This window comes from Polluticoccus soli (assembly GCF_029269745.1).
GTDB lineage: Bacteria > Bacteroidota > Bacteroidia > Chitinophagales > Chitinophagaceae > Polluticoccus > Polluticoccus soli.
Map to the genome: position 1 here is coordinate 111,342 of NZ_JARJHT010000001.1, position 230,686 is coordinate 342,027.

At 45.5% G+C, this 230,686-nt stretch carries 226 protein-coding genes, 1 tRNA gene and 1 riboswitch (2 of these 228 only partly in view); of the genes, 101 read left to right on the plus strand and 126 right to left on the minus strand.

Annotated elements, in window-relative coordinates:
* The 7 genes from P2W83_RS00620 to P2W83_RS00650 all read right to left on the minus strand — a co-directional run.
* On the minus strand, positions 1-622 hold the 5' portion of the coding sequence (locus P2W83_RS00620) for a DUF5074 domain-containing protein (RefSeq protein ID WP_276131736.1). The gene continues 428 nt to the left of window position 1, outside the view; 622 of the gene's 1,050 nt are visible here — the first part of the coding sequence; it begins with the start codon at positions 620-622; its stop codon lies beyond the left edge, outside the window.
* Between the two features lie 11 nt (positions 623-633).
* Positions 634-1,629, minus strand: coding sequence for a T9SS type A sorting domain-containing protein (locus P2W83_RS00625; protein ID WP_276131737.1), 996 nt, complete (start codon positions 1,627-1,629; stop codon positions 634-636).
* Between the two features lie 2 nt (positions 1,630-1,631).
* Positions 1,632-2,624 (minus strand): DUF4465 domain-containing protein, encoded by a 993-nt coding sequence (locus P2W83_RS00630; RefSeq protein WP_276131738.1) that lies wholly within the window; start codon positions 2,622-2,624, stop codon positions 1,632-1,634.
* 119 nt (positions 2,625-2,743) lie between these two features.
* A riboswitch (cobalamin riboswitch) is annotated at positions 2,744-2,932 on the minus strand.
* Positions 2,933-2,986: 54 nt separating this feature from the next.
* Positions 2,987-3,736, minus strand: coding sequence for a 23S rRNA (guanosine(2251)-2'-O)-methyltransferase RlmB (gene rlmB / locus P2W83_RS00635; protein WP_276131739.1), 750 nt, complete (start codon positions 3,734-3,736; stop codon positions 2,987-2,989).
* A 26-nt stretch (positions 3,737-3,762) separates the two neighbouring features.
* A complete protein-coding gene (locus P2W83_RS00640; protein ID WP_276131740.1) occupies positions 3,763-3,957 on the minus strand; it encodes a cysteine-rich CWC family protein in 195 nt (64 codons plus the stop codon).
* Positions 3,954-4,667 (minus strand): hypothetical protein, encoded by a 714-nt coding sequence (locus P2W83_RS00645; protein ID WP_276131741.1) that lies wholly within the window; start codon positions 4,665-4,667, stop codon positions 3,954-3,956. Before P2W83_RS00645 ends, P2W83_RS00640 begins: the two co-directional genes overlap by 4 nt.
* An 87-nt stretch (positions 4,668-4,754) precedes the next feature.
* A complete protein-coding gene (locus P2W83_RS00650) occupies positions 4,755-5,465 on the minus strand; it encodes a YebC/PmpR family DNA-binding transcriptional regulator (RefSeq protein ID WP_276131742.1) in 711 nt (236 codons plus the stop codon).
* Between the two features lie 132 nt (positions 5,466-5,597).
* On the opposite strand from P2W83_RS00650, the gene P2W83_RS00655 reads away from it, so the two are divergent.
* A complete protein-coding gene (locus P2W83_RS00655; protein ID WP_276131743.1) occupies positions 5,598-5,891 on the plus strand; it encodes a DUF3817 domain-containing protein in 294 nt (97 codons plus the stop codon).
* 8 nt (positions 5,892-5,899) lie between these two features.
* Here P2W83_RS00655 and P2W83_RS00660 read toward each other — a convergent pair whose 3' ends face one another.
* From P2W83_RS00660 to P2W83_RS00675, 4 genes are all read right to left on the minus strand, one after another.
* Entirely contained in the window at positions 5,900-6,301 is a 402-nt protein-coding gene (locus tag P2W83_RS00660; RefSeq protein WP_276131744.1) for a response regulator, read from the minus strand.
* Between the two features lie 344 nt (positions 6,302-6,645).
* Positions 6,646-7,221 carry a hypothetical protein gene (locus tag P2W83_RS00665; RefSeq protein ID WP_276131745.1) on the minus strand — a complete coding sequence of 192 codons (576 nt, stop codon included), beginning with the start codon at positions 7,219-7,221 and terminating at the stop codon, positions 6,646-6,648.
* A 7-nt stretch (positions 7,222-7,228) separates the two neighbouring features.
* Entirely contained in the window at positions 7,229-7,861 is a 633-nt protein-coding gene (rsmG, locus tag P2W83_RS00670) for a 16S rRNA (guanine(527)-N(7))-methyltransferase RsmG (RefSeq protein WP_276131746.1), read from the minus strand.
* Entirely contained in the window at positions 7,852-8,928 is a 1,077-nt protein-coding gene (locus P2W83_RS00675; protein WP_276131747.1) for a glycosyltransferase, read from the minus strand. The genes rsmG and P2W83_RS00675 overlap by 10 nt, the downstream gene beginning before the upstream one ends.
* 122 nt (positions 8,929-9,050) lie before the next feature.
* Between P2W83_RS00675 and tgt the strand changes: the two genes are divergently transcribed.
* The 5 genes from tgt to ligD all read left to right on the plus strand — a co-directional run bounded on the left by tgt (position 9,051) and on the right by ligD (position 14,779).
* Complete coding sequence (gene tgt, locus P2W83_RS00680) at positions 9,051-10,181, plus strand: tRNA guanosine(34) transglycosylase Tgt (protein ID WP_276131748.1); 1,131 nt, start codon at positions 9,051-9,053, stop codon at positions 10,179-10,181.
* 21 nt (positions 10,182-10,202) lie between these two features.
* A complete protein-coding gene (locus P2W83_RS00685; protein ID WP_276131749.1) occupies positions 10,203-11,279 on the plus strand; it encodes an LptF/LptG family permease in 1,077 nt (358 codons plus the stop codon).
* A 136-nt stretch (positions 11,280-11,415) separates the two neighbouring features.
* Positions 11,416-12,189 carry a non-homologous end joining protein Ku gene (ku, locus tag P2W83_RS00690; RefSeq protein ID WP_276131750.1) on the plus strand — a complete coding sequence of 258 codons (774 nt, stop codon included), beginning with the start codon at positions 11,416-11,418 and terminating at the stop codon, positions 12,187-12,189.
* A 2-nt stretch (positions 12,190-12,191) separates the two neighbouring features.
* Positions 12,192-12,869 carry a DNA polymerase ligase N-terminal domain-containing protein gene (locus P2W83_RS00695; protein ID WP_276131751.1) on the plus strand — a complete coding sequence of 226 codons (678 nt, stop codon included), beginning with the start codon at positions 12,192-12,194 and terminating at the stop codon, positions 12,867-12,869.
* A gap of 62 nt (positions 12,870-12,931) precedes the next feature.
* The gene (gene ligD / locus P2W83_RS00700) at positions 12,932-14,779 is read left to right on the plus strand and encodes a DNA ligase D (protein WP_276131752.1); all 1,848 of its coding nucleotides are present in this window, start codon (positions 12,932-12,934) and stop codon (positions 14,777-14,779) included.
* Positions 14,780-15,014: 235 nt separating this feature from the next.
* Here ligD and sucD read toward each other — a convergent pair whose 3' ends face one another.
* A complete protein-coding gene (sucD, locus tag P2W83_RS00705) occupies positions 15,015-15,905 on the minus strand; it encodes a succinate--CoA ligase subunit alpha (RefSeq protein ID WP_276131753.1) in 891 nt (296 codons plus the stop codon).
* Here sucD and P2W83_RS00710 point away from each other — a divergent pair.
* The 3 genes from P2W83_RS00710 (at position 15,904) to P2W83_RS00720 (ending at position 20,579) form a co-directional block, all read left to right on the plus strand.
* Entirely contained in the window at positions 15,904-16,149 is a 246-nt protein-coding gene (locus P2W83_RS00710; RefSeq protein WP_276131754.1) for a hypothetical protein, read from the plus strand. The genes sucD and P2W83_RS00710 overlap by 2 nt on opposite strands.
* A gap of 361 nt (positions 16,150-16,510) precedes the next feature.
* The gene (locus P2W83_RS00715) at positions 16,511-19,558 is read left to right on the plus strand and encodes a DUF7619 domain-containing protein (RefSeq protein ID WP_276131755.1); all 3,048 of its coding nucleotides are present in this window, start codon (positions 16,511-16,513) and stop codon (positions 19,556-19,558) included.
* A gap of 52 nt (positions 19,559-19,610) precedes the next feature.
* Positions 19,611-20,579: a T9SS type A sorting domain-containing protein gene (locus P2W83_RS00720; RefSeq protein ID WP_276131756.1), complete on the plus strand. Its 969-nt coding sequence runs from the start codon at positions 19,611-19,613 to the stop codon at positions 20,577-20,579.
* A gap of 45 nt (positions 20,580-20,624) precedes the next feature.
* Here the strand turns inward: P2W83_RS00720 and P2W83_RS00725 are convergent, their stop codons facing one another.
* The 6 genes from P2W83_RS00725 to P2W83_RS00750 form a co-directional block, all read right to left on the minus strand.
* Complete coding sequence (locus P2W83_RS00725) at positions 20,625-21,404, minus strand: ABC transporter ATP-binding protein (protein WP_276131757.1); 780 nt, start codon at positions 21,402-21,404, stop codon at positions 20,625-20,627.
* Between the two features lie 52 nt (positions 21,405-21,456).
* Positions 21,457-22,410, minus strand: coding sequence for a toxin-antitoxin system YwqK family antitoxin (locus P2W83_RS00730; RefSeq protein WP_276131758.1), 954 nt, complete (start codon positions 22,408-22,410; stop codon positions 21,457-21,459).
* 2 nt (positions 22,411-22,412) lie between these two features.
* Entirely contained in the window at positions 22,413-22,832 is a 420-nt protein-coding gene (locus P2W83_RS00735; protein ID WP_276131759.1) for an SMI1/KNR4 family protein, read from the minus strand.
* Between the two features lie 10 nt (positions 22,833-22,842).
* On the minus strand, positions 22,843-24,471 hold the full coding sequence (locus tag P2W83_RS00740; protein WP_276131760.1) for an acyl-CoA carboxylase subunit beta: 1,629 nt from the start codon (positions 24,469-24,471) through the stop codon (positions 22,843-22,845).
* A gap of 56 nt (positions 24,472-24,527) precedes the next feature.
* Complete coding sequence (locus P2W83_RS00745; protein WP_276131761.1) at positions 24,528-25,556, minus strand: isoaspartyl peptidase/L-asparaginase family protein; 1,029 nt, start codon at positions 25,554-25,556, stop codon at positions 24,528-24,530.
* A 243-nt stretch (positions 25,557-25,799) separates the two neighbouring features.
* Entirely contained in the window at positions 25,800-26,114 is a 315-nt protein-coding gene (locus P2W83_RS00750; RefSeq protein ID WP_276131762.1) for a hypothetical protein, read from the minus strand.
* A gap of 509 nt (positions 26,115-26,623) precedes the next feature.
* Between P2W83_RS00750 and P2W83_RS00755 the strand changes: the two genes are divergently transcribed.
* Entirely contained in the window at positions 26,624-29,587 is a 2,964-nt protein-coding gene (locus P2W83_RS00755; protein ID WP_276131763.1) for a M4 family metallopeptidase, read from the plus strand.
* Positions 29,588-29,741: 154 nt separating this feature from the next.
* Positions 29,742-30,839, plus strand: coding sequence for a DNA topoisomerase IB (locus tag P2W83_RS00760; protein WP_276131764.1), 1,098 nt, complete (start codon positions 29,742-29,744; stop codon positions 30,837-30,839).
* On the opposite strand, the gene P2W83_RS00765 is transcribed toward P2W83_RS00760, so the two are convergent.
* The 24 genes from P2W83_RS00765 to rpsJ all read right to left on the minus strand — a co-directional run bounded on the left by P2W83_RS00765 (position 30,832) and on the right by rpsJ (position 44,957).
* On the minus strand, positions 30,832-32,613 hold the full coding sequence (locus tag P2W83_RS00765) for a MutS-related protein (RefSeq protein WP_276131765.1): 1,782 nt from the start codon (positions 32,611-32,613) through the stop codon (positions 30,832-30,834). The genes P2W83_RS00760 and P2W83_RS00765 overlap by 8 nt on opposite strands.
* 46 nt (positions 32,614-32,659) lie before the next feature.
* A complete protein-coding gene (gene map / locus P2W83_RS00770) occupies positions 32,660-33,496 on the minus strand; it encodes a type I methionyl aminopeptidase (RefSeq protein WP_276131766.1) in 837 nt (278 codons plus the stop codon).
* An 18-nt stretch (positions 33,497-33,514) separates the two neighbouring features.
* Positions 33,515-34,858, minus strand: coding sequence for a preprotein translocase subunit SecY (gene secY / locus P2W83_RS00775; RefSeq protein WP_276131767.1), 1,344 nt, complete (start codon positions 34,856-34,858; stop codon positions 33,515-33,517).
* A 92-nt stretch (positions 34,859-34,950) separates the two neighbouring features.
* On the minus strand, positions 34,951-35,397 hold the full coding sequence (gene rplO, locus P2W83_RS00780; RefSeq protein WP_276131768.1) for a 50S ribosomal protein L15: 447 nt from the start codon (positions 35,395-35,397) through the stop codon (positions 34,951-34,953).
* Between the two features lie 61 nt (positions 35,398-35,458).
* Complete coding sequence (gene rpmD / locus P2W83_RS00785) at positions 35,459-35,641, minus strand: 50S ribosomal protein L30 (RefSeq protein WP_276131769.1); 183 nt, start codon at positions 35,639-35,641, stop codon at positions 35,459-35,461.
* A gap of 43 nt (positions 35,642-35,684) precedes the next feature.
* The gene (gene rpsE, locus P2W83_RS00790; RefSeq protein WP_276131770.1) at positions 35,685-36,203 is read right to left on the minus strand and encodes a 30S ribosomal protein S5; all 519 of its coding nucleotides are present in this window, start codon (positions 36,201-36,203) and stop codon (positions 35,685-35,687) included.
* A gap of 34 nt (positions 36,204-36,237) precedes the next feature.
* Complete coding sequence (rplR, locus tag P2W83_RS00795; protein ID WP_276131771.1) at positions 36,238-36,597, minus strand: 50S ribosomal protein L18; 360 nt, start codon at positions 36,595-36,597, stop codon at positions 36,238-36,240.
* A gap of 106 nt (positions 36,598-36,703) precedes the next feature.
* Entirely contained in the window at positions 36,704-37,258 is a 555-nt protein-coding gene (gene rplF, locus P2W83_RS00800; RefSeq protein ID WP_276131772.1) for a 50S ribosomal protein L6, read from the minus strand.
* 94 nt (positions 37,259-37,352) lie between these two features.
* Positions 37,353-37,751: a 30S ribosomal protein S8 gene (gene rpsH / locus P2W83_RS00805; protein ID WP_276131773.1), complete on the minus strand. Its 399-nt coding sequence runs from the start codon at positions 37,749-37,751 to the stop codon at positions 37,353-37,355.
* A 107-nt stretch (positions 37,752-37,858) separates the two neighbouring features.
* Entirely contained in the window at positions 37,859-38,128 is a 270-nt protein-coding gene (gene rpsN / locus P2W83_RS00810) for a 30S ribosomal protein S14 (RefSeq protein ID WP_276131774.1), read from the minus strand.
* A gap of 19 nt (positions 38,129-38,147) precedes the next feature.
* Positions 38,148-38,723 carry a 50S ribosomal protein L5 gene (rplE, locus tag P2W83_RS00815; RefSeq protein WP_276131775.1) on the minus strand — a complete coding sequence of 192 codons (576 nt, stop codon included), beginning with the start codon at positions 38,721-38,723 and terminating at the stop codon, positions 38,148-38,150.
* A complete protein-coding gene (gene rplX, locus P2W83_RS00820; protein ID WP_276131776.1) occupies positions 38,723-39,061 on the minus strand; it encodes a 50S ribosomal protein L24 in 339 nt (112 codons plus the stop codon). Before rplX ends, rplE begins: the two co-directional genes overlap by 1 nt.
* Positions 39,062-39,124: 63 nt before the next feature.
* The gene (gene rplN, locus P2W83_RS00825) at positions 39,125-39,493 is read right to left on the minus strand and encodes a 50S ribosomal protein L14 (protein WP_276131777.1); all 369 of its coding nucleotides are present in this window, start codon (positions 39,491-39,493) and stop codon (positions 39,125-39,127) included.
* 12 nt (positions 39,494-39,505) lie between these two features.
* Positions 39,506-39,775 (minus strand): 30S ribosomal protein S17, encoded by a 270-nt coding sequence (gene rpsQ / locus P2W83_RS00830; RefSeq protein WP_276131778.1) that lies wholly within the window; start codon positions 39,773-39,775, stop codon positions 39,506-39,508.
* A 14-nt stretch (positions 39,776-39,789) separates the two neighbouring features.
* A complete protein-coding gene (gene rpmC / locus P2W83_RS00835; RefSeq protein WP_276131779.1) occupies positions 39,790-40,002 on the minus strand; it encodes a 50S ribosomal protein L29 in 213 nt (70 codons plus the stop codon).
* 39 nt (positions 40,003-40,041) lie between these two features.
* Positions 40,042-40,464: a 50S ribosomal protein L16 gene (rplP, locus tag P2W83_RS00840; RefSeq protein WP_276131780.1), complete on the minus strand. Its 423-nt coding sequence runs from the start codon at positions 40,462-40,464 to the stop codon at positions 40,042-40,044.
* 44 nt (positions 40,465-40,508) lie between these two features.
* Positions 40,509-41,315 carry a 30S ribosomal protein S3 gene (rpsC, locus tag P2W83_RS00845; RefSeq protein WP_276131781.1) on the minus strand — a complete coding sequence of 269 codons (807 nt, stop codon included), beginning with the start codon at positions 41,313-41,315 and terminating at the stop codon, positions 40,509-40,511.
* A 32-nt stretch (positions 41,316-41,347) separates the two neighbouring features.
* Complete coding sequence (gene rplV / locus P2W83_RS00850; protein WP_276131782.1) at positions 41,348-41,710, minus strand: 50S ribosomal protein L22; 363 nt, start codon at positions 41,708-41,710, stop codon at positions 41,348-41,350.
* Positions 41,711-41,769: 59 nt separating this feature from the next.
* Complete coding sequence (gene rpsS / locus P2W83_RS00855; protein WP_276131783.1) at positions 41,770-42,036, minus strand: 30S ribosomal protein S19; 267 nt, start codon at positions 42,034-42,036, stop codon at positions 41,770-41,772.
* 57 nt (positions 42,037-42,093) lie between these two features.
* Positions 42,094-42,927 carry a 50S ribosomal protein L2 gene (gene rplB, locus P2W83_RS00860; RefSeq protein WP_276131784.1) on the minus strand — a complete coding sequence of 278 codons (834 nt, stop codon included), beginning with the start codon at positions 42,925-42,927 and terminating at the stop codon, positions 42,094-42,096.
* A gap of 21 nt (positions 42,928-42,948) precedes the next feature.
* Positions 42,949-43,245 carry a 50S ribosomal protein L23 gene (gene rplW / locus P2W83_RS00865; protein WP_276131785.1) on the minus strand — a complete coding sequence of 99 codons (297 nt, stop codon included), beginning with the start codon at positions 43,243-43,245 and terminating at the stop codon, positions 42,949-42,951.
* A 42-nt stretch (positions 43,246-43,287) separates the two neighbouring features.
* Positions 43,288-43,923, minus strand: a complete 636-nt coding sequence (rplD, locus tag P2W83_RS00870) for a 50S ribosomal protein L4 (protein ID WP_276131786.1) — start codon at positions 43,921-43,923, stop codon at positions 43,288-43,290.
* Positions 43,924-43,930: 7 nt separating this feature from the next.
* On the minus strand, positions 43,931-44,548 hold the full coding sequence (gene rplC / locus P2W83_RS00875; protein ID WP_276131787.1) for a 50S ribosomal protein L3: 618 nt from the start codon (positions 44,546-44,548) through the stop codon (positions 43,931-43,933).
* 103 nt (positions 44,549-44,651) lie between these two features.
* On the minus strand, positions 44,652-44,957 hold the full coding sequence (gene rpsJ / locus P2W83_RS00880) for a 30S ribosomal protein S10 (RefSeq protein WP_012789286.1): 306 nt from the start codon (positions 44,955-44,957) through the stop codon (positions 44,652-44,654).
* Positions 44,958-45,156: 199 nt separating this feature from the next.
* Between rpsJ and P2W83_RS00885 the strand changes: the two genes are divergently transcribed.
* The 3 genes from P2W83_RS00885 (at position 45,157) to P2W83_RS00895 (ending at position 47,507) form a co-directional block, all read left to right on the plus strand.
* Positions 45,157-45,537, plus strand: a complete 381-nt coding sequence (locus tag P2W83_RS00885; protein ID WP_276131788.1) for an energy transducer TonB — start codon at positions 45,157-45,159, stop codon at positions 45,535-45,537.
* A gap of 1,511 nt (positions 45,538-47,048) precedes the next feature.
* A complete protein-coding gene (locus P2W83_RS00890) occupies positions 47,049-47,180 on the plus strand; it encodes a hypothetical protein (RefSeq protein WP_276131789.1) in 132 nt (43 codons plus the stop codon).
* Between the two features lie 60 nt (positions 47,181-47,240).
* A complete protein-coding gene (locus tag P2W83_RS00895; RefSeq protein ID WP_276131790.1) occupies positions 47,241-47,507 on the plus strand; it encodes a con-10 family general stress protein in 267 nt (88 codons plus the stop codon).
* A 332-nt stretch (positions 47,508-47,839) separates the two neighbouring features.
* Here P2W83_RS00895 and P2W83_RS00900 read toward each other — a convergent pair whose 3' ends face one another.
* The gene (locus P2W83_RS00900) at positions 47,840-49,795 is read right to left on the minus strand and encodes a PAS domain-containing sensor histidine kinase (RefSeq protein ID WP_276131791.1); all 1,956 of its coding nucleotides are present in this window, start codon (positions 49,793-49,795) and stop codon (positions 47,840-47,842) included.
* A 286-nt stretch (positions 49,796-50,081) separates the two neighbouring features.
* Entirely contained in the window at positions 50,082-51,656 is a 1,575-nt protein-coding gene (gene rny, locus P2W83_RS00905; RefSeq protein WP_276131792.1) for a ribonuclease Y, read from the minus strand.
* 219 nt (positions 51,657-51,875) lie between these two features.
* On the opposite strand from rny, the gene P2W83_RS00910 reads away from it, so the two are divergent.
* On the plus strand, positions 51,876-52,667 hold the full coding sequence (locus tag P2W83_RS00910) for a C40 family peptidase (RefSeq protein WP_276131793.1): 792 nt from the start codon (positions 51,876-51,878) through the stop codon (positions 52,665-52,667).
* Here the strand turns inward: P2W83_RS00910 and P2W83_RS00915 are convergent.
* The 4 genes from P2W83_RS00915 to P2W83_RS00930 form a co-directional block, all read right to left on the minus strand.
* Complete coding sequence (locus P2W83_RS00915; protein WP_276131794.1) at positions 52,664-53,752, minus strand: hypothetical protein; 1,089 nt, start codon at positions 53,750-53,752, stop codon at positions 52,664-52,666. The genes P2W83_RS00910 and P2W83_RS00915 overlap by 4 nt on opposite strands.
* A 353-nt stretch (positions 53,753-54,105) precedes the next feature.
* The gene (infC, locus tag P2W83_RS00920) at positions 54,106-54,663 is read right to left on the minus strand and encodes a translation initiation factor IF-3 (protein WP_276131795.1); all 558 of its coding nucleotides are present in this window, start codon (positions 54,661-54,663) and stop codon (positions 54,106-54,108) included.
* Positions 54,664-54,735: 72 nt separating this feature from the next.
* Positions 54,736-56,694, minus strand: coding sequence for a threonine--tRNA ligase (thrS, locus tag P2W83_RS00925; RefSeq protein ID WP_276131796.1), 1,959 nt, complete (start codon positions 56,692-56,694; stop codon positions 54,736-54,738).
* Positions 56,695-56,810: 116 nt separating this feature from the next.
* Entirely contained in the window at positions 56,811-57,377 is a 567-nt protein-coding gene (locus tag P2W83_RS00930; RefSeq protein WP_276131797.1) for a hypothetical protein, read from the minus strand.
* A gap of 214 nt (positions 57,378-57,591) precedes the next feature.
* Here P2W83_RS00930 and P2W83_RS00935 point away from each other — a divergent pair, with 214 nt between their 5' ends.
* On the plus strand, positions 57,592-58,863 hold the full coding sequence (locus P2W83_RS00935) for a sensor histidine kinase (RefSeq protein ID WP_276131798.1): 1,272 nt from the start codon (positions 57,592-57,594) through the stop codon (positions 58,861-58,863).
* 49 nt (positions 58,864-58,912) lie between these two features.
* Here P2W83_RS00935 and P2W83_RS00940 read toward each other — a convergent pair whose 3' ends face one another.
* From P2W83_RS00940 to P2W83_RS00955, 4 genes are all read right to left on the minus strand, one after another.
* Positions 58,913-59,491 carry a carboxymuconolactone decarboxylase family protein gene (locus tag P2W83_RS00940; RefSeq protein WP_276131799.1) on the minus strand — a complete coding sequence of 193 codons (579 nt, stop codon included), beginning with the start codon at positions 59,489-59,491 and terminating at the stop codon, positions 58,913-58,915.
* 68 nt (positions 59,492-59,559) lie between these two features.
* The gene (locus P2W83_RS00945) at positions 59,560-60,141 is read right to left on the minus strand and encodes a peroxiredoxin (protein WP_276131800.1); all 582 of its coding nucleotides are present in this window, start codon (positions 60,139-60,141) and stop codon (positions 59,560-59,562) included.
* A gap of 124 nt (positions 60,142-60,265) precedes the next feature.
* Positions 60,266-60,562, minus strand: a complete 297-nt coding sequence (locus tag P2W83_RS00950) for a muconolactone Delta-isomerase family protein (RefSeq protein ID WP_276131801.1) — start codon at positions 60,560-60,562, stop codon at positions 60,266-60,268.
* Positions 60,563-60,599: 37 nt separating this feature from the next.
* Positions 60,600-62,642, minus strand: a complete 2,043-nt coding sequence (locus P2W83_RS00955) for a T9SS type B sorting domain-containing protein (protein WP_276131802.1) — start codon at positions 62,640-62,642, stop codon at positions 60,600-60,602.
* 194 nt (positions 62,643-62,836) lie between these two features.
* Between P2W83_RS00955 and P2W83_RS00960 the strand changes: the two genes are divergently transcribed.
* From P2W83_RS00960 to P2W83_RS00970, 3 genes are all read left to right on the plus strand, one after another.
* On the plus strand, positions 62,837-64,915 hold the full coding sequence (locus P2W83_RS00960; RefSeq protein ID WP_276133699.1) for a S46 family peptidase: 2,079 nt from the start codon (positions 62,837-62,839) through the stop codon (positions 64,913-64,915).
* Between the two features lie 88 nt (positions 64,916-65,003).
* Positions 65,004-65,519: a hypothetical protein gene (locus tag P2W83_RS00965; protein WP_276131803.1), complete on the plus strand. Its 516-nt coding sequence runs from the start codon at positions 65,004-65,006 to the stop codon at positions 65,517-65,519.
* Positions 65,520-65,526: 7 nt separating this feature from the next.
* On the plus strand, positions 65,527-68,100 hold the full coding sequence (locus tag P2W83_RS00970; protein WP_276131804.1) for a T9SS type A sorting domain-containing protein: 2,574 nt from the start codon (positions 65,527-65,529) through the stop codon (positions 68,098-68,100).
* Between the two features lie 60 nt (positions 68,101-68,160).
* Here the strand turns inward: P2W83_RS00970 and recN are convergent, their stop codons facing one another.
* Positions 68,161-69,822 (minus strand): DNA repair protein RecN, encoded by a 1,662-nt coding sequence (recN, locus tag P2W83_RS00975; RefSeq protein WP_276131805.1) that lies wholly within the window; start codon positions 69,820-69,822, stop codon positions 68,161-68,163.
* A 49-nt stretch (positions 69,823-69,871) separates the two neighbouring features.
* On the opposite strand from recN, the gene P2W83_RS00980 reads away from it, so the two are divergent.
* Positions 69,872-71,044 (plus strand): class I SAM-dependent rRNA methyltransferase, encoded by a 1,173-nt coding sequence (locus tag P2W83_RS00980; RefSeq protein ID WP_276131806.1) that lies wholly within the window; start codon positions 69,872-69,874, stop codon positions 71,042-71,044.
* Positions 71,045-71,098: 54 nt separating this feature from the next.
* Here P2W83_RS00980 and P2W83_RS00985 read toward each other — a convergent pair whose 3' ends face one another.
* Entirely contained in the window at positions 71,099-71,638 is a 540-nt protein-coding gene (locus P2W83_RS00985) for a hypothetical protein (RefSeq protein ID WP_276131807.1), read from the minus strand.
* A 276-nt stretch (positions 71,639-71,914) separates the two neighbouring features.
* Between P2W83_RS00985 and secA the strand changes: the two genes are divergently transcribed.
* Together secA and P2W83_RS00995 are read left to right on the plus strand one after the other, a co-directional pair.
* Positions 71,915-75,235 (plus strand): preprotein translocase subunit SecA, encoded by a 3,321-nt coding sequence (secA, locus tag P2W83_RS00990; protein WP_276131808.1) that lies wholly within the window; start codon positions 71,915-71,917, stop codon positions 75,233-75,235.
* A 78-nt stretch (positions 75,236-75,313) separates the two neighbouring features.
* Entirely contained in the window at positions 75,314-75,898 is a 585-nt protein-coding gene (locus P2W83_RS00995; protein WP_276131809.1) for a DUF6580 family putative transport protein, read from the plus strand.
* A 59-nt stretch (positions 75,899-75,957) separates the two neighbouring features.
* On the opposite strand, the gene P2W83_RS01000 is transcribed toward P2W83_RS00995, so the two are convergent.
* Together P2W83_RS01000 and P2W83_RS01005 are read right to left on the minus strand one after the other, a co-directional pair.
* A complete protein-coding gene (locus P2W83_RS01000; RefSeq protein WP_276131810.1) occupies positions 75,958-78,591 on the minus strand; it encodes a WD40/YVTN/BNR-like repeat-containing protein in 2,634 nt (877 codons plus the stop codon).
* Positions 78,592-78,734: 143 nt separating this feature from the next.
* On the minus strand, positions 78,735-81,380 hold the full coding sequence (locus P2W83_RS01005; protein WP_276131811.1) for a T9SS type A sorting domain-containing protein: 2,646 nt from the start codon (positions 81,378-81,380) through the stop codon (positions 78,735-78,737).
* Positions 81,381-81,522: 142 nt separating this feature from the next.
* On the opposite strand from P2W83_RS01005, the gene P2W83_RS01010 reads away from it, so the two are divergent.
* The 5 genes from P2W83_RS01010 to P2W83_RS01030 all read left to right on the plus strand — a co-directional run bounded on the left by P2W83_RS01010 (position 81,523) and on the right by P2W83_RS01030 (position 86,723).
* Positions 81,523-81,864: a DUF4157 domain-containing protein gene (locus P2W83_RS01010; protein WP_276131812.1), complete on the plus strand. Its 342-nt coding sequence runs from the start codon at positions 81,523-81,525 to the stop codon at positions 81,862-81,864.
* 50 nt (positions 81,865-81,914) lie between these two features.
* Entirely contained in the window at positions 81,915-82,163 is a 249-nt protein-coding gene (locus P2W83_RS01015) for a 2TM domain-containing protein (protein WP_276131813.1), read from the plus strand.
* A 73-nt stretch (positions 82,164-82,236) separates the two neighbouring features.
* Positions 82,237-84,879: a tetratricopeptide repeat-containing hybrid sensor histidine kinase/response regulator gene (locus P2W83_RS01020; RefSeq protein WP_276131814.1), complete on the plus strand. Its 2,643-nt coding sequence runs from the start codon at positions 82,237-82,239 to the stop codon at positions 84,877-84,879.
* Positions 84,880-84,954: 75 nt separating this feature from the next.
* Positions 84,955-85,464, plus strand: coding sequence for a response regulator (locus P2W83_RS01025; RefSeq protein ID WP_276131815.1), 510 nt, complete (start codon positions 84,955-84,957; stop codon positions 85,462-85,464).
* 119 nt (positions 85,465-85,583) lie between these two features.
* On the plus strand, positions 85,584-86,723 hold the full coding sequence (locus P2W83_RS01030; RefSeq protein ID WP_276131816.1) for a pyridoxal phosphate-dependent aminotransferase: 1,140 nt from the start codon (positions 85,584-85,586) through the stop codon (positions 86,721-86,723).
* Here P2W83_RS01030 and P2W83_RS01035 read toward each other — a convergent pair whose 3' ends face one another.
* The 6 genes from P2W83_RS01035 to P2W83_RS01060 form a co-directional block, all read right to left on the minus strand.
* Positions 86,724-87,071, minus strand: a complete 348-nt coding sequence (locus tag P2W83_RS01035) for a DUF4296 domain-containing protein (protein ID WP_276131817.1) — start codon at positions 87,069-87,071, stop codon at positions 86,724-86,726.
* Positions 87,072-87,074: 3 nt separating this feature from the next.
* Entirely contained in the window at positions 87,075-87,989 is a 915-nt protein-coding gene (gene porD / locus P2W83_RS01040; RefSeq protein ID WP_276131818.1) for a type IX secretion system protein PorD, read from the minus strand.
* Positions 87,970-89,184 carry a bifunctional phosphopantothenoylcysteine decarboxylase/phosphopantothenate--cysteine ligase CoaBC gene (coaBC, locus tag P2W83_RS01045; RefSeq protein WP_276131819.1) on the minus strand — a complete coding sequence of 405 codons (1,215 nt, stop codon included), beginning with the start codon at positions 89,182-89,184 and terminating at the stop codon, positions 87,970-87,972. Before coaBC ends, porD begins: the two co-directional genes overlap by 20 nt.
* Before the next feature lie 107 nt (positions 89,185-89,291).
* On the minus strand, positions 89,292-89,642 hold the full coding sequence (locus P2W83_RS01050; RefSeq protein ID WP_276131820.1) for an anti-sigma factor: 351 nt from the start codon (positions 89,640-89,642) through the stop codon (positions 89,292-89,294).
* Positions 89,643-90,164, minus strand: coding sequence for an RNA polymerase sigma factor (locus P2W83_RS01055; RefSeq protein WP_276131821.1), 522 nt, complete (start codon positions 90,162-90,164; stop codon positions 89,643-89,645). It lies immediately after the preceding gene.
* Positions 90,165-90,322: 158 nt separating this feature from the next.
* On the minus strand, positions 90,323-90,952 hold the full coding sequence (locus tag P2W83_RS01060; protein ID WP_276131822.1) for a YceI family protein: 630 nt from the start codon (positions 90,950-90,952) through the stop codon (positions 90,323-90,325).
* Positions 90,953-91,160: 208 nt separating this feature from the next.
* On the opposite strand from P2W83_RS01060, the gene P2W83_RS01065 reads away from it, so the two are divergent.
* The 6 genes from P2W83_RS01065 to P2W83_RS01090 all read left to right on the plus strand — a co-directional run bounded on the left by P2W83_RS01065 (position 91,161) and on the right by P2W83_RS01090 (position 95,619).
* On the plus strand, positions 91,161-91,766 hold the full coding sequence (locus P2W83_RS01065; protein ID WP_276131823.1) for a hypothetical protein: 606 nt from the start codon (positions 91,161-91,163) through the stop codon (positions 91,764-91,766).
* Between the two features lie 178 nt (positions 91,767-91,944).
* A complete protein-coding gene (locus tag P2W83_RS01070; RefSeq protein ID WP_276131824.1) occupies positions 91,945-92,553 on the plus strand; it encodes a hypothetical protein in 609 nt (202 codons plus the stop codon).
* 205 nt (positions 92,554-92,758) lie between these two features.
* A complete protein-coding gene (locus P2W83_RS01075) occupies positions 92,759-93,340 on the plus strand; it encodes a GNAT family N-acetyltransferase (protein WP_276131825.1) in 582 nt (193 codons plus the stop codon).
* 71 nt (positions 93,341-93,411) lie between these two features.
* Positions 93,412-94,551, plus strand: a complete 1,140-nt coding sequence (locus P2W83_RS01080; protein ID WP_276131826.1) for an acyl-CoA dehydrogenase — start codon at positions 93,412-93,414, stop codon at positions 94,549-94,551.
* An 89-nt stretch (positions 94,552-94,640) separates the two neighbouring features.
* Positions 94,641-95,108: a GNAT family N-acetyltransferase gene (locus P2W83_RS01085; RefSeq protein ID WP_276131827.1), complete on the plus strand. Its 468-nt coding sequence runs from the start codon at positions 94,641-94,643 to the stop codon at positions 95,106-95,108.
* A 25-nt stretch (positions 95,109-95,133) separates the two neighbouring features.
* Positions 95,134-95,619 carry a thermonuclease family protein gene (locus P2W83_RS01090; protein ID WP_276131828.1) on the plus strand — a complete coding sequence of 162 codons (486 nt, stop codon included), beginning with the start codon at positions 95,134-95,136 and terminating at the stop codon, positions 95,617-95,619.
* A 33-nt stretch (positions 95,620-95,652) separates the two neighbouring features.
* Here P2W83_RS01090 and P2W83_RS01095 read toward each other — a convergent pair whose 3' ends face one another.
* Positions 95,653-96,099, minus strand: a complete 447-nt coding sequence (locus P2W83_RS01095; RefSeq protein ID WP_276131829.1) for an Hsp20/alpha crystallin family protein — start codon at positions 96,097-96,099, stop codon at positions 95,653-95,655.
* 44 nt (positions 96,100-96,143) lie between these two features.
* Positions 96,144-96,332, minus strand: coding sequence for a CsbD family protein (locus P2W83_RS01100; protein WP_276131830.1), 189 nt, complete (start codon positions 96,330-96,332; stop codon positions 96,144-96,146).
* Positions 96,333-96,512: 180 nt separating this feature from the next.
* On the opposite strand from P2W83_RS01100, the gene P2W83_RS01105 reads away from it, so the two are divergent.
* The 6 genes from P2W83_RS01105 (at position 96,513) to P2W83_RS01130 (ending at position 104,223) form a co-directional block, all read left to right on the plus strand.
* Entirely contained in the window at positions 96,513-97,052 is a 540-nt protein-coding gene (locus tag P2W83_RS01105; RefSeq protein WP_276131831.1) for a TIGR02594 family protein, read from the plus strand.
* A 422-nt stretch (positions 97,053-97,474) separates the two neighbouring features.
* Positions 97,475-98,752 carry a serine hydroxymethyltransferase gene (locus tag P2W83_RS01110; RefSeq protein WP_276131832.1) on the plus strand — a complete coding sequence of 426 codons (1,278 nt, stop codon included), beginning with the start codon at positions 97,475-97,477 and terminating at the stop codon, positions 98,750-98,752.
* 146 nt (positions 98,753-98,898) lie between these two features.
* Positions 98,899-101,157, plus strand: a complete 2,259-nt coding sequence (locus P2W83_RS01115) for a hypothetical protein (RefSeq protein WP_276131833.1) — start codon at positions 98,899-98,901, stop codon at positions 101,155-101,157.
* Positions 101,158-102,115: 958 nt separating this feature from the next.
* A complete protein-coding gene (locus tag P2W83_RS01120) occupies positions 102,116-102,538 on the plus strand; it encodes a hypothetical protein (protein ID WP_276131834.1) in 423 nt (140 codons plus the stop codon).
* Positions 102,539-103,383: 845 nt separating this feature from the next.
* A complete protein-coding gene (locus tag P2W83_RS01125; protein WP_276131835.1) occupies positions 103,384-103,872 on the plus strand; it encodes a YdeI/OmpD-associated family protein in 489 nt (162 codons plus the stop codon).
* 90 nt (positions 103,873-103,962) lie between these two features.
* Positions 103,963-104,223 (plus strand): hypothetical protein, encoded by a 261-nt coding sequence (locus P2W83_RS01130; RefSeq protein WP_276131836.1) that lies wholly within the window; start codon positions 103,963-103,965, stop codon positions 104,221-104,223.
* A 171-nt stretch (positions 104,224-104,394) separates the two neighbouring features.
* Here P2W83_RS01130 and P2W83_RS01135 read toward each other — a convergent pair whose 3' ends face one another.
* Both P2W83_RS01135 and P2W83_RS01140 read right to left on the minus strand, forming a co-directional pair.
* Positions 104,395-104,868 carry a hypothetical protein gene (locus P2W83_RS01135; RefSeq protein ID WP_276131837.1) on the minus strand — a complete coding sequence of 158 codons (474 nt, stop codon included), beginning with the start codon at positions 104,866-104,868 and terminating at the stop codon, positions 104,395-104,397.
* A 241-nt stretch (positions 104,869-105,109) separates the two neighbouring features.
* On the minus strand, positions 105,110-106,729 hold the full coding sequence (locus P2W83_RS01140) for a Na+/H+ antiporter (protein ID WP_276131838.1): 1,620 nt from the start codon (positions 106,727-106,729) through the stop codon (positions 105,110-105,112).
* A gap of 126 nt (positions 106,730-106,855) precedes the next feature.
* Between P2W83_RS01140 and P2W83_RS01145 the strand changes: the two genes are divergently transcribed.
* From P2W83_RS01145 to P2W83_RS01160, 4 genes are all read left to right on the plus strand, one after another.
* Complete coding sequence (locus tag P2W83_RS01145) at positions 106,856-107,749, plus strand: AraC family transcriptional regulator (protein ID WP_276131839.1); 894 nt, start codon at positions 106,856-106,858, stop codon at positions 107,747-107,749.
* A gap of 13 nt (positions 107,750-107,762) precedes the next feature.
* Positions 107,763-108,203: a DUF983 domain-containing protein gene (locus tag P2W83_RS01150; RefSeq protein WP_276131840.1), complete on the plus strand. Its 441-nt coding sequence runs from the start codon at positions 107,763-107,765 to the stop codon at positions 108,201-108,203.
* Positions 108,204-108,336: 133 nt separating this feature from the next.
* The gene (locus P2W83_RS01155; RefSeq protein WP_276131841.1) at positions 108,337-109,752 is read left to right on the plus strand and encodes a DUF1254 domain-containing protein; all 1,416 of its coding nucleotides are present in this window, start codon (positions 108,337-108,339) and stop codon (positions 109,750-109,752) included.
* 36 nt (positions 109,753-109,788) lie between these two features.
* Positions 109,789-111,198 (plus strand): DUF1254 domain-containing protein, encoded by a 1,410-nt coding sequence (locus P2W83_RS01160; RefSeq protein WP_276131842.1) that lies wholly within the window; start codon positions 109,789-109,791, stop codon positions 111,196-111,198.
* Positions 111,199-111,210: 12 nt separating this feature from the next.
* Here P2W83_RS01160 and P2W83_RS01165 read toward each other — a convergent pair whose 3' ends face one another.
* Positions 111,211-111,936 carry a hypothetical protein gene (locus tag P2W83_RS01165; RefSeq protein ID WP_276131843.1) on the minus strand — a complete coding sequence of 242 codons (726 nt, stop codon included), beginning with the start codon at positions 111,934-111,936 and terminating at the stop codon, positions 111,211-111,213.
* Between the two features lie 174 nt (positions 111,937-112,110).
* Between P2W83_RS01165 and P2W83_RS01170 the strand changes: the two genes are divergently transcribed.
* From P2W83_RS01170 to P2W83_RS01185, 4 genes are all read left to right on the plus strand, one after another.
* Positions 112,111-114,273: a TonB-dependent siderophore receptor gene (locus P2W83_RS01170; protein WP_276131844.1), complete on the plus strand. Its 2,163-nt coding sequence runs from the start codon at positions 112,111-112,113 to the stop codon at positions 114,271-114,273.
* Positions 114,273-115,250, plus strand: a complete 978-nt coding sequence (locus P2W83_RS01175) for a PepSY-associated TM helix domain-containing protein (RefSeq protein WP_276131845.1) — start codon at positions 114,273-114,275, stop codon at positions 115,248-115,250. The genes P2W83_RS01170 and P2W83_RS01175 overlap by 1 nt, the downstream gene beginning before the upstream one ends.
* Positions 115,251-115,255: 5 nt before the next feature.
* Positions 115,256-115,450 carry a PepSY domain-containing protein gene (locus P2W83_RS01180; RefSeq protein WP_276131846.1) on the plus strand — a complete coding sequence of 65 codons (195 nt, stop codon included), beginning with the start codon at positions 115,256-115,258 and terminating at the stop codon, positions 115,448-115,450.
* 131 nt (positions 115,451-115,581) lie between these two features.
* Entirely contained in the window at positions 115,582-116,436 is an 855-nt protein-coding gene (locus P2W83_RS01185) for a VOC family protein (RefSeq protein ID WP_276131847.1), read from the plus strand.
* A gap of 55 nt (positions 116,437-116,491) precedes the next feature.
* Here the strand turns inward: P2W83_RS01185 and P2W83_RS01190 are convergent, their stop codons facing one another.
* From P2W83_RS01190 to P2W83_RS01225, 8 genes are all read right to left on the minus strand, one after another.
* Complete coding sequence (locus P2W83_RS01190) at positions 116,492-117,049, minus strand: DUF4136 domain-containing protein (protein ID WP_276131848.1); 558 nt, start codon at positions 117,047-117,049, stop codon at positions 116,492-116,494.
* Positions 117,050-117,073: 24 nt separating this feature from the next.
* Positions 117,074-118,072, minus strand: a complete 999-nt coding sequence (locus P2W83_RS01195; RefSeq protein WP_276131849.1) for a SphA family protein — start codon at positions 118,070-118,072, stop codon at positions 117,074-117,076.
* 15 nt (positions 118,073-118,087) lie between these two features.
* Positions 118,088-119,539, minus strand: coding sequence for an arylsulfatase (locus P2W83_RS01200; protein WP_276131850.1), 1,452 nt, complete (start codon positions 119,537-119,539; stop codon positions 118,088-118,090).
* 163 nt (positions 119,540-119,702) lie between these two features.
* Positions 119,703-120,710 (minus strand): HAD family hydrolase, encoded by a 1,008-nt coding sequence (locus P2W83_RS01205; RefSeq protein WP_276131851.1) that lies wholly within the window; start codon positions 120,708-120,710, stop codon positions 119,703-119,705.
* Positions 120,711-120,752: 42 nt separating this feature from the next.
* Positions 120,753-121,511, minus strand: a complete 759-nt coding sequence (locus P2W83_RS01210) for a DUF2490 domain-containing protein (protein ID WP_276131852.1) — start codon at positions 121,509-121,511, stop codon at positions 120,753-120,755.
* A 9-nt stretch (positions 121,512-121,520) separates the two neighbouring features.
* Positions 121,521-123,194, minus strand: a complete 1,674-nt coding sequence (locus tag P2W83_RS01215; protein WP_276131853.1) for an arylsulfatase — start codon at positions 123,192-123,194, stop codon at positions 121,521-121,523.
* A 24-nt stretch (positions 123,195-123,218) separates the two neighbouring features.
* Entirely contained in the window at positions 123,219-124,397 is a 1,179-nt protein-coding gene (locus P2W83_RS01220; protein WP_276131854.1) for a formylglycine-generating enzyme family protein, read from the minus strand.
* A 311-nt stretch (positions 124,398-124,708) separates the two neighbouring features.
* The gene (locus P2W83_RS01225; RefSeq protein WP_276131855.1) at positions 124,709-125,251 is read right to left on the minus strand and encodes a GNAT family N-acetyltransferase; all 543 of its coding nucleotides are present in this window, start codon (positions 125,249-125,251) and stop codon (positions 124,709-124,711) included.
* A 114-nt stretch (positions 125,252-125,365) separates the two neighbouring features.
* On the opposite strand from P2W83_RS01225, the gene P2W83_RS01230 reads away from it, so the two are divergent.
* The 8 genes from P2W83_RS01230 to P2W83_RS01265 all read left to right on the plus strand — a co-directional run bounded on the left by P2W83_RS01230 (position 125,366) and on the right by P2W83_RS01265 (position 129,895).
* A complete protein-coding gene (locus tag P2W83_RS01230) occupies positions 125,366-126,235 on the plus strand; it encodes a pirin family protein (protein ID WP_276131856.1) in 870 nt (289 codons plus the stop codon).
* Between the two features lie 3 nt (positions 126,236-126,238).
* On the plus strand, positions 126,239-126,904 hold the full coding sequence (locus P2W83_RS01235) for an NADPH-dependent FMN reductase (RefSeq protein ID WP_276131857.1): 666 nt from the start codon (positions 126,239-126,241) through the stop codon (positions 126,902-126,904).
* Between the two features lie 124 nt (positions 126,905-127,028).
* Positions 127,029-127,481, plus strand: coding sequence for a lipocalin family protein (locus tag P2W83_RS01240; protein ID WP_276131858.1), 453 nt, complete (start codon positions 127,029-127,031; stop codon positions 127,479-127,481).
* Positions 127,482-127,591: 110 nt separating this feature from the next.
* Positions 127,592-127,762 carry a hypothetical protein gene (locus tag P2W83_RS01245; protein ID WP_276131859.1) on the plus strand — a complete coding sequence of 57 codons (171 nt, stop codon included), beginning with the start codon at positions 127,592-127,594 and terminating at the stop codon, positions 127,760-127,762.
* Positions 127,763-127,849: 87 nt separating this feature from the next.
* Positions 127,850-128,305, plus strand: a complete 456-nt coding sequence (locus tag P2W83_RS01250; RefSeq protein WP_276131860.1) for a DUF4268 domain-containing protein — start codon at positions 127,850-127,852, stop codon at positions 128,303-128,305.
* Between the two features lie 53 nt (positions 128,306-128,358).
* Entirely contained in the window at positions 128,359-129,000 is a 642-nt protein-coding gene (locus tag P2W83_RS01255; protein WP_276131861.1) for a hypothetical protein, read from the plus strand.
* A gap of 409 nt (positions 129,001-129,409) precedes the next feature.
* Positions 129,410-129,568, plus strand: a complete 159-nt coding sequence (locus P2W83_RS01260; RefSeq protein ID WP_276131862.1) for a phosphatidate cytidylyltransferase — start codon at positions 129,410-129,412, stop codon at positions 129,566-129,568.
* A gap of 24 nt (positions 129,569-129,592) precedes the next feature.
* On the plus strand, positions 129,593-129,895 hold the full coding sequence (locus tag P2W83_RS01265; RefSeq protein ID WP_276131863.1) for a YtxH domain-containing protein: 303 nt from the start codon (positions 129,593-129,595) through the stop codon (positions 129,893-129,895).
* 55 nt (positions 129,896-129,950) lie between these two features.
* Here P2W83_RS01265 and P2W83_RS01270 read toward each other — a convergent pair whose 3' ends face one another.
* From P2W83_RS01270 to pdeM, 6 genes are all read right to left on the minus strand, one after another.
* Positions 129,951-130,403 (minus strand): DUF6252 domain-containing protein, encoded by a 453-nt coding sequence (locus P2W83_RS01270; RefSeq protein WP_276131864.1) that lies wholly within the window; start codon positions 130,401-130,403, stop codon positions 129,951-129,953.
* A 30-nt stretch (positions 130,404-130,433) separates the two neighbouring features.
* Positions 130,434-130,913, minus strand: a complete 480-nt coding sequence (ispF, locus tag P2W83_RS01275) for a 2-C-methyl-D-erythritol 2,4-cyclodiphosphate synthase (RefSeq protein WP_276131865.1) — start codon at positions 130,911-130,913, stop codon at positions 130,434-130,436.
* Positions 130,914-131,008: 95 nt separating this feature from the next.
* Positions 131,009-132,667: a urocanate hydratase gene (gene hutU / locus P2W83_RS01280; protein WP_276131866.1), complete on the minus strand. Its 1,659-nt coding sequence runs from the start codon at positions 132,665-132,667 to the stop codon at positions 131,009-131,011.
* A 47-nt stretch (positions 132,668-132,714) separates the two neighbouring features.
* A complete protein-coding gene (locus P2W83_RS01285) occupies positions 132,715-133,668 on the minus strand; it encodes a phosphoribosylaminoimidazolesuccinocarboxamide synthase (RefSeq protein ID WP_276131867.1) in 954 nt (317 codons plus the stop codon).
* 113 nt (positions 133,669-133,781) lie between these two features.
* Positions 133,782-134,852, minus strand: a complete 1,071-nt coding sequence (locus tag P2W83_RS01290) for a Glu/Leu/Phe/Val dehydrogenase dimerization domain-containing protein (protein ID WP_276131868.1) — start codon at positions 134,850-134,852, stop codon at positions 133,782-133,784.
* Positions 134,853-134,940: 88 nt separating this feature from the next.
* Positions 134,941-135,579 carry a ligase-associated DNA damage response endonuclease PdeM gene (pdeM, locus tag P2W83_RS01295; RefSeq protein ID WP_276131869.1) on the minus strand — a complete coding sequence of 213 codons (639 nt, stop codon included), beginning with the start codon at positions 135,577-135,579 and terminating at the stop codon, positions 134,941-134,943.
* A gap of 161 nt (positions 135,580-135,740) precedes the next feature.
* On the opposite strand from pdeM, the gene P2W83_RS01300 reads away from it, so the two are divergent.
* Both P2W83_RS01300 and P2W83_RS01305 read left to right on the plus strand, forming a co-directional pair.
* Positions 135,741-136,805: a response regulator gene (locus tag P2W83_RS01300; protein WP_276131870.1), complete on the plus strand. Its 1,065-nt coding sequence runs from the start codon at positions 135,741-135,743 to the stop codon at positions 136,803-136,805.
* Positions 136,805-137,266, plus strand: coding sequence for a DUF3997 domain-containing protein (locus P2W83_RS01305; RefSeq protein WP_276131871.1), 462 nt, complete (start codon positions 136,805-136,807; stop codon positions 137,264-137,266). The genes P2W83_RS01300 and P2W83_RS01305 overlap by 1 nt, the downstream gene beginning before the upstream one ends.
* Here P2W83_RS01305 and P2W83_RS01310 read toward each other — a convergent pair whose 3' ends face one another.
* Both P2W83_RS01310 and trhO read right to left on the minus strand, forming a co-directional pair.
* Complete coding sequence (locus P2W83_RS01310; protein ID WP_276131872.1) at positions 137,267-138,049, minus strand: energy transducer TonB; 783 nt, start codon at positions 138,047-138,049, stop codon at positions 137,267-137,269.
* Between the two features lie 99 nt (positions 138,050-138,148).
* On the minus strand, positions 138,149-139,231 hold the full coding sequence (gene trhO, locus P2W83_RS01315) for an oxygen-dependent tRNA uridine(34) hydroxylase TrhO (RefSeq protein WP_276131873.1): 1,083 nt from the start codon (positions 139,229-139,231) through the stop codon (positions 138,149-138,151).
* A 110-nt stretch (positions 139,232-139,341) separates the two neighbouring features.
* Between trhO and P2W83_RS01320 the strand changes: the two genes are divergently transcribed.
* A complete protein-coding gene (locus P2W83_RS01320; protein ID WP_276131874.1) occupies positions 139,342-139,815 on the plus strand; it encodes a hypothetical protein in 474 nt (157 codons plus the stop codon).
* Here P2W83_RS01320 and P2W83_RS01325 read toward each other — a convergent pair.
* Together P2W83_RS01325 and P2W83_RS01330 are read right to left on the minus strand one after the other, a co-directional pair.
* Positions 139,812-140,045: a PspC domain-containing protein gene (locus tag P2W83_RS01325; protein WP_276131875.1), complete on the minus strand. Its 234-nt coding sequence runs from the start codon at positions 140,043-140,045 to the stop codon at positions 139,812-139,814. The genes P2W83_RS01320 and P2W83_RS01325 overlap by 4 nt on opposite strands.
* A 126-nt stretch (positions 140,046-140,171) precedes the next feature.
* Positions 140,172-142,436, minus strand: a complete 2,265-nt coding sequence (locus tag P2W83_RS01330) for an aconitate hydratase (protein WP_276131876.1) — start codon at positions 142,434-142,436, stop codon at positions 140,172-140,174.
* A gap of 159 nt (positions 142,437-142,595) precedes the next feature.
* On the opposite strand from P2W83_RS01330, the gene P2W83_RS01335 reads away from it, so the two are divergent.
* Complete coding sequence (locus P2W83_RS01335; protein WP_276131877.1) at positions 142,596-143,198, plus strand: calcium-binding EGF-like domain-containing protein; 603 nt, start codon at positions 142,596-142,598, stop codon at positions 143,196-143,198.
* A 102-nt stretch (positions 143,199-143,300) separates the two neighbouring features.
* Complete coding sequence (locus tag P2W83_RS01340) at positions 143,301-143,666, plus strand: hypothetical protein (protein WP_276131878.1); 366 nt, start codon at positions 143,301-143,303, stop codon at positions 143,664-143,666.
* A gap of 81 nt (positions 143,667-143,747) precedes the next feature.
* On the opposite strand, the gene P2W83_RS01345 is transcribed toward P2W83_RS01340, so the two are convergent.
* Positions 143,748-144,155 (minus strand): hypothetical protein, encoded by a 408-nt coding sequence (locus tag P2W83_RS01345; protein ID WP_276131879.1) that lies wholly within the window; start codon positions 144,153-144,155, stop codon positions 143,748-143,750.
* A 149-nt stretch (positions 144,156-144,304) separates the two neighbouring features.
* Between P2W83_RS01345 and lepA the strand changes: the two genes are divergently transcribed.
* Positions 144,305-146,101 (plus strand): translation elongation factor 4, encoded by a 1,797-nt coding sequence (gene lepA, locus P2W83_RS01350; RefSeq protein WP_276131880.1) that lies wholly within the window; start codon positions 144,305-144,307, stop codon positions 146,099-146,101.
* 186 nt (positions 146,102-146,287) lie between these two features.
* Positions 146,288-147,319 carry a DUF922 domain-containing protein gene (locus P2W83_RS01355; protein WP_276131881.1) on the plus strand — a complete coding sequence of 344 codons (1,032 nt, stop codon included), beginning with the start codon at positions 146,288-146,290 and terminating at the stop codon, positions 147,317-147,319.
* Positions 147,320-147,384: 65 nt separating this feature from the next.
* Here P2W83_RS01355 and P2W83_RS01360 read toward each other — a convergent pair whose 3' ends face one another.
* Both P2W83_RS01360 and P2W83_RS01365 read right to left on the minus strand, forming a co-directional pair.
* The gene (locus P2W83_RS01360; protein WP_276131882.1) at positions 147,385-148,134 is read right to left on the minus strand and encodes a Bax inhibitor-1/YccA family protein; all 750 of its coding nucleotides are present in this window, start codon (positions 148,132-148,134) and stop codon (positions 147,385-147,387) included.
* Positions 148,135-148,267: 133 nt separating this feature from the next.
* Positions 148,268-148,492, minus strand: coding sequence for a hypothetical protein (locus P2W83_RS01365; RefSeq protein WP_276131883.1), 225 nt, complete (start codon positions 148,490-148,492; stop codon positions 148,268-148,270).
* Positions 148,493-148,608: 116 nt separating this feature from the next.
* Here P2W83_RS01365 and P2W83_RS01370 point away from each other — a divergent pair, with 116 nt between their 5' ends.
* Complete coding sequence (locus P2W83_RS01370) at positions 148,609-149,400, plus strand: TIGR00266 family protein (protein WP_276131884.1); 792 nt, start codon at positions 148,609-148,611, stop codon at positions 149,398-149,400.
* A gap of 51 nt (positions 149,401-149,451) precedes the next feature.
* Here the strand turns inward: P2W83_RS01370 and P2W83_RS01375 are convergent, their stop codons facing one another.
* The 3 genes from P2W83_RS01375 to P2W83_RS01385 all read right to left on the minus strand — a co-directional run bounded on the left by P2W83_RS01375 (position 149,452) and on the right by P2W83_RS01385 (position 153,287).
* The gene (locus P2W83_RS01375; RefSeq protein ID WP_276131885.1) at positions 149,452-149,853 is read right to left on the minus strand and encodes an acyl-CoA thioesterase; all 402 of its coding nucleotides are present in this window, start codon (positions 149,851-149,853) and stop codon (positions 149,452-149,454) included.
* 203 nt (positions 149,854-150,056) lie between these two features.
* Positions 150,057-152,243, minus strand: coding sequence for a M12 family metallo-peptidase (locus P2W83_RS01380; protein WP_276131886.1), 2,187 nt, complete (start codon positions 152,241-152,243; stop codon positions 150,057-150,059).
* A 24-nt stretch (positions 152,244-152,267) separates the two neighbouring features.
* The gene (locus P2W83_RS01385) at positions 152,268-153,287 is read right to left on the minus strand and encodes an acyltransferase family protein (RefSeq protein WP_276131887.1); all 1,020 of its coding nucleotides are present in this window, start codon (positions 153,285-153,287) and stop codon (positions 152,268-152,270) included.
* Between the two features lie 75 nt (positions 153,288-153,362).
* Here P2W83_RS01385 and P2W83_RS01390 point away from each other — a divergent pair, with 75 nt between their 5' ends.
* From P2W83_RS01390 to P2W83_RS01415, 6 genes are all read left to right on the plus strand, one after another.
* Complete coding sequence (locus P2W83_RS01390) at positions 153,363-153,518, plus strand: hypothetical protein (RefSeq protein ID WP_276131888.1); 156 nt, start codon at positions 153,363-153,365, stop codon at positions 153,516-153,518.
* A gap of 99 nt (positions 153,519-153,617) precedes the next feature.
* Complete coding sequence (locus P2W83_RS01395; RefSeq protein ID WP_276131889.1) at positions 153,618-155,387, plus strand: ATP-binding protein; 1,770 nt, start codon at positions 153,618-153,620, stop codon at positions 155,385-155,387.
* A 68-nt stretch (positions 155,388-155,455) separates the two neighbouring features.
* Entirely contained in the window at positions 155,456-155,857 is a 402-nt protein-coding gene (locus tag P2W83_RS01400) for a hypothetical protein (RefSeq protein WP_276131890.1), read from the plus strand.
* Between the two features lie 83 nt (positions 155,858-155,940).
* Positions 155,941-156,468: a hypothetical protein gene (locus P2W83_RS01405; protein ID WP_276131891.1), complete on the plus strand. Its 528-nt coding sequence runs from the start codon at positions 155,941-155,943 to the stop codon at positions 156,466-156,468.
* 197 nt (positions 156,469-156,665) lie between these two features.
* Complete coding sequence (locus tag P2W83_RS01410; RefSeq protein ID WP_276131892.1) at positions 156,666-157,166, plus strand: NADPH-dependent FMN reductase; 501 nt, start codon at positions 156,666-156,668, stop codon at positions 157,164-157,166.
* A gap of 3 nt (positions 157,167-157,169) precedes the next feature.
* Positions 157,170-158,411, plus strand: a complete 1,242-nt coding sequence (locus P2W83_RS01415) for a metallophosphoesterase (RefSeq protein ID WP_276131893.1) — start codon at positions 157,170-157,172, stop codon at positions 158,409-158,411.
* Here P2W83_RS01415 and P2W83_RS01420 read toward each other — a convergent pair.
* Positions 158,403-158,540 (minus strand): hypothetical protein, encoded by a 138-nt coding sequence (locus P2W83_RS01420; protein ID WP_276131894.1) that lies wholly within the window; start codon positions 158,538-158,540, stop codon positions 158,403-158,405. The genes P2W83_RS01415 and P2W83_RS01420 overlap by 9 nt on opposite strands.
* A gap of 138 nt (positions 158,541-158,678) precedes the next feature.
* On the opposite strand from P2W83_RS01420, the gene P2W83_RS01425 reads away from it, so the two are divergent.
* Entirely contained in the window at positions 158,679-159,602 is a 924-nt protein-coding gene (locus tag P2W83_RS01425; protein ID WP_276131895.1) for a TIGR01777 family oxidoreductase, read from the plus strand.
* Here P2W83_RS01425 and P2W83_RS01430 read toward each other — a convergent pair.
* Entirely contained in the window at positions 159,599-160,798 is a 1,200-nt protein-coding gene (locus P2W83_RS01430; RefSeq protein WP_276131896.1) for an NAD(P)-dependent oxidoreductase, read from the minus strand. The two genes, P2W83_RS01425 and P2W83_RS01430, sit on opposite strands and share 4 nt — an antisense overlap.
* Before the next feature lie 47 nt (positions 160,799-160,845).
* Between P2W83_RS01430 and P2W83_RS01435 the strand changes: the two genes are divergently transcribed.
* Entirely contained in the window at positions 160,846-161,376 is a 531-nt protein-coding gene (locus tag P2W83_RS01435; RefSeq protein ID WP_276131897.1) for an iron-sulfur cluster co-chaperone HscB C-terminal domain-containing protein, read from the plus strand.
* Between the two features lie 19 nt (positions 161,377-161,395).
* Positions 161,396-161,479, plus strand: a tRNA-Leu gene (locus P2W83_RS01440).
* A 215-nt stretch (positions 161,480-161,694) separates the two neighbouring features.
* Here the strand turns inward: P2W83_RS01440 and P2W83_RS01445 are convergent.
* Positions 161,695-161,928 (minus strand): hypothetical protein, encoded by a 234-nt coding sequence (locus P2W83_RS01445; protein WP_276131898.1) that lies wholly within the window; start codon positions 161,926-161,928, stop codon positions 161,695-161,697.
* A 263-nt stretch (positions 161,929-162,191) separates the two neighbouring features.
* Between P2W83_RS01445 and P2W83_RS01450 the strand changes: the two genes are divergently transcribed.
* The 4 genes from P2W83_RS01450 to P2W83_RS01465 all read left to right on the plus strand — a co-directional run bounded on the left by P2W83_RS01450 (position 162,192) and on the right by P2W83_RS01465 (position 166,545).
* The gene (locus P2W83_RS01450; RefSeq protein WP_276131899.1) at positions 162,192-162,662 is read left to right on the plus strand and encodes a hypothetical protein; all 471 of its coding nucleotides are present in this window, start codon (positions 162,192-162,194) and stop codon (positions 162,660-162,662) included.
* Positions 162,663-162,668: 6 nt separating this feature from the next.
* On the plus strand, positions 162,669-162,860 hold the full coding sequence (locus P2W83_RS01455) for a hypothetical protein (protein ID WP_276131900.1): 192 nt from the start codon (positions 162,669-162,671) through the stop codon (positions 162,858-162,860).
* On the plus strand, positions 162,844-165,273 hold the full coding sequence (locus tag P2W83_RS01460; protein ID WP_276131901.1) for an AAA family ATPase: 2,430 nt from the start codon (positions 162,844-162,846) through the stop codon (positions 165,271-165,273). The genes P2W83_RS01455 and P2W83_RS01460 overlap by 17 nt, the downstream gene beginning before the upstream one ends.
* A 141-nt stretch (positions 165,274-165,414) precedes the next feature.
* The gene (locus P2W83_RS01465; RefSeq protein ID WP_276131902.1) at positions 165,415-166,545 is read left to right on the plus strand and encodes an HNH endonuclease signature motif containing protein; all 1,131 of its coding nucleotides are present in this window, start codon (positions 165,415-165,417) and stop codon (positions 166,543-166,545) included.
* A gap of 7 nt (positions 166,546-166,552) precedes the next feature.
* Here P2W83_RS01465 and P2W83_RS01470 read toward each other — a convergent pair whose 3' ends face one another.
* The 3 genes from P2W83_RS01470 to P2W83_RS01480 form a co-directional block, all read right to left on the minus strand.
* Positions 166,553-167,299 carry a hypothetical protein gene (locus tag P2W83_RS01470; protein WP_276131903.1) on the minus strand — a complete coding sequence of 249 codons (747 nt, stop codon included), beginning with the start codon at positions 167,297-167,299 and terminating at the stop codon, positions 166,553-166,555.
* Positions 167,300-167,459: 160 nt separating this feature from the next.
* Positions 167,460-167,693, minus strand: a complete 234-nt coding sequence (locus P2W83_RS01475) for a hypothetical protein (RefSeq protein WP_276131904.1) — start codon at positions 167,691-167,693, stop codon at positions 167,460-167,462.
* A 103-nt stretch (positions 167,694-167,796) separates the two neighbouring features.
* Positions 167,797-168,135, minus strand: a complete 339-nt coding sequence (locus P2W83_RS01480) for a DUF6876 family protein (RefSeq protein ID WP_276131905.1) — start codon at positions 168,133-168,135, stop codon at positions 167,797-167,799.
* Positions 168,136-168,436: 301 nt separating this feature from the next.
* Between P2W83_RS01480 and P2W83_RS01485 the strand changes: the two genes are divergently transcribed.
* On the plus strand, positions 168,437-169,483 hold the full coding sequence (locus tag P2W83_RS01485; protein ID WP_276131906.1) for a hypothetical protein: 1,047 nt from the start codon (positions 168,437-168,439) through the stop codon (positions 169,481-169,483).
* A 174-nt stretch (positions 169,484-169,657) separates the two neighbouring features.
* Here the strand turns inward: P2W83_RS01485 and P2W83_RS01490 are convergent, their stop codons facing one another.
* Together P2W83_RS01490 and P2W83_RS01495 are read right to left on the minus strand one after the other, a co-directional pair.
* Complete coding sequence (locus P2W83_RS01490; RefSeq protein WP_276131907.1) at positions 169,658-170,872, minus strand: hypothetical protein; 1,215 nt, start codon at positions 170,870-170,872, stop codon at positions 169,658-169,660.
* Between the two features lie 416 nt (positions 170,873-171,288).
* Entirely contained in the window at positions 171,289-171,522 is a 234-nt protein-coding gene (locus P2W83_RS01495) for a hypothetical protein (protein ID WP_276131908.1), read from the minus strand.
* Positions 171,523-171,683: 161 nt separating this feature from the next.
* Between P2W83_RS01495 and P2W83_RS01500 the strand changes: the two genes are divergently transcribed.
* A complete protein-coding gene (locus P2W83_RS01500; protein WP_276131909.1) occupies positions 171,684-172,313 on the plus strand; it encodes a hypothetical protein in 630 nt (209 codons plus the stop codon).
* A gap of 1,286 nt (positions 172,314-173,599) precedes the next feature.
* Here the strand turns inward: P2W83_RS01500 and P2W83_RS01505 are convergent.
* The 4 genes from P2W83_RS01505 to P2W83_RS01520 form a co-directional block, all read right to left on the minus strand.
* Positions 173,600-175,492 carry a T9SS type A sorting domain-containing protein gene (locus P2W83_RS01505; protein WP_276131910.1) on the minus strand — a complete coding sequence of 631 codons (1,893 nt, stop codon included), beginning with the start codon at positions 175,490-175,492 and terminating at the stop codon, positions 173,600-173,602.
* Between the two features lie 25 nt (positions 175,493-175,517).
* Positions 175,518-176,906, minus strand: coding sequence for a chloride channel protein (locus P2W83_RS01510; protein ID WP_276131911.1), 1,389 nt, complete (start codon positions 176,904-176,906; stop codon positions 175,518-175,520).
* A gap of 200 nt (positions 176,907-177,106) precedes the next feature.
* Positions 177,107-177,469, minus strand: coding sequence for a hypothetical protein (locus P2W83_RS01515; RefSeq protein ID WP_276131912.1), 363 nt, complete (start codon positions 177,467-177,469; stop codon positions 177,107-177,109).
* 11 nt (positions 177,470-177,480) lie between these two features.
* Positions 177,481-179,706, minus strand: a complete 2,226-nt coding sequence (locus P2W83_RS01520) for a bifunctional alpha,alpha-trehalose-phosphate synthase (UDP-forming)/trehalose-phosphatase (RefSeq protein ID WP_276131913.1) — start codon at positions 179,704-179,706, stop codon at positions 177,481-177,483.
* Between the two features lie 681 nt (positions 179,707-180,387).
* Here P2W83_RS01520 and P2W83_RS01525 point away from each other — a divergent pair.
* Together P2W83_RS01525 and nhaA are read left to right on the plus strand one after the other, a co-directional pair.
* Complete coding sequence (locus P2W83_RS01525) at positions 180,388-180,513, plus strand: hypothetical protein (RefSeq protein WP_276131914.1); 126 nt, start codon at positions 180,388-180,390, stop codon at positions 180,511-180,513.
* 164 nt (positions 180,514-180,677) lie between these two features.
* Complete coding sequence (gene nhaA, locus P2W83_RS01530) at positions 180,678-181,808, plus strand: Na+/H+ antiporter NhaA (RefSeq protein ID WP_276131915.1); 1,131 nt, start codon at positions 180,678-180,680, stop codon at positions 181,806-181,808.
* Between the two features lie 92 nt (positions 181,809-181,900).
* Here the strand turns inward: nhaA and P2W83_RS18660 are convergent, their stop codons facing one another.
* The 3 genes from P2W83_RS18660 to P2W83_RS01545 all read right to left on the minus strand — a co-directional run bounded on the left by P2W83_RS18660 (position 181,901) and on the right by P2W83_RS01545 (position 185,229).
* Positions 181,901-182,239, minus strand: coding sequence for a four-helix bundle copper-binding protein (locus P2W83_RS18660; protein WP_338090242.1), 339 nt, complete (start codon positions 182,237-182,239; stop codon positions 181,901-181,903).
* Positions 182,240-182,496: 257 nt separating this feature from the next.
* The gene (locus P2W83_RS01540; RefSeq protein ID WP_276131916.1) at positions 182,497-184,659 is read right to left on the minus strand and encodes a cation:proton antiporter; all 2,163 of its coding nucleotides are present in this window, start codon (positions 184,657-184,659) and stop codon (positions 182,497-182,499) included.
* Between the two features lie 18 nt (positions 184,660-184,677).
* Positions 184,678-185,229 carry a hypothetical protein gene (locus tag P2W83_RS01545; RefSeq protein ID WP_276131917.1) on the minus strand — a complete coding sequence of 184 codons (552 nt, stop codon included), beginning with the start codon at positions 185,227-185,229 and terminating at the stop codon, positions 184,678-184,680.
* A 423-nt stretch (positions 185,230-185,652) separates the two neighbouring features.
* On the opposite strand from P2W83_RS01545, the gene P2W83_RS01550 reads away from it, so the two are divergent.
* Positions 185,653-185,910 (plus strand): hypothetical protein, encoded by a 258-nt coding sequence (locus P2W83_RS01550; RefSeq protein WP_276131918.1) that lies wholly within the window; start codon positions 185,653-185,655, stop codon positions 185,908-185,910.
* A gap of 212 nt (positions 185,911-186,122) precedes the next feature.
* Here P2W83_RS01550 and P2W83_RS01555 read toward each other — a convergent pair whose 3' ends face one another.
* From P2W83_RS01555 to P2W83_RS01570, 4 genes are all read right to left on the minus strand, one after another.
* Entirely contained in the window at positions 186,123-187,634 is a 1,512-nt protein-coding gene (locus P2W83_RS01555) for a hypothetical protein (protein WP_276131919.1), read from the minus strand.
* Between the two features lie 5 nt (positions 187,635-187,639).
* Positions 187,640-188,137, minus strand: a complete 498-nt coding sequence (locus tag P2W83_RS01560) for a hypothetical protein (protein WP_276131920.1) — start codon at positions 188,135-188,137, stop codon at positions 187,640-187,642.
* Between the two features lie 4 nt (positions 188,138-188,141).
* A complete protein-coding gene (locus P2W83_RS01565) occupies positions 188,142-188,573 on the minus strand; it encodes a hypothetical protein (protein WP_276131921.1) in 432 nt (143 codons plus the stop codon).
* 381 nt (positions 188,574-188,954) lie between these two features.
* Positions 188,955-190,556 carry a hypothetical protein gene (locus P2W83_RS01570; protein ID WP_276131922.1) on the minus strand — a complete coding sequence of 534 codons (1,602 nt, stop codon included), beginning with the start codon at positions 190,554-190,556 and terminating at the stop codon, positions 188,955-188,957.
* Positions 190,557-191,487: 931 nt separating this feature from the next.
* Between P2W83_RS01570 and P2W83_RS01575 the strand changes: the two genes are divergently transcribed.
* The gene (locus tag P2W83_RS01575; protein ID WP_276131923.1) at positions 191,488-191,709 is read left to right on the plus strand and encodes a hypothetical protein; all 222 of its coding nucleotides are present in this window, start codon (positions 191,488-191,490) and stop codon (positions 191,707-191,709) included.
* 131 nt (positions 191,710-191,840) lie between these two features.
* Here the strand turns inward: P2W83_RS01575 and P2W83_RS01580 are convergent, their stop codons facing one another.
* The 3 genes from P2W83_RS01580 to P2W83_RS01590 all read right to left on the minus strand — a co-directional run bounded on the left by P2W83_RS01580 (position 191,841) and on the right by P2W83_RS01590 (position 193,957).
* Positions 191,841-192,491 carry a LuxR C-terminal-related transcriptional regulator gene (locus P2W83_RS01580; RefSeq protein ID WP_276131924.1) on the minus strand — a complete coding sequence of 217 codons (651 nt, stop codon included), beginning with the start codon at positions 192,489-192,491 and terminating at the stop codon, positions 191,841-191,843.
* Positions 192,492-192,776: 285 nt separating this feature from the next.
* Positions 192,777-193,004 (minus strand): hypothetical protein, encoded by a 228-nt coding sequence (locus P2W83_RS01585; RefSeq protein WP_276131925.1) that lies wholly within the window; start codon positions 193,002-193,004, stop codon positions 192,777-192,779.
* 137 nt (positions 193,005-193,141) lie between these two features.
* On the minus strand, positions 193,142-193,957 hold the full coding sequence (locus P2W83_RS01590; RefSeq protein ID WP_276131926.1) for a T9SS type A sorting domain-containing protein: 816 nt from the start codon (positions 193,955-193,957) through the stop codon (positions 193,142-193,144).
* 162 nt (positions 193,958-194,119) lie between these two features.
* On the opposite strand from P2W83_RS01590, the gene P2W83_RS01595 reads away from it, so the two are divergent.
* Positions 194,120-194,320: a helix-turn-helix domain-containing protein gene (locus tag P2W83_RS01595; RefSeq protein ID WP_276131927.1), complete on the plus strand. Its 201-nt coding sequence runs from the start codon at positions 194,120-194,122 to the stop codon at positions 194,318-194,320.
* A 43-nt stretch (positions 194,321-194,363) separates the two neighbouring features.
* Here P2W83_RS01595 and P2W83_RS01600 read toward each other — a convergent pair whose 3' ends face one another.
* The 5 genes from P2W83_RS01600 to P2W83_RS01620 all read right to left on the minus strand — a co-directional run bounded on the left by P2W83_RS01600 (position 194,364) and on the right by P2W83_RS01620 (position 199,380).
* Positions 194,364-194,813 (minus strand): hypothetical protein, encoded by a 450-nt coding sequence (locus P2W83_RS01600; RefSeq protein WP_276131928.1) that lies wholly within the window; start codon positions 194,811-194,813, stop codon positions 194,364-194,366.
* A gap of 50 nt (positions 194,814-194,863) precedes the next feature.
* Complete coding sequence (locus tag P2W83_RS01605; RefSeq protein ID WP_276131929.1) at positions 194,864-195,811, minus strand: DNA cytosine methyltransferase; 948 nt, start codon at positions 195,809-195,811, stop codon at positions 194,864-194,866.
* Positions 195,783-196,712, minus strand: coding sequence for a ParB N-terminal domain-containing protein (locus P2W83_RS01610; protein ID WP_276131930.1), 930 nt, complete (start codon positions 196,710-196,712; stop codon positions 195,783-195,785). The genes P2W83_RS01605 and P2W83_RS01610 overlap by 29 nt, the downstream gene beginning before the upstream one ends.
* Positions 196,713-196,794: 82 nt before the next feature.
* Positions 196,795-197,724 carry a hypothetical protein gene (locus P2W83_RS01615; RefSeq protein WP_276131931.1) on the minus strand — a complete coding sequence of 310 codons (930 nt, stop codon included), beginning with the start codon at positions 197,722-197,724 and terminating at the stop codon, positions 196,795-196,797.
* Positions 197,725-198,132: 408 nt separating this feature from the next.
* Positions 198,133-199,380, minus strand: a complete 1,248-nt coding sequence (locus P2W83_RS01620; protein WP_276131932.1) for a tyrosine-type recombinase/integrase — start codon at positions 199,378-199,380, stop codon at positions 198,133-198,135.
* A 163-nt stretch (positions 199,381-199,543) separates the two neighbouring features.
* On the opposite strand from P2W83_RS01620, the gene P2W83_RS01625 reads away from it, so the two are divergent.
* A complete protein-coding gene (locus tag P2W83_RS01625) occupies positions 199,544-200,260 on the plus strand; it encodes a hypothetical protein (protein ID WP_276131933.1) in 717 nt (238 codons plus the stop codon).
* Between the two features lie 309 nt (positions 200,261-200,569).
* Positions 200,570-200,860 carry a hypothetical protein gene (locus tag P2W83_RS01630; protein WP_276131934.1) on the plus strand — a complete coding sequence of 97 codons (291 nt, stop codon included), beginning with the start codon at positions 200,570-200,572 and terminating at the stop codon, positions 200,858-200,860.
* 212 nt (positions 200,861-201,072) lie between these two features.
* Here the strand turns inward: P2W83_RS01630 and P2W83_RS01635 are convergent, their stop codons facing one another.
* Positions 201,073-201,762 (minus strand): terminase small subunit, encoded by a 690-nt coding sequence (locus P2W83_RS01635; protein WP_276131935.1) that lies wholly within the window; start codon positions 201,760-201,762, stop codon positions 201,073-201,075.
* Positions 201,763-202,062: 300 nt separating this feature from the next.
* Here P2W83_RS01635 and P2W83_RS01640 point away from each other — a divergent pair, with 300 nt between their 5' ends.
* The 4 genes from P2W83_RS01640 to P2W83_RS01655 all read left to right on the plus strand — a co-directional run bounded on the left by P2W83_RS01640 (position 202,063) and on the right by P2W83_RS01655 (position 204,593).
* Positions 202,063-202,566, plus strand: coding sequence for a hypothetical protein (locus P2W83_RS01640; RefSeq protein WP_276131936.1), 504 nt, complete (start codon positions 202,063-202,065; stop codon positions 202,564-202,566).
* A gap of 10 nt (positions 202,567-202,576) precedes the next feature.
* Positions 202,577-202,795 carry a helix-turn-helix domain-containing protein gene (locus P2W83_RS01645; RefSeq protein WP_276131937.1) on the plus strand — a complete coding sequence of 73 codons (219 nt, stop codon included), beginning with the start codon at positions 202,577-202,579 and terminating at the stop codon, positions 202,793-202,795.
* 230 nt (positions 202,796-203,025) lie between these two features.
* Positions 203,026-204,240, plus strand: coding sequence for a molybdopterin-dependent oxidoreductase (locus P2W83_RS01650; protein ID WP_276131938.1), 1,215 nt, complete (start codon positions 203,026-203,028; stop codon positions 204,238-204,240).
* The gene (locus tag P2W83_RS01655) at positions 204,237-204,593 is read left to right on the plus strand and encodes a hypothetical protein (RefSeq protein WP_276131939.1); all 357 of its coding nucleotides are present in this window, start codon (positions 204,237-204,239) and stop codon (positions 204,591-204,593) included. The genes P2W83_RS01650 and P2W83_RS01655 overlap by 4 nt, the downstream gene beginning before the upstream one ends.
* A gap of 191 nt (positions 204,594-204,784) precedes the next feature.
* Here the strand turns inward: P2W83_RS01655 and P2W83_RS01660 are convergent, their stop codons facing one another.
* Positions 204,785-205,132, minus strand: coding sequence for a hypothetical protein (locus tag P2W83_RS01660; protein WP_276131940.1), 348 nt, complete (start codon positions 205,130-205,132; stop codon positions 204,785-204,787).
* Positions 205,133-205,374: 242 nt separating this feature from the next.
* On the opposite strand from P2W83_RS01660, the gene P2W83_RS01665 reads away from it, so the two are divergent.
* From P2W83_RS01665 to P2W83_RS01705, 9 genes are all read left to right on the plus strand, one after another.
* Entirely contained in the window at positions 205,375-205,884 is a 510-nt protein-coding gene (locus P2W83_RS01665) for a hypothetical protein (protein ID WP_276131941.1), read from the plus strand.
* Positions 205,885-206,184: 300 nt separating this feature from the next.
* Positions 206,185-207,759 carry a serine hydrolase gene (locus P2W83_RS01670; RefSeq protein WP_276131942.1) on the plus strand — a complete coding sequence of 525 codons (1,575 nt, stop codon included), beginning with the start codon at positions 206,185-206,187 and terminating at the stop codon, positions 207,757-207,759.
* A 228-nt stretch (positions 207,760-207,987) separates the two neighbouring features.
* The gene (locus tag P2W83_RS01675; RefSeq protein ID WP_276131943.1) at positions 207,988-209,394 is read left to right on the plus strand and encodes a S8 family peptidase; all 1,407 of its coding nucleotides are present in this window, start codon (positions 207,988-207,990) and stop codon (positions 209,392-209,394) included.
* Positions 209,395-209,562: 168 nt separating this feature from the next.
* Entirely contained in the window at positions 209,563-210,252 is a 690-nt protein-coding gene (locus P2W83_RS01680) for a response regulator transcription factor (protein ID WP_276131944.1), read from the plus strand.
* Positions 210,242-211,606 (plus strand): HAMP domain-containing sensor histidine kinase, encoded by a 1,365-nt coding sequence (locus tag P2W83_RS01685; RefSeq protein WP_276131945.1) that lies wholly within the window; start codon positions 210,242-210,244, stop codon positions 211,604-211,606. Before P2W83_RS01680 ends, P2W83_RS01685 begins: the two co-directional genes overlap by 11 nt.
* 69 nt (positions 211,607-211,675) lie before the next feature.
* Positions 211,676-212,929 carry a TolC family protein gene (locus tag P2W83_RS01690; RefSeq protein WP_276131946.1) on the plus strand — a complete coding sequence of 418 codons (1,254 nt, stop codon included), beginning with the start codon at positions 211,676-211,678 and terminating at the stop codon, positions 212,927-212,929.
* Between the two features lie 26 nt (positions 212,930-212,955).
* Positions 212,956-214,056, plus strand: coding sequence for an efflux RND transporter periplasmic adaptor subunit (locus tag P2W83_RS01695; RefSeq protein WP_276131947.1), 1,101 nt, complete (start codon positions 212,956-212,958; stop codon positions 214,054-214,056).
* Positions 214,057-214,064: 8 nt separating this feature from the next.
* Positions 214,065-217,172 (plus strand): efflux RND transporter permease subunit, encoded by a 3,108-nt coding sequence (locus tag P2W83_RS01700; RefSeq protein ID WP_276131948.1) that lies wholly within the window; start codon positions 214,065-214,067, stop codon positions 217,170-217,172.
* Positions 217,173-217,329: 157 nt separating this feature from the next.
* Complete coding sequence (locus tag P2W83_RS01705) at positions 217,330-218,466, plus strand: class I SAM-dependent methyltransferase (protein WP_276131949.1); 1,137 nt, start codon at positions 217,330-217,332, stop codon at positions 218,464-218,466.
* Here P2W83_RS01705 and P2W83_RS01710 read toward each other — a convergent pair.
* From P2W83_RS01710 to P2W83_RS01720, 3 genes are all read right to left on the minus strand, one after another.
* Positions 218,456-219,583, minus strand: coding sequence for an aryl-sulfate sulfotransferase (locus tag P2W83_RS01710; protein ID WP_276131950.1), 1,128 nt, complete (start codon positions 219,581-219,583; stop codon positions 218,456-218,458). The two genes, P2W83_RS01705 and P2W83_RS01710, sit on opposite strands and share 11 nt — an antisense overlap.
* Before the next feature lie 92 nt (positions 219,584-219,675).
* Positions 219,676-220,533: a DUF4249 family protein gene (locus tag P2W83_RS01715; protein WP_276131951.1), complete on the minus strand. Its 858-nt coding sequence runs from the start codon at positions 220,531-220,533 to the stop codon at positions 219,676-219,678.
* A 15-nt stretch (positions 220,534-220,548) separates the two neighbouring features.
* Positions 220,549-222,600, minus strand: a complete 2,052-nt coding sequence (locus tag P2W83_RS01720) for a TonB-dependent receptor plug domain-containing protein (protein WP_276131952.1) — start codon at positions 222,598-222,600, stop codon at positions 220,549-220,551.
* Between the two features lie 175 nt (positions 222,601-222,775).
* On the opposite strand from P2W83_RS01720, the gene P2W83_RS01725 reads away from it, so the two are divergent.
* Positions 222,776-223,180 (plus strand): SET domain-containing protein, encoded by a 405-nt coding sequence (locus tag P2W83_RS01725; RefSeq protein ID WP_276131953.1) that lies wholly within the window; start codon positions 222,776-222,778, stop codon positions 223,178-223,180.
* Here P2W83_RS01725 and P2W83_RS01730 read toward each other — a convergent pair.
* Complete coding sequence (locus P2W83_RS01730; RefSeq protein ID WP_276131954.1) at positions 223,177-224,109, minus strand: c-type cytochrome; 933 nt, start codon at positions 224,107-224,109, stop codon at positions 223,177-223,179. The genes P2W83_RS01725 and P2W83_RS01730 overlap by 4 nt on opposite strands.
* A 65-nt stretch (positions 224,110-224,174) precedes the next feature.
* Positions 224,175-225,278, minus strand: coding sequence for a DNA polymerase IV (gene dinB / locus P2W83_RS01735; RefSeq protein WP_276131955.1), 1,104 nt, complete (start codon positions 225,276-225,278; stop codon positions 224,175-224,177).
* 86 nt (positions 225,279-225,364) lie between these two features.
* Between dinB and P2W83_RS01740 the strand changes: the two genes are divergently transcribed.
* Positions 225,365-227,566, plus strand: coding sequence for a B12-binding domain-containing radical SAM protein (locus P2W83_RS01740; RefSeq protein ID WP_276131956.1), 2,202 nt, complete (start codon positions 225,365-225,367; stop codon positions 227,564-227,566).
* A 51-nt stretch (positions 227,567-227,617) separates the two neighbouring features.
* On the opposite strand, the gene P2W83_RS01745 is transcribed toward P2W83_RS01740, so the two are convergent.
* On the minus strand, positions 227,618-227,890 hold the full coding sequence (locus P2W83_RS01745) for a hypothetical protein (protein WP_276131957.1): 273 nt from the start codon (positions 227,888-227,890) through the stop codon (positions 227,618-227,620).
* Between the two features lie 164 nt (positions 227,891-228,054).
* On the opposite strand from P2W83_RS01745, the gene P2W83_RS01750 reads away from it, so the two are divergent.
* Positions 228,055-230,686 carry the 5' portion of an Ig-like domain-containing protein gene (locus tag P2W83_RS01750; protein WP_276131958.1) on the plus strand. Its footprint extends 1,760 nt past the window's final position, so only the first 2,632 of its 4,392 coding nucleotides appear in the window; its start codon is at positions 228,055-228,057; its stop codon lies beyond the right edge, outside the window.

Consider the following 230,686-nt stretch of genomic DNA (forward strand, 5'->3'; position numbering starts at 1 on the left):
AAAGCATATTGAACTTGTCGGTAATGATAGAATGAGGAGCGTAGCCGCCCACAGTTATTTCCTGTTCTATCTTGTCTGTAGCTGGATTGAGCTTGTATATCTTATTCACAGCCGTATCCCAGGTACAGAAATACGCTGCTCCTTTATAGAACAGCATTGCCTCCGTATTCTGTGCCGGCATATCCATCGAACCCGTTACCTCATAGGTTTGCGGATTGATGGTGTATACCTTATTGGAGAACAGTGTTGAAACGTAGGCCTTGGTATCGCTTACCTGGAGGATGTGACGAGGCTTGGGAACCGATATAGAAGTCACCTGCTTTTTGCTGGCCGCTTCTATTACGACGACCTTATCGGAGTTGTTTATGCAGAGGAACAATTTATCGCCGATGCGCTGCATGCTTTCAAACACATCACCTAACGGTTGACCATTTATGGCTTGGTAAATATCGTTGCTGATCTGTCCGTCGTTAGACTGGTACACACTCAAAGAAGCATTGCCATTGCCAAGGCTGCCTTCGCATACTATGTACACGTTGCCCGCCGTGTCAGTATTGACGGGCAATGCAGGTTCTGCGGGCTTGTCTTTTACGCAGGCGCTGAAGAAGATCAGCAGCGCCATGCAATATGCTCTTATAATTTGGTGATCTTTTCTACCCATTTGTTACCCTTGCTATCACTCAGCACAACCAAATAAATGCCTTTGGTATAGCTATCCAAAAATATCTCAGCTGCTCCAGAGGTCAAACTGATAGTGGTCAATTGCTTGCCCGAAATATCCGTCAGCATAGCCTGCATCGGCTCATCACTGGTCAACACGAGGCGGTCTGTTGCAGGGTTAGGATAAACCACGTAGTTCTTTTGTACACCGGGGGTACCTATACCCATTGGAAACAACCCATGCTGGTAAAATGCCCCGACTGCATCGAGGTCGAAGCCTCCTGTTGGGAATGGTGTGGGATAAGGTTCGTTGATGACGTTCCCTTCGCTATCATACGAAGCATGACCACCGGTAGACCCAACAACGTCTACAAGACGCACATGGGTAATGCTATTTATATCGAGACCTGAAGTACCTGTCAGTTCCTGCAGGTCGAAAGGCACACCATAACCGCCAAGGTATTTGCCTGCAAGGTTGTTGATCAGCCTTGCATTCATATACACACCAGCGCCCGGTACTTGTGGAGATGTGGGTGCATTGCAGATCGCGGGAAACCGGAAAAAGTTAACACCGTCCGAACTCACTTCAACGAAAGCTAATTCAAGAAAGGCCATCTCAGGGTCTTGCGGGTTTGGAAATGCATTCTCAAACACTGCAAAGTCAGGACCGGCACCGTCGTAGAGCGGTTTCGCAAAAGTAAGTGTAGCCACCCCGCTGTCGCCAATACTTACAGGAACTGCATCAGCAATTCCAATAGCCCAGCTGCTATCGCCAGATGTAACATAACCCTGGCTCTTATCATTGATATCGGTCCACCCACGCTGCAGCGCGCAACCAGTGGCCCAGCCGGTGAACTTACCGCTGGTTTTAGATATCGCGGTTGTTCCGGCAACACCGGCCTGCGGTGCAAACTGCGCAGTGGCAGTTTGCACCAGGCAAAGTGTTATCAGAGAGAGAATTGTACGCATGGTTATTGTTTTACAAAACGCACGCTAGCTTTTTGCGACTCACCCCACATGTTCAGCAGGTAAGCACCAGCAGGCAGCGACGAAACCGGGAGCAAATTTACTCCTTCTTTTGCTTCAAAGCCGGCAACTACCCTACCCGTCATGTCGGTGATCTGCAAATGCCTGATCTTGTCGTCTTTCAGTTCAACGAACAATTGACCGGCAGCCGGGTTAGGGTAAACTTTTGCGGCGTGTGTTGATGGTGATGAAGCTACAGAGGCTGTTTCGTAGGTGGTAAAATCGTCAATAGCATAGTATCCGGGGGTATTCATACCGAATGCACCCATATCAGATGAAGTCAGTTCGATCTGCAGGCTGTCTACGTTACCCAGTGTCAACAGGTTGACCCAGCGCCAGCCGCGATAAATAGTATCTTTAGTGTTGTCAGAACTGGTGAAGTCAGCCAGGTATTCCTGAACGCTATCTGTTTTCAACGCACCATCCAGGTAACCACGTACAGTAATAACCAAATAGTCAGAATCGTTGCCTGAAGCGCCACCAAATTTCTTGGCAAACATGTCGCCATCGCGCATGCTGTAATAAGCATAGGCAGTGTTGGCCAGGTAGAAACCATTTACTGGTTTACCAACTGCTTTGCCTTTCAAGTAAATTTTATTCATCACATCCCAGCCAATGATATATTGAGAAGAGCCGTTATGTCCTTTTCCGGTAATAGCCGAATATTGGTTTGTATAACCAGCGGTCAGGCTATCGGTCATATTGCTATAAGCAAAACCGCTTTGCCAGTACTGCCATCCGCCGGGGAAAGTATCGTAAACGCAAGGAAAGTGCGCCAAGCCGTCGTCAAAGCCCAGGTCATCGCCATAAGAGCTGTAGTTAACGTAAAAAGTGTCTGCTTTTGGCAGCGTCAAAGTATCGAAGCTGGCAACAGTCTGCGCCTGCGCGCTGACGCCCAGAAAAAGAGCAATAATGGTTAAGAGTGTAAAATTGCGCATATATCAATTGGTTTTTAAATACAATCTCAATTGCGGCTACGGGGGACACTGATTGGTATAAGAAAAAGCTGGAAGAGCCTTTATTTTACCTTGCCTTTTTTCCCGAAAGCAGCGATAACTAACGTTTTTTTCTAAAGGCAGGTCTTCTGACTTACTTCACCTTTTGCGGCCTTCCCGTCATTAAAAGACAGTGGCTCAGGTAGCAAAAGGCTGTTATGAAGCTTACAGCATCGGGTAATGTCCAGGATTCTCACCTGGTTCCCTTTTCATCCCGCCAAACGGCAGGAACCTTTGAGATTGCAAATGTAGAGTTCAAAAACAGATTTCCAAAAAAACTTTTCTAACGGGTAAGGCACACCAGCTTACGACAATAAGCGCTGGCGCATGGCTTCGTAGAGGATCATACCGGTGGCTACGGATACATTGAGCGAGTCGAATTGCTGCGCCATAGGTATCTTGATCAGCGTGTCAGCGCGCTTAATTACATCCTTGCTGATACCGGTATCTTCGGCACCCATTACCACGCACGATGGTATTTTCATGTCTGCCTCAAATACAGGTATTGCCCCTTGCATTTGCGTGCCCAGCACCTGTATACCGTTCAGGCGCAATACATCGATGGCCTGTTGTACAGAAGGAATACGGCAAAGCAGTATCTTGCGTAAAGCTCCTGTTGAAGTTTTGATCGCTTCTTCGGTAAGCGAAGCTGATGAAGAAGTTGGTAGTATAATGCCTTGCGCGCCGCAACAAAGAGCTGTACGTGCAATTGCGCCCACATTGCGCACGTCTGTTACACCATCCAGTAACACAAACAGTGGCGTTTCGCCTTTGTCTACAACTGAATCAATGGCATCCTGCAATTCTACATAGTGCAACAGGCTGGTCCATGCCACAACACCCTGGTGCTGTGCTTTGGTGAGGTTGTTCAGTTTTTCGACCGGAACCTGGCTGATGGGAATGTTGCGCTCGCGTGCCAGCTGTTTGATGCTATTGATCTCGGGACCGGTAGCACTGCGCAGCAGGAAGATCTTTTCAATCATCGTCCCTTGTTGGAGGGCTTCCAGCAAGGGTTTACGTCCTATCAATATGGGCAGCGAGCGTGCAGGCTTCATGGTAGCAAACGTACACAAAAAATAGCTTACAGCCCGCCTGATGTTTGCTGACTAGACTCCTGGTAGGTTGCCAGGCAATCAGGACAAAGGCAATTATCGTACTCAGCCTTCAGTTGTACCAATGTTTCTGTAGAAAGTGTCAAATTCTCGCACCAGCAGCCGCGCTCATCGGCTTTACAGCCGAAAGGTTTACCACATTTTGAACAGCGTTTTTCCGTCATGGGTGTAATTCAAAATCGAAATGGTTTGTTTTTCCTTTGTAGGTGAAATCTAAGGTTATGGGGTCCATCCAAGTAAGCCAAAACCTTGGAAGCACGCCTACCTGACTTCCGATACCGTATCCTTTATAAAAGAACTTTGCTTTCTTATCATACTTATAAGAGACTTCCCAACTTTTTGACTTCTGCCCATTAATAATGATCCCATTTTCTCCACTAACGAAACTTGCGGGCCAAAGCTGTGAAACGGATGCGTCCTCTCCCACGCTCTCCAAAGAAAAATCTACAACCGGCTCATCGCCACCAAGAACCAGAATTTTCTTCCCTGCAGTATCTTCTCTTAAAAATAGAGGACCGAAACTTGCGTTTTTCCAAATTGTGTCGCAAGGCTGTTTTGTATATACATAATCGCCGCTTACGTCATACCTGAAATATTTTACGCCAGTTACTAACGTATCACGGCCCGTGCTTTTTATCGTGAAATACCAATGCACAGCGGTGTCTCTATCCCCTGGTTTCTGCCCTGAACACCAAAGCACATCATCAATCACTGTAGTCTGCAGGTGTATTCGCCACTCAGCATCCTTCACCGGCAAATACAAGAAGTCAGTCAGTGGCGCAGGTTCGGGCACTGGATTAGGAGTGAATTCGTCTTTCTTTTTGCAGGATATAACAAACACAAAAGCGAGCAACAATAGGCTATAGTTCTTCATAGGTCTTAGTTTATAATTCTAAGTTACTATCGTAAAGCAGAAAGCGGTAGCAACTGCCACCGCTTTCGCTGTAATATGACATTCTTATTACGCCATGTTGTGGAACACACGCTGCACGTCGTCATCCTGCTCCAGTCGCTCCATCAGCTTAAACACTTCGTCTGATTGTTCTTCAGATACTTCCACTGTGTTCAGCGGTATCCATTCCAGTTCTGAAGATATCGGAGTAATGCCCCTTTCTTCCAGCGCCTTTTGCATGCTGCCAAATGAGTTGAACTCGCAACGCACGATCAGGTTATTTTCGCTGTCTTCACCCAGCTCTTCCAGTCCTGCATCTATCAGTTCCAGCTCCAGGTCTTCTGGATTCAGGCCTTCAGGATTCAGTTTGAATACGCCCAGGTGTTTGAACATGAAACCTACAGAGCCGCTGTTACCGAGGTTACCACCGCCTTTGTTGAAGTGAGAGCGAACGTTAGCAACAGTACGGGTGTTGTTATCAGTAGCGGTTTCTACCAGTATAGCGATACCATGTGGTGCATAACCCTCAAACAATACCTCTTCGTAGTTGCTGGTATCCTTACCGAGTGCGTTTTTGATGGCGCCTTCGATACGGTCTTTAGGCATGTTGAACGACTTAGCGTTCTGCATGATACGGCGAAGCATCGGGTTGGTGTCCGGATCAGGACCACCTTTCTTAACAGCTATCGCGATCTCTTTACCGATACGGGTAAACTGCTTTGCCATCCTATCGTACCTGGCAAACATTTTTGATTTCCGTACTTCAAATATCCGACCCATATATAATGTGTGTTTTTATCGTATTTGTGGGCGCAAAAATAAGAATTGTTTTCAGAGTATGGGCAGGCAGTTTAACGTTTCTTAGGCCCGTAAACCATGGCAGAGTGCCCATACACCCCTAAATTTGCAACTATGCTGGATTCAAAACTGGGCCGCTTTCGCGCCATTGCATTGATAGAGGCGGTTTCTTACCTCATTTTACTGTTCATTGCTATGCCATTGAAATATATGGCCGGCATGCCCGAAATGGTAAAATATACCGGCTGGCTGCACGGCGTGCTGTTTGTTGCATACGGCATCTTATTGCTGCAGGTATGGATCGGTTACAAATGGTCGTTCAAAAAAACCACGCTGGTCTTTGTATCATCCCTGGTGCCTTTTGCACCATTTTTTGTTGACCGCAGGTTGAAACAGGAAGACCAATAGCGGACGTCCTAGAGTTCGAGATTGATGAGATACTCAGGCTTCAGGGGCTTGTTCAAAAAGCACTTGATCCGAGGGTTGTGAGCGGCTTTTAGCTTATCGTCTGGATGAAGGGAAGATGTGAGCATAACCACGGAACAGTCTTGTTTGAAACTATCCGGAAACTTTTCGAACTCAGTCAGGAACTCAAAGCCGTTCATACCCGGCATATTGATATCCAGGAATATGACCTGCGGTGCAGTGTCGGCTGTCTGACTCAGCCCCTCCAGCGCGTCTTTCGCTGACTCAAAGCTAAGTACCTCCTCGGCAAAACTGGTTTTCTTCACTATACGCTCTACAAGAAAACGGTCAATCGAGGCATCATCCACCACCATCACTCGCTTGAACTTAAAACCTGGTGCAGGCTGGCTCATTGGCTAACGTTTAGTTGTTTTAGGTATATCGACGGCAGAGAAGTGATGCAAGATAATCGCTTAATCTCATGGACAGCTATGCGGCGCTTATAACTAGTACCCGCGAAGGAATTTCCGTCCCGCAAGAAAGAGACCTCTTTGTCCCTTTCAAAAAAGAAAGTGTTTTGTTGCACTTGTAAACTGGGTTAATGCTCTCTTATCCCTTATGCGGGACGAATCAATTGATAAGCTGCTCTACAACAGCTTACATTAAACATACAAAACTTTTTTGAACAACAAAATTCTTTTGAAAAAATAAATACGCAAGCAGGACAATTACGTGCAAATTAGGAGTGTCCGGATTTTCATCTCAACCGCCCAAAGATCGTCGAAATGTATACTGCGCCGGTTGGCTTGTACGTATTGATATCTGCGAACGTGCCAATAGCAAGCCCCCAGCCTTTTGTAAATGCAAACTCGAGCTGAGGATTGGCCACGAGCCCCGCTGCCATCTTCTTTTCATACACAGCATCATAGTTGCTGCCATAGAACAACCATCCCCGGTCCCTTTTGGTATACGCTACGATGTCTTCCACCTTACCAATTGAAATACCACCGCGTAGTGCAAACCTCACAATTGGGGTTGGCAGGGTGAACATTCGTCCATACTGCAATTGCAAGGACAAATACCGATTATCCGGACGAGATGCGAAAATGGTGTTACCGCCATCATAATCTGAAGGAAGATTATCCGGCCTCATGTAGTTATCTGAAACGCCGATGGAAATAATATGATCAGACACACAGGCATTGAGACCGATCAGAAGAGAAACATTTCCCGGTACACCGCCAATACCTGCGTGACCGTATATCGATGGTATCGATTGCTGGCCATAGGCCACTGGTCCGAGCAGAAGCAACAGTAATAAAACAATTCTCACAGGGTTCTTATTTTGGTACATAGATCACGAACTTCTCTTCAAACACAGGCTCTGGAAAGATGTCATGCACGCTCCAGGCTTGTGCTTTAGCCTCCAGTCCCGACTCTTTTATCTCTTTTGTAAGGTCGCCGCCCTTAAGGCAGATAAGACCGGCGTGCAAGTCATCACTATGTTTTCCGGGTTTTATTTTACGCTCCACCCATTGCCACAGCTCGCCAAGCGGGGCAACAGCCCGCGACACAGCAAAATCAAAATTGTTACCCTTCACATCTTCTACCCTGCTATGCACTGCCGTTACATTCTTCAAACCAATTGCATCGGCCACACCCTGCACTACTTTTATTTTTTTACCGATACTATCGGCCAGAACAAACTCTACTTCAGGAAAGAATATCGCTAACGGGATACCGGGGAAGCCGCCTCCTGTACCAATATCTATTATACGCGCACCTTTGTGGAAATTGCATATCGCGGCAATAGCCAGCGAATGCAACACGTGGCGCTCGTACAATGTATCGATATCCTTGCGCGATATGACATTGATCTTTTCATTCCAATCCTTATATAACGCCTCCAGCTGTTCGAACTGTGCTATCTGCGCTTCAGAAAAATCGTCGAAATATTTAAGAATTACTTCCACCTCTGTTTATTTTTGAAAAGTATGTAGGGCGCGAATGCAAAGTTATACACCAGCCAGCCAGCATCCCCAACTAAAAAGGCAGAAAAAGACATCTTTTCGCCTATTTTCTGGCTTACGGCATGCCATATAGTGTAATATGTTATACACCGTGCAATCATCACGCCAAGCGCCAATTGCCAGTTCCCGGCCAGCAGCAAAACCAAACACAACAACCAACTAAGCGCATGCGATAAGGCGTAGGCACCAAGCGCCAGCTTCACACTCAGCTTGTAGTATTTACCGGTCGAAAGGTGTCGTTGCTTTTGCTTTACATAATCTGGCAGCGTGCCTTTTGCCAGTGATAAGGTCTGTACATCCGTATCGATAACTACTGCAGTATTGTTGCTGTGAGCTACCGCGCGCATCATCAGGTCATCGTCGCCTGAAGGAAGTTTATCCCAAACTTTGGAGTGCTGTGCTTCGTGAAAAGCAGCTTTAGTGCACGCCATATTGCGGCCCACTGCCATATAGGGCTTACCGGCCGCTGCATAACTGGCCGACTGGAACAGGCTATGCAACGTTTCCCAGCGAATGAACGTATTCAGAAGGCCGGGAGCCTCGTAGTACCTGCCCACGCCTGCCACAACTTTCTTGCCTTCGTGCAATGGCGCGGTCATGGTCCTGATCCAGTGGTCGCTGACCGGCTTGCAATCGGCATCGGTCAACAGCAGCATTTCATGGCTGGCATGCTCAATACCCTTGCCTAACGCATATTTCTTACCTGGCTTATCACGTACCGCGTCTGCTGGAATAGTTACAGGCGAGAGATTATCATATTGCTGACTAAGCTCATTTAATACCTTTTCGGTATCGTCTGTCGAACCATCATTTACTACGATCACCTCAAAAGCCTTTTTACCTGCCGCATTCGTGTATCTTTGCGCCAGTATCGAAGGCAGGTTTTGACGCAGGTTGTCTGCTTCATTCTTTGCACAGATCACTACCGATACAGGCTGAGGATCGATTGGACCGGCTTCACCATCGCGAATGAGAAAGAAATGCGAATAGAGGTACAATACGTACCCCATTTGTATGGCGATGACGAGCAAATAAAGGAATATGAGCACCTGTATCAACACGCAACAAAGAAACACAAACAACTTCAAAAAAGTCAGGGACCACCGTTCTGCGACTTGCGACCATATAGAAAATGGAATTTGAATTACAGGCCAATGATCCGAACTCATCCGCTCGGGCAGGTAAAATAACTACCGGTCACGGCGTGATAGAAACGCCCATCTTTATGCCTGTGGGTACCGTAGGCAGCGTAAAAGCAGTGACGCAATCGCAGCTAAAGGATGAGGTAAAGGCAGAGATCATACTCGGCAATACTTACCATTTGTACCTCCGTCCGGGAACGGCTGTGCTGGAAGAAGCGGGCGGCCTGCACAAATTCAATGGCTGGGACAGACCCATTCTTACCGATAGTGGAGGCTACCAGGTATTCTCGCTGTCCAATAACCGGAAGCTGAATGAAGAAGGCGCAATGTTCCAGTCGCATATCGATGGGTCAAAACACTTGTTCACGCCAGAGAATGTAATAGCTACCCAACGTACCATAGGCGCCGACATCATCATGGCTTTCGATGAGTGCCCGCCCTACCCTTCAGAATTTCTGTATGCGAAAAAATCGATGGAGCTGACGCACCGCTGGCTAGCCCGTTGTGTAAAGGCCATGGGTGAAACGGAACCGAAGTATGGTTACGAACAATCCCTGTTCCCCATCGTACAAGGCAGCACGTACAAAGATCTTCGCAAGGCTTCATCAGAATTCATCGCCAGCATGGAGTGTGACGGTAATGCTATAGGCGGCCTTTCTGTAGGCGAACCCGAAGAGCAGATGTATGAGATGTGTGCCGTGTGTACCGAGATCCTCCCAGCCGACAAACCACGCTACCTGATGGGTGTGGGTACGCCCTGGAACATCCTCGAAAACATCTCACTCGGTGTTGACATGTTTGACTGCGTGATGCCTACACGCAATGGCCGTAACGGTATGCTGTTCACCAGCAAGGGCGTGGTCAACATCAAAAACAAGAAATGGGCAACAGATTTCAGCCCGATAGACGACGGTATAGACTGCCACAGCAGCAACTTCTACAGCAAGGCTTACCTGCGTCACTTGTTCGTAGCCAGTGAGATATTAGGCTTGCAAATTGCCAGCGTGCACAATCTGGCTTTTTACCTGCATTTGGTAAAGCAGGCACGTCAGCATATTTTGCAGGGCGATTTCCAGTCGTGGAAAAATGAGATGATACCCATACTTAAACAACGCTTATAACGTTAGAGCCGAATACCGGGCATGAAAAAACTCGACTGGTACATAGTCAAAAAATTCCTGAGCACATTCTTCTTTGCCATCATCATACTGGCAGTGATAGCCTGTGTTATCGACTATTCGGAAAAGGTGGAAGACTTTGTGGAGAAGAAGGCGCCGGCGATGGCGATCCTAAATTATTTCAAAAACTTCATCCCACACATATCGGCGCTGTTGTTCCCGCTGTTCATCTTCATTGCCACTATATTTTTTACCTCTAAGCTGGCCTATAAGTCTGAGATCATTGCCATACTGGCCTCCGGCGTATCATTCCAGCGATTTTTGCGTCCCTATCTCATAGGGGCGGGCTTTCTTTGCGCGCTTTCGTTGTTTGCCAACCACTGGGTAGTACCGAATGCCAACAAACAGCGCCTGGCGTTTGAAGATAAGTACATACATAGTGCTTCTATCATGTCGGACCGCAATGTACATCTGCGTTTATCAAAAGACCTTTACGTATTTGTGCAGAGTTACGACTACACCGCCAATGTAGGTTACCGTTTCACAGCCGAGGTGATCGAAGGGCAGCTGCTAAGAGAAAAGATAATGGCTGAACGCGCCAGCTACGACAGCGTGAAGAAAATATGGACACTGTTTGGCGTCACTATCCGCAAGAACGACGGCCTGAAAGAAAGCCTGGACTTTGTACCGGAGCTGAAGAAAACCTACCCTAACTTCAAACCATCTGATCTTGAAGAAGACGATGCGATCAAAGAGGCGCTGAATACCATCGAACTCGACAAGTACATCGCCCGCGAAAAACTCCGCGGCCGCGAAACCCTGAATTTCTTTTACGTAGAAAAGCATAGGCGTACTGCCCAGCCCTTTGCCGGTTTTATTCTTACCATCATCGGCGTGTGTATCGCCAGCAAAAAGGTAAGAGGTGGTAGCGGTCTTCACCTTGCACTGGGTATCGTCATCAGCGCGACCTATATCATGGCTATGCAGCTGTCTACTACCTTTGCCACCAAGGGCGGCCTCAACCCGCTTATTGCCGTTTGGATTCCCAATCTCATCTTCGGAGTACTGGCGCTTTACCTGTATCGCAAACAGATAAAATAGCGCTGTGGACAAAACACCCCATGAGCCATTACTTAATTAACGGTATATAAACCGTTGACTAGTACTTGTGTTTCCCCTGGACAAACTCTGCCAGCCACAGGCATATTTTTTTCACGTTTTACGCAAAATACAGGCTATGCGTGCTATTTGGACAGGTGCAATAGGATTTGGCTTGGTGAACATCCCGATACGGATATTCAGCGCCACACAGTCGAGTACTCTCGACCTCGACATGCTCGACAAAAAAGACCACTCAAACATTAGGTTTCAGAGGATAAATGAGAATACCGGCAAGGTGGTAGAATGGGCCAATATCGTAAAAGGCTATAAACACGAAGGTGAATATATAGTACTGGACGACGAGGACTTTGAAAAGGCCAGCCCCGAAAAAAGCAAGATGATCGAGATACAGGAGTTCGTGAAAGAAACGGAAATAGATCCCGCTTTCTTCGATTCGCCCTACTATCTCGAACCTGGCAAAGGCGGAGAGAAAGCCTATGCCTTATTGCGCGCAGCGCTTAAAGAAACCGGTAAGGTTGCGTTGGGCACGTACGTAATGCGCACAAAAGAGAACTTCTGTATGCTGCGTGAGGCCAACAATATGATCATACTGTTCAAACTGCGGTTTCCTGAGGAGATACGCGATGCCAGCGATCTGAATATACCGGAAAAAACAGAGGTTAAGGCCGCAGAGTTGAAAATGGCAACAAGCCTTATCAACCAGCTCACGCCAAAAAAGTTTGATATCACTAAGTACAAAGACACCTATTCGGCCGAACTGATGAACATGATAGAAGCCAAGGCCAGCGGCGTAAAACCTAAAAAAACTGCGATCAAGATGGTGAAGAGCAAGTCTAAAGACCTGATGGCGCAACTTAAAGAAAGCCTGGAGCGTAAAAAAGCATCGTAAGCATGAGCCTGACAAAATATAAGCAGAAGCGAAAATTTACCGAAACACCTGAGCCTACCGGCAAAGCAAACAAGCAGAACGATAAACTCACGTTTGTGATACAGCGGCACCATGCCTCGCACCTGCACTACGACTTCAGGTTGGAACTAAATGGTACGTTGAAAAGCTGGGCCGTGCCCAAAGGCCCTTCCCTCAACCCAAAAGACAAACGCCTGGCCATGATGGTAGAAGACCATCCGCTGGAGTACGCCAGTTTTGAAGGCGATATACCTCCCGGTAATTATGGCGCCGGGCACGTAGATATTTGGGACCATGGTACATATGACCCGGTGGACGAAAAAGGAGAGGTTATTTCCGCGACACAGTTTGCGAAAAGTCTTCGTAGTGGCAGTATTAAGTTTCGAATGAAGGGGCGGAAGTTGAAAGGTGAGTTTGCCCTCGTGAAACTGAAAAGCGATGAGAAAAGCTGGCTGCTCATCAAGCATCGCGACGACCATGCTACCGACGATGATTACAATGCAGAAGACCACGCAAAGAAAAGCTCGTTAGCATATACAGCAGCCCGTGCTGCAGGCACCATCTCCATCTCTAAAAAAGCAGTAAAGAAAGCTGCAACAAAAAAGGTTGCCGCTAAGAAAGCTGTCGCTGTAAAAAAAAAGAGCAGCCTGAAGAAGAGTTGAAGTCTGCCTACAGACCAACATTTCGCAGTCGACCTTCGAAATACAACGATTTCATTAAGCCAATGCTGGCCAAGCTACACGATAAGGCATTCGATCGCGAAGGATGGATATTTGAGATAAAATGGGATGGTTACCGCGCCATAGCAGAAGTGAATGGTAAAAACTCGCGCATGTATTCACGCAACGGTTTGGCTTTTGAAAATGAATATGCCGTTGTATTTGATGAACTGAATCGGATAAAGAAAAAAATGGTGTTGGATGGTGAGCTGGTAGCGTTCGGAGAGAATGGCATGCCCAGCTTCCAGGCCATACAGCAATACGATCCTGCAACTACTCCCCTCGTCTACTACGTGTTCGACATATTGTACCTCAACGGAAAATCGTTGGAGAACAGTCCGCTACTAGAACGAAAACAGATACTCAAAGATCTGTTGCCTGAAAGCGATATTATTAAATACTGCGACCATATTGAAACCTACGGGCTGGAATTCTTCGAGCTGATGCAGCAACAAGGATTGGAAGGCATGATAGCCAAACGCGGCGACAGCAGGTATATTGAAGACAGCCGCAGCAGTGACTGGCTAAAGGTAAAACACATGTTGACCGACGAAGCTGTGATAGCAGGCTATACGGCACCACGCGGCGGGCGAAGCTATTTCGGCGCGCTGATACTGGGAAGCTATGAAAAAGGCAAGCTCAAATACATTGGCCATACCGGTACGGGCTTTACGCAGAAGACACTGAAAGAAGTACACGCCAAACTGCAGGAGCTGGAAACTGATGAAAGCCCCTTCGACGAAAAGGTGAAAGTTAACTCGCCTGTTACCTGGGTAAAACCTAAGCTGGTTTGCAATCTTAAGTTTACCGAAGTGACGGCCGATGGCAACCGCAGACACCCGGTATTTATGGGGTTGCGGAAGGACAAAGCAGCTAAAGAAGTAAAACTGGAAGCACCAGTTGCTAAAGACAAAACAGAACCTGTTACTGCACAAGAAAAAGCTATGGAGAAAACAACTACCGTCGGCGGCAAGAAACTGGCGCTGACCAACCTGGATAAAGTATACTGGCCCGACGAAGGTTATACCAAGGGTGATGTCATCAACTACTATAGCGAGATGGCTAAACACATGATCAAATATCTGAAAGGACGTCCGGAATCGCTGATGCGAACGCCTAACGGAATAACAGGAGGAGCCTTTTATCATAAAGATGCAGGCGAACATGCGCCTGATTGGATGGAAACCTACCCGGTTTGGTCAGAAAGTTCAAACAAAACCGTAGACTACCTGGTTTGTAACGACAAGCCCTCGCTACTGTACATCGCCAATCTTGGTTGCATTGAGATAAATCCATGGAACTCAACCATAAAACATCCTGATAATCCTGATTATTTCATCATGGACATAGATCCGTCTGAAAAAAACACGTTCGACCAGGTGGTAGAGTGTGCACAGGTGATCAAGGAAATACTGGATAAGGCGGGTGCAGAATCCTATTGTAAAACATCGGGCTCCACCGGATTACACATATATGTACCTCTCGGCGCAAAGTATACTTACGAAGAAGCGAAGCAGTTTGCAGAGATGATCGCGCAATTTGCCCAGGAACAGCTGCCTGACTTCACAACATTGGAGCGGTCGCTATCTAAACGCGGCAAAGACCAGATATACATAGACTACTTGCAAAATCGCCGCGGCCAAACGCTGAGCAGCGTTTACAGCCTGCGTCCAAAACCTGGAGCACCTGTATCTACCCCACTTGAATGGAAGGAAGTAAAAAAAGGTCTGCACCCAACCGACTTCAATATTGAGAACATCTTTAAGCGCATCGAAAAGAAAGGTGATCTGTTTGCACCTGTGTTGGGAAAAGGCATCGATATGCTCAAGGCCATTAAGAAGCTGGCGGAATAATCACTTAAATGATGTATATTTGCAGTAATAAATTTTACCGCTATGAACCCAAATGAAGCACTCCAGAAAAGCCAGATAATTGTCAAATTGTCATTGTTATTTTCATAAAACCACCCCAAATCGACAACAAACGGCAACAAATTTCAGCAGACCAGGCCAAACCACTGACAAGGTGACAAAAAGAAAGGCCACCCAATCGGGCAGCCTTTATGATATATAAGGTCCTTCTAAAAAACTAGTTGGCAGCTACCGGAGCTTTGCTCATTACCTGCGCCATTGTTTTACCAATGTCGGCAGGGCTAGCCACAACGTGAATGCCACAAGCAGCCATGATCTTCATTTTAGCTTCAGCAGTATCATCAGCACCACCAATGATGGCACCAGCGTGGCCCATACGACGGCCCGGAGGCGCTGTCTGGCCAGCAATGAAACCAACTACAGGTTTGCGCATGTTAGCTTTCAGCCATTCTGCAGCTTCAGCTTCCATGTTACCACCAATCTCACCTATCATGATAATACCTTCAGTTTCAGGATCGTTCATCAGCAGTTCTACCGCCTCGCGGGTTGTAGTACCAATGATCGGGTCGCCACCGATACCGATAGCCGTTGTAACACCCATACCTGCTTTAGCTACCTGGTCAGCAGCTTCATATGTCAAAGTACCTGATTTAGATACGATACCGATCTTGCCTTTCTTAAATACGAAGCCTGGCATGATACCAACTTTCGCTTCGCCTGCAGTAATTACACCAGGACAGTTAGGACCTATCAGCCTGCTGTCGCGGCCACGGAGGAAATCGCGGGCCTTAACCATATCCTGCACAGGAATACCTTCTGTAATGCAAATGATCACTTTGATACCTGCATCAGCTGCTTCCATAATAGCATCGGCTGCAAAAGCAGGCGGAACGAAGATGATAGAAACGTCTGCGCCTGTATTATCTACCGCGTCTTTTACTGTGTTGAATACTGGTTTATCCAGGTGTTTAGAACCACCTTTACCCGGAGTTACACCGCCCACAACATTAGTACCATATTCTATCATTTGGGTAGCGTGGAAGGTACCTTCAGTGCCGGTAAAACCCTGCACGATCACCTTTGAGTTCTTATTTACTAAAACAGCCATGAGCTATAGATTTTTCTTTAGTGCGGGCAAAATTAAGCTAAATAAGCCCAAAAGCAAATCCGTATTATATGAGAACAATTCTGAAAGTCTAAAAAATTTTAAGTGGCAGCCAACCATTTTCAAAATGTGCCAGTCTTCTTTAGTACAACAGCGCAAAAACAACTCTCTCGATATAAAAAATGGTGCTGCCAAAGCCGCACCATCATTGAAGAAGTTTAAATCTGTAATGGGTAATCAATTCTAGATTTCGAAGGCCGGTTTCCACCGGTCTTTTTCTTTTTACCTCTCTAAGCTAACAACTTTTTCCCATATTACAAATTTGTGACAAACCTTTTTCACGATAGGCCTGTCTTTTTTCTAATATTATCGATCAGTTAATATTATTTTTTTCAAAAATCTATGCCTATGTAAAAAACCTTACTCTCCATTTTCTTACTGCACTCCTCTATCCGCCTCCATTTTAAGGTGTGATCATATAACGCTTGAAAAAGGGAGTAACCAATTTCACTATCCTGCTTTGACCACGGTCGACCGTATTATTTAGTGCTATTTCTAATGATGTCCCTGTTTCCTGGAACCTTATTAAAACTCCTAAATATTAACCTATGACGAAAACATTACTAAGCGTAGCTATTATTCTATCTGCAACGCTCTTTACTACTGTCTCCTCTTATGCACAAACGGCCTCTATAGCTCTTACAACACCACCTTGCAATAACAATGGTGTACTAACTGCAACCTTTACCGGCATGACGCCGCCTATAACAGTTAACTGGTGGGTAGGATCGGCGAGCACACCAATAACGCAGACTGTAACTAGTTCCACAGCAGTGCTAACCAGCTATTCAGGAGCTGGCGTGTGGCTGGTTGCTACCAGTAGCACCGGTACGGCACAAGCAAGCTACCAGGGTGCCCCGCCATTCCTGGTCTCAACCAACAATCCTACTGTGATATGTCCGGCATTAGGAACATTGACGGCCACTGTTACCGGCGGCTTACCTCCTTACACTTATCAGTGGTACGACAAAACCAACACACTGGTTGGAACAAGTAACCCGCTCACTATAGCCGCCGGGCAGTACAAACTGGTGGTAACCGATGCCAACAGCTGTTCGTACTCAGACGATTCAGTCACTATTTACGAAACGAACAACATCAATTTCACAGTAAGCAGCACCACCGCAAACTGTACTAACGGTACGGCAACAGCAACCACACCGACGGGTGGTGTTGCTCCCTACAGTTTCTTGTGGTCTAACACGGCTACCAGCCAATCTATAAGCGGTCTTGTCAAAGGCCAATACACGGTAACCGCAACGGATGCGCAAGGATGTAAAGCAATGAGGTATGTAAACGTTGCCCAATCTGTAAACATAGGTGCCAACATCACGCTAACGCCGGCCACCTGCGTTCAAAACAATGGTAGTGCAACAGTATTCGGCTCAGGTGGTACACCACCATATACTTATTTATGGAGCAATAGCGGCACTACCCAAACAATAACAGGCCTTACAGCAGGCTCTTACTCCGTAAAGGTGACCGATGCAAACGGTTGTTTTGGCACAAATAGTCAATACCTATCGAGCTCAACACCTGTAAACGCCCAGGTTACTACCACACCAAGTTCTTGTACCAGTGCAACAGGAAGCGCCACACTGTCAATTACAGGCGGACTTGCTCCCTACAACATTCAATGGTTCACAGTTCCGGCGCAAACTACTACCACAGCCACTACCCTGGCCGCCGGCACTTATTCTTTCAAAATAACTGACGCCAACAACTGCGTGAGGACAGGCAGCGTAAACGTCCCTCCCATCAACAACGTGATGGTGAGCGTTAGCGCGATCAATGCTACCTGCACACTATCAAACGGTAGCCTGGCTGCCACCGCTACTGGTGGTGCCACGCCTTATTCCTATCTATGGAGCAACAGTGCAACTACGCCAGCTATTTCGGGCCTGGCTGCGGGCGGCTATTCTGTAAAAGTGACAGACAATGCAGGCTGTTCGAAAACAGTATCGAAGTCAGTAGCCAAATCTTCACCTGTGAATGCGGCTCTTTCGAGCACACCGGTGTCTTGTATCTTCAATAGCGATGGTAGTATCACCGCTAACGTATGGGGAGGCACAGCGCCTTACACCTATAACTGGAGTAATTCTCAAACCACACAAACGATCACCGGTCTGAAACCCGGTTATTATTCTGTAACCGTGACAGATGCCAACGGATGCACAGCTTTTCAATCAACCATCCTAACCTACAACGCCAGCAATAATAGCTGTTATTGCACCATTACCGGTACGGTTTACAATGATGCCAACAGCAATTGCACGCAAGATGCAGGCGAGCTTGGAATTCCCAACATACAGATACACGCCAGTGGCTTAGGTTATGCATATACCAACTCAGCTGGTGTTTATTCTTTTAAAGCACCAACAGGATCTTACACAATATCAGAGACTGTAAAAGCGGCATATCCATTGGCCAGCTGCCAAAATAACGCTGTTCCTGTAACGGTAACCGCCGCTGCTAACTGCAGTACAGCGGTAAACTTTGCGAACAATACAGCCACGCTGCATGATATGCACATCAGCACATGGAACTTTACTTGTCCTGTGCCCGGTTTTACCTACCTGCAAAAATGCATTATCACCAACATGGGTACCGTTGCTGAACCTGCTGTAGCCGGCGGATATAAAACAGACGGCCAGATCGGCGCACCAACATTTGTACCCGGTGGCTTCTTTACCGGCACAGGCAACTGGCGTCCGCTCACTGGATCGTTAAGCTTAGCCCCAGCTGCTTCTCAGGCGTTTACAGTTAATTACTCAATGCCGACAAGCATTCCGTTGAACACTAGCCTGGTTTTTACCGATACCACTGCTTATGCGGCACCTATTACAAACTGGCTAAGCGACTATTCTCCTTGGAATAACGTGAATTACTATACGCCGATAACCGTAGGATCTTACGACCCGAACTTTAAGGAGGTAAGTCCTAAAGGAGATGGTCCCGCTGGTAACATTACCTATAAAGATTCAGTGTTGGAGTATATGATCCATTTCCAGAACCTGGGTACTTATAAAGCACAGAACATTTTCATCCTCGACCAGCTGGATGCTGACCTGGACTGGAGCACGCTGACCCCGATCTACAAATCGCATCCTTGTGATATAACCATGAGCGAAACAGGTGAAGTACGTTTCCAGTTCAACAACATAGACCTGCCTGCCAAGCAAGATGACGAAGTGGGCAGCAATGGTATGGTTTCTTTCAGCATCAAGACGAAGACAGGACTGGCATTAGGTACAGAATTCAAGAACAACGCTGCGATCTATTTCGACTTCAACGATCCGGTGATCACCAACACCACGCTGAATACCTTGGCTACAGTTTCAGTGAAGGAAGTTGAGAATGTAAAGAACTCGGTATTGGTATATCCTAATCCGACTAATTCTGCGTTGACTATTAAGATGAATAAAGATGTCTATAAAACAGCACGATTGATGAACACCATGGGTCAACTTGTCGCTGAATATAAATTAGACAGCAAAGAGTCTCAGATCAACGTAAGCAACCTGCCTGCTGGTATTTATTTTATGCTGCTAAGTGGCGAGAATGGAAGTACTGTTGAGAGGATAGAAAAACAATAATAACTTTCGGAGAGGTAGCTATACGCTACCTCTCCTTTTCAAAACATTGCTTATGATCAGACTTATACTTTTTATCGTATTCCTTATTGGGACGCAGGCGCCAGCCGCCTTCGCACAACACATGATCGATGGAGACCCGGGCGATTCAACCACATTTACGTTTGAGATAAATGACTCGCTGATCCGTACAAAACACGTGGAAAGCATCGACACCACGGGTGCCTTGCTCTGGAAAATAGGCACTACTTCCAAAGCATTCTTTTCGGGAGGAAAAACCTCAGACTATGCTATTATGACGGATACGTCCAACTTCTATCCTATCAATGCCAACGACGCGTTCGTTTTAAAGTTTCAGCAAGGTGGCTTTTTCAACATGATCATCGGCTTCTGGCATAAGTACCAAACTACGTCGAAACATGATGGTGGAGTTGTAGAATATTCCACTGACGGCTTCAACTGGTTGAACCTACTTGACAGTTGCAATGCTGACACCATGTTTTGGATGGAAAGCGGCATCACGACAGAGAATTTTTACTCACGGAATGATACGCTTCTAAATGGTACGCCGGCCTTTAATGGCACTAGCAATGGGTGGCAATATTCACGCTTCCAGTTTTTCTACGGATTGCCAGTCAAAGGAACTTCTTATCCATGCCTGCCAACCGATTCTGCTTTCGTTCGTTTCCGTTTTATAAGCGATGATACGGTTGAATCCCTGGACGGTTGGATCATTGACAACATAAAAATCGAACGCGATATGTATAGCGCAGTTAAAGACATTAAACAATCTGGTGACATAACAGTATACCCTAATCCTACCATTAATGAGATCCTGATATATGCAGACGAAAAACGCTACACCAATGGCGTTCTTATTAATGCTCTGGGACAGATCGTGAAGAGAGTACCTATCTACGACAGCCGCACTAAAATTAATATCAAAGAACTTCCACCTGGAACTTATGTGCTTCAGCTTCGGGGACCGGAGGCCATTGCTGTTGAAAGGATCCTAAAGCAATAACTTTTGCTTTAGACAAAATAAGAAGCGGCGCTTACGCGCCGCTTCTTATTTTATGTGTCCTCTGTCTTCCATCATACTCATCTCCTTGGCCTTGGTCAGGAATTCGGAGGCAAAGATGAAGTCATTGAGTTGCTGGTCTTTGCTGTAGATAATGTCTTTATTAGAGCCCTCCCATTTTTTGTGGCCCTTATACATGTACACAATATGGTCACCGCTTTCCATTACGGTATTCATATCGTGGGTATTGATTACTGTAACACTATTATACTCTATGGTCAGCTCTTTGATAAGTTTATCGATAACCAGCGATGTTTGCGGATCGAGGCCGGAGTTGGGCTCATCGCAGAATAGGTATTTAGGGTTAAGCACCAGCGCGCGCGCCAGGGCAACCCTCTTCTTCATACCACCACTAATCTCCGCAGGATATTTCTTGTTTGCGCCTTCCAGGTTCACGCGGGCAAGTACTTCGTTTACCCTGGTACGCTTTTCAGCACGGCTCATTTTAGTGAACATGTCGAGGGGAAAACGCACATTGTTCTCCACGGTCATACTATCGAATAAAGCTGAGCCCTGGAACAGCATACCTATCTGCATACGAATATCCTTCAGGTCTTTCTCCTCCATGTTGGTGATGTCCTTGCCTTCATAGAGCACGTGGCCCGAGTCAGGATGTATGAGGCCGATCATGCACTTCATCAGTACGGTCTTACCGCTACCGCTGGTGCCAATGATGAGGTTTACCTTGCCCGGCTCCATAGCGGCAGACACGTCTTCCAGTACCACCTTCTCTCCAAAACTCTTACGAATATTCCTTAACTCTATCATTCAATCGTATATATAAATCAAAAATAGCATAATAAAACTATGCCTTCATTCTCTAAAATTTTATATCAAGCCTTCGCGTCGATTTCACAGGCCTGTTGCTTTCATCAAGGGCTGGTATCCAGTCCGGCATAGACCTCATTATCTCTAACGCAAGAGTATCAGCTTCCGGCTGTAACGACTGCACAACATCACTCTTATACATCTTACCGGTTTCGTCGAAGAATGCCTCGATATAGACCGTTCCTTTAACTTTCGGGTTATTCTCTCTAAACTCTTTATAACGGCTATCGTTCTCTACAAATATCGTGTATTGTCCATCGCCACCTGGAAAGGTCGGGTATTTTCTATCTGCACACCAGGCTGCATCTGAACCAGCCTCTGTGTAACATCTAACGGACTTCAATTTTCCATTCTTGTAGTGGTCTTGTCTCGCAATTGCTCCGTTCTTATGATACCTCACAACATCGCCGTGATAAATACCATTTTTATAGTTCGCGTAGAATGTCAATGTTTTTCCATCTTCGGCATACCACTTCCAGAATCCATTATATGCGCCATTCAATCTCGTCCCTTCACTTTGTTTCTTACCATTATCGTGATAGCTCACGAAATCGCCATTCCACTTGTCATCGCGCATTTCTCCTTCATATTCCTTTACCCCGCTTTTGTAATAACCTATCCAGTGTCCCTCACGTTTTCCGTTCTTATTATATCCTTCCGACTCCATCTGGCCATTTTCATGGTAAGAAATAAAGTAGCCATCTTTAGTCTTTAGATCTTTATCAAGATACTCAGCTACCAACAACGGCTGCGCAGTGTTGGCGAAATAATCAACAACCTGATATTTACCTGATGCCAGCTTCACAGCAGGTGGACGAACATAGGCAGCACTTTCAGAAGTTGAAACCCGCTTCCAGTCTTTATCAAAGAACACTGTATCAGTCTGCGCCTCACTATGCAAGACTGATAAAAGAAGTAACAAGATCAGGCTTATTCCTGTTTTCATATTTATACTTCAACCCTTTGCTCAAACAAACCTTCCACTCCACCCTCCAAAAACGCTGATAAAAAAGCCGTGATCTCACCAAAGCGCTTACCAGTATCCTGATCGTTCTTTATTTCATAACCATTTCCTTTACCCAGGTCAACGATCCAACAATCTGAATATATCATGTACTCGGCCAAATAAAACTGTCCCTTTTTCAGCTCCGAAGCATAATTCAACGCCTCAGTTAATGGAACGATCCTGAACATCCCAATGTCAAAGCCATCAGAGAGACTATACAATAGTTTCAGGTCATCGGGTAGCTCAAGTTGCATACTACGCTCAAAGAACTCTATGTCGCTTCGAGATGCCGGTGGATTAAAAATGGCACCATGTTGCACTTTTAACCCACCAATCAGTCTCATCATTTCTTCCGCACTCATACGTTCAGCTTTACACCTGAAACACACCGGTCTTAAACTCCTTCATATTCGGGTTGTGGTTGGCTGCGTTGATACCTTCTGATATTACGCGGCGGGTTTCTATCGGGTCGATGATCTCATCTACCCAAAGGCGGGCCGCTGCGTAATAAGCCGATGTTTGCGAAGTATAACGGTCTGTAATTTGTTTCAGCAGTTCTTTTTCTTTTTCAGGGTCTATCTCCTGCCCTTTCGATTTCAGCGCGGCCACTTGTATCTGTAATAGCGTTTTAGCAGCCTGCTCACCACCCATCACCGCTATCTTGGCATTAGGCCATGCATAGATGAAACGTGGGTCGTAGGCTTTACCGCACATAGCGTAGTTGCCGGCACCGTATGAGTTACCTATTACGATCGTGATCTTAGGCACTACAGAGTTAGCTACTGCATTCACCAGCTTAGCTCCGTCTTTAATGATGCCAGAGTGCTCGCTGCGGCTGCCCACCATAAAACCCGTCACATCCTGCAGGAACACCAGTGGTATTTTCTTCTGGTTGCAGTTCTGGATAAAGCGTGCTGCTTTGTCGGCGCTGTCGTTGTAGATAACACCACCCAGCTGCATTTCACCTTTACCGCTCTTCACGATCTTACGCTGGTTAGCCACTATACCCACAGCCCAGCCATCGATACGTGCATAACCGCACACGATGGTCTTACCATAGTCCTCTTTGAACTGGTCGAACTCAGAGTTATCTACCATGCGCTCGATCACTTCAACCACATCGTAAGGCCTTGAGTTATCAACCGACACCAATCCGTAGATCTCATTCGGGTCTTTCTTAGGCGCTGCAGGTTTTACGCGGTCGAAACCGGCGCGTGGCTGCTCGCCAATCTTATCCATGATGCGGCGCACCTGGTCAAGGCACTCCGCTTCTGTTTCAAATTTGTAGTCGGCTATGCCGCTGATCTCGGTATGCGTTTTAGCGCCACCCAGTGTTTGTATATCTACATCTTCACCAATCGCTGCCTTTACCAGGTAAGGACCGGCGAGGAATATAGATCCATTGCCTTCCACCATCAGCGTTTCGTCGCTCATGATAGGCAGGTAGGCGCCACCAGCTACACAGCTGCCCATTACCGCGGCTATCTGGGTGATGCCCATGGCGCTCATCTGCGCATTGTTGCGGAAGATACGACCAAAGTGTTCTTTATCGGGAAATATCTCGTCCTGCATAGGCAGGTACACACCTGCGCTGTCTACTATGTAGATCACCGGCAGATGGTTCTCCATAGCTATCTCCTGCAGGCGCAGGTTCTTTTTACCGGTTATCGGGAACCAGGCGCCGGCTTTTACTGTATTGTCGTTGGCTACGATCACACACTGCCTGCCGCACACGTAACCCAGGCCGGCTACCGTCCCTGCTGCAGGACAACCGCCATGCTCCTGGTACATTTCCCATCCGGCAAAGGCGCCTATCTCGGTGAACGTGCTGTCTTTATCGATAAGGTATTGTATACGTTCACGAGGCGTCATCTTGCCTTTCTCGCGTGCTTTCTCGATCGCTTTTTTACCACCGCCCAGGCTCACCTGCGCATGACGCTGCCTCACCTGGCTAACAGCCAGCTTCATAGCGTCTTCGTTTTTATTGAATTCCAGATTCATTACCGGTATTTAAGTGCCCGCAAAAATAGCTGTTTGGGGCTGAATTATTCGTCATATTAGTCCCTATACATCAATATCTCCTTCTCCCCGGTCGATTTGATATAGGCACGGTACATGCCGCTGGTATTGAAAGGCATGGTAATATTTCCTTCTTTGTCCACACCTATCAGCCCACCGTCGCCGCCCAGGGCAGGTAGTTTGGTCAGTATCATTTCTTTGGCGGCATCGTCCAGTTTCATGCCTTTCAGCTCTATGCGGTCGGCTACGGCTTTGGCCATACCTAGGCGGATAAAATACTCGCCCCAGCCAGTGCAGCTGATGGCGCATGTGTTGTTGTCAGCATAGGTGCCGGCGCCTATTATGGGGCTGTCGCCAATACGCCCGAAGCGCTTGTTGGTCATACCTCCGGTACTGGTAGCTGCGGCCAGGTTGCCTTGAGCATCCAGTGCCACAGCGCCCACTGTTCCGTATTTATGGTCGCGGTTCTCAGGATCGTTCACCGATTTCTTTTGTTTGATCTCGTTCAGCGAGTCGGCACGAATGGCGCCTTCCAGCGCGCGGCGGCTGCGTTCGGTGTGGAAATAGCTGTTGTCGACTATCGAACAGTGGTTCTGTTCCGCAAACAGTTCAGCCCCCCTACCGGCCATCATTACGTGTTTGCTGTTGTCCATCACTGCTCTTGCCGCACATATCGGGTTGCGTACGGTAGTGACGCCTGCTACGGCTCCTGCCTTCAGGGTTTTACCATCCATGATCGAGGCGTCCAGCTCACAACGGCCTTCGTGGGTCATTACAGCGCCTTTACCCGCGTTGAACAACGAATCATCCTCGAGCACCATGATGCAAGCCTGTACGGCATCGACCGATGAGCCGCCGCGCACCAATATGTTATAGCCAACGGTCAGGGCACGTTGCAGGCCCTCGGTATAGGCTTTTTCTTTATCCGGCGTCATATTGTTACGGGCTACAGAGCCCGCGCCGCCGTGTATCACAAGCACAAACTTGGCATCCTTGCCCACCAGTTTTGTTTGTGCAAAGGCAGGAAGTGTTACAACTGCTAATATGAATGTTAGGAGGTGTTTCATTTGTTACAATGTACGGAGTCTGAACCGCTGATTTTGTATGATTTTATTGATTTCGCTAATTACGTAGGTATTGACCATATTGTTTTTGTTACAGCGGGGGTGATGCAGACGGTTTTGAGATTACGTACCGGTGCATCTGTGCTGAGTTTGTGGGTGAAATTGTTACAGTTTGTTCATGAAATAATGTCTTTTCATTTGAATTCACGAGCTCGCTCACGCTCGGTTGTACCGGTCTTTGAACAACTACATTTCTTTGTTCGGCGGTAGTACTAATGCCCAACTTTTCAACCACCCCAGCTGGCAAATTCGCAAGCGAATTTGCCAGCGTCCCCTCCTCATCTGAGGAGGGGAGTTTGGGTGTTTGTTTTCCGCTCTGCGTTCCCGCACTATCGGTTCAATGCGTTCCCGGATATGCGGATAGTTGTATAGCCTGTGCCCTCCTATCCTCGCAGATGCAAGACTAGCTTTGGGATATGCAGTATGGTATGCCTTGGTTGGATCTTTGTGCTTCTGCATGCTGCGAATGAATACCTCGTGTTGAGGTTTCCAGTAGTTCATGGTTGATTGGGATTGAATAGGTTATTTACGGCACTAAATTTTCAATAACAAATATACAAAAAATAATTCATTATTTAGAAACATACCGACATTACCAACCAACAAAAAAAAAATCAGTAACAATTTCTTAAAACCTTTATTCAACCCTTCTCAAAAAAATAATGCTACCCCTAGTTATTGAAAATGAATTTCTTATTGTCATTTCTTAGAATAATTGGCAGAGACGCACAATAATATTTTTGATATTGTCGCTGGTGATGCTTTAGTTTTGTCATCAGGAAGTCATCATGAAAAAGGATTAATCATTTCTTCGAAAAGGGATAAACCGCCAAGTTTTTTATTAGAGAGTAATCACCCAGATTTTTTTTGAACGTAACCCAGTACGAGCAGTAAATTTTATTGAGCCGCGAGCATAGTGCGCTATGGCCTTAACCGAGATCGTATGCCCGGCAGTCAATGGTTTGCCTGTAGTAACCGTTTTCCTATTGTTTCACCATAAAACCAACACAATGAGAAGGAACCAGAAGACCAAAGGGTACCGACCAACACAGGTGTCCATTAAGTCATTGCTATTGGCAGCATGTCTGTCTGTTTCAATCCCGTCTTTTGCACAAGACAACCAAACAAAGGGGCGTGAGTATCATGGCAAGGAGGCGGGCGCCATCATCAACGGCTCCAGTTATGTACGCATGGCCGCCACCAGCCCCTACCCTTCGTTTGCGCGCATGGCGCCAACGGCACGATTGAAAACAGCAGACTTTCTACCATGGCTTAGAGAAAGCGTAAACACAAAAACACCTACCGAGTTCAAACTGCTGAAGCAGGAAAAAGACGAACTGGGCATTGATCACTATCGCTACATACAAACCTTTAAAGGCATTCCTATCGACAAAAGCACCTACATGGTACACTCGAAAAATGGCAATGTAACCTCGTTCAACGGGTTAGCGCTGGATCCACCTGCCAATCTTTCACCAACACCAACACTTACGGAGGTGCAGGGCCTGGAAAAAGCCAAGCAATTTATTGGCGCTAAAAGGTATAAATGGGAAGACGACTTTTGGACCAAAGACCTGCGCGACCGCAAGAAAGATCCGAATGCGACATACTATCCAAAAGCAGAACTGTACTGGTATGTGAACAAGGAGTTCAACAACTATCGCCTTGCTTACAGGTATGATATACATTCTGCGGACCCTGATCATGTTGTGCGTATATATGTAGATGCGCAGACAGGAGCCATATTGCAAACGTTGCCGCTGGAATCGAACTGCTCCGCAGCGTCTGTGAACACCGTTTTCAACGGTACGAAACCAATTAATACCGACAACTATTCCGGCAGTACTTACCGCCTGCGCGATAATTGCCCAGGGCACCCGGTATTCTATGTACGCGACTGGAACAGTGCGACCACAACGGCTAATGTTGTTGAAATAGAAAACACTACCAACACCTGGACTACTATGAACGAACGCTTTGGCGGTACCGTGCTTTGGGAATCAGAAAGGTGTTATCGCTATTATTTGAACGTTCACTCACGCAACTCGTATGATGATGCGGGCGGTGCAGTGAATGGCTATATCAATGCCATTTTCAGCTGCACGCCTCCACCAAACCCTTGCTATACTGCCAACAACGCGTCTATGTCGTTTGACGGCAGCACCATGAAAGTAGGCTTGAGCAATGCAGGCACGCTGGCCAACTCTTACGCTACTATTGATATCATAGGCCATGAATTTACGCATGCCGTTACCGGTTATTCATCCAACCTTGAATACCAGGACGAACCTGGCGGACTGAACGAATCGTTCAGCGATATATTCGGCGAAGTGATCGAAAACTGGGTATTTAGTTCAAACGACTGGCTGCTGGGTGAAGAACGTACTAATAAGCACATCAGGAGCATGTCAAACCCAAAATCAAAAGGTCAGCCTGATACTTATCTCGGGACTAACTGGTACACCGGTACCGATGACAATGGCGGCGTGCATACCAACAGTGGCGTACAGAACTTCTGGTTCTACTTACTGACCGTAGGCGGCACAGGTACTAACGACAACTCAGATAACTATGATGTATCCGGTATTGGTATAGGCGATGCACGCTCTATAGCATACCGCAACAATAACATGTACTTGAGCCAATTCTCGCAATATGCAGACGCCAAGGATGGTGCCATACAGGCAGCTATCGACCTGTACGGCGAATGTTCTAACCAGGTAAGGCAAACCACCAATGCATGGTATGCAGTTGGTTTGGGCGAGCCATTCTTCGATGCTGAGGTAGTTGTTACTTCCGACTATAACGGCCGCGATGTGTCGTGCAACAACGCTTGCGACGGTGCTGTGAATGTAGTTGTTACCAACGGTTCATCTCCAACTTTCGATTGGGACAATAGCGCATCGACAGCTCAATCGCGTACCAATCTTTGTCCCGGCACTTATACCGTAACCGTGACCAATGGCAATGCAGCAGCATGTACTGTTACAGCCAGTGCTACGATTGAAAACACACCGGATCTCGTTGTTACTGCACAAGTAACTTCTAACTACAACGGTTATGGCGTATCCTGCCATGGCGGCAATGATGGTACTGCCAGCAGCAGTGCAAGCGGTGGCACGCCACCTTATACCCGCCAGTGGAGCAATGGCCAAACCACCACAAACGCCACAGGATTATCAGCCACTACATACAAAGTAGTAGTGACCGATGCTAACGGTTGTAAAGATTCAGCCAGCGTGACCCTAACTGAACCACCCGCTCTTACAGTTGATGCAGGCTCAAACCAAACAGTGTACTGGGGTTATCCGGATTCATCATGTGCTACCCTTACAGCAACAGCAATAGGCGGTGGTGTACCTCCGCTACAGATCACATGGAGCAATGGTAATCATAATGCTTCAATGAGCGTATGTCCGACAACATCAACCGTCTACTATGTGACTATTTCAGATGCTAACGGTTGTTCTGCAACGGATAGCGTGAAAGTTTGCGTGATAGATGTAAGGTGCGGTAACCACCTGGATAAAGTAACCATCTGCCATAAAGGCCCGAACGGCTTCGTAACACAATGTGTTTCGCTCAACACAGTTGCCAACCACCTTGCAGGACATGACGACCAGTTAGCTGCTTGTGGTACAAACAAGGCCTGCAACTTCGACGGGGCAAAATTTGCCAACAACACGGTTCAGAATCCAATCGAAACAGTTTCATCTTACCTGGATGTTTATCCCAATCCTTTCAACGATCAAACAACCATCATGTTCAGGCTTGCAGCAAGCGAGCATGTTCAGTTGAAGGTATATGATGTTTCAGGAAAGGAAATAGCTGTGCTGTATAACGGAGCGTACAAAACAGGAGCTATAAAAGAAATAACCTTCAAGGGTACAGAATATCCGTCAGGTGTTTACTTCCTTACAGTAGAAAGTGATAAGGATGAAGACATGACGAAGAAAATAGTTATCACCCGGTAAACCCTACGTGCATGAAAGATAGCGCTCTTTGCTTTATAGCTCAGAGCGCTTTTTTATTCTGTAGTTTTTGCAATGCTTTAGCATTTGAGCTTTTGCATGTGTATCAGAGTATTAGCGCAAGGGCATGAAATTTTATGCATCCTGTAGCTGGATTATGGAAACGACGACAGGCATAAAATTGACTAAAAGAAAGTTAAAAGGGCTGGCAGGAGACACAGTAAAAAGCGCCGAAGCCGTGAACCTCGTGTATGTGTCAGACACGATGCCGGGAATAACAAGGATTAAAAAAAATGACGTATTCTACTACAAATACAATAACAAACAAATTACCGACAAAGCGGAGTTGCTCCGTATAAAACGGTTGGTAATACCACCAGCATGGGAGAATGTGTGGATATGCCCGATAGAAGATGGGCACCTGCAAGTAACAGGTACTGACAAGCTGGGCAGGAAACAGTATAAATATCACCCGGTATGGAATCAGCTCCGCAACCATACCAAATATTCGCAGCTGCAGGAGTTTGGCAAAGCGCTGCCTGCCATACGCGAGCAACTGCAAAAAGACCTTTCAAAACCGGGACTACCGCTGGAGAAAATGTTGGCCACTGCTGTTTCGATCATGCAGTGTACCTGTATCAGGATAGGCAATGCCATGTATGAGAAATTGTATGGATCATTTGGATTGACAACCTTGAAAAGTCAGCACGTCACTATCAAGGGCAGCGAAATAAAATTCAGTTTTAAAGGGAAGAAAGGCATCTTTCACGACCTGAAACTAAAAAGCAAAAAGCTGGCTAATATCATCAGGCAGTGCCTGGATATACCGGGCAAAGAATTGCTGCAATACATCAATGAAAATGGCGAACGCCGGTCGATTGATTCGGGGATGGTGAATAATTACATTCGCCAGATCAGCAACGGCAATTTCACAGCCAAGGATTTCCGGACGTGGGCGGGTTCATTGCATGCACTTGGCGCCTTCAAAGAAATGGGCATAGCTGAAACAGCAACCGCGATCAAGAATAATATTGTACATGCGTTGGATATCGTAGCCAAACAGCTGGGGAACACGCGCGCAGTGTGCAAGAAATACTACGTTCATCCAGCTATCCTCGACCATTATACCAACAAGACGTTGCACAAGTATTTGTCAAAATTCAGAGACCCCGAGTGTGGCAATGAGACCAGCCTGACTGCCGACGAGCAGATACTGATGAAGGTACTGGAAGCCGCGCCGGGCATAGTTATATAATATCCATCAGCCGCATTAAGACTGTCGCATTGTTTGATGTAGAACAACCGGCTTTGAGTTTGTAATCAAACCCAAGATGATCCTGCTCTACCCTGCTCTCAAAATGATAGTTGGATATTTTGCCATAGTGTGTTTGTTCAAGGTCGCAGAGGCCAGTGTCGTGGGTCGCAACGATGCCTATAGCATGGTGTGCTATCAGGCGTTCAACTATTGAACGCGTTCCCTGTTGCTTATCGGTTGAGTTTGTACCACGCAACGGTTCATCAAGCAAAATGAGGTACGGTTGTGTTTCGTCTTTTATTGCGTGCATGATGCGTTGCAGCCTGTTGAGCTCTGCCTTGAAATACGACACATCGTCCTGCACCGAATCAGAGATACGGATGGCTGTGTATATCCTTACCAGCGGCACCGTAAAGGCAGCTACGGGCACTGGCACACCAACGTAACTTAAAACAAGGTTGGCGCCTATCGTACGAATGAATGTGCTTTTACCCGTCATGTTAGCGCCGGTAAGTAAATAAAACCGCTCATTGATGCCGATTGTTGCATCATTGCCAATTGCAGCTTTAGCTGAGATGAGCGGATGCTTTGCGTCTTTAGCTATGATGGCGGTTTGTTCTGGGTTTATTGCCGGGTAATTGTTAGCGGGATGATTGAAGGCATACGTCGCAAGGCTTGCGTGTACATCGAAAATATCCACATAGTCGAATGCTGCACTGAGTAACTGCCTGTTTTGCGCACGCCATTTCTCGAGCTTCAGAAGGCAATAGATGTCGAACAGGAAGAACGAATTCATCAGCGGGCCGACCATGCCGTTTGCCCTGCTGTCAAACAGGTTTACCAGCTTGCGGAATTGCATGATCTCCGCCAAAGACTTTTTTGCCGCGACGCTACAACGTTGCAACATCTCGTTTTGAAAATCGCTTGATGCAATTACCCGTAACAGGCTGTCGTATTTGTCAATGAGCTTAGCACTACGACCGACCAGCAGGTGGTTACGTTTTATGTCTTTGGAATGAATACCGAGGATGGTCCAGTTAGCAACAAGAACCAGCAACAGGCCCAAATGAAATGTGCCCTGCATGATAGACAGCACAAAAAACACGATAGCAGCCAATGGAACTACCACAGAAGCGATCTTAAGGTATGGTTTGCTGATGAAACTATCCTCCAGCTCCATCCATGAGAGAATGTGCTCACGATCCTTGACACCTTCTTCGCCTGCAGCGCCTGTGATGCGGAAGCTTTGCAAGAGATCGGGATTGGAAGACAATTCTTTTACTATTGCCTGGCGTTGAGCTATCTCCTCTGCCGACGCATAAGGCGATTGCAACAGTTGTGCAAGCGCCTTATAACCACTGTGAGTTACTGATCGGCACAACATCTGGAACACAGAACCATCTCCGAATATGTCTAGGTCGTACGAATACGGGTGTGAGGCATCCATCAACTCTTTACCGGCGAGAAAAGCAGAGTGGTTTCCTTCTACCGCCTGCAATTCATCTTTGAGGAGCTTGATGTTGAGGAGTACAAGTTTGTGTTTGTCTTTAAAACCGCCATGTCTTTTCACCGTGTAGAGGAACGCGATAAATGAGCCTGTTACCGCCAGCCAGAAAGGAGCAGTATCATATTTGAAAGCGAAGTACACGATCACCAGCAAAACGCAGCCACTTAGCAGTCGTAACGTCGACAGGTTGTTGATCTGCTTTTGCAACGTGTTTGCCCGCGTTTCTTTGACCGATAGCTGGCCGGAATAGTATTCGAAGGGATTCATTAGCCGTAAAGAAAAAAGCCCCGAAATCGGGGCTTAAAATTAAGTTTTATGCGGTCACCTCGCTCTGGGTGTGATAAGAACTGTTTAATTCGGCATTTGCTTTTTCAGCAGCCTCTATCGGCGCGAAGTTTGACAGCGCCTCTCCCCTGTTCTTACGTACAGCAGTTGTATGCTCGTAGTGTACAGAAGGCTTGCCGTCGGCTGTTACCACGGTCCATCCATCTTCAAGGGTAAGGACCTTATGCGTACCGAGATTGATCATTGGCTCGATAGCCAGCACCATACCTTCTTTCAGGCGCTTACCATCGCCGCGGCGGCCATAGTTAGGTACTTGCGGATCTTCGTGCAGTTTCTTACCTACACCGTGACCCACCAGCTCACGCACTACGCCAAATCCATTCAACTTTGAAGTATGGTTTTCTACTGCATAAGAGATATCTCCTACACGGTTATTTTCGCGCGCTTCGTATACTGCTTTTGCCAGTGCTTCTTTAGTAACGCGCATCAGCTTCAGGACATCAGGAGCTACGTTACCTACAGCAAATGTATAGGCATGGTCTCCATAATAGCCGTTCATGTATACACCGCAGTCAACAGAAATGATATCACCGTCTTTCAGCACATAATCGCTGGGAAAACCGTGTACTACCACCTCATTCACCGAAATGCACAATGAATACGGGAACGGATTGTCAGCAGGACCGTAACCTTTGAAGGCAGGTACACCACCGTTGTCGCGTATCACCTGCTCTGCCATCTGGTCGATAGAGAGCGTAGTGATGCCCGGCTTTAAAAAGTTTGCCACCTCTGTTAAGGTGGCAGTAACTAATAAAGCACTTTTTCTTATTAACTCAATTTCGTCTTTCGTTCTAATATGTATCATAACAAACACTAAATCATATTACACAGAAGCTGTCGCCTGGCGGCCAGTGATACGACCGGTCTTCATCAGACCATCGTATTGGCGCATCAGCAGATGGCTCTCTATTTGTTGCAAAGTATCGAGGATAACACCTACACCGATCAGCATTGAAGTACCACCGAAGAATGATGCGAAACCGCTAGTGATACCCAGCAGGCCAGCTATACCAGGCATGATACCTGCGATAGCCAGGAACACAGCACCCGGAAGAGTGATACGATCCATAATAGTTCCGATATAGTCAGCAGTAGGCTCACCTGGTTTTACACCCGGGATAAAGCTGTTATTACGCTTCAGGTTATCAGCCATTTCAGTCGGGTTGAAGATCAACGCCGTGTAGAAATAAGTGAAAGCAATTACCAGTACCGCATATACTACGTTGTACCACAGGTTCTGAGGATTAGACATCGCCTTTACAAAACCTTGTGCAGTTTCGTTTTGTGCAAAGCCTACGATAGTTGCCGGAATGAACATGATAGCCTGCGCAAAGATGATCGGCATAACACCAGCAGAGTTCACTTTCAGAGGAATGAAATCGCGTGCGCCAGACACTTCTTTAGCAGCGTTAGTGCTACCAATGATGCGACGTGCATAGTTCAGAGGTATTTTACGAACACCTTGCGTGAGCAGGATAAGACCTACGATCACAGCAATGAAAACAGCAAGTTCTACCAGGAATATCAGCAGACCACCGCCGCCACCAAGGTTACGAGCAGCAAACTCCTGCAGCAGAGATTCAGGTAGACGGCCCAGGATACCCACCATGATGATGAGCGACACACCGTTACCGATGCCTTTGTCAGTGATCTTTTCACCCATCCACATTACGAACAGTGTACCAGCAGTAAGAACTACTACAGTTGACAACCAGAACAGGAATGGAGGGAATTCAGCTACGATAGCGCCGGCAGTTTGCGTACGCAGGTAAGCAACGTATGCGCTTGCCTGGAAAGCAGTTACCAGTACAGTGAGATAACGAGTGTATTGGTTGATCTTTTTGCGGCCGCTGTCTTCGCGTTGCATCTTAGCGATCTGAGGTATTACGATACCAGCCAGCTGCATGAAGATAGAAGCAGAGATGTAAGGCATTACACCCAGTGCGAAAATAGACGCACGGCTGAAGGCGCCGCCCGCAAACATGTTGAAAAGGCCAAGGAGACCTTCTTTACTGCCTTCAAGTGCTAAAAGGTTTGGGTTGATACCAGGCAGGGTTATATAGCAACCGATACGGTAAATAGCTACAAGCAATATTGTAAACAGGATACGCTTACGGAGCTCCTCAATACTCCAGATATTCTTGAGCGTTTCAATTAATTTCTTCACGTGAACTGTTGTTAATCAATCAAAAATGTGAAATGCGAATAAACGATAAAAGACGCACTTATCCAAATGCGTCTTTTCGTTTCGGGAATAATTTAGATGAGTTCTACTGAACCACCTGCAGCTTCGATCGCTTCTTTAGCTTTTCCGCTGATGGAGTTCACCTTGAACGTCATTTTGGTTTTCAGTTCGCCGTTACCGAGGATCTTAACTGCATCGGTGCGGTTGATCAAACCATTGATATACAGATTATCAAGCGAGAATTCTTTGATGTCGTATTTCTCAACCAGGAAATCGATCTGGCCAAGGTTGAATACTTTGTAGTCAACACGGTTCAGGCTCTTGAAACCGCGTTTAGGCATACGGCGCTGGATCGGCATCTGACCACCTTCGTGACCTTTCTTAGACTGATAACCGGTACGAGCTTGCTGACCTTTGTTACCTTTTGTTGCTGTTCCGCCATGACCGCTACCTTCACCGCGACCAATACGTTTGCCTTTCTGAGTAGCGCCTTCTGCAGGCTTTAAGTTGTGGAGTTGCATACTGTTACAATTTTTGAACTTGCGCGGAATGTAAAACCGCTCGCAAATCAGTTAAATAAAATTATTTTACTTCTTCAACCTTTACCAGGTGGTGTACGGTTTTAACCATACCAACGATCTGTGGGGTTGCTTCTACTTCAACCGAAGCGTGCATTTTACGCAGGCCCAGTGCCACCAGCGTACGCTTTTGGCGCTCAGGACGGTCGATGCCGCTTTTGGTTTGTGTTATTTTGATCTTAGCCATGACGCTATTAAAATTCAAAAGTTAAAATTCGAAATTCTAAAGATTACCCGTTGAATACTTTCTTCAGGTTGATGTTGCGGTGTTTAGCAACCTGTACTGGCTCACGCAGCTGACCCAGTGCAGAGAACGTAGCTTTTACCACGTTGTGCGGATTAGCAGAACCCAGAGATTTAGAAAGCACATCGGTGATACCTGCAGCTTCCAGAACTGCACGCATGCTACCACCTGCGATAACACCCGTACCGTGTGCGGCTGGACGTATCATCACCTTGGCAGCACCTTCTTTAGCTAACTGCTCGTGAGGAATAGTACCGTTCATTACCGGCACTTTGATCAGGTTCTTCTTAGCATCGTCGATGCCTTTAGTGATAGCTTCCTGAACTTCTTTCGCTTTACCCAGGCCATGCCCTACTACACCGTTACCGTTACCTACAACTACCAGTGCAGAAAAGCTGAATGCACGACCACCTTTTGTGGTTTTTACCACACGGTTGATAGCCACCACCTTTTCAGTCAGTTCCAGGTCTCCGGCTTTTACGCGATTATATTGTGTCTTCGCCATTATTATTCGAAAAAGAAAAAGTTAAACAATGTTATTAAAGTTTCAAACCACCTTCACGTGCACCATCAGCTACTGATTTCACACGGCCATGGTACAGGTAACCACCACGGTCAAACACACATACTTCGATACCCAGTGATTTAGCTTTCTCTGCGATAGCTTTACCTACCAGTACAGACAGTTCTGATTTAGTGCCTTTTTGAGCAGCGATATCTTTCTGGCGAGAGTTAGCAGAAGCAAGCGTAGTGCCTGTTGCGTCATCTATCAGTTGCGCATAGATATCTTTATTGCTGCGGAACACAGAAAGACGTGGCTTTTGTGCAGTACCGCTGATCTTGGTGCGGATGCGCCAACGAAGTTTCTGGCGGCGAATTACTTTTTGATCGGTTGACATTTTATTCAAATTTTACGGGCTTCCCGTCTTACCGGGAGCTACCGGAGTTTGTAATTTAAAAATTCCAACACCTCCCCTTTTACGGGGAGGCGGGAGTTAACTATTCTTATTTACCAGCAGCTTTACCAGCTTTGCGACGTACGATCTCATCAGAGTAACGCACACCTTTACCTTTGTACGGTTCAGGCTTACGCAGGCTACGTATCTTAGCAGCTACCTGGCCCAGCAATTGTTTATCTGTAGACTCAAGGATGATCCTCGGGTTTTGACCTTTTTCAGAAACTGTAGTGGCTTTGATCTCTTTTGGAAGATCGAAGATGATGTTGTGAGAAAAACCCAGCGCCATATCCAGTTGTTGGCCTGTGATAGCAGCACGGTAACCCACACCCACCAGTTCCAGTTCTCTTTTGAAGCCGTCAGTAACGCCTTTCACCATGTTGGCTACTATAGAGCGATACAGGCCGTGCATTGCACGGTGACGGATCTGGTCTGTAGGACGGGTAACGTTTACTTCTGTACCGTTAACTTCAACTTTAATATCGCGATCGATCGCTTCTTTCAGTTCGCCTTTCGGACCTTTTACAACGATTTCGTTTGCCGGAGTTACAGTTACTGTTACTCCTTGTGCAAGCGTTATTGGTTTTTTACCTATACGAGACATCGTACTTGATATTTATAATTAGTTTCAAAATTGGACTGACCGGTCAGCTTAGTATAGGCTCAGCTTAATGTATCAGCCCTTTAAGTTTATTCTATTAATAGATGTAGGCCATTACTTCACCACCTACGTTTTGCGCGCGTGCTTCTTTATCAGTCATTACACCTTTAGAAGTAGAAACGATCGCAATACCCAGACCGCTCATTACGCGACGGATCTCAGTAGGTTTAGCATACTGACGCAGACCCGGACGGCTTACGCGCTCCAGAGAGCGGATAGCTGGTTCTTTGGTGTTTGCATCATACTTCAAAGCTATCTTAATGAGGCCTTGTTTGTTATCGTCTTCGAATTTGTATTTCAGGATGTAACCTTTTTCGTAAAGGATCTCTGTCATACGTTTTTTAACATTCGAAGCAGGGATTTCCACGATACGGTGACGAGCCATTTGGGCGTTACGGATACGTGTCAGGAAATCTGCAATAGGATCTGTTACCATTTTTCTTTTTAAGTGTTTTGTAATAATTAATTTGTTACCGGTATCAGGAGGTCATCTCCCGACCTTGAAACGTTCTTTCCTTTCCCCGCAACCAGCGAGGCAGGGGTTTACCAGCTAGCTTTACGTACTCCTGGTATTTTGCCATCCAGCGCCATATCGCGGAAGATGTTACGGCAGATACCGAAGTGGCGCATATAGCCTTTCGGACGGCCTGTAAGCTGGCAACGGTTTTTCAGGCGTACTGGAGAAGCGTTCTTTGGAAGTTTATCCAAACCGGCGAAATCTCCTGCAGCTTTCAGCGCAGCGCGCTTTTCAGCGTACTGGGCAACCATGCGTTCGCGTTTGCGTTGGCGGGCTTTTACTGATTCTTTAGCCATTATTAGTCTTTATCTAAGATTATTGATTGTCTTTCTTGATATTTTTGAAAGGCATACCCAGCTCTTTCAGCAGTTCGTATGCTTCTTCGTTTGTACGTGCAGTAGTCACAAAAGTGATATCCATACCGCTGATACGAGCGATCTTGTCGATGTCGATCTCAGGGAAGATGATCTGCTCTGTAACACCCATAGTGTAGTTACCACGGCCGTCGAACGATTTTTCATTGATACCTTTAAAGTCACGAACACGTGGCAGAGTAATTGAGATCATACGATCCAGGAACTCGAACATGTTGTTGCTACGCAGTGTAACGCGGCAGCCGATAGGCATAGCTTTACGCAGCTTGAAGTTAGAGATATCTTTCTTAGACAGAGTTGGTACCGCTTTCTGACCAGAGATGTTAGTCATTTCGTTTACCGCATCGTCGATAAGTTTTTTGTCAGATACAGAACCTTTAACACCTTGGTTCAGGCAAACCTTAACCAGACGTGGGCACTGCATTACTGAAGAGTATCCGAATTTCTTCATCAGAGCCGGAACTACCTCTTCCCTATATTTTTTCTGTAAACGAGGGATATATGTTGTCGTTGCCATTATTTAACCTCCTCCCCTGTTTTTTTAGATATACGTACGAAATTTCCTTCTTTGCGCTCGCGCTTGATGCGTACAGGTGCTTTAGCTTTAGCATCCCACAACATCACGTTAGAGATGTTGATAGAAGCTTCTTCCTGCACGATACCACCCTGCGGGTTTTGAGCATTAGGCTTCAGGTGTTTAGTCACCATGTTTACGCCTTCGATCAGGACGCGGCCTTTTTGTGGATAAACGGCAATCACTTTACGTGGCTTGCTGCGATCTTTATCATCACCGGCAATAACAACTACGTTGTCGCCTTTCCTGATGTTGAATTTTGGTTGAAATCTACTTTTCACAATTATGGATTAAATCGTTTTTTCATGCCGCCCATTCTAACGGGCTGCAAAGGTACGATATTTTTACAATACTTCAGGCGCCAGGGAAACAATTTTCATGTATCCTTTATCGCGCAGTTCACGGGCTACTGGGCCGAAGATACGGGTACCGCGTGGCTCGTCTGAGTTATTCAGCAGTACAACAGCGTTGTCGTCGAAGCTGATGTACGAACCATCCCTGCGGCGCAGTTTGTGCTTTGTACGCACGATCACCGCTTTAGAAATTGAACCTTTTTTAACACCTCCGCCAGGGATAGCGTCTTTTACGGTTACAACTATCTTATCACCGATACCGGCATAGTCTTGTCCCGAATTGCCCAACACACGTATGCAAAGGACTTCTTTAGCACCGCTGTTGTCGGCTACATTGAGCCGGGATTCTTGTTGTATCATCTTTAAATAAGATTACTTAGCTTTTTCAATAATTTCTACCAGGCGCCAGCGCTTAGTTTTGCTCAGCGGGCGAGTTTCCATGATACGAACTGTATCGCCGATACCGGCAGTACCGCTTTCGTCATGTGCATGGAATTTTGTCGTTTTTTTAACGAACTTACCGTATATAGGGTGCTTCACCTTACGCTCTACAGCTACAGTGATGGTTTTAGTCATCTTGTTGCTGCTCACTACACCTATACGGGTTTTCCTACGTTTTCTTTCTGTCGTTACTGTTGACATTTATAAAAAATTTATTAGAAACCTAATGCTCTTCTACGCTGCTCTGTCTTCATACGCGCGATGGTACGGCGCAGCTGGCGAATTGTAAGCGGATTTTCGATCGGGTTAACTGCATGGCTGAAATGCAGTTTCTTTAAACGCACTTCTTCCTCGCCGATCTTTGCAGAAAGGGCTTGATCATCTATTGAACGATAATCTTCCACTTTCGCTTTTTTTGCCTTTGCCATGATAAAAACTATTTAATATTTATTTGTTAATAGCGTTGATTATGCACCAGCATAGTCGCGGCGTACTACGAATTTGGTTTTGATAGGCAGTTTCTGTGCTGCCAGTTCCAGGGCTTCTTTAGCTACCTGCATCGGAACACCGTCCAGTTCGAACATGATCAGGCCCGGTTTTACTACTGCTGCCCAGAATTCCAGGTTACCTTTACCTTTACCCATCCTCACTTCAAGTGGCTTGCGGGTAATTGGTTTATCCGGGAATATGCGGATCCAAACGTTACCTTCACGCTTCATGTGACGCGTCATTGCCTGACGAGCCGCTTCGATCTGGCGGTTAGTGATCCATTTTGGTTCCATCGCTTTCAGACCGAACGAACCGAAGGCTACAGTCGTACCGCGTTGTGCGTTACCCCTGATCCTGCCTTTATGCGCTTTACGATGTTTCGTTTTTTTAGGTTGTAACATTGTTACAATATTTTATAAAGTTGCTCTACGAAATTTTATTTCTACTAGCGGCGTCCACCACGACGGTCACCACCCTGATTGCCACCACCGCGACGATCTCCACCGCGACGATCTCCACCACGCTCGCGGTCTCCACCACGCTCACGGCCACCTTCTGCCCTACCTTCGCCACCGCGACGTTCGCCGGCGCTAGCTGAGAAGTTTGGATTCAGATCACGGTTACCCAGTACTTCACCTTTGCAGATCCATACTTTGATACCGATCTTACCATATACGGTCATTGCGTATACAGAAGCGTAGTCGATGTCCATACGGTAAGTATGCAATGGAGTACGGCCTTGTTTGTATTCTTCAGAGCGGGCAATTTCAGCACCACCCAGACGACCACCTACTTTAATTTTGATACCTTCAGCACCCATACGCATAGCGGTAGAGATAGCCATTTTCAGCGCACGCTTGTAGCTAACTCGGCTTTCAAGCTGGCGGGCGATGGTCTCCCCTACGATAGTTGCATCCAGTTCCGGACGACGGATCTCCATGATGTTGATCTGAACGTCATCTTTATGAGTAAGCTTTTTCAGCTCTTCTTTAATACGATCTACTTCCGAACCGCCTTTACCTATGATGATACCAGGCTTAGAAGTATGGATGGTAATGATCAGCTTACCCAGGGTACGCTCGATAACGACGCGTGATACGCCACCTTTATTGATACGTGCGTTCAGGTAAGTGCGGATCTTATGGTCTTCAACCAGCTTCTGGCCGAAATCCTTCTTCTCGCCAAACCACATTGAGTCCCATCCGCGGATGATGCCCAACCTGTTACCTATAGGATTAGTTTTTTGACCCATTCGTTGTTATATTATAGGAATGTTTTAAAAAATTATGCGTTTACGTTTTGTGATGCACGGCTGTCAACCATGATAGTAACATGGTTGCTACGCTTGCGCAGCCTGTATGCACGGCCTTGCGGAGCAGGGTTCATGCGTTTCAGGGTGCGACCACCATCAACAAAAATTGTTTTAACGTACAAATTGGCACTGGCCACGTCGACACCTTCATTCTTCACTCTCCAGTTAGCGATTGCACTAAGCAACAGCTTTTCCAGAGGTACTGAAGGATGTTTGGTGCTGAATTTCAACGTGTTCAGCGCTTTTTCTACATCCATACCACGCACCAGATCCGCCAGCAAGCGCATTTTGCGGGGCGATGTAGGATAGTTACGTAAACGAGCTACAGCTTCCATTGTATTATTTATTTCTTTGCGGCCTCGCCAGAAGACGGACCAGATGTTTATTTACTTAATTATTTACTGCCACTATGGCCTTTAAAGTTACGCGTAGGGGCAAACTCACCCAGTTTATGGCCTACCATGAATTCGGTAACATATACAGGTATGAACTTATTGCCATTGTGTACGGCGAAAGTTGCACCTACGAAGTCCGGCGTGATCGTAGAGCGACGGCTCCACGTTTTGATTACACCTTTCTTTGTTTTGCCATCAGCCATCGCTGTGATCTTTTTCTCCAGCTTAGCGTCTACGTACGGGCCTTTTTTAATTGAACGAGCCATTGATTGACTTTTTATTTTGTTTCCTATCCCCTTGCGGAGACCAGGTTCAATTTATTATTAGAGTTTCTTACCGTTTCTGCGTTGAATGATCAGCTTGTTAGAGCCTTTGGTCCTGCTACGTGTTTTTTCACCTTTAGCATATTTACCAGTGCGGCTACGTGGGTGACCACCAGAAGAACGGCCTTCACCACCACCCATTGGGTGATCCACAGGGTTCATCGCTACACCACGGTTACGTGGGCGGATACCTTTCCAACGGTTGCGACCTGCTTTACCCATAGACTGGAGCGCGTGATCGCTGTTTGATACTGTACCAACAGTAGCCATGCAAGTGCTCAGCACTTTACGCAGCTCGCCCGATGGCATTTTCAGTACGCAATATTTTTCTTCCTTAGCGCTCAGCTGAGCGTAAGTACCTGCAGAGCGTGCCATAGAAGCACCACGGCCAGGCTGCAATTCGATATTGTGAACAACGGTACCCAAAGGCATGTTTTTCAGCAACAGAGCGTTACCAACCTCAGGAGCTACTGAATTGCCGCTTACTACTGTAGCGCCAACTTCCAGGCCTTGAGGGGCAATGATATAACGCTTCTCACCATCTGCATAAACCAGCAGAGCGATGAATGCTGTACGGTTTGGATCGTACTCGATAGTTTTAACCGTAGCCGGTACATCTTTCTTATCGCGTTTGAAATCTACCAGGCGGTACATTTTTTTGTTTCCGCCACCGATGTAGCGCATAGAGCGACGGCCCTGCGCGTTACGGCCACCAGTACCTTTAATAGGCTCCAGCAGGCTTTTTTCAGGCTCATTAGTGGTAACCTCAGCGTATGCGTTACCTATTCTCCAACGTGTACCGGCTGTTACCGGTTTATATTTACGAAGTGCCATTTTCTAGTTCTTTTTTTCGATTTATATTGAGAATAAATCTATCGAATCGCCTTCTGCAAGCGTTACCACTGCTTTCTTATAAGAAGGTTTGATACCTTTTATGAATCCGGCTTTGGTGAAGCGGGATTTGAGTTTACCTGGAACCACCACTGTATTCACGTCGTTCACTTTCACTCCGTAAAATTCTTCTACAGCTTTCTTGATCTCCAGTTTGTTAGCTCTTTTGTCTACTACGAAGGTGTAGCGACCGCTACGCTCCATCTGGATGTTAACCTTTTCGGTCATCACCGGGCTTACCAAAACGTCAGCTGGTTTCATTTGTTATATTATTTCGAGTTACGAAAAATTCGTTATTACTAATTATGCTTCTTGTGCTACCGGCTCGCTGAACAGTTTTGCAGCTGATTCAGTGAAGATCACTACCTGTGCATTCACCAGGTCGTAAGTGTTCATGTCGCTCAGTACCATTGTCTTGTTCCTAGACAGGTTGCGGCTGCTCAGGTATACGTTCTGATCGTATTCCGGAAGCACGAACAGAGATTTCTGTCCAGCTTGCTGCAGGCTACCCAGCATAACTGAGAAGTCTTTTGTCTTAGGAGCGTTCAGTTTCAGATCTTCTACGATCACCACTTTGTTCTCGCGAGCCTTGTGTGCCAGAGCTGACATCTTAGCCAGGTCTTTCACTTTGCGGTTCAGCTTGAAACCATACAGGTGAGGAATAGGACCGTTCACTGTACCACCACCTTTATAAAGAGGGTTACGGATGTTACCTTTACGGCTACCACCTGTACCTTTTTGGCGGTGAAGTTTCTTAGAAGCACCGTGCACTTCTGCACGAGTCTTTGTCTTATGCGTACCCTGGCGCTGTGCAGCGAGGTATTGCTTTACTGCCAGGTAGATGCAATGGTCGTTTGGTTCGATATTGAATATATCGTCCGGCAGTTCTACCGTGCGGCCGGTCTTTTCACCTTTGCTATTTAAAACGTCAACTTGCATGACTTAATTAATTCTGAATTAAAACAATAGATCCGTTATGTCCTGGAACCGAACCGCTAATCAATATGTAGTTCTGCTCAGGGAATACCTTTACAACGCGGAGGGCTTTAACCTTAACGCGGTCACCACCCATACGGCCTGCCATGCGCATACCTTTGAATACGCGGCTAGGATATGATGAACCACCGATAGAACCCGGAGCGCGTTGACGGTCGTGCTGGCCATGTGAAGCCTCGCCCACACCGCTAAATCCGTGACGCTTTACAACACCCTGGAAGCCTTTACCTTTGGTAGTACCTACAACAGATACTTTGTCACCTTCAGCAAAGATCTCGCAAGTGATAGCTTCACCAACTTGTTTATCTATGGAACAGTTACGTAATTCTTTTACGATTGACTTAGGCGTAGTATTTGCCTTAGCGAAGTGATTGATAAGCGCCTGAGGAGTGTTTTTCTCTTTAGCCTCGCCGAAAGCGATCTGCAGCGCATCATAACCGTCGGTATCCACGGTCTTCTTTTGTATAACCACACAAGGGCCAGCTTCGATAATGGTGCAGGCGGTCTGCTTTCCATTCGGCTCAAAAACGCTGGTCATGCCGATTTTTTTACCAATAATACCTTTCATTTTCTTATATTTTAGTTTAGCGCCCGGCTCTTAATGTGTGGACCGGGATAAACTGTTTATCAAATTTTTAAAGAACGTCTATTCTTCTTGCTCCTTCGAGCTGTTACGCTTTGATCTCTACTTCAACACCGCTTGGCAAATCCAGCTTCGAAAGCGCGTCTACTGTACGGGAAGAAGAAGTGTAGATATCCAAAAGGCGCTTGTGAGTGCACAGTTGGAACTGCTCACGAGCTTTTTTGTTAACGTGCGGCGAGCGCAACACTGTAAAGATCTTCTTCTCTGTTGGCAAGGGAATAGGGCCTGTAACCACTGCTCCCGTATTGCGCACAGTTTTAACGATTTTTTCTGCAGACTTATCAACCAGGTTGTGGTCGTAAGATTTCAGCTTTATTCTGATACGCTGTGACATACTTATAAATATCTTCTAACCCGTAAAATTTGGGACTGCAAAGGTAATGAGTAGTTTTTATACAGCAAAATATTTTGAGAGGAAATTTTAATAGATTGCTTTTGCTGCGCGAAAGAGGGTCAAAAGTATGGATTCTAGAGGGAAATTCGTCTTTTAGACGGATAGTCTAACACTACCGATTTAACTTTGTTTTTCAGTCATGAATAAAATATTATTTTTCATCATATTTATAAATTCAGCGCATTTCGCGGGCGCCCAGCCACAAAAAGACAGTATTGTTTGCGGCTATTTCGAACCGATGCCAGAAGCCCCCTATAACGTCCAAAAATACTTGATGGAAAACCTGCGCTACCCTAAGGACGCAGAAAGCGAGGATATTGAAGGAAGAGTAATGATGAAGTTCGTGGTAACCGAAACAGGCGGGTTTGACAGCATCCGGGTAGCTAAACCCCTCTACCCTTCCCTGGACGCTGAAGCCTTGCGCGTTATCAGCACCATGCCGCCATGGAAACCGGGTAAAAAAGGTGGGAAACCTGTTAGGGTGCCATTTACTATGCCGGTGGTTTTCAGGATTGAGTAAAGGCAAAGCCTCACATCACATGCAGAGTATTACTAAACTATTTTTGGGAGAATAATAGTGCCCTGTAGCGTAAGACTAAAGTTTTTTACACCGGGCGACTAAAGCGCATGCCCTCAGGGGCGAATGGTTGAACAAGTGTATATAAGGGCCCTTATAACTTCCTTGTTTTGCTTCTAGTGGATAAGAGTGAATATGATCGCTGCCATTAGCAGTAAAAGGTAGAAGCTAACGATACTGATCATCACCATCCTGTTGTTGCTTACAAATTTCGAGTCCATAACAATGGCGTTTATTTAATAGACATCAATTAAACGGCCAGTGTTGGATTTCACCTATGAAAATGACACTACTATGGTTGTTTTAACAACTCTTTAGTCATTAAGAGCCGATATGTTAAAGAAACTGCTACGAAAGGGCTATTTTTGGTCCCTCATGTTTTATTTATTAGGATCTATTGCTCTGTTTGGACTAGTGATCGCTATAGTGGTCTGGATGACGAAAGAGCCCAAATAACCGCTGTTTGGGCGATTTTCAGCCAATTACCGGTAATTCCAGATCACAGCAATATTCGGAGTTTAAATATACGATCTGCTCAGCCTTACTACTCCTAGCACGTATTGCTCCCAGAAATGGCATATCCTCCACAATTAGAGCTCCATGTCCGCCCGGACAAAACCGTATTACAACATTAAAAATGCTGCAATACGAGAGACCTGAGCAGCTATTTGATAGACCAGCACATACTACCAGCAGCACAGCTGAAAACAGCATAGGAACAACGTTTCCGCCTGTACAAATGACCAAAACTAACATTCATGGTGGCATAGTGTTTTAGCCTTATTAGGTGGCAAAAGCATTTACCTGCCACTATGGAAACGAGGCGACAATAATTATTTATTGTCGCTTTTCTTTTTAATTGCCGGTCACCTCAACAGTATTCCCAACATTTTCTAACTGTTGTTTTTGCTAAGCACTCTCTTCAAAATCGCGTTCAACCAAACAGATTTGAGTGCATAAAACTCAAACAACAATTCAGCAAATTATTGCTATCATAAATAAAAAGCAAATACACATTACAAACGCAAAAAAAACTATTTAAAATTGCTCATCCACGGTAGAATACTCGAAGGTTTTTCCAAGCTTGCTATCTCTGCACAGGACGTAATTACAATAGCACAAAATGAGAAAACTAAAAACCGGGTTTGGGGGGGCCTAAATTCCAGACAACCGGAAAAGGAAGTTTGCTATTGCTGCTTGGCATGTCTTTTTTAGTATATTTAGTATCTGGTCGCTCGTCGAGATGCTCTGATGAACCGACAGAAATAAATCTACATCTCCCTACGCCGCTTTAGGCTGATACACAAGGGGAAATCCATTTTACATAGTCAGATTTTAAGGAAAGTATTTACGCGCATGTCCTCCTCATTTTGGGATTGCCGGCATTCCAAACGCACTGGACAGCGACTTATTTGCTTAGAACCCAACTCATCACCCATTAAAAGTAGGTTAAAATGAACATTGAAAAAGAGATAAGGACAAACGAGAAAAGAAAATTCTGGTTAGGCATCGCCAGCATAACAATAATGGCCGTTACACTGGCGTCGGTGGCGATATCCTTCGCTATGAAGGCGCCGTTCAAATAGCCATTATAAAAAGTTTATAACGCAATAAAATCCACTTCTAATCTTTCAAAACCGGGTACTATGGCAGACATCAATCAGAGTAGCAAAGGAAACACCCCAAGTAAAACATCTAATCGTGGTTTCGCCTCTATGGATCCGCAAAAGCAACGCGAGATAGCCAGCAAGGGCGGACATGCCGTAAGCGGCAACCGCGAGCACATGGCTGAAATAGGCCGCAGGGGCGGCGAAGCCTCAGGGGAAAGCCGTCGCAATCACAGCAACGGCAATAATGAGAATAATTCAGGCCAACAAACTGCAAATGAGCAGTCACTGGGCGAACGTGCGTAAAAGACACTAAAATAAAAAGGCATGGCGGCGATAATAGCCATGCCTTTTTATTGGTTCAATGCAACACAAAGACAATAACAAGAGATTGTCTTCGTAGAGCAAAATTGAAATATCATTATTACTTTTGTTGTGCAAGCGCCCCAGTTTGCATCTATTCCTACAAACGCCTGTTCTACCGAACAGAATCTTCCGTTTACATTCTACCAGTATTAAGTGACAATCTCCTTGTTAGATTGTTGCCTGGCAATATTCAAGATAAGCGCAGGCGTAGTTATAGATGTGGGAACTTGGTCGTACCTGAAGTCGTAGCTACTAACCTGCGCCCTTTTTGTTTAAAGAGGCAGCAGGATCGTAAATACAGCCCCTTCCCCATCCGGGCTGGTAGCCATGATAAAGCCATGGTGTTTATCCACAATTTTTTTGCAGATAGCCAGGCTCACTCCCGCACCACGCCCACGATCCCTGCCCTGCGATGGTGAGAACATATTGAATATCTGTTCGCTGTCTTTCTGCATAAAACCAAGTCCATTATCCGTTACCTGTATTTTCAGGTATTCTCCATCTTCAGTTGCATCTGCAATGCCTATAGCCTTACCATTGCCTACTTCGGCTGTGATCGTAATACGCGGTCTTGCTGTTTCATTTCTAAACCTAATGGCATTGTCGATAAGATGGTAAAACAGGTTTGAAAGCAACGCCCGGAAGCCCTTCACGACCGGCAACTCACCATACTCTATCACAACTTCAAACGTTTCGATCTTATCTCTCAGCTTGTTGGCCGCAAAGCTCACAACTTGTACCAGGTCTATCTTCGATTTCGATTCCTTCTGATTGCTAACTTCTGTAAATGCCAGAACATCATCAGTCAGCAGGCTCATACGTTGCAATGAGGCCTGGGCTCTACGCAAATTGGTCCTGCCTGTTTCTGAGAGACGATTTATTTCCTTATTGGCAATCATTTCGAGGAACGAATAGACCTTGCGCAAAGGATCTTTCAATTCTTGCCCTGTAATATTAGCCAGGCTGCTAAGTTCCGCGTTTAGATTTTGAAGGTCTCTGTTCTTTCTCACAAGTGCCTTATTCAGGTTTCTCAACTCCTGGTCTGCCCTTTTCTGCTGTGTAATGTCGGAGCTGATGCCGCGAATAAAGGATAGTTGACCTTCCAGATCGTATTCCGTTTGTGTCTTTACACAAATCCATCGTTCTTCGCCTCCGGGGCGAACAATACGATATTCCACCGGGTCGGTATTTCCGTTAAGGAACAACTCCATATAGGTTGCTACAAGTTCCCGGTCTTCCGGGTGCACAACATTTTCCAGGTAGAACGTTATGGAAAGCGGCACGTTGGCCGGCTCGAGACCGAACAAGCGATACAATTCATCTGACCATATAAGTTCATCGGTCTTGACATTGCGCTCCCAGCTTCCCATACGAGCTATTCGCTCTGCCTCATTGAGTAAGACTTCTTTTTTGCGAAGGCTGGCTTCTGCCTGTTTAGTGTCGGTAATGTTATGAATTACATTGAGACAATGCGTTGTATTACCCGCGAGGTCGCGCTTGAATACCTTTCCTCTTGAACGGAACCATTGCACCCTGCCATCCTTATCTAATGCCCTGTATTCCACAATATGAGCAGCATCGGTGGGCTCATTGGCGAGTCTTTCGAAATATTCCCTCACTAATATTCTATCGTCGGGATGAACAAGGGCATGTTGCCTGGCTCGCTCCATATCCATCATCTCCTCATCACTATAACCGTATACGTCAGAGTTCTTGTGGTTAAGGTATTCGAGCTTTTGCTCAAGCAGGTTAAATACGCTGATAAGATCCGGTGCCGTTTCGGCTACCTTATTGATGAAGTGCGCCTGCTCCTGGAACATCAATTCGGCATTCTTGCGTGCGGTTATGTCCTGAACTATGCCTACCATAGAGGACGCGCCATTTTGCCGCGTCAATATCTTGCATTTTTGGTAAAACACCTTTACTTCCCTTTCAGTATATAGCACGCGAAACTCGATCTCGAAAGGCTTACTATCGTCGAGTGCCTTATTGAAATGTTCCTGAAGCACAGATTGATCATCAGGATGAACGATTGCCAGAAAATCAGGTAAAGAACACCCAATGGTTGGTTTTTCACGACCAAGCAGGCGGCAGAGATTTTCGGAACAGACCATCTCTCCTGTGGCAAGTCTGATCTCGTAACTGCCTATGCCTGCTAATTGTTCTGCGCTTTGATATAGCTCAATAGCAAGATCCAAATCCTTATTGTCAAAAGTATTTCCTGTCATGCCATTAGTCAGTTTTACCTGAGAATGCGTGATGTGGAAATACTAAAAACGTATGTACTTGGTCGGGCATGAAAAGTACTGCATCGCCGGCAACTATCCAAACACAGTATTTATCATTTGTGGTAAGCCAGCCCTTCTTCCGCGTTCGGTGACGGTAACCAAGTCATGGGTAAGGCTAATAAGATCAAGGTAGCGAGATGCTTTTGATGGAGGCTAAGGTTAGAGCTGTAAAAAACAAGAATGGCTGCCTCAGGGCAGCCATTCCAAACCAATTATTTATAAGTTATTATCGTGCAATATTCACGGCTCTCAGTTCACGGATAACCGTTACTTTGATCTGGCCCGGGTACTGCATTTCTTTTTGGATCTTGTCGGCTATTTCAAACGACAAACGATCGCTGTCAGCATCAGTCACTTTTTCTGCTTCTACAATTACGCGCAGCTCACGGCCCGCCTGTATGGCGTACGCTTTCTCAACGCCGTTGTAAGCCATAGCAAGGTTTTCGAGGTCTTTGATACGCTGCAGGTAGCTTTGCATCATCTCGCGACGAGCGCCTGGACGTGCACCGCTAATAGCATCACAAGCCTGAACGATTGGTGAAATGATGTAAGCCATTTCCATCTCGTCGTGGTGCGCACCAATAGCGTTTACGATAGCAGGATGCTCACCAGCTTTTTCCGCCAGCTTGGCGCCCAGCAGTGCGTGGCTCAGTTCTGTTTCTTCGTCAGGCACCTTACCTATATCGTGCAGCAGACCTGCACGTTTTGCCAATTTTACAACTTTTTGTCCAAGACCCAGTTCTGCCGCCATGATACCGCAAAGGTTCGCAGTCTCTTTAGAGTGCATCAGCAGGTTTTGACCGTAAGAAGAACGGAAACGCATCTTACCAACCATACGCACAAGGTCTTTGTGCAGACCGTGTACGCCTAGCTCGATGATGGTACGTTCGCCTATTTCCATTACCTGCTCTTCCAGTTGCTTCTTGGTTTTCTCCACCACCTCTTCGATACGTGCCGGGTGTATACGACCGTCTTGTACCAGGCGCTGCAGCGACAGGCGTGCTACCTCGCGGCGCAGCGGATCGAAGCAGCTCAGTACGATAGCCTCGGGGGTATCGTCAATGATCAGGTCTACACCGGTAGCGGCTTCAAGAGCGCGGATGTTACGACCTTCGCGACCAATGATCTGGCCTTTGATCTCATCACTTTCCAGGTTGAATACCGTAATAACGTTCTCGATCGTCTGCTCAGCAGCAGTACGCTGTATGGTCTGGATAACAATCTTTTTAGCTTCTTTCGTGGCGTTCACCTTAGCCTCTTCCATGATCTCCTTCACATGGGCCATAGCCTGGGTGCGAGCTTCTTCTTTCACAGCCTCCATCAGCTCGGTCTTAGCCTGATCAGCTGAAAGACCGGCCACCTTCTCGAGGCGTTTGATATGCTCTTCCTGGTGACGTTCCAGTTCAGTACGCTTGATGTTCACAATTTCCAGTTGCTTATCAAGGTTCAACTTCTGCTGTTCGTATTCGTTTATTTGCTTTTGCAGGCCGGCATTTTTGTCATTCAGGCTCTGCTGTTGCTGTTTGATACGTGTCTCGCCCTCAGCAACTTTCTGGTTGCGCTGCATGACTTCCTTCTCATGCTGGCTCTTCTGTTGTAAAAAGTGTTCTTTAGCCTCGAGAATTTTCTTCTCTTTTAGTGTTTCTGCGTGGGCTTTAGCGTCATCAATAAGTTTTTTGGCTTGGTTTTCGGCCTCTTCAACCTGCTGGCGGGTATTTTTTGCAAATATGGCTTTACCGAGAAAGACACCTATGAGGACAGCTACCACCGCTGTGATGGCAACAATAATTGTAGAATCCATTTTGAATTTGAGTGTTTAGTCTAATAATTTGGTCCATTTCAATCAGCCTATGAATATCAAAATACGGACATATATAGTTAGGCTTAATTTAGCGTGCTAAGTTAATAAAAGATTTTCTGTAAAAGGAAATGAAGAAAAACTGTAAAAGAGAAGTGAAAGGTAGTCGAATTATTCAACTATCAGTGGTTTAAGCAGTAATATTGCGGTAAGTAGTTTCCAATGGTCTTAACCTACGCTTTTTGTAATGTATCTGTAATGCCCGTGCGGGCTGAGCCTTCACACCGGTCCGAACAAGTAAACGAGATGCTGTTTGGCGAACGCGCCGAAGTTCTGGAAATAAATGATAAAGACTGGGCGCGCATCAGGTGCGAATGGGAAGGATATGAAGGCTGGTGCCGTACAGGACAGGTTACCTATGTGTCTTACAAAGAGTACAGGAGAGCGCCGAAGTTTTTTGTAGCCCGCAACGGAGACCGTCTTGTTTTTGAACACAGCGAACAATGGTTGCCCATAGGCAGCGAACTGTTTGGAGTAAAAAATGGCAAAACTACCGTAATGAACCAGGTAGGAAAGTTCAAGGGCAAAAAGCTGACTATAAAAAAACTGGAGGTTACCCAGGAGAATCTGAAACAAGCAGCTCTGCAATACCTCAATGCTCCATATCTGTGGGGAGGACGTTCGATAGCAGGTATCGACTGCTCTGGTCTTAGTCAAATGGCCTTCAAACTTTGCGGAAAGCCAATACCCCGCGATGCAAGCCAGCAGGCGCTGGAAGGTGAAACCGTAGATTTTTTACAAAATGCACACTGCGGCGACCTGGCTTTTTTCGACAACGCTGAAGGAAAGATCGTTCACGTTGGTCTGCTGCTTAATGACCACACGATCATTCACGCCACAGAAACCAGCGGAAGGGTTGTAATAGACAGGATAGACCCCGGTGGTATCATCAGCACCTCTCTTAAGAAGCGCACACATACATTGCGTGTGGTAAAACGGTACCTGAAAGATTAGTACTCTACCCCTTTGTAATTGATACGGAACATATTGCGGCCGATCTGGTATTTCAGCACGTCATAAGTTAGTTCCCAGCTCTCAGTTTCAGCGGCAGTCACATCATACACCTCACCTTCGGTGAAAAGGCGAAGCATGTTTGCCCTGTTTACGTAAGCAATAGAGTTGTATTGCATTACGAACTTCTCAGGGTAATACGGCTCTAAGGTGTACACCGTACCCTTATAAAAAACCCGCAGATAGCCGCTCGGGTCTTTGTAAGCAACCATATTATCGGTCACCCTGAAATCGGGAGTAAAAAAGCCAATAGAGCGTACACTGTCATCGTAAAATATCTTGAAGTACCCATCGTTGGAGACATAAGCAACTAAGTTGTCTCCCACCTTATACTCTGTTGGCGGAAAGTCTTCAGCCACATAGGTCTCGTCGTTATGAAATATTTTGAATTGCCTGTTTATATCAACATACCCAACTGTATTTCTGCCCACTTCAAAACTCGTTACTGCATAGTCTTCCTGGTTGATGATATGGCCACGGTAGAATATCCTGAATTGATTAGCATAGTTGTCATAAGCAGCCAGGTTATCCGATACTTTTACTACCTCTAGTGGATTGCCTGCAAGGAAGTTTTCGATACCATAGATTTCACCGTTGTAGTACGCTTTGTATTCACTGCGAATGCCATCAAAGAACAGTACAATGCTATCACCAATGAAATACTGTGTACAATAGGTGGTGAGCTGTTTGATTTCACCATTATCAAAAACATGTAATGTGCGCGCATTCAGGAATATGGCCAGATTGTCACTTACCTTGAATTCGTTTGTAAAGCCGCTGTTGACAGTACGCACTCCACCCTTATAGTATATTTTGAATGACCTTGAATTGTCGAGATAAGGGATCGTGGTGCGGCCGGTTTTCAACTCTACAGGGGGCAGGTAATCTATCTTACGCAACATGCCTTTGTCCCAAACCATTACCTGGTTTTGCATATTGGTATAGACAGAAAGAGGTTGTGCGTTAGCAGCCGAAAAAGAAATAACAAACAGAATTGCCGCGATAAGGCGATACGAAGCAAAATTCATAAAGGTTGTGCTAGTGCTTAAGATGTTCTAAGATAATAAAAAAAGCCGGCCCGAGAACAGGCCAGCCCCTATAAACCCTATCACTATGAAAACTGATGCAAAGATACTTTGCAATACGATTATGGCAAAACGGATTTCGTTAATATTATCTAAAATAAAAAAGCCAGCCTGAGAACAGGCCAGCCCCTATAAACCCTATCACCATGAAAACATCTTTATAATATAACGCTTTCGCGCTTGTTATTTTTTCGTTGTCTTTTGTAGGTACAAAGATATGCTGCCTTTCAATTCCAAACAATAGTCCCAAAAATTTTTTTTTCACAATAACAATTCAATAACGAACGCTATCGTAACTACTTCTTCTTCTTAGGAGTAAATATCGCAAACATCCTGCGACCTTCCATTTTCGGCATTGATTCCAGAGCTCCGACCTCGGCCAGGCGCTCTGCAAACTTCAACAGCAGCAGCTCTCCGCGTTCCTGGAACATGATAGCCCTACCCTTGAACTGCACATAACATTTTACTTTGTTACCTTCTTGCAAAAACTTCTCAGCATGTTTTGCTTTGAAATCGAAGTCATGGTCATCAGTATTCGGCGTAAAGCGGATCTCTTTTACCTCAGACTGTTTCGACTTGGCCTTTTGTTCTTTATCTTTCTTTTTCTTCTCGTAAAGGAACTTCTTATAGTCGATAAGACGGCATACAGGAGGTACTGCATTCGGCGATATCTCTACCAGGTCAACTTCCTGTGCCTCAGCCATTTTAAGGGCTTCTGCCAGCGGGTAAACACCCGGTTCTATTCCTTCGCCCACCACCCTCACTTCTGCTGCGGTGATCTCACGGTTCAGGCGATGTTCATTTTGTGGTACTCTTGGTTTAAAATATGGTTTCCCTTTTGGTCTTTTTTGCATTAATGGTTGTTAAAAATGATGTCAAAAATAGCGATTTGTTTTACTAATCTATATGGCCGACATATAAAAAGTTTATGCCATTGCAACCGGCTTCCTTCCGCTTAATTGTGTGTTAACCAACTGTTTCATCTCTTCAGCAAAGGCTTCCAGGCCCATAGTTCCCTTATCACCCTCGCCATGTTTACGTACTGCTACCATCCTTTCATTCATCTCTTTTTCGCCTACAACAAGCATATAAGGCACCTTCATTAGTTCTGTATCGCGTATTTTCTTGCCTATTTTTTCGTTGCGGTCATCAACCTCTGCCCTTAAACCAGCTTGTTTCAATACGGCAGCTACCTCTTCGGCATAGCCACCAAACTTATCACTGATAGGCAGGACTTTAAGCTGTACCGGTGCCAGCCAGAAAGGCAGGTTACCAGCACAGTGTTCGATCAATACAGCTATAAAGCGCTCCATAGATCCGAACGGTGCACGGTGTATCATTACCGGGCGTTTGCGGCTATTATCAGAGTCAACATATTCCAGCTCAAAACGCTCAGGCAGGTTGTAGTCTACCTGGATAGTACCCAACTGCCAGCTGCGGCCCAGCGCGTCTTTCACCATAAAATCAAGCTTAGGGCCATAGAAGGCTGCCTCTCCATATTCTACAACGGTCTTCAGCCCTTTTTCAGCAGCAGCCTCCATGATCGAGTTCTCTGCTATTTGCCAGTTCTCTTCTGATCCTATGTATTTGCTGCGGTCTTCCTTATCACGTAATGATATCTGGGCGGTGAAGTTTTCGAAATCAAGCGAGGTAAACACGTACATCACCAAGTCGATCACTTTCTTAAATTCTTCTTTCACCTGGTCTGGGCGGCAGAACAGGTGCGCATCGTCCTGGGTAAAGCCACGTACACGTGTCAAGCCATGCAATTCGCCCGACTGCTCGTACCTATACACAGTACCAAACTCAGCAAGGCGCAATGGCAGCTCTTTATACGATCTTGGTGAAGATTTATATATCTCGCAGTGATGCGGGCAATTCATTGGTTTCAGCATGAACTCCTCTCCTTCCTGGGGTGTTGTTATCGGGCGGAAGCTATCCTTGCCATATTTTTCCCAGTGGCCAGAAGTAACATACAGCTGTTTGCTGCCGATATGTGGTGTCACAACCGGCAAATAACCGCTTTCTATCTGCGCTTTCTGCAAAAATTGCTGCAGGCGTTCGCGGAGCATAGCACCCTTAGGTAGCCACAAAGGCAGGCCACTACCTACTTTTTCAGAGAAGGTAAATAGCTCCAGTTCCTTACCTAGCTTACGGTGATCACGTTTTTTAGCTTCTTCCAGCAATGCGAGATATTCATCCAGCTCTTTCTGCGCGGGGAAGGTGATACCATAAATGCGGGTGAGCATTTTGTTTTTCTCGTTACCGCGCCAATAAGCACCGGCAATATTGGTAAGCTTTACAGCCTTGATAAAACCTGTATTCGGGATATGCGGGCCGCGGCAGAGATCAGTGAAATCACCCTGCGTATAGAAGGTTATTTCGCCATCTTTCAAATCTTGCAGCAGCTCGATCTTATATGGATCAGCCTTTTCGGTAAAATAGGCTATCGCTTTGTCTTTCGGTACATCCTGGCGCTGGTAAAAGCTGTTCTTCTTAGCCAGTTCGCGCATCTTATCTTCCAGCTTCTTGAGGTCTTCCTCACCTATTGTTCTGTCGCCCAGATCCACATCGTAATAGAAACCATTGTCGATAGACGGTCCGATACCTAGCTTCACACCGGGGAACAGGGCTTCGAGCGCCTCGGCCATAAGATGGGCAGACGAGTGCCAGAAGGTCGATTTTGCACCTTTGTCATCCCACGTCAGCAGCCTTAAGCTTGCATCAGCATTAATGGGGCGCATTGCGTCGCGCACTTCGCCATTTACCTCAGCAGCCAGCACTTTGCGGGCCAGTCCTTCACTTATCGATTTGGCAACATCCAACGCTGTAACGCCTTCCTGGTAGTCTCTAACCGATCCGTCCGGTAGTGTTATATGTATCATAAACTAGAATCTGTAGCTTAAAAACGGGGCAAAGGTACAAATTACGCCCTGTTATAAATTAGTAAATAAAAAAACCACCGGCTTCGACCGGTGGCTATAAGATCATCCTCTGGTCGTTATCTTTTTAAAGCAATTGTATAGAATGCCGTATCCTGCATATATACCCCATTAAAGAACACAGGACGTATAACCTGGTACCTTAATTTGATACGGCTTTCAGACAGTTCTACTACATCTCCTACAAGGTCATCATTGCCAAGGAACATCTCACCGGCTTCGTAAATATACATGCGGGTGTAATTATCCTTGAAACCCCACTTTATAGGCACTTCGCTCGTTTCACCGCTAGGGCATTTCTTTTCGCCGGTATTCAAAACACCGTCAATACCTTCGCCAAACTCCAGAAAATCATCAAGTTTGCACTCAGGAAAACCATTTACCCTGCGTATTGTATCCTGGATGGTTTCTGAACTTGAGTTAGACGTGTATAGCGTATCAATTGGTTTCTTAGACGTATCCCATGTTGGGTAAAAAGTGTATTCTTTCAAAATACCCTTATCATTGTCAAGCTCCAGCTTCCACTTGCCGCGCACCATCTCTTCTTTCCCCTGGGGCACCTCTACTTTTTTGCACGCCATTAGGGAAGTCAACGCCAAAGTCAGGACCGGTAAATAAAATTTCATAGCCATTGTAAATTAACACCTAAAACTAAACATTATCCTGATGTTTCGAAACTTTTTGGAGGTAAATTTTACCGTTTATCGGCTGCCTAACGATGATTTCCCTTGTTTGGGCCCAAGGCTATTGGTATAAATTTTTAAAAAACTGCGTTAAATTGAAGCCAAAGGTTTTGTTTGGCAGCCGGGGTTAGTGCACAGGTAGTAAATTTGCTTTAGCATGAAGAAAATATTTCCGCTCATCGTAGTCCTGATCACTCTATCCGTGCTGGGTATCATCTTTATCCAGATGTCGTGGATCAACAATGCTATTTCCCTCAGGCAAAAGCAGCGCGAACAAGACATTAACCGGGCTATCCTGCAAATACGCACCAACTTTCATGACCTTTTCCTTAAATACACAGGCAACGTAGGCTGGTATAACGAGGAGACCAAGAATTTTTACCTACAGAGCTTTACCACGCAAATACTTACCCCCGACGAAGTACAGCAAGGCATCCAGCGCGCACTGGTCAATAATAACATTAAAGACCCTTTCGACTACAGTATCACCAATATCTTCCAGGCGCCTATTGTTAACTCTCCTGGGTTTCTGCCAGAATATTACAAATCTACTCGCGATGTGCTGCTCACCCCTGAGAAGGCAAACTTCCGGGAAACCCTGCACTTGTACATCAAAGAAGACCGCAATTATATACTTCGCAAAATGGGTTGGATGATCGCGGCATCGATCCTGTTTACCGGCATCATTACTTCTGCATTTGCACTTACCGTGCGTACCATGTTCACTCAAAAGAAGCTTTCTGAGATCAAATCGGACTTCATTAACAACATGACGCACGAGCTAAAAACCCCACTGGCCACTATATCTCTGGCAATCGACGCATTGACAAATGAGAAGGTGATACACGATACCGAGAAAATACGCTACTACAGCGGCATGATCAAGGATGAGAACAAGCGGATGAACAAACAGGTAGAGAAAATACTACAGGCCGCCCGCATCGAGAAACAAGATATAACACTGAAGCTACAGCGCATCAATGCCCACGACACTATACGCAAGGTAGCCGACAACCTGTCGCTGCAGATACAGGAGAAAAATGGTACACTCACCCTAAACCTCCAGGCGCCCAAGTTTGAAATAGACGCCGATGAGGTACACTTCTCCAACATCATTTTCAACCTGCTCGACAATGCCATTAAATACTCCAGAGAACAACCTGAAATACAGATATCGACCGAGGTAAGCAGCGATATGCTGGCTATTAAGGTTAAGGATAACGGTATCGGCATGAACAAGGAGACCCAGACCCGTATCTTCGAAAAATTCTTCCGCGCGCATACAGGCAACCTTCATAACGTCAAGGGCTTTGGCCTTGGCCTCAGCTATGTGAAAGCAATGGTAGAGGCCCACGGTGGTCGCGCAAAGGTAGAAAGCACACAAGGCAAAGGCAGTACATTTACCGTGTTCTTTCCGCTAGCCAGCTAAAAAATAAAGCCCCAACAGGGGCTTTATCAAAATACTATCTCAGAGCTTATTAAACGATCACGCAAAGGCTTTTGATAACAGAGCCGAGACGGATCGCATCGTAAATGCGCGGCTCGCTGGCGCCATGCTGTTTCACAGAGCCCTCATGCGATGTAACGCAACGTTCGCAGCCGTTAAGAGCTGAAACTACCAGGCTCATCAACTCAAAAAACTCTTTACCAAGCACAGGGTTCATCATGACACTAGCACGAAGTCCTGCAGGGGTATTGTTATAGTACTCCACATCATGCATATAATGCCTAAAGCGGTAAAAAATATTGTTGGTTGCCATAATAGCGGTACAGGCATGAACCTCTGCGATCTCAGCATCTGATGCACCTTCCTTTATTGCCAGTTGCTCGAATGCTTTGGTCAATACATCATTCTTTTCATTCACTGCTGTAGCCATTGCAAGCAATGTCGTCTCTTTGCGGTTCATATTGCTGCTGCCAAGCACAGCACTCACATTCAGCTTCGTATCGCGCAAAAAACGGCTGTCGACAGCAGCCAGCTTTTGCAGGTTTATGCTCTCGTGCCCCGGGTCTATTCCCAGGTCGTTAAACATATTTGCGATGGTTTCGTTTTGCATATCGTTTGTATTTAAATAAAAATCCACCTCCGGTTTTATTCAGAGGTGGATATATACTAAGCGTTACATTAATTGTTGATCGCTGCAGCTTCCGCTTTTTGCTTAGCAGTCAGTGTTTCTTCGCCTTTGGTCCAGTTACAAGGGCACAGCTCATCAGTTTGCAGCGCATCCAGTACCCTGATCACCTCGGCAACGTTACGGCCTACGCTCAGGTCGTTAACATTGATCCAGCGAACAATACCTTGAGGATCGATGATGAAAGTAGCGCGATATGCGATCTTTTCGTTTGGTTCCAGGATATTCAGTGCTTCGGCCAGTGATTTTGACGTATCTGCGATCATTGGGAAACGCAGGTCGCGCAGGTCGCTATGATCTTTGCGCCATGCAAGGTGCACGAATTCAGTATCTGTAGAAGCACCTAACAGGACAGTGTCGCGATCCTGAAAATCGGGAAATGCTTTGTTAAATTCTGCTATTTCGGTAGGGCAAACAAAGGTAAAATCTTTTGGCCACCAGAACATCACTGCCCATTTTCCTTCAAAATAGTCATTACCTATTTCTTTAAACTCTTTACCTTTCTCGATAGACACAACTGACTTCTTCCTAAACTCCGGAAACTTGCTTCCTACTGTAACAACATTGTTATTCATTTCTCGTATTTGATTTTGGAAGGGCAAAGTTCGGCCGAAAAACTTTATCTGGCAAGGAAATGCTCATTGCCTTTACTTATAAAAAAATAGGGGGAATCAATGGATAAAACTATTTTTTAACATATCAGTTAAGCGATATGTCAGGTAGAGAAGCTGGCAATGTATTATGAAATAACAATGGGTGGCAAGAAACGTCTGTGAAAAATTTATAAAGCGGGAATCGAGCTACCATTTCCATTGCCTCTTGTTCATCTTCGGCATTTACAACGCACCACACCATTTTGCGGTTTTGCGAAACACTATAGGAGAACAAGCGACCCTGTGAAAAAAGTTGAGCAATATGCTCCCTGTGTTCAGGTATCATATTGCTCAGTTCTTCTGTTATTGTTTGTAATTCTATCTCGAATAAGTATGCCGACATGTGAGCAAGTTAACAAAAAACCTCACTCACCGGCAACTTATCTTATTAGCGTCACGTTGCCAGATTTCTGTATCCGCTGCCCCGATATACAGAAGGCATCCGCATCCCACACGTACACGCCCATCGGTGCATCTTCGCCATTCACAGTTCCATCCCAACGCTTGGTTGCATCTGTTGTTTCAAATACCATTTTACCCCACCTGTCAAATATCCTGAAATGGTTCAGCTTGATCAGTTGCTTATTTGACAGACCAAAGGTGCTTATGTCACTACGATCGCTCATCTTCGGCACAAATGCATTTGGAAGAACAAGATCAGTACAGTTAACACGAACAACTACTGTATCTACGTCGCGACAACCGTTGGTATCTGTCACAGTAAGGAAGTAAGTAAAGTCGTACGGCGGATTAACTGTCGGATTCAGTATCAGGTTGTTGTTGATGAACTGGGCGGGTTGCCATACATGGGCATACCATGTTCCTGTTGTTGTGAATGGTCCGCCGAGCAGTGTCGAAGCACCGTCGATCAGTGTACGGTCAGGACCGGCGTCAGCTTTCACTTTATGAACGGTTACATCGATCGCTGTATCTACGATACAACCATCTCTGTAAGGGAAAGTGATCTTATAACGTGTGGTGTAGTCAGGCCATGCTTTAACATCGATCGCGTCGGTAGCGGAAATGTTGAAGTTTGGTGACCAGGTTACGTTCAGCGCCTGGATAGACAGAGCACGCAGCATAATAGTATCTCCCTGGCAGATGGTCGTATCATTGCTGAGCTCCATCGGAGGAATTCTCAATACTGCGATTTGTTTACACTGTACAGCCATATCAGGTGTACCTTCATTTACTGCGTAGTAAATGTTATAATATCCCGGTGCATCGTAAGTATATACAGGAGGCCTGTTTGTAGTTGAGAATGGTATGCTGCTGTTGTTACACTGAGCGAATGTGATCCGTGTGATCGTGCTATCGGCATAGTTGGTAATATAGCCGTATAGGTTATCCCTTTCGCGTACCACGCGGGATATACCCGAAGGTGCTGACAGGCCTCCGACACTACCAAAATTTTTGGCGTTGTAACTTGAAATATCTGTCGTAATGGGAATATCAATACGCACCAGTTCATGCGATCCCCTGTTTGTAACAAAAGCGTGCAGATTGTCGCAATCCCGTATAAGCGTAATACCATTAGGCGCAAAAAGTGTGCCCTGGAAGTCTCCTGTATTAACCTGTGTTGTAGGAGGAGGCGGAACTATGCTAATGTTAAGCGACGGCCCGATGTCAAGGCGGGTCACGCTGTTATTGGTTTCGTTGGTGATGAAAAAATGCCAGTTACCAACTTCTCGTATTACAGCCAGATCGTGTGGACCATCACTAAGAACTATGGGACCAAGATTTTTATACCTTGGAGTTAGCGAGATATTGGTATCCATGTCGAACCGGATGAGGCTATTATCACCCTTGTTGAGCACAAAACCTATCCAGTTCCCCGCTTCCTTAGCAATGAACATTGAATGTGGTGCATTCAGCATGCCGGTATAGTTACCGAAGTTTACGATGTTAGGAGTATCAGCAAGCGATTTGCCAAAGTCGATACGCGCCATTTCTGAATTTGCAGAACTTGTACCACCGGTAACGAAAACATGCCAGTTACCCATCGAATCATCCCTTACTATCTGAAGGGCGTTCAGCGCCTGGGGCAGAGCATTGTCAAAATTGCCATAGTTAGTGACAACCGGAATGCTGCCGAGATCCTTACCAAACGAAAGTCGTTTAAATTCATTTGTTTTGCCGGCCACTAAAAAGCCATAATAATTATCCCCTTCTTTAACGATATCAATGTCTGTAGGACCATCCACGTTATAAGGAGTTTTACCGAGATTGAGCCCCGTAGGGGTATTCAATAGGTAGCCTGAACAAAAACCCCAGTAGTGTGATGCCGCACCCGGAACATTGCTAATAAGCTGCACCGGCTGGCGTACACACACAGTGTCCGGAGCTTCGAACATGATTTGGGCGTTCAATATCTCAAGCTGCGACACTATTAAAAGTGCTACAAAGAGTAGGCGTTTTCTCATAATGCTGACAAGAATTTCACTTTCTATTGGGCTAATATAACAATTACGTAATAACTTTTATAGCAAAGCACTATATTTATTTCTTTTAAAATTAAATTTCAATGTTTCGGACAAAGCGTTTAGGCTCATTTATTAGTAAGACCGCTCTATTTATTGGTTTAGTTGGCTCGACAGAGGTTCAATCAAAGGAAGGGATGTGGCTTCCACCGACATTAAAATCTCGTGAAAACGACATGAAAGAAATGGGTTTGCAGATACCCGTTGAAAAACTCTATAGCGAAGACGGCACCGGCTTAAACAACGCCGTGGTGCTTTTTGGCAAAGGCTGCACTGGCGAGATCATTTCGCCCAAAGGACTATTGTTGACGAACCACCACTGCGGATACGGCACCGTTCAGGGCCTGAGCAGCAAAGAAAAAGACTACTTTGCCAACGGTTTTTGGGCCAAAAGTCAGGCCGAGGAGCTCCCCTGCCCCGGTCTTACTGTCAGTTTTATCCGAAAAATGGAAAATGTAACCCAAAACATCCTGAGCGGGCTGCCCGATACGCTAAACACGCCTCAACGGGACAGCATTATAGCAACAAGGATCAAAAACCTGGAAGCAGGTTATCGCTTTACAACCAAACTCGACGCAAGCATCAAACCATATTATAATGGTAACCAGTATTGGGTAAGCATTATCGAAACATTTCGTGATGTTCGCCTGGTGGGTTTCCCGCCCAACGGCGTAGGCACTTTTGGCGGCGATACCGATAACTGGATGTGGCCACGCCATACAGGCGATTTCAGCATGTTTCGCGTTTATGCAGGTAAAGACAATAAACCTGCTGACTATTCAAAAGACAACAAGCCTTACACTACCCCCGCTTTCTTCACTATCAATGCATCTGGATATAAAGAAGGTGACTTTACTATGGTTTATGGGTTCCCCGGTACAACTATGGAATATATCTCTTCGTACCAGCTCAATCATATTGCTAATATAATAGACCCGATCCGCATCGAGGCACGCACAAAAAAGCTGGATGTTTGGAATGAAAACATGCAGCAATCACGCGACGTTTTCCTGAAATACACCTCGAAAAAAGCATCACTGGCCAACGGCTGGAAAAAATGGCAGGGCGAAGTAAGAGGCCTGAAGTTGAACAACGTACCTGCAAAAAAACAGGCATACGAAGCTAAATTCCAGGGATGGGCTAATACGGATACCGAAATGCCCTACCTGGATGATCTTTTGGCCGAGATCGGCGCTCGTTCACAGGCTGCCAATCCGCTTATCAAACAAGATGAGTACATCAAAGAGGTTGTATATGGCGTAGAACTTCTGCAGCAGGCATCTATCCTTGACCGGATACTTAAGGTATACCGCAGCGGTATCAATGGCAACTCCCTGCAGGACACACTGGCTAAAATTGCTGCTCAATCAGACGGTTTCTATAAAAACTATGATGTCGCAACCGACAAACAGGTTTTCAGAGCCCTGATGCCGATGTATTTTGAACAGTGTAGCACGTGTGTGCCGCCAGCGTTTTCGAAACAATTCGCTGAGCAGGGTCGTAATTACGAATCATGGGCAGCTTATGTGTTTCGTTCGCTGGCCTCGGACAAAGCAAAACTTAATAACCTGGCCACATCGGTCAACCCGAAAGACAGCACCTGGATTCTTGCCGACCCTGCATGGCAGCTATATTCTGCCATAAATACAATGAGGCAGGCGCAAGTGCTACCCGGATTAAATAACTATTACAACTCTATGGCCTACCTAAACCGTTTATATATGAATGGTCAGATGAAGCTGGACAACACCCGCCAGTTTTATCCAGATGCCAATCTGACGTTGCGCCTCACGTACGGCACTGTACAAGGCATTGACCCCGATGGCCCGGCAGGTTACTCTTACCAAACAAACCTTACCGAAGCTGTTGCCAAAGACAATCCTGAAGTCGAAGAGTTTCGCATGCCGCAAAAGCTCAAAGACCTCTACCAGGCTAAAGACTTCGGCAAATGGCAAGTAAATAGTACAGTACCTCTTGCATTTATCGCCAGCAACCATACTTCAGGCGGTAATTCAGGCAGTCCTATTCTGAATGCTAAGGGAGAATTGATCGGCACCAACTTCGACCGCATTTGGGAAGGCACCATGAGCGACCTGTACTTTGACCCTAATCTTTGCCGCAACATTAGTTTAGATGTACGCTATACATTATTTATTATCGAAAAACTTGGTGGCGCCGGATGGTTGCTCAATGAAATGAAGATCGTTAAGAAATAATCCATGCTTTGCATTCCCTTATTAAAGCTACCTGGTTAGTCGCCGGGTAGCTTTTTTTGTTATCTTTAGCCGTTTCCAAAAACAGGGTATGCAATTAAAACTTTCAGCGGCCGCGCTATTTTCTGTTCTTGTCATCGGTTTCTCAGCATGCGCACAAACAAAAAAAACCACCGGTGTAAAAAACGGTGAGACATACGCAAAAGCGCTTCAGGCTACATTGCAGCGCACGCTTCCCGGAGCACCGGGGATGGAACCTGTTAATGAATACAGGATACTGATAGTCTGGAAAAGCAGCCAAACCCCTGAAACCTTTTTCTGGCGAAGCGAAGGTGATTGGATCCAATGTTCTATAGCCAAAGCAAGGGCGAAGAAGCAATCTGTTTCAGCACAAGGAATTGTATATACAGCTGAACCAATTGCCCTCAACAAGATCAAAAAAAATGATACCTTAGAACTGCTACCTGTTCCAGGTGGCAAATACCCGGTCCCCTCCTCCATCCCGGAAACAGCAACCAACACAATATTTTTCAAAACAACTAAAAGTGCATGGCTTTCCCTGTCCGTAAAAAATATCAAGAGGGCAAAGGATATAGTAATGCCTTAAAACAAAAATGAAACAACTGCTTCTGCTTGGCGCCGCTTTCTTGTTCGGCGTTTCGGCTAACGCTCAACCCTGGCTCAGAGGGTTTGATCAAACAAAGCCCTTAAAACTTCAGGATGTTGTTAACGCCTGGGAAAGGAACAACACCGGTATCGCCGACGACCACGACGAAGATGAGGAAGGCGACCTGAAAGAAGGCAAGAATTACCATTTCAGCCGCTGGTTATGGTATTGGGAAAGACACCTGGATGATAATGGCTACATGGTAAGCCCTTTGCAAAACTGGATGGCTGCACGCACCATTAATCAGGAAAATACGGGCAACAAAACTACCGCTGTCGACCAATCGGCCTGGCAGTTTGCCGGCCCGGACAAATTTACCGGAACAGGTAATAATGGAGTAGGACGTATTAATGTAGTATCCTTTCACCCTACTGACACCAATACATTTTGGATTGGCAGCGCAGGCGGTGGTGCATGGAAAACATCAGACGGCGGTGTGAACTGGAGTATCATCAGCAACTATTTGCCTGTACTTGGAGTCTCCGATATTGATTTCAACCCTGCCAACCCTAATACCGTTTACCTGTGTACGGGAGATCGTGACGCAAAAGATAATTTCAGTGTGGGCGTTTTGAAATCATATGATGGAGGCCTTAACTGGGATACAACGGGCTTAGTATGGCCTACAAGCGCCATGATGTCGACCAACTGGCTTGAGATCAACCCCATTGATACCAACTCCATCACATTGGCAGCCAACAGCGGTATGTACAAAAGTTACAATGGCGGAGCATCCTGGAACATGACCATAGCCGGCGATTTCAGGCAAGTATTGTACCACCCTACAGATACCAATGTACTCTATGCAGCTACTATGAACACGATCTACCATTCTACCGATGGCGGAGCCACATGGCAGCCTTCTACGAGTTTCTTGGTAGGCGCCAACCGTATTATGATGGCCGTATCGCCCGCTGCCCCTAACGTTGTAAAGGCGGTGGTCGGCAATGCCAGCTACGGACTTGAAGGTATTTACCGCTCAAGCGACACGGCTAAGACCTTGGTGAAAATATTTAGCGACGGCACCAACTGCAGCACTAATATTTTGGCAAGCACTCCCAAGGGTGATGCATGCGGTGGCCAGGCATGGTACGATCTGGCATTTGCCATTAGCCCGGTTGATACCAACAAAATAGTTGTAGGCGGAGTTAACACCTGGTTCTCAAACAATGGTGGTTATAGCTGGACCTTATCGAACCAATGGAACAACTCTATGCCGGGTGTTCAGCTGATACACGCCGACAAACATTTTCACGCATACAACCCCATTGCCCCAAAAGCACTCTACGAATGCAATGATGGGGGTATCTTCAAAACCTATGCACCTAACAGCAATCTCTGGACAAACCTCACCGACGGGCTAGGCATCACCCAGTTTTACCGCAATGCTGTAAGCGACAATGCCAGCTTTGTAGTTGGGGGTGCGCAAGATAACGGCACTAAACGCATTGCCGGCACTACCTATTCTCAACTTGCGGGTGGTGATGGCATGGAATGTCAGATAGACTATACGGATAACAAGATATTCTACGTTTCGCAGCAATACGGCGAACTCAAACGGACCATTAATAACGGCACTAACTTCACAGACATCTCGAACAACATTCCAGGCGGACAACCAACCGGCGCATGGATAACCCCGATAGTCATCGACCCGCAAAATTCAAATACTATCTACGCCGGTTATACCCGCCTCTACAAATCTGTCAATCGCGGTACAAACTGGACTTCGATATCCAGCACATTTGGCGGCAACGCAAACAGGATAACCGTTAATGCCAATGACCCAAATAAGATCTATGTTCTCGCCAATAACACCATTTATGGCACTGTTGATGGAGGAACAAGCTGGAAGGTACGCAGCAAGCCAGGAGGAAATGTATCGGACATTCATATCGACCCGAGGACAGAACGTCTTTGGATAACCTATAATGGGTACAGCGCAAACAAAGCTGCGGAGTATGATTCAACCTTTGGATGGCTGCTTCACAATGAACAACTGCCCAACGTGCCGGTAAATTGTGTTGCTACCGATACGTCAAATGGCACCATCTACATTGGCACGGATATCGGCGTTTACTATCGCGATTATAACGTCATAGAATGGGTACCCTTTAAAAACAATTTACCGGTTGTAGAAGTAACTGACCTGGGCATCAATTATAACACAGGTGAAATATGGGCTGCTACTTACGGCCGTTCTATGTGGAAGTCAAAAAAACACGACCCTTCACAAACTACAGCTATTCACAACGTTCCACTGGTGAATGACCTGGTAACGGTAGCTCCCAACCCGAGTAACGGCCAATTTGCGATCAATACCACGCACAAATTACTGGTTGGCAAAAACGTAACAGTGCGCATAGTAAATATGGCCGGAGCCACGGTTTGGAACAGATCAGCAGCAATTGACAACTCAGGCACAGCAACTATTAGCACAGACCTGCCAACAGGCAGCTATATAGTGGAAATACTTTCAAACAACATGCAGTTTGCACACGAGAAAATAATAATCCGCTAAAAGGCATTAGCTAAATGAAAAGAGGGAGCACATGCTCCCTCTTTTTTATTGTAATGAACTTTAGACAGTCACCAATTCGCGGGCATTTTGCATAGCTGCGTCGCTGGGCTGTTCGCCGCCTATCATACGTGCTATTGCTAGTACACGCTCGTCTTGTTGCAATACCTTCACCTTTGTGGTGATGCGCTGGGCGTTTGCGCTGTCTTTATACACGTAAAAATGTGTTATTCCTTTTGCTGCTACCTGAGGCTGGTGTGTGATACACAACACCTGATGATACTGAGCCAGATCGCGCAGCAGAATACCCACCTGCCTTGCAGCTTCACCCGATATACCGGTATCTACTTCATCAAATATCAGCGTGGGCAAATGCATTGCCTTCGCGGTAAGCGATTTGATGCAAAGCATGATACGGCTCATTTCACCGCCAGAGGCTGCTTTGTGCACCGGTACCAGCTGGCCGCTCTTGTTGGCATCAAGCATAAACTGTATCTCGTCAACACCGTAAGCCCCAGGAGTTGATGCCTGCCTTAGCTGTATCTCGAATCTTGCATTAGGCATACCAACCAGCGCAAGTAAACCTGTCACCTTATCAGAAATTTCAGGAGCAGCTTTTTGCCGTGCAGCTGACATTTTTTCTGCTTCTGCTAGCAATTGTTTAAAAACAGTATCGCGCTGCTGCTGCAGTTTTTCAATATCGTTATTCAAGTCTAAACTCGACTGTAGGTCGGCTTCCAATTGTAGCTGCAGCTGTAGCAGGTCTGCTGTAGTTTGTACTGCGTGTTTTTTAAACAGTTTATAACCAAGATCCTGGCGCTCCTGCATCTGCTGCATCAGTTCCGGGTCAAGACTCACCTTACTTTCGAGGTCCTGTAGTTCGCCTGCTATATCTTTTAGCTCCGCGTGGGCGGACGCGAGCCTCTCTTGCAATGATACAGAGGCCGGCATTACTTCGGCGATTCCCTGAAGTTGCTGATTGATGCGTTTGAGTTCGTTCACCAGGGGTTGCTCTCCTTCTTCCAGCGTCATCCGTGAAAGCTGCAGAACATTGAGTATCTTCTCTGCATGGCCCAGTTGTTTCAACTGCTGTTCGGTCTCTTCTATTTCGTTCTCTTTGAACGCAGCCTCGGTCAACTCATTCAACAGATACTGTTTATAATCCGATTCTTTCTGCCATTGTTCCTGCTGCGTCTTTTTTGAAGCTATCTCCTCCGCGAGCTTGCGGAATTGGCGGTATAGGTCCGTATAGCGCTTTCTCAAGTCACCATTTTTCGCCACAGCATCTATCACATCCATCTGGAAATGATCATCCTCAAGTGCAAGGTGGTCGAATTGCTGGTGGAGATCTACCAGCATAGAAGTAAGCCTGTTGAGCACGTTAAGCGTAACCGGAGTATCATTGACAAAAGCTCGCGACTTTCCGGCGCTGCTTATCTCCCTGCGAATGATACACTGGGGTTCATCATCCAGCTCTTCGTCAAGCAATGCAGCCTTGAAGCTGTTATTATTCTTAACATCAAAATGTGCTTCTACAACGCATTTTTCGTCCTTTTTGATGAGCACCGTAGTATCGGCGCGCTCGCCTAAGATGAGCGACAAAGCGCCGAGAATAATACTCTTACCCGCCCCTGTTTCTCCCGTTACGGTACTGAGCCTTGTATCAGGCTCAATAACGAGGTGATCGATGATAGCGTAATTATTGATAATCAGTTTCTGCAGCATAAACCCTAACCCCACAAAAATAGTGAACGGCGAATAGTACTTTTGCAGGATGGCGAAGTTTTTTCTTAGAAAGAAGGTAGGCGACCGTGTAGTAAACGGCCACCCATGGATATTTGGCAATGAGCTGGGCGACAGTGATGGTAGTTACGAACCGGGCGACATAGTAGAAGTATATTCATATAACGGTTCTTTTATTGGCAAAGGGTATATTAATCCGGCATCTCAAATACGTATCAGGCTGGTGTCGCGCGATAAGAATGAAGAAGTGAATGACCAATTCTTCTATAATCGCATACTGGAGGCATGGGAATACCGCAAACAAATAGGCTATGTAGAGAACTGCAGACTGATATTTGGTGAGGCCGACCAGCTTCCGGCGCTGATCATCGACAAATTCAATGATCATTTTGTCATACAGACACTGGCGCTTGGTATAGATCGTTGGAAGCCTGCCATTGTGGAAGCCCTTCAGAAAATATTTAAGCCCAAAGGCATCTATGAACGTAATGACGTGCCAGTTCGCGAATTAGAAGGACTGCCGCAACAAAAGGGCTTTCTGTCTGCACCATTCGACACCAATATTATCCTCAACGAAAATGGCCTGAAGTTTCATGTTGACATAGAGAACGGCCAAAAGACCGGCTACTTCCTCGATCAGCAGGACAACCGTCGCGCAATACAGCACATCGTAAAAGATGCCGACGTACTGGAGGCCTTTTGTTATACCGGTACTTTCTCTATGCACGCTGCTCACTATGGCGCCCAAAGCGTACTGGGGCTGGATATTTCGGAGAATGCGGTAAAAACAGCAAGACGTAATGCAGAACTGAACGGCTTCCGGGATATTTGTAAGTTTGAAGCTGTAAATGCATTTGACGTGTTGAAACAATGGGTGAAGGATGGAAAACGCTATGACGTTGTAATGCTCGATCCCCCTGCTTTCACCAAAAGCCGCGAGAATATACAAAAAGCCATAACCGGATATAAAGAGATCAACCTGCGCGGTATGAAATTGACCAAACCCGGCGGATTCCTGGTGACGGCCTCATGCACCAACCTGGTACCGCCCGATATGTTCCTGAAAACGATTGAGATGGCAGCAAAAGACGCACGCCGCAAGATCCGCCAGGTGACCTGGCAAACGCAGGCATCAGACCACCCGATACTGTGGCATGTGCCGACTACCCAGTATCTCAAATTCCTGATCGTACAGGTATTGTAAGGAATAAAAAAGGCTGCCGATCGGCAGCCTTTAATTTTTTATCAACTCTGTAGCTTACAGTTGGTTGTAGATCGCAGCATCAATGCTACGAGGAATACCGAAGTATTGGAATGTTTTACGGCTGTAGCCTTTTTTGTAGTAGGCATCAGTGTTACCTTCTTCAGGAATAGTAACCCAGTCGTGATTTTTGCGAATGCTCCAGCGATAAACTGGGATCGTGTTAGGACCACGGCGAGTCAGAGCGTAATATTGGAGGGTTTTATTAGTATAACCCATTTTGATCATTTGATCATCGTTGAACTCATCCTCAGCGATGCTTGCATAGTCTTTAGTGTCAGGATTGTACCAGCTATATATAGCTACGCGGCCTGGAGCCGGGTTGCGATATGCACTGAACATGAACGTTTTGTTCTTCCAGTTCCAGTTCAGCATTTGACCTTCCTGGAATTGGCCGTCAGCAACTGTAATGTAATTCTGATCTACCGGATTGTACCAGCGGAATACTCCAACGAGTTCATCGTCCTGTGCAAAACCTTTATTAGCAATAAAAACCGAAGCTAACACAGCTGTAACGAGGATGAAGGTTTTTTTCATAATTGAACGCTTTTTTCAAAATTGTTTTCCAAAATACATAAAAAAAAACTTGCCTTGCAAGAGCTTGCCTTAAATTTTTTTTTATACCCTCTAATAATCACCCGTTTACCATTGCTCAAATGCCCTATTTGGCGTAGTTTTGAACCCCCTAAGTGCCAGCCTGTCAGTTTTTTGAATTTGCACGGCTTTTGATACTTATGGTAATTCGCGGCATTATAAAAAGTCAACGAGGCCTGCGGTTGTAAGAACAACATTAGATCATTATAAAACTTTAAGATGTTAGGTTTCCTTTCAAAATTATTTGGTGGCAGCAAGTCAGACAAAGATGTAAAACGCATCCAGCCGATAGTTGCCGAGATAAACCGCTATTTCGACGAATACCAGTCACTGTCTCTCGACCAACTCAGAAACAAAACGCAGGAGTTTCGCCAGCGTATAAAAGAGCACCTGGTAGACATAGATACGCAGATCGCAGAACAAAAAGCAGCTGCTGATCAACACCCTGAAGCAGAAATTCACGAGCGTGAAGCCGTTTACAACGAAGTTGATAAACTGATCAAACGTCGTGATGAACTAATAGAGGAAATACTGGAAAAATTATTGCCAGAGGCTTTCGCTGTTGTAAAAGAAACCTCTCGTCGTTTGAAAGAAAATGAAGAACTGGTTGTAACGGCAACGGAGCTCGATAAAGACCTGGCCCTGGAGCGTGATCATGTGCGCATCGAAGGAGACAAAGCCATTTTCAAAAACACCTGGCAAGCTGCAGGCAGTACTGTAACCTGGAACATGGTGCATTACGATGTGCAGTTGATCGGTGGTACAATATTGCACGAAGGTAAAATATCGGAAATGGCAACGGGTGAAGGTAAAACCCTGGTATCTACCCTGCCCGCTTACCTGAACGCACTTGCGGGTGAAGGTGTACACATCGTTACAGTGAACGACTACCTGGCTCGTCGTGACCAGGAATGGAACGGCCCTCTGTTTGAGTTCCTCGGTCTTACAACAGACTGTATCGACAAACACCAGCCTAACTCGCCAATGCGTCGTAAGGCTTACATGGCCGATATTACCTGGGGCACAAACAACGAATTCGGCTTCGACTACCTGCGCGATAACATGGTGCATCAACCTGAAGAAATGGTGCAGCGTAAACACCATTACGCCATGGTAGATGAGGTGGATAGCGTACTGGTAGATGATGCACGTACACCGCTCATCATCTCGGGTCCTGTGCCTCGTGGCGACGAACAACAATTCCATGCTTTGAAACCGCGCATCGAACGCCTGCTGGAGGCACAACGTCGCGTGATCAACAGCAGCCTTACAGAAGCTAAAAAACTAATAGCCGAAGGAAAAACCGATAAAGAAACCGGCGGTCTGCATTTATTCCGCGCTTACCGTGGTCTGCCAAAAACCGGTGCCATTATCAAATATCTGAGCGAAGAAGGTAATCGCCAGATAATGCAGAAAACTGAGAACTACTACATAGGCGAGCAAAAACGCCATATGCCTATTGTAGATGCCGAACTATACTTTTCGATCGACGAAAAGAACAACAGCGTAGACCTTACTGAAAAAGGTATCGCCCTTATTACAGGCGCTGGCGAAGACCCTAACTTCTTCGTACTGCCTGATATCGGCAGCGAACTGGCAGAGATCGAAAAAATGGGCGTAGGCGCCGAAGAAAAAGCACAGCGCAAGGATCACCTGCTACAAGACTATGCTATCAAAGCTGATCGTATCCACTCTGTACAGCAATTGCTGAAAGCATACACCCTCTTCGATAAAGATGTGGAGTATGTGGTGATGGAGGGTAAAGTTAAGATCGTAGACGAGCAGACTGGCCGTATACTGGACGGCCGCCGCTATAGCGATGGTCTGCACCAGGCGATAGAAGCTAAAGAGAATGTGCAGGTAGAAGCTGCCACGCAAACTTTCGCGACTGTAACATTGCAAAACTACTTCCGTATGTACCATAAGCTGGCCGGTATGACCGGTACAGCCGAAACTGAAGCCGGTGAGCTCTGGAGTATCTACAAACTGGAAGTGGTAACCATACCTACCAACCTGCCAATAGCGCGAAATGACCAGCAAGACCTGGTTTATAAAACCAAGCGCGAAAAATATAAAGCTGTTATCGACGAGATAGAAGCTTTGCAAGCTGCAGGCCGCCCTGTACTGGTAGGTACTACTTCGGTAGAGGTATCTGAATTGCTTGGTCGTATGCTGCAAGCGAAAAAGATACCACACAACGTACTGAATGCGAAACAACACGCTCGTGAAGCGCAGATAGTAGCCGAAGCTGGTTTGGCCGGCGCCATAACCATTGCCACCAACATGGCCGGTCGTGGTACGGATATTAAACTGGGCCCCGGCGTAAAAGAGGCAGGTGGTTTGGCTATCATTGGTACAGAACGCCACGAAAGCCGCCGTGTAGACCGCCAGCTGCGTGGTCGTGCCGGTCGCCAGGGCGATCCAGGTACTTCGCAGTTCTTCGTTTCTCTGGAAGATGACCTGATGCGCCTATTTGGCTCTGAACGCATTGCTGCCCTGATGGACAAAATGGGACACAAAGAAGGCGAAGTGCTGCAACATAGCATGATCACTAAGTCTATCGAGCGTGCGCAGAAGAAAGTGGAAGAGAACAACTTCGGTATACGTAAACGCCTGTTGGAATATGATGACGTCATGAATGCCCAACGTGACGTTATCTACAAACGCCGCAACCACGCACTTTTTGGCGACCGTCTGTCTATCGACCTCGATAACGCAATGTATGACGTTGCCATGGACATGGCTACCCAGTTTGAAGACAGCCGCGACTTTGAAATGTTCCGCATTGAGACCATGAAGCATCTGGCGGTGGAACCTGAGGTAACTGCCGAAGAGTTTGCAAAAGGTGACCTAAATACTATTGGCGATAAACTGTATCACCAGGTGAAGGATTTCTACACCCGCAAAATGCAATCGCTGCGTGAGCACATCACTCCTACCCTGGCGCAAATACAGGCAGAGAACGGCGACCGCGTTGAAAATATCGTGATACCGTTCACAGATGGTATGCGCGGACTGCAAGTGTATGCCAACCTAAAAGACTCTGTAGAACAACAAGGATTACCAGTTATACAGACACTGGAAAAGAGCATGACACTGGCACTGATAGACGATGCGTGGAAAGACCACCTGCGTGCTATGGATGATCTGCGCAACTCGGTGCAAATGGCATCGTATGAGCAGAAAGACCCGCTGCTGATCTATAAATTCGAAGCATTTAACCTGTTCAAGCAGATGATGCTGGAAACCAACCGGAATATCGTGTCTTTCCTGATGCGCGCTGGTATCCCGATGCAGGAACAGCCACCACAGGCTACACAGGAAGCACCTCCCCAAACCGATATGAGCCATATGCACATGAATAAGGAGGAGATAGATGAAGCTGGCCAGGATTACGCTGCTGATGAACACGATGTGTACGAAGAAGAAGGTGGTGTAAAACGCAGTCCCGTACAGGCTGGACCTAAAATAGGACGAAACGATCCCTGCCCTTGCGGTAGCGGCAAGAAGTACAAATCTTGCCATGGCAAAGGCCTTTAATGTGAATAACTGGAAAATGCACGACGAAAATTGTGCATTTTCTTTTTACTTTTGATCCCAGAATTGAGACAAATACAAATGAAACGTAACTACACTAATATCCTTCTGGCAAGCGCTCTTATCGCTATGGCTGCTTTGGCACGTATTGTAAACCGCGAGATCGGTGACCTGCATAACCTTGCACCGGTTGCTGCTGTTGGTCTTTTCGCAGGCGCTGTTGTTGCTAACAAACGTCTTGCTTTCATACTACCGTTGCTGGCGATGTTCATTTCAGATCTTTATTTCCAGTTGTTCGGCACCATTACCTATATGGCTGATGGCAAGCTGGTAACTATGAAAGGTTTCTATGGCCAGGAGCAAATATGGGTATACGGTGCAATGGCTATCGTTACCGTTCTTGGTATGTTCATGGGCAATGTGAAAACCTCTAAGGTACTGGGCTTCTCACTGATGAGCTCTGTGCTGTTCTTCGCAGTATCTAACTTCGGCGTGTTCCTTTCTGGCTATTGGGGAACCGGCGCTGCTGGCCTGGCCAAAACATACACTATGGCGTTACCATTCTTCCGCAATACAGTTATCAGCGACCTGGTAGGCAATGGCTTACTGTTTGGTCTTTATTTCTCTTTGCAGCAGGCCATTAAACCCGCTCCACAACGCGCTTAATCAATATCATTTGAATAGTAAAAGCCCGGCTGCTTAGCCGGGCTTTTTTATTGCAGTTCTTATTGGAATATTGTAACCTGTTGTCGTCCGAGTACCTGTTTATCTCCCAATAATTCAAAAGTGTAAGTTCCTGATGCCACATTGGTAGCTCTTACCTCCATTGCACCACTTCCATCAATCGTTCCAGTTCCGTTTCTCGCTACCCTGCCCATATTATCGATCAGGCGCCACGCGACATTTCCATTTATCGCCTTGCTCTTTGCCGCCAGCCTGAACGCCCCCTTATTGGGATTAGGGAACAGCAAAAATGCATCAGGGGCGTAAGGTATTGTGCTGATACCATTGTTGTATTCCTGCTTTGGAGAACTCCACATGCCTCTGCCATAAGTAGCCGCCCAGATCTTATTGGTTACGTAGTTGATCCCCAGGTCTGTAACATGCACACTAGGCAGATTGACATTGAACTGGTCCCATTGCGTCAGTGTGCTGTCTTTGTAAAACACACCAACGTCAGTACCAACATAGAGGATCGCGTTTGACGTGTCTATTTCGAAACACAACACAGGTACATTAGGCAAACCGGCATTTATCTGCGTCCACGATCCTGCATTATACTCAGCCACTTGCGGACCATTAAACCCGCTAAAGGTGATCCAGAAATGATCTTTGTCTTTAGGATCCACCTTGATATCCGAGATCATTCCATTGTATGGAATTGCCAGCTGGGTAAAACTTGCAGTATTACCAGGCGTAAAAGAATGCGTATAGTATATCTGGTTCGATGAATCGATAACAGCATAAATGGTGGATTGACTGGCTTGGGTCATTGCGAGCCTTAATATGTTTTTATTACTTGGGTTGAGCGGTCCGTTGGTTACTAAGGTCCAGGTAGCCCCTTGGTCGTCGGTAAAATAAATACGCTGATAGCCTGCTACGAGGTGATAATTATTGAAAGGACTGATAAGGTAGGGTGTTATCCATGCGCCATCAGGCTGCCCGGGGATATTATCAGATATAACGGTGGGCCAGCCGCCTGATACCTGGTATATCTTACCATATTGCACCCCTGTATAGTAGGTTCCCGGATCTATTGGGTCTATATGACAATCCATTCCATCACCTCCGGTTTGATCAGTCCAGCTCGTGTTATCCCACGACTTTGTACCGTTGTCTTGCGCTCCTCCTAATACATATCCTGCAAGATCGGCAACAGCATTCCGATAAAACTGGGTGATGCCGAGACCATTGCTGATATCGTTCCAGACGAGGCTTTGCGGACTTTCTGTCCAATAAATACCTCCGTCATTACATTCAAACAGTCGCTGGGATATCAGTGGGTGAAACCCAAGAAAATGTTTGTCTGCATGTACAACCGCTATAGACCCCAGGAATCCGGTCCACTGGTTTACGATCGTCCAGGTGGAACCACCATTGGCCGAATACCATGTGTTTACTCCACCCACATATACTTGTGACGCATTGGCAGGGCTAATGGCAATAGCCAGGTCGTAGTTGCCCTGGCCTGTACAGCCATTTCCCTGCACGTCATTGTTCAGTATATTGTCTGTACAGTTATTTCCATTAAATAACAGGGTAAAGTTCTTGCCCGTATCTACCGACGAATAAACGCCGTGCAGACCTCGCCATTTTGCGGGATCATAACTTGCGACAACGGCTTTAACAACCTTCACGTCGGCAGGTGTAACGGCCAGTGTTATCCGCCACGATTGAGAAAAGCTAGTTACCTGCTGCCACGTGCTTCCTCCGTCTTTCGAGCGGAATATTTGCGCGGGAGTGTTATTGGCGACGGTGTAGAAGCTGGTAGCATAGACAATGTTCGTATCAGTAGGATGATACAGCACCTGCTTGAAATTGCCAGGCTGCACATTATTCCAGTTTGCTCCGCCGTCAAACGATTTATAAATGCCATCGCTGGCAGCCAATATCAGTGCGTTCGTGTCGACCTTATTAATGACCAGTGTGTTGGCCAAACGCAATTGAGATGTGTTCCATTGCAGTCCAGTAGCATTCCACGTGCTTCCACCATCGGTCGACTTCAATACGCCCATACTAAAATGGTCCTTACCATCGCGGTCTCCTGTGCACAGGTATATTGTTTGCGTATTCTTCTGGTTAACGTCTATATCCGATACGCTGATCACCGGCAGATCGTCGGTAAGGCAGGTCCAAGACACACCATTGTTAGTGGTAGTCCAAACTCCTCCACCTGCTGCCCCTATCCACAAAACATTAGAATTCGTCGGATGAAAATCCATCGCATTTATTCGACCAATCCCTCTATAACCGCTGATAGTTGACGAAGGTCCGGTAAACGACCAGTTTGACATGTTGATGCCAGTACCTTTAGCTGCAGTCCCGTCATTTTTCTTTAGGTAGTTCTGCCATTCGCGAGCGGTGGTCATTGGCGATACCATATAACCGTTCTCGTCGGTATGCTGTTTCCAGTACCATAACCAGCGAGAAAAATGATGATCTCTACCCTCTTTTATCGCTTTGCCCATTCTAATGCCGTCATCGTCGTATTCAGATGAGGCTGGTGCCCGTTCGTACTTTAGATAGCTTGAAACAGCATCGCTAAGTTTTACAGGGGCTTTGCTTTCCTCCACCATTGAGGGTTGTGCTTTAGCACAAAATGCAATTAATACGATAGGTAATAGTAACAGCTTTTTCATGTCATAAATGTTTGCAGGAATACATAAATATATTTGACATCAATCAGATAACCTAAGCGTGACAAGTTATCTAACAAACTCGTGACAGTACCCAATCAACTATTAATGAAAAACCCGGCCTTGTGAGCCGGGTTTCTAAAATGTTATCTTACGACGACACGCTTTCGACTGATAATACCTGCATCATCGGTAATTGTGAGCAGATAAATTCCTTTTGCCACATCCTGCGCATTGACATGGAGTAAACCACTGCCGCTAAACACTTGTTCATCTATCCAAGCTTGTTTACCCGTTGCATCCAGCATGACTAGCTTCACTTGTCGGCCGTATAGTTTTTCATTAGTGGCTTTTACAGAGAACCTGCCTTCGCTTGGGTTAGGCATTACCACAACATTATCCGGAGCATACGGTACAATGGCTACAATATTGGTAGTGTCGGTTGTAGTATCTTCTGCCACGTACGATTGCTTGATCGACTTCCAAAGTCCGCGGCCATAAGTTGACGCCCAGATCTCTTTCTTTTTGTAGTTGATACCAAGGTCTGTCACTTCTATGCTTGGAAGGTTTTTATTGAAAGTCGCCCATTGCTTATTGACCGTATCCAGGTAAAAAACACCGAGATCTGTACCTACATACATAATATTGGTTGAAGTATCGATGTTAATGCAATGTACGGGTACATTCGGCAGGTTAGTATTCATTTTCTTCCAGGTGTTTGTGCTGAAGGTGTACTCTACTATCTGGTCGCTGTTGTATCCGCCCAATGTTATATAAAAGTGCTTATTGTCCTTTGCGTCTACTAATATATCTGTAATATTCGCACCTGCGTTCGGACAAGTAATGGAATCAAAGTCTACCTGGCCACCAACAAATGCATGCGTATAAAATACCTTCTTGCTATTGTTATCAGCTACCGCATAGATGGTCGAGTCATTCGACGGAGCCATGGCTAACCTTTCCAGGTTGTTCGTGGTCAGATTTTTACCTGTTATCGATATCCATGATGTACCGGCATCGGTACTGTAATATATATGCCTGTATCCTGCCAGCAGATCAAAGTGGTTGTGCGGGCTAATGATGTACGGTGTTATCCATGCACCAGAAGGATTGCCCGGTATATTGCTGGATATATCATCGTCACCCAATGTCAGAGAGAAGCGGTTCAGATCGCCGTTTTGGTAAGCTGTGTAATAGGTGCCGGGATCTGCATAATCAATTTCACAGTTCATGCCATCGCCGCCTGAAGGGTCACTCCATACACCGAGCTGGTTCATCTTGGTACCATTATCCTGCGCGCCGCCTAACTGATAATCGGCTGTATCAGCAACTGCGTTGCGATAGAACTGCGTGATGCCCATTCCATTGGTCAGATCAACCCATAACGAGGTGGGTGCAGGATTATCCGTCTTGTAAACACCACCATCATTACACTCAAACATTCTACCCGGCACCAGCGGATGAAATGTGAGCCAGTGTTTATCTGCGTGCACTTCTGCCACACCTGCCGCCTGTGCGTACCATTGTGTCACAATGCTCCAGCTGGTACCGCCATTGGTTGAATATCTTGTATTCACACCACCGACAAATATCTTGTTCGAGTTAGTTGGGTCTATAGCTATCGACAGGTCGTACCAGCCCTGGTTACCGCAAGTGGTCAGGCTGTTAGAGTTTGTACCCACCAACAGGTCACCATTACAACCTGTCGGTCCGTATGTTTTTGTAAACGTTTTGCCTGTGTCTGTAGAACTGTAGATACCTTCCAGCCCTCCATTGTTCGTTGCCACTATAGCTTTCACTATAGCTACATTCTGTGGAGTTACAGCCAGGGTAATACGGTTTTTGTTTGTCGTTCCCCCTGCCAGCGTAACTGTGGCCCATGTAGCACCACCATTTTTTGAACGGTATATATTGGCACTGTTGCTGCCTGTATTGGCTGCGTATAATATTGTTGTATCCGTTGGGTGCTGCAATACCTGTTTGAAATTCCCTGTTTGTACCTGCGCCCAGGTAGTACCGCCGTTGTACGATTTATAGATACCATTGCTGGTAGCTAGCGTCAGCGAATTTGTATCTATTTTATTTAGCACGAGTGAGTTTGTCAAACGTGTCTGTGAGGTTGACCAGGTAAGTCCAGTAGCATTCCAGGTCACGCCGCCATCTGTAGATTTCAATACACCTATACTATAGCTGTCGCTCGCATCCCTGTCTCCGGTACAGAGGTACATAGTATTGGGATTGAGTGGGTTCACTTCAAGATCAGATGTACCTAACACCGGCAGTTTATCGGTAAGACAAGTCCAGCTTACGCCATCATTAGTTGTCTGCCATAAACCACCTCCTGCTGTGCATACCCAGTAAGTACCTGCAAGTGTAGGATGAAACTCTATGTTATTTATACGCCCGATACCACGATATCCTCCGTCAGAAGACGTAGGACCCTGGAATTGCCAGTTCGACATATCAGCCACGGTTGTCTTGGCCATCGCACCACCCGCGTTATATTTCTGCCATTCCGTGAAGGTCTTCAACGGCGATACCAGGTAGCCATTCTGATCGGTATGACTCTTCCAATACCAATACCAGCGTCCGAAATGATAGTCCTTGTCTTCTTCTTTAATACCATCTTTAGCGTGTTCTTCAGCTTCCCCATTTTCATGTCGTTCGCTGCGATAATATTCCTCAGCTACATCGGCTAGCTTAACGGGCCCAACATGATTATCATCAATGTATTGGGCATACGAATGCGCACTGGCAAACAGTGCTGTAATGAGTAAAAGTTTCCTTTTCATTTTTAGTATTAACTGATCATTGCCTGAGAGGCATGAAAATTTTAGCTTGGAATTAACAGGGGAAAATAGAAAATATTCTTCATAAAACGTATGACTAAATCCTTTTGGGGGTAATAATCTGATAACTTACAACCTGGTAAACATGAAAAATATTTCAATAAAACAGAATTCCTGGATAGCGGCGGTGGCGGCACGCAGGCTTGGCTACAGGTATTTGGCCATGGTCATAGGAAAGACAATACATCTGCACAATGTGAATACAGCTGAGTTTGTACGAAATAAACGCTGGCTGATCCACGAGCTGAAACATGTCGACCAGTTTCAGCAGCACGGGTTCTTAAGCTTCCTTTGGCTGTATATGAAAGAGCATTTGAGAAGCGGCTACTATAACAACAAGTATGAACTGGAAGCGCGAAACGCGGAAACAGACGAAAGTCTGTTGAAAAAATATGATATATCACCTTATTTTAAGGTAATGAGCTGATTTCGTTTTATCATACCCAGCAATTATCTTTGCGCAAAATCCAACAACTGATGCCTCAAAAAATAAAGCCGACCGCTACGCAAAAACGTAACTTCTTTATTCATCTTATCGTATTCCTGATAGCTTCTGCCATTATGTGGCTGACTTACGACAAGGGCGTAGAAGGTTGGGCTTACCCTTGGCCAGCATGGATCACCGCTGCATGGGGTCTTTCTCTGATCGGTCACTGGTGCGCTGTATATACCAGCTTCGAAGATCCAGGCCACGAAGAGTTCATTCGCCAAACAAAGAACGGATAATTAACTGCAACGAAATATTCAGCCCCTTGCTTAACAGCAAGGGGTTTTTAATTTTATACGACAACAGTCAACTATGGACACCCCCAGGTATAAAGAACTCCAGGAAATATACGACTCGCTACACAACGAACGGGCACGCATCGACACGCTGATTGAAATGGCCATGGAAGTGCGCAACTTCGATGTAGACAAGGCAGCGGTGATAGCCGACGAAGTGATCGCGCGATCGGAGAAAAGCGGCTACAGGCTTGCTAAAGGCCGGGGCCTTAACCTGAAGGGCTGGTGTTTCTGGCAACAGGGCGAGTATGATGACGGCATCGCGATCCTGGAAGAGGCACTCAAAGTGGCGCGCGAGATAAACCATAAACCGCTGGAAGCAAGGATACTCAACAACTTTGGATATATCTACCGCGACCAGGGTGAGCTTGCCGAAGCGTTGAACTACTTTGAAAAAGCCCTTGCTATCAACGAGAACCTCGGCGACGAAGTAGCGCAGTCGGTAAACCTGGCCAGTATCGCTTATATCAATTACGATCTGAACGACTACGAAAATGCTTTGGAGTTTGCGCTGAAGTGCTTGCCTATTTTCGAGAAGGCCAACGATGTGCATCGCCTTAACTCATTGTACAATATCCTCGGGAATATCTACTTCAAACAAGAGCAGTACGACGAAGCACTACGCTATTTTGAAGGCAACCTTGATCATAGCGAACCCGACACCGCCATGCACATCACGTCTATCAGCGGAGTCGGAAAGGTGTACTACAAGATGAACAATTTTGCCGAGGCGTCGAGATACTTGTACAACGCACTCGAGCAATCACAGGAACTTGGTAACGTCGAGGTACAGATAATTTGCCATTACTACATAGGGCGAATGATGATGGAGGAAAACAATTATCGCCAGGCACTGCAAAGCCTCGATTCGGCATTCGAGCTGGCCGATGAATACCAGCGGAAACACGACGTGATGAGCGTACACGAAGGCCTTTCTATCCTGTATGATAAGATGGGCGATATACCCAAAGCTTTCCATCACCTGAAAGCTTACGAGGAGCTGAAGGAGGAGATATTCAAACAAACCACTTTCAACAAGCTGCGCAACCTGCAAACCCGCCAGCAGATAGAACTGGCGCAAAAAGAAAAAGAGGTGGCCGAACGCACTGCCAACCTCAAACAGCAGTTCATGGCCAATATGAGCCATGAGATACGCACACCAATGAATGCTATCGTGGGGATGACACGCCTGCTGCTAAGCCGCGAGCCGCGCGACGAGCAAAAAAAATACCTCAATGCCATACGTCAGTCGGCCGACAACCTGCTGGTTATTATCAACGATATTCTCGACCTGTCCAAAATAGAAGCTGGCAAGATCGTTATCGAACAAACAGATTTCGCCTTGCGCGAGATCGCGCAAAGCATGCGCGACATGCTTCTGCTTAAAGCTGAAGAGAAAAACGTTGACTTCCGCCTGCAAATAGACCCCGTCATACCTAACCGTATCGTAGGTGACCCGACCCGTGTCAACCAGGTGCTGATCAACCTTGCAGGTAATGCCATCAAGTTTACAGAGAAAGGTTATGTGGAGGTGTCTGCAAAACTGCAGAAACCTGAGAACGGTAAGATCTGGATACAGTTTGATGTTACCGACACCGGTATTGGTATTGCACCCGACTATGTAGATAAGATATTTGAAAGCTTCACACAAGCAGGTACAGACGTGGCCAGAAAATTTGGTGGTACAGGCCTGGGACTGACCATTTCGCGCCAACTGGTAGAACTGATGCAAGGTACAATTTCAGTAAAGAGCAAACTGGGCGAAGGAACTACGTTTACTGTGATCATTCCGTTCGAGGAATCATCCATCCAGTCCGTAGCTGCCTCTGCAGACATAGTAGACGACGATACTATGCAGCGTCTCAACAAAGTGAAGCTGTTACTTGTTGAAGACAATGAGTTTAACCGTATGGTTGCTGAGGATACATTGAAGGAGATCCTACCCGGAATAACTATAGATATTGCCGTAAACGGACAGGAGGCTGTAGACCGCGTACAGCAGGAGCAATATGACATGCTGCTGATGGACATACAAATGCCTGTAATGGATGGACTAACGGCAACGCACATCATTCGCAAGAAATTGCAAGCACCTACCCGCAATGTGAAAATAATAGCCATGACCGCCAACGTGCTGCAGGAAGATGTAAAGCAATATTTCGATGCCGGGATGGACGCTTATGTATCCAAACCATTCCAGACTGACGAATTATTGCTGAAGATGGCAACCGTACTTGAGAACAGGTTGCCGAGGCCGCAGGTTGACCTGGAGAAAAAGCCTATAGCTTCTCCACAAATGCCTCCCCTGCCCAATAAGGTAACCGATATGCAGTTCCTGAAACAGTTCACCGGCGGCAAAGTGGACAAAATGAACAAGTACATAGGCATGTTCCTGGAGAATGGTCCGCGACTACTGACCAACGTTGAGCAGTCACTTGACAAAAAGGATTATCCATCGCTTAAAATTGCTGCTCATTCACTGAAACCGCAACTGTCGTATATGGGCGTGAAGGAAGATGTTAGTCATATATTTTTAATAGAACAGACAGCAGGCGAATCGGCACACTACGAGCGTTTGCCTGAACTGGTAACCAACCTGAAACGCATTTGCGAAAAAGCTTTTGAGGAATTGAGAAGCCCGGATATTACTAACTCTTAGTGACCACAATCACTGATCGTTATTTTTGTTTTGTAATTATTTTTTCTATTTTTCTACGAAATTGAACACAGCACTATGGCTAACAATAAGCGCCACATGTTCCTGGTAGACGATGAGCCTATCCAGAACGAAATGTTGAAAGACTATCTGTCTGAACGCTTCCTTTATGATATCAGGGTTTACGACAACGGCGAAGATGCGTTGCAACACATGAACCTCGACCCCGAGATCATTGTGCTGGATTATCATCTGAATTCTCACAAAGCAGACGCCATGAACGGCGTACAAGTGCTGAAAAAAGTAAAGGAACAATATCCGGGCACACAGGTGATCATGCTCTCTGGCCAGGATAAAATAGACGTGGCTATAGACAGCATGAAATATGGCGCTTATGACTATGTGGTGAAGGGCGAAACAGCTTTTTCTCGCATGGAGAACGTGCTGAACAACGTTAGCGAACTGCACAAAGTAAAGACCATCAACAAAGGTTATAAGAATACCATTATCCTGTTGGCGGTGGCTTTGGCGGTAATTATCGCGCTGTCGCTATACCTGTATTACACTGGTGGTGGCGTTCAGCACTAAGCCTAAATAAATCCTATTTTTTACACAACGCTTCTTTAGATTTGCTGTTCTCAATAGCAGGACCAGACATGCAATTAGCTGATAGATTAAACCGTGTATCCGAGCCCCAGACAATAAAAATGGCTAAGCTTGGACGCGAGTTGAAAGCGCAGGGTTTTAATGTTATAGACTTTAGCCTCGGAGAGCCGGATTTTCGCACGCCGGACCACATCATAAAAGCCGCAGAGCATGCCATGTACGATGGCTTTACCAAGTACACGCCGGTAGTTGGCCTGCCGGAGCTGCGCACTGCTATTTCTAAAAAGCTGAAAAGAGATAACAATCTTGAATATGGCATCGACGAGATCATTGTATCTACCGGCGCCAAACAATCACTGGCCAATGCCATACTCAGCCTGGTAAATCCCGGCGACGAGGTGCTAATACCAACACCCTATTGGGTAACATACAGCGCGCTGGTGAAACTGTCTGAAGGCAAGGTTAAATACATCAATTGTACCATCGACACTGACTTTAAGCTTACACCTGCAATGCTGGAGGAAGCGATCAGTGAAGAGACAAAAGCATTTATTTTCTCCTCTCCGTGCAACCCAACCGGTAGCGTTTATTCTCAATCTGAGCTGGCCGGACTGGCAGAAGTGTTCAAGCGTTACCCCAATTGCTTTATCATCAGCGACGAGATCTACGAATACATCAACTATACAGGTAAACACCAATCTATCGCACAGTTCCCCGAGTTGCGCGACCGCGTGGCTGTAGTGAATGGCATGTCAAAAGGCTTTGCTATGACGGGCTGGAGGTTGGGTTACCTTGCCGCACCTAAAGAACTGGTGCAGGCTTGCGAAAAATTACAGGGACAATTCACTTCAGGTGCCAATTCGGTTACACAACGTGCGGCTATTACAGCCCTGTCAGACGACCTGGCACCTACTTACAAGATGGTAGAAGCTTTCCGCGAACGACGTGATTACGTGATCGGTGCACTGAAAGCCATGCCCGGTGTAAAGATCAACTATCCGGAAGGTGCCTTCTATGCCTTCCCTAACATCAGCTCTTTCTTCGGTAAATCTGATGGCACAACAACCATCAATAACGATGAGGACTTCAGCATGTACCTGCTGCATAAAGCGCATGTTACGTCTGTATGGGGCAGTGCATTTGGAGAACCAAACTGCATACGCCTGTCGTTTGCAACATCGATAGAAAACCTGAAAGAAGGTATGCTGCGTATCAGCAAAGCGCTGGCCGATCTGAAATAGCTATTTTATATAACGCCCTTCCAGTTTTGTAGCATCATCTATGAGGCTCTTGTAAAACGTATCCATCACTTCCGGATGCTGTTTATACCAGTTCACACCCTCTACAAATTGCTCGCGGGTTACGTTGTGGTGGGCAAATACATCTGTATAAAACACGGCGAGACTGTCTATATCTTTATTCCTCGACTGGTGCAGCGTATCATCCAGCATACTGCTGTACGCCTCCGCCAGGTGCAGGTCCAGGAATATCTGTTTCATCTTTGCAGGCGGCAAAGGCGGTTCGTCTTTTTGCCACGATTTGCAGGAAAACAACAGCAGTAACGGCAATACCAGGTAAGAAGCTTTCATTGACTATTTGAGGGCGTTATACTTTTGCGCGTTAGGCACATCCATTTGTTGCAGCATGGTGATGTAGATGCCACGCTGTTCTTTAGGTATCTGCGATACTATGCTGGCCAGCTCATTGCTTTTTGCGCCAAAGAAGAACGCCACCAGGATCGAGCCGGGATTTTCTCTGTGCATCTGGGCCAGTTTCACCAGGCCATCGGTCACCAGCTTTCTCGATTCTTCAGGTTTATTGTACATGTTGTCCAGCGACTCGCGGTGGAGTGTGTACCAGTAATCCCTGAATACTTTGAACCTTGGGTTGAGTATTTGATCTATCAGCCAGTACCTGTTACGGTTACCTTCAACAGGTTTCCAGCCGCTAATGCCTTTCGCCTCAGGTGCATTGTTGGCGATATTCTGTGCCTTCTTGAAAAAGTCAGTGCCACCCTCTTTCTGGAAGCTCTCATAGTCGAGCCCCAATACTATATAGCTATAAAAAGCCAGTGTTGCCACAAGGTTCGACACCAGTGGTTCGTTTCCGGAAATGCGGTTGTCGTTATACTCCAGCGGTGTGAACTGGGTGTATTTGAATACAAGGTCTTTGTCCACGAAATTCACGATCGGACTGGCATAACCTGAATTGTACACAGGGCGCGACGCTTGTATATTGAAAGTCGCTTCGTAAATATCATCCTCTACCTTCTTGGTAATGTTGATCATGATATTGCAATCGATGCGCTCAGTAACATTATATTGGTCGTTGGTCCACTTGCGGGTGTTCAAAAAGTCGGTAATAGCCCGTTCCATACCTGTGAACACGCTTTTATCCACGTTCTGGATCGCATTATGCAACACTTTTACTTTGCAGTTAAGCTCCTGTGCCTGCACCGTCATCACTACTGCACTTAGCAGCACTACACTAAACAGTTTTTTCAGCATGTTGTAATTCCACAATATAGTTAACGATAGCCGCGGCAGCTTCCTGTTTGCTTTGCAAAGGCAGTGCCTGCTGGTTGTTGCGGCTTACCAAAGTTATTTTGTTCGTGTCGTGACCAAAACCGGCGCCTTCGTCTTTCAGCGAGTTCAGCACGATCATATCTGCGTTCTTGGCATCCAACTTACCCTTAGCATTCTCCAGTTCGTTGGTCGTTTCAAGAGCAAAACCAACCAAGACTTGCCCTGCTTTCTTACTTCCCCCCAACGAGGCAAGAATATCCTTATTTTTGGTCAGCCTTATATCTAACGTATCGCCCTGCTTTTTTATTTTCTGATCAGCTACCTGGTCTGGCCTGTAATCTGCCACGGCAGCGGCTAATACAGCTACATCCGTCTCTCCAAACACCGACATACAGGCATCGTACATCTCATTTGCACTCTCAACCTTCACCACATTCACGTTTGCATGAAAAACCTGTAAATGTGTAGGTCCCAGCACGAGCGTTACTGCAGCTCCTTTATCAGCCAAGGCTTCAGCAATGGCAATACCCATCTTCCCACTCGAGAAATTACCAATAAACCGCACTGGGTCTATTTTTTCGTAGGTAGGGCCTGCAGTTACCAGCGCTTTTTTCCCTTTCAGGGGTTTATTACCCTGGTTCGCGAAAAAACTCGCAAGATGAGCTACTATATCGGCCGGCTCGGCCATTCTCCCCTCACCTACCAGCCCGCTGGCCAGTTCACCATGTGCTACGGGGATGATATGATTGCCGTAAGAACGTATTTTCAGAATATTATTGCGGGTGCTCTGGTGCAGCCACATATCCTCATCCATAGCTGGTGCTACAAAAACGGGACATATTGCTGAGAGATAAACCGCATTTACCAACGAGTCGCAAAGGCCATTGGCCATTTTAGCCAGGGTATTGGCGCTGCAGGGTGCAATAACCATGGCATCGGCCCAGCGGCCCATCTCCACGTGGTTATTCCAGGCAGCACCATCGCTTACATTGCTGTACACCGGGTGCTTCGACACCGTGGCCAGCGACAGCGGGCTAACGAACTTCTCAGCTGCGGAAGTGGTAATGACCCTCACCTCGGCACCTGCTTTGATCATCTGGCGCACCAGCTCAGGCGTTTTATACGCAGCAATGCTGCCGGTTACGGCCAATACTATCTTTTTACCCGAAAGATCCATGCAAAAAACGGCCTTTTAGGCCTGCTGCAAGGTACAGCTTTTTTAAAAGTTAAATATTGAACAAGGCGTTAATATTAGGTGTGCTGAGTGCTGCAAATGATCACGGCTTATCTACCCATCATCTTTATCACCACAAACCCCAGCACACACAACATTAATACTATCAGTATCGCCAGCCAGGCCCATTGATTGTCTTTAATAGCGCTATGGCGGCGTGTCTTTTTACCGAGCTCGTGGCGCAAGTCATAGTTGAGACGGTCTACCAGTTGTTTGGCCTCACGCGCCGGCAGCTCCTTTAAACCCTCTACGGCATCGCTCTCCATACCTTCTTCTGCCAGCCATTTCTCTACTTCATGTTGCTGTTCAGGGCCCAACTTACCTTCCAGATATGCCTGTAGCATCTCCTCCGGCAGCTTGCCCTTATGGCCATTGTTCAATATGTCGTCCAATCCGCTCATTTAGCGTTTTCCCAGTTTCTTTAAAAGTATCAGTTTCAGGTTGCGTTTACCGTTTTGAATATAGCTCTTTACCTGTGCAAAACTAAACCCGGTCTGTTGCATGATCTGCTCATAACTCTGTTTCTGCAGGTAAAACAATACTACTGATTTCCGTTGCTCTTCGTTCAGTTCTTCCAGCGCCGCGTTCATCTGTTCCAGCGTATACTCTTTCAGCTTCAATTCTTCATTATCAGTAATGGTAGCAGAAACGTTTCCCAGTGCGGAATCATCTGCATGAAAGTGCCTGTCACGCAGGTGTTGAAGGCAATGGTTGCGCATCAGCACATACAGCCATCCTTTAAAATTCTGTATTTCGTCTTTGGGTAAATGCGTTAGCGCCTTCAGGAAAATCTGCTGCACCGCATCCTGCGCTAGTTCTTTATCCTTCAGGTATTTCATGGCCACACCCAGCAGCAGCAAAGTATACCGCTGCAACAGCAAACCCAGCCAGTGGTTGTCGCCACTACGGCGGTAGTGCAGCAACAGCTCTTCATCGGTTTGGTTGTTATGTTGACTGAACTGGTCCAGGTTTCAAACGGTTAACTACCCTAAAGATGAAAAATTCCGCGGATTCCATAAACAGAAAAGCGGCGGGAAAACCCGCCGCCGTCTTTAAAACCACCACACTATAAAAAGCTCGTTTATCCTTTTTGTTGCGCAAACTCTGCGTTGATCACCATATTCACATCGTCGCCTACCACTGCACCACCGGTTTCGGTAACAGCCCCCCATTTCAGGCCAAACTCTTTACGGTTGATCTTGCCGGAAGCCTTGAAACCTGCTTTAGTATTGCCCCATGGATCTTTGACAGTACCACCATAGATCACTGCGAATTTTACTTTTTTGGTCACGTCGCGAATGGTCATGTTACCTTCCAGTTCGTACAGGTTGCCTTTCAGTTTTTTGAAAGAAGTACTGGTAAACTTCATGGCCGGGTATTTTTCAGCGTTGAAGAAGTCGTCGCCTTTCAGGTGCGCATCACGTTTTTCATCGTCTGTATTAATGCTGTTAACGTCTACCGTGAAGTCTATTTTAGCATTGGTAAAATCAGGAGTAGGTGCGTCAATGCTACCGTTGAACATTTTGAAGTTGCCTTCCACTTCTGATATCACCAAGTGTTCTACACTAAACTTCACATTAGAGTGACCTTTGTCCAGCCCCCATTTTGATGGTGTTGCGGTGTTGACCGCTATCAGCTTGCCGTTTGATTTCTGTGCCATAACTCCGAACGGAGCCAGGGCGATGGCGAAAAGGATAAGTGCTCTTTTCATAATTGTTGTTTTAAAAGTTTGTTTTATTTCGTTGTTTGCACAACAAATGTAGATACATTAATTGACACCTCAGATAGTTTTCGCTTATCCATGTATTAGCCTTGCGCGCAGCTGAGCTTTAATAGATTAGACATGCCAACAATTATTAATAGCTGAGCTCGCTTTAACATACATTCAGTTCCTTTACATTAATAAACAGTGTCACCTTATGAAAAAGCAACTCATTACACTAATACTATCTGCAGTAGCATTCGCTTCCTGTCATGACGAAGACAAGCCCGCACCTACACCTACGCCTACTCCGACGAACACGATCAAGGTAGGTTCTAAATTTACCTTTACACGAAGTGATTTTGATCAAACCGGCTCCTTTGTAGAAAATACGTTTGATTACACCATCCTCGTTGTGCGCGATACCAACATCAACGGCGAAACTTGGTTTGTAGTTGTAACCAATACACCTTCTACCCTGGAGTACAGCCTGCTTAAATTTGGTAGCGATGGCTTGTACAATTTCAAAGATGGTGTGGCAGCAATGGAACTTAAATTCAATGCTGCCGTCAATGATACCTGGGTTACTTCGAACGGCGAAACCGCCATGGTAATGGCTATAAATGCCCCTGTTGACGTACCGGATGGTTCATTTTCCGATGCCGTTTACATAGAAACCAGTGATGCCAACAGCATGGAAAATAAAATGTGGTATAACAACAACCAGTTTATGCTCAAGCACGAAGAATATGACGAATACCCAGCACAATCGTCACAGATGGTTATTGACTACCGTGATGAATTGAAAAGCGTAGACCTGTAAAGCATTTGTACTGAAAATCGTTTTTTAAAAATAGCCCGGCTTATGCCGGGCTATTTCTTTTTCAACAAACAAGCATAAACACAAATACTATACTTATATAAATAGATAATTGTTGGCCAACTGCTTATTGATTTTTATATAATTAATTATTTTCTTTGTCATCAAACGACCAAGTATTATGAAAAAACAAGTTCTCACTCTTCTCCTCGGTTCTTTGGTATTTGTTGCCTGCAATAATGACGATGACGATAACCCAACACCGACCCCGACCCCAACAACTGGGGTAAAAGCAGGCTCGAAATTCACCTATACAAGAACTGACTACGACAGCCTTACCGGCACACAGGTGATCGCCACCTATGACTACACGCTCACCATGTTACGCGATAGCACATTAAGCGATGGAAAGTGGCTATTCGCGGAAATGAAGTATCCTAACAAAACTCAATATGGCTTCCTGAAGTTCACTTCTGACGGTGTGTACGTTTTTAAAGGAGGTAAGGCTGTAATGGATTACAAATTCAGCGCAGCGGTAAATGACAAGTGGACCAATTCGAACGACGAATCGGTAGTGGTAAAATCGCTGAACCAGAGCGTTACCACGCCGGCCGGCTCATTTACTAATGCAACGCATATTGAAACCAGCGATGCCAACAGTATGGAAAATAAGGTCTGGTATAACGACAAAGAATTCCTGTTGAAAAGCGAAGAATATGATGACCATCCTACACAGGTAGGACAAATGATCATCGACTATCGCGATGAACTAAAGAGCGTTCAGCTGTAACAAAAAATTGCTATATTTGCTTCGTACAATGAAACCAACCGCAATAAATAATACGTCCATGCGCAACTACTCAAACAATGAGTGGTATCGCAACCGTATTGTCTGTCGGGAGGAAAACATGTCTTAACAAACTAAACTTAGTTAACAGTTTTCATAACAGCCCGGCAAACGCCGGGCTGTTTCTTTATACCTAATACCAAAAACAATGAGTACAACATCTACCAACGTCCTGTCTGCAGCACACACGTTGCACACACCAAGACTTGAATTGAAATTGCTGACGCCCGAGTTATGGTCAGCTTTTATGTCAGAAGCCTCAGACGATGAGATCATGTCAACACTGGCACTGACACCGCAATTACTGGAATTGGAAAAAGCCAAACACCAGTCGGGCATGACAACCCATTTCATTAGCTTCCGCAATTTCCTGCTTATAGATAAGCAAGTCGGAATAACTATCGGGAAGTGCGGATTCCACACATGGCAGGCGCGCCATAGCCGGGCCGAGATCGGTTATGGTATAGATATGGAATCGTTCAAACAGAAGGGGTTAATGAAGGAAGCTGTGAAAGCTATTCTCCATTATGGCTTTGGCGAAATGGGCCTGAACCGGGTAGAAGCCTTTATCGGACCTGCCAACATCGCATCTACTTCACTGGTCGAGGGTCTTGGATTCACCAAAGAAGGCTTGCTTCGGGGGCATTATTGCAAGGATGGTGACATACAGGATTCGGCCTGTTACAGCCTGCTGAAACCTGAGTATGAAGCTATCGGTATCAATTGGTAACCGGGTTGAGTTTGTCGGGTAAAAGCTGTACGTTTGCACCACTTTATTAAGACTACAACATATTATTTAATATGAATTTTCAACTTACAGAAGAGCAGAAAGCCGTACAGATGGCTGCCCGCGATTTCGCGCGAAACGAACTGCTGCCAGGCGTTATTGAGCGCGACGAGCACCAGAAATTTCCTAAAGAGCAGATCAAAAAGCTGGGCGAGCTTGGCTTTTTGGGTATGATGGTTGACCCTAAATACGGTGGCTCGGGCATGGACAGCGTATCTTATGTACTGGCCATGGAGGAGATCTCTAAGATCGACGCCTCTACTTCTGTATGTATGAGCGTAAACAATTCGCTGGTATGCTGGGGTCTTGAAACCTTTTGCAACGAAGAGCAAAAGCAAAAATACCTGACGCCACTGGCTAGCGGCCAGGCTTTAGGTGCTTTCCTGCTCAGCGAACCTGAAGCCGGTTCTGATGCCACATCTCAGCGCACTACTGCTGAAGACAAAGGCGACTATTACCTGCTGAACGGTACCAAAAACTGGATCACAAACGGTAGCTCTGCAGACTACTACCTGGTTATCGCGCAGACTTATCCTGACAAAAAACATAAAGGCATCAACGCGCTGATCGTTCATAAAGACTGGCCGGGCGTAACCGTAGGTGCTAAAGAAAACAAGCTGGGTATCCGTGGTAGCGATACGCACAGCATCATGTTCCAGGATGTAAAAGTTCCGAAAGAGAACCGCATCGGTGAAGACGGTTTCGGTTTCACTTTCGCGATGAAAGTGCTGGCGGGTGGCCGTATCGGTATCGCCGCACAAGCGCTGGGTATTGCCAGCGGTGCTTACGAACTTGCGTTGAAATATTCTAAAGAGCGTAAAGCTTTCGGTACCGAAATTTCAAACCACCAGGCTGTAGCATTCAAACTGGCCGATATGGCAACTGCCATCGAAGGCGCCCGTCTGATGGTGATCAAAGCAGCATGGACCAAAGACCAGGGACAAGACTATACCCTGTCTGCGTCTATGGCCAAACTGTATGCTTCTGAGATTGCACAGTGGGTAACCAACGAAGCCGTACAGATACACGGCGGTTATGGCTACGTGAAAGAATTCCACGTAGAGCGCCTGATGCGCGATGCCAAGATCACGCAGATATACGAAGGTACCAGCGAGGTACAGAAGATCGTTATCAGCAGGACTGTGTTGAAATAATTTGACCTCATCTTATAGTGATAAAGGGCTGCAGTTGTAGCCCTTTATTTGTTTTTATACGAAGGCATGCGAATTGTATCTTAGTGCATATGCGCACTATAGAAACAAATACTCTTTCGCTTGAATACAAAGAGGCCCTACGCAGCATATGGAACCGGGAGTATCCTGTTAAGCTGATAATGCAAACACCCCAGGATATGGAGGATTACCTGTCTGCTCTCATTGAGGCCAAACACTACCTCTTACTTAATGATGTGGATATGCTGGCAGGCTGGGCGGCTACATTCACGCGCGACAACGCCAACTGGTTCGCCATCATCATACATAGTGCCCACCAAAAGCAGGGCTTAGGCGGCTGGCTGCTGGAATTGCTCAAACTCAATAATAATATATTGAACGGATGGGTGGCCGACCACAATAACGATAGGAAATACAATGGGGAAATATACAACTCCCCCCTTCCCTTCTATATTAAGAACGGGTTCACCGTTATTTCAGATACCCGGTTGGAGCTCGATAAACTCTCTGCAGTAAAAATACAGTGGACTCGTCCATAAACGTTGTGTTGTTTATATTGCAGACATGCGTTCAAAACTTTTACTTTTTCTGCTGGTGCCGCTGCTGTTTATTGCTTCGTGCGAGGTAAAGGAAAGTGACGAAGAAAAAGAACTGCACGAGGTCACGAAGGTGATAGATGGCGATACCTTCTGGATTGATGACAACGAAAAAGTGCGCCTGATAGGTGTGGACGCGCCGGAGTCGCGCAACACCGGGCACAAGAAGATCGGCTACTATGGCAAAGAAGCCAAAGAGTTTTTGAAAAGCTACCTGACGGGTAAACGTGTGCAACTGAAATACGATGTTACCCGCACCGACAAGTATCAACGTACGCTGGCCTATGTCTACCTTGAAGATGGCACCTTCCTGAATGCAGAGCTGATAAAACTGGGCTACGCTATGGTATATACGGTTCCCCCCAATGTAAAATATGCTGATCAGTTCCTGGACCTGCAGCGCGAGGCCAGGGAAAATAGCAGAGGCTTGTGGGGAAAGGAAGACAATAAATAATTTTAGAAGAGCCGCTAGTCAGCGGCTCTTCTTTTATCTTATCGGTATGTCTTTGGAAGTTCTTGATTGTTCCTCACTCTTAGGTATATCTAGCTTTAGCACGCCATTTTCATAACGGGCCGATATTTTGTCGTCTTTAGCGTTATCGGGCAATCGGAACGATCGGGTGAACGAGCTGTAATTATATTCCCGCCTGGTATAATGTCGGTTATTGCTCTTAGTCTCAATCGTTGGCTCCGAATGTGTTTCAGCGCTAATAGTCAACATATCGTTTTCCACGTCGACATGAAAATCCTCTTTTTTGAACCCGGGTGCAACGACGTCAACTGTATAGGACTTATCATCTTCTGCTACATTCACAGCCGGCATATCGTTTCCTCGTCGCCCCCATGTCGGCATAAGATTATCAAAATCAAAAAAATCCCTAAAAGGATCAAATAAGCCTTTTTGTTTACCCGATTTTTCAAGATCGCGTTTCATAGTGATACTTTTTTCACGAAATCGCAAAAAAATAATGCCGTTGACTAGCCCATTATATGCAGCCACTTAGTGATCTCATCACGTGTCTTGCCGGTCTTCTTCTCCAGGCGCTGCAGTAGTTCTTCTTCTTTACCTATCTGGTATTCAAGGTCATCTTCGGTCAGGTGGGGATACTGACTTTTCAATTTCATTTTTGCCTGTTCCCATTCTGTAATAAAATCCCTCGGTTTCATATGGTGGTTCTTTTTTTATTGCTGAGTTTGATTGTGGTGCTCTAGTAATCAGTGCATAAAAACTATTCCCGACTTTCGCGAGATAAAAGCCTTGTGCTACCAGGTGTTTTCACTCCATTTGCCGACTTGCGTTACCTCATCATTTTTCTTAACTTACAGTTGCAACTAAAAACCTTCACCATGCTACCCGCCAAGTACTCATTCATGGAGCAAGTCGGTGCTCTGCCCAAACTAATTGTGGCCTCGCTGAACTACATCGGTCTTAAAGAATATCCCGGAGCCAGCAGCAACAACCCGGTCATTATGAATATGGCCAAAGACCTGGGCGTCTCCAATATTTACAAAAACGATGAAATGGCCTGGTGTGCGCTGTACATGAGCCACCTATGCAAGATCACGGACAAGCCGATGCCTTTTACGGGTTATGATATCTTAAGAGCCAAAAGTTTTGAACACTGGGGCAACACAAGTCCAAAACCCTCATTGGGAGACGTACTGGTGTTCAAACGTCCTGCAGGATCTCACGTCGGGCTGTACGTTGCTGAAAGCAATAAGACATTTTTTGTTCTCGGTGGCAACCAGTCAAATTCGGTCAGTTTTACCGAGATCGACAAAAGCCGTTTAACCGCTGCACGCAGGTTTTATGCGACCGCCCCTCCAGCTTCGGTGAAACAGTATATAATAACAAGTAGCGGAGTTGTGTCGCGCGACGAGGATTAATCGTTACTGATTAGTCGTGTCTGGTCTAAGCGTCTCGCTTAGCCCCAAAACTACACAAGCATCTGCTTGCAATACTTCGACATGTCATCTTTGGAAATATGTACAAAATATTGTATTTTTGTATTAATAAAAATGCAGTGCGATGAACTTGTACCTGAACGACCTATCCCTCATTCGTTCATTCAAAAAGTCGTTCACCATTTTAAATTCACCCCAAAACGACAACAACCTAGCAAAGCGATCTCGTTGCCTCCCTTAAAAAGACCTCAATTCGGCAACAATCGGCAACAAATTGGGCGGATTTCGACGATGTTCCTCGAAAAGATCTACAAAAACCTACAACACATATATAAACCAACCATTCATTTTAGTCTATACATTTCACCCCTAAATCACTACTTTGCAACCCGAAATTCAAAAACATGCAACGCGATACCGCCATATTTGAACTGATACATGAAGAAATGGAGCGCCAGCGCCGCGGCCTGGAACTGATAGCTTCTGAAAACTTCACCAGCATGCAGGTAATGCAGGCTATGGGCAACGTAATGACCAACAAGTACGCTGAGGGTTACCCGGGTCGTCGCTACTACGGTGGCTGCGAAGTGGTAGACAAGAGCGAACAACTGGCCATCGACCGTATCAAACAAGTATTCGGGGTTGACTATGCCAACGTACAACCGCACAGTGGCGCGCAAGCCAATGCAGCAGTGATGCTGGCCTGCCTGCAACCGGGCGATACTATCCTCGGTCTCGACCTGAGCATGGGTGGCCACCTGACGCACGGCTCTCCGGTTAACTTCTCGGGCAAACTGTACAACGCTGTACATTATGGCGTTACCAAAGAAGAAGGAACAATTGACTACGACCACCTGGAAAAACAGGCGATCGAACATAAACCTAAAATGATCATCTGCGGCGCGTCTGCTTATAGCCGCGACTGGGATTATGCCCGCATCCGTGCAGTAGCCGACAAAGTCGGCGCACTGGTGATGGCGGATATCGCCCACCCTGCCGGCCTGATCGCTAAAGGCCACCTGCGCAGCCCATTCGATGATTGTCATTTCGTGACCAGCACCACACACAAAACGCTGCGCGGTCCTCGCGGTGGTATCATCCTGATGAAACAGGATTTCGAAAATCCATGGGGCGTGAAAGGTCCAAAGGGCGAGACCCGCATGATGAGTGCCCTGATAGACCTAGCAGTTTTCCCAGGTACACAAGGCGGCCCGCTGGAACATGTGATCGCAGCCAAGGCTGTATCATTCTTCGAGATACTGCAGGACGAGTACATGGATTACACAAAGCAGGTTATCAAAAACGCGCAGGCCATTTCTAAAGCTTTTACCGATAAGGGATATCATATTGTATCAGGTGGTACCGACAATCACCTGCTCCTCATCGACCTTCGCAACAAAGGCATCAGCGGCAAAAAAGCCGAGAACACCCTCGTTCAGGCCGACATTACCCTGAACAAGAACATGGTGCCTTTCGACGACAAATCCCCATTCGTTACTTCCGGCATCCGTGTAGGTGTGCCCGCAGTTACAACTCGTGGCCTGAAAGAAGAACACATGCCGCAAATAGCAGAATGGCTGGACAAAGTGCTAATGGCTCCTGATAATAATGACGTTATAAATAGAGTTAAAAACGAAGTGAACGAGTTCATGAAAGCATTCCCGCTCTATCCAGAGTGGTAGGCCCTTGCAACGACGGACAGTTACCATATTTTTAACACGGTTGGCGGTATTTTTGCTGTATTATGCAGCAGTAATACCGCCTTTATTATAATAGGTATTAATCGATCACTAAAAGACCGGTCTACTACTCCGGTAAGGAACAAAATATGTTAAGGATCACATGGCGCATGCTGGGACTGCTTATTTTAATGCTGTCCCTCACACATTACGACTCTTCAGCCCAGGGACGGAGAAAAAAGAAGCAACAAAAGAAGGAGCTCAGTATTTATGATGTTGATACGCTGATAGCTCCCATTCCCCGGCAAACACAATATATACACAGCAAAATAGACGACGAGCAAAAAAAGGCAGATGTGTCTGACGGTGCCGTAAATGGCATCATTATCTACTCTGAGGATGACACCATGGCTAACAATGCCATCTCCAAAGCCTTACTCAAAGACATAGATCATTACCAGATCATGATCGAGAACATTCCGGCAAATGGTGCTGACCCAGCTCGGATGATCCAGGTTAAGATCGGCTACCTGAACGCCCTCTGGGAAATGCTGCGCAAGTACAATTCCCGGGTAAATACTGACCCTTACTACTACCGCCGCGTGGTTAACAACATGCGCGACATGATCATTGCCAAGCACGAAGGCAACTCCATGGAGTTTATCAAGAACAATGTCAATGTCTATACATTGGAGAATGTTCGCCTGCTTTTCGAAGACGGATCGGAAGAAGTAGCTTATGTGTACACCGAAATGGGCACACGCGAGCCCAAGCTCCTGATCAAACGCTTGCCAGAATTTGCCAAAGAATCGTATGCCGATGCAACCATCGCTGCGGCCGCCAGGGTAGTTCCGCAGGAGGTATACAACTTTGCCTCGTCTACCAACTACACCTTGAGCAGCGCTGTGCGCCGCAGCAAGGACCCATTGGTACAAACCATAGTGCGTATTGCCAACGAGTCTAAAGCACCACTTAAGGCTATGCCGTTTCTGAGTGATATTCACAACGGCCGTAAGACCATAGCGGAGATAGATGCGATAACTTCTGACCAGGATCAGTTCTTCCAGAACCTGGTGAGGTTGAAGATCCAGAATGAGCAATTAGGTGGAGACAGCTACACCGACGAGCTGAAATACCGTGGGTTAAAGTATGTGCGCACCATGAACGAGCTGCACGATTCGCCTGACCCCGCAAGGTTCAAATGCATAGAAGGATTTGCACCTGAAGCATTGTATTTCATCATGGTATACGGTTCTGATGAAATTTATACTTCAAGTTTCCTGGGCACCTTCAAAAGGATGCTGGAGCGTATGACTCCCCGTTCAGGCGACCAACTACTCGATACTCTTCACCGCGACCGCTTCCGTACATTCATACGAATGTGCGCTGGCTATAACACACTGAATACCTTCCTGGCAACAATGACCCCGGACAACAAAACCGGACTGATGAAGGACTTCATAGCGAATCTAGAGAACGGCAAAGAAGATGATCTGGAAGATGCGGTTGACGTGGCCGATGCTTTTGGCAGCGTAGACGATGCCGACCTGTCCAACTTCCTGAAACAGGAAGTAAAGAATAACTATGAGAGGTCGTTCGAAAAACGTAGCCGGAAGGGTATCATCGTTTATGGCCTGCTGTCTACCCTGTTTGAGGGAGCAAAAGGATCGACCGAGGAGGAAGCCATTCGCCAGTCGCAGCTGCTGGACCTGCCTCCGATCAACCTGGTGCAGTATAAGAACCTGACAGCCAACGATGAAGCCGGGACAGTTTACCAACAGTTCTTCTTTTATGGCGACGAGGACGGCATAAACTCCTACCGCAGCTTCCTGGGTAACTTTAAGGACGGTAAGTGGAAAGTGACGAACAGCCAATACTGGTCAACCATCACTTCAACCAGCGGCAAACCAATAACGATCTACGCCAACCTGCCACTGAAAGAGCCGGAAGACGAAACCGCCCAACAAAAGCTGGCTGAATTCCTGGCTGAGAAGAATATCCATCCTACCATCATGGTGCACCGTGGTCACAGCTACCACCTGCCCCTGACTTTGGAAAGACTGCAGAAAGAGACCCGGATCGTGGTCCTGGGTTCGTGTGGTGGCTACCACAACCTGGCTACTGTGCTAAACTCGTCGCCCGATGCTCATATCATCTCCTCTAAGCAGGTAGGTGCCATGAACATCAATGAGCCGATTATCAAAGCAATCAATAACCAATTGCTGGCCGGAAAGAACGTTAACTGGATCACCACCTGGAAAGAACTGGAAACGTACTTCTCTGCCAAAAAGAACAGTCACTTAAAGTCTTTGTTTGATGACTATGTACCACCGCACAAAAACCTGGGTGCCATCTTCATCAAGGCGTACCGAAAACAATTCAACGCGAGCGAAGACGATGATGCTTAACTTCTTCCAGCCCGAACCACAAAAAGGTTCGGGCTTTTTTATTGCCATTTCATATACCTAAAGAATAACTTCAATCATTTTAGCCAAACCTAAAACACTTGAATAACCAATGCTTACAACATCATATAACCATTTAAAAATCAACACTTAAACATCAAATAGAATTAAACTTTTTTACTTGGAATTATACTACTACCAGACCGCATAATAAAGCTGTCGATTTCCATTCCCTTTCGAAGTCGTTACCGATTTAGACCAATCTAAAACACCCATATCAACCAGTCTCGGCGGTCGTAAATTAACTTGTCAACCACCATGTATAATCACTTATCCCATCGACCAACTTACTGCCAGCTCCCGTCAATCAACCTAAAGCATCACTTTAGCTAATCATGGAAAACACCCCATAAAAACTCACTCCCCCTAACACGAATATCCAAACCAACCAGAATACCGTACACTACCAAATGCGGTAAAACTCCTTGATCCACCCTCATTTAACCCTGACAACTTTAAATAACAACAACCAACAATCACTAAACCAATAAATTACATAAAACACACAGCCTAATCGCCCCTCTCAGCATATTGATAAGCCACCAGCTTTTATTTCGGGGTATCAACCATACTACGTCCTGTCAACTAGTGCATTATTTTCTACACCGGCTCTTCTGCATTGCATCGACTTGAAGCCCTACTTTAGCCCATAGCGTCGCTTCATCTAAATTTAACCTCTCTCTCCACCCGCCCAATCTACTCCAAGCCTTCACGCATAAATTGCAGAGGTTGATGCGGTAGTGTAAGTCCATCAGCATAATATGCTGAAAACAGTCGCTAAACGGCATGAACAGCGGCCGCTTGCCTTCAAACTGATGGCATATTCTTTACACTACATCGGCGGTAATGCGCAATTCCACTTTAAAATATCATCGCTTTTAATCTTTCAAAATTTCATCCTATGGCAGAAAACAGAAATCAAGACCAGCAACAACGCGGTCAGCAGGGCAACCAACAACAGGGCTCTAATCCTAACCGCGGTCTGGGCTCTTCAGACCAGGACCTGCAACAAAATGTGTCTACAGGTGGACAACAGGAACAGCAAGGCCAACAGCAGCGCACAGGTACTCAACAGGGTGGCCAGCAGCAGCAAGGTGGCTCTCAGCGCCAGGGTAACCAGTCTGATCGTCTTGAAGAAGACGAAGATGAGGATCTGGGAACTACAAACCCTAGCAGAAGGGATACTTCAGGCGGCAACCAGGGTGGCTCTCAATCAGATCGTGGTAACCAGGGTGGCTCTCAACAAGGCAACCAGGGTGGTTCACAATCCGGCCGCAGTGGCAACCAAGGTGGCTCTCAACAAGGCAACCAAGGCAACCGCTAGAAAAAGACGTTTAACACGACTATTTATTACCCTTCTAAAGCAAAACTTTAGAAGGGTATTTTTTTGCTGTCCGCCCTTCCATCTCGCAAACCTTGGAACGGTTTTTATACCTATTAAGGTGTAACAAACAAAGATCTTTAAACAATGACTTGAATATGTAAGAGCCGATACCAGCTTTTACTTGTCATTATGAAAGCAGTTTTCAGTTGTGTGTGTGATTAATGAAAAAAGATGTGCTAGTCCTAGCACATCTTTGTCATTTAAAGCATTTCTTCCAATAACACACTGAACATCAAGACTATTTGCAGATTCCAATTTATTTTGAAATAAACCGCTACCCCTGCTACTCGTCCTGCAAGGCCGGTCAGCTTTGCTAAACTATTACCGTAAGCTGTGGTTACACTCGTCGATACAGACCGGGTGGACTGTGGAGTACACATTGAGGAATACCCCGCCACATTCGCAGCTGCTAGCCTATACTCACATGAGGCCTGAACGTATCTGTTGTAGACGTTTGTATATTTTTCCTGCAAACAATTGCAAACTCCATCACAACACTTAAAGCGATTATTGAAGCACAAGAACCTGTGATCGCCCACCCGGTCAATTTTGTTGTCGTTTGTTGTCGCTGGAGTGGTTGATACCAGTTGGGAGGGTAACTGATGGTAACGTGTGGTGCCGGCATCGCAACCGGTCAGCTCCCGGGCGAAGCAGTCGATAGTTCTAATGGTTTATAGTTTTGGGATGTACCTGGCTCCGGTTTCATCCATTACAAAAATACGAAATTATATCCATATTTGACATTCAGGGATGTTAGCCTAATTTCGGGTTGGATTATATATGGCATGAAACCACTCGTTGACGATAACTTTCTTTTGGAGCGCTTTGAGGGCAAAGGTGGCTGGACCTATGCCCGCATACCGCAGGTAGCCCGGCCGGCCGATACCCCTTTAGGCTGGGTGCGGGTGAAGGGAACCATCGACGATTTTGAACTGAAGAAATACCACCTGGCTCCCATGAGCGGCGGCGGACTGTTCCTGCCGGTGAAAGCCGAGGTAAGGAAGAAGATAAAAAAGGAAGCCGGCGACAAGGTGCATATAATATTATATCCCGACACCGATGTACTGGAGATACCGGCCGAACTGGAACTGTGCCTGCACGACGAACCCAAAGCACTCGCATTTTTCAACAAGCTCTCCGAAAGCCAGCGCAAGTACTACATCAACTGGATCTACTCGGCCAAAAAAGAAGAGACCCGGGTGAACCGCCTGGCCCAAACCATCAGCCGCCTGCAGCAAGGCCTGAAGATGTACGACAAAACCGACGAAGATTGACCCCGGATTAAAATTTGCACATTTGTACAAATAAATTTGGACATGTTGTACAAATGCCTATTTTTGTCAAAGCAATTAAAAAACTACGTTATGTACAGGAGCTTTGATAAGAATTGTCATGAAATGCTGGTAGCATCGGGTTATCGTTTTATTGTGATCGGCAACAGGCTGAACCTGGAAGATGGCACCGCCGACTTTGAAGTCATCCCGGTGATGGCAGATATCCTGACCGCCTCGAGCCTGGTGTTCGACATCAATAGCTCCGAAGCTATCAACCTCGTGAACGAACCGCAACCCGTTGGCCTGTTCCTGGATGTGAAGTTTTCGATGCCAATGGCGATGGCGGCGTAATAGCTAATATTTCATTTATAATACCTCCTTTTTGAGGTAGCATTACTGCCCACATGCCGATAGATGTGCAGCGGCAAAATATTCATTCACATTTCGGTTGGCGACACACCAACCGAAGGAGGAAAACATAAAAAGCCCCGCGTCGTGCGGGGCTTTTTATGTAGTTGGCAATTATTTCCTGTCCAGGTAAGTCATGGTTGTCTGACTGGTACTATAACCTATATGCCCATAATGCCAGATAAGACTGTCGGCCGTTAGCCGTTCGATGGTATAATCCACATCGCCCACAAATCCACCGAAAGTTTTCACCACGTTGCCCGTCAGCTCCCAGCTACTGTTGCTGTCTACCACAAACGGCTCACTGCATCTTTCTTTACCCACATGCCACACCCTCTTCTTAGTAACAGGGGTAAAATAAACTGTATCATCAAGACTGCATGGGTGAAGCTGCCAATCGCCCCTTACCGTGTCATGAGTGTGCGTATCGAGGGCGGTACTATAAACACGCACAAGTACCCACCTGGCATCTGTAAGCAGTTCCTCCATGGATTTGGGGGTAGGAGTTACAATCGGTTTATTGGTTTCTGTTTTTTTACAAGCTATTGCCAACAGGCAAAAGCACAAAACAGCGATTAATGTCTTCATTTACTTCAGTCAGGTTTTATGACAAATTATACGGCATCCAACAGGCGCCTTGATCGCCGGCACAACCGATTTTTTCTGTTCAATGCAAATAATATGCCTTTTTCACTTTTGCCTCCGGCCAGTGTTATTATTTGTCAAAACGATGACAAATATACAATAGGTAAGGCATGCACCCAATATTTCGGTTGGTGACAAAACCAGCCAAGGAGGAATGTAAAATTTGCAATGGTGGCGTAGAATACTACCGCAACCCTCCCCTCACACCTATCCGCTCACGCAGTTTATATTCTTCCACATCCACCAGCGTCATGTATTTACGTATCAGGTCTTCGTCAAATTCAGCGCGCTGGTTAATTTCCTTCAGGAGGTTGCGCTGAAAGTTCAGCAGATCGAGGTAGGCTTCCTGGTATTTTTTTATTGTCTTCTCTTCCTCTATCTCCCGCTCTGTCATCTCCAACCGCAATAGTCTTACATCAATGCGGAGCCGGTCGTGCAGGTTAGCCAGGTTTTCGTTGGTATAACAATCGGAGCCATTCTTTTCTTCGAGGTAATGCAGCGAACGCCTCGCCAGTTCGCGTTGTATGATCAGCTCTTGTTTATTCTCAGGTATGGTGCTGAATTTATCATCGATCTTGATCTGTCGCATCAGCCAGGGCAGCGTGAGTCCTTGAACAACCAGCGTTATTAAAATGACGACGAAGGTGATGAACAGGATCAGATCGCGGAAGGGAAACGCCTCTCCCCCAGCCACCACCAACGGAATGGACATGGCCGCAGCCAGAGATACCACCCCGCGCATACCTGCCCATCCCAGTATCACCGGCGCTTTCCACCCGGGGTTGGGATCGGCTACGGTAATAAACTTTGCAGCGAATCTCGTAAACAAAACACTACCAAAGCTGCAGACAAAACGTGTAGCTATCAGTATGCCCGATACAGCCAGTCCATACCCGATGGCAGCGTTCAGACTAATGGCGCCCAACTGGTCAACTATGTAAGGCAACTGCAGACCGATAAGCAAAAAGACCAGCCCGTTCATCACGAACACCATACTCATCCACACATTGGTGGCTTCTATACGGCTGCGGTAGCTCAGTATGGTTTGCCGCTTGCCCGACAAAAGCAAGCCCCCGCACACAACGGCCAATACACCTGAAAAATGCATTGTCTCCGCCACATAGTACATACTATACGGAGTAATCAGCGTCAGCACGATGTCCATGGAGGGCGATGTAGGCAGGTAGCGATGTATAAAATAGAATAGGTAACCGATGGCAATACCGATCAATGCCCCCATAATAATGACCAGCACAAAACTTCCTGCCGCCTCGCCAAAGTTGAACTGCCCTGTAATGACAGCTGCCACGGCAAACCGGAAGATAATAAGCGAAGAAGCGTCGTTCAGCAGGCTTTCACCTTCTGCAATACTCACCAGCGACCGCGGTGCTTGTACCTGCCGCATAATGGTAGTTGCCGAAATGGCATCGGGAGGTGATATGATACCCCCGAGCAAAAAACCTAACGCCAGCGTGAAACCCGGAATGATGGCAGTAGATGTAAAAGCAATAATAGTTGCAGTAATGATAACGATAGGAAAGGCCAGGCTGGTAATTACACGTCGCCATCGCCAGAACTCCTTCCACGATGTTTCCCACGCGGCCTGGTATAGCAGCGGCGGCAGGAAAACGAAGAACATGATATGTGGATCAATCACGATCTTCGGGAACCTGGCTGTGAAGCTAAGCAACAGCCCACCCAACACTAACACTATCGGGTAAGCGATCTTCAACCTGTTGGCTACCATCACCAGCCCGACAATTGCCAGGATGAGATAGACGAACTGGAATAACTGGCCTTGCATAATTAAACTATGCGCATAAAAAAATGAAGCCGCTACAGTCCACTTTGCCCAAATCAGTAAATTATACCATTTTTTCAATGAGTTATACAAGCGCGCTATATGGGCACACGGTAACTTTGTAGTATAGTGAAAAAGGTAAAAAATACAATCCCGGTCTATGATATCTGCTCGTTGCAGGGTAAGGATCAACTCAGCAACGAGATCATAGCCGAACCTTTTGCCAGCTACCTGGAGGCCCATCCCAACCTGCCGCTACCACACAGGCATTCGTTCTTTCATATGGTGCTGTTCACCAAAGGTGCCGGGCATCACACCATCGATTTTCAACAATTCCCGGTTGCGCCCGGGCAGATCTATTTCATGAAACCGGGACAGGTGCATAGCTGGAACTTTGAAGGCGAGACCGATGGTTACGTCATCAATTTTTCTGAACACCTCTTTGAGCACTTTCTGATGAACAGTCATTATACTGACGCATTTTCTTTCTTCCAGGGTGTGGCAGACGATTGTGTGATAGCGCTTGACGCCGAAACATTTGCAGGAGTAAAAACGACATTCAAAAAAATAGTACAAGAAGTGCACAGCAACGAAGCACAAAGTGCAGACCTGTTGCGGGTATATCTCATTGAGTTGTTTGTCCTTGTGAGCCGTAGCGTATCGAAAGCAGAACAAAGCCTTAGCAAACCGCAGAACCAGTTGTTATTGCACAACTTCCGCAAACTGGTTGATATTCACTATGCGGAGAAGCGCCTACCCAAAGACTATGCTGCGTTACTCTACATTACGCCCAATCACCTGAACGCATTGAGTAAAGATCTGTTAGGGCGCTCGGCAGGAGAAGTGATCCGCGACAGGATATTGCTGGAAGCCAAACGGCTGCTTATCAATGTAGACATCAGCATTGCCGACATAGCTGCAAAGCTGAGCTTTACAGACAGCTCGCACTTCACGAAGTTTTTTAAGAAATATACCGGTATAACACCAGAGGGATTCAGAAAGAGTTCCTTCGGCCGGGTTTAAAAAATAATAACTTATGTGTGCAGAAAAAAAAGAAAAAAAGTCGGGACTTTTATGGAGCGTATTGACCAACAAATGTCCGCGATGCAGGAAAGGAAACCTGTTTACCGGCAGCAATCCTTACCATATCAAAACTACTATGCGCATGCCGGAACACTGCCCGGAATGTGGTCAGCGTTTCGAACTGCAAACGGGCTTCTACTTCGGCACAGGCTACGTGAGTTACGGCCTTTCAGTAATGCTGCTGGCTGCTATTTTTATTGGCTGGGCGCTAACCCTGGGACTGTCTTTTAGAGATAATAGCATCTTCTGGTGTCTCGGCGTTTCTATTGCTGCGCTGCTTGCACTTCAACCAGTACTGCAACGAATGGCGCGCTCTATTTGGATCGCCTTTTTCGTACGACATGATGAGCATTGGCAGGCTGCTGGTACAAAAAACAATGAGGTGTTTGGATAAGCGAGCTGTCAACCCTTCCTGATCGTTGGCACATCTCTTTTGAATAGTTGGCAGCCGCAACTTCCATCGGGCGTTGATCGCCTGCACAGCACGCTAAATTGCAGGTTGCGTAATACTCATCAAACCCAACCATATGAAAAACCTATTTTACCTGTTGATCATCGTAATACTCACCTCATGTGGACAAGGTCAGGAAAAATCAGGAACTACTACTGATGGTGCTTCTGACTATGCGACGATCCAAACCGCAAAAGAGGCATATGAATTTGGTTTCCCGTTGGTAGTGATGCACGTGACGAAACAGGTAATGACCAATGTGGAACGACCGATCAGCGAAGGACGTCTACTCGCGCCGGTCAATCAACTCGTTAACGCCAATACATTCCCAAACGATAAGTTCCGGGATGTGGTAAGGCCCAACAACGACACTTATTATTCAATGGCATGGTTAGACCTGGAACAAGACCCCATGGTATTGCAGCTGCCCAACACCGGCGACAGGTATTATCTCTTCCCTATGCTCGATGCCTGGACCAATGTTTTCTTCTCGCCCGGCAAACGAACCACGGGAACAGAGACACAGACCTATCTCATCAGCGGACCTAAATGGACGGGCACAGTACCTGCCTCGTTGAAACAGGTTAAGGCACCCACCAACATCGTATGGCTGGTAGGCCGCACACAGGTGAACAGTGAACAAGACGGTGCTACTGTTGTAAAAAAGATACAGGACGGATATAAGCTAACGCCACTGAGCGCTTATGGCAAGCCATACACGCCTCCAACAGGCACGGTGGATAAAACCATTCCGCAAAAATCTCCTAACGATATTGTTACCGGTATGTCCATTGCCGACTATTTCAACCTGTTGAATCAACTGATGATCAATAATCCCCCCGCCCCGGCTGATGCAGAGATGATGAAAAAACTAGCTCCGCTGGGCATAGCGCCTGGCGCCACATTTGACCTCGCAAAATTCTCGCAGGCAGAACAGGACTCGATGAGTACAATTCCAAGCTGGGCAAAAGCTGACCTGCATAAAAATGCCCTTGGAAATGCCAAAGCTGTAAACGGGTGGTCTGTGAATTATGGATTGGGCAGCTATGGAATGGCATACAAGCAGCGCGGCGGTGTGGCTTTTGGCGGACTTGGCGCTAACCTCGATGCAGACGCCATGTACCCCAGTTCATTTACTGATGCTGACGGACAGGAATACGATGGCTCAAAACACAACTATGTACTACACTTTGATGGCGGCAAACAACCTCCTGTCAATGCTTTCTGGAGCCTGACAATGTATTCGCCGGAAGGTTTTTTAGTAACTAATTCTATCAGTCGTTTTGCAATTGGTGATAGAAATCCGTTGAAGAAAAACGCCGACGGATCGGTGGACATCTATATCCAAAAAGATGATCCCGGCAAAGACAAGCAGAACAACTGGCTGCCTGCACCTAACGGTCCTTTCAATTTACTACTTCGCATGTACTGGCCTAAAGAAGAGGTGCTCAACAAACATTGGAGTCCGCCGGCTGTTAAGAAACAAGCATAAAACAACAGAGCTCCGAAAACCCCGACAATAAACACCATGAAAAAAATATTCTCCATCATCCTAATCACTATCTGCATGACAGCCTTTAACGACCTTCAGAATACGAGCACAGCCAGCCCGGACGATATTAGGGAACAAGTGAAATACCAGCGCGCGATGGAAGCAGTCAACTGGGGCATGCCCGTGGTCAACTTTGACCTGATGTTGCAGGAATTCAAAAAAAATGGCGGCGACTATAATAAGATACTCTACTGGTCCAAGCTCTTTGACTGGAAAAACCAGACACTCACTCCGAACCCCGACGTCATTTACATAATGCCGTTCTTCGATACCAAAGATTGGCCGATGGTATTAGAAATACCTCCGGCCAATGGCGGCGTTATCAACGGATCGATCATGGATATATGGCAGGCCGCTATCGATGACGTTGGTCCTGCAGGATTGGACAAAGGCAAAGGAGGCAAATATCTGATCTTACCACCCGACTATAAGGGAAGCATCCCATCAGATTATCTGCCTATGCATTCTTACACTTACCACGGCTATGCATTACTGCGGTCTATTCCTAAAACAGGAAGTGATGCTGATGTAAAAGCAGCAGTTGATTATGCAAAGAAGATAAAATTCTATCCTTACAGCCAGGCGGCCAATCCACCCCAAACAGCTTTCATCGATGCCATGGGAAAAGAGTTCAATTCTCTGATACAATATGACCACCGATATTTCGAGTCGCTGAACCGGGTGATACAAAGCGAAATATGGTTGGAGCGCGACAGAGCCATGATCGACATACTCAAGTATATCGGCATTGAAAAAGGCAGAGCCTTCAACCCTGATGCACAAACTGTGAAGCTATTCGACAAAGCAGCCGCAGATGCACACGAGTGGCTGGAGACACAATACGTGTCTCACTTCCATACGCCTTTCTATGAGGGCACTCAATGGGCATTCCCGGTAACCGACGAATTCGGCGAATCGGTGAAAAATAATTTCACTACCCCTAATAGCTACCCGGTAGATATGCGGGGCGTGGCATTGACTTTCGAATTTTTCAGCGCCAAGCACCTGGGTGAAGGACAATTCTACCTGCTGAATATAAAAGACAAAAACGGCGAACCCTACAAAGGAAGCAATAGCTACCGCTTGACAGTGCCAGCTAACGTCCCAGCTAAAAACTACTGGTCTATCACTTTATACGACCGTGAAACTCATTGCTTGATTCGCAACATGTCTACGGTCAGCCGATCCTCCTTGAGTCCCGGACTAAAGAAAAACGCAGATGGTTCCGCAACACTTTACTTTGGACCGAAAGCACCTGCAGACAATGAAAAGAACTGGGTGCCAACAGATCCGGACAGGGAGTTTGAATTACTGTTCCGGATCTATGGTCCTGACCCTTCGTTCTTTAAGAAGACATGGACACTGCCTGATGCTGAAAAGATGTAGTGCCGACGGATATTATATCTTCCACCCTGCTCCTATACGGAAGGAATAATATTTGGGTAACAGGTCAAAATTGATCACCCCCATACTTTGCATAGCTTCAGGTATGGTTGGATTTTTTTGATCGCTGTGCTGGTAGTCTGCTTGCAACAGGCACACAGGAACGTTGAGGTCAAAGAACAAACGTTTACCTGCATACCAGTTTAACCGCGGAACAATAAAGCCCCGCATACCGGCCATGGTTTCTGTAGTTGGGAATACAACGGTGGTGTAAGGCGTTGTTTTAAACCGTTCGTAAAACAATCCGCCTGCTACTCCTATTGATGGTACAAAACTCTCTTTGCTTTTTTTAAAGAATGGCCACGTATACTCGTACCGGGCTGCCAGCGATGTGGTAGTAACTTCCATACCTGCCATTGTTACAGGAAAGTAATAAGGGTTGGACTGGATAAACTGATCCTTCCTTTTGCGGATGGAAAATTCCGACAGTTCGATCTCGTGAAAATTTTTTCTCTTGTTTTGTATGCGCAGGGCTACAGTTGGCTGCAGGTAATCGTGCTCCCTGAACGCATGCGCGAATTGTTGATTGCCAGTTGCAACAAATGGGCGGAAGGTTGTCAGGTTATATACCTTGAAGGCCAGTTTATTTTCACGTGTCGGTACAGGTTCGATGGTCGTTTGCTGTGCGTTGGCTGAAAAGCTCGCTAATACAAGGGTTGCCAGGCTGAAAGTCTTTGTCATTTTGCAGGTGTTTTAACCAAAACGCAACCTACGACGAATTATTACACCTCAATACATATAAATAACCTCACATTCTACAAATTCATATTCCCATTATTGAAACCGCCTTTTCCCGATTGTGTAAATCGTTGTAGCTACATGAATCTACGTTTGCGGCGCTAAACACACCAATCGATGAAACGTAGTTTTATTTTATTCCTGCTGTCTTGTAGCACAGCGGCTTTCGCACAAACCGGCGAAAAGAAAAATGATGATGCAAAAGAACTTGACGAAGTAGTGATTCGCGGCAACGCAAATAAATACAAAGAGGATGACGCCTCGCAAAGCCTGCGCCTGAAAACGCCGCTGCTGGAAGTGCCTCAAAACATACAGGTGGTAACCATAGACGCATTAAAAGACCAGCAGGTCATCAGCATGAGCGATGGCCTGATACGTAACGTGAGTGGCCTGGTGCGCATGGAGCACTGGGGCGACATGTATACCAACATTACCGCTCGCGGCTCGCAGATACAAGCCTTCCGCAATGGTTTCAATGTAGTAAACTCTTACTGGGGCCCCTTGACGGAGGATATGAGCTTTGTGAAGAACATCGAGTTCGTAAAAGGTCCTGCTGGCTTCATGCTCTCTAGCGGCGACCCAAGCGGTTTGTACAACGTTGTAACGAAAAAGCCCACCGGTATATCTAAAGGCGAGGCCTCATTCACAATGGGCAGCTTTGACCTGTACCGCGCTGCTCTTGACCTGGATGGCAAACTGAGCAAGAACGGTAAACTGTTGTACAGGCTGAACATGGCGGCGCAAAACAAAAAATCGCACCGCGCCAACGAATACAACAACCGCTATACTATTGCGCCAGTTATCTCTTACCAGCTGGACGATAAAACAAAACTGACGCTGGAATACAACTACCAGCGCGCCAACATGAGCAACGTAGGTTCATTCTATGTTTTTGCCCCCAACGACTTTGCAACACTGCCTGTTGACTTCACAACCCTGCCTTCAGGTATGCCGGGTACTGTAATTCATGATCACAGCGTGTATGCAAACCTGCAACACAACATCAACACCAACTGGAAATTGACCGCACAGGTTGGCCGTTTTATGTACGACCAGGAAGGTTCTTCTATGTGGCCTACTTCTGTGAATGCTGATGGCACAATGATCCGCAATGTTGGTATATGGGATGCACGTAGCCGCATGACCATGGGCCAGGCATTTGTAAACGGCGATGTACAAACGGGTGCCATCCGCCACCGCATACTGGGTGGCCTGGATATGGCCAACAAAGACTACATGGCCGATTGGAGTCAAAGCCATAACCTGGATGACTCTACTAAATTCTTCGACCCACGTAACCCTGACCTGGGCGCACCTGTTAACGGCTATCCTCAATTCGACCGCGAGACACCATTGGCTGAACGCGCACAAACGGGGGGAACAATAGACCAGGCATATACCAGCCTGTACCTGCAAGATGAACTGGGCTTCTTTAAAAACACAGTACGCCTGACACTTGCTGCCCGTTACACAGACTTAAAACAATCTCAATACGGCGGTGCACCTGATAAAGCGCAACACTTCACACCACGCGCCGGACTGAGTGTTTCTATCGACAAAGAGACTTCAATATATGCCCTGTACGACCAGGCTTTCATCCCTCAAAGCGGCATACTGAGCAATGGTGGCAAAGTACAACCAATGACAGGCAACAATAGCGAGATTGGCATCAAGAAAGAATGGTTCGGTGGCAAATGGAGCACCAACGCTTCTGTTTACCGCATCATCAAAAACAATGAGCTAACAAGTGACCCAACCCAACCTGTTGGATCAGGCCTCAGCATTGAATTAGGACAAAAAGTATCGGAAGGTATCGAATTCGATCTGCGCGGCACCATAGCTCCCGGCCTGAACCTGGTAGCCAACTATGCCTACACCGATTCAAGGTTATTGAAAGTAGCACAAAGCCTTGAAGACAGCAGCATCATGAAGGTTAGAGATATAGTGCCCGGCTTCGCTAAACACACGGCTAACGTATGGCTTACTTACCAGGTACAAGAAGGTATACTGCGTGGCGCAGGTATCTCTGCCGGTGGCACCTTCCTGGGCGACCGTAACACTTACTGGGATCCATCACCAGACGGTAAGAAGATCGATGATTACCTGAAACTGGATGGAGGCCTGTTTTGGCAGAACGACAAGCTGAAAATAACTGCTAACGTATTCAACATCCTGAATGAATACCTGTACAGCGGTTCTTACTACGCATGGCTGAACGCATACAACTGGCAAACAGAGGCTCCACGTAACTACCGCGTTTCAATCGCATACAAATTCTAATGACCGCAAGAAAACTCATAGGCAAAATGCACCTCTGGCTCGGACTCTCGTCCGGGCTAGTGGTTTTTATCATAGCCATCACCGGTTGCATCTATGCCTTCCAGGACGAGATACAGAATGCCACACAGCCTTATCGTTTCGTAGAACAGCAGGACAAGGCTTTCCTTCGCCCATCGCAAATACAGCAAATAGCTGGAAACGCCCTACCCGGTAAGCATGTGCACGCCATCATGTACCAGGGGCAGGCGCGTGCTGCAAAAGCAATATTTTACGCTGAACCCGAGGCCGGTGACTATTACTATTTTGTGTACATCAACCAGTACACAGGCGAGGTATTGAAAGTAAGTGATGAGTACAAAACATTTTTCCGCTTCATACTGGATGGGCATTTTTACTTATGGTTGCCACATGAAGTAGGCCATGTAATTGTCGCCAGCGCTACACTCATCTTCCTGGTAATGGTTATCAGCGGTATCATACTCTGGTGGCCACGCAACAAGGCAGGCAGGAGGCAACGCTTTTCTATCAAGTTCAATGCTAAATGGCGTCGAAAGAATTACGACCTGCACAATGTGCTTGGCTTTTATGTAGCATCGCTTGCACTGGTATTTGCCATTACGGGGTCTGTATGGGGCTTTGAATGGTTCGGCAAAATGTACTACGGCGCCATTTCAGGTGGCGGCAGCATGAAACCGTACGTCGATCCCGGATCTAAAGACACACCTGTAGCTGCATCGACCAATATGCCCGCGATGGACCGCATATGGTTGCAACTGTACAAAGGAGTACCCGCCAACGGGGCGATCGAAGTGCATACACCAGAAACCGATTCATCGTCTATAGCGGTAAACGTTAATCCCGACCCTACTACTTACTGGAAGATAGATTACCGCTACTTTGACCAGCACAGCTTGCGCGAGTTGAGTGTGGATCACGTTTGGGGACGCTTAAGGACCTTAAAGGCAGCGACAAACTGATGCGCATGAACTACGACATCCATGTGGGTGCCGTACTAGGCCTGCCCGGCAAGATGCTGGCCTTCTTTGCCAGCCTCATTATTGCCTCGCTGCCTATTACCGGCACGCTTATCTGGTGGGGCCGCAGAAAAAAGAGCAAGCAATCGCAAAACACTCAAAAAGCTAGTGTAAAACATAATGAAATGAGTAGTGTTTGTTAAAAGCAAAACCGCAACTCTATCTCCATGAACAGTGAAGGCAGTCGACAAGGCTGCCTTTATTCTTTTCAGTACCTTCACACAGCCGGTCAACAAATCGGTTTGAAAAAACTCCCGAAACAAAAAATAAAACCATGCAACAACAAATTACACCCTGCCTTTGGTTCGATGCCCAGGCACAAGAAGCAGCTAACTTCTATTGCAGCCAGTTTGCCAACGCGAAGATCGTTTCGCAGTCTCCCATCGTTACCGAAATAGAAGTTTCGGGACAACGGATGATATTGTTGGAGGGCGGCCCGAAGTACAAGCCCAATCCTTCTATCTCGTTCTTTTACCTGAGCGAAGATGCCGGAGAAATAGATCGCATCTGGGAAGCAATGATCAACGACGGAGGACAGGTACTGATGGCTCTTGACAAGTATCCATGGAGTGAGAAGTACGGCTGGATCAACGACAAGTATGGCATATCCTGGCAATTGTCTGTAGGTAAAATGAGCGATGTTGGTCAGAAGATCACACCTAGCCTGCTGTTTGTAGGCGAGCAATACGGTCGCGCCGAAGAAGCAATCGAACAATATTCCTCTATATTCAAAGATGTGAAGCTGGATGGCATCATGCGTTATGGCGACAATGAACAACCCGACCAAGCCGGCAAGGTTAAACACGCACAAGTAGCTTTCAATGGTAATAAGTTCATGTTCATGGATAGTGCCCATGCGCATAAGTTCCAGTTCAGCGAAGGTGTGTCGTTTACTATATACTGCGATACCCAGGAAGAAATAGACTACTATTGGGACCGTCTGACCGAAAACGGCTCTGAAAGCATGTGCGGCTGGCTAAAGGACAAGTTTGGCGTGTCGTGGCAGATAGTTCCAAGCATCATCGGCAAACTCATGACCGACCCTGCCAAAGCGGGAAAAGCGGCCAAGGCCTTTATGGAAATGAGAAAGTTCGATATCGAGAAGTTAGTACAGGCTACGCTAGCATAAACACTATTTTACAAAGAGGCCGCTTTACAGCGGCCTCTTTTATTCGTCATAAACTTTACCTATCTGGAGGAAAGCTGGCCATGATCTTTTTTACCGCCTCAGGTATTTCAGAGACCGGGTCTACCATTTCCCTATATATTTCCTTGTTGCCGATGCCTTCCCATAACAAGCGTTGTGTCTCAGCATCCCCTATATCAATGATCAGCGAGCCATCAATGTAATTTTTGACGTCGTAGGTGGTATAAGCTGTTACACCAGCGCCGTTGCCCCACACATAGGGCCTGAATACACCGCCGTAGCTATAGTAATCTCTTGAGGTCGGTACCGACTCCTCATAGTGAAATATAGCAGAGACATGCACCAGCATATCAGGCAAGGTACTTTCTGTAAAACCCTTCTTCAACATTTCTGACCTTACAGCAGTAAGTATGCGTTCTTTGTTTTCAGTGCTCAGCTCTTCCGGTGTAGAGAACTCGTCTATACCATAGGTGCGATAATTGGAAAAGTTTGCCCCCTTGTCATAGTCGCTGATCACGTCCAGTGAGGAAGAACAGGAGGCTAGCTGCATACACAGCAAACTCAATGCTATATAACCTTTCAATGCCTGTTTCATATCGGCAAAGTTTGAGAACCCGATCTATTCCGCCGGTGCCGTCTCGGAAGCGGCAGGTGCCGGCGCAGCATGCTTTTCGTACGATCTAATGAGATAACCGATCGTAAGCAGATAGCTATCACCTTCAAACCGGTTGCGAGCACCAAACTCATGCAGCCAGCGAAAATCTATCGAGGTCCTTAGTTTAGGGTGAAAAATCATGCCCTCGAGGCCGCCGGCCCATATCCTGTCTCTCTTGCCGGTGAACACACGCGGACCAATGGGTATGTCATCATTGGTCACCTTGAACTGCCCGTAGTAAATGCCGCCAACATGAAATATCATTGGCACCGGCGTGCTCTTGATCTTGTGATAAAACGCTTTTCCAATACCGCCTTCGGCGTTAAAAATGTTACCCACCCTTAACTCAGAATTCTTCTTGTCCGTGTGTATCTCGTAAAAAAATATGGATGAAATGCTCCACATTTTTTTCTCATCAAAAAAATAAGTGGCGCCGGCTGATACCTCATTGGTCCACATGCCGAGACCATTATTACTTCCCCCGCCTAACTGATACTCCCCGGTTGGAATGTACACCGCATAACCTACAAGGAAGTCTGCTTTTTTACAATGCCAGCCCAGTTGTATGGGCTGTATGTACAGATCAGTGAAGGCCATTGGAATTTCCTTCTCCGCCAGGTTGCCCTCTATCCGGTCAGACATAAAAGCGCCCAGTATAGAAGCCCCATAGTTGGCATTTAGAATTTTAAGATTGGTCACCACGCCTACGCCACCTCCCACGAACGCAGCACTGATCTCGGGAATAGTAAGCACGACGTTGCCGTCGTCGTTCTTCAGCTCAGATGCCCTGTAGTTGTAACCAACAGCAAAAGCAGAAAAACCCGGCGGTGGTTGCGACCCGGCATTCAAACCGTAGTCACCTAGTAAGTGATGTCCCTTCAATTGCGCCCACGAGCTACCTGTAAACAGGAATATTACCAATATCGTAAAGGCATAATACATTCCGAATTTTATTGTTTTCATGATCAAAGGTTAAGGTTAGGGCTTTCTATTTTTACCGAATTTTGTCACATACTTAGGAATATAAGGATCCTGCGTTCCTGACGCTATCAGTGGATATGCTTCCAGGCTTTTTTCAAATGCAGCAACGATCTTCATTACAGGTACGGCATTCCATGAATTGCGGATGGATGCTTCAGGATATTCTTCCTTAGGGTCTGTGATCAGGTTAAATGCTTTAGGCGTACCTAACCGGACAGGCGGCGACCACCAGTCGCGCTCATTTTCATAGAATACAATTTTCCAGTTCCTCCATTTTACAGCCTCCATTCGGTCTGACACAAACACGGGAAAACCATCACGGTTCGATACCTCTGAATTGCCGAAGAGAAAAGCAGATTGATCCACTCCATCTATCGGCCGGTCGTTCGGAATGTTGACACCGGCGATAGATGCGAATGTCGGATACAGGTCAACCTCATGCACGATCTCATTGCTTACCTTGCCGGGAACCGCGTGGCGGGGCCAGCGAACGATGAATGGTGTACGCAACGATCCTTCCATATGCGTAAAATAATAGCCACTCCACGGTCCCGAGGTTCCTTGCCAGGGAAAACTGGCATCAGGGCCGTTGTCGCTGGTAAATACAACAATGGTGTTCTCGCGAATGTGTAGGTCGTCTATCGCATCTAATATCTGTCCAACATGGGCATCCATTTCTACTAGAGCGTCCGGGAAATCGCCGTATCCTGTTTTTCCGGCAAACTCAGGATTAGGAAGTGTAGGAAAGTGGACCAGGGTAAATGGCACGTAAGCATAAAATGGCTTTCTGGCCTGTACGCTCCGCTTCATAAAATCAATCGTCCTGCGCGTTAGCTCTGCATCTATCAATGAGCGTTGCTTAAGGTCATATACTTGTAGTTGCCTGCTTTTTTCGCCTTTGCGACCTTCCATGATGTAGGGCATGGCAGCACCCGCAGCTGTAGCTTGAGGTGAAGAAGGCCAGAATGCTTCATCTGTTGTGCGCGAAATACCATACCATTCGTCAAATCCCTGGTCATTCGGCAAACGCCCGTTCACACTGCCCAGGTGCCATTTACCAAAATGCGCGGTCGTGTAACCAGCCTGTGACAATAGCTCCGCTATCGTCACTTCCCACTCGGTCATACCATCTAGCCCTTCCCCCATAGGTACCGAATGGGTACCCGACCGAACCGCAAAGCGTCCAGTCATGATCGCAGACCGGCTGGGTGTACATTGTGCCTCTACATTGAAATTGAGCAGTCGCATGCCCTCGGTGGCTAGCCTATCGATGCGGGGTGTGGGAGCACCGCGTAAAATGCCGCCACCATAACATCCCACTTCTCCATAGCCAAGGTTGTCCATGAGGATGAATATGATGTTAGGCTTATTTTGCGCTCCTAAATAGTAAGAAGATAGTTGCATAAGCATTACAATCAATATTGCAGCCCTGATCATTATTTTTTTCATAGTAATGACGATAGTTTATGGACAATAGCCTCTTGTGATCAAAGCACACAGAAACAGGTCATTCAAAAAGCGTATTCAGACAGGCCATTAAACACAGTAATAAAATGATCAGTAATAAAAATTGTTTCATGGTTTTTGGTTTCAGGGTGAGGGAGGTTTGTGGTCATCGTTTCTCTGCTCGATAGACATTTTTCCAATCGTGTTTTATGCTGATAACCTGCCAGTTGTTCTTAGCAGCTTCATCCAGCGACCAGTTGGTTTTCTCCTGGTAATAATATTCTCTGGTTGAATCATCGTGGTTGACAAGTAATTGCAACGAAGGATATTTACTGCTCTGGCTGAATTGCAGCATTTCTACATCTCCTTCTCCACCCTCGTTACCGCAGGCAAAAACGGGTGGCCTGCCCAGATAGCGTTGAAGGGTCACTGGTTTACCTTCCTTGTCATTAAAATGTGCTAAGCCGGGCAGTCTCATAATGCTCCGGCTGCTGTCTACGTATTTGTAGTTGAAAGTGGTACCAACCACCTGTTCTTTCGGTATTCCGTACAGGTCCATTGATATGCCCCGTACAAACTCCACGGTACCGCCAGAGCAGATGTACGTTTTAAATCCATTAGCCCGCAGGTAGTTCAATAATTCTATCTGCGGCTGATAAGTGATCTGCCAGATAGGAACATTGCGTGGCGGGTAAGTTGCAGAAGTGAAAAAGTTCTTGACAGCGTTTTCAAATTCCACCTCGGTCATTCCGGTATGAGTGGCGTCAACCAGCTGTACAAATGCTTTTTCGCCGCCTTTGTGAAAATATTCTTTGTCGCCTTCAATAACTGCTTTGAACGGCTGCTTTTTAGCAAGGCGTCCATCTTTGGTCACCATCTCGCGGGCCTGCGCAAAGGCAAACAGTTCCTGTACCAATGGTTTTTCAGCCCAAAGCGTACCATCGTTATCAAACGAAGCGATTCGGTCAGCTACGGGTATATAACTTCCCGAAGAGCTGTCGGTAACCTTATGTACGTAATCAATGATAGCGCTTTTCACTTTGCCATCATTCCACGAAGGCAACGGATCTGTTGTCATTTGCGAGGCCTTGCCTGCAGCAGCTGGCTCGGTCTGCGGTCGGCAGCCCGAGACCAGGATAGCGGCAAGACATGTTATGAGCGCAAGTGATTTCATAGTGACAGGTTCTGCAAATCTGTTTTCGTTTTTAGGCTCTATTTAAAATGAGGGCATTTCTATGTGAAACATTATTCGCAACACGTGGTTTACACGCACTTTTACGTCTCGTTCGTCTGCTGCGTTCCAAACATTCTGCTGCATGTATCCGATCTCCACCCTGTAGTCCCGTTCATCGTCAAAAGCATACACTATGCCTCCGTAGGTCCTGTTTTGATCAAAGACTTTTTCGCCGTGCACAGATGATGCCAGCCGGAAGAAAGCTTCATTATTCAACACGAATCCAAATCGCTTGGTTGGGTAATACAAAACGCGTATCAGGTAGCGAAGCGTAAGCTCATTTTTGAAGTAGTCATACCCTTCGTCACGTGTGCTGTTGTCATATCGTCGTCCAAGCCACTTTTCTTCAAACCGGAAACGATTAGCCCATTTGAAATCAGGATTGATCTTGCCCGCATTCTTTATCATGAACTGTTGCCATATCCGGTAATCAGGAAATGCATAGGGCAAACAGGCATCATCGTAAGGCACATTATACTGCAATGCCAGGCCGCCAGCTATACTTTTATAGTTTTTCATGTGGTAACTAACACCAAGGTTGCCATACCAGCCCTGCGTATTTGTTATAAAATTCGCCCGCTGAATGTTGGCCTCTGCCCATGCACCCCATCGGGAGTCCTTCTGCCTGTTCAGATCAAACTCAAACCCAAGCCAGAAGTTGTAGTTGGTAATGGTTGAATCCTGCGCAAAGCACCTGGTGCCGACCATAAGCAATAGAATATGTATCCACAGTAGCTTCATTACAGTTCATTAGTTCTCGTCTCGTTTTATCCTATCCGTTCGTTCTCTTATTTTCCGCTCGCCTTTGATCCATTTCAATTCTTCTTCCATGATATTCGTAGGCACAAAGCTTGGAGGGAAAGAGCGTGGCGGATATTCCTGGAACGATGCAGCAAACTTGAATACTTCATCCATCGCACCATAGACGGCGCCTACATGATTGAGATTCCAGTCCCAATAAGTATTTGAAGTTATATCGGCCCGCTCGTAAGGGTCCTGGTACAGGTTAAATATCTTCTGCAGGCGCAGCCTGGTAAATGGTTCAGCCCATACTCCCATGGTTCCTGCGAGCCGCTGCTCTGCATATACGTATTTATAATCGCCTTGCCGCAACCCTACCAGCAAGCCGTCATCGTCAGAATAGAAAAACTTATCTCGCATGCTATGCACACCGTTGTTATTGCCCGGAGTGCCACCTACTGAAGTCAGGAATCTCGATTGGTCATATCCGTCAAGATGCACTTTATACGTCTTGCCGTTGGCTTTGTATCCTTTCAGGCATTTGTCGGCTATGTTTGGTTCACCGGCAATAGCACACAATGTTGGTATCCAGTCATTATGGCTCATCAGCTCGGTTGTCACAGTGCCTGCTTTGATATGCCCAGGCCAACGCACCAGGCAAGGCACGCGGAATGCGCCTTCCCAGTTAGTATTCTTTTCGCTGCGGTAAGGCGTCATCGCACCATCGGGCCAGGTATTCATGTGGGGACCATTGTCTGAAGTATAAACAACAATGGTATTATTGGTGATACCCATATCATCCAGCGCCTTCAGTATTTTGCCGATGGTTTCATCGTGTTCTATCATGCCATCTATGTACTCGCTATCGCCGTGTGTATACCTGCCCCTGTGCGATGCCCGCACGTGAGTACGTAAGTGCATACGTGTTGAATTGAACCAGCAGAAGAATGGCTTGCCTGCTGCGTGCTGCCGTTTCATATAGTCGATAGCAGCATCAGAGGTTTCATCGTCTACGGTTTCCATACGTTTTTTTGTTAGGGGACCTGTGTCTTCAATAGTTTGTTTTCCCACTTTCCCAAAACGAGGGTCTTCCATTGTATTATCATTGCTTGTTGCTTTGCAACGCAACACACCACGCGGTCCATATTTTCTTAAATACTCCGGATCTTTGGGATAGTCCGGCAATTCAGGTTCTTCCTCTGCATTGAGGTGGTATAGATTACCAAAGAATTCATCAAAACCATTCACCGTTGGCAGGCTCGGATTCCGATCGCCAACGTGGTTTTTACCAAACTGCCCTGTTGCATAACCAAGACTTTGCATAAAGCCGCCTATAGACGGGTCTTCCTGGCTCATCCCCATGGGCGCACCGGGATAACCCACTTTGGTCAAACCAGTACGTATACCGTGCTGACCGGTAAGAAAAGCTGCACGCCCTGCGGTACACGACTGTTCTCCATAATAGTGTAAGAATCTCACCCCCTCTTTTGCTATACGATCGATGTTGGGTGTTTCATATCCCATTACCCCATCGCTGTATGCGCTGATGTTGGCGATACCAATATCATCACCAAAAATGACAAGGATGTTAGGTTTTTCCTGGGCTTGTAATTGACTGCCCATTCCGAGAAAAATGGCGGGAAGCACCAGGTGCTTTAATTCTCTTCTGATCAGGTTTTTCATAAGGTTGTTTCAGGTTAAGGTTTATCAATATTTAGACGCGATAGAATTGGTATAAGCATCTTTCACACAACGGAAGCCAACATGGTTGGATGCAGATCTGTACTCTCCCCTTCCACGGGTACCAACCCTATAGCGTGTACAATACTCGTCGGTACATAGGTAAGACCCACCGCGTTGCACTTTTTTCTTTTCTTCCGGTTCATCAGGATCGTATGAGGAGCCAGGCCCACGCGGATTTTCAGCAGTCTCCTGCGACAATGAGCTGTAGTAATCGGGCCGGTACCAATCGCTGCACCATTCCCATACATTGCCGGCCATGTCATACAGGCCATACTTGTTAGCCGCAAAATGTGCTACCGGCGCTGTGCCGGTATAGCCATCCCGGCCGTCGTCGTGCTGGGGAAACTTGCCCTGGTAGGTATTGGCCATCCATTTGCCATCGGGTTGAAAACTGTTGCCCCAACTGTATAGCTCGCCGGCAGCACCACCACGTGCGGCAAATTCCCATTCAGCTTCGGTTGGCAGACGTTTACCCGCCCAACGTGCATAGGCACAGGCATCTACCCAGGCTATGTGTACTACAGGATGTTTCTGCCTGCCTTTCAGATCGCTGCCCTTACCTTCCGGATGTCGCCAGTCGGCACCGCGTACGTAGTTCCACCAGCGGTAGTGATCGTTTTTGTCTGTTATTGCAACCGGGGTAAACACTATCGACCCCGCAAACAGGTTTTGTTCCTGTGCACCCGGATATTCGTCTTCGGTGGGTGTTCTTTCGGCTATGGTTACATAACCAGTTGCCGCTACAAATTCAGCAAACTGCTCATTGGTCACTTCTGTTTTATCCATGAAAAAACCTTTCACCCGCACACGGTGAACAGGTAAGGCATCGCCATACGACTGTTCGTGCTTTTGCTCATCAGCGCTTACTGTTGCGCCCATGCTGAATTCCCCACCCGGCACCCATACCATTCCTTCGGGCAACTCATCCATTTGCTCTGTTGCATTGGCTATCGTTGGCAGAAACTTTAGCGCCGGGTCTTCCTTCGGCATAGTAGAAGCCGGCATCGGGCTCTCATCCGGTGCCGAACACAACACAACATCTTCATTGTTGACGGGAATGTTTTGTACTTGTTTGGGTTCATCGCTACAGCCGCAAAATACAAATACAGTTAGGGCCGCCAGGCAGCCTATGGTGTACTTCATGGAGATAGTTTTTCATGGTGGACAAATGTTTAGGGTTCGGTCATTGTTGCCTTCGTTTTCAATCAAAAACTGAAGCAGCAACGCTTACTATAAAGTTAAGGTCGCCGAGCAGCGGTTTCAAAATTTAACAGGGATTGTTTGCCAATCATTACTAGCTCTGCTGCCAGAAGTCTGTGGCGACACAAGGGTTATACTAAACACAGTTATACATATTGCTATAACAAACTGATTGTTCAGTACACATACTGCAGCGAGATAAGGATAAAGCTCTACAATAAGAAACGTATTGCGTAGCTTAAAAAGGGAAAAGGTTATAGTCGAGGCGACAGTAATGTTGGATTTCCCATTTCAAACCACACGTGCGGATCACCATCATATTCAAACAAACCGTTCTCTTGCAGCCCGATCTTCGTCAACACCCTGCGCGATGCCACATTGTCGACATTGGCCATGGCATTCACTTCAGGCAGGCGCATCACTTCCCAGGCATACTGCAAAGTAGCAGAGGCCGCCTCGGTAGCGTAGCCCTTACCCCATGAGCTTTTCATAAACCTGTAACCTATGTCATAAAAATCCACATACCCGTTCACAGGCTCCTGCATGAGCTTCAACCCTGCCCAGCCCACAAAGCTGCCCGAGTCTTTTTCAATCACCGCCCAGCGTCCTATGCCATTGGTCTCGTACTGCCGCCTGATGAAAGCGATAGCCTCTCTCGCCTGCTCGATGTCATTTAGCGGTTTTGCACCTACATAGCGCATCACTTCCTGGTCAGCATTCAAAGCAAACATACCTTCCTCATCTGAAGGCAGCAGATCGCGCAAAATAAGTCTCGGTGTTTCCAGGTAAAACTGCATAGTGGTTGTGTTCCTGCTAAATATACGAATTATTGCTATCGTGCTGGGCGGGGTGCGGCAAAGCGAATGAACCTCAACAATCAGCAATTGCACAATACAACGTAAATTGGCCTGGTGAAAAAGAACATAAGCTTCTCCACTCAAGGCAAACGGGAGGATATCGGCAAGCAAGTCATATACAGGCTGCTGCCAAACAGGTATGCTGAAGCCGTTGGGCCTTTTGTCTTCTTTGATCATATTCCTCCGGGACCAAGTACTGAAGACGAAAAACAGAGTACTAATCCCCACCCACACAGAGGCATAGCCACGCTAACCTACCTTCTTAGTGGTGAGTCAGAGCATTACGACAGCATGGGCAACTACGCCAAAGTAAATTCTGGCGGGGTGCAGTGGATGAAAGCGGGCACCGGTATCATACACGAAGAACGGCTTGGTAATGACCCGGTACACGGCGACGCGGCTATTCACGGATTTCAGTTTTGGATCAACCTGCCGGCAAAGAATAAAGCTGAACCACCTGAATACATAGCTTTACAGGCTGGCGAGGTACCCCGGCAATTGCTGGAGGACGGGGCTAGCTGGGTTAAAATAATTGCCGGCGAATATGGTGAACTTAGTTCAAAAATTCCCGGCTATTCATTACAGTTTTTATACCACATACACCTGCAGGCAGGCAAGGAGTTTGTATTGGATACGAAAGACCAAATTGAGTACGCAGCCTTTACCATAGGAACCAAACTGATGGTGAACGACACAGAATACGAGGCAGGCGAGTTTATTGAATTTGACAGAAGCGGGGGTACCATCGAGATCATAAATAAGCTGAAAGACGCAAATGACTTTCTCTTGTTTGGGGGCGAAAGGTATACAGAACCGATAGTGGCTGACGGCCCTTTTGTAATGAATACCCACGATGAGATCGCCAAAGCATATTTGGATCTTCATAACGGCAAATACGGCACGATCACAAAAAATAAAAAGTAAACGATGACAAACGATCCTAAATCTTACCGCGAGCGGCAACCGCTGCGTTTTCTTGTTTTTTCGGCTTCATTGAGGGGCGAGTCGCTGAATACCCATTTGGCTAGGCTGGCCAGCCAGGTGATAGAAAAGAATGGAGGGATCGTCGACTTTGCCAACATGAGCGATTTTGACGCGCCTTCTTATAGCCAAGATGCTGAAACGCAGCAAGGCATGCCAAAAGGAACAATTGAATTCCAAAAGCGCTTGCTGGATAACGATGCTTTCATTATCGCATCTCCCGAATACAACGGTTCAATGCCGGGGCTGTTGAAAAACGCAATTGACTGGGTTTCGAGGTTTCGTCCCCAACCCTTCAATGAGCGGCATGCGCTATTGATGTCGGCATCACCATCAATGGTTGGTGGAAATAGATCGCTTTGGACCTTACGGGTTCCGTTGGAGCATTTGGGCACAAGGGTTTTTCCTGACATGTTTTCGCTGGCTATGGCGCATAAAGCGTTTACACCCGAAGGTGGGTTTGTGGATGCCGTGCTTGCCAAACGTTTTGAAGACAATATTGTTGCATTTATGAACCTGGTTGAAGCAGCTAAACATTATCCTTGTATCAAGAAAGCATGGGTTGAATTTTTGGGCGAAGTTCCAGACCCGGTTACAGACAGGGTGGAGTAATTTTCGGTTGTCTTTTGGGGTTGCTATTGGCCTTGTTTGTAACGGAAATAATAAGACGGGCAGCGTTTGCTGCCCGTCTTGCATTAATCGGCTCCTACTATTAAATTAGCATAAAATCAGGTTTATGAAATTCAGGGGCTCGTTGATTGCTATTTGTTGTGGAGCGGTTCTTATGGCCGCTTGTAAAAAAGAAGACAGCTCGGCAACTAAAAAACTGCTGATGGATGGCAGATGGCAGGTAACAGCCTCTACCGCCACTACTTTTTACAACGGCAAGGACACGACCCTTGACCTGATGAGCACCTGGAACGAGTGTGAGAAAGACGATATTGCCGAGTTCAAAAGCAATGGCAAGGCTACACAAGATGAGGGCGCTAACAAATGCCCCGACGATCCGCAGACTACTGCCATTAAGTATGCACTGCTGAACAACGACACCCGGATAGCCCTGGTAGACGATAACCCCGATACATTTGACTTGCATGTAACTACTACTGAGTTGAAACTGACTATAGTCAAACCCAACTCATCAGGCACGGTCTTCACTTATGTCGAAACGTATAAGAATATCAGGTAGGCTGCTGGGCTAACATCAGCAACCACCCCTCCGCCCCTCCTTAAATTAAGGAGGGGGACCATGGCATTATTTTGCAGCTTAATAGCTTGTAAAAACGTTATACCATGAGTATGAAACAGATAATAGTGATGAGCGTATTGAGTGTACTGGTATTGACGGGATGCGCTACTAAGGGTTTCGATTTTGACAGTAAGACAAAAGCAGAGCCTGTACCCAATGGTCAGAAAAGCTCGCTGCCTGATTCTGTGCGCGATCCAAAATCATATAATCCAACAAACTAGTACAATACTCCATTTCACCCTCAGAAGGGGGAAATGTGATGACAGCATTTTTGGACAGGATAGCTGCCTTGCGTTAATTTGCAGCTCATGTATAGCAGGCAGGAAATAGCGCAAAAGAAAGAGGCATTCTGGACGACATTTGGTAGGTATATGCAGCCCATCACCCCCGCGGGCAGCGACAAGGTGAACTGGATCAACTACAAAACGGGTGTGCCAGGCATCAGCTTTAAAATGGATGCTGATAGCAAACGCGCCAGCATTGCTATCGTACTCAACCATATCGACCCAGCCGTCCGTCGGCAGCATTACGAACAAATACTGACCTTGAAACACCTGCTGCGCGACGCCACCGGTGAAGACTGGACCTGGGAACCTGAAGTGCATGATGACTACGGCAAGGTATATAGCCGTATCGGCACCGTCTCGATAGGTCACAATATCCTCGAACCGGCAGACTGGCCTGCCCTTATATCCTTCCTCAAACCACGCATCATCGCCCTTGATGAGTTCTGGAGCAATACCAGGTTTGCGTTTGAGCTATAACGCTGACGATAAAACACTTATTTTGGTATTACCAATTTACCAACTCCCATTCTATGAGATACGTTCCCTTATTATGCCTTTTGCTGATCATGGCTCAGCCGTCAACAGCCCAGAGCAAATATTTACAGATCCATGAGCCTGGCGCAAAGCGCTTGCATTTCGCACTTCCGTCGCCCTGCCATTTTAGTATAAAGCTACCCAATGGCAGATATTCGCAGGTAGCCGCTCCAAGCCTGGGCATGGGCGGTTCTTATACTTATGCTGCCAACCGCTTTGTGTGGCTGAATGTTGGCTTAGCTGTCACAGCCAAACCTGGTGAACGCAAAGACCCTGATTACTACTGGGACGAAAGCGCCTTGTCTACCTTCATCACCTTGCGCAATAACCATGTGATAAGAAATATAGTTGCGGGGTATGGCATCAGCTTTAGCCATTTCAACCAAGAGAGTGGCTATTACAATAGATATCTTGGCACAGACAGTCTCCAACAAGTATACAACAGCGATGGAGTGGGTTTTTGCCTTTCGGGCCAATACCATCCGCTGCATTTTATGTCCCTTGGGCTGCTTTACCAGCCGCAGGTATATTCGTTGCAGCATGGTTTCGGCTATCAGCACGTTATGGCGCTCGAAATGATATTGAGTGTACCACTTAGCCGGCGCCCGGGATGGGTGCGTCCTACAAAAGAAGGCTAATAGCGTCGTCTAATTATAAATAAATTATTGTATATTTGCTATAGAAAAATATAGCTATGAACCCTGCGTTTCAAATTCCGGATTACCATTTGACCGCACAGACGATAACCCTATAGGGGGTACCAGTACGGCAACAAATTGACACAAATTGGCGACCAAACGCATTACCAGCAAGCATTCCGGCATTTCGCCAAAGCGACATTTGTAACAAAAACCGGCCTTTTATGGTCCTAAAACGGCTGTAACAGTGTTACAGTGTGACACCAAAAACGACCACAATCGATAACAAACTAGAGGCGCAATTGCGAGCTAGCTCTGAGGTCCAGAGAACTAGCTCATCCATTGGCATGATTTTGCAGATTTATAGCCTGTTGAAAAAGATGGGCACGAATAAACAAAAATCAACGTTATGAAAAAACTGAGTTTAGCCTCCTTATTACTGCTGGTCGTATCGCTAACAGGTTGTCAATTAATAGGTGACATCTTCAAAGCCGGTGTTTGGGCTGGTATCCTGCTGGTTGTTGTCGTGGTCGGCCTGATTCTTTTCGTATTGAGAAGGATATTCTAGAGAAACAATTTTAAAACTACACATATGAGCACATCACGATTTTTGGCCGGCGCCGTTATTGGATTGGTAGCCGGGCTGTTACTGGCCCCTTCTAAAGGTTCTGAGCTAAGGTCTGACATTTCTGACACCGCTGACAAGCTGAAAGACAGGTTCAACAGCCTGATGGGCCGCACTGGTGGTCCGGACCTGGACGATCTTCGCTCCTTCCTCGATAAGAATATTGATGGCCTGAGCGATGATGTGAAACACCGCATCCTCACCATCATAGACGAGGCCAGCGACATGGCATACAGTGCCAAGCCTCACCTGAGCAACGGAGTTATTTAAACTGACTATAGAAAAATGGAACACGCCGGCAGCTTGTCTGCCGGCTTTCTATGTTTTACCTGCGTGGCGCAAGGAACTGGCCATTGCTAAACGTCAGGCTCTGGCTGCCTGTATTGCTGATCATCTCGCAGTTGAAGTAACCTTCAATGTATTGGCCATCATCAGAGCTAACAGTGATCTGCCCGGTAGTAGACGTGTACTCTACCCCATTTTCAGAAAACATGATCTTGGTGATGCCGTTGAGCTGGTAGGTCTGTTGGCCATTATAAGGAGACACTACCAATGTAATCCGCCCACCGCTGCTTCTTGCACCAATGATCTCGAGGGTGAAGTTGGTGGAAGTTTGATAGTAACCGCTTTCGGCTCCCCATGTATCGCCATTGATGGTGGCAACTACAACATTGCCGTTGGCACCGTTCACACCGGGGCCAACACCATTTGTATCGGAGTTGCACGAGTAGAAGAACACGATAGGTACCAGCAGCGCAAGGAGCAGTCTCAGCTTCATAGGTCTTAGTTATATGCCATGAAGTTACGACTAATATTTCTGCAGCAGCACACTGGCAGTAGCTACCACACCCTCTTCACGACCGATGAAGCTCAGTGTTTCGGTGGTAGTAGCTTTGATAGATACATCATCAATAGTAAGGTTTACGATGTCCGCAATGGCCCGTTGCATCTGCTCTACGTAAGGCTTGATCTTGGGCGCCTGTAGTAGCAAAGTACTGTCGATGTTGATTAGCTTATAGCCACGCGCACGCACTAGCTCGTACGAGCGCTGCAGCAGTATCTTACTGTCGATGCCTTTGTAAGTCGCGTCCGTATCCGGGAAGTGCTTGCCGATATCGCCAAGGGCAAGTGCACCTAGCATAGCATCGCAAATAGCATGCAGCAACACGTCGGCATCTGAGTGACCTACGGCGCCTTTGGTATGAGGTATTTTCACGCCACCGAGCCATAGCTCGCGGCCTTCAGCCAATTGATGAAAATCAATTCCTTGTCCTATTCTAAATGACATGGGCCAAAACTAAGTATTATCATGGTACAAAAGAAAAACCGGAAAGCGTAGAGCGATTGCCTTTTGCTTTCCGGTCAAGTATAGTAAGAGTCTGACTAGATATCCAGTCCGAATTTCTTGCCGGTTTCTTCAGCCAGCTCATAGCCGGCGTCTGTATGCCTCAACACACCCATACCCGGGTCGTTGAACAGTACGCGCTTCAGGCGCTCTTCAGCGTCTTTGGTACCGTCAGCAACGATCACCATACCAGCGTGCAGCGAGTAGCCCATGCCCACGCCACCACCATGGTGAAAAGACACCCAGCTAGCGCCACCAGCTGTATTGATCAATGCATTGAGTATCGGCCAATCAGCTACGGCATCACTGCCGTCTTTCATGGCTTCTGTTTCGCGGTTAGGCGATGCGACAGAACCACAGTCCAGGTGGTCGCGACCAATAACGATCGGCGCCTTAACCTTACCTGTCCGCACGAGTTCATTGAACAGCAGGCCAGCTTTCTCACGCTCACCCATACCCAGCCAGCAAATACGTGCAGGCAGGCCCTGGAAGGCGATGCGGTCTTTGGCCATATGCAACCAGCGGTGCAAACCTTTATTCTCTGGGAAGAGCTCCATGAGCGCTTTATCCGTAGTGTAGATATCCTCAGGATCGCCACTCAGCGCCACCCAGCGGAACGGACCTTTACCCTCGCAAAACAGCGGACGGATATAAGCAGGTACGAAACCAGGGAAGTCGAACGCATCCTTGACACCACGCTTGTCGTGTGCCTGGCCGCGGAGGTTGTTGCCGTAGTCGAATGTGATGGCACCGCGCTTTTGCAGTTCCAGCATCTGGCGTACATGTTTCGCCATCGTATCCAGCGAGCGTGAGCAGTATTCTTCAGGATTGCTGCTGCGCAGAGCATTTGCTTCTACTACAGTCAGCCCTTCAGGGAAATAACCGATCAGTTCATCGTGTGCCGATGTCTGGTCGGTCAGCGTATCAGGTGTAATGTTCCTGTCTATCAACCTTTGCAGCAGATCAACAGCATTGCAACAAACACCTATAGAGATGGCTTCTTTGTTTTCTTTGGCTTTCAGTGCCCAGTCAATGGCCTCATCGATGTCGCTGGTGTATTTATCGAGGTAACGTGTTTCAACACGCTTCTTCATACGCCATTCTTCCATTTCAGCAGCAAGGCATACACCCTCGTTCATAGTAATGGCCAGTGGCTGAGCGCCACCCATACCACCAAGACCCGCCGTCACGTTCAGCGTGCCTTTCAGCGTACCGTTGTAGTGTTGGTTAGCCAACGAGAGATATGTTTCATACGTACCTTGTACGATACCCTGAGAACCAATGTATATCCAGCTACCTGCGGTCATCTGTCCATACATCATCAGGCCTTTTGCTTCCAGCTCACGGAAATGTTCCCATGTAGCCCAGCGACCAACAAGGTTAGAGTTGGCAATGAGTACACGTGGTGCATCTTTGTGCGAACGCAGTACGCCTACAGGCTTACCTGATTGAACCATCAGGGTCTCGTCTTCGTTCAGGTCTTTGAGTAGCTCCAGTATCTTATCAAAGCTCTTCCAGTCGCGGGCAGCTTTACCGATACCACCGTATACTACGAGGTCTTCAGGACGTTCTGCTACTTCAGGATCCAGGTTGTTCTGTATCATCCTGAATGCTGCTTCAGATATCCAGTTCTTGCAATTCAGTTCGCTGCCACGTGGCGAGCGTATAATTCGTTGTGTTGCTTCTATTCCAGGCATAAAATATATGAGCCAAGCCCCTGAAAGGGGCTTGGATTATTTTGTTATTACAGTGTTCCGATTTGTTGTGGTACTGGCGGCAGGTGTTCGATCTCGTTTTTCAGTTTGTCGTTCATCTCCTGCTCGTTCATATCTTCTTTCATGAAGGTCTTACCGGTTACTTGCTCATACAGCTCAATGTAACGCTCTGAAATACGGTTCACTACTTCGTTGGTCATCTCAGGTATTTCCTGGCCTTCTTTGCCCTGGAAACCATTTTCCATCAGCCACTCACGAACGAACTCTTTAGACAGTTGTTTTTGAGCTTCACCTTTCTTCTGGCGGTCTTCGTAACCTTCCAGATAGAAGTAACGAGAAGAATCCGGTGTGTGGATCTCATCGATCAGGTAAATGGTATCACCAATTTTACCGAATTCGTACTTGGTATCAACCAGGATCAGGCCGCGCTCTTTAGCGATCTCAGTGCCACGCTCGAACAGTGCCAGCGTGTATTTTTCCAGTTGCTCGTATTCTTTCTCAGATACAAGACCTTGTTTGATGATCTCTTCGCGAGAAATGTCTTCATCGTGGCCTTCGTGCGCCTTAGTCGTTGGTGTAAGGATCGGCTGAGGGAATTTATCATTCTCTTTCATGCCTTCAGGCATAGTTACACCGCACAGTTCGCGCTTGCCTGTTTTATATGTACGCCATGCATGACCTGTCAGGTATCCACGCACTACCATTTCAACTGGGTAAGTTTCGCACTTGTAACCGATAGTTACATTCGGCAACGGAACTTTGATCATCCAGTTAGGAACGATGTCCTTTGTAGCATCCAGGAATTGCGCTGCTATTTGGTTCAGTACTTGTCCTTTGTAAGGAATAGGGCGAGGCAGTACCACATCGAATGCAGAGATACGGTCGCTTACCAGCATCACCATATACTTATCGGCGATCGTGTACACGTCGCGCACTTTGCCTTTATAGAAGTTCGTCTGATTAGGTAATTGAAGTTGTGCCATAGTTTTCTGTTCTGTTATATATTCTTTTTATAGCGTTTCAAATTAGGAACGGCAAAATTAAAGAAGAAATGCCTCCCAACGGAGGCATTTCTTTAGAAATATGAAAAGTTTTATTATAACCTCGACTTTACATTAGCAATATCTGCAAGGCGTTTCTCCGCCAGCATCATCGCAGCCGCCTGAGTATGTACGTTTTCTTTCTCTGACAGGTTGAATATCTCCAGTGTGCGGTTGTAGATCTTCTCTACATTGCCCATTACGCGCTCGTGGTTGTAGCCGTCAAGCTCAGCACTTACGTTGATCAGGCCACCGGCATTGATCAGGAAGTCCGGAGCGTACAGGATGCCTTTTTCTATCAGCATAGGGCCATGAACACGTTCTTCAGCAAGCTGGTTGTTGGCAGCACCGGCAATGATCGGGCATTTCATTTTTGAGATGCTCTCGGTGTTTACCGTAGCACCCAGGGCACACGGAGCGTACACATCGAATTCTTTAGCGAAAATGTCGCTGTTATTGATTACTTCTACTTTGAATTTATCGGTGGTTTCTTTGATACGTGTTTCGTTGATATCAGAGATCATCACTTTAGCACCAGCTTCTATCAGGTGTCCAACCAGGTACTGACCTACGTGACCAACGCCCTGTACCAGTACTTTCTTGCCGGCCAGGCTATCGTTACCCCAAACTTTCTTAGCAGAGGCTTTCATACCTACGAAAACACCGTAAGCAGTGAATGGCGAAGGATCGCCGCTACCACCCATGTACTCAGGCACACCAGTTACGTGCTCTGTTTCCAGCGAGATGTATTCCATATCACGTGCAGAAGTGTTTACGTCTTCTGCTGTGATGTATTTACCATTCAGGCTATCTACGAATTTACCATAGCGCCTCCACAGGCCTTCTGATTTGATCTTGTTTGCGTCGCCGATGATCACCGCTTTACCACCACCCAGGTTCAGGTCGCTGATGGCAGCTTTGTAAGTCATACCGCGGCTCAGGCGAAGTGCATCGATCACACCTTCTTCGTGGCTGTTGTAGTTCCAGAGGCGTGTACCACCCAGCGCAGGGCCAAGCGTTGTATTATGTATAGCTATGATAGCGTTCAGTCCCGAATACGGATCATGGCAGAATACGAGCTGCTCATGTCCCATTTGCTGCATAAGATCAAATACAGATTGCTGCATGTCAAAAATTTAGGGTGCAAACCTAACGAAAAAACCCTTCAGTCTTCTGGCAGAATAATAAATATGATTAATATCAGGATCGCCGCTGTCAGGTCCATTTCATAACTGCTTCCTCAGCTATCACATAGATGTGTTTGTGTTCTGCTGGATCGAGAACATGGGTACCCGTAAACTGCCCGAACGCGGGTAGTATAAACCTGTCTTCGTCCTCGCAGAAACAGGATAGTTTAATAGTGTTATGTCCGCGCCGGCTAATGCGTATAGCCGGGTGGATGTGACCATGAATACAAAAGTCTGGACAATCCTCCGGTACATCGTGGGCTATGAAAAACGGACCGACTTTTAGTCCATGCGTGTGCAACTGCAGGTTCCATCCTTCGTACATCTCCTGCGGCAGTATATCGTGGTTACCGGTAACAAGATCTATATAGAGATCCTCATGTCCTTTACGCCAATGCGAGAATACATCAACTTCTTTGTTATGCTTGCTATGAAACATGTCACCGGCTATAACAAGACGTTCGACGCTGTATTGACTTATTAGCTTAGCCAGCTTTACTTCATCCTGCGTTTGTGTATTACCCGGGATCGCTATACCATGTTTGCGGAAATGCGCGCTCTTACCCCAGTGCAGATCAGCCACCACCAACATTTTTTGTGCAGGCCAATACATCGCCCTTTCTGCCAATAGCTGCACCTTTTCTCCCTGCAATACAATGTCTAACATATAACGCGCAGCGAAGTTACGGAAACAATAAATCCCTGCTCCAGTCTGGTTTTAATCTATTACTAATGGGAATAAGTTGGACTTTTTGCTTCGCGTAGTATATTTACAAAGTTAACATCGGACTTATAGCGCTACCCGCGCTCCGAGCCATTACGCAACTAATGAAGACTATCCTATTAATTGACGACAATGCGGACGTGCGCATGGTAATTACCGAAGTATTGGAATTATCCAATTATCGTGTATTAGCCGCTGCCGATGGCAAGGAGGGCATTCTGCTCGCAAGAGACAAAAAGCCAGACCTGATCATCTGTGATATCATGATGCCTGTGCTGGATGGCTATGCAGTTATTCATTCCCTGCAACGATTTCCCGAAACACAGAATATTCCGTTCATTTTTCTTTCAGCAAAAGCCGAGCGCAGCGATATCCGAAAAGGAATGGAGCTTGGCGCCGACGATTATATAGCAAAACCACTTAGCGGCCCTGAAGAACTGCTGAACGCCGTAGAAAGCCGTCTGAAGAAAGCAGACCTCCTGAAAAAGGATATGGGCCCGGGACTGGAAGGTTTAAACAACCTGATGATCTCGGTGAATGGCAAGGACATGCTGAAAAGCCTGACCGACGAAAGCAGCAGCCAGCGTTACAAAAAACGCCAGGTGGTGTACAACGAAGGCACCCACCCTAAGAACCTATTCTATGTACAGAAAGGCAAGGTGAAGGTATTTAAGACAAACGACGACGGAAAGGAACTGGTGACCAACATATATACTGAAGGTGACTTCTTTGGCTATACTTCGATCATCGAAGAATCGCTGTATAAAGAGACTGCACAGGCACTGGAAGAGGCGGAACTGACGCTCATTCCGGCATCTGACTTTAAAGACCTGCTCAATAATAGCCGCGAGGTGTTGCATAAATTCATACAGCTACTTGCCAACAACGTATCAGAACGCGAAGCGCAACTGGTAGGAGTAGCCTACAACTCGCTGCGTAAGAAGGTCGCCGATGCGTTGATCTCCATTTTTAAGAAGTTTAAAAAAGAGGGCGACGCTGACGACAGCACGATTGCAATAGGCCGCGAGAACCTGGCCAACTTTACCGGCACCGCCAAAGAATCCGTTATCCGCACACTCAGCGATTTCAAGGACGAGAAACTGATCGACATCAAAGACGGCAATATCGTTATCCTAAATCGCAGGAAGCTGGAAAATATGCTCAATTGATGGCAAGGCTAGGTCTTCTTATTGCATTTTCAATATTGCTTGTTGCCTGTAACATGAGCGACTCCTCGAAGAAACTCTCGGGAAATTATTGTTATCGATGGGAAGGCGGTGGAGATAAAGTTATTCTGAGACACTCAGGTAGCGTGCGAGACAATATTTATGGTGAAGTAGTTGACTATGAATATAACGACGACTTTATTATCGCAATGCAACGACCCGATTTCAAAACACACGCCCATTATCTTGCTTTCGAGCTACCTGGAGACGAAATAGAGAAAGATATACGCGAAGCTGAAAGTACTTTAAGGACAGAGCCGTACTATATACAGATATTCTCTAACAAGCTTAATTACTGGATCATATCACATAACCACAATAAGACCTTTGGCCCGCTCACAAAATCAGAATTTCAAAAACTCCACGATAGCCTGAATATTGACGAAGATTTGAACTTCGACTAGCTATTGCAATACAAACCTAATGGGCAGTGTGTAAAACACTTTTACGGGCTGCCCATTTTGTTTTCCGGGTTTCCACTTCGGCATACTGTTCACGACCCGCAAGGCCTCTTCGCTACATCCCCCGGCTAAACTGCGCAATACTTTGGCATTCGATACGCTACCATCCTCAGCTACAACAAATTGTACGATCACTGTGCCTTCTATGCTGTTCTCGCGCGCGACAGTCGGGTACATAAGCTTTCTACCCAGGTAGTCATTCAGATCGCCGTTGAATTCAGGCATTACTTCTGCAAATTTTATCGGTGCTTCCGGAAGGACCGGTTTAGTATCTGCGACCGGTGCTGAAGCTGTGTCACTATCTCCTACTATTGAAACTGTACCCTCTTTACCATTTGTATTGATTGGCCCGGCTACTTTAGTGGAAAGGTCGGTTGGCGACTCCTCAACAACATCGTTTTCGACAATTACGGGAGTTGTGAATTTTACCATATCAGTCTTTGGCGCACCGGTAGGCGCGGCTGGCGGCTTCGGCGTTGATTTGGGAGGTTCATAAAGTGTTGGCCCGATTGGACAAGAGATAAGAACAGGTACATTTCTAACCGGAGCATCATTGTTTACAAGGGCGTACACAGAAAAGGCTCCTGTTGCAAAGAGAATGAAAGTAAGACTGGTAAACACGCGTTTATGATAAGTCTTCCTGAGAACATAACCACCATATTGCTTGTTGCGGTTATCAAATACTATGTCCAGGTAGTCAGCGGTAAGAAATGCTTGAAGTTCCATAGTAGTGTGTTTATTACTAAGAACCCACTCCTTCAACTTTTCACAAACGATATTGTCAATTTTACGTCATGAAAAAGCCTCGCGTTGCGGGGCTTTTTTCTATTCATTATCTTCTCTTATCGATCGGTGCGCTGGTATATTCCATTCGCTGCGATGCTTGCGCAATGGATGGTCTTTCGATTTGTTGAAAACCATTGGGCCATTTTCCCGACCTGCGCGACGCTCGCGCTGCTCGTCTGTTGGCAGGTGCATTTCTTCCTGGCACTCGTTGCTGCAGCAACCTTCCAGTTTGGTTGCACAGTCTTCACATTGAATGAACAGCAGGTGACAGCCGTCGTTTTTACAATTGGTATGACTATCGCAAGGCTTGCCGCATGTGTGGCATTGTGCCAGTATGTCGTCTGTAATACGCTCTCCCAGCCTTTCGTCAAATACGAAGTTCTTGCCTTTGAATTTTACAGGTAATCCTTGCTCCTTAGCCTTGCGTGTATATTCAATGATACCGCCTTCAACATGGAATACATTCTTAAAACCATTGTGCAACATATATGCGCTGGCTTTCTCGCAACGGATACCGCCTGTGCAGTACATGATGATGTTCTTGTCCTTCTGGTCCTGCAGCATTTCGACTGCCATAGGCAGCTGGTCGCGGAAAGTGTCTGAAGGTATCTCTATTGCATTCTCGAAATGGCCCACTTCATATTCGTAGTGGTTGCGCATGTCAACGATGATGGTATCTTCTTTCGACGATAGTTCATTGTACTCCTTCGCTTTCAGGTACACACCTGTTTTCGCCGGATCGAAGCTCGCGTCTTCAATACCATCTGCTACTATCTTAGGACGCACCTTTAAACGCAACACCCAAAACGATTTACCGTCGTCATCTACGGCAATGTTCATCCTGATACCATTCAGCTCCGGAGCTGATGCATAGAGAGTATCCCGGAAAGCCTCGTAGTTGCTTGCGGGTACGCTGATCTGTGCATTGATGCCTTCGTTCGCAATATAGATGCGGCCGAAAACCTTGAGATCGTAAAACTTCTGGTAGAGTTCATCGCGGAATGCCTGTGGCTCGGCGATGTTGAAATACTTGTAAAAGGAAACTGTGGTACGCGGTTCTGTTTCTTCCAGCATACGCTTCTTCAGTTCCTCGTTCGAGATGCGGTTGTGTAACACTGGCATGGTGTACCTTCCTTTCTGTTTTTGAGGTTGAAAACTATATTGACGGCTGCAAAGTTACTGAAAACAAGAGGATTAAACAGTTAAAACGTAGGAATTTTCTACATTTATACATGCGTTACAGTAACCGTTTTATAGCCATTACAGCCATTCTTTTCAGCAGTATACAGGCATCTGCCCAGCCAAAGCTTGTCAATGTAAAACCACTGTACAACTACGATTTCGTGGGCGACGCCTCAGACCTGAAGCCCGGTATAAACTGTTTCGTCATTACCCAGCGTAAGCATTTCGACAAGTTCTTTGGCAAAACTAACCGACCCGATACACCGCATTTTGCCAAGGAGAACGTGCTGGTGTTGCTGATGCCTGAGACCCGCAAAGACTCAAAACTTAGCTTTAAGAGAGTAGACACCAAAGCCGGCGATTTCATCGAGGCTTACTGCAACCTGGACCTATACAAAGGCACGGTGAACTACAAATTCTACCCAATGGCATTAGCTGTCATTCCGAAATACCCCGGAATAAAGAAGGTAAACTTTTACAACGACAAGACCAGGCTGATCAAGTCGGTAGAGATAAAAAACTAAAGGTAACGTAGCGGATTCCTACGGCTTAGCCAGATATAGCGCTTCAGATTCATCCAGAAGGCCAGTATCATGTAAATGATGAGCGGTGAACCCAGCGTCATGAAAGAGATATAAATAAACCACAGCCTGATACGTGACGTAGCCACGCCCATACGCTCACCAATGGCGGTACACACCCCGAAGGCTTTCCATTCGATAAAGTTCTTGATATCGGTTAAGCGGCTGTACATATTATATATTGTAAAGCTAAGAAACTCATAGCTTTCTATCAAATTCTTCTAAATTCTGTGCCAGTCTTTGTTAAAAAAGAATAGTCCCGCTTTGGGCGGGACTATTCAAACGATTATTCTTTAGACTTATTGCGCAAATTCCTGGCGGATAACGTTAAGCGCGCCACCTGCACGGAACCATTCAATTTGTTGTTGGTTGTACGTGTGGTTCAGCACTACTTCATCCATGCTGCCGTCTTTGTGGTTCAGCACCATGACGATCTGCTCGCCGGGAGCAAATTGCTTCAGGCCAATGATGTCGATCACATCATCTTCCTGCACTTTATCGTAGTCTTCTTTGTTAGCGAAAGTAAGCGCCAGCATACCTTGCTTTTTCAGGTTGGTTTCGTGGATACGTGCGAAGCTCTTCACCACGATAGCGCGAACACCGAGGTGACGTGGCTCCATTGCTGCGTGCTCGCGAGAGCTACCTTCACCGTAGTTCTCATCACCCACTACAACGCTGCCGATGTTAGCAGCTTTGTAAGCGCGCTGTACTTGTGGTACTTCACCAAATTCACCTGTCAGTTGGTTTTTCACCTTATTGCTCTCCATGTTGAAGGCGTTGATAGCACCGATCAGCATGTTGTTAGAGATATTATCAAGGTGACCGCGGTATTTCAACCATGGACCTGCCATTGAGATATGGTCGGTAGTACACTTGCCGAACGCTTTGATCAGCAGTTTCATGCCGTGCAGGTCGGTTCCTTCCCAAGCAGAGAAAGCTTCCAGCAGTTGCAGACGTGTGCTTGCAGGGTCAACAAGAACTTCAACTTTGCTACCGTCAGAAGCAGGAGCCTGGTAACCGGCGTCTTTTACCGAGAAACCTTTTGGAGGCATTTCGTAGCCTTTAGGTTCATCCAGCATTACTTCTTCGCCTTTATCGTTGATCAGTTTATCTTTCAGTGGGTTGAAAGACAGGCGACCAGATATTGCGTAAGCAGTAACTATTTCAGGAGAAGCAACGAAAGCGTGCGTAGAAGCGAAGCCGTCGTTACGTTTTGCGAAGTTGCGGTTGAATGAAGTAACGATCGTGTTCTTGCGGGTAGGATCGTCCATGTGACGTGCCCATTGACCAATGCAAGGACCACAAGCGTTAGCCAATACTACACCACCCATTTTGTCGAATGTGTGCAGCATGCCATCACGTTCAATAGTGTAGCGCACCATTTCAGAACCCGGAGTGATGGTGAATTCGCTCTTAGACTTCAGGCCTTTCTTCATCGCGTCTTCAGCAATAAATGCCGAGCGAGAGATGTCTTCGTAAGAAGAGTTGGTGCAGGAGCCGATCAGGGCAACTTCTACCGCGTCAGGCCAACCGTGTTGTTGTACCGCTTCTGCCATTTTGCTGATAGGTGTAGCCAGGTCCGGAGTGAAAGGACCATTCACGTATGGTTCCAGGTCATCCAGGTTGATCTCGATCAGCTGATCGTAGAATATTTCAGGATTGTCGTAAACTTCTTTATCAGGACGGAGATAATCTTTAACGCCATCTGCCAGTTTAGCGATGTCTTCGCGGTTGGTACCTTTCAGGTAGTCACCCATTTTCTCATCGTAAGCAAACAGTGAGCAGGTAGCACCTATCTCAGCGCCCATGTTACAGATAGTAGCTTTACCTGTAGCGCTCAGGCTTTCTGCGCCCGGGCCAAAGTATTCTACGATAGCACCTGTACCACCTTTTACGGTCAGGATACCTGCAACTTTCAGGATGATGTCTTTAGCCGAGGTCCAGCCACTCATGCGGCCAGTCAGTTTCACACCTATCAGTTTAGGCATTTTCAGCTCCCATGGAAGGCCGGCCATTACGTCAACGGCATCAGCACCACCAACACCGATAGCGATCATACCCAGACCACCCGCGTTTGGCGTATGGCTGTCCGTACCGATCATCATACCGCCAGGGAAAGCGTAGTTCTCCAGTACTACCTGGTGAATGATACCTGCACCTGGTTTCCAGAAACCGATACCATATTTGTTAGATATAGAAGAAAGGAAGTCGTAAACTTCTTTGTTCACTTCGTTTGCAGTAGCAAGATCTTCAGTAGCACCTGTTTTCGCCTGGATCAGGTGATCGCAGTGTACTGAGCTGGGCACAGCCACCTGGTTGCGACCACAGGTCATGAATTGCAATAACGCCATTTGCGCGGTAGCATCCTGCATCGCCACGCGGTCCGGTGCAAAGTTTACATAATCCCTGCCACGCTCGTAAGCCTTAGCGGCTTGTTCGTAAGTGTGCGCATAAAGGATCTTTTCTGCTTGAGTAAGCGGGCGACCGATAAGAGAGCGCACCGCATTTACTTTTTCTGGGAGTTCTTGATAAACCTTCTGGACCAGGTCGAGATCAAATGCCATTACAAAAGATATTTGGAGTTTTAGTTTTTAAAAGCGTTGCAAGTTACCGAAAATGAGTTTTAAAAGAAAATGGGAGATTTATATTTGAATTTGCGCTCTATATATATGCTAATACCGGATATAGAACGGCCATTAAAACCTTTTTCCTACCTTACGGACATGAAAATCCGTAGCATACTGCTTTCAGCCCTTTTTACTTGCTGTGCCTTCCTGATCGTAACCTATACTGCCTGTACCAAAGACTCTTGTAAAGACGTGCTTTGCCAAAACAATGGTATTTGTGTTGACGGCAATTGTAAGTGCCCCTCAGGCTATGGCGGTACTAACTGTGAAACCGTAACCGACCCTTGTGTAAAGATACAGTGCAAGAACGAAGGCGTATGCGAGAACGGCGCCTGTAAATGCCCAGCGGGCTTTGAAGGTGAGCTGTGCGAGCAACTAAGCATTACTAAGTATTTTGGTGTTTGGCAGGGTAAAGACTCCTGCTCTGGCGGATCTTACGCAGTCGACAGCCTCGTGATATCCTCCTCTCCTGCCTCCAATAAATCGGCCCGGATACACAACCCTGCCGGTTTGGGACAAGGCTATACGGTAACCGGCGAGCTGACGGGCGCTAATGTCATTACTATCCCAAGCCAATCAGTGGCTACGGGCATTACGTTTAAGGGAAGTATCACGTTCTCTACACCTAACAACATGGTATTCACCTATGCTGTGAGTGGCTTTAGCCAGGATAGCTGTTCAGGTACCTACAATAGATAACACATTATTGAAATAGCTGATAAAGGTCATCGGTTTTATGGTGACCTACATCATATGTTTTATTTTTAGCTACGGGTACATTTGTGTCGTAATACCTCGGCAATGCAGCATGTAGAGTTATACTATCTCATCGATAAGCAGCTGGACGAATTGATCGACAAAGCGTCCAGGATAATCGCAGGCAGCCCCAGCGACGATGAGATCGTTGACTTTTACAGGCACTCGGCGGGCGTTAAGAGGTTTCTGTCGCACCATGTTAACCACACCGGCGTGCAAAAATTTTTGAAGCAAGTACCCGAACTGGAGTATAAAGGAGCAGGCGTTTTCGACAGCATTTTATCGCTGCCGTTCCTTTCTTCATTGCGGATCAACACGCGCATCTCACGGAGGGAGGCACTCGAAGGCATTAAGGAAGCACATAATGTATATGCTACCATATTTTACCTGCATCAGGCAGAAGCGGTTTAGTTAGGCGAAGCTAAATGAAGCACGTGGCAGCCTCCGGGCTGCCATTCTTTATTTATCCCTATTCGAAATAACATTCTTGCGTTACAGGTGTGTAGACACACTCAGCACATAATCAACCGTCTTTTCCTCACGTAGCAGGTAGCCATTTCCACCTGCGATCATCGCTCCGGCTTTTGAGTCAAAGCCTTTACCGTAGAGATAATATTCTCCTTTACGCAGATTGTTGAAGATAGCCACATGCTGACCGTTCTCATTAATGCACTTGACAGAATCAGCATATTTGCCATCGCCGGGTGCTTCCATCCCATAGGCCATGTACACAATGCCGGCAGTATCTAGTATCCTGTCATGGTGCTGGAGCGTGATGCGCAGTATGCCGGTACCGCCCTTGCCGCCGGGCACATTGATATCATTATCGCGTTTGCAGCCATCACATGAGGCGAGTGAGACCATTATCAGGGCGGGGAAAATGAGTTGAGTGAGTTTCATAGGTATAAATGATTTACTAAAAATAGGCAAATGGGGTGTTTCATCGCTTTTATCGGGTAAAATATCTCTGTTTCAACCTGTTAAAGCTCTAAAACATATAACGCTAAAGCCCTTATTTTCCGTACCTTTGCCGTTCTTTTTACGATAGCATGCAAAATATTCGCAATTTCTGTATCATAGCCCATATTGACCACGGTAAAAGTACCCTGGCCGACCGCCTTCTTGAGCACACCAAAACCATCAGCGAACGCGACATGCAGGCGCAGGTTCTGGATGATATGGACCTGGAACGCGAAAAAGGCATCACTATCAAGAGTCACGCCATCCAGATGGACTATGAGCACAAAGGCCAGAAATACCGCCTGAACCTCATCGACACTCCGGGCCACGTGGACTTCAGCTATGAAGTATCGCGCGCGCTGGCTGCCTGCGAAGGCGCTCTGCTGCTGGTAGACGCAAGCCAGGGTATCCAGGCGCAAACCATCAGCAACCTGTACCTGGCACTGGATAACGACCTGGAGATCATTCCTGTCATCAACAAGATAGATATGGAAGGTGCGATGATACCTGAGGTAACCGACCAGATCGTTGACCTGATCGGCTGCAAGCCTGAAGATATCATCTTGGCGAGCGGTAAAAGCGGTATCGGTATCGAAGACATCATGGACGCTATCATTGCACGCATACCAGCACCCGAAGGCAATCCTGACGCTCCACTGCAGGCCCTGATCTTCGACAGCGTGTTCAACTCTTTCCGCGGTATCATAGCCTATTTCCGTATTGTAAATGGTACACTGAAGAAAGGCGATAAAGTAAAATTCTACCATACCGGCAACGAATACTTTGCGGATGAGGTGGGTGTGCTCAAACTGGGCCTAGCACCGAAGCAGAGCGTATCGGCCGGCGATGTTGGTTATATCATTACCGGTATCAAAAATGCCAAAGAGGTAAAGGTGGGTGATACCATCACTACCGTTGCCAATCCTACACAGGAAGTGGTGAAAGGTTTTGAAGAGGTGAAGCCGATGGTATTCGCAGGTATCTTCCCTGTTGAGACCGACGACTTTGAAGAGCTGCGTGAGTGTATGGAAAAACTGCAGCTGAACGATGCTTCGCTGACGTTTGAACCAGAAACATCGCAAGCGCTGGGCTTTGGTTTCCGTTGCGGATTCTTAGGAATGCTGCACATGGAGATCATCCAGGAACGTCTTGAACGCGAGTTCAACCAGACGGTGATCACCACCGTGCCGAACGTAAGCTTTAAAGCTTACCTGACGCGCGACAAGGACATACCCGTGATCGTGAATAACCCGAGCGAGATGCCTGACCCAAGCCGTCTCGACCGTATCGAAGAGCCATTCATTCGCGCACAGATCATCACCCTGCCCGATTACATCGGTAACATCATGAGCCTTTGCCTGGGCAAGCGTGGTATCCTCATCAACCAGCACTACCTGACACCAACACGTGTTGAGCTGATATTTGAAATGCCACTGACGGAGATCGTATTTGACTTCTATGATAAGCTGAAATCTTCTACCCGTGGTTACGCGTCATTCGACTACCACCCGATAGACTACCGCGAAAGCGATATCGCCAAAATGGATATCCTGCTGAACGGTGATAAAGTGGATGCCCTGAGCGCCCTGATACACCGCAGCCGTGCACAAGATTTTGGCCGCAAGCTGTGTGCTAAACTAAAAGAGCTGTTACCACGTCAGCAGTTCATGATCGCGATACAGGCTGCCATCGGTGCCAAGATCGTAGCGCGCGAAACCATCTCTGCAATGAGGAAGGACGTAACTGCCAAGTGTTATGGTGGTGATATCAGCCGTAAGCGTAAGCTCCTCGAGAAACAGAAAGAAGGTAAAAAGCGTATGCGCCAGATAGGTTCGGTAGATATACCACAGGAAGCATTCCTGGCGGTATTGAAGCTGGATGATTGATACTTAAAACATATTGTTGCAAAATGGGGGCTTTTGCCCCCATTTTGCGTTTTTAAGTGGTAATAAGAATTAACACACGCATGATGAAATGACATTGATAATTTTCGTAACTTCAGATAGAAGATTCTTTGAACGGTGAGGCGATTTGTATTCATACCATTATTAGTGTTTCTTTTCTTTTTGGCAATGCTGTCAAAAGGTCTTCACTTGCCGCCAAGTACCAAGATCATCAAACCCGCTAAAACTTCGGGTTACAGCCCGCGGGAGTTTTACATTGCTTCGGTGGTGGATAACCGCGATGATACCAGTAACATTGGCCAGATGCACGCCGGTTCTGCCCGCCAGCTGGTGACGCTTAACCTCCCGGGTGGTACTGCAAAAGGTCTATACAATTTTATACAACACGGTTTCAGGCAAAACGAAGGCACCATGCCTATCGATCTGCATATCACCAATTTCCAGATCGAGGAGAGCTTTAAAGGCAACATGCACAAGGCCGACCTCAGTGCCGACCTGGAGTTTTACTCAGACGGCGTGAAGCTCAATCAATACACCTACAATTCATACGTAAGCTCAGGCATTGACGCCAGTGAGCATATCGGCAAGCTGGTAACTCAGCTGACTGAACAGTTCATGAAAGACATGGACATTTGGCTGAAGGATAATAAACCAACACTCACCCCGGGCATTAGCGTAAACGTAGAAATGCTCACGGAAACAGATGATGCTGACCTGATCGTATACGACCCGACCCGTCCACTAAGGCGCTCAGACTTTATGGGCGACCCCGATGAAATGAGCCTGGCAGGCGCCATTACCTACAGCGGCATCCAGATCAAATACAACCTGCAAACGTTCAACAGGCACAAAATGGTGAACATATCAGTAATTCCTTATTTCCATAAAATGAATTCCTGGTGGCGTGCCAACAACTCTACCGAACTGCTGCTAGCGCATGAGCAAATACATTTCGACATCACGGCCATTGCAGCCTGCGAGCTTATGAAAAAGCTGAAGGCAGCGCATTTTACACCCGATAATTTCACAAAAGAGCTCGAAGCCATCCAGAAGCAATCTGAAAAGGACCGTAGCCGGATGCAGCAGCAATATGACCGTGAGACCAACCACAGCCTGATAAAAACCAAACAGGCGGAATGGGAACGGACGATAAAAGACCAGCTAAATACGGAAGGATATTTCAGCGCAGTAACTCAATAAAACATTATCAAAAAAAGGAAAAGCCGCCATTAAGGCGGCTTTTCCTTTTTAACTCAAATATCACATTAGTCCCTACGGCCAAATAAACGCAGCAGCATCAGGAACAGGTTTACAAAGTCAAGGTACAGTGTCATTGCACCCAGTACCGACATCTTTCTTGCACTGGTTGTATCAATGCCTTCATACTCCACGCCTTCACCAATACGCTTCAACTTTTGAACATCATAAGCGGTAAGACCGGTAAATACCATCACACCTACGATGCTGATGATATAATCAAGTGTTGAGTTATTCATGAACCAGTTGACTACAGAGGCGATCAGTATCCCGATCAATCCCATCATCATCAGGCGACCAAAGCTGGTCAGGTCTTTATCTGTAGTATAACCCAGTACAGCCATTACGCCAAACATAGCCGACGATGCTGCAAAAACACCTACAACCGAAGACGCAGTATAGGCAAGCAAAGTGAAACTAAGACTAATGCCCATGATAACCGCAAACAGCATAAACAGTGTGATCATTGCCGGCATTGACAATCTCTGAAACCTCAGAGACATCAGCAGCACAAACCCGATAGGCGACAGCATCACAGCCCAGCCAAGGAAGTTCAAGCCTGTGCCTTCAGCATTTATCAGCATCTGCAACATGGCAGGGCTGTTGGCAAACCATACAGCAAAAAACGTGGAGACACCCAGTGCCGCAAACATCCATAAAAACACGTTTGCCATAAAGGTCTTGGCAATTGGCCTAGTGGCGCTGGTTTCTAAAACGGTTGCTTTAACAAAAGGTTTTTGATTCTCGTAGTTTTCCATGCTTTGTGAGATTTAATGAAAGTTACGCAATTATACGAAGCTGTCTGGTAAAATATTACAATGCCGATGAGGGCTGAAGAAATAAAAAAAGCTGCTACATGTGTAACAGCTTAAATAAATTCATCACCCAACGTTATTTGCTGCGAGAACGCGTATCCTTTTGAGAGTCCTTACCCTTATCGGATTGTTGCCCGCCTTTGCCTGAGCTCTTGCTGTGCTTCACGCCCTTGTATTTTGCACCTTCAGGCTGCACATCCTGCTCATTAACTGCTTGTTCATACTTCGCTGCCTCATCACCTTTTTGGCGATTATGTGTTGGCTGCCTTTTATCTACCGATTTGTCCCTATGGTATTTCATAATCCCCCGTTTTGCCATTGTGGCTAAACAACTATACCACCGGGCGATATTTAACAAGCCTTTATAGCTGAATCAAATTCTAATATTTAATAGCTTTGACAAAACAACTGCAATACATGCGCAACAATCATGAAATCGATTACCGCATTTTCGGTGAGGAAATGCAATATGTGGAAATAGAGCTCGACCCTGAAGAAACAGCGGTTGCCGAGGCCGGCAGCTTTATGATGATGGACGATGGCATACAGATGTCTACCATCTTTGGCGACGGTAGTCAGCAACAAAGCGGGCTGCTTGGCAAATTATTCTCAGCAGGCAAACGCATGCTCACGGGTGAAAGCCTGTTCATGACTACTTATACCAACATGGGCCAGGGCAAAAGGCGTGTTTCATTCGCATCGCCCTACCCCGGTAAGATCATCCCGATAGATCTGCAACAACTGGGCGGCAAAGTGGTTTGTCAGAAAGACTCCTTCCTTTGTGCTGCAAAAGGTGTGGCCATCGGTATCGAGTTTCAGCGCAAGCTGGGCACCGGCCTGTTTGGCGGCGAAGGCTTCATCATGCAAAAACTGGAAGGCGATGGTATGGCATTCGTGCACGCAGGTGGCCACGTTATGCAGCGCGACCTGCAACCGGGTGAGGTATTGAAAATAGACACAGGTTGCGTAGTAGGCTTTACGCAAAACGTAAACTATGACATCCAGTTTGTAGGCGGAATAAAAAATACGCTGTTCGGCGGCGAAGGCGTGTTCTTCGCAACCCTGCGCGGACCGGGTACAGTATGGATACAAACCCTACCTATCAGCAGGCTGGCAAGCCGCATTTTGTCATACGGCACCTTCAACCGCAAAGAAGAAGGCAGCATCCTGGGCGGCATCGGCAATATGCTCGACGGCGACGGATGGTAGTCTCCAACGAATAATTATTGAAAGCCCTCCCCTGCAGGAGGGCTTTCTTTTTTATACCAATACCAGTGCCTGTTCGTGCTTTCTTTTTATCGTTTCACCAATAGGCGTAGGATTGCCATCATCGTCTATACGCACAAAAGTGATAGACGTGGTGCAGACCACTATCTCCTCACCGCTATACAGGTTGAACTTGCGCACCTCTATATCCAGCGTTATCGATGTATTACCCAATGAAACGACCTCACCATATACACGTATGTGGTTGTTCACCTTTATGGGACGTTTGAAATGGAGTTCACCCACGCGCAGCGTCACCATGTTTGGTGTGCAGCAGTACTCGGTTGCAAATGCGGCGGCTGCCTCATCTATCCATGCCATAAGTATACCACCGAACATATTGCCGTGGATACCGATGTCTTTGCCCATGCAGATCTTTTTGTTGATCAGTTTCATCTTCGTTTTTGTTTAAACAGGTGAATAAAAAAAGCCCTTCGGTGTATCCGAAGGGCGTATTGCACATTATCTTATTGTTATTGTCTTATATCAATACGATGCCGTACCCTTCGTTGCTACGTGGGTGTTTACAATGTTTATATTGCTTCGACATCATGTTCATGGGTGCAATGTTAGGAAGAATATTTTGATTGATAAAAAAATTATTGCCTGATTAACGTTCCTTTATGAACATTCGCATCTGTATACAATCTGTAGAAATACAGTCCTGGAGCGAGTTTCGAGGCATCTATTTTTTCTACTTTACCCGCTGAAATTTTCTTCGATATGATCGTCCTGCCATCAGCTGCATGCAGTTGCAGCTCGGCATCAGATGCACTCAACACATTCCAATATTCGGCTGCGGGATTAGGAAATACAGCAAAATTGGCCTTTTTCACATCGTCGACAGAGACCGGGAAATAAGTATAGAATGCAGTACCACCATTCAAACTATTGGTAAGGAAATGCGCAAAGAAAGTATCCGCAACAGATGATAGCATCCATTGCACAGGCGATGGAGATACGCCCCTATTGTATATGATGATATCGTTTTGCGCTGCTGTAGCAAAACCTAACGCCGGGTTCGGATCCAATGGAGACTTGGCCTGGTACAATGTCATATCGCCTGCGATCAACGGAATATTACCATTCACACTGCCATCTGCGTCGGTAACATCAGTACGCGTAAAAGGGAAGACCACTTCTACCATCGACGGTGGCTGGGTAATGGGCGTCACTTCCCAATAGCGATTGATAGCAGCATGGAAGGTCTTTACATTATTCATCCCCGGCGGCAGCAGCAGGTTGGTGCCATTGCCTGAACCAAGGTTGGGAAAAGTAACAACCTTCACTTCAAAGCCTGCATCATCTACTGTACCTATCAGGCTTCCGTTCTTTTCTATTTTCAACAACAGCCTGTCATCTGCCTCATCATCGTTATTGCCATCATTCAGGTAGTGTGTGACACCGTCTCCGTCTACACACTCGCGAGTTGCTACAACGTTTGCATTGGCAGCAATAACAGGCGTATTAACGATATAGTCGGCACAGGCTGCGGCAGCAACACCGTCACGCAGTGTGTCGCCGGGTAGAGGGCCAAAGCCTTTGGTAAGATCAACACCAACGCCTGACACGGTATGGCAATAGCTCATAATGGTGCCTCCACCGGGTGGGTACTGCGGACTCGGAGCAGCACAACTGCCTTCAACAGGCACGCAAGCGTCTATAGCGCCTCCCGGCCAGCCACAATTGTGCGTGTGCATCACACCCAGGTTATGACCGGGCTCGTGGGCCATTTGCTGTATGTCGAAGCTATAAGCAGGCAACGCCTGTGCATCCTGTTTTAGATTACAGAATGCATAAGGACCTGAGCTCTGAAAACTGTTGTATGGAAAACAGATCGTACCCAACCAGGCTACCCCGCCCATATTACCGCCACGTGTAGAAACGAGCATGGCCAGGTCTGCCCCAAACAGGTTGTTTTGCGTTTCATCACCAAACGTGGTTAGAAAAGTGGATGAGCTAAGGGTTAGCGTCTGGTAAATATCCGCCGTCGTATTAACCTCTATATGCTTCAGGCTAATGTACACCGCTTCGTTTCGGTAAAGAGTAGCGACGGTATTAAAGGCAGCTGTCAGGTAGTTCACCACGTTGGTCGTATTGCTACTGTAATCCAGCCAGGTTTCGTAGTCTGCTTTTATATAGAACTCTACATCCTTGCAGGAACTGAATGCGTTCTTATTCTGCGTTGCAGGCTTTTGCAGGGCAGGCAACTTATCGGTACCGCAACCTACTGAAGCAGACAGTTGCTGGTCGCGGTCATTGTACAATATGTACTTACCGGCCGTCACTCCTTTTTTCACCTGTTCTACGACCATGTTGCCACCGCCGGGCAACGAAAAAAGCCCGTACACGTCACCACTAAAGAATGAAAATGCCGCCAGCGAACCGGGAACTCCTTTTACTACGCCCCTATAATATACCCCGGGGTTATAAACAAAAGGCATTGATCCTTCGGCCGTAGCCTCATTTACCGAAAAGTCAGGAGTGATGATGTCATACCTTGCCAGCTCCAGTTCATAACCTCCAACATGCAATGTTATGAGCATGGGCCTATATTCAACAATCGTTTCCAATGTCAAAACATCCACATCGAACATGGTACCATTGGCAATGAGCGGTGCGGTAAGCCTGTCTTCTTTCCAAAGACCATCAAACTCTACGATCATATACTGCTGTTTTGCACGGGCAATAAAAGCATCGAGGTAACTGCTCTTTGCCCCGGCTCTAATACAAATGAGCAAGCAAAAAGCCGCCAGCAGCAGCCTTGAAGAAAACGGGTTGTACATTGTTATGCTCTTGATTTAGTAAAACTAAGGCCTATTCAGCATATTTCTGATGGGCTTTTCTACCAGGTGATAGCACAACGCAGCAACACCTACCAGTGCTATCGTGTACGTGTAAAAAAACACCGGTTCTGATAGCTGAAGGTACCTGCCGTTAAGATTCACGGCATACCGGTGTACTGGCTCCTGGAAGATGTAGATACCATAACTCACCTCGCCCAAAAACACCAGTGGCCGCCAGCGCAACCAGCTCGAGTTGTGCAATGCCACCGCCAACACCAGCAGCATGTAGAGCGGCGCCAGCAAACCATTATGCAGGCTGACTGAGCGCGGCATAAAGTTCACAAGGAGGACAATAGCTACCAATGGCCAGACCGATGCGTACTTAATACCGCGCTTTTTATACTGGAAGAAAAGATATCCGCCCACCATACCAACAAAGAACTGGTTGAAATGAAACAGCGGGAAGTAATAAACGAACTCGTGAAAGGCTGTGCCCCACTCTGGTTTATATTTTGCAACCATCGCCAGGTGCGTCACCTGCGACAGCACAAAAAACGTAGCCACAAACCACAGAAAGCGCCGCGATTCTCTATTAGCAAACGCTATCAGTGCAGGAAACAGGATGTAAAAAAACATCTCTATCGACAACGACCAGCCAGGAGAGTTGATCGTAAGTGCATAGCCGGGGAAGAAGGCCTGCGTAAATGTCAGGTTCAGCGCCATCTGTTTTAGGAACATAGGTCCCGAGCCAATACCTTCTGCAATGATCAGCACGGCCGACATAGCCAGCGCTATATAAAAAGCAGGCACTATACGCACCAACCTTTTCTCCATAAACGGCCTGAAGCTGTTGCGCCGGTTGTGGTAAGTATAATACATCACAAAACCCGACAACACGAAAAAATACCCCACTGCCAGGTTACTGCTCCTGAAAAAATGCTCTGCCTGGTTGAAAGGGAAAACCGTGCACCCAAAGTGAAACACCACTACCAGCAACGCGGCTACTCCGCGGGTGGTGGTCAATGCATCGAGTTGGTGCTTCATCCGCCAAATATAATAGGCAATTTAACAAACTGCTTTTCGCGATACTCATTATATTAGCTCCATAATCGGATCAAGATGTCACTACTTTCAGGCAACCATAAAGACAAAAAGAAGGGCGGAAAAGCTGCCAAATCAAACAAGCCCGCACAGCAGCAGGCTCCCAAACCCGGAAAAGGTGCATCTGGCTTTTCTAAGAAGCCTGTTCGCACTGGCGGTACGCGTGGCAGCTAATAGCAATTGTAACTTGATTGGCGGGAGAACATATAAAACTTACAATACTATATAATCCATTAAATATAGTATTGCTATCTTTACTATACCTGCTATTTGATGCAACGACCTCTGTCTTTTTTCAATTGGTCTTTAAGAAAGGCTCTTGATGCGGAACCTGACAATTTCGCCAAGGCCCGCATTAAGATCATTTTTACTGTATTACTATTTACTTTAGCTAAGATCCTTGTTGCCGGCATTACTGCGTTAGTAGCCGGGCAAACCATGCAGACAACTCGTGCGGCCATCACACTGGTGGTGTATGTAGCATTGGTAAAACTGCTGCTGGGAATGCCAACGAGGATGAAAGCAGTTGCTCAGGTCATGCTAATAGCCGGTACTGCCACTATCTGGGTAAACGTTTTCGTCTTCACACACGCCATCAATCTTGTCACCCTGCAGTTCATCTTCATGATCATACTGAGCGGGTATTATATGCTGGGGAGTACCTGGGGTATAATCTATTCCTTCCTTGGTGTGGCGCCGGTTATGATGGTGCTGACACTGGGAGACAAGCTGGACATATATACGGCCAATGCACCACAACAGATCGCATCACCGGGGTTTGAGATAGTAGTAGTGCTGAACTTTGTTACCATCATTGTCGCGCACTATCTCTTCTTCAAAGCGTTCAGGTCTAGCTTGCGGGAAAAGGAAGAACTGAACGACCAGCTGCATGTGTCTGTAGAAGAAGCCAACCAGCTGGCCATATCACGGTCCAACTTTCTTTCTACTATCTCACACGAGTTGCGCACGCCGCTCAATGCTGTTATCGGCACCTCTGAACTGCTGATGGACGACAAACCTGAAGACAGGCAACGGGAAAACCTGAAGATACTCCACTCTTCCGCGCTCGATCTACTGGCGCTCATAAACAACGTGCTCGACTTTAATAAAATAGACTCCGACAAGCTGGAACTGGAAAAAGTACCTGTGCGGCTCGATGAATTTGTGCAGAATGTTTGTGCCGGATTGAAGATAAGGGCCACAGCCAAAAGCCTCAGGTTCGACCTGGTCATCGACAACTGCGTTCAAAAACTTTTTGTCAGCACCGACCCTACGCGTCTGTCTCAGGTATTGTACAATCTTATCGGCAATGCGATAAAGTTTACAGAACAAGGTGGCATCACGGTCCATTTGGACTGCACACAGGAAACCGACGACAGCATAGGTGTACTGTTCTCCATTACCGATACCGGCATTGGCATACACCCCGACAAACACGCGGCCATCTTCGATGTGTTCGCACAGGCAGAGTCGCACGTGACGAGGAAGTATGGTGGCACAGGCCTTGGACTGCCGATCGTCAAACAACTACTTCCCATCTTTGATAGTAAGATAGAACTGGAGAGCACACCAGGCAAAGGTTCGCGTTTCTTCTTTACCATCAACTTCACCAAAGCGCAGGCACCTGTAATAGAACAAAACGCTACAGAAGCCGTCAACCTCAGCAAGCTCAACATACTTGTTGCCGAAGACAACGAGGTAAACCGTGTCATCATCAGGAAGCAGCTCTCCACGCTCAACGTCACTCCTGTCATCGTAGAGAACGGTGTGCTGGCTTACAATGCATGGCTGTCGGGACAGTTCGACGCTATCCTGTTAGACCTACATATGCCCGAGGCCGACGGCTATGACACCATCAAACGCATCCGTGCTTATTCAGAGTCGGCTAAAGCCAATACACACGCCATTGCCTTTACTGCCTCTATCAACGAAAAAGAGCAAATACTCGATGCAGGCTTCAACGATTTTCTCTACAAACCCGCCAACATCAAACACCTGCGCGAAAAGCTTGAAGAGCTGGCGCTGCGTGCAGGCAAAGCTTAACATTACCATTACACCTTCGTCTATAGGGTCATAAAGACCGTCCCCGCTGAAAATCGTACCTTTGCAAGGTGCAATTACGCTTTCGCATATCATATATTATTTGCTTTGCATTCGCATTGCTTGCTTTCGCCGGGTTCTCGGCAAAGCAAAGCGACCTGCTGCCGAACGCACAGCAAGTAGTTGCACCATGGCAAGAAACCGGGAAAATCGAGGCTTCTGAAAAGGGCGTCAGCAAGGCAGAGATAAGCAATTCCGCACCGTCCGAAACCGTGCACCTGCAGCCGCAATTCCGCGTACAAACTGCAGCGCGGGTAAAAGATGCAGCCAAAACCTTCCTGCTTTCGCGCTACCTCTCTTACCTCGACGATAGCTTTTCGCTTCATGCCACAACTACATTTACCGATGCGGTAGCCTTTCATATTACCGCCTACAGGTTCCTGCTCACTTTTCCCAAACACTGGTTTTGGTGAATGCCCTGCGCGCTAGCGCATAAGCATTGACTGAATTGCAGGCTACGGCCTGTTGTACTCACTTATCCAAAAACCGAAAGAAAATGAACGGAACAATTCTCATCGCTACGGCGATCATCTTAGTTATTGTACTTATTGTAGGCCTGATCGTTTATACTGCCAGCCGGCAAACAAGGAAAATGAAAAGCGACATGCTTAATGAGATAAACCAGCTGGCAGCCCGCTACAGGCTGCATATCGATCAGACGGAGCTATTCCGCAACCGCGCCATTTGCCTCGACAGGCAGCAACAACAACTGCTCTATGTCGTCTATCGCGAGGGTGGCTTTAGCTACAGCAACATAGACCTGGGCACGATAGACAGTTGTGAGATAGTGAACCTGGGCAGCAAGCGATCTGAAACCCTGAAGAGCGGCAAGACAAGGGTTGAAGAACACATCAGCGCCTTTGAGTTAAAGCTGTACTCGAAAAAGAACGAGATAGCCGCCCTCGCCTTCTACAGCGAGATAGAAGACGGCGCCGCCGACATGATGGACAACCGCCGCAAAGCCGAAACCTGGAAAACCCTCCTTTCCAACGTCATAGACTTCCACCAGCTCCGCACAGGCTAGCGGCACATGGCTATATTAAGAAGGGACGCACGAACAATCTCCACTGCGTCCCTTTTTTTGTTTTGGAAGGGGGATGCTGTAGAAGCGTGCACAGCGGGTAGGTCGATGACTATCAACCCCGGCAATTGCCCGTTCACATAAGCCTATACAGCTGTCAGCCCCAAACGCTGTACATTTGCGCTATCTTAGTCCAATAGATGCTTACCATAATATCGGGAACGAACCGGAACGACAGCATGACCCTGAGGGTTGCCACCCTCTACTACAATATATTGAGCCAGCACACCGACAACGTACACCTGGTGAGCCTGGAGAACAGGAACGTATGGGAGACAGGCACCGACCTTACACAGCTGGAAGATCAGTACTTCAAGCCATCGGGCAAGTTTGTATTTGTGCTGCCCGAGTACAACGGCAGCATCCCCGGCATCCTGAAGCTGATGATAGACAACAGCGACATCCGCAACTGCTGGTGGTACAAAAAAGCCATGCTCGTAGGCGTAGCAGACGGGCGCGCCGGCAACCTGCGCGGCCTGGATCATATGACCAACATACTGCACTACCTTCGGGTGAATGTGCTGTACAACAAGCTACCCATTAGCCGCATAAACGAGGAGATAGACATGGAAGGGAACATATTAAAGCCGGCCACCCAGCTGGTAATAGAACAACAAATTGAAGAATTTTTGAAGTTTTAAATTATGGCACAACGCTTTGCAATAATCATGTTCCTGCTGGCCCTGGCCGAGTTTTACAGCTTTATCGTAGTGAGGAGCGCGGTGCGTACCCTGCCTTATGCTGGTCGCGTGGGGGTGATGGTATTCTACGTGCTACTGTCGCTGTTTGCGTGGATCAGCTTCTTTATGTTCCGCCACATCAACTGGGCCAACCTGCCGCATATGCTGCGCAACATTTACGTAGCCACTACCATCGGCTTTATGGTGGGTAAGGTATTGATACTGGTAGTGATGCTGATAGACGAGCTGCGCAGGCTGTTCACCTGGATCGTTACCAGTCTTCCTACACTGGCTTCAAATTCACCTTCAGCAGGTGCCAATATAGGCAGGTCTATTTTCCTGCAGCGCGCAGCGCTGTTACTGGGAGGTGTGGCACTGGGTGGTTTTATCTGGGGTATCACCAACAGGTACCGGTATAAAGTAAGGCGAGTGAGGCTGGCGTTCGGCAACCTGCCTGAATCATTCAAAGGAATGAAGATCGTGCAGATATCAGACATCCATTCCGGCAGCTTCGACAAGCACGAGGCGGTGGCACGTGGTGTAAAACTGGTAATGGCCGAAAACCCCGACGTTATCTTCTTCACCGGCGACCTGGTAAACAACAAGGCCGACGAGATACAACCGTATACAGACATCTTCTCGCAACTGAAGGCGCCCATGGGTGTCTACTCCACCCTCGGCAACCACGACTACGGCGACTATATAGAATGGCCGTCAGTACAAGCCAAATCCAAAAACCTGGAATGGCTGAAAGAGACACACGGCAAAATGGGCTGGCGCCTCCTAATGAACGAACACGTGTTGCTGGAAAGGGGCAACGATAAGATCGCAGTCCTCGGTATAGAGAACTGGAGCGCCAAAGCCAACTTCCCGAAATATGGTGATCTGAGCCGCGCCCACTCAGGGGTAGGTCCGGATATTCCTTTCAAGATATTGCTGTCGCACGATCCCTCGCACTGGGATGCACAGGTCAGGAAACAGTTCCCTGATATCAACCTGACGCTGGCCGGCCATACGCACGGTATGCAGTTCGGCGTAGAGATACCGGGACTGAAATGGAGCCCTGTACAGTACGTATACCAGAAATGGGCAGGCCTCTACCGCGAGGGCGCACAATACCTGTATGTGAACCGCGGGTTCGGCTTCCTGGGCTACCCCGGCAGGCTGGGCATCATGCCGGAGATAACGGTGATCGAGCTAGTGTAGCACTTTTTTGAGCAGCTGTGCCACGGCCTCCGGGCGCGGCTGCATCAGGTCCTCGGCAGCCTCTTGCCAAATGTGTTTCATGTCTTTCATCAGATCTATCAGCTCTTCACTGTTTTTTTCACTATCCACGAGCACTGCTGGTTTTTTTGATGTAGATTTAGTTAAGTTTTTTTGTAAAGTTTTGTTCATGTTGTAAACGGCTTTTCAAATAAACGGATGGGCATAGGGTTTATTGTATAAAGATTGCAAAATATTTTTATAATCTGCATGACTCAAACCATAGGCATAACGGGAGGAACAGGCTTCATAGGCCGGCATTTAACCGCCGAACTAATAAAGCATGATTATCATGTGATTATATTCACCCGCCACCCTGAAAAGCGGAAGAAAAGACCCAAAATAACCCATGCTTACTGGAACCCCACCGCAAATAAAATTGACGTTGGCGCACTCAAGCAGGTCAATGCCATAGTACACTTGGCCGGCGCCGGTATAGCCGACAAACGCTGGACCAAGAAACGCAAGAAAGAGATAGTAGACAGCCGGGTAAAAGCTACCAACTTCCTTGTCTCTCAGCTACGTCAATACGCCCCCGAATGTCGCACGCTGGTTGCAGCCTCAGCCATGGGCTACTATGGCGCCGATAAGAAGGGAAAGCCCTTTGTCGAGACCGACCCACCCAACGCTGACTTCCTGGCGCAGACCTGTGTAAAATGGGAGAAGGCCAGTATGTCGGCTAATGACTTTCTGCGCACGGCCATATTCCGGTTTGGGCATGTGCTCGGTAAGGACGGAGGCGCATTTCCCAAGTTCCTGCAGCCGGTCAAGTTTGGGCTGGTGCCCATCATAGGCAGCGGCAAACAGGTGATGAGCTGGATCCACATTGACGACCATGTACGCATGCTGTACTCTGCTATAGCAGACGACCAGTACAACGGTGCATACAATGCAGTAAGCCCCCAGCCAGTTAGCTATAAGCGGTTGATGAAAACCATAGCTAAGAACAAGGGCGGTTTTAATATCACCGCTCACGTACCTACTCCCTTGCTCAACCTTGCCCTCGGTGAGATGAGCAAGGAACTATATAAGAGCAGTACCCTCAGTCCTCAAAAGCTGCTGGACTCTGGCTTCCAATTCCAATACCCTACTATCGACGAGGCTGTGGCCAACCTGATGAGTAAAGCCCACTAATAGGCGTAATCGCTGAGGTACTCATAGTACTTGGTCAGCTTCCCGTTCTCGCAGATGGTTGCACGGTTGATGATGTCGCTGTTACCAGAAAGTAGCTCGCCCAACACAAACTTCTCGAAGTGCGCACCGAAGTAATGAGAGGCATCACAAGGCAATTCGTTGGGGAGGTTATCAACCGCCATCACGTCAATGACGTTCTTGTCGCCTTGGTATGGCTCTACCCGCTGCAGGTTCTTGCGGTCGATGCCGTAAACAGGGTTGGCGATCGTAGAAGCACCGACGTTGATGGGCACTGAGCCATCTATGTCGCAGGTGATATCTGCGATCACGCTGACACGCCAGTCGTTGCGCTGCACATCTGGCTTTTCAAACAGGCGCGCTATGTTCTGGTCCCAGTAAATACCGTTCATCAGGATATCGGTTTGAGGAATGTACTTTGAGAACAGACACTTGTAAGCCTGGGGATGAGCATGGAAATCATCACGGTGAAAGAGACCATTATCCTTACGGGCGTACAAAGCACTACCTTTCAGGTGTGTGTATACGGGATAATCGTACTCATGCGTCAGGAAGTCATCCGGCTCTACTGACTCCACATCGAAGTGGGTCATAACCTCGAGTATACCCGCTGCTACTTTACCAGAACCGGTCATCACGATCTTGATATTAGGCAGCCTTACCTGTCCGTAAATGGTTTTCAGCTCGTCGTAGTTCTTTACAGAGTATGCGGCAGGTAATTCGTAGAGGCCAGTTTTCTCGCCGTATGCCAGTAACCCGTTGTGAGCACCAACAATACCGGCAAACAAGCCAAAGCCAAGCACACGTTGTTCATCAAGATGGGTAAGACATTCATAGTCTATCATGCGGATGCGCTTCTTGATAAGCGCCTGCATGAGCTTTTGGTTATAAGGTTGCTTCTTTTTGGTATGAGAAAAGAAGAAGTAGGTCTTGTCGGGAATGAGATGATCGATAGGCACTTCTTTTACACCAAGCAATACGTCGCAGCTGGTAAGGTCTGTGGTCAGTTCAATGCCTTCTGCACGATATTCATCGTCAGTAAAGCAGCGTCCATCCGAAGGTTCTACAACAATGGTCACGGGATATTCCTGTTGAATACGAGCGCATTGCTGTGGCGTCAGCGGTACCCTGTTATCCGGTGGTGTCTTGCGTTCTTTTATCAGACCTATACGAAGCATTGCCGTTTTAATTTTGACAACAAATATAATGCTCACATCTTTGCTACATGGTTAATTACTTTGAACTGTATGGTATAGCTGAGTCGTTTAACCCCGATGCCGCTATTGTGAAGAAGAAGTATTATGAGCTGAGTCGCCAATATCACCCCGACAGATTTGCAACGGCCGATGACAGCACCCGCGCCGAAGCATTGCGTATGGCTGCACTCAACAACGATGCATTTAAGATGCTCAATAACCCTGACGCTACCACCGCATATATCCTCAAACAACACCAGCTGCTGGAAGACGAGGAAAAGTACAACCTCCCTCCCGCCTTCCTGATGGAAATGATGGACCTGAACGAGGTTATCAGCGACTGGGAGATGGAGCCGGACAATGATATACTGCGCCAAACGGCCACAGATACCCTTGCCGAACAACTGGAACAGTGGCAACAGGAGGTGACGCCCCTCACCCAGCAGTACAATTCCGGCAACCACGATAAGCAACTATTACTCCGCATAAAAGACTATTATTTCAGGAAAAAATATCTGTTGCGCATACAGGAAAGAATAGATACATTTGCATCCCGCTGATGCCAAACGGCTCAGTATTGCCCAGATGGCGGAATTGGTAGACGCGCTAGACTCAAAATCTGGTTTTCGCAAGGGAGTGCAGGTTCGATTCCTGTTCTGGGCACCCTGATTATCAAGGAGTTACACACAGTTGTAACTCCTTATTTTTTTCTCCAAAATCTTCTTGCACTAAAAATTGCACTAAACTCCGAAAGGGACAGTTTTTTGATGTTTTGGTGTAAACCAGATTCAGCGCGTCTTGCCGAATAAAATCCGGCATGGTCCAATTCCGCCATCTGGGTTTGATATAGGTCATTTGACCGCACCATTCTACATACCTCAGTTTTTTGAAAAATACGGTGGTTTATGTCGCGTGACATAGGTGTTCAAGCCACTCTGTGCATCAGCTAAACGTTTCATTGTTTCGACATGACCGTTGCCACACGAACCATATGTGTAAGTATATCTTGCGCCACTTGTAAAGTAAATGACAATAAAATCATCTCCATACTCATATCCTCTCACACCAGATGGTTTACCAGTGGCTGGACTTACATTGTAGTAGTTTTCCATAATTATAAACCCTTGTTTTTATAGGGTACTTGAGACAACAATTACCATGCAAGACAATAAAATATGTTAAAATGACAGTTAAGCGTTTGTTAACATACGTCAATGTAAACAACCCATACAGCAACCATGTGCAAAAGCGCCTATAATTTGGCCAGACCGATCTGAATTTATCTCAATCAACGACATTCTTGTGCTGATTTCATTAATTTAATGGCGACGAACATATGCTTCGATGAAAGCATTTGTACCATTAATCGTGTGATATGAGCGAACAACTGGAAAAAAGCACTGTTAGTATATACTTCGATAGTCCAATGCAGTTTGAACCGAAGAACATTAAGCCATTGGCTGGTATTACTGGTTTGTATTTCATATTCACTTCTCATATCGAAATTCAATACCCATTTGATAAGTCAAGATTGCTATATATAGGAATGAGCGAAAGAAGGACAAACAGTATTGGAAGCAGATTAATCGGACATTTTGAAGGCAAGTCGAAAAATGTAGGTCTGGTCAACTACAAAAAGATTGAACCTCTATGGTTTACTTACATAAATATCGAAATGTTGAGAAATATTTGGTCCTTCAGAGTAGAGGATTTGGAAAGCTACTTTATTCTAAATTTTGTAAAGCATTTTGGAGTATACCCGATTTGCAACAACAAAACTGGGTTTGAAATACTGAATAATACCGTAAAAACGGATCTTAAAATTGACTGGAATTACTTTAAATAAAACACAATGGAAGAAAACAAAATAAAATCGGGAAAGGAAATTTTAGATGAATTCTTCAAAGAAGTCGATTCTATTGAAGACGTAGACAAAGCCATTGCCAATAGTTTAGCAGAATTATATAACAATGGTAAACTTACCGATAAGAACGTGATAAATGAACTTGTAAAAATCAGAAATAACAATGGCAATAAAGATTAAAAACATATCGATAACGGGAATCAGAGGAATACGAACTTCCATTTCGTTGCCATTAAATGAAAAATCCGTATTGCTCTACGGCGACAATGGAACCGGGAAAAGCAGTATTTCAGACGCTATTGAATGGTTTTATACGGACAAAGTCTCACACTTAGCCGGCAGTGAAATTGATTTGAAAGATGCATTACGAAATTCACATCAAGTTGAATCCGACACATCTTCAATTGCCGTTGCATACAACAAAAATGCACTTGATGCAACGAAAAGTTTATTAACTAAAAGGGGGAAGCTAATATCCGAACTATCCAATTCATCGGGAGATTTTCAAAAATATCATACGGAATCTCAGAGTGAGAACTTACTACTTAGGTATCAATTTTTGCGAGATTTTATAGACCAAACTAAAGGAGACAAGCTCAAATACTTATCCGATATTATTGGCTTTTCGGAGGTAACCAAAACAAAAGATGTCCTAAGGAAAGCATTCAACTCGATAAAATCAGAAATAAAAGCTCAAAACTTTGAAGCACAAGTAAATACCCAAAAACAAACTCTCATTGAAAAGATTGGCGCTGCCGTTAGTCAGGAAAAGAATCTTTTTGAAAAGATAAATGAGATTATCGCACCCTTAAAAACAGGCATCAGTGTAAACTCAATTGAAGACGTCGATGTTGTTTTAAATCACATAAAGAAGCCATCCCATCTAGGTCAAGTAGCAGAACTTCAATTTCTAGAAAAAACCAGCAAAACACTTTCAACTCTTAAAGAAGAAATAACATTTATTGATAGTGAATATCAAAAATATTATTCAGAGTTCAACATCATTGCAAATGATGTCCAGAGCATCATGCAAACATTCTTGGCCGAACTCTTGAGGACCGGAGACACAGTAATATCCAAAAAGTTCCATAAAGACAATAGCTGTCCTCTATGTCTTCAGCCTAAAAATCTTGAAGAATTAAGAGCTGACATTCAAAAGAGACTTAAAGATATTGAAGAGTCATCAAAGAAAAAGGCAGCATTCGACACCGCTAAACAATCTGTGAACAATATTGCTACGGAGAGACTGAGGCGTCTGGAAACTATTGCGAATGACACGTTGCTAAATGAACTTAGCAATGAAGAAATAAAGAAGTCAATCAACAATTTAAAGATCAAATTAACCGAATATCAAAAAGCAGCCAATGAAAAGGTTACATCTGGAAACAAATTACCGGCAAATGATATTCTAATCTTAATAGAAAACGATTTCCAAATACAAAACGACATTTCCGAAAGAACTGAAAAAATACAAACTGCCATAAAAAGCGATAATTCAACAGAGCTCTTTGCAAATATATCTGCCGCCAAAGACGCTTTTTTGAAAATTAAACGCTTTGAAAATGACAAAAGCAAACTGGAACATCAAAAAAACACCTTAGAGCTTATTTACAATGAATTTGTAAAGCGACAAAAAGAAAGTTTAGAGAACTTCATAAATAAATTTTCCGGGCACATAAACGGCTTCTATCAGTATATGAATCCTGGTGAACAGTTTCATGAAATCAGGATTGTTACCATTGGCGAAGATGATGAACTAAATGGAATTACGATTGAATATAAATATAACGACGAGTGGGTTTCCCCACCTCAAAAGTACTTCAGCGAATCTCACCTAAATTGCTTTGGTATTTCTTTTTTCCTGGCATCTGTAATTGCATTTAATCAAACTAACAAGTTTATAGTATTAGACGACGTTATATCTAGCTTTGATTCAACACACAGAAAACGTTTTGCGGATCTGCTATTTGAAAAATTTGCGGATTATCAACTAATCCTTCTTACGCACGAAGCTGAATGGTTTAGCTATATCCGACAATTAGCAAAAAAGAAAGGCTGGATAATTGGTCAAATTAAATGGACTGAAACTAATGGGACACATTTAGATGAAAATCCAAATGATTTAAAAGAACTTGTTGAAACCGGCTTGGCTAATGGTACAGTAGAAACACTAGGAAATCCGATAAGAAAATACTTAGAAAGCACACTAAAAGACATTTGCCTGAACTTGGATGTAAAAGTTTCTTTCAGGTTGAATGAGGTGAACGAGAAAAGAATGCCTGACGAATTGCTAAACGAGCTAAAATCAAAAATCAATAAAAGTGGTGGCGCGGATTTAAAATTAAAAACACCAGTTATAGAGCGTGTTTCAAATTCATCTTTACTCGGCAATCTACTTTCTCACGATAATCCGTTCAATCCAAAACTCGGAGATTTAAAGGCTTTTTGGGCAGACATAAAAGAGTTGAAAACGATATTTTACTGCCAAGAATCAACATGCAAGCGGCCGAAAGTTTCAATAAAAAACTATGACAATGTCGCCAAGAAAATAAGATGCGGGTGTGATACAACGAAATATGACTGGAAAGAATAGACACTTTGAATTATTAAGCATTTATTCATCACTACGTGAAACGTGAGGCATCCATAACACTACTAATGCTTAATAGTCACAACAAAACGCTCTATATAAACAACTTACGAGCTATTAATGTATGTATCGATTAATGTCACCATGAACAAAGACCAGTATTTTAAAATAAGTGAGACAAAAAAGCTGCCTAATAGGTGTCCTTTACTAAATATCTGCCAGCGTGCAGCATTTACAAATTATCTATTCTCATATTACAAAGAGGTTCGTCATGGATTAGGAACATGGGAGGATCTAATGAAGAGCCATGGTGACCTGTCAGATAAGTACTTCAATGAAAAAATTGAGGTCCAAGGTGAGGGCCCAACGATTATAAAGGGTGCAAATCACTGGTACTTTCAACGGGCCTGTCCAGAAATTAATTTATTTGAGGATAGCATCGCACACTTTGAAGGTCAGCCCCAAGCATGCACTTCAGGTGACTGGGACAACGAAAGAAGAACAAATAAACTTCAAATCTCCAACTTTAAACATTACAGCGAATGCGCTGAGTTCTCCCACTATCTATACAATAAAAAGCCTTTGAAAATGACCAATACAAAAACCAGAACAAAGATTCCCAAAGAAGCTAAAGTTAGAGCAGAACTACAGAAGGAGATAAACTCATGTTGCCCGTTTTGCGAAAACGATGATGTAGGACATTTCGAGATTCATCACATTGATGAAGACCCATCAAATCATCAAAAGCAAAATCTCCTATTGCTTTGCAGAAACTGTCATTCGAAGATTACCAAAGGAGATATTAGTCAACCCGAGGTGTTTAAGAAGAAGATTTCTCTTCTCTCTAAACCAGTAGTTGCACCGAAAGTAGCCAGTAAAACAGTCAACGTTTCAAATACCCACAATGCTATCGTAGGTGATAAGAACAAAATCACTATAAACAATAACAAGAAGACCGTAAAGCAAAAATATCCACCCGACTGCATCGGTTATGATGCGAAAAAGGCTCTTTATGTTGGCCACCTTATTCAACGCTATAATGAATACAAAGAATATGAAGTTGGAAAAGGAGGCGTCAAATATCATGTCTTCGGCGGACTATTGAAGAAAGAGTTCAATGTACCTGCAACAAGGACAATCTATAATTTGCCAATAGACAAATTTGATGATCTCGTTGCCTATATTCAATCACGAATAAATGGAACTAAATTGGCAAAAGTAAAAGGTCGAGACCATAAGAATTTTTCAACCTTTGAGGAATTTCAAGAAAAATAATTATTATTCAATTATTGGCCTGCTTGTTTTCCTGATAGGTTAAAATGTCGCCCAGATCGTTTTCTTTCAACCTTTCTCTGTTATCAACACCAGCCTGTCTCATCTTCTGCCGTTGAACTGAGCTCATCTGGTTCATTGCCTTTTCTAGTTTCAAGGGTCGTCCGAGTATGAATTGACCTACCGCTGTGTCGGCAATTCCCGCTTCTTTAATAGCAAATAGCCCTCCTGCTGGACTTATCCTGGTATTTAACCACTTACTTTCATCGTATGTCGTCAAAGGAATTATGAAAATAAACCGTGGAAGCTTTAGATAAAACATGCAAAAATCATCTCCGTTGTCTGTAATACCGCTGTCAACCATTCTGGCCAGGTACTGAACCAATCGGGATGGCATTTCAACTTGAATGCTTCCGTCAGGCTGTTCAATATCAACGCCAATCCACATGTGAAGGTGATTGAATTCCGTTGGGGGTTTATCATCTAGCAGGTATTCTGACCATATTTTTTCTGCCCTCAGCACTTCGTTATAAAAAGGAAGACCGCTATGGTCATCTATCAATGAATGGTGCATTAGTCTCCACATAACGGAAACTACAAATTTTAACAATCGTTCATCGTATGAAAAATTGTCGTCCTTGTCAATTACAGGGTAAAATATTGACGCTGCAAAATAGGTTTCAAAATTACCAAACAGTCTTTCACAATCAGTGCAAAGCAATGGCATTTTAAAACCGTCTTGGCGGCGAATGTTCATATTTTCGCCGCTCCGGATATATCCTGTCCCGGAATCCTTAAGCCATTTCAATATAAATTTTGGATAGATATGGCTTTGTTGTAGTGCAGCTTCCTTTCTGCACAGTCTACAAACGGTGTTATGGCTAGCGCTAGTCATTGACTCAATAAAAATACTGATCCTAGACCACAAGAACAATAAGATACTTGACTGGAATAGGTAATTCCCATCCGTCAGGATATTCCACAGTTGCCAAGGAATATCCTATTTCCTTCACGATGCCAACCTGGTCAACTCCAGCAAGAACTAATTGCCTGTAATCCTGAACCGCTTTGTCCGGTGATGAAGTTTCAGCTTTAAACTGCTCTATCTTGTCCGTGTCAAACGTTACCTTATCTCCAATCTTGATTACCATTTCCATTCCTGTTATCTTTTATACCGTAAGTATAGAAGATACTTCTCTCACCAAGAACGCCGGGATTGCTAACGTTTCGCAATTCTTTTAGTTTATGGATTCTTCAATGTTCGCTCGGCAGCAAAACAACATTGCCTTCAACCCAAACAGTAACCTCTTTTGCGCCAAAATCAGTAAATGGAATACCTTGGTGAGCAAGCAACCTATTGTTTCCATCAGTGCAGAGAACAACTGCTGAACCTTCTTCATTGACACCCAAATGCCAAACTTGGAATTCTTCGTTCCTCAATCCAGGCTGATAGGAACAAACCAGGTCCAACAACCAAAAGCAATTAAATGTTTCGCACAGAGCTTGAATGCCATCGGTGTAAAGCATTCCTAAAATGTGCTTGTAATAATTCTCTGTCCCCGTATGTCCTTTGAATTGGTCATTTGCATTCATAAATTCATCTTTTATACTGACGAGTATAGAAGACATTTTCCGAACCAGGAACGCCCAATTGCTAATGTTTCGCAATTAACTATGTAAACCTATATTCCAATAAAGCCGCATAGACGGATTAAATAGAAAATTCAGGTTTTTCATTGACGAAGTTCTGCCCAAAAACATTACGCATGTATCTGGACTGTACCTCCTTTTATGGTTGATAGTTTCCAGAATAAGCTTGTCCGACTGAGGAAACTGGATAATTTTATGTAACGGAGCTCCAATTGATCATTGCATAACCTTTTATCCAAAACTGATGTTTAAGAGTAACCGAGTTTTTATAGCGCTTGATGAACCCACCATCATGGTTGAAAAGGAGTATAATATTTCTGACTTGTTGAAACAGGCTACACAGATAAAGAATCAACAAGACTACACTGCAGCCATCGATTTTTTGGAAGAAACAGACTCAATGTTTGGTTTTTCTGGAAACGAGTACACTCGAGTTGCTAAAAGGCTTATAGACTATTATTCTAGAGATAAAAGCAAAAAACATCTACGTACAGAATTGTATTCAAGAGTGTTTTCCCGAATAGCTCTTTCTCCTTATGAGCCAGTCTATATTGATATTCATAAATTATATGCGGCCAGTTTGCCGTTGGAGGATGGCATCAAGTATCTATTACAGATAATTGACAAGGAAAATTTAGCTGACTATGAGCATAAGCACTTCTATTTTGAGTTAGCCAATAAGTACAAAGACTCTGGGCGATTTGGCGAAGCCAGAGAAATTTATAATCGCTTGTTTAATAAGCTAAACCCAGCAGAGCCGTTTGAATTTAAACGGCTTTATAGCCAGATTTCATTCGAACTATCAGATCTATTTCTGAAGCTTAAACCACTTGATTGGCTTAGGCAGTTCATGTACTTTCGTTCACTTGGTTTTGTGTATGATATTCTCTGCGACATCGATATGACTGTTATGGCTCGATTCTTTCATCGTCGCAAGATATGTGATAAGCGGGAATGGGGAGAGGACGAAACAATTGATGAAGTACTCGATGGGGCTGGATTGGGAGAAAAGAAAGACCCCTACTATAAAAGTCTTTTTGACTATGCATTTCGCAAGATGCCCTTGCAAGTAGGATTTCCCAAAAAGCACTTAGACGAAAACGAGTACAAGAAATTTCAAAGTTCGAAATCATTTATTTACGAGGTAATTAAATTTGATTGTGTCCTTGGAAATGATGGACTGCCTTTACGCGATGAACTGGGGTTGGAAGTAAAAAAGAGGTTTCAATTTGTTGATGAAGTAAATGACTCCGTCAGGAACTTAGTTGATGATATTTTGAATATCGTTTAAGAGTAATTGTGCGATCCTTTGAATTGGTCATTTGCGTTCATAAATCCTCTTTGTATACCTCGAACATAGAAGATGCTGCCAAACAACTGCAACCGGAAAAACGTAAATGTTTCGCAAATTGCCCGCGACTGGGACAATAACCCATTTAAACAAATTCAATATTAAGGGGAAGAATCACAATACAAAAACTTCAAAAGCTGCTCTCCATTTGTCAAAACCATTACCCGGCAGACCATACTGATGCTCTATGATCGTGAAATCAGGATTATCTCGATTATCCTTCCGATAGGCTCTTTTTCGGCTGTTTCTCATTTCTATAATATCATCCTCAATTATTTGCATCGCTTTTGAAAAATCTTCTGCCAATCCGATCCGCCAAATATATGTAGCCTCTTCAGTGTTGTAGGTCTCCCAAACTATATACCTAGCCTTTCCAGTAGCAAGCGCAAAAAGGAAAGAAACTGGCTTTCCTGTCATTTTCAGTTTGACCAATGACTGGTCTTGATTTTCCGCTAAAAACTGCAAATGTTGATGATGTTTTGTCTTGCTCTCCGAAGCAATCTTCTCCATCAACGATTTTAAATCAAGCTTGTCAGGTAAAATGTCTTTAAATACATCTTCTACTACAGCCATCTTATCTAGGGCAATTTTAGACATGGAATCATCAATTGCGTAATCGACGACCTTCTCAATGAGAGAATCATTAATCCTATCTAAATCAGCGGACTCTGCGTGAACCTCTATAACCTCCTCCGCCGTATATTTAATCCTATAGTTGATAACAACCATTTTCTGCCCTAGTTGCTTTGCGAAATATGGTTTTATTGAATCGTACTCTTTACGACTAAAGGGGTTAATTATACGAACTTCAATGTTCCTGCCGATGCTTTTTAGATCTGTAGAATACGAAATCGCGCCGTCGTCAAACTCCAGGTCAGTAATTTTGACCTTCAGCATACCTGAATGACTGAGTTGTTTTGGCGAAGTGCTGTCCAGTGCTGAAGGCTTATTTTGAAACTCTACAACTACCGTTCTCGTAGGCCAATTAGCAAAGGACGTGTCCCCTGGCTCTCTCTTGCTACTACTGACATTGGGTTCCCGCAGCTTTAACGGGCTTCGCAATACTATGCTCTTAACGGCAAGCAATCCGAATATGTCTCTATTGGCACCAGAGTTCGCTAAATAGTCTTCTCTACTCAAAACCCTGCCCAATTCGTATTTTAAAACTAAAGTGGCACTCGCTTTATCATATGAAACTACCCTGCATTGAGTAAATTGCGATTGCAATGTTCCCGAAAACTCCTTCGCAAAAATGAACCTAGTGTTACAATAATATACCTTGTCCTCATGTTTTGCTAAGACCACTATTCTACCTTCAATTGGATGCACAATCTTTATGTTAGAATATAACAATGCTGATCAAGTGGAAGTGGCGCCCAAGAAATGACATAATTATTATTCAAGGCAAATCCAGGTCTTCCGGTGGCTACTGCTGGTACGCCATTCCAATTCAGATTCGTACCAGCGTGAACCTGCCTTCCTTCATGAATAGAAAATGGAGCGTATCCGAAATGAGGAAGATTCGGAGCATTCTGATAGGTTGAATCATTGCTAACAAATAGAACTAGCCCCCGCTCGACGTTATGAAAGCGTTGCTCAAAAATCTCAATTCTCTTTACGTCTTTCCAAAAATCGTAACAACCAATATTCTGTGCTCCATGTTGGCCAAGTAATACCTCCACATTTTCTCCAAATACAAAATGCGGAGTGACCTGATTTCTTGTCTTGTACTTTATCTCTATTGGCTAATAGGTGTTGTTGCTTTCAACAACAATATCGATGTACACATTGTTGACATCATTCCACAAGTAGTCAGGAAGCAACTGGGCTGGGATATGATATTCGAAAAAAACATTGTCATATGCCCCGGTAGCTGCTAAATAATTAAATAGATACAGTTGAATATCCTGTTCTCTAAAGAAAAAAGCCTGCCTCGCGAGTAGTGCTTGTTGTATATGCAATATGATTGTATTCCTCATTGATTACGCGTCCATTTTATTGCCGGGGTATCGCCTTCACTTGGGATAAATAAAAATACATGAATTGCCACATTTTCGCAAGCGATTCGCTAAAGTCTCCCCTTTCCTACCCCGTTTCCGTGTTTTCCCAATACACTCGCTGTATAAAACATCAAAATCGTATGGAAAACACAAAGCAAATTCTGACAGCACTCAAGAAGAATCCCAACATCGCAAAAGCAAAGCTCTCCGAACTAACCGGCATCAAAGGAATCATACTCTATAACCTTTTGAGAAGCCTCAAAACCGAGGGAAAAATCATTGAATTCTTCGATGGCACTGAAACTGTTTACGCCCTCGCTGACACGCTGGCGAAGGAGGAAAAACCTGAAGCAAAAGTTGAAAATCCTGTCGATGAACAAAAACAGGAAGCAGAAACTGAAAAGCCAAAAGTGAGCTTCGAGCTACCCGCACCCTCCAGGGACAATTCAAAGTATAAGTTCCAGGGCGAAGAATACGGTAAGGGGCCATTGGTTCGAGCAGTTATTGGTCAGTACGTCGCTGACAATCCAGGCATGACTTATAAGAAATTAAAAGAAGCGTTCCCTGACGACCTCCTCAAACGTTTTGGCATATTTCAGGATGTTGATACAGCGTTGACTATAGACCCGACCAGCAAGAGGTACTTCTTCAAAGAAGAGCATGTCATCAAACTGAAGGACAAGAAAATCGTTGTCTGCAACCAGTTCACGCTGGCCAACATCCAGCCATTCTTAGCCAAAGCCAAGGAACTTGGTTACAAAATCAAATAGGTCAAATGACCTTTTTCATTCCAAAACCAAGGGATCACATTAAAGAAATACGCACTGTCAATCTTGACATTTTTGTAACTTAAACTGTGCTAACTTCAACATGTTTTCATAGTGATAGGGTTTATAGGGGCTGGTCTGTTCTCAGGCTGGCTTTTTCTTTTCACTTACAGCCACCACAATGCCGCTGCAGCATAGTTAATCGCTCGTTAATGGCATCAATATCCTTTGTTACACCAACTTGATTTTACAGCTTTATGGTCTGGCCGCAAACCAGATAAACACGTCTCTCTCTAATCCCTTTATAAAAAAAGCCTGGCTTATACCGGGCTTTTTTACTTCTACCTATTCCCAACAGGAATCACGTCATTTGGCCTTTAGGAGGTCAACATTGACCTATTTTCTCCTTTCCTAACAATCTACTACTCTATTCACGTTCCGGCAGGAATTTGACTATCCAAAATGCAATTCCCGAACAATCAATGTTGACTCATGGAACGCTTTATCTCCATTTTACCGGCAAAATAACATCGGCTAATATGCGCTTAAGTACTTCTCTCAAGTATTTAAAAGAATATATAGTTCGGTGTTGGCTATAACTTGACCGAACGGGATATTGACAAACCCATTCAACTCATTGGCGGCAGAAGGTTGATTCTGCCAATCGTCGGATAACCCTAAATCCGGGCAACGTTCCTCAAGGCTAACGACCCGGTAGATTACAAGCATGGCCTCTTGGAAAGGCTGTTACTTATCAGTAAAGGGGATGGTATTTCGCTGGCAGGTGAATATAGAAAAGCCTGCCATGCTTAGATTCAGGTTCCAATGGCATGTTGCCTTTTAATAGCACATGCCACCTCCTGTCTCGAAGGGATGCGTACCATCAATCCGGCATGTCATTTCTTACATTCTTATTTATAACTGTAAGGATATTCTTAAAAGGATATAATTGGTATTACCTCTGTAGATACTTCTTCTATCTGAATCTAATAAAGAATATAAATACGGCATAAAATAGGGATGCAAGAATAGGGCCTTGTATGCTCTGCGGAAAGATTAAAGGTCAAATGATGTGCACCATAGATTTTCCAGTGTATAGGTTGGAGAGTTCTCGTAAAACGGTCAGGCATTAACAACTGACATCACGAGAAAACGAAATCGGATGTACGACGTAACGATACATTGAACAAACTCGTTTTTGTTCCGCTGATCTTCTATCATCCATCTAACTTCGACCTAGTATTTCAAAGACGGCAAAAACAACTGAACTGAAACGTGACATGCATGGTTTATTCTTTAGTCAGTTTGATGCTTCTTCTTTCTCCACTTGCAGCCGTCAAGTGCAAGATGTAATTACCGGAAGGCAGGTTAGCTGTATTGATGGATTCTTTGCTGCTGTTGATCACTCCATTGTATACCTGTTGGCCCAGCATGTTCAGTAAAGAGATCTTTGCACCCGTCTCTGCTCCCTCTATGGTAAGCAAGCCGTTCATCGGGTTGGGGTAAATGCTGATGGCACCCATCGCAAGATCGTCTATACCCACCGTGATCACCACCTTCTGACATTTGGTGTCTGTACCACACTCAGAGTACACCGTCACGCATACCATGAACGTGTCGCTGACATTGTATGCATGCGAGGGACTCTTTGCAGTATCCATACCTCCGTCGCCGAAATTCCATTTCAGGCTGTCGTAAGAAGAAGTACCTGTGTAGGTAAAATAACCCACCTTGCCATTAGGAACAACAGCAGTAAAGTTGGCTACTGGTGGCGCAGTGCAACATTGATAACCATACTTCACTACAAAAAAATCGGTACTGCCATTGGTGAAGTAGGGTGTAGTAAGCCCTGTGGCCGTTATACTGGTAGACGTATAACCGCCAATGTACACATTGTTCTTATTATCCTTCGTCATTACAGACCCGGAATTGTAGCCTCCCGTAGCATGCAACTGGTCGAGCTTTACCAGGTTGCCTGCCGTGTCTATAATGACAAACAAAGGGTGTGTAGTACCACCAGGTGGTGATACAATACTGTCTGTTTTATACTTTGCCTTGCCATTAAAAATACCCGACACAGCTATTTTATTACCGGTAAGCAGCTCAATATCCGCAAGGCTATTGACGCCGGTTGAGCCATTTACCTGACGTATCCATTTAACGCTGCCATCGCTTGGATCAACCTTAGATATAGTAGATAAAGCTCCATAAGGATATGTATTAGTTACAGTCAGCCCACCGAGATCAAAAGTTTTCAAGGGATTAGCACCACCAATAACGTATAACCCCTCCTCCGCTTTGAACCGGAGGTTCGCCAGCCCTGTATAGGCTTTCAGTGAATCCAGCCAAAGTATATTGCCTGCCGGGTCGTAGGCAACCAGGTAACTCGCTGATTTGGTAGTGGAACCACCTCCCAAGGCCATCAAAGCATAAATATTGTTGTTTTGTTTATCGATCTCAACTTTCTTAACAAAAAAACCCGTGTCGGCGAGTTGTAGTTTTATTGCACTTAGCAGGTTGCCGTTTACATCGTACTTAATGTCGTAGTTACCTGCTGTAGTAATTACTGAAGGAGCAATTTCCAATCCAGACTTTATGTAATTGTATTGATGAATATTGCCTTGGCCATCTATTGCCAAAGCTCCGGCGGCCGTGCTTGTTGAAGTAAGATTGGCAATAACATCATCCCCTACAAACTTATTCCAAGCATATTGCCCACTCGTATCGAATTTTGCTAAAAACATCGTTTGATACTGAGGGCTGAAAGTTGCGTCATAACCGATTCTTTTGCTATCGCCTATCATGAGGCCGGTTATGTATACCTTACCATTGCCATATACTATCCCTTTGGGTTGGCAACTATTTTTGGCCTCAAGCAACTTAGCAAAACGCATAGTCCCTCCGCAGGTATAGCTGGTAAACAAAATGTGTGGGATTGGATTCATGCTGGTGTTGAAAGCGCTGGCCATAAAAAAAGTATCGGCTTCGATATTATGATCGCCAACCTCAGACAAAACATAGATATTGCCGTTATCGTCCGTGCACATGTGTTTAACTTCCTCGTCCCTATTTTGTATGGCCGCACTGCTGCCACCACCTTTCACCCATTGGTATTTCTGGGCGCGCATAAAAGGCAAAAACAAAAAGCAAAAAGCAAGGGTGAGTGTAGTGTATCTGGTCATAGCTGCAGTTTTAGGTATCATGAATTTAATAAAAAAAACAAGGCTTCCCAATAGGGAAGCCCTGTTGCAAAACAATTAGTGACTGATGGTGAGCCTTTGGGTATGGATGGCTTTGCCGTTTTCTTCCATACGCACCAGGTACACACCGGGTATCCAGCCCGCTAGCAAGCATTAGGTAGAATATTACGCTATGCCTGTCCGTCATTTCCAGCACCAGAATTGCTGATGTAAAAGGGGTTCTAGTGACCCCTGTAAGAAACCCCACCATTCCACTTAGAATCAGCAAATTGGCATTTGCACCGGTAAAATGAAGAATTTCCGATAGTAAACTCCCAATCGAAGCACCTGCAGAAAGTGAGGGTGCAAAAATACCTCCCGCACCGCCCACTGAAAAGGACAATACCGGTCCTAACACTCTTGCAAAACACGTTACGATACCTAGGTATTTTTCCTTTGTAAATAGTGTTTGATTAAGTAAGTCTTTGCCTGACCCAAGAATGTATATATCAAAAAAATAGGCAACAGTTGCAACGATAAGACCGACACACAGGATGAACGCAATCGACTTTGCAATAGATAACTTTCGCTTCCAATTCAATAGCATAAGGATAGAACTGCACATTAAGGCGCCTCCGATGCCTGCGATAATTGCCACGACAAAGACACCGAAAAAGATTAATGAGCCTGTTGATTTCACATCAGGGTATCCAAGAAATAAATAGGGTCCGAGCATTGCCTGAGCAGTAAGCCCTGCAATAATCACAGAAGTAAAAAGTGCCGTCCTAAAAAGACTTATGTGGACTTTAGCCAACTCTTCTATAGCGAACACAATTCCGCCTAATGGCGTATTAAAAGCCGCTGCCAGCCCCGCGGCCGCACCAGTCAATAAAAAACTTCGTTGTGAGAGTTTGGGCCAGGACTCTGGTATCCGATTACTTACAGACTTGAAAATCGAACCAGCTATTTGTATTGTCGGTCCTTCACGTCCAATAGCACCACCTCCCAAGACCATAAACATGCTGGAAATTATTTTTGTAGACGCAATTCGCAGACTCAACAATTTCGACACTTTATGGGAATTTTTACCCGATGATATTTCAATTGCAGCCATTACCTGGGGAATCCCGCTACCACCTGCATTGGGCTCAATTATTTTTACAAGCAGCCATGAAATAAGGAATGCTAGTGGAGCTAAAATAAAAATTCCACTTTTATGCCATTCAAGCAGTCTGTGGAGGAATTGATCTGTTTTGTCGAAAAGAAATGTATAGACTACAGCAACTGTACCGGTAATGCTGGCGGCTATCCAAAAAGGAATCGCTTCAAGAATATTTGCCCTTATACGAGCATTGGTGGCAACATCAAAAGTATACTTCAGCTTCTCCCGGATGGATAGCTTCAGGCGTTTTCTCATTTTCTAATCTTCGCTTTATTTGACACAATGTATTTCTAGCTAACAGTTAATCCTGACGAACAAGCTTTGCATTATTCAACAATTATCATCGACTATGCTTTGTAACATCAAATGTCGTCCTACGGCACATCTTCAAGTTGCCGTTCATTTATTGTTACTTATCATTATATCTCTTCACCGTAACAAGTTCTGCTAAAAGTTCACCCTGAATAAGCTTGATTATTGTGGGACCTGGTATTCTTATAAAGTACTTTAAACTCCTCAATGCTTTCCGACGCGTTCATTAATGTAGTCACAGCAATCATTTGAGCTTGAACATACAGAAAATCACTAATCGTGCTAATTGGCGGAGGAAATGGCAAGTGCTGCAATCTGTCACTAATGGAAAGCTTTGTGTTGCCGCTTAAGGGTTTTAGAATATACTCTTCGATAATCCAACCGTAAGTTTTCCGTTTTTCAGCAAGCACAACTTCATCTGGATCATATTCCCATCCATATAGTCTGTGAACAGCCTGTAAGAATTTCTCTGTTAAAACGTCACTTTCTTTTGTTATATTAAACATAATTAAAGATATTAAATGGCCAAATTTGCCAAAGCGGTACCAGATAACATTTCAAGCATTGACAATACCATATGCGGCGTGTGCAAATTGTATTTCGCATAAGATGCCTCAGATCCAACTTTAATTGTGAAAGCCCTGGAGTCGCGTGCCAAAATAGCGAACATGTCCTCGTCAGTTGTATCATCGCCGCATGCCAAAACAAAATCGCACTTAATATTATTTAGGAGCCTTTTTACTGCCGTGCCTTTATTTATCCCTTTATTACGCACCTCAATAACTTTATGTCCTCGTATAACCTGGATATTCAGGTTGTTCGTATAATCTAATAGTTCACTAAATAATTCGGTTGCTCTCACTGTCCCTTGTTCCTCATCGGCATTTCGATAATGCCATGCGACAGAGAAATCCTTTACCTCGACAAAGGAATTAACGCAGCGTTTCGCATATGAGATCATAACGGCCTGAATTGGTTCAAGCCATTCATCACTGATGGAAGGTTCTCGCACCCAGGTACCGCCATTCAATTTGAAGCTAGCACCATGTTCAGAAATAATATTTACAGGTAAGTCACCCAACCATTGATCTAGCGTTCTACTATCTCGCCCGCTAATGATGTTTACATCATTCCTCTTATCTGATCCTAGAGTACTCAGTATTTCTAATATGTTTTTTGTCGGTTCAGCAGCTAATGGATGTGACTTCAATTGCATCAAAGTGCCATCGTAATCAAGCAGAAGAAGTCGCCTGGTTGCAGACTGAAAGCTACTAACAAGTTCAATTTTGGAATTGCTATCAAGGAATTTAATTTCAAAGTCATTTTGTTTATTCTTTACATTAAGCAACTGCTCAATAAAGTCAGCTGCCCAAGTTCGCACGTCATATTCGCGTAATCTTGACTGCATGTTTGTTATTCTCCTCGACTGCTGTTCCTTACTCAATTCTAATCCCTGTTTTATTTTTTGAGCTATCTCAGCAGTATCGTTCGGATTTATTATCAAAGAATCCGTCAGTTCTCGGGCTGCTCCAGCCATTTCGCTTAAAATCAGTACGCCGCATTTATCCTTTCTACTTGCTACAAATTCTTTTGCTACTAGGTTCATACCATCTCTCAACGGCGTGATTAGTGCAAGGTCACAAGCTGTATATAAAGCAAGAAGTTCTGAAAAGTCCAGATTGTTGTACTGATAAATAACAGGTTGCCAGTTAATATTGCCAATGCGGCTGTTGAGATCTCCTATGTATTCATCAATCATCTTTTTCCTTTCCGCATATTTGGAAATCGTATCCCTGGACGGCACAACAACCATAACAAATACTACTTTTTCCCTGAATTCTGGAAAATCCGACAGAAATTGCTCATAAGCGCGTAACCTACTTGATACCCCTTTTGTATAGTCCAACCTATCGACCGAAAAAATAATCTTTCGGCTTTGAAATTGTTCTTTTAAAACATTGCGACGTTCTACAATAGATTTCGCACTATACGATTCATGAAATTTTTCAAAGTCTATACTGATGGGAAATATATCCACTTTAACAAGGCGGCTATTGTAACGTATTGTATGCATATCATTACTCAATCCGAGAATCATTTGCACAGATTTAAGGAAATGGCCTGCGTAGTCGATGGTGTGAAACCCTATCAGATCCGCGCCAAGCATACCCTTAATTAACGCCTTTTGCCATGCTCTAGGCATTATTCTGAATATCTCAAAAGACGGAAATGGTATGTGAAGAAAAAAACCTATTGTGAGTTCAGGAAATTGTTCGCGTAACATTTCCGCCAAAGGCAATAAGTGATAGTCATGGATCCAGACGATGTCATTGGGATGCAGATGCGTGGCTAATACATCAGCAAAAGCTCTATTTGCCTGGATATACGCCTCAAAATGCAAGTCCTTATACTCGGCGTAAGACGGAAAATAATGAAACAAAGGCCATATCATTGAATTAGAAAGGCCATTGTAGTAGCTTTCGTAAACCTTTTTGCCTATAAATACTGGTTTATAGGTATAGCCCGACTCAGGAATTTTATCTTCCAGTTTCGCCCAGGTGCCAAAGCTACATTCAGGAGCGCCTACCCATATCTTTTCGGTAACGTCAACGATGTTATTCTTGTTACCATTCAAATAACTACTAATTGCCGAAACCAATCCTCCCGACGAAACGCTAATCTGTTCGTCATTTTGAATGTTGACTGGTAATCTGTTAGACACTATAAAAAGTCGCTTTTGCATACTGTTGCTTTTATGCATCTATAAGAGATGCGGGTTTACGATGGATAACTAATGACCACGCCGGGTACGCAAACTCGAGTTCTTCTTTTTCAAATAAAGCAGCAATGTCAAAAAGATCAATTGCTGTTGATCCATGTAGAAATTGTAATTCGAATTTTCTACGTAATAAACAAATTCAACATCAAGGCTCGAATTGCTGAAGCCTACAAAATGTCCTCGGTCGAAGACGACATTGTTTCTTGTTTCAATTATTTGTCGCACTAAGTTCGGCAATGCCTCCAACTTGACATGCGGAGTCATAAACTACCCCAATTTCGACTGTACTATTCTAATAACCATGTTTCCAAATATTTCCCATAAATATTCTTGGGCCGTAAACAACGGCGTTAAGATTTTGCACAGTATATAATACCCGCTGAAAGTATGGCAGTATGCCTAAAAGAATACGAACGCTATATGAAATAGCAAGAAGTGTATCAGGCGACGGTATAGGTAAAACACAAAGGTAAGGAATGATTATGCAGCACCTCGGCTTTTAAGCATATTTTAATAGAATAATAACGTGATAGCAAATCGCGAGTATTACATCACGACACCTTTTCAAAGGAACCGATTTATACATGGTAAGCAATAGATAGTGCAATATCGTCGCCTAATCGTTCTCAACAATCTTCGTCTGTAATGGTAAAACAGAAAGAAGTGTCGTGCCAGAATAAGGTATCCGATGCCGTCGAGACCAGCATTGTGAATGGCGATCACACTAATAAAATTGTTAGTTATATCAATGTCATGCAGCTGATTGATTAGTGATTATTTGCTGGGGTGTTATTTTAGCCGTTCCCAAAGCAATGTTTTATTAAAAGCAATTGGCTCGCCCAGAAACAAAACACGCCACTAATTGTACTTTTGAAGCCATGCTTAGAGTAATAAAACGCCTAAAGCTCTTTCGACGAACATTTATATCTCCGGTCATGGAATTCATCCACGATAGCCGTGCCATAGGTATTGTTCTTATCAGTGTCACCTTTTTATCACTGTTGATTAGTAACTCCCGCTGGGGTTCAGGGTATATCGCTTTTTGGGAACGGCAATTGCATGTAAATATTCCCCTTCATGTGCCTCATTCAATCCTGCACATAATAAACGACGGTCTAATGGCTTTATTCTTCTTCCTGGTTGGATTGGAGATAAAGCGTGAGCTTCTGGTGGGTGAGCTTTCGAGCTTAAAAAAATCAGTGCTCCCAATAATAGCAGCAGTTGGCGGTATGGTGGTACCTGCTGCCTTTTATGGACTTTGGTGCGGTAGTTCTCCATTTAGTAGCGGATGGGGAATACCAATGGCGACGGATATTGCTTTTTCGCTGGGTGTACTGTCACTTTTAGGGAAACGAGCACCGCTACAATTGCGAATATTCCTTACCGCACTCGCTATCATCGACGATCTGGGAGGTATCCTCGCTATCGCCGTGTTTTATACTGCGTCTATTAATTTACCGTACCTATTCGCGGCTTTAGGTTTATTCTTTGCGTTATGCTTGCTGAACTATTTAAAGATAACCAGGTACCGCACCTACTTCATACTCGGGATAGTTCTCTGGTACTTGGTTTACAATTCAGGAATTCATGCAACAATTGCCGGAATACTTCTGGCCTTTGCCATCCCACTGCAAAAGATCAATAAACTTGAACATACCCTGCATGACCCTGTGAACTTTATTATTCTTCCAATTTTTGCGCTTGCGAACACGGCCATTATAATTCCTAATGAGTTGGGTTTCATTTATTCGTCGATAGTTCATCATGGAATCTTTATGGGGCTTGTTTTAGGTAAACCAATCGGAATTTTTGTGTTTAGCATCGTAGCTGTCCGTTTAGGCGTTGGCGCTTTACCAGAGAACGTAGAATGGAAACACATTTGGGGAATGGGCATGATAGCAGGGATAGGGTTTACCATGTCGATATTTATCGCCACTCTGGCTTATGAATTGCCAGGCATTCAGCTAATAGCAAAAGTTTCAGTGATTGGTGCTTCGTTAGTTTCTGGCATGCTGGGCTTTGCTTACCTTAAATGGCTAAACTCAAATTCAGTCGAACGAAAATAGTATGGCAACTTATGTGCACTCCAATGACAAGACTGCTATAATTTGCTCATTTACAGGGAAAATAATTTTCCATCTAGATATTTATTGAGTTACTATGCAGCCGCATCGAACATTTTGGCACATTCTTCGGCGCACGCCCTGCAAACATCGGCGCACTGTTTACAATGATTCGCAGCATGTTTGCCACATTCGTCGCCGCAAGCTCTGCAGATGTTAGAACACAAGCTACATATCTGTTGAGCAAGCTGGCCGTTTATACTCATCACCTGCGCTGCCGCATAGCATATTGCAGCACACTCCATGTCCAATTGAATGCAGTGAGCCATTTTCTTTACCTCTTCTTCTTGCAAGCACGCAGAAGCACAATAGTTGCATGCCAACGCACACTTTAGACAGGCATCAATGCATTTTTGATAAGATTGATTTTTCATAGATAATTTTCTAAAGAACAGACTTGTTCTGGTAAAAGATGTGTGCCATCGTGCACACGCTAATTGAATTTTAATGTGCTGTGTTAAATGAATAATTAGCGCTTAACCTGTTAAGATGTCTATTATATTTGTCTGAAATGAGCAATTTTCGATATTAATGATTAGTGGAACCTTGGTGTGGGAGTGGCGAGACTACTCTTTCGAAGAGCTTATTAGTGATCAGTGCACCTACGTGATATAGGAATAGTATAATATTGCTATTTTTTAAATATTCCCCTTAAATACTTACCGACATTTCCTATTGCTTCTACTTGATCAGAAATGGTTTCGATCAGAGAACTATCCACCTGCTCTATGTCTTCCATGTTGATGCCCGATTCGATCTGCTTCGGATATAACAGTATAAAACTGTTGGTGGTGAAATAACTAGATAAATAATGAGGTAGTCTACTCAGCTGCGGTATGTACGAGCTGTTGCCTTTTCGGGAGGAAATGATGACAAACAGGTCATTTGTTTTCACTTCACCACTGAAGACCAGAAAATCGTCCCAATTGTTAAAGTCGTTGAAAGAAATGCTTAGTGCTTCACCGTTGTGTTGCGTAACTCCCTGAATAAACGAAAGCGTTTGTGTTTCGGCATAGAACGTTATCATCATACCACCCTCTTTTGCAAACGCCAATAGCTTGTGCAGCCAGTGAAGAAAACCTGCTTCTGTTTCGGCTTTTGGAGGCGCCACTACGACCAGGCGCTTTAGTGTGTTGAGCGGCTGAACTGGTTTATAGATGTACACCGTTTCAAAGGTATCCCTGATAATGGCTTCTGTTTTCTCTCCAAGAAATGTTTTTGCATCTGCACCTTTATGTAGACCAAGAACGATATCAGTGACGTTGTGTTCCCGGATCGAATACACAATACCGTTGCTTATACTGGAATCATATCGTGTAATCGAGATAATATTATTGCCTGAACCCGCGGCTTGCGAAACTGCCTTTTCGAGTATTTTTTGTCCTGTTCGTTTACTGGTATCAGAAATATTATCGTCATCGATTACATGGAGCCCGTACAAAGGCACTTCAGCTTTCTTTGGACGTAGTCTTATACCCAAGTCAACCAAGTCAGGCACTAGCTCTGAATAAGCTAAGGAGAGAAGGATCTTTTCATCACTTTCCGCTTCAGAAATTTCAGCCCCATCATTTTCCTCTAATGCAAGATCTTTCGAGGCTTTTTCAACTACAAAAGAACTGAGGGCGCAGCTAACGAGGATGAGAAGGATTGTGCCATTGAGCACGTCTTCATTTAATAATCTGATGGGCTCTCCAGCATCGGACTCACCGATGATGATATTGTAGCCGACAAGGATGATTGCCAGTGTGGCTGCCGCATGCGAAGAACTAAGTCCCTGGATAAGCTTACGCTCTATTTTTGAAAGGCCGAACACTTTTTGAGTGAACAGCGAAGCGAGGTAACGTGTGATGATGGATATGCAGATAATCACTGCTGCAACTTTCAGTGGGCCCCACCCCTTGGCAAATACGGCTATATCCACCAGCATGCCTATACTAATAAGGAAGAAGGGGATGAAGATCGCATTGCCTACAAAGTTTATTCGGTTCATGAGTGGTGATGAATGCGGCACAAAGCGATTTAAAACAAGGCCAGACAAAAATGCACCAATGATTGGTTCCAGCCCCGCAGCTTGTGCAAGAAATGAAGCCAGAAACACCATGGCAAGTATGAAGATGTATTGGGAAACGCTGTCTTCGTAGTTTTTAAAAAACCAGCGGGTGATTAGCGGAAAAATGAACAACACTATGGCTACAAAAATTACTGATGACACACTTAAACGGACCCAAAAAGCCGAAGAAACTTCTCCTTTTGCCATTCCTGCTATGGCTGCGAGCGTAAACAGAGCAAGTACATCGGTTATTAGCGTCCCGCCAATAGTGAGTGTAACTGCACGATTACGCGTTATGCCATATTTACTGGCGATGGGATATGAAACCAGTGTATGTGTTGACAGCATACTGGCCAGGAGCAGCGAAGAGATGAAACTATATTCGAGAAGGAAATAGCCAGCAACTGTGCCCAGCAACATGGGCAATAGAAAAACAGTCAACCCGAAAAATATAATTGTCTTCTTATTCTTTTTGAACTCCGCAATGTCCATTTCCAATCCTGCCAAAAACATGATGTATAGAAGTCCTACCGTCCCAAATAAAACAATACTACTATCACGATTCAGAAGGTTTAATCCGTAAGGTCCTACGATTACACCAGCAACAATGAGACCTATAATATGAGGGACTTTTATTTTGTTGAGCAGAATAGGAGCGAAAAGAATAATAAAAAGAACCAGTGAAAATATGATCACAGGACTTTTTAAAGGAAGAGAAAGATCTAATGCGGATAGTAATACCATACTTGAACTATTGGTGAATTACAATGCTTTTTCGGCAGACAGGGCGTAAACAATCTTGCAATCAGGTCGATTTATTTCCCTTGTCCCTTCCATGTTGCCCTTTTCAGTAAAAGAAAGCGAGACATTAATGGAATTTTCGTGAGCCAGGCGTAATCCATCACCGCTGTTATAATTGCCATTATATATGCGCGCTAACGTCTTGTCGGCATAGGCTTTCACAGTGACGGAATTGGCTTCACCATATTCTATATCCCAGTGTTCCACCTTGATATCACCTATTGCAGAACCCTCACAGGTTGTTTCAGTGCAGTTCATTTTCACCAACCATCTGCCGACGATCCTTGGCTCGTATTGGTTTGAGGAATCGGCAATTTTGTACGTACTGTCCCGGGACAGTTCCCTGGCGAGCAAAGCTTTTTCTTTTTCAGCCAGTTGTTGTTCCTTTAATAATAGCTTGGATTGCACTACCTCTATTTCCTGTTCTTTTCGAGCAATGGTCTGTTCTCGTTCTTTAAACCCGCAGCTGTGTAGGAAGATTGCCAAGAAGCAAAAGCAGAAAAAAAATCTCATGGAAAATTGTTTTTGCACCAAAGAGGTGTGTTCAAGGTACAAAAAGACACCCCCAGTAATGCTAAAATAATGTGAACATTATAAATTACAACAACTAAAGACACTGTGAGATTTATCCAACTTACACTTAACTGAATGAATACCAACGCTATAATGTGTATTGAGTTCCTTGAATAAAACGTCTAGAGTATTTCCATAATCAATAATTGAACAGCAGTGATCCAATTCATTTCAATTTCTCATTCAAAGAGGGCAAAAACCAATCGTGCGTTTCTTTTATGTAATACTGACATTCACCACTTAATAATCAGAAATCGCCCTTATCCCAATAGTTGCCCAGGCTAAATATAGACCTGAATAGCAACACGCTAATCTTTTGCAAACAGCATCGAGCCGATCACCCTGTCGGCTATATTCACTTATATGAGTGATGAACAGAAAAATGGCCTTTTTTCACAAGAACTCCTTGATAAGTTCAGGTATTTCCTTCACGACCATAGTTCTGAAAGAATGTGTCGTAACCTTCGAAAAGTCTTCTTTGACTATATGCGCCAGCAGCATGCCGGCCTGGACGTCCATTTTGACACCATACTTGACGACGTAGAGGCTCTGATGGATTTCCTTGACATCTGCTCAGATGAAACAAAAGACTGGAAGAACAAGCTCCAAAACACTTCATAAGAAGCGCAGAGAGTTATGCTGTATTTTCTTTACGTGCCACCATCCCACCTCACTTATTCGCACGGTTTCTTGGGAGACGGTTTTGCTCTCTTTAATCTCAAAAACCACTGAAAAGAAATACAAAAAAGGGCTGTTTAATTCAGCCCTTTTTATCGTATTCAGTCACGACGTAGCTTTTATACATTTATTGCCTTTCATCTTGATTATAGGCTCTACGCAGCTCGCCCTTGTCGCTCGACGTTTAAACCATCCAGAAACCCGCCTGGGTCTTTTTTAAACTCATCGAACATTAAAAATGTTTGCATCAAGCTATCTTCTTCACCTTTCAGATATTTTGCAATAACATGGTATGGATATACAAGCAGCGTCAAACCTTGAATAACCAAACCTACACGGCTGCCGACTAAATTTTCTTCATCGTCTGAAGGTATCCAACGTGCACCATGAGCTTCAACCATACATTGCCCAAAGGCCGTTCCCCAGCTCATTATTTTCGTGTTTCTATCCGCCACCTCAGCGTCGTTAAAACCATCTTTAATGCCATAGCTGAAATAACGTTCTATCCATTCTACCAATTCCTTACCATAATCGTGAGGGAACTTTGCTTGGTCCTTTATGGCATATACCATCTCAGTCATACGATTATGGAATGCCTCATCATCGTTATCGTGCCCCTCTTGCACAGCCGGAGTTGTAGCATGAGGCCGTTCCCACTCCACCGCCAGCTTAAAAGGATGAGCGCTCTTATCATTTAGGGATTCCATTTCTTCGGACATAGCCGGCATTGAGAACCTTTCTTTGCCTTCACAGTTTGGCAAGTCCTCTGTCGTTCCCGTTAAGAGCGACCTGATGCCCCAGAACGCAACCGCCAGGTTGAACTTATTGTCATCAAAGAGAAATCCTTCGACTTGCCGGAATGGATAAAAAGACAGCTTGTTATCCTTTACAGTAAACTCCAGCTTATAGTCCATCATATCTTCCGCATCGAGACACCATTTGCCATCGAAGGGTTTTACGAAACAATTGCCGTATAACGAGCTTATCCGAAGTATAACATTGGTTTGCTCTTCTTTCGTGAAACTGAGGTACTCTTCCCGGTAGCCTTTATTTATGACGTCGGTCAGTTCATTTACGTATTGCTCCCCAAAAGGTTGCCTAATACCTAAAAAGTCCTTTTCCATACCAGGAAGCAGTCCGCAATAGAGATACCGGCTATCAATCGTCATAGGCCGATCAGTTTCTGATGGTTCGTGTTGTTCGGTCAATCTTATCCATTCAGCAGCAACATCCATATTCTTGTCGCAGCCATCCGCCTTCTTAAATTCAAGAAAACGATATAGCAGTGATTTTGTTTCCGGATTCTCAAGAAAGGTCCTGGCCTCTTTGAAAGGAAAAATTTTCCGTTTGTCGCCATTTATTGAAAAATGCACAGAATAGTCCAATGGGTCATCGCTCGTAGCACTCCACTTGCCTCTAAAGCAAGTGACAAGGCAAGTGCCAAAAACTGCTCCAAACTGGAGATAGTATGCTTTTCTATGAGTGGTATCCGCCGTTCGGTATTCCTTTACCTCCTGCCCCTTCTCTAGTTGCGCCAAAATTCGTTCATTATATGGCGGTCGCAAGCCGCCATATCTACGATATACTTCCATTGCTGCCGCGACAACTCCGGCCGGGTCAAAAATATCGTTCTTCTTCTTTTTGTAACCACCTTTTACACGATTCATTGTTTTTAGCTGCGTTCGATCAGCTCACGTTTATTTGTTTCATAAATTCTCATCCAACTATACGGATGTGCTTTACCTTCGAGTACCTTCAATATTGCACTATCAATAAAACCCCTCTTGGGATGCTCAAGAAAAGTTTGAACAGTTGCGTACGGAGAAAAGGTTGAGCCGTCATGGTGCATTAACACCGGCAATTGTTCACCATCACCTTTATACCACCGAAAAAATGGATTGATGTTATTGATTATCTTCCCTAGATATATCCCAAAGTCGGTGATCAGGTAAGTCCTCAGCCAGGCTGGTGCCGTTTCGAATTGAACCTTCCAGGCTGCCTTGGCCATTAAATCTTCGAGGTCTTTGACATGAACGTCAGCAGGGACTTCATCTGATACTCTTGGCCCTAAATCCGCCACCTCATCTTGGTACTCTACGAATTTCTCTTTCTCTGTTTGCGTGACCAACTGCGCTACTATCTCGTCGGTCATTTGTTCTTGTTCTTTCATTCTATTATTGGTTTTCTTTTATTTGTTTTATAAGGTTTCTAAATGCTATCTTCAACGGGAACCGTTTCGGATCTGTAATGAACTTTGCTGCATCTTCAAACGGGTCATAATGAACCACTTGTTGCGGAAGGTCAATTACGACTTGTGCTTCGAAAATATTGCCGGTCTGCATTGACCAAGTGCCATTAAGCGCCTCTACGACGCACTGGCCTAGAATAATTGCCACTTTCAACACAAATGCATCGCGTTCTTCATTAGTTGTCTTTTTCTGTTTAAAAAATTTGGACTTCTCCAGATTCAATAACACGAACTGATCAAAAGGTCCTGTTATCTTTTCAGTCACTCTGTATATCACCAATGCAGACAAAATTTTTGCTGGCACTACGACTTGTTTATTCTCTTGTTTCATTTTAATAAATTGTTGTTTAACGTCCATATTTTCTATAAATTTTATAAACCGAAGATGCATGAATACTGTGTCAACGATTGAGATTTTGATGTTTTTATTTTCCCTTCCCTAAGGCTTTAGATTAGCAGGAATTTCTTGATGTTGCACGAGTAAATCGTTCGCCGTTCACTTTTGCTATCTTCATTGTATTGTCTTTCGAAGATGCCAGATTCTAAACTGCCGGGACTTGTTTTGAGGAAGTTTTATTCTATTCCCTCACTTGTTTCATTCACATCGTTTGTCGGTGCTTAATACAGACCAAATAAGTTCATCTCCTTGTTGTATCATTGAATCATAAACTGAAGGTATAGGGAACAGGATTCCCGAGTCTTTGTTGGAGAAAGTATTTTCCAACTTCCCAACAGATAATTATTTACCGTGTACGACATACTTCTTCCCCTCTATATCAAGCGCGCATTCAAATCCGATAGACTGAAAGAACGCTTGTAACAGGTCAATCACGACACCAGCATCTTGTCGCTTGACGAGGAAAGAATCATGCTTTGGCAAACAGAATATGCCGAGCTCCTTAATAGACCGATACAGGTTATCAATAAAGATGTTGGACTCTTGTTTCTGAAGTTCTACAGCAAACGCTTCGGAACCATTCGTCCTTTTAAACCCATCGATATGGTTAACCACATTGGGAAACATTTCTTTGAGCCACTCTTTCTGGGGACTATGATATTTGAAACTTGCGAAGGCCAGCGCCATCATCAGGTCCTTTGCATCTTTGCGGTCTAGATTCAGCCTCTTCCCTATTTCATCATACAACATGCCCGAGGCACAAAACTGATAATACTTCCTGACGTCCTGATAAAGTTCATACAGACCTTCTCTTTTCATCCAGAATGCATGGATAGCAAACTGGCTATTCTTGAGGTCTATCTCAACCAAATCATTGTCTTCTTTTATTGTTTTAAGGACATGCCGGGAAATGCCGGTCAGATTATGGTCAAGCCGATTGTTGGTCTCATTCCGGTCAGCATAGAACATTCTGTTCTCTAACATTGCTGTTTGCCACTTGCAACAATCGAGAAAGCCCATTTGTTTCTCATTTATTAAGCTGTCGAGGTCATCAATATAAAACTTCCTTTTATCCTGAATAAGGGACAGCTGTCGGCTTCTACACAAATCCAAGGCTTTTTCCCTTGTAGTAAAGTATTCTGTACCGGTAATGTTATTTACGACCTCAAAACTCCAGGTCAGAACATCTTCATCAACCAGAAGATCCGCGCCCATGCCAGCCGCGTGCTGCTTAGCTATTGCCATGATTCTTTCTGGTTGATATGATAGTACGCAGAGGTCCTTAATGACCATCTCTTCATAAATACGGGAACCAAACAGACCTTTACCATCACCTCCTTTAAAAAAGCGGCCACTAATAGGTATGGGAACAGGAGAAGAATAAGAATTAGAATCTTCTATTTCTTTATCGTTATTACTATCTGTATTGGAATCATCCCTTTGAGGAAGATGATTCCAAGATGCATTAATACTATCTTTTCTTTTCTCCTTATAAGTAACAATCACAAATTCGCCGGCGAGCAGTTCCGGATTTATCCTGTAAGATTTACATTCTCCTTTTCTCTTCGAAGTCCCCGGCTCATATCTTTCATCACATTCAATGATTTTCCGGTGCTTTAGAGCCTTGAGGAAATCATTGTAATAGTCATGGTTAAAGGTCTTATTGAAGTAATTCTTAGACAAAGGAACGAATGCACTGAGAGTCCTATGTTCAGTCATTGCTTTATGACTGATGATATCAACAAGCTTCAGGCACTTGTTTGTCATTATGTTCGACAGCACCATTGCTTCGATTGCCTCCACCAGTTTTTTAGGAAGGACCAGGTCAACCTCGACCTTTATCTTAGCTTTTGACGTCTTTGTCGGCTCGGGGACCTTTGTTGCTTTTGCTGTATTCTGCGCGTCTGGTAGAACGTAAAGATTTTTATGTATGTAATTCTCCATCACTGTTTCTTTCCAGCGATGTTAGCTGCAACGGATTTCCGAGGACTAGATTTTGGAAGTTTTTCCCTGGCTTCCCAGCATCAGAGGTCAAATGACCTGTCGAAGGTCAACATTGACCTCTATAAAACTGGCATAAAGGCTGTTCGGTTCCCCGTTATCAAGCTTTTGCAATGATGACAGCACATTATATACTATGAGGAAACCAAAGCCGAAATTCAGCTTTAAATGAAAAGTGTCAAGATTGACAGGGGATTTTATCTCAATATGTCGGCTTAGTAACGATACATGCTACGTTCTACGTATATCAATGAAGGGAGGAAATCTTATTCACCAAAGCCTGGAGAAACTGGGTGTCTAAGGCCTTCGTTGAATTGCCGATTGGGTCTATAATTCGATAATCTCGCTCCTCATCGAACTCAACGATCAAATTCCGGTCCTCAAAACTGACATGAAACTGATGAATATAACCGAGGCGTATAAACTTAGCATCGAGCTCAAAATCCTTGTTGTTGTGCCGGAACGATAAAGTGAACTTCTCTTCCATTGATGGTGCAAGTTCCGAAAAAGTTCAGAAAACTGGATAATGTCCTCACATGGCAGACACGCTATTCATCAACCTCATTATGTTTAAACACTATGAAGCGAAAGCGCCAGACCCGCAAAAAAAGTCAATAAAAGAAGTAGGATTATAATCCCTTTGAAAGTTGGATTCGAGTACCTCAGCTTCATTCCTAAGAAACTGAACTCCCAGTTCTCGGTGCTATCTCGTTTGTTGTCCATGTCAAAAACGCATTGGGGTTTGATGAAATCATTTGGTGCTATTTACATTATACCAACAAGTTCAAAAAAAGCAAACTCCTCCGATATTAAACCGACCACTTACCGAAAGGTCACATTATATATTTTCGTATTTTTGTGAAAAATGTACTATATGACAAACAAACAATTGGGCTCCCTCATTATCTTTTGCACCGTTCTCGTTATCGTGGTTGTAGCATTATCAACGCTAATCAACAAGGCGAGTAATGACAAAGTTTTGGCATACTTCACTGGCAACTTAGAAATCGATAGTGACCAAAATGAAAAGAAAGTTACCGAAGTAAAAGGCTTTGCTGCCCACATCAACAACTCTACTACGAGTGAACATCGCTAGTGGGTATTTTGAGAAGAAAGGTAGCACACGAGAGAGCTTTTTGATAGCCCTACAAAGGTCCCCCCACCTGTCCAAAAAATAAAAGGGAGACTCTTTCAAGTCCCCCCACCTTGATGCCTGCCATTAATTTGTTAGTTCACAGAGACGATTCCTGATCTGATTGCCTCCATGACAAGGTCAGTTCTATTCCTGACGCCGAATTTTTCAAACAAAAGGTCCCTAATTGAATCTACTCCACGGACGCTAATTTCAAGCTTCTCGGCAATCTCCACATAGTTGGCAGAAGTCACACAATGATTCAGAAATTCAACCTGCCTGGTTGTTAACCTCGGTACCGAAATTTCTCTGTTTTTAATGGCTGAAAACCGCTTCTCTTTGGCTATCGGTGAATAATAGAACTTATTTTTCTTGACGGTGCCTATTGCGTCTATCAGTTGTTTCACGGAGGCATTCCGGCCAATAAATCCATTTACCTTCTGAAAAATCAGCACATCAATAGTGTATTGGCTGTACGCTGAAACCACGACAAGAAGTCTCATCCTTGGCCAGCGAGATTTCAAATCCCGTATCAATTTGTAGGAGTTCGGAATGCTAAAGTCTATTATGCAAACCGATGGTCGGAGCTTTGACTTTGACAGCTGATTGATGAATTTGTCATTCGTAGTTGCTTTCGCAGCCACTTGGACTGTATCTGAAACCTCCAATGCAGTAACCAGGCTGTCCAAGAGCAGCATGTCCTTCATCGCCAAACCGACGATGATTTTTATATCCTTGAGGGCCATTCTATCGATTTTATGTGGTTAAGGATGACAGGACAAGGTGAACACAATATATTGATTATTAACTATAAAGCCACGCTTTATAGACAAATCCGGCGAAAGCCAACAATAGAAAGAAAACCCAGAATATAACTCTCTGTCTATCGTTCGCTTTCTGATACCATGCAATTATCAAGAACGGTATCGCCACGGCCGTAATCGCCAATAGACCAAACATGATTGCAATAATGATCCTGTCTGCCAATGTTGCATTAGGCTTCCCTCCCTTGTCAAATGGATTCAGTGCGCTCATGCTCCTTCCTTTTGATTGAATCCAATATAGATGCCCTGATCATTTAGCCCTCTATTACGTAGCTCATGACGCATCATTGTGGTGGCATCCAGTTCTCCGCTTAGGAATTTGACCAGCAACTTCGTACTCGTCATTCCAAAGGCAAAAATCGGGTTCTCTTCATCGGGCATTGTTCCATTGATTGCCGCTTCGTTCCACCCTTTGATTTGTTCTTTCGTTACCATTGTTTATTCGATTTATAGCGAGTTTAACAGGAAAAGGAACAAGCTGGCTCAGGGGAAATGCTAAAAATTGCAAGTGAATTGCAAAGAAAAAGGGAGCAAATTTGCTCCCTCCATATTTCCGTAAAACAGCCTTCAATTTATGGCACCACTATCATCCGTTTAGCTTCTGATCTTTGACCATTGCTCCTTAAACTGTAGTAATAAACGCCACTGGTAAAACTGGAATTATCTAGACGAATGCTGTTAAAGGTTCCATCAACTTGAAAACTCTTAACTATTTGACCATTTGTATTATAAACATCAATCTGACCTTCCCTAGTACCAACCGGCAATTCATACTTAATTTCCACGTTGCCATTTGATGGGTTTGGTATTGGCTCGCCTAATGAACCACCATTTCCTGGCTGAAGCACTTTACCTAATCCCAGGCCATTTCCACATTTATCACAAGGTATTGAGCCTGGCAGCGCATAAACCTCCCATTTATTCGGGATTTTCTGTACAAGCAACTTGTAGTCATTCCCAGTAGTGAATATGTTATGGTCACTAGTAGAATCAATCGTATAGAGTGTCCCGCCGTTTTCGCTCAAAACGATCATTTTAGGTATAACTCCGCTCGTGGCGGGACTGAAACGTACCAACAGTTCAACTGCAGCATCGAGGTTAAAAAGTCTTTCAGAAATATAGCTATGAGACCAGGTAGAATATCCAGCTGGCAGTGTAACATTAATTGTCTTCCAGATTGAATGGTCAAGATTATACAGACGAACTTGGTTCGCCTGCAGGTCGCGTAAAGCATACTTGTGTCCCGATATTTCAAGTCTGATGACTTGTAGGTCATTATCATTGGCGTTCCCACCATTATTGACCGGGTAAGATTTTTCTAACGTAATCTGTGCGGAAAGATTGAATGCCGCAAATAAACTCAACGCCGTAACGATGTACTTTTTCATAAAATGGTTTAGATAGTGAAACGCCTACTCTAAACAGTTTTCGGCTGCCCTGTAAGTCGAAAATAGCCCAAAAAACAATATTGAGGCAAATTTGCCTCAATATAAACGTTACGCGTTCTTTCATTTTGTCCCGTGGGCAACTATTATAAGAACACGGACATCATGCTGAAGTTTGGGAAACGGGTCAGGGAGATTCGTGAGAAGAAAGGTATTTCCCAGCAGGAGCTTGCCCACCTATGCCAATTAGAGTATAGTCAAATCAACAGGATAGAACTTGGCAAAATAAACACCAGCATTTCCCATGTCTTTCTTTTAGCTGAAAACCTGGAAGTTTCAATACAGGAACTGCTTAAGTTCAAATAAAAAGCCCCGGCGATCGCCAGGGCTTTAAAATGAAAACACAAACCTACATCATCACATTGCTATTGTCCAGTAGCAGTCTAGTTGGCAGTTTTATTATAAATGTTTCTTTGTTGCCGAAACTGCGCATATAGCTTTTGCTGGCGTATACGTCCAGTAAGTATTTCAATTTCTTCGTTGCTATGTAGGCTTTCCGAATGCCGAAATCAAGCAACATCAGCGGTGCTTTGCTTCTGTAAGCAATCCCAATTCTTACATTGCCATTGCACGTGGTCATCACTTCAAATTCAATGTACTTACCGTAATCTCTTTCGATTTCCCGATACTCTCTCAGGCGTCTGCGCTTCTGCATCGGGTCATCCAGGTAATCAGCAGGATAACCAAACAGCTCGATTTCTAGTTCCTCGTCACTTTCAGGTTTTGCCAGTAGCTGGCGGATCATTTCATCGACAATCTGATCGGGATTCAGCTCCGATTTTGTGTTCTCTTGTTCCATTAATCTTTAAATAGCTTAAGAAACGGCAAACCTGGTTGCTCCGACACCTTTTATTTCCAAGTCGGTGATTTATACAACACCTCATCCTTGAGATGACCGAAGATTGCTTTGGCCAATGATGGAGGCAGAGCGTTACCAGGCAGGCTTTTTTGCCACACAATCGGCAGATGGTCCAGGCAATAGTGCTCCATCTCAACGAGCTTTAGTCTTTCTGCAGACCTAAACTGCCGTCGATTCCCATTTTCAAATGTCCAGGTATCATCGTGGGCTGTTAAAGTCACAAACATTTGAGTGTCCGAGGACTTATATCGCTTGACGGATTGCCCGCTTGCGAAGCCATCCAGGTATGGGAACAGTGCCTTAAAAGAAACCTTTGAATAATCAGGCACACTGGGAGCGGGAAACGAAGGCATTATATCAAGATCTTTGCGAACGCCTATCACAATCAGCCGCTTCCTAATTTGACGCGCACCATATTCACTCGCATCCAGCACAGCGCTAATAACGATATAATCCTTCATTGAGCGTAGACGCATTTCAAATTCTGCCATTAGCCATCTATTTTTCACATCATCAACTCCATCTACGTTTTCAATAACGAACGTAGCCGGATGAATTTCGTCAATGAGGCGTAGCTGGTCAACGAAACAATAGGCATCAGGTGATAACGACATGTCGTAATTGTTCGACCGCGAAATGGCTTTACAACTTGATGTTGAGAGGACACAATCTATTCCATCCATAATAAGTTCACCTTGCCCGTTTTCAACTATGTACTCGTAGACGTTTTTGCCTGTAAGTTGCGTAGCATCAGCAACGAGATACAGTCCCTCGTCGTTGTGCTGGAAAAATACGTCAGCACACGTTGGCTGTATGTCGCAGGAAAATATATTTTTCCACCCTGCTCGTTCTGCACCAACCTCACCGCATCTAAGGCCTGAATAAAACCCTATCAATATGGGGATACGTTTAATTTTTAAACCAATCGATTTTTTCATTTTTACCTCCTTGTTTATTAACGTTTAAAAATTCCAGGCAGCGTCTGAAGTCAACACCCATAAGATGCAAGCTTCCAATTCCTGGTATTTGAATTATATAATGAAAGGTTTCACCATGGTCGGGACTTGAAGGGCTGAAAATCGCTTCGCCTAATGCGCTCCCATCGAGATAAGCCATAACAATCTCACCTTCCCACGCAAGAACAATCTCCCCGTATCCCTCCACGACCAGAGAAATACTACTAAAACGTACGACTGAAAGTATCGGTCCCGGTTCAGGCGTATCGTCTTCCGCATTATAAGACTTAGGCTTTTGAGGACCTTTGAGCTTATTGTTAGCATCTTTCACTTCTGCTTGGTTAGCTAAATTGAGCGCATACTCATTTGTAACTTCACCTCTATCAACTTTTTCCAAAAGCTCCGGGTCATGCTTGTAAATTCTGCATATCGACGAATACGTACCTACCGAAACGCCGAGCAGATAAGCAATCTTGTCTCTTGAATTATTACCTGGAATTTCGTCGTAGAAAGATTTTCCTTTCCCTTCATCCCAAAAATCTTCAATATATTGTCCACAGACGGCGACCGCATATTTCAGCTTTTTCAATCGCCGTCCATATAGATTTATTAGCCTTAGTATATCTTCCTCATCAACGTCATCAATGACTACGACCTCGATTTCCTCCAATCCCATCTTATGAGCTACCTCTACATATACCCAATTGGAAAGCACTCGACCGTCTTTGGTCGCTAAAACCTGGTCAGACAAACCGAAATGCCTATAAGTACCTATCTCATACACGTCGGTACCTACAATTTGCATTAGTTCATAAAACGGGTGATATTTAAGGTTTGCAATACCCCGTTGTTCTTTCCTGATGCTATAAACATGTTTTTCCATTTGCTAAAAGTTTCAGCAAAGGGACGAACCAACGCAGTACGCTTTCAATACTTAATTAAAAAAAGTACTAAAATAGTAGTGGCTATTCTTCTAAAAATGGAAGTGGAATTCGGGCGGTATTTTCCCCTATTCTCTTTCGATTGGGGGACATTCCTATAGCAATGGAATGAAACTGACATGGCTTAGGTTCATTTGTATCGATGTCCGTGTAACAAAAGTACTGCGCTAAAAATTTTTGTGTATTTACCTTCGTCCCCAGTATAATCTTTGCATCATGTAAGCGCAAAAACACGTCGGCCAGCAAATTTTGTTGTGACTGAAAAACAACTCTATCACTAACATCTTGCCCCTTAAGTAATAACGCCAAATTTGCCTGGTCTTGGGTTCGAAAGTAGCTTTTTAAAGATTGCAATATTTTCTCAGGATAACCATCTCGTATTATAAGCTTAGATGAAGCTGTCACGACAACGTCTTCTTTATCTTGCATACTGATAACCAATTTGGCTTCTGCAACACCCGTGGCCACCTCTCTTAAAATCTGTGCAACTTCATAATCTTTTCGAAGCATCCATACATTGTTGTGATTTACGAGAAAGTGGTGTAAGAAGTGGGACAAAACCAAATCCAATCCGTTTTTGAACATATAATATGCTGACGCTTGGGCTGACCACTTACTAAAAGGCTTTAAAGTTGTATGAAATTTTCCAGAGGGATGGTCCTCTAATGCTTCTTGAGTTGAAAAAATGTACTTGCTCTCAATCGCCTTTTGTTTCTCGTCAAGAACCTCGTTCCTTTTTACCAAAAAATCTGGCTCTGCTTCTATTCCTTCCCAAAGACTTTTATAAATTTCATCTACGCCAGCCGTACTGGATATAGTACCCGATATTCCGTCTGCACTCAGTCTATCCAATTGGGATTCCAGTTCGTCCAATACGGATTGAGCATTATTGTGCATAATGCTTCTTAATCTCCAGCTATTAGCTTCCAAATCCTTTAGATGCCACAAATCCATCGGAACAAATTAAGACAAATGTCAATTTTGACATGGTATTTCCACAAATATACCGAATGGAGCTCTATGTTTGACTCTTCGTGGCATTCAGATTTGCATACACGTGGAAACAGAAACTTTATTCATCGCGGTTGTTATTCGGACGTTACAACGACACTGGACTATACATTTTAAAAATCTCAAAGCACACCTCATAAATATCGACACCAGTTGTTTCACATACTTGAAAACATTGACGCAGCAATTCGTTCCTTAAACACGCCTCATCATTTGTATACGTATTTTGTCTGGTTTGAACATTGAGGTAATACTCGAACGGTGTGTCAGGATGGAAGTTCAGGTCTTATGCAGCTAACTGCGCAAAGAAACTCTTTACATCTTCGATTGTTTCGATTTTGTTCTCCATAATTATTCATTTGAAAAGTCTAGCAGATTATCAGATATTTTTTTGTACTTATTCAGCGGTAGCGTCTTCATGTAATGCTCAGTTACCCGCGTTGATGAGTGGCCCATGGAGTCCTTAATCATCGAGGTATCGAACCCATCAATATTCAGCTTTGTCGCGAAAGAGTGCCTTGCCAAGTTGGTTATCAGGTTTACTTCAAAACCAAGTTCCTCTCCTATTTCACGTAGTGACCTGTTCAGGCATCTTGCAAAAACGTCTTTACGATGTTTCCTTTCTATATCTGATTTAGAACCCCTAAAACAAGGGAAGAGGTAATCATCGGTATTAGGGTCACCCCATCGTTGCAATATCTCCTTAGCCATAGGATGGAGGTAAACGATGATCTCTTCGACGTCAGCTTTAGTCTCACTCGTCTTGGAACGAACAAACCTTATCACATCACCTTTCAGATTTTCCCCTTTTAGACTCAGCGCATCCTTGATGTTCATGCCTGATGATAAGTACAGGAAGAACCAGTAATCTTTAGCACGCTTCTGCCCGTAAACATTGGTTTGGAAGGTCAATAGTTGCTTGATTTGTTCGGGATATATCACATCCTTGGACTTTGATGTCGTGCCGATCTTGTATTCCTTGAACGGATATAAACCAACCGGCACCACTCCAGCCTTGATTGCCCTATTGTATATATGTCTCAGGCTTCTCAAATGGATTTGAACAGTTGCTTTTGAATTGCCTCCTTTCATGTACCATGCCTTGAATGCCTTTAACCAGGCAACGTCTACGTCTTCAATGCAAGGGTTCTTCCTGAACTTGCAGAACACTTTCAGGGCCTCCTCATAAAAACTTTTACTTCCGGCATTATCTTCAGCAATTAGTTCATCGATCTTATCCTGAAACAGAGTTGATAACTGCGATTTACCTCCGGTCTGAAGAGAAGCTTCAGACTTGAATAGCTTGATAAACTTGGCCTTATTGGCATTCGGATAGTCCTTGAGAATGGTCTTGGCCTTCTCCAGGTACTTATCAATCTCATCCTTTAAAATCTTTGCTTCCTTCGGCATCCCACCTTTCCCAGCTATTGCTTTATCAAATACATCCTGCGTACTGTACAGCTTCAGACCAACCCTGAACTGTTGCCCTTTTATATTAACCGTGAGCTTGACAGGCCAAAGAGGACTGTTAGCCATTGGTGTCCTCATATCCAGGAACGGATAGACGCTGCCGGGTTTCGTATTATCTGTCTTCGCCATTGCTATATTACTATATAGCGAGTGTAGCAGATACCGACGACAAAAAGAGCTGGTTCGCAGATTTTAGCGTTTGTACCACGAGAACTGTTGCTGAGATGTAATATCTAAAAAATCAATATGGCAGTATATCTTTATGTCATCATGTGATATAAAATCTACCAAAATGCTGGGAGTAATAATCGTTCTTATGTTGATAAGTCCGCTCATCATATACATTCTGGGTGGCATTGTTGGAACTACTCGGAAAGTAGTTATAAACGCGGCGGATGAGTTAACGAAACCAGCAAAAGGCCGGTATAATACCGCTGAGGTAAATTTGCTATCATTTTTATCCGACAGCAAGACCTATAAGTTTTACTTTCAAATGAGACTTGAAAACTCCGAAAGATATTTGATGTTAGGTCACCTATCAGAATCGTATGATATTTCAACATACAAGTCAACCTATATAATTGTTCCCCATCATTTGGACAGAGTTTTACAAAGAGAATTGCCAGAAATTTATAGCAATGAGACCATACGTGGCGAAAGCCTATTCAAACTGCTGAAGTTTCTTTTAAACCAAACTAAAATAATCAAGTACACCGACTATCCTAAAGACAAGAACTATCACTTCAAATTTACGGAGCCTCACAATTCAGCAAAAAAATATGACGATTCATATATCCAAAAGCTCTTTGACACGGTCGAAAATTTCAGAAATATATACTCCGATTATAGTATGACTAAGCTCGGCTATCAAAGCAATTATTTAAAGCTAATTAAAGAGCATAATTGGGAGTATAATGAAATTTCGTGGCCTAAAGGATGGAAGATTGAGTATGATACCCGCGAATATAGAATAGCATCTGAAAGTTTAATGGACACACTTTATAGGTAGACGATTGAAACTAATCTGGTGTCAAAAAATTGCACTAAAAATTGCACTAAACTAATGTTTGCTTTAAGGTTAGAAAACGACAAATACATAAATATTGATCATCAAAAAGCATTCATTTTCAATCAATAGAGTGAAATCTTAGTGAGACTCAAAATCTGGTTTTCGCAAGAGAGTGCAGGTTCGATTCCTGTTCTGGGCACCATTTTAAACCCGCTCTCTGAGCGGGTTTTGCTTTTTACCCATACGGTAGTATAGAACCGTCCTTAACTATCGAACGATATTTCCATGCATGATTTATCTTTGATATGTATGACTCGATTTGTAATTGCATTGATTTTTGCTATTCTTTATCTCATCTTGGGAAATGTTTTTGCAGTTAGGGGAATGCAAAACACATCAAATGAATTTTTTAATTCACCGCTAATTGAAATATTATTTGCACCATATACTTTTGTTGGTGGCATGTCGGCTTTCGCAGGTTGGGATTGGCTTTCATTCGTTCTCGAAAGCCTAATTTTTGTAATCACAATACCTTTTTTCTATTTTTTATTGGTCGTCAGTAGCCATATTCGCAATAGGCTGAAGAAAAGTAAGTTGTAACTAAATGCGAGTTACGCTATTTTTTTTCCTTGACCGAAGCAGTTCAGCACATAAAATATTTTCCCGCTTATTCTTCTTTTCCTCGGTCAGACCGCTTAGTTCACAAATACGCCTCAAAATGGTCATTAACTGGTTCGATATTGTTCCAGTTAGGGGCGCCTTGAAAAGGAGTTACGATGGTAGCTTCTTTTTTATGGGCATTCACGCCAGCCTCATATCTGCCGGACGGTTCGTAACCCACGGGTTTGTTGCGTTTTGTTGTTTTCTGCGGGAAATCGCGGTGTATTAAGATACGGGGCCGGAGGCACTACCTGCGGTTCTATGGCGGGCTTTTCTATTTTATTGTTTGTTACCGGCACATAGATAGCTGCCGGAACCTTTACAGGCTGCTTTGTTGTGTTTTGTTGCGTTTTATCTTTTTCACGGGCAGGCGGTATGAGTTCCGTTTCATTTTGTGCACGCGGTAGCTCACCAGTTTCTGTAGCCTGGTTTTGTGCCGTTGCACGATAGCTGCCATCCATGCGGTTGTCCATGTCTATTGCCTTCAGCCTTTCTTTAAGGGTGGGCACCATTACAGGTACGCGCTGACCTTCTATATGATCAGGAGGTGGTTGTTCCATCCATTTGCCTTCGGCTATCTGCGCCAGCAGCTCACGCTTTCGCTGCACGGTCAGCAGCTCGGCCACGTATTTTTCTTTTAGCTCCTGCCGCGCTTCTTCCAGCATCCGCTCCTGCGCCTCTGTAATCGCTGCTGATACTTCGGGATTCTTCATCAGCCTGTTGGCTGCCGACTCGATAGAACGGGGATTTTCATTTTGAGGTCTGTAGGCCGTTTTATAGGCCTCGCATTTGTTGCCGTGCCGCAGCAGCTCGCACACAAAGCTGTGTTGATTCATGTTCATGATGATAGTTTTTAAAATCCCCTCTCCGGCTTTAGCGACCGGGAAAGAGGCGGTTTATAATAATAACAAAGTTACAATATTTTATTGATACTTCAAAAACGATCTTCATGCCATCGAAGCTTAGGTGATGGGAACCGGTGGACGGATCTTCCTATATCGTTGTTGGTGAAGAACACTAACAACGGCGAAATCCAGCGGAAAAGGAAATTCAATCATTTATCGAAAAACATTAAAAAATACTTGTTTTTCGTTTAAATGGCTGATACATTTGCCTCTCAAAAAATTGCATAAACAGCTTTTATGAAGAAAGACCTTGGAAAGGGTGTCGCCTTTGCCCTGATCTACGTATCACTGATTTTACTTCTCACTCGTTGGAACTTTAAAATAATTGAGGCACTAGCGATAATTAACCTGGTTATCATGTCCTTCACTTTACTGGCCCGACGAAACATAAGGTTTAAGGCATATTTCACGAGTAATTATAATTTCTTCACCAGCAAGGTTCGCCACAAGAAGGAATTTGACCTGCCTAAATACATCCTGTTCGATAAAATGGCAGAGGTTTTAACAGAAGCTGGCTTTAATGTGCGCTACGCAGATAAGTCAACAGGAACATTGTTTGCTACTTCGCGAATGACACTCTATTCCTGGGGAGAGAATATCTATATCGATTTGACTGAAGTTGATGGCTTGACAAAACTTGATTTCTGCTCGGCCTGCATTTTTGGCTTCGTTTCTTATGGCAAAAACGAAAAGAATTACGATCGTTTGATGAACACGTTCGAAGAATCATTAACCATTTAACATCCCGACTATGCCAATAATCGTAAACCTGGATGTAATGATGGCACGCCGAAAAATGAGTCTCACAGAATTGTCTGAAAAGGTTGGTGTTTCCATTGTCAACCTTTCCATCCTGAAACAGAGCAAAGGAAAGGCAATTAGGTTCTCTACTTTGGAAGCCATTTGTAACACACTTAATTGCCAGCCTGGAGATATTCTCGAGTATCAGTATGCTGTTGTTGAAAGCTAATTGCTATTAAAAAAATAATGAAAACCCGCAACAGTTTCTCAGCTGTCCTGAGTTTGCAATTAAGGACGTTCTGAAATCAGCCCGGCAGCTCCACCTTCAGCAGCCTTTGACTTACTGGCTCAAGCGAGGACATATCTTCCTATATCGTTGCTGGTGAAGAACACCAACAACGGCGGGAACGGCGGAAAAGGTGCTTTTTTGTTTGTATTTTGTCAGCTGTTTTAGTCCCAATGAAGCACGCAGCACTCACATTACTTGCAATAATAATACTATCAGCACTCCAGGGGTGTGGCCCCGAGGCGAAGCCTGTTGATTATGCAAAAGAAGAGCAGCGGATACATGATTCCATCGAAAATCAAATGGTAGTCACGCCGGGGAAGAAACCGTTGCGCCTGCTTACCGAACGCCCTTATAATCTTGAAACACCCCTCAAGTATTTCCAGCTCGATCTGACCCCCAATGATGTCTTCTTTATTCGCTGGCATTTGCCTACACCGCCGGAGGCGGTAAGCGAGGACACATTCAGGCTGCGTATCCACGGCAATACAAGCAGGCCACTTGCGCTCAGCATGCACGACCTCAGAACGAAGTTCACTCCCTACAAAATGGTGGCAGTTTGTGCCTGCTCTGGCAATGCCCGCAGCCTGTTCAAGCCCGGGGTACCCGGGGCACAATGGGTAAACGGTGGCATGGGCAATGCTGAATGGACAGGTGTAAAGCTCAAAGACATACTTGCTATGGCAGGTGCCAGGCCGGGCTCAAAGTTCGTTTCTTTCAACGGCCTCGACCAGCCTGTGTTCCCCTCTACTCCCGATTTTGTGAAGTCACTGGAATATAGCCATGCCATAGGCGGCGAAGTAATGGTAGCCTATGAGATGAATGGCGAACCGCTCCCGTTGCTAAACGGGTATCCGTTAAAATTGGTAGTGCCCGGATGGTATGCCACTTACTGGGTAAAAATGTTGAGCGACATCACTGTTCACAGGGATTCTTTTAAAGGCTTTTGGATGGACAAGGCCTATTTGGTACCCCGCAACAGTCGTAACGGAAATGAACAACCGAAGGCACTGGCCAAAGACATGGTGCCCATTAATAAACTGGACGTGCGCTCCATATTTGTTTCGCCCGACTCCGGTACGATACTGCGACCCGGCAGAACCTACGAATTGCAGGGGCTGGCAATGGACGATGGTACCGGCATAGTTAAAGTAGAGATCAGCAACAATAAGGGTAAGACCTGGACCGAGGCAAAACTTGACCCTTCTTTAGGCAAATACTCCTGGCGGCGTTGGAGGTATAACTTCACCCCGTCGGTTGTTGGACCTGTTGAATTTGTGGTAAAGGCTACCAATGCCGCAGGCGATACGCAACCCTGGCACCAGTGGAACAGGAGTGGTTATATGAGGAACGAAATTGAATCACTGACCTTAACCGTAGCAAAATGAGTGTACGGTATTTCACCTTGTCGGTAATTGTTTTTCTGCTGGTAATCTGTGCGTGCAAGGACCAACAGACCGCACCTGCAGAAATACCGGCCCCGCCACCAGAGCCAATCGACATTGAATCTGTACAGACGGTACTGCCACAGGCAGGCAACGTTGCTTTGATCGAAGCCAATTGCGTGCCGTGCCATTCGTTGCGTTATATCGAGATGCAACCCCAGCTATCGTATAAAGCCTGGGAGAAAATAGTGAACAAGATGATAACAGCATACGGAGCACCGATAAGAGACTCTGTTACCAAGCAGGATATTATCAATTACCTCTACGCTATCAAAGGCAATAAGGAGGAGCATTAGGCGCAGGATCCGGTTTTCGCGGGGAGTGTAGGGTCGATTCCTGTTCTGGGCATCATCCTAGCACCATGATGGCGGAAATGCTACAATAGTTAATTCTGGGCAATCGTATTTCAAATGCCGGTCAGAGACCGGCTGATCTATTCAGACACGGGTCGTCCTGCGGAAGACCCGCGCCAGTTGGTGTAGCTGTTTCAATCTTTAACCTCCTTTCCATTGCACTCTTGATAATATATCACCGTATCTCGCCCACTCCTTACAATGATATGACGTAAAGTTCCTGGGGTTTTTATTAATAAATCCCCCACAGTCAGAGCATGAAAAGCATCGATATTATTAACTGAATGGACTGATTTTTCATCAAGAACTACCTTGGGAATATCTCGGTCATTCGAATCGATAAATTTACTAGTCACTATACCTGTGTAACTCTGCAATGGGACGTTCTTTCTAATCCAATCTTCACAATCATTCCGATCAAGGATGTAGAATCCAATCGGAAATATTGCCACAACAAGATATGGAGCTATTTTCTTTATCATTTAGCCGACATTTTTCCATCGTTATTGGTATCCTTTCATTACACGACAGAAATTCAAAATACAAAATACAAAAACATTCTGGCCTCTCGACCAGGTGACCCGATGCCTTTGTGAAGATTCCGCAGACCTTCGCTGTAGTTGGTGAAGATCACCAACAACAGCGGCAGTTAATAAATCTGATCAATCCATCCAGCTATCCTAAATTTGCAACTCAGGACTTAGCGATATAACTTGGTACCATTGTGACTGCTGTAGAATTTGAAGAAAGACTAAAACGAAGGACACGTTTTGAGAGGTATTATTATTATCTCTTGTGTCTTGCAATTACAGGCACAAGCTTCTACATTTTATGGCAAATCCGGACACGACCACAGTTTTTAAATCGGTGGTTGGCGATGGGTACCTTTTGTTTCTTTCTCGGAATATACGGCTTATTTAAGCTATCCAATAGATATAAGATCATTTCAGTTGCAAGTGATAAATCACTTCCTCAAAAGAAAGTAATTATAGAGCGGCTCCTTTCAGAGCTCAGCATACAAGTAGTTCCTGACGAAAACTATTATTCATTCACGCACCGAAGGAAGTGGTGGGGCTCACCTTTTGACGTTCATTTGTTCTATGACGAACAAATTGTTAGCTTCAGCATTCAGGGGAAAGACTACTCGGATGGAGGCTTTCTTGATCTGGGAGAAACAGAACGATTGAGGAAGAAAATTGCAAAGAAGTTAAAAGAGCATTTAGAAGCCGCCTAAGATTTCCCCACTGTCCTGGGCTTGCATCTCAGGACTAAAAGCAACGACGCTTCCCCTCTGGTTTTATGCCGTTTTATGCCGTTGTTGGTGTTCTTCACCAACAACGATGTGGGTCACTAATAATTGCAATAATAAAGCTTAAATCGTCCCCTATCCTCTCATAAATCCCACTATGTAGTAATAGTCGGGGCATATTGTTCCAATCGCTTCCGAGAGGGCCATTGCGTTAATACTGCTACTACGTCAATCTTTATACTTCATTTATATCTTATTACATTTAGATGAAAATCAAAACCAACTATGCGCCAGGTTTTTTTCCTGTTTCTTTTACTATTGTCATTTACGCATATCCAGGCACAGCCTATTACAAGTGTGGGTATAGATTCGCTTGTGGAGCGGACACTTAAAGCCTTTGATGTGCCCGGCATTGCTGTTGCGGTGGTCAAGGACGGGAAACTGGTACATTCAAAGGGGTATGGCGTGCGCAGCCTGAAAACCGGGAAGCCTGTAGATGAAAATACCATGTTTTGCATAGCGAGCAACAGTAAGGCTTTTACGGCGGCGGCGCTGGCTATATTGGTTGATGAAGGAAAGATCAAATGGGACGATAAAGTAAGGGAGTATATACCTGAGTTCATGATGTACGACCCTTACGTTACTGAGGCATTTACTATACGCGACCTGCTCACCCACAGGAGCGGTTTAGGTCTCGGCGCCGGCGACCTGATGATGTTCCCGGATTCAAGCAATTTTACCGTCAACGACATCATACACAACCTGAGATACCTTAAACCGGTATCTGGTTTCCGGTCTAAGTACGACTACGATAATAACCTTTATGTGGTGGCCGGGGAAGTGGTTGCAAGGGTGAGCGGAAAAAGCTGGGGCGAGTTTGTAGAACAAAGGATATTTGAGCCATTGGGCATGTCCGGCTCAGCTTCTTCGTTTGCCGGTCTGAAAAATAAAACCAATGTGGTTGATCCGCATTCTAAAGTAAACGGGACCGTGCAGGTGATACGCAGAAACCAGATCCCTGTTGCCCAGGCTGCGGGCGGGATCTATTCCAACATCAGCGAGCTGAGTAAATGGGTGACCCTGCAACTGGCACATGGCAAACTCGGTAACGGAAAACGGTTATTCTCAGAAACCGTTCATGAAGAAATGTGGACACCTCAAACCATAGTGCCGGCCGGTGCCCCGGGGCGTTACAACACTCATTTCGCGGCGTATGGTTTAGGATTCTTCATCAACGATGTAAAGGGGTACAAACAATTAAGTCATACAGGGGGCATAGATGGCATGGTGACACAAATAACAATGCTGCCTGAACTCGGATTGGGCATCATTGTGCTCACCAACCAGGAAGAAGGAAGCGCATTCCGTGCCATTACCAACCAAATCAAGGACAGCTACCTTGGCCTCAACGGCACAGACCATGTGGCAGAGCTCGCGGCCAAAAGACGTGACGCGCTGAAAAAAGCAACCGGTATTACAGATTCCATTTGGCGCATGGTTGATGCTGCTAGCAAAACAACTCAGCCGGACTTCAACCAGGTTGCGGGAACTTATGAGGACCCCTGGTTTGGTGAGGTTACGATTAAAATGAAAAACGGTAAACCCTGGTTTGAATCGGCCCGCTCTCCATTTATCTCTGGTGAATTATTGTACCTGAAGGGCAATACCTATGTTGCGCGGTGGACAAAGCGCAATATGGATGCCGATGCGTATGTGAACTTTGTATTAGACGAAGCGGGTAAAGCTAAGGGAATGACGATGCATGCAATATCGCCGCTTACAGATTTTAGTTACGACTTTCATGATCTTGATTTTAAAAGGAAAGAGATAAAAAGCGAGGAGCCGCAAAGAAAGATATAGCGATACTATCATCGCGATCTTCCGCCGCTGCTGAGTTTATTATAAGCACTTGGCAAATAGTCTATAACGCCGGGGCTCTTGTTAGAGTCCCGGCGCTTACGTTTTATAGAACCAGCCGGTCGAGCCTGCAGAGCTTTTAAAGGTGTGCAAAGCCAACAATACTTGGGTCTAAAGACCCTGTAAATTCGCTTAGAACCCGCCTGTATTTATTATCTAAACAAACATCACATGAAACTATCAGCATTACTATTGAGTTTTATTGCACTCGCCCTGGTAACCGTTACCGGTTGCCGCAAAGAACCTAAGCCAGACCAAACCGATGTTGTGAAGAATACTACCGGCAACGAAGACGAGCCTAGCTTTAAACGCACAATACCCGTTGGCGCATCAGTGGCCAACGAAGTGATAATGAAATTTAAAAGCGATGTGTCTGATGATATAAAGCAAAGTATCTTCCGTGCTTTGGGCGCCGAAGTGAAGGAGCATATCGTAACGGCTGCCATGGAACATTCGGGCGATAAAGACGGGATCTACTTCCTGCATGTGCCTGTTTCCGTCGAGGAAGCCATAGCACGTTTGAAACAGCAGGATGGCGTGGCCTATGCCGAGCCTAATTTCATATATACATATGGGGCTGTTTCCAACGACCCCTATTACACCGGCGGATCGCTATGGGGTATGTATGGTGCATCCTCATCACCCGCCAATCAGTATGGCTGCCATGCGGCCGCTGCGTGGCTGGAGGGACATACAGGCTCTTCATCGGTAGTGGTGGGTATTATTGATGAAGGCATCTTTAAAGACCATGAAGACCTGAAAGCCAACTGCTGGGTAAATCCATACGAAACTGTAAACGGCAAAGACGACGATGGCAATGGATATAAAGACGATGTGAACGGATGGAATTTTGTTGGCAACAACAACCAGATATACGAATTGAGGCGCGATGACCATGGCACACACGTAGCAGGCACCATTGGTGGCATTGGCGGCAACGGTAAGGGTGTGGCAGGCGTTTGCTGGAATGTAAAAATGATCTCGGCCAAGTTCCTGGGCCAGAACGGGGGTACCCTGGCCGACGCGGTAAAGGCGGTAGATTATATCACTGACATGAAGACAAGACACAATATGCGTATTGTGGCTACCAACAACTCCTGGGGTGGCGGCGGTTATTCGCAAGCTCTGAAAGATGCTATCGATAGGGCCAATGAAGCCAATATCTTATTTGTTGCGGCGGCAGGCAATAGCAGCTCCGATAACGATGTCTCTGCCAGTTACCCATCGAACTACAACAGCAGTAATGTGATAGCAGTGGCTGCTATTACGTCCACGGGGACGCTCGCCTATTTCTCCAGTTATGGCGCTACGCAGGTAGACCTTGGGGCTCCGGGTTCAGCGGTGTTTTCCAGCGTACCTACCGTTGTAGGAAAGAATGCTAAATCGGCTTATGCCTCATACAGTGGTACTTCAATGGCTACCCCGCATGTAACAGGTGCGGCTGCATTGTATGCTTCCACCCACCCTGCTGCTACGGCCGCTGATATTAAAGCCGCCATACTGGGTAATGTAAAACCGACATCGTCGCTGGCAGGAAAATGTGTTAGTGGTGGCAGGTTGAATGTAACAGGGTTTTAGGGCGAGACAAATATTTCATCTGCTTGCTGCATTACCTGGCCTAAAAACAGCCATTCGCATTAAAACATTTATTCTATTTGGACAAATAATGTTGTTTCAAAGTATTAATTCCTTGTTTTAAGCTCAATTTAAGATTGAGAATCTTAGTATTGTGGCGTATTAAGTTTCATGGAACGGATACTTTTGGTAGAAGATGATGCTACCATAAATCAAAATATCAGGGAAACGCTTAGTGCGGAATCTTTTGAGGTTGACCATGTATTTGATGGCGGCCTGGCCGATCGCCTGCTTAAGAAAAACAAATACGATTGTATCATACTGGACATAAACCTGCCCAACAAAACAGGATATGCCATCTGCAAAGACTTCAGGCAGCACAACACTGTAACCCCCATTCTTATCCTTACTGCCTTCGACGAACTGGAGGACAAGGTACAAGGTTATGACAGCGGCGCCGACGATTATCTCACCAAGCCATTCTACATGAAAGAGCTGGTGCTTCGCGTGAATGCATTATTGAAACGAAGCAAGAAAAGCGAGGGAACGGAAATAGCAGGCGGGAAATTATTAGCTGATGACATAATAATAGATACCGCCCGCGGCATAGTAACACGACAGGGAACAGAGATAATACTTACACCACGCGAGTTCCAGATATTGGTAAGGCTTGTTTCTTCAAAAGGCGAACTTGTATCCAAAAGAGACCTTGTGAAAGAAATATGGGGCACGTCTTTCGACTCCAATACAAATACAGTTGAAGTATACATTAACTTCCTGCGCAAAAAGCTTGACAAACCCTTTGGTAAAGATTCCATAAAAACCAAGATCGGCTTCGGTTATTATTTCGATGAGCATTAGAAAGAAAATACTGCTCTACTTCTCGGCCACTGTCATTCTACTTACCGGCGCGGCCTTTCTTTTTATTTACGCACTGTCTGCCCGCAACAGGGAGGAAGAATTTCAACAACGTCAGAAAGATAAAATAACCACAACACTGAATTTCCTGACGGGCATCAGGGCAATAGATGAAGACATTATTCAGACACTAGATATTGTAACCATACACAACATCTATAACGAAAAGCTGCTCATTTTCAACAAGGACAAAAAGCTCATCTACTCCAGTATTGATGACACACCGATCCCGTTTTCGCAAAACATGCTTTCCGCGTTAAGCGTGTCTAGGCCATGGGTAGAGAAGAAGGAAGGTCTTTACGATGTTATTGGTATATATATAGAACATAAAGGGCGGGTATACTACGGCATAGACAAGGCTTATGACGCCTCGGGACATAAAAAGATACGGTTTCTCGGATACGTGCTTATTTCAACTTTTATCTGCATTGTAGCTATTATTGTATTAGTGTCTTACGTCCTGGCCAGGCGGATAACACAATCAATAGAGGACGTAACGAACCAAATACGAGACTTCAACTTCAACACCCATTACAAACCAATCATCATACATGAAACACACGATGAAGTATCGATACTGGCCCAGCGCTTTAATGAATTGATGAAGCGTCTGACAGATGCATTCTCATTTCAAAAGCATGCAGTGCACCATATTTCGCACGAACTCAAAACACCGATAGCAGTACTGGTATCTAACTTTGAACGTATTGAAAGCGAAAAGGACCCCATAAAAGTGACGGCTCTTATCGAAAGGCAAAAAGAGGACACCAAAGATCTGAGTGAGATCATTAACTCACTTCTTGAAATTGCCAAGATCGAATCTGGAATTGACGTACAGAAGGCCGCACAGCGTATAGATGAACTGATCTTCGACATTGCTGAGGAATTACTACGTCTCTACCCTAATTTTTCTTTTACTGTTGAGTATGAGTCTGAAGTTGTCGATGACCATTCACTAACTATAAGAGCAAACATTCGATTACTAAAAGCTGCCTTGACCAATCTTATGGTCAATTGCATACGCTATAGCTCAGGCAATACGGCCAACATCATGATAGCTCCTCACAAAACTGATCTCGAGGTGCGATTTGCAAGCCATGGCCCGATAATCAGCGACAATGAACGACAGTATCTGTTTCGGCATTTCTTTCGCGGGCACAATAGCCAGGGCAAACCCGGCTTTGGCCTGGGCCTCGTGTTCGTCAATAGGATCATTGAATTGCATGGCGGTTCAGTTTCTTATCTGAATGATGGAACGAATGCTAATACTTTCACAATTACTCTACCCTTAATCTGATTTTTATTCGTTTTTATCTCTTTTTAAGGTGAATCAATGGTCATTTGTGTATTAGTCTACGATTAGTACATGAAATACAGATCAGCTGTTTTACTATTGTGTCTCCTGGTCTCAGGTTTTCGGGGAGTTGCTCAAGACACATTAACGATTACACTCCGCAAGGCCGACAGCCTTTTCTTCAACGAAAACTACTACCTGCTGGCATCGGCCATGAATATCCAGGTAAAAAATGCCGAAGTATTACAAGCCAAGCTGTATCCCAATCCAACTGCTACAGCTGAGTTCAATGCCTATGATCCGGAAAATCACCAAGCATTTCATGTAGGACAAACCGGGGAAAAGATATTCCAGTTTGAACAGCTCATAATACTCGGAGGCAAACGCAAGTCGGAAATAGAAATGGCAAAGATGAACGCCGACATAGCGGCACTGGAGTTTCAAGATCTTGTGCGCCAGCTGAAATATCGCCTTCACAAAAGCTTGTTTGCAATAGGCCAGCAGCAAATACTACTGAACAAATATAGCAGGCAGCTCGCTCTACTCGATACGATACTGGCTAGTTACGAAATACAAGTACACAAAGGCAATATGCCACTCAAAGACCTCGTCCGGCTAAAAGGTGGCTACCTGAACCTAAATAACGATCGCGCCGCACTTCTGAAAGAATACTTTGATGAACAAACAGAGGTGCAGACGTTGCTACGCACCACTGCGGTTGTTGCATTCAGATTTACTGACGAAGACATAACGAATTATATCAAACAAAAAGGCCTGGAAGACCTGAAGACCGAAGCGCTCTCAAGTCATCCCGATCTGTTGATCATGGAACAGGACAAAACACTTGCCGACAGATACTGGCGATACCAGAAACAACTGGTTGTGCCGGATGTCAATCTTTATTCATCCTACGATCAGCGCGGCGGTGCATTTGCCAACCAGGTAAATGCAGGCTTATCCATCGACCTGCCGCTATGGAACAGGAACCAGGGAAATATCAGGGCCGCAAGCTACCAGGCGAAACAAGCTGATTACTCGCTAAAAGCAAAACAGCAGGAAGTACTTACCAACCTGCAAAACAGCTACGCCCTGTACACACACACGGTGCAGGAATATCAAAAGCTCATAGGTATGTATAACCAGGATTTCGAGATCACACTAAAAGGAATGACAGAAAATTTCCAGAAAAGAAATATTTCGCTGATCGAGTTTGTTGATTTCTTCGAATCCTACAACCTGGCAGTGGCCGAACAGGCGCGTATCAAAACCCAACTGGTTTCATCTGCCGAGCAACTCAACCTTTCTATAGGTAAAGATATCTATTGATTCACAATTCTAATGTCCGCAAAAAAATGCATATCACACGAAATCCCATCTTCAAAAGGCTAATTGTTGTTGCAATCCCGGTATTCCTACTGGTTGCCTGTCGAAGCAAAAAGACCGTTGAAGAATCGAGCGCATTCACGTTAAGTGACACCATGATGGCCAAGTGCGACTTCTATAAAGCCACAATGGAACCTGTGAAGAATGAAATACGCCTGTTTGGTAAAATATCGGCCGATAACAACAAACTGGCACAAGTGTACCCCGTAGTAGGCGGCGTCGTTACCAATATCAATGTAGAGCTGGGCGACTACGTAAGGCAGGGACAAATATTAGCGACTATACGTAGTACGGAGATAGCCCAGTTTCAGAAAGAACGCCTGGATGCTATGAATGATGTTGCAGTGTCAGAAAAAAACCTGCAAGTGGCAAAAGACTTGTTTGCAGGCAAACTGAATTCTGAAAAAGATGTGATAGCCGCTCAAAAAGAACTGCAGAAAACAAAGGCAGAACTAAATAGAGTGAACGAGGTGTATAAGATATACAACCTTAAAAGCGGTTCTATATACAATGTAGTGGCGCCGATCAGCGGTTTCGTCGTGACGAAAAAAATAAACCAGAACGAGCAGATACGCTCCGACAACAATGAGCCACTGTTTTCTATTGCAGAAATAAATGAGGTATGGGCGCTAGCCAATGTAAACGAAAGCGATATTTCCAGGATACAAGAGGGATATAACGCCGAAGTAAAAACGATCGCTTTTCCTGACAAAGCTTATTACGGGAAAATAGATAAGATATTCAACGCCATAGACCCGGAAACACGCTCTATGAAAGTGCTGGTAAAAATACCCAATGCCGACTTCAAACTAAAGCCTGAGATGAACTGCACCGTAGCAGTACGCTATATCGAAGATCACCAATTGGTAGCAGTGCCAGCATCTGCAATTGTGTTTGACAAGAGCAAATACTGGATAATGGTATTTAAAGACAGGCACAATATTGAAACACGCAAAGTAGACGTCTACAGGCAGGTCGGAGACATTTCATATATCAAAAGCGGTATTAACGCCGGCGAGACGGTTATTTCTAAAAATGGATTGCTTGTATACGATGCGCTAAACGACTAAGTCTTTTTATGAACAGGTTCATTAAGAATATCATTTCTTTCTCTCTGAAGAATAGGTTTTTCACTTTCTTCTGGGTAGCGATACTAGTCATTGCCGGCATTGTAAGCTTTATAAAGATCCCTATCGAGGCTTTCCCCGACGTTACTAATACCCAGATCATCATAGTAACAGAATGGAATGGCCGAAGTGCCGAGGAGGTAGAGCGTTTCGTAACATCCCCCATAGAAATAGCGATGAACAGCGTGCAACGTAAAACAAACGTGCGCAGCATCACTATGTTTGGCTTGTCAGTTATCAAGGTGATATTTGACGATGACGTAGAGGATTTCTTTGCCCGACAACAGGTAAATAACCAGTTGCGCAACGTACAACTCCCCGAGGGAGTTGAGCCTGATGTTCAACCGCCATATGGGCCCACAGGTGAGATATTCCGCTATACACTAAAAAGCCAAACACGCGATACCCGCGACCTGCTTACCATTCAAAACTGGGTTATCGACCGTCAGCTGCGCGCAGTGCCCGGCGTAGCCGATGTTGTGGCATTCGGCGGCCAGGAAAAAACATATGAAATATCTGCCGATCCAGCCAAATTACAACAATACAATCTCACCCCGCTCGAGCTCTATACTGCCGTAAGCAAATCCAACCTTAACGTAGGTGGTGATGTGATAGAAAAGAACGGGCAGGCATTTGTAGTGCGCGGCATCGGACTTATCGATTCTAAATCCGACATAGAGAACACTATCGTTGACATTTTCAATGGCAACCCTGTATTAGTGAAAAACGTTGCCAATGTGGCGGAAAGCAGCGCACCGCGAGTGGGGCAGGTTGGCCTTGACGACAATGATGATGTAGTCGAAGGCATCGTGGTAATGCGTAAAGGCGAAAACCCCAGCGAAGTACTGAAACGCGTAAAAGACAAAATAGCGGAGCTAAATACAACCGTATTGCCATCTGATGTAACGATGGAGACTTTCTACGACAGGGATAAACTTATGAGCTTTTGTACTAAGACGGTAATGCACAACCTTGTGGAAGGCATCATCCTTGTTACCGTTATCGTCTTCCTATTTATGGCCGAATGGCGTACAACCGTCATTGTCGCTGTCGTGATCCCGCTAGCGTTGCTGTTCGCATTCCTGATGCTCAAGTTGAAAGGGATGAGTGCCAACCTGCTCTCGCTGGGTGCGGTTGACTTTGGTATTATCATTGATGGTGCGGTGGTGATGGTCGAAGGGCTTTTTGTTGCCCTGGACCATGAGGCTCACAAGCGCGGAATGGAAAAATTCAATAAGCTATCGAAGCTTGGCCTGATACGTAATACCGGAACACAAATGGGTAAAGCTATCTTCTTTTCTAAGCTCATAATCATATCAGCCTTATTGCCTATTTTCTCATTTGAAAAGGTGGAAGGCAAAATGTTCTCGCCTTTGGCATATACCCTTGGCTTTGCTTTGTTGGGCGCACTGATATTCACCCTTACCCTCGTGCCGCTATTGTGTGCAGTACTGCTTAAAAAAGATGTAAAAGAAAAAGACAACGTATTTACCCGTAGCGTAAACCGGGTTGTTGAAAAAGCTTTTACCTGGACTTTTACCAACAAAAAGCAGACCATTCTCGCGTCGCTACTTATCTTTTCGCTTACCATGATCTCAGCTAAATGGCTGGGAACTGAATTTTTGCCTCAGCTCAATGAGGGAGCGCTGTGGGTAGAGGCCAAAATGCCCATGAGCTACTCACTGAACAACACTGTAAACATGGTGCACTCACTGCGCAAGGAGCTGATGACATTTCCGGAAGTAAACGGTGTGCTGTCACAAACAGGACGAAGCAATGATGGTACCGACCCAAGCGGCTTTTATTATGTGCAGATGCAGGTAAACCTGAAGCCCAAAGACGATTGGAAACGAAAAATATCGTTGGATGACCTGGTAGAGGAAATGGACAAGAAGCTGAAAAAATACCAAGGCATCAACTACAACTATTCGCAACCAATTATCGACAACGTAGCTGAAGCCGTGGCAGGCATGAACGCATCGAATGCGGTAAAGATATATGGCGATGACCTGGCAAAACTGGATGAATATGCTAACCAGGTAATAGAGCAGATCAAGAACGTACCCGGCATCAAAGACGTGGGCATCCTTCGTAATATAGGTCAGCCCGAGATAAGCGTATTGCTGGATGAAGAACGGATGGCCCAATATGGCGTTACCAAGGCAGATGCACAAGCGGTTATTGAAATGGCCATAGGTGGTAAAACGGCTACGACAAAATACGAAGGAGAAAAGAAGTTTGATATACGCATTCGCTATGCACCACAATACCGCAAGAACGAAGACGACATCATGCGGCTGATGATTCCAACCATAAGCGGCGGACAGATACCATTGAAAGAAGTGGCCACCATCAAACAGATAACCGGCCCTGCGTTTATCTATCGCAGCGACACCAAAAGGTTCATCGGCGTTAAGTTCTCCGTACGCGAGCGGGACTTGGGCAGCACCATTGCCGAAGCACAAAAAAATGTGAACGCACATATAAAGCTCGCTCCGGGTTATTCGATCGGCTGGTCGGGCGAGTTTGAGAACCAGGTACGAGCGGGCAACCGGCTGGCGCAGGTAGTACCGGTGAGCCTGGTTATGATATTCGTGCTGCTGTTTATCATGTTCGGAAATGCCAAAGATGCTGGCTATGTGTTGATAAACGTGCCATTTGCGCTGATAGGCGGCATATTGGCACTGCACCTGACGGGCATCAACTTCGGCATATCCGCCGGTGTGGGCTTTATCGCCCTTTTCGGGATCTGCGTTCAAAACGGGGTGATACTCATTTCTGAATTTCACAAACAGGCCAGAACCGTTAACAACCTTGACACTGCAATTATCAATGCTGTAAAGGCAAGAACGAGGCCCGTGGTTATGACTGCCATGATGGCTGCTATTGGGCTATTTCCGGCGGCTATAAGCAGTGGCATTGGCTCTGAAAGTCAAAAGCCGCTGGCCATTGTAATAATAGGTGGCCTGGTTACCGCTACGATCTTCACTCTGTTGGTCTTTCCAATAATCTACCATAAAGCTCTACATGTAAGAGAGAAGAAACGTTTAAGGCTCTGATAACTATTGGCAGCCCACCAAACGCCATTTTCATCATCATTATTAAGCAGTTACAAACTATGTAACTGCTTTTTTTATTTCCTCGATTTTTTCCGGTTTGATTTGCGCTCCTTCATGGCAGCATTTTTTTGCCGATCAGCAAGAGACCAGCTATATCATGACGCTAACCGAAATCATTATCCAGAAAATACGCAACGAAGGACCGATCAGCTTTAAGGAGTTTATGGATCTGTCGCTTTATCATCCTGACCTGGGATACTATTCATCTACATGCAGTAAGATCGGAACCAAGGGCGACTTTTATACAAGCTCATCACTCACCTCAGCGTTCGGAGCGCTAATCGGCAAACAGCTGGAAGAAATGTGGCAGGCATTGGACAAAGTACCCTTTACGATAGTAGAATATGGTGCAGGAACAGGTGCACTTTGCAACGATATACTTTCCTACCTGCAGGGAAACGAACAAATGTATGCAGATCTGAAATACTGCATTATCGAGAAAAGTCCGTCGATGCGTGCGATCGAGAAGCTGCATTTATCAGAAAAAGTAAGTTGGTATGAAACCATTAGTGAGATCGGTCCAATAAATGGTTGCATACTCTCGAATGAGTTGTTTGACAACTTCCCGGTTCACCAGGTTGTCATGCAAAACGATCTTATGGAAGTGTTTGTTGACTACATCGATGGATTCACTGAAGTACTGAAGCCTGCGGGGCACGAGCTTAAAACCTACTTCGCCGATCTTGGCATTGAACTTCCCGAAGGCTTCCGAACAGAGGTAAACCTGCAAGCTTTTGACTGGACGGCTCAAGTATCCACCGCTTTAGACCGGGGCTTTGTGATCACCATCGATTATGGATACTTATCTTCTGAACTTTATAAACCTTGCAGAAGCCAGGGCACTGTACTCTGTTACCAGAAACACTTCATACATGATAATCCTTATGAAAACATCGGGAGCCAGGACATCACCTCACACGTCAACTTCTCCGCGCTGCAATTATGGGGTTTGAAAAACGGATTGAGCGAATGTGGCTTTACAGACCAATGTCATTTCCTGCTGTCACTCGGGCTAAACGACTATATACAACAAACGTTGTCGGAGGAAACCAACATCGTGCTTGCAGCGAGGAAAGCTTCTTTTTTGAGTCGTACACTGCTGATCGAGATGGGCACCAGGTTTAAAGTATTAATTCAAAGCAAAGGCATGCAACCGATCCAGCTAACAGGACTGAAATATAAAGCAGGAGAAATACCCAGCTCTTCGGCAACTGTGGTAGCACCTAGTATTTGAAGGCGCGGTAACTAGCTGATTCTATTTTTTTCTCGAAAGTCTTCTCGCCGGTTTTATAATTATATTCAACAAGGAGCGCATGATTGCCGGTTGTCATAAAATATCTGTCACCGATCTTTTGTACAGAACTGCCGTAGGGCACGAACAGATCGGGAATGGTAAACTGGCGAAAAGATGTCACTTTACGATTAACCTCATCCAGCTCAAACTCCACAATACGGCTGGTTTTCCTGATCTTTTCATCGCCATTGTCAAATAGTATTACTGATCTACCTCCATCAACATATTTAGCATGGTGCTGCCGTAAAAACACCATACTATCCGCCAGAGCAAAGTCGCTTTGCTTTCCACCCAGCTTCCACATGATCTCCCCTGTTTTCCTGTGCACCTTTATAACCTGGCTGGCATTACGGAAGGACATAATGATGTTTCCATCCCTGGGGTCTACAGCAAGCGAGTTGACATGTAGATAGTCCCATGCAGCGGAAGTATCATCAAACTTATTTTCTTCTACACTTACCTCGTACAGTTCCGGATACTTTGTTGCATCCCATTGCCAGATAACAGCGCCATTCTTCACCTCCTGCAAAATGGGACTAACTACCGCCACACCAGGCGCAGGTTTGAGATGCGTCGGAATATTTTCTGGAATGCGCTGATAATAGGTCAGTGAAATAAAATGATCGTCTGAAAGCAAAATAAAATCATGCACATCCAACATTTGCCTCAAGGTGGTGTCAACATCGCCATGAGGTAAAAGGGCAAACTTTCTAATTGGACTGAGCGCAGTGTCTGTTACATAAAAGTGGCCCGATACTCCCGGTTTATTTTTATTTACAAAAGCATTCGAATCCTTTAAGAAATAGGTGTAACGGATCTTACCTTCATAATCCCATCTTTCGAAATTGGACACAGGAACTTTGAACACCTTTCCGGTAACAGAATCGCCATTGTTGTCTAAGATGTATATCCCGCGCCTATCGCCATTAACCGTTGTAACAAGTATCTCCCGCTTGTGCGGCTCGGTTGCCAGGCGTGATTGGTCGATAACTTGCGCTATAGCAGCGGGAGTTGACAATATTCCTGCCAGGGTTATAGTTAGCAGTTCTCTCTTCATGCATTGTAAATGTACCCACTGGATACAGTTCTACAGAGGCATTACGGACGAAATGGGAAGTTTGCGCGACGAACAGAGCAGAATTGTTCACATCAATACCTGCTTAGATCGAATATCCTGCGTTCAGCGCGGTATAAGGCAAAGTAGCCAAAACCCTTGCTAATGTTGGTCGGCAGGTTAATAGGTTCGCCGGTAACCTGATTTATTAGATAGCCCGTACGTTTGTAGGCATCGAGGTATTTGTAATAATGTTCGTCTACCCTTCCGATGTGTACCACGAGAGTATCGCTTGGGCTGGCATTAAGTGTGATCGTTTTAGTGATCACACCATCATGTGCTCCGTCGTCGAACAGTTCAATACGTTTTGGTGAAAATGATTGCAAAGAACTGACAGGTTCCAACACCAGTGCCCGGGCCTGGTCCAGCGTGTTGTAGCTCATGAAATAGTGATCGCCTGGCTGAACGTTCCTGATCTTCACATGTATCTTTACAACAGTGTCCTGTTCATGCCTGATCACGTCGGGAGTGACCTCTTCAATTTCTGGCTTCGGCATGTAAGTAGTCGTGGCTGTAGCTGCCGCATTTTTCTTCTTATCGATAACGGTAAGTGTGTACCTTACGCCGGGCTGCAATTGAAGCGTACGGCTGCCGTATATACCTTTGCCCACACGTTCCAGCGTATCAGGTATTTGACCAGCAGCGGCGATCGTTACTACGGCAGAATCTGCCAGCATATCCTGCGGCACAACATCCTGGCTTGTATCCTCAAGGTTGCGCAAGGAGGTAACAGAATAGGCTGCCGCAACCAATACGGTTGATTCATTAATGCAACTGGCAGAGATGACCAGTTTGGACTCTTGCTGCGGTACCTCTATATCCAAGGGTTTGGGCCTGCAGCTGGTTAGCGCTGCAAATAACAGCACTGGTAAAAATAGTTTTGCGGTATTCATATAAATATTCCGTTGTTAGAGATTGAAATTGATCGTTCCAGTAGTTATAGTGCCGAACAACCCGTTCTGGCGGTATTTGAAAGTGGAGGTAGCCTCGTCGTAAACTCGTGTTACATTATGCGGCTGTGTACGGTTAAGCAAATTGTAAACGCTGATGTGCGCATCGCCTTTGATTCGTTTACCCAAGCTGAATTTATAGGCAAGATCCAGGTCGATGCGAAAGGCAGCAGACATGCGTAACTCATTGCGGCCTGTATAAGCAGGTAGTATCTCAAAGCCTGCTAAGTCTGGTTTAGGTACAATGTATTGACTGCTCTGACCAGTAAACGGGCTGCCCGTTGCGTACACTACTGAACTACTCGCTGCCCACCGGCTGGTTATGTCATACATCGTTACCAGCGATACATCGTGTCGGCGATCATGGCGGGCATAATATTCTTTACCATTATTAAGCGAATCGAACCTGCGATGCGCGAAGGATAAAGAATAGCCTACCCACCCCGTAAACCTGCCTGTTGTTTTGCCGGCAAATAACTCCAGTCCATACGACCTGCCCTTGCCACGAACCAGCTCGTTCTCATAGTTATCGTTCAATATCAGTAGCGCTCCTTCTCTGTATTCCACAAGATTTTGTAGCCATTTATAGTAAACCTCTGCACTTAGTATAAGTCCCAAAGAAGGAACATTATGATAATACCCCAGGCTTACCTGGTCTGAAATGCCCGGCGCTACATTCTTAGTAACAGGATACCATAGATCTGTTGGAAGCGCCAGGGACGAACTGCTTACGAGGTGCATATACTGCGCCATACGGGCGTATGAAGCTTTCACCGAATTACGATCATCAAGCAGGTACCGCAAACCAACGCGAGGTTCCAGGTTGGCATAAGCTTTCTCCTCTGCCGCTGTGCCGCTAATGCGCAAACCAGCATTCAGTTGCAAGGCATCGTTTATCCTGTAATCGTCGGATATGTATGCAGCAGCTTCTGTGGTATATATCTTTTTACCGCCACGATTTCCAAACCTTTCCACCAGCGGTCCGTTACTGCTTACGATGTTGGGATTAAAGAAATGATTAGTGAGCGAAAAACCGGCACCTAGTTTATGATCACCAGTGTTGATCGATTTAATATCGCCTTTTATCCCATAATCTCGTATAGCAGAACGGATGGCCAGGCTATTGCTATCCATAGAACCACTGATGTTGTAGTTGAATTTGCTGTATGACACGGAAATATCGGAGGTGTGTTTGTCACCAATATTATTCCAGCGCAGTACTGCCGACTCATTGCCCAGGTGCATATTGCTTTTCAATGGTTGATCGTATCCGTCGGTGCTAGTAGGCTTTGTTTTCAATTGATCCTCGCCTTTATATCCACTCAGGTAAAAACGGTTCTTTTCGTCGAGCACGTAAGTCAACTTGGCATTACCATCGTAAAAATGATACGGTATGTAACTGAATACTTTATCGATATAGGTACGACGGCCAGAAACAATAAACGACAGCTTATCTTTCAATATCGGGCCCTGCACAGTAGCCGATGAAGCTATAGCACCAATACTAACAGCTGCTTTGTAATCGGCCAGGCTACCCTCTTTGGTACGCACGTCGAGTACTGAGGATAATCGTCCGCCATACTGTGCGGGGAAACACGACTTATACAACTGGGCATCCTTAAGTGTAGAAGAGTTAAAGATGGAAAAGAAACCAAGCAGGTGGCCAGCATTATATACAGGCGCTCCGTCTAATAGTATCAGGTTCTCATCATTGCCGCCGCCACGCACAAACATGCCAATGTTGCCTTCGGTACCGCGCTTTACACCCGGTGTTAGCTGCAGTGCTTTTATTATATCAGGCTCACCGGCTATTGCAGGAGTTTTCAGTAGCATTGAAACAGGTATTTCGGTCTTGCCCATCTGTGTACTTTCCACATGTTTGGCCAAACGGGCGCCACTGGCGGTTATTTGCACTTCATGCATACGGTGCATTCTCGTCGATAGTGAATCGCCTTGTGCAAAACCCTGGATACAACCCAGGAGCAAAATGACCGTGATTATCGCTTTCATACTGTAGTTCGTGACTTTGAACAGAAAACGACGATCGCCTTTTTCACCCCTACGACAGATCAAAAGATCTTAAATACTACGAGTTGACAAACACCTCAGGAGGCATAATAATTATGGAGAGTGTTTGGAAAGAAAACTGTTGTTTTGCAAACCATTTAAGAATACAACTACCAATATGGCATTTCTAGACGACCAGCTTACTATTAAACGATCTACACTTCCCGGCGCAGGAAAAGGTTTATTCACAAAGAAGCCCATAAAAAAGGGCGAGCGGATAACCGAGTATACAGGAAAGGTAACCACATGGAATGATGTAGAGCTGGACGCGGATAACGCCTATATATTTTTCATCAACAAGAATCGCGTTATCGATGCCCGCGAAGACACCGGCTTTGGCCGGTATGCTAACGATGCACGTGGATTAAAAAAAGTAAAAGGCATTACTAACAATGGCGCCTACATAAACGACAAGAACCGTATTTATATCGACGCGCTGAAAGATATACCTGCCGGTGGCGAGATACTTGTTAGCTATGGCAAGGACTACTGGGACACCATGCGCGAGAATATGAAGGCCTAACGCTGGGCGTCATCCTTTCTCTGTGCGTGGTAATTCACCGGCGGCAGTGTTTTGATGTAAGCATAAATAGCATCAGCTTCTTTTTCGCTCAACAGGTGAAAAGCCTTCATTGGCGGCCTTAGTTGTTTGCCGTTCTTATCCATGTTTTTCAATACTGCATTACGAAAATCTTCAGCGGTATAATTGCCAATGCCGGTTGTCATATCCATTGTAATATTTGAACTGTGGATGTCGCCATCAGGCATTTTAAACTTACGTCCGCCCGCCATATAGCCACGGGTCTCTTCCGGGTGTTTATGCTTTATAGACATCGGGCCTTTTTTCGAGTGGCACTCATAACATCCGATATTATACACAAGATACCGGCCGTATGCTACTGCATCACTGGGATCTTCGCCCGACACAGAAGCCTGGAATGGAATTGGCTTGGGTAATAATATCGAGCCCATATGGCCAATTAAATTCAGATTTGTCAAGCCAGCAACAGCGTCGTGTGCCTGCACCGCCTCATCTGTAGAATGCAGGTAGGCATACATAGCGCTGATATCGGCATCAGACATATAAGGGCGTGGCATGTAAGGTATGTAATGTCCGTTCCTGGCAACACCCGTGCGCATCAGGTAAGCAAACTCACGCTCATTGTAAGGCGTCATCTTACTATGGGTAGTACTCTGCGTAAGATTGGCCGTATACACCTTGCCGGCAATGCCAGGTGTGCTCATAAACTGCCGGCCGCTCAGTTTGCCGGTATTGGGGTCTAAGTGACAACCGGCGCACGAGCTTAACACCAGCATTTTGCCCCGCTCAACCGAAGCGTTTGGAGTTGGAACGTAAGCATTGTACGTTGGCGTATAGTAAGTTTTACAACTACCAAAAACAAAAAGTGTAACAAGCAGGTAGCTAAAAAAACTATGCAGGCGGATTTTCATATTGTAAGCATTGAATGAACAAACCCGCAAATAAAGCATGCCACCCAACCGCCTGATCTTCACTATCAAAACAATTCCAACTGTCCCGACCATCCTTTTTTCCCCGAACGTTGATCTTCCCTGAAACCGGAGAGCGAAATACCAAGTAAACGAATCTTATCTTTCTCAGGATCAGTGGCTATGAGTAATTCCTGGGCTGTTTGAAGTATCGTTCCTACATCGTCGACAGGATGAATGATAGACCGGCTGCGCGTGATCTGCCTGAAATCGCTGTACTTGATCTTAAGGGTAATAGTGCGTCCTTTCAGCTTGTGTTTACGCAGGCGCTCCTGTACTTTTTCAGCCAGCTTGATGAGCTCCTCATTCATCTCATCGAGTTTTGTGAGATCATAAGGAAAGGTGTCTTCAGCGCCAACAGATTTTGTTTCGCTATGCGGCTCAACCTCGCGATTATCTATCCCTCGAACGATCCTATAATAGAACCGACCTGACTTACCGAACAACCGGACCAGTTCTTCTTCACTGAGCTTTTTAAGGTCGGCCCCTGTATGCAGCCCCATCTTTTTCATCTTACCGGCAGTAACCTGCCCTACTCCATGGAATTTTTCAACCGGCAGTTGTTCCATAAATGTCTCGATAGAAGAAGGCCCAATGAAGGTGAGACCGTCAGGTTTATTCATATCGGACGCGATCTTGGCTACAAACTTGCTGATAGATACACCAGCTGAGGCTGTTAGCTGCAACTCATCTTTTATGGCTTGTTTGATCTGCTTTGCGATCTCTATAGCAGAGCCAATATTCTGCTTATCCTCGCTCACATCGAGGTAAGCCTCATCCAGCGAAAGTGGTTCTATGATATCAGTATACCGACGAAAGATAGAGCGGATGTGTTGCGACACCTCCTTGTAAACAGCAAAACGGGGATAGACAAATATGGCGTGGGGACATAGTTGCTGGGCGCGCTTGGAGGGCATTGCAGACCGTATACCAAACTTCCGTGCTTCATAGCTGGCGGTTGCTACTACGCCGCCCCTGCCTTCCGGGGAGCCACCCACCACTATCGGCTTACCCCTGTATTCCGGGTTATCACGCTGCTCGACAGATGCATAAAACGCATCCATATCAATATGAATGATCTTGCGTACCGGCTTAATATCGTCACTCTCCATACGGCGTTGAAAGTTAAGTTTTTCCCTGCTTTCAAATCCGCGTCATTTCAGTATTTAGCGGTATTTTTGCATGAAATCGCCCGATTTTGAGCGCTACCGTTTTTTTATTTACTCCTCCGTTCACACAGCTTAATACCCCCTACCCGGCTACGGCCTACCTGAAAGGTTTTTTGAATACTAAAAACATCAGCGCTGTACAGGCCGATCTCGGTATTGACGTGACGCTCGCTTTATTTTCGAAGCAGGGATTGGAAAACCTGTTTGCCCACATCAGCAGTCAGGATCAGCCTGAATTGAGCGAAAATACTAAGCGTATCATTGCGCTAAGGAGTGAGTATATAAGAACGATAGATGCTGCGATCCAGTTCCTGCAAGGTAAAAACCCGACGCTGGCGCCACTGATCGTCCAACGCAATTTTTTACCTGAGGCTTCGCGGTTTGAGCAAGCCGAGGACCTGCAATGGGCTTTTGGCAGCATGGGCAATCAGGACAAAGCCAAATACCTGGCCACGATGTACCTGGAAGACCTGTCTGACCTAATAAAAGAATGTGTCGACCCTTATTTTGGTTTCAGCAGGTATGCGGAGCGACTAGGCAGATCGGCCAACAGTTTTGACGAATTGTATGGCATCCTGCAACAGGATCTCACTTATATCGACAGGCTAACTATCGACGTATTGCAAAGGGATATTAAAGCAGTGCAACCGAAACTGGTGGCCATGTCCGTTCCCTTCCCCGGTAACTTGTATGCAGCTTTCCGTTGCGCGCAATGGCTAAAACAACACCATCCCGAGATCAAAGTGGCTATGGGAGGTGGTTTCCCGAATACGGAATTACGTTCGCTGTCGGACCAACGGGTCTTTGAGTTTTTTGACTTCATTACACTGGACGATGGTGAAGCACCGCTGGAAAACCTGGTTCATCATATACTTGGACAGCTCCCGACGGATCAACTGAAGCGAACCTTCACACTGGTGAATGGTGTCGTCACGTACGTCAACAATTCGGGGTGCAAAGATTACCCGCAAACTGAAACTGGCACACCAGAATACAGCGGATTACCACTCGATAAATACATCTCGGCCATCGAAGTAGCCAATCCCATGCATAGTTTGTGGAGTGATGGCAGGTGGAACAAGCTGACCATGGCGCATGGCTGTTATTGGGGCAAATGCACCTTTTGCGATATATCGCTCGATTACATAGCCCTGTATGAGCCAATAGCGGCACAGCTGCTTTGCGACCGTATGGAACAGATCATTGCACAAACAGGCAATACAGGATTTCATTTTGTGGACGAAGCAGCGCCTCCCGCGCTGATGCGCGCACTGGCACTGGAGATCATAAAAAGAAAGCTGGTAGTGAGCTGGTGGACGAATATCCGCTTTGAAAAGAGCTTTACCCGCGACCTGTGCATGCTTTTGAAAGCATCGGGCTGTATCGCAGTTTCGGGTGGGCTGGAAGTTGCATCCGACCGACTACTGGCTCTGATCCAAAAAGGTATTACAGTTGCGCAGGTAGCCAGGGTAAACAAACACTTCACCGAGGCTGGCATCATGGTACATGCTTACCTGATGTATGGCTTCCCTACGCAAACCGCCCAGGAAACCATCGATTCGTTGGACATGGTGCGACAGATGTTCCATGCGGGCATTTTGCAATCAGCTTTCTGGCATCAATTCGCTATGACCGCGCACAGCCCTGTTGGACTGGCGCCGGAAAAATTCGGGGTAAAAAAGAAAACCGAACTTGTAGGCACCTTCGCCAACAACGATATTGAACACGTAGACCCGACAGGGGCAGAGCATGACAGCTTTAGCTACGGCCTGAAGAAATCGCTGTTCAATTACATGCACGGTCTTCAGTTCGATCAGCCACTGCATAAATGGTTCGATTTTAAAACGCCCAAACCGACCGTTGCTCCCAATTATATACTCGATGCGCTGAATGAAGGCGAGCACACCGCCAATAAACCAACCGCAAAAGTTGTGTGGCTAGGCGAACTTCCACATGTGGAAACAGTCATCAAATCGAAAAAAGGAAGCCAATGGGAAATGACTGCACTAACCTTTTACAACAACAAGGAGACACTGACCATCAAAGTTGATAAAGAGGAAGGTTTGTGGCTGGCTAGAATGTTACCACAGCTTTCGGTAAACAATGCTAAAATGCTGACCCTGCAGGAAGTAAAAGCCAGTTACGAAGCAACAGGATTGGAAGATTTTGAACTGTTTTGGGACAACAAACCCGTAAACGGGCTATACGCATTCGGACTGCTGCACCTATAAAACAAACACCTGCCACAATGGGCAGGTGTCTCACATAATATTGTCAGGTAATTATTTATTCTCTTCGTCGGGCAGTTGGTTGCAATGCGTGTCGCTGTATTGTACACCATTCAGTTCACGTGCCTGGTAGCGAGACTCCCATTGGCGCAACTCCTCTTCTGTCATGTCGCATTGCTTAACGCTGTCTGCTACTACCGTTGTTTGCAACAATTTAGGATCTGTAGTTGTTTTCGTGAACCCGCACATATAACAGTGACGCACTTCTTTCTTCTCACACGAGGCGAAACAAATAGCAATAAGGGCGATCGCATACAGTTTTTTCATTGACATCTTATTTTCGAAAAACCAAGATAAGAAAAGATATTGACATTTCTAAGTAGCAGAATAATAATAGTTTTTACGTTAATAGCTGGTCAATTATATGATTAAATACCCTATATTTATCACCCCAACGATCTCAGAACGAAATTTTATTAAAACTGCATTCAATGCGTCAGCTTGTCTTAACCCTAGTTGTGCTACTATCGTTACTAGCACTGTCTCAAAAAGCATCAGCATCACACGCCGCAGGTGGCGAACTTATTTACGAATGGATCGCAGATTCTACCTATCGGGTCATATTCAAATTCTACCGCGACTGTGGGGGGTCAACAGAACCAACTACACAAGTTCTTTGCTACAGGAACATGTGTACCAACCAGACGTACCAAACCAACATGGACAAGCTGGCTGTTTTGCCAGGTGGCGTGGCTAATGGCACCCCGGTAGCAACCGGTTGTGCCGGATACTCTACAGAATGCCAAAATATTTCTTCCACCATCCCTGGCTACAGGGAATGGTGGTATGTAGATACCGTAACGCTTCCTTCAAGGTGTACCAACTGGAGATTTTCTACCTACCTGAACGCCCGCAACACATCATCGAATGTGGTAGGCACGCCCAATTTTTATGCAGAAGCCACGCTGAATAATGTCGTAGCTCAAGGCAACAGTTCTCCATACTTTTCGGTAAAGCCAGTGCCGTATGTGTGTATCAACCAGGCCTACTCTTACAATAACGGCGCGGTGGATATTAACGGCGATTCTCTTGTATTTGAAAGCCAGGTACCTCAAACCAATGGAGCGTGCAATACGAATCCTACCAACTGCACCTTCGTTTCTAAAACCCCCGCACTAACATTGCCATCCAACCCATTCCAGACAAATAACAGTTTTGCGCTAAACGCCAATACCGGCGCTATGAACTTCACACCTACTGAACAGGGCGCACAAACAGTATCTATGAAGGTAAAGGAATACCGTAATGGTGTACTGATCGGCACAGTAATGCGCGATATACAGGTACAGGTGCTTAACTGTACCAATACTCCTCCAACCGTCACACCGGCCACATCTACATTCGTAAATGCCAGCTGGGTCAACAACCAGGTACAGGCTTGTGCGACTACAACGTTCAGCTTCTGCTATGACGCAAAATCTACCGCTGTTGGAGCAAAACTTATTGCCCAGGACAACCATACTGCTGCAACCCCCGGAGCTACCGTAACCTATTCCAATCAGCTGGGCGACTCCGTGCGCGGATGTTTTTCATGGACGCCGTCGGCAGTAGATACGGGCTTAAAAATATTCACGGTTACAGTAAAGGATACGACGTGTGCACCTCCGGGTATCATGTTCACCCAAACTTTTACCATACCTATCTACGTATGGCCTGCTACGCAGGCATCTAAAGATACAACTATCTGCTACGGCGATCATGCAACGCTTGATGTAAATGGCGGCAGCGGATTTACATGGACCGTATTGCCAGGTGGCTCACCGATAACATCGCTCACTTGCACAGGCTGCAAAAATCCGCAGGCAACTCCGACAGTTACTACATCGTATGTTGTTACTTCTACCATTCCAAGCCCCTGCATCAACCGCGATACAGTTGTTGTAACGGTCAACAATCCAACCGCGCCCTCAGCACTAACTAATTCCCCCGTTTGCCCGGACTCTACACTCAAACTGAGTGCGACTACCGTTTTGGGCGCATCGGGTTATGACTGGAATGGGCCAAACAGCTTTTCATCCAACCTGCAAAATCCGGTTATTACCAATGCCCAGATAATCCATTCAGGTATATACGGCGTTCGGTCTATTGTAAACGGATGCTATTCACAATACGCATATGTTGTAGCCACGGTTGGCTATCCGCAAACTCCTACCCCTAGCAGCAATAGCCCGGTATGTGAAGGCGGAACGCTTAATCTTACTGCATCTACAGTAAGTGGCGCCACATACACATGGACTGGTCCAAACAGCTTTACTTCTGCCGCTCAAAACCCGTCGATCACAAACGTTGCCCCCGTAAATAGTGGTTACTACAAAATAACTTCAACAGCGTATGGTTGTACCTCATTGCCTGATAGTACTCTTGTAGTGATCAATCCTCTACCTGTTGCACCAACGGTAGCTAATATTACCCACTGCCAGGATATAGCTGCACCACCTCTTACAGCAACTGGCAGCGGCCTGTTATGGTATACCACAGCGACCGGGGGTACAGGAAGTGCAACTGCAATTACACCTTCAACTTCGACTCCTGGCACGACCACCTACTGGGTAAGCCAGACAGTTAACGGCTGCGAAGGGCCTCGTGCTTCTATTGCGGTAACCATACTTCCCAAGCCTGTTCCGCCAACTGCAACTATATCTTACCAATACTGCCAGTTTGCAACGGCGACACAACTGACCGCCACAGGCAGTTCATTAAAGTGGTATACGGCCGCTATAGGCGGCACAGGTAATGTTACGGCTCCAACACCAACCACAGCCTCAGGTGGCAGCACCAGCTGGTATGTAACGCAAACCGGCAGCAACGGATGTGAGAGCGACAGGCTGCCTATAACAGTCGTTGTCGTACCGCTTTCCAGTCCCCCAACTGTAACCACAGCCAACTATTGCCAGTACCTTCCTGCAACTCCGGACATCAGTACAATGGTGAGCGGAGGCAATATACTGTGGTATACAGGCGCTACCGGCGGCACAGGAAGCCCCACTGCACCAACAGTCAGTACATCTTCAGCCACTACATACACCTACTATGTAACACAGAATATCAATACCTGCGAAAGCC

Coding starts and splice junctions, on each gene's coding strand:
- P2W83_RS00625 (WP_276131737.1), bottom strand. CDS start 1,629: ATGCGTACAATTCTCTCTCTGATAACACTTTGCCTGGTGCAAACTGCC.
- P2W83_RS00630 (WP_276131738.1), bottom strand. CDS start 2,624: ATGCGCAATTTTACACTCTTAACCATTATTGCTCTTTTTCTGGGCGTC.
- rlmB (WP_276131739.1), bottom strand. CDS start 3,736: ATGAAGCCTGCACGCTCGCTGCCCATATTGATAGGACGTAAACCCTTG.
- P2W83_RS00640 (WP_276131740.1), bottom strand. CDS start 3,957: ATGACGGAAAAACGCTGTTCAAAATGTGGTAAACCTTTCGGCTGTAAA.
- P2W83_RS00645 (WP_276131741.1), bottom strand. CDS start 4,667: ATGAAGAACTATAGCCTATTGTTGCTCGCTTTTGTGTTTGTTATATCC.
- P2W83_RS00650 (WP_276131742.1), bottom strand. CDS start 5,465: ATGGGTCGGATATTTGAAGTACGGAAATCAAAAATGTTTGCCAGGTAC.
- P2W83_RS00655 (WP_276131743.1), top strand. CDS start 5,598: ATGCTGGATTCAAAACTGGGCCGCTTTCGCGCCATTGCATTGATAGAG.
- P2W83_RS00660 (WP_276131744.1), bottom strand. CDS start 6,301: ATGAGCCAGCCTGCACCAGGTTTTAAGTTCAAGCGAGTGATGGTGGTG.
- P2W83_RS00675 (WP_276131747.1), bottom strand. CDS start 8,928: ATGGGGTACGTATTGTACCTCTATTCGCATTTCTTTCTCATTCGCGAT.
- tgt (WP_276131748.1), top strand. CDS start 9,051: ATGGAATTTGAATTACAGGCCAATGATCCGAACTCATCCGCTCGGGCA.
- P2W83_RS00685 (WP_276131749.1), top strand. CDS start 10,203: ATGAAAAAACTCGACTGGTACATAGTCAAAAAATTCCTGAGCACATTC.
- ku (WP_276131750.1), top strand. CDS start 11,416: ATGCGTGCTATTTGGACAGGTGCAATAGGATTTGGCTTGGTGAACATC.
- P2W83_RS00695 (WP_276131751.1), top strand. CDS start 12,192: ATGAGCCTGACAAAATATAAGCAGAAGCGAAAATTTACCGAAACACCT.
- ligD (WP_276131752.1), top strand. CDS start 12,932: ATGCTGGCCAAGCTACACGATAAGGCATTCGATCGCGAAGGATGGATA.
- P2W83_RS00710 (WP_276131754.1), top strand. CDS start 15,904: ATGAGCTATAGATTTTTCTTTAGTGCGGGCAAAATTAAGCTAAATAAG.
- sucD (WP_276131753.1), bottom strand. CDS start 15,905: ATGGCTGTTTTAGTAAATAAGAACTCAAAGGTGATCGTGCAGGGTTTT.
- P2W83_RS00715 (WP_276131755.1), top strand. CDS start 16,511: ATGACGAAAACATTACTAAGCGTAGCTATTATTCTATCTGCAACGCTC.
- P2W83_RS00720 (WP_276131756.1), top strand. CDS start 19,611: ATGATCAGACTTATACTTTTTATCGTATTCCTTATTGGGACGCAGGCG.
- P2W83_RS00725 (WP_276131757.1), bottom strand. CDS start 21,404: ATGATAGAGTTAAGGAATATTCGTAAGAGTTTTGGAGAGAAGGTGGTA.
- P2W83_RS00730 (WP_276131758.1), bottom strand. CDS start 22,410: ATGAAAACAGGAATAAGCCTGATCTTGTTACTTCTTTTATCAGTCTTG.
- P2W83_RS00735 (WP_276131759.1), bottom strand. CDS start 22,832: ATGAGTGCGGAAGAAATGATGAGACTGATTGGTGGGTTAAAAGTGCAA.
- P2W83_RS00740 (WP_276131760.1), bottom strand. CDS start 24,471: ATGAATCTGGAATTCAATAAAAACGAAGACGCTATGAAGCTGGCTGTT.
- P2W83_RS00745 (WP_276131761.1), bottom strand. CDS start 25,556: ATGAAACACCTCCTAACATTCATATTAGCAGTTGTAACACTTCCTGCC.
- P2W83_RS00750 (WP_276131762.1), bottom strand. CDS start 26,114: ATGAACTACTGGAAACCTCAACACGAGGTATTCATTCGCAGCATGCAG.
- P2W83_RS00755 (WP_276131763.1), top strand. CDS start 26,624: ATGAGAAGGAACCAGAAGACCAAAGGGTACCGACCAACACAGGTGTCC.
- P2W83_RS00760 (WP_276131764.1), top strand. CDS start 29,742: ATGGAAACGACGACAGGCATAAAATTGACTAAAAGAAAGTTAAAAGGG.
- P2W83_RS00765 (WP_276131765.1), bottom strand. CDS start 32,613: ATGAATCCCTTCGAATACTATTCCGGCCAGCTATCGGTCAAAGAAACG.
- map (WP_276131766.1), bottom strand. CDS start 33,496: ATGATACATATTAGAACGAAAGACGAAATTGAGTTAATAAGAAAAAGT.
- rplO (WP_276131768.1), bottom strand. CDS start 35,397: ATGCAACTCCACAACTTAAAGCCTGCAGAAGGCGCTACTCAGAAAGGC.
- rpmD (WP_276131769.1), bottom strand. CDS start 35,641: ATGGCTAAGATCAAAATAACACAAACCAAAAGCGGCATCGACCGTCCT.
- rpsE (WP_276131770.1), bottom strand. CDS start 36,203: ATGGCGAAGACACAATATAATCGCGTAAAAGCCGGAGACCTGGAACTG.
- rplR (WP_276131771.1), bottom strand. CDS start 36,597: ATGTCAACCGATCAAAAAGTAATTCGCCGCCAGAAACTTCGTTGGCGC.
- rplF (WP_276131772.1), bottom strand. CDS start 37,258: ATGTCTCGTATAGGTAAAAAACCAATAACGCTTGCACAAGGAGTAACA.
- rpsH (WP_276131773.1), bottom strand. CDS start 37,751: ATGGTAACAGATCCTATTGCAGATTTCCTGACACGTATCCGTAACGCC.
- rpsN (WP_276131774.1), bottom strand. CDS start 38,128: ATGGCTAAAGAATCAGTAAAAGCCCGCCAACGCAAACGCGAACGCATG.
- rplE (WP_276131775.1), bottom strand. CDS start 38,723: ATGGCAACGACAACATATATCCCTCGTTTACAGAAAAAATATAGGGAA.
- rplN (WP_276131777.1), bottom strand. CDS start 39,493: ATGATACAACAAGAATCCCGGCTCAATGTAGCCGACAACAGCGGTGCT.
- rpsQ (WP_276131778.1), bottom strand. CDS start 39,775: ATGTCAACAGTAACGACAGAAAGAAAACGTAGGAAAACCCGTATAGGT.
- rpmC (WP_276131779.1), bottom strand. CDS start 40,002: ATGGCAAAGGCAAAAAAAGCGAAAGTGGAAGATTATCGTTCAATAGAT.
- rplP (WP_276131780.1), bottom strand. CDS start 40,464: ATGTTACAACCTAAAAAAACGAAACATCGTAAAGCGCATAAAGGCAGG.
- rpsC (WP_276131781.1), bottom strand. CDS start 41,315: ATGGGTCAAAAAACTAATCCTATAGGTAACAGGTTGGGCATCATCCGC.
- rplV (WP_276131782.1), bottom strand. CDS start 41,710: ATGGAAGCTGTAGCTCGTTTACGTAACTATCCTACATCGCCCCGCAAA.
- rpsS (WP_276131783.1), bottom strand. CDS start 42,036: ATGGCTCGTTCAATTAAAAAAGGCCCGTACGTAGACGCTAAGCTGGAG.
- rplB (WP_276131784.1), bottom strand. CDS start 42,927: ATGGCACTTCGTAAATATAAACCGGTAACAGCCGGTACACGTTGGAGA.
- rplW (WP_276131785.1), bottom strand. CDS start 43,245: ATGAAACCAGCTGACGTTTTGGTAAGCCCGGTGATGACCGAAAAGGTT.
- rplD (WP_276131786.1), bottom strand. CDS start 43,923: ATGCAAGTTGACGTTTTAAATAGCAAAGGTGAAAAGACCGGCCGCACG.
- rplC (WP_276131787.1), bottom strand. CDS start 44,548: ATGAAAGGTATTATTGGTAAAAAAATCGGCATGACCAGCGTTTTTGAG.
- rpsJ (WP_012789286.1), bottom strand. CDS start 44,957: ATGTCACAGCGTATCAGAATAAAGCTGAAATCTTACGACCACAACCTG.
- P2W83_RS00885 (WP_276131788.1), top strand. CDS start 45,157: ATGAATAAAATATTATTTTTCATCATATTTATAAATTCAGCGCATTTC.
- P2W83_RS00890 (WP_276131789.1), top strand. CDS start 47,049: ATGAACATTGAAAAAGAGATAAGGACAAACGAGAAAAGAAAATTCTGG.
- P2W83_RS00895 (WP_276131790.1), top strand. CDS start 47,241: ATGGCAGACATCAATCAGAGTAGCAAAGGAAACACCCCAAGTAAAACA.
- P2W83_RS00900 (WP_276131791.1), bottom strand. CDS start 49,795: ATGACAGGAAATACTTTTGACAATAAGGATTTGGATCTTGCTATTGAG.
- rny (WP_276131792.1), bottom strand. CDS start 51,656: ATGGATTCTACAATTATTGTTGCCATCACAGCGGTGGTAGCTGTCCTC.
- P2W83_RS00910 (WP_276131793.1), top strand. CDS start 51,876: ATGGTCTTAACCTACGCTTTTTGTAATGTATCTGTAATGCCCGTGCGG.
- P2W83_RS00915 (WP_276131794.1), bottom strand. CDS start 53,752: ATGAATTTTGCTTCGTATCGCCTTATCGCGGCAATTCTGTTTGTTATT.
- infC (WP_276131795.1), bottom strand. CDS start 54,663: ATGCAAAAAAGACCAAAAGGGAAACCATATTTTAAACCAAGAGTACCA.
- thrS (WP_276131796.1), bottom strand. CDS start 56,694: ATGATACATATAACACTACCGGACGGATCGGTTAGAGACTACCAGGAA.
- P2W83_RS00930 (WP_276131797.1), bottom strand. CDS start 57,377: ATGAAATTTTATTTACCGGTCCTGACTTTGGCGTTGACTTCCCTAATG.
- P2W83_RS00935 (WP_276131798.1), top strand. CDS start 57,592: ATGAAGAAAATATTTCCGCTCATCGTAGTCCTGATCACTCTATCCGTG.
- P2W83_RS00940 (WP_276131799.1), bottom strand. CDS start 59,491: ATGCAAAACGAAACCATCGCAAATATGTTTAACGACCTGGGAATAGAC.
- P2W83_RS00945 (WP_276131800.1), bottom strand. CDS start 60,141: ATGAATAACAATGTTGTTACAGTAGGAAGCAAGTTTCCGGAGTTTAGG.
- P2W83_RS00950 (WP_276131801.1), bottom strand. CDS start 60,562: ATGTCGGCATACTTATTCGAGATAGAATTACAAACAATAACAGAAGAA.
- P2W83_RS00955 (WP_276131802.1), bottom strand. CDS start 62,642: ATGAGAAAACGCCTACTCTTTGTAGCACTTTTAATAGTGTCGCAGCTT.
- P2W83_RS00960 (WP_276133699.1), top strand. CDS start 62,837: ATGTGGCTTCCACCGACATTAAAATCTCGTGAAAACGACATGAAAGAA.
- P2W83_RS00965 (WP_276131803.1), top strand. CDS start 65,004: ATGCAATTAAAACTTTCAGCGGCCGCGCTATTTTCTGTTCTTGTCATC.
- P2W83_RS00970 (WP_276131804.1), top strand. CDS start 65,527: ATGAAACAACTGCTTCTGCTTGGCGCCGCTTTCTTGTTCGGCGTTTCG.
- recN (WP_276131805.1), bottom strand. CDS start 69,822: ATGCTGCAGAAACTGATTATCAATAATTACGCTATCATCGATCACCTC.
- P2W83_RS00980 (WP_276131806.1), top strand. CDS start 69,872: ATGGCGAAGTTTTTTCTTAGAAAGAAGGTAGGCGACCGTGTAGTAAAC.
- P2W83_RS00985 (WP_276131807.1), bottom strand. CDS start 71,638: ATGAAAAAAACCTTCATCCTCGTTACAGCTGTGTTAGCTTCGGTTTTT.
- secA (WP_276131808.1), top strand. CDS start 71,915: ATGTTAGGTTTCCTTTCAAAATTATTTGGTGGCAGCAAGTCAGACAAA.
- P2W83_RS00995 (WP_276131809.1), top strand. CDS start 75,314: ATGAAACGTAACTACACTAATATCCTTCTGGCAAGCGCTCTTATCGCT.
- P2W83_RS01000 (WP_276131810.1), bottom strand. CDS start 78,591: ATGAAAAAGCTGTTACTATTACCTATCGTATTAATTGCATTTTGTGCT.
- P2W83_RS01005 (WP_276131811.1), bottom strand. CDS start 81,380: ATGAAAAGGAAACTTTTACTCATTACAGCACTGTTTGCCAGTGCGCAT.
- P2W83_RS01010 (WP_276131812.1), top strand. CDS start 81,523: ATGAAAAATATTTCAATAAAACAGAATTCCTGGATAGCGGCGGTGGCG.
- P2W83_RS01015 (WP_276131813.1), top strand. CDS start 81,915: ATGCCTCAAAAAATAAAGCCGACCGCTACGCAAAAACGTAACTTCTTT.
- P2W83_RS01020 (WP_276131814.1), top strand. CDS start 82,237: ATGGACACCCCCAGGTATAAAGAACTCCAGGAAATATACGACTCGCTA.
- P2W83_RS01025 (WP_276131815.1), top strand. CDS start 84,955: ATGGCTAACAATAAGCGCCACATGTTCCTGGTAGACGATGAGCCTATC.
- P2W83_RS01030 (WP_276131816.1), top strand. CDS start 85,584: ATGGCTAAGCTTGGACGCGAGTTGAAAGCGCAGGGTTTTAATGTTATA.
- P2W83_RS01035 (WP_276131817.1), bottom strand. CDS start 87,071: ATGAAAGCTTCTTACCTGGTATTGCCGTTACTGCTGTTGTTTTCCTGC.
- porD (WP_276131818.1), bottom strand. CDS start 87,989: ATGCTGAAAAAACTGTTTAGTGTAGTGCTGCTAAGTGCAGTAGTGATG.
- coaBC (WP_276131819.1), bottom strand. CDS start 89,184: ATGGATCTTTCGGGTAAAAAGATAGTATTGGCCGTAACCGGCAGCATT.
- P2W83_RS01050 (WP_276131820.1), bottom strand. CDS start 89,642: ATGAGCGGATTGGACGACATATTGAACAATGGCCATAAGGGCAAGCTG.
- P2W83_RS01060 (WP_276131822.1), bottom strand. CDS start 90,952: ATGAAAAGAGCACTTATCCTTTTCGCCATCGCCCTGGCTCCGTTCGGA.
- P2W83_RS01065 (WP_276131823.1), top strand. CDS start 91,161: ATGAAAAAGCAACTCATTACACTAATACTATCTGCAGTAGCATTCGCT.
- P2W83_RS01070 (WP_276131824.1), top strand. CDS start 91,945: ATGAAAAAACAAGTTCTCACTCTTCTCCTCGGTTCTTTGGTATTTGTT.
- P2W83_RS01075 (WP_276131825.1), top strand. CDS start 92,759: ATGAGTACAACATCTACCAACGTCCTGTCTGCAGCACACACGTTGCAC.
- P2W83_RS01080 (WP_276131826.1), top strand. CDS start 93,412: ATGAATTTTCAACTTACAGAAGAGCAGAAAGCCGTACAGATGGCTGCC.
- P2W83_RS01085 (WP_276131827.1), top strand. CDS start 94,641: ATGCGCACTATAGAAACAAATACTCTTTCGCTTGAATACAAAGAGGCC.
- P2W83_RS01090 (WP_276131828.1), top strand. CDS start 95,134: ATGCGTTCAAAACTTTTACTTTTTCTGCTGGTGCCGCTGCTGTTTATT.
- P2W83_RS01095 (WP_276131829.1), bottom strand. CDS start 96,099: ATGAAACGCGATCTTGAAAAATCGGGTAAACAAAAAGGCTTATTTGAT.
- P2W83_RS01100 (WP_276131830.1), bottom strand. CDS start 96,332: ATGAAACCGAGGGATTTTATTACAGAATGGGAACAGGCAAAAATGAAA.
- P2W83_RS01105 (WP_276131831.1), top strand. CDS start 96,513: ATGCTACCCGCCAAGTACTCATTCATGGAGCAAGTCGGTGCTCTGCCC.
- P2W83_RS01110 (WP_276131832.1), top strand. CDS start 97,475: ATGCAACGCGATACCGCCATATTTGAACTGATACATGAAGAAATGGAG.
- P2W83_RS01115 (WP_276131833.1), top strand. CDS start 98,899: ATGTTAAGGATCACATGGCGCATGCTGGGACTGCTTATTTTAATGCTG.
- P2W83_RS01120 (WP_276131834.1), top strand. CDS start 102,116: ATGGCAGAAAACAGAAATCAAGACCAGCAACAACGCGGTCAGCAGGGC.
- P2W83_RS01125 (WP_276131835.1), top strand. CDS start 103,384: ATGAAACCACTCGTTGACGATAACTTTCTTTTGGAGCGCTTTGAGGGC.
- P2W83_RS01130 (WP_276131836.1), top strand. CDS start 103,963: ATGTACAGGAGCTTTGATAAGAATTGTCATGAAATGCTGGTAGCATCG.
- P2W83_RS01135 (WP_276131837.1), bottom strand. CDS start 104,868: ATGAAGACATTAATCGCTGTTTTGTGCTTTTGCCTGTTGGCAATAGCT.
- P2W83_RS01140 (WP_276131838.1), bottom strand. CDS start 106,729: ATGCAAGGCCAGTTATTCCAGTTCGTCTATCTCATCCTGGCAATTGTC.
- P2W83_RS01150 (WP_276131840.1), top strand. CDS start 107,763: ATGTGTGCAGAAAAAAAAGAAAAAAAGTCGGGACTTTTATGGAGCGTA.
- P2W83_RS01155 (WP_276131841.1), top strand. CDS start 108,337: ATGAAAAACCTATTTTACCTGTTGATCATCGTAATACTCACCTCATGT.
- P2W83_RS01160 (WP_276131842.1), top strand. CDS start 109,789: ATGAAAAAAATATTCTCCATCATCCTAATCACTATCTGCATGACAGCC.
- P2W83_RS01165 (WP_276131843.1), bottom strand. CDS start 111,936: ATGACAAAGACTTTCAGCCTGGCAACCCTTGTATTAGCGAGCTTTTCA.
- P2W83_RS01170 (WP_276131844.1), top strand. CDS start 112,111: ATGAAACGTAGTTTTATTTTATTCCTGCTGTCTTGTAGCACAGCGGCT.
- P2W83_RS01175 (WP_276131845.1), top strand. CDS start 114,273: ATGACCGCAAGAAAACTCATAGGCAAAATGCACCTCTGGCTCGGACTC.
- P2W83_RS01180 (WP_276131846.1), top strand. CDS start 115,256: ATGAACTACGACATCCATGTGGGTGCCGTACTAGGCCTGCCCGGCAAG.
- P2W83_RS01185 (WP_276131847.1), top strand. CDS start 115,582: ATGCAACAACAAATTACACCCTGCCTTTGGTTCGATGCCCAGGCACAA.
- P2W83_RS01190 (WP_276131848.1), bottom strand. CDS start 117,049: ATGAAACAGGCATTGAAAGGTTATATAGCATTGAGTTTGCTGTGTATG.
- P2W83_RS01195 (WP_276131849.1), bottom strand. CDS start 118,072: ATGAAAACAATAAAATTCGGAATGTATTATGCCTTTACGATATTGGTA.
- P2W83_RS01200 (WP_276131850.1), bottom strand. CDS start 119,539: ATGAAAAAAATAATGATCAGGGCTGCAATATTGATTGTAATGCTTATG.
- P2W83_RS01205 (WP_276131851.1), bottom strand. CDS start 120,710: ATGAAATCACTTGCGCTCATAACATGTCTTGCCGCTATCCTGGTCTCG.
- P2W83_RS01210 (WP_276131852.1), bottom strand. CDS start 121,511: ATGAAGCTACTGTGGATACATATTCTATTGCTTATGGTCGGCACCAGG.
- P2W83_RS01215 (WP_276131853.1), bottom strand. CDS start 123,194: ATGAAAAACCTGATCAGAAGAGAATTAAAGCACCTGGTGCTTCCCGCC.
- P2W83_RS01220 (WP_276131854.1), bottom strand. CDS start 124,397: ATGAAGTACACCATAGGCTGCCTGGCGGCCCTAACTGTATTTGTATTT.
- P2W83_RS01225 (WP_276131855.1), bottom strand. CDS start 125,251: ATGCAGTTTTACCTGGAAACACCGAGACTTATTTTGCGCGATCTGCTG.
- P2W83_RS01235 (WP_276131857.1), top strand. CDS start 126,239: ATGACAAACGATCCTAAATCTTACCGCGAGCGGCAACCGCTGCGTTTT.
- P2W83_RS01240 (WP_276131858.1), top strand. CDS start 127,029: ATGAAATTCAGGGGCTCGTTGATTGCTATTTGTTGTGGAGCGGTTCTT.
- P2W83_RS01245 (WP_276131859.1), top strand. CDS start 127,592: ATGAAACAGATAATAGTGATGAGCGTATTGAGTGTACTGGTATTGACG.
- P2W83_RS01250 (WP_276131860.1), top strand. CDS start 127,850: ATGTATAGCAGGCAGGAAATAGCGCAAAAGAAAGAGGCATTCTGGACG.
- P2W83_RS01255 (WP_276131861.1), top strand. CDS start 128,359: ATGAGATACGTTCCCTTATTATGCCTTTTGCTGATCATGGCTCAGCCG.
- P2W83_RS01260 (WP_276131862.1), top strand. CDS start 129,410: ATGAAAAAACTGAGTTTAGCCTCCTTATTACTGCTGGTCGTATCGCTA.
- P2W83_RS01265 (WP_276131863.1), top strand. CDS start 129,593: ATGAGCACATCACGATTTTTGGCCGGCGCCGTTATTGGATTGGTAGCC.
- P2W83_RS01270 (WP_276131864.1), bottom strand. CDS start 130,403: ATGAAGCTGAGACTGCTCCTTGCGCTGCTGGTACCTATCGTGTTCTTC.
- ispF (WP_276131865.1), bottom strand. CDS start 130,913: ATGTCATTTAGAATAGGACAAGGAATTGATTTTCATCAATTGGCTGAA.
- hutU (WP_276131866.1), bottom strand. CDS start 132,667: ATGCCTGGAATAGAAGCAACACAACGAATTATACGCTCGCCACGTGGC.
- P2W83_RS01285 (WP_276131867.1), bottom strand. CDS start 133,668: ATGGCACAACTTCAATTACCTAATCAGACGAACTTCTATAAAGGCAAA.
- P2W83_RS01290 (WP_276131868.1), bottom strand. CDS start 134,852: ATGCAGCAATCTGTATTTGATCTTATGCAGCAAATGGGACATGAGCAG.
- pdeM (WP_276131869.1), bottom strand. CDS start 135,579: ATGTTAGACATTGTATTGCAGGGAGAAAAGGTGCAGCTATTGGCAGAA.
- P2W83_RS01300 (WP_276131870.1), top strand. CDS start 135,741: ATGAAGACTATCCTATTAATTGACGACAATGCGGACGTGCGCATGGTA.
- P2W83_RS01305 (WP_276131871.1), top strand. CDS start 136,805: ATGGCAAGGCTAGGTCTTCTTATTGCATTTTCAATATTGCTTGTTGCC.
- P2W83_RS01310 (WP_276131872.1), bottom strand. CDS start 138,049: ATGGAACTTCAAGCATTTCTTACCGCTGACTACCTGGACATAGTATTT.
- trhO (WP_276131873.1), bottom strand. CDS start 139,231: ATGCCAGTGTTACACAACCGCATCTCGAACGAGGAACTGAAGAAGCGT.
- P2W83_RS01320 (WP_276131874.1), top strand. CDS start 139,342: ATGCGTTACAGTAACCGTTTTATAGCCATTACAGCCATTCTTTTCAGC.
- P2W83_RS01325 (WP_276131875.1), bottom strand. CDS start 140,045: ATGTACAGCCGCTTAACCGATATCAAGAACTTTATCGAATGGAAAGCC.
- P2W83_RS01330 (WP_276131876.1), bottom strand. CDS start 142,436: ATGGCATTTGATCTCGACCTGGTCCAGAAGGTTTATCAAGAACTCCCA.
- P2W83_RS01335 (WP_276131877.1), top strand. CDS start 142,596: ATGAAAATCCGTAGCATACTGCTTTCAGCCCTTTTTACTTGCTGTGCC.
- P2W83_RS01340 (WP_276131878.1), top strand. CDS start 143,301: ATGCAGCATGTAGAGTTATACTATCTCATCGATAAGCAGCTGGACGAA.
- P2W83_RS01345 (WP_276131879.1), bottom strand. CDS start 144,155: ATGAAACTCACTCAACTCATTTTCCCCGCCCTGATAATGGTCTCACTC.
- lepA (WP_276131880.1), top strand. CDS start 144,305: ATGCAAAATATTCGCAATTTCTGTATCATAGCCCATATTGACCACGGT.
- P2W83_RS01355 (WP_276131881.1), top strand. CDS start 146,288: ATGCTGTCAAAAGGTCTTCACTTGCCGCCAAGTACCAAGATCATCAAA.
- P2W83_RS01360 (WP_276131882.1), bottom strand. CDS start 148,134: ATGGAAAACTACGAGAATCAAAAACCTTTTGTTAAAGCAACCGTTTTA.
- P2W83_RS01365 (WP_276131883.1), bottom strand. CDS start 148,492: ATGAAATACCATAGGGACAAATCGGTAGATAAAAGGCAGCCAACACAT.
- P2W83_RS01370 (WP_276131884.1), top strand. CDS start 148,609: ATGCGCAACAATCATGAAATCGATTACCGCATTTTCGGTGAGGAAATG.
- P2W83_RS01375 (WP_276131885.1), bottom strand. CDS start 149,853: ATGAAACTGATCAACAAAAAGATCTGCATGGGCAAAGACATCGGTATC.
- P2W83_RS01380 (WP_276131886.1), bottom strand. CDS start 152,243: ATGTACAACCCGTTTTCTTCAAGGCTGCTGCTGGCGGCTTTTTGCTTG.
- P2W83_RS01385 (WP_276131887.1), bottom strand. CDS start 153,287: ATGAAGCACCAACTCGATGCATTGACCACCACCCGCGGAGTAGCCGCG.
- P2W83_RS01390 (WP_276131888.1), top strand. CDS start 153,363: ATGTCACTACTTTCAGGCAACCATAAAGACAAAAAGAAGGGCGGAAAA.
- P2W83_RS01395 (WP_276131889.1), top strand. CDS start 153,618: ATGCAACGACCTCTGTCTTTTTTCAATTGGTCTTTAAGAAAGGCTCTT.
- P2W83_RS01405 (WP_276131891.1), top strand. CDS start 155,941: ATGAACGGAACAATTCTCATCGCTACGGCGATCATCTTAGTTATTGTA.
- P2W83_RS01410 (WP_276131892.1), top strand. CDS start 156,666: ATGCTTACCATAATATCGGGAACGAACCGGAACGACAGCATGACCCTG.
- P2W83_RS01415 (WP_276131893.1), top strand. CDS start 157,170: ATGGCACAACGCTTTGCAATAATCATGTTCCTGCTGGCCCTGGCCGAG.
- P2W83_RS01425 (WP_276131895.1), top strand. CDS start 158,679: ATGACTCAAACCATAGGCATAACGGGAGGAACAGGCTTCATAGGCCGG.
- P2W83_RS01430 (WP_276131896.1), bottom strand. CDS start 160,798: ATGCTTCGTATAGGTCTGATAAAAGAACGCAAGACACCACCGGATAAC.
- P2W83_RS01435 (WP_276131897.1), top strand. CDS start 160,846: ATGGTTAATTACTTTGAACTGTATGGTATAGCTGAGTCGTTTAACCCC.
- P2W83_RS01445 (WP_276131898.1), bottom strand. CDS start 161,928: ATGGAAAACTACTACAATGTAAGTCCAGCCACTGGTAAACCATCTGGT.
- P2W83_RS01450 (WP_276131899.1), top strand. CDS start 162,192: ATGAGCGAACAACTGGAAAAAAGCACTGTTAGTATATACTTCGATAGT.
- P2W83_RS01455 (WP_276131900.1), top strand. CDS start 162,669: ATGGAAGAAAACAAAATAAAATCGGGAAAGGAAATTTTAGATGAATTC.
- P2W83_RS01460 (WP_276131901.1), top strand. CDS start 162,844: ATGGCAATAAAGATTAAAAACATATCGATAACGGGAATCAGAGGAATA.
- P2W83_RS01465 (WP_276131902.1), top strand. CDS start 165,415: ATGAACAAAGACCAGTATTTTAAAATAAGTGAGACAAAAAAGCTGCCT.
- P2W83_RS01470 (WP_276131903.1), bottom strand. CDS start 167,299: ATGAACATTCGCCGCCAAGACGGTTTTAAAATGCCATTGCTTTGCACT.
- P2W83_RS01475 (WP_276131904.1), bottom strand. CDS start 167,693: ATGGTAATCAAGATTGGAGATAAGGTAACGTTTGACACGGACAAGATA.
- P2W83_RS01480 (WP_276131905.1), bottom strand. CDS start 168,135: ATGAATGCAAATGACCAATTCAAAGGACATACGGGGACAGAGAATTAT.
- P2W83_RS01485 (WP_276131906.1), top strand. CDS start 168,437: ATGTTTAAGAGTAACCGAGTTTTTATAGCGCTTGATGAACCCACCATC.
- P2W83_RS01495 (WP_276131908.1), bottom strand. CDS start 171,522: ATGAGGAATACAATCATATTGCATATACAACAAGCACTACTCGCGAGG.
- P2W83_RS01500 (WP_276131909.1), top strand. CDS start 171,684: ATGGAAAACACAAAGCAAATTCTGACAGCACTCAAGAAGAATCCCAAC.
- P2W83_RS01505 (WP_276131910.1), bottom strand. CDS start 175,492: ATGACCAGATACACTACACTCACCCTTGCTTTTTGCTTTTTGTTTTTG.
- P2W83_RS01510 (WP_276131911.1), bottom strand. CDS start 176,906: ATGAGAAAACGCCTGAAGCTATCCATCCGGGAGAAGCTGAAGTATACT.
- P2W83_RS01515 (WP_276131912.1), bottom strand. CDS start 177,469: ATGTTTAATATAACAAAAGAAAGTGACGTTTTAACAGAGAAATTCTTA.
- P2W83_RS01520 (WP_276131913.1), bottom strand. CDS start 179,706: ATGCAAAAGCGACTTTTTATAGTGTCTAACAGATTACCAGTCAACATT.
- P2W83_RS01525 (WP_276131914.1), top strand. CDS start 180,388: ATGGTAAAACAGAAAGAAGTGTCGTGCCAGAATAAGGTATCCGATGCC.
- nhaA (WP_276131915.1), top strand. CDS start 180,678: ATGGAATTCATCCACGATAGCCGTGCCATAGGTATTGTTCTTATCAGT.
- P2W83_RS18660 (WP_338090242.1), bottom strand. CDS start 182,239: ATGAAAAATCAATCTTATCAAAAATGCATTGATGCCTGTCTAAAGTGT.
- P2W83_RS01540 (WP_276131916.1), bottom strand. CDS start 184,659: ATGGTATTACTATCCGCATTAGATCTTTCTCTTCCTTTAAAAAGTCCT.
- P2W83_RS01545 (WP_276131917.1), bottom strand. CDS start 185,229: ATGAGATTTTTTTTCTGCTTTTGCTTCTTGGCAATCTTCCTACACAGC.
- P2W83_RS01550 (WP_276131918.1), top strand. CDS start 185,653: ATGAGTGATGAACAGAAAAATGGCCTTTTTTCACAAGAACTCCTTGAT.
- P2W83_RS01555 (WP_276131919.1), bottom strand. CDS start 187,634: ATGAATCGTGTAAAAGGTGGTTACAAAAAGAAGAAGAACGATATTTTT.
- P2W83_RS01560 (WP_276131920.1), bottom strand. CDS start 188,137: ATGAAAGAACAAGAACAAATGACCGACGAGATAGTAGCGCAGTTGGTC.
- P2W83_RS01565 (WP_276131921.1), bottom strand. CDS start 188,573: ATGGACGTTAAACAACAATTTATTAAAATGAAACAAGAGAATAAACAA.
- P2W83_RS01570 (WP_276131922.1), bottom strand. CDS start 190,556: ATGGAGAATTACATACATAAAAATCTTTACGTTCTACCAGACGCGCAG.
- P2W83_RS01575 (WP_276131923.1), top strand. CDS start 191,488: ATGACAAACAAACAATTGGGCTCCCTCATTATCTTTTGCACCGTTCTC.
- P2W83_RS01580 (WP_276131924.1), bottom strand. CDS start 192,491: ATGGCCCTCAAGGATATAAAAATCATCGTCGGTTTGGCGATGAAGGAC.
- P2W83_RS01585 (WP_276131925.1), bottom strand. CDS start 193,004: ATGGTAACGAAAGAACAAATCAAAGGGTGGAACGAAGCGGCAATCAAT.
- P2W83_RS01590 (WP_276131926.1), bottom strand. CDS start 193,957: ATGAAAAAGTACATCGTTACGGCGTTGAGTTTATTTGCGGCATTCAAT.
- P2W83_RS01595 (WP_276131927.1), top strand. CDS start 194,120: ATGCTGAAGTTTGGGAAACGGGTCAGGGAGATTCGTGAGAAGAAAGGT.
- P2W83_RS01600 (WP_276131928.1), bottom strand. CDS start 194,813: ATGGAACAAGAGAACACAAAATCGGAGCTGAATCCCGATCAGATTGTC.
- P2W83_RS01605 (WP_276131929.1), bottom strand. CDS start 195,811: ATGAAAAAATCGATTGGTTTAAAAATTAAACGTATCCCCATATTGATA.
- P2W83_RS01610 (WP_276131930.1), bottom strand. CDS start 196,712: ATGGAAAAACATGTTTATAGCATCAGGAAAGAACAACGGGGTATTGCA.
- P2W83_RS01615 (WP_276131931.1), bottom strand. CDS start 197,724: ATGGATTTGTGGCATCTAAAGGATTTGGAAGCTAATAGCTGGAGATTA.
- P2W83_RS01620 (WP_276131932.1), bottom strand. CDS start 199,380: ATGGCGAAGACAGATAATACGAAACCCGGCAGCGTCTATCCGTTCCTG.
- P2W83_RS01625 (WP_276131933.1), top strand. CDS start 199,544: ATGCTGGGAGTAATAATCGTTCTTATGTTGATAAGTCCGCTCATCATA.
- P2W83_RS01630 (WP_276131934.1), top strand. CDS start 200,570: ATGACTCGATTTGTAATTGCATTGATTTTTGCTATTCTTTATCTCATC.
- P2W83_RS01635 (WP_276131935.1), bottom strand. CDS start 201,762: ATGAACATGAATCAACACAGCTTTGTGTGCGAGCTGCTGCGGCACGGC.
- P2W83_RS01640 (WP_276131936.1), top strand. CDS start 202,063: ATGAAGAAAGACCTTGGAAAGGGTGTCGCCTTTGCCCTGATCTACGTA.
- P2W83_RS01645 (WP_276131937.1), top strand. CDS start 202,577: ATGCCAATAATCGTAAACCTGGATGTAATGATGGCACGCCGAAAAATG.
- P2W83_RS01650 (WP_276131938.1), top strand. CDS start 203,026: ATGAAGCACGCAGCACTCACATTACTTGCAATAATAATACTATCAGCA.
- P2W83_RS01655 (WP_276131939.1), top strand. CDS start 204,237: ATGAGTGTACGGTATTTCACCTTGTCGGTAATTGTTTTTCTGCTGGTA.
- P2W83_RS01660 (WP_276131940.1), bottom strand. CDS start 205,132: ATGATAAAGAAAATAGCTCCATATCTTGTTGTGGCAATATTTCCGATT.
- P2W83_RS01670 (WP_276131942.1), top strand. CDS start 206,185: ATGCGCCAGGTTTTTTTCCTGTTTCTTTTACTATTGTCATTTACGCAT.
- P2W83_RS01675 (WP_276131943.1), top strand. CDS start 207,988: ATGAAACTATCAGCATTACTATTGAGTTTTATTGCACTCGCCCTGGTA.
- P2W83_RS01680 (WP_276131944.1), top strand. CDS start 209,563: ATGGAACGGATACTTTTGGTAGAAGATGATGCTACCATAAATCAAAAT.
- P2W83_RS01685 (WP_276131945.1), top strand. CDS start 210,242: ATGAGCATTAGAAAGAAAATACTGCTCTACTTCTCGGCCACTGTCATT.
- P2W83_RS01690 (WP_276131946.1), top strand. CDS start 211,676: ATGAAATACAGATCAGCTGTTTTACTATTGTGTCTCCTGGTCTCAGGT.
- P2W83_RS01695 (WP_276131947.1), top strand. CDS start 212,956: ATGCATATCACACGAAATCCCATCTTCAAAAGGCTAATTGTTGTTGCA.
- P2W83_RS01700 (WP_276131948.1), top strand. CDS start 214,065: ATGAACAGGTTCATTAAGAATATCATTTCTTTCTCTCTGAAGAATAGG.
- P2W83_RS01705 (WP_276131949.1), top strand. CDS start 217,330: ATGACGCTAACCGAAATCATTATCCAGAAAATACGCAACGAAGGACCG.
- P2W83_RS01710 (WP_276131950.1), bottom strand. CDS start 219,583: ATGAAGAGAGAACTGCTAACTATAACCCTGGCAGGAATATTGTCAACT.
- P2W83_RS01715 (WP_276131951.1), bottom strand. CDS start 220,533: ATGAATACCGCAAAACTATTTTTACCAGTGCTGTTATTTGCAGCGCTA.
- P2W83_RS01720 (WP_276131952.1), bottom strand. CDS start 222,600: ATGAAAGCGATAATCACGGTCATTTTGCTCCTGGGTTGTATCCAGGGT.
- P2W83_RS01725 (WP_276131953.1), top strand. CDS start 222,776: ATGGCATTTCTAGACGACCAGCTTACTATTAAACGATCTACACTTCCC.
- P2W83_RS01730 (WP_276131954.1), bottom strand. CDS start 224,109: ATGAAAATCCGCCTGCATAGTTTTTTTAGCTACCTGCTTGTTACACTT.
- dinB (WP_276131955.1), bottom strand. CDS start 225,278: ATGGAGAGTGACGATATTAAGCCGGTACGCAAGATCATTCATATTGAT.
- P2W83_RS01745 (WP_276131957.1), bottom strand. CDS start 227,890: ATGAAAAAACTGTATGCGATCGCCCTTATTGCTATTTGTTTCGCCTCG.